Annotated in this window: 194 protein-coding genes, 6 tRNA genes, 1 other RNA gene and 1 pseudogene (2 of these 202 cut by a window edge); 97 read left to right on the top strand and 105 right to left on the bottom strand. The window is 68.4% G+C overall.

Going from position 1 to position 230,686, the window contains the following annotated elements:
* Both ACFXK0_RS04955 and ACFXK0_RS04950 read right to left on the bottom strand, forming a co-directional pair.
* A protein-coding gene (locus ACFXK0_RS04955; protein WP_379408449.1) for a circularly permuted type 2 ATP-grasp protein crosses the window boundary here: on the bottom strand, nt 1–2,309 show its 5' portion. Its footprint begins 349 nt before the window's first position; only the first 2,309 of its 2,658 coding nucleotides appear in the window; it begins with the start codon at nt 2,307–2,309; its stop codon lies off the left edge, out of view.
* Between the two features lie 178 nt (nt 2,310–2,487).
* Nucleotides 2,488–6,237: a transglutaminase family protein gene (locus tag ACFXK0_RS04950; RefSeq protein WP_379408447.1), complete on the bottom strand. Its 3,750-nt coding sequence runs from the start codon at nt 6,235–6,237 to the stop codon at nt 2,488–2,490.
* Nucleotides 6,238–6,383: 146 nt separating this feature from the next.
* On the opposite strand from ACFXK0_RS04950, the gene ACFXK0_RS04945 reads away from it, so the two are divergent.
* Nucleotides 6,384–7,025, top strand: a complete 642-nt coding sequence (locus tag ACFXK0_RS04945; RefSeq protein ID WP_379408446.1) for a hypothetical protein — start codon at nt 6,384–6,386, stop codon at nt 7,023–7,025.
* 1 nt (nt 7,026) lies between these two features.
* Here ACFXK0_RS04945 and recR read toward each other — a convergent pair whose 3' ends face one another.
* Both recR and ACFXK0_RS04935 read right to left on the bottom strand, forming a co-directional pair.
* Nucleotides 7,027–7,635: a recombination mediator RecR gene (gene recR / locus ACFXK0_RS04940; RefSeq protein ID WP_379408445.1), complete on the bottom strand. Its 609-nt coding sequence runs from the start codon at nt 7,633–7,635 to the stop codon at nt 7,027–7,029.
* On the bottom strand, nt 7,635–7,952 hold the full coding sequence (locus ACFXK0_RS04935; protein ID WP_379408490.1) for a YbaB/EbfC family nucleoid-associated protein: 318 nt from the start codon (nt 7,950–7,952) through the stop codon (nt 7,635–7,637). The genes recR and ACFXK0_RS04935 overlap by 1 nt, the downstream gene beginning before the upstream one ends.
* Nucleotides 7,953–8,201: 249 nt before the next feature.
* On the opposite strand from ACFXK0_RS04935, the gene ACFXK0_RS04930 reads away from it, so the two are divergent.
* Genes ACFXK0_RS04930 through ACFXK0_RS04920 form a run of 3 tightly spaced genes read left to right on the top strand, consistent with a single transcriptional unit; the run spans nt 8,202 to nt 9,988 of the window.
* On the top strand, nt 8,202–8,765 hold the full coding sequence (locus tag ACFXK0_RS04930; RefSeq protein ID WP_379408443.1) for a hypothetical protein: 564 nt from the start codon (nt 8,202–8,204) through the stop codon (nt 8,763–8,765).
* Between the two features lie 45 nt (nt 8,766–8,810).
* Entirely contained in the window at nt 8,811–9,641 is an 831-nt protein-coding gene (locus tag ACFXK0_RS04925) for a MerR family transcriptional regulator (RefSeq protein WP_379408442.1), read from the top strand.
* The gene (locus ACFXK0_RS04920; RefSeq protein WP_379408440.1) at nt 9,638–9,988 is read left to right on the top strand and encodes a VOC family protein; all 351 of its coding nucleotides are present in this window, start codon (nt 9,638–9,640) and stop codon (nt 9,986–9,988) included. The genes ACFXK0_RS04925 and ACFXK0_RS04920 overlap by 4 nt, the downstream gene beginning before the upstream one ends.
* 3 nt (nt 9,989–9,991) lie before the next feature.
* Here ACFXK0_RS04920 and ACFXK0_RS04915 read toward each other — a convergent pair whose 3' ends face one another.
* On the bottom strand, nt 9,992–10,426 hold the full coding sequence (locus tag ACFXK0_RS04915; protein WP_379408439.1) for an SRPBCC family protein: 435 nt from the start codon (nt 10,424–10,426) through the stop codon (nt 9,992–9,994).
* A gap of 151 nt (nt 10,427–10,577) precedes the next feature.
* On the opposite strand from ACFXK0_RS04915, the gene ACFXK0_RS04910 reads away from it, so the two are divergent.
* Nucleotides 10,578–12,014, top strand: coding sequence for an FAD-binding oxidoreductase (locus tag ACFXK0_RS04910; protein WP_379408438.1), 1,437 nt, complete (start codon nt 10,578–10,580; stop codon nt 12,012–12,014).
* Nucleotides 12,011–13,336, top strand: coding sequence for a class I SAM-dependent methyltransferase (locus tag ACFXK0_RS04905; protein WP_379408436.1), 1,326 nt, complete (start codon nt 12,011–12,013; stop codon nt 13,334–13,336). Before ACFXK0_RS04910 ends, ACFXK0_RS04905 begins: the two co-directional genes overlap by 4 nt.
* 18 nt (nt 13,337–13,354) lie before the next feature.
* On the opposite strand, the gene ACFXK0_RS04900 is transcribed toward ACFXK0_RS04905, so the two are convergent.
* The 5 genes from ACFXK0_RS04900 to ACFXK0_RS04880 all read right to left on the bottom strand — a co-directional run bounded on the left by ACFXK0_RS04900 (nt 13,355) and on the right by ACFXK0_RS04880 (nt 24,421).
* A complete protein-coding gene (locus ACFXK0_RS04900; protein ID WP_379408435.1) occupies nt 13,355–16,894 on the bottom strand; it encodes a protein kinase in 3,540 nt (1,179 codons plus the stop codon).
* A 498-nt stretch (nt 16,895–17,392) separates the two neighbouring features.
* On the bottom strand, nt 17,393–17,935 hold the full coding sequence (locus tag ACFXK0_RS04895) for a hypothetical protein (RefSeq protein WP_379408433.1): 543 nt from the start codon (nt 17,933–17,935) through the stop codon (nt 17,393–17,395).
* Between the two features lie 81 nt (nt 17,936–18,016).
* Nucleotides 18,017–20,173: a 3-hydroxyacyl-CoA dehydrogenase NAD-binding domain-containing protein gene (locus tag ACFXK0_RS04890; RefSeq protein ID WP_379408431.1), complete on the bottom strand. Its 2,157-nt coding sequence runs from the start codon at nt 20,171–20,173 to the stop codon at nt 18,017–18,019.
* A gap of 39 nt (nt 20,174–20,212) precedes the next feature.
* The gene (locus tag ACFXK0_RS04885) at nt 20,213–21,427 is read right to left on the bottom strand and encodes an acetyl-CoA C-acetyltransferase (protein ID WP_379408430.1); all 1,215 of its coding nucleotides are present in this window, start codon (nt 21,425–21,427) and stop codon (nt 20,213–20,215) included.
* A gap of 189 nt (nt 21,428–21,616) precedes the next feature.
* Nucleotides 21,617–24,421 (bottom strand): DNA polymerase III subunit gamma and tau, encoded by a 2,805-nt coding sequence (locus tag ACFXK0_RS04880; RefSeq protein WP_379408428.1) that lies wholly within the window; start codon nt 24,419–24,421, stop codon nt 21,617–21,619.
* A gap of 499 nt (nt 24,422–24,920) precedes the next feature.
* Here ACFXK0_RS04880 and ACFXK0_RS04875 point away from each other — a divergent pair, with 499 nt between their 5' ends.
* Complete coding sequence (locus ACFXK0_RS04875; protein ID WP_379408427.1) at nt 24,921–25,745, top strand: hypothetical protein; 825 nt, start codon at nt 24,921–24,923, stop codon at nt 25,743–25,745.
* A gap of 77 nt (nt 25,746–25,822) precedes the next feature.
* Complete coding sequence (locus tag ACFXK0_RS04870; RefSeq protein WP_379408426.1) at nt 25,823–27,112, top strand: ammonium transporter; 1,290 nt, start codon at nt 25,823–25,825, stop codon at nt 27,110–27,112.
* Nucleotides 27,113–27,120: 8 nt separating this feature from the next.
* On the opposite strand, the gene ACFXK0_RS04865 is transcribed toward ACFXK0_RS04870, so the two are convergent.
* Complete coding sequence (locus ACFXK0_RS04865; RefSeq protein ID WP_379408424.1) at nt 27,121–28,032, bottom strand: neutral zinc metallopeptidase; 912 nt, start codon at nt 28,030–28,032, stop codon at nt 27,121–27,123.
* Nucleotides 28,033–28,312: 280 nt separating this feature from the next.
* On the opposite strand from ACFXK0_RS04865, the gene ACFXK0_RS04860 reads away from it, so the two are divergent.
* Nucleotides 28,313–29,944 (top strand): DUF2207 family protein, encoded by a 1,632-nt coding sequence (locus ACFXK0_RS04860; RefSeq protein WP_379408423.1) that lies wholly within the window; start codon nt 28,313–28,315, stop codon nt 29,942–29,944.
* 101 nt (nt 29,945–30,045) lie between these two features.
* Here the strand turns inward: ACFXK0_RS04860 and ACFXK0_RS04855 are convergent, their stop codons facing one another.
* The 5 genes from ACFXK0_RS04855 to ACFXK0_RS04835 form a co-directional block, all read right to left on the bottom strand.
* Complete coding sequence (locus ACFXK0_RS04855) at nt 30,046–31,332, bottom strand: ROK family protein (protein ID WP_379408422.1); 1,287 nt, start codon at nt 31,330–31,332, stop codon at nt 30,046–30,048.
* Between the two features lie 365 nt (nt 31,333–31,697).
* Entirely contained in the window at nt 31,698–34,076 is a 2,379-nt protein-coding gene (locus ACFXK0_RS04850; protein ID WP_379408421.1) for a protein kinase, read from the bottom strand.
* A 20-nt stretch (nt 34,077–34,096) separates the two neighbouring features.
* The gene (locus tag ACFXK0_RS04845; RefSeq protein ID WP_379408488.1) at nt 34,097–36,358 is read right to left on the bottom strand and encodes a protein kinase; all 2,262 of its coding nucleotides are present in this window, start codon (nt 36,356–36,358) and stop codon (nt 34,097–34,099) included.
* A 284-nt stretch (nt 36,359–36,642) separates the two neighbouring features.
* Complete coding sequence (locus ACFXK0_RS04840) at nt 36,643–37,347, bottom strand: hypothetical protein (protein WP_379408419.1); 705 nt, start codon at nt 37,345–37,347, stop codon at nt 36,643–36,645.
* Nucleotides 37,348–37,446: 99 nt separating this feature from the next.
* Nucleotides 37,447–38,031 (bottom strand): HhH-GPD-type base excision DNA repair protein, encoded by a 585-nt coding sequence (locus ACFXK0_RS04835; protein ID WP_379408418.1) that lies wholly within the window; start codon nt 38,029–38,031, stop codon nt 37,447–37,449.
* 43 nt (nt 38,032–38,074) lie between these two features.
* Here ACFXK0_RS04835 and ACFXK0_RS04830 point away from each other — a divergent pair, with 43 nt between their 5' ends.
* Nucleotides 38,075–38,890: a methyltransferase domain-containing protein gene (locus ACFXK0_RS04830; RefSeq protein ID WP_379408487.1), complete on the top strand. Its 816-nt coding sequence runs from the start codon at nt 38,075–38,077 to the stop codon at nt 38,888–38,890.
* 279 nt (nt 38,891–39,169) lie between these two features.
* Here the strand turns inward: ACFXK0_RS04830 and ACFXK0_RS04825 are convergent, their stop codons facing one another.
* Both ACFXK0_RS04825 and ffs read right to left on the bottom strand, forming a co-directional pair.
* On the bottom strand, nt 39,170–40,459 hold the full coding sequence (locus ACFXK0_RS04825) for an aminotransferase class I/II-fold pyridoxal phosphate-dependent enzyme (RefSeq protein WP_379408416.1): 1,290 nt from the start codon (nt 40,457–40,459) through the stop codon (nt 39,170–39,172).
* A 155-nt stretch (nt 40,460–40,614) separates the two neighbouring features.
* An RNA gene (ffs, locus tag ACFXK0_RS04820) (signal recognition particle sRNA small type) lies at nt 40,615–40,709 on the bottom strand.
* Nucleotides 40,710–40,845: 136 nt separating this feature from the next.
* On the opposite strand from ffs, the gene ACFXK0_RS04815 reads away from it, so the two are divergent.
* From ACFXK0_RS04815 to ACFXK0_RS04805, 3 genes are all read left to right on the top strand, one after another.
* Nucleotides 40,846–41,811 carry a hypothetical protein gene (locus ACFXK0_RS04815; protein ID WP_379408415.1) on the top strand — a complete coding sequence of 322 codons (966 nt, stop codon included), beginning with the start codon at nt 40,846–40,848 and terminating at the stop codon, nt 41,809–41,811.
* A gap of 67 nt (nt 41,812–41,878) precedes the next feature.
* Nucleotides 41,879–41,966 (top strand) — tRNA-Ser (locus ACFXK0_RS04810).
* Nucleotides 41,967–42,231: 265 nt separating this feature from the next.
* Nucleotides 42,232–42,651: a DUF5994 family protein gene (locus ACFXK0_RS04805; protein WP_379408414.1), complete on the top strand. Its 420-nt coding sequence runs from the start codon at nt 42,232–42,234 to the stop codon at nt 42,649–42,651.
* Here the strand turns inward: ACFXK0_RS04805 and ACFXK0_RS04800 are convergent.
* The gene (locus tag ACFXK0_RS04800) at nt 42,648–44,096 is read right to left on the bottom strand and encodes a threonine/serine exporter ThrE family protein (protein ID WP_379408413.1); all 1,449 of its coding nucleotides are present in this window, start codon (nt 44,094–44,096) and stop codon (nt 42,648–42,650) included. The genes ACFXK0_RS04805 and ACFXK0_RS04800 overlap by 4 nt on opposite strands.
* Before the next feature lie 345 nt (nt 44,097–44,441).
* Here ACFXK0_RS04800 and ACFXK0_RS04795 point away from each other — a divergent pair, with 345 nt between their 5' ends.
* On the top strand, nt 44,442–45,086 hold the full coding sequence (locus tag ACFXK0_RS04795) for a helix-turn-helix domain-containing protein (protein WP_379408411.1): 645 nt from the start codon (nt 44,442–44,444) through the stop codon (nt 45,084–45,086).
* Nucleotides 45,087–45,350: 264 nt separating this feature from the next.
* A complete protein-coding gene (locus tag ACFXK0_RS04790) occupies nt 45,351–45,800 on the top strand; it encodes a helix-turn-helix domain-containing protein (RefSeq protein WP_379408410.1) in 450 nt (149 codons plus the stop codon).
* On the opposite strand, the gene ACFXK0_RS04785 is transcribed toward ACFXK0_RS04790, so the two are convergent.
* On the bottom strand, nt 45,746–47,173 hold the full coding sequence (locus ACFXK0_RS04785) for a wax ester/triacylglycerol synthase domain-containing protein (RefSeq protein ID WP_379408408.1): 1,428 nt from the start codon (nt 47,171–47,173) through the stop codon (nt 45,746–45,748). The two genes, ACFXK0_RS04790 and ACFXK0_RS04785, sit on opposite strands and share 55 nt — an antisense overlap.
* An 86-nt stretch (nt 47,174–47,259) precedes the next feature.
* Nucleotides 47,260–47,469 (bottom strand): DUF397 domain-containing protein, encoded by a 210-nt coding sequence (locus ACFXK0_RS04780; protein ID WP_379408407.1) that lies wholly within the window; start codon nt 47,467–47,469, stop codon nt 47,260–47,262.
* Between the two features lie 420 nt (nt 47,470–47,889).
* Here ACFXK0_RS04780 and ACFXK0_RS04775 point away from each other — a divergent pair, with 420 nt between their 5' ends.
* Genes ACFXK0_RS04775 through ACFXK0_RS04765 form a run of 3 tightly spaced genes read left to right on the top strand, consistent with a single transcriptional unit; the run spans nt 47,890 to nt 50,050 of the window.
* The gene (locus ACFXK0_RS04775; RefSeq protein WP_379408405.1) at nt 47,890–48,375 is read left to right on the top strand and encodes a DUF309 domain-containing protein; all 486 of its coding nucleotides are present in this window, start codon (nt 47,890–47,892) and stop codon (nt 48,373–48,375) included.
* A gap of 9 nt (nt 48,376–48,384) precedes the next feature.
* Entirely contained in the window at nt 48,385–49,293 is a 909-nt protein-coding gene (gluQRS, locus tag ACFXK0_RS04770; RefSeq protein ID WP_379408404.1) for a tRNA glutamyl-Q(34) synthetase GluQRS, read from the top strand.
* A gap of 43 nt (nt 49,294–49,336) precedes the next feature.
* A complete protein-coding gene (locus tag ACFXK0_RS04765) occupies nt 49,337–50,050 on the top strand; it encodes an RDD family protein (protein ID WP_379408402.1) in 714 nt (237 codons plus the stop codon).
* Nucleotides 50,051–50,120: 70 nt separating this feature from the next.
* On the opposite strand, the gene ACFXK0_RS04760 is transcribed toward ACFXK0_RS04765, so the two are convergent.
* Nucleotides 50,121–50,732 carry a DUF4190 domain-containing protein gene (locus tag ACFXK0_RS04760; RefSeq protein ID WP_379408401.1) on the bottom strand — a complete coding sequence of 204 codons (612 nt, stop codon included), beginning with the start codon at nt 50,730–50,732 and terminating at the stop codon, nt 50,121–50,123.
* Nucleotides 50,733–50,785: 53 nt separating this feature from the next.
* Between ACFXK0_RS04760 and ACFXK0_RS04755 the strand changes: the two genes are divergently transcribed.
* Complete coding sequence (locus tag ACFXK0_RS04755) at nt 50,786–51,568, top strand: queuosine precursor transporter (RefSeq protein ID WP_379408399.1); 783 nt, start codon at nt 50,786–50,788, stop codon at nt 51,566–51,568.
* Nucleotides 51,569–51,605: 37 nt separating this feature from the next.
* On the opposite strand, the gene tgt is transcribed toward ACFXK0_RS04755, so the two are convergent.
* The 3 genes from tgt to ACFXK0_RS04740 are packed head-to-tail and all read right to left on the bottom strand — an operon-like array spanning nt 51,606 to nt 55,439.
* A complete protein-coding gene (tgt, locus tag ACFXK0_RS04750) occupies nt 51,606–52,859 on the bottom strand; it encodes a tRNA guanosine(34) transglycosylase Tgt (protein WP_379408398.1) in 1,254 nt (417 codons plus the stop codon).
* A 37-nt stretch (nt 52,860–52,896) separates the two neighbouring features.
* Complete coding sequence (locus ACFXK0_RS04745; protein WP_379408396.1) at nt 52,897–54,522, bottom strand: ABC transporter permease; 1,626 nt, start codon at nt 54,520–54,522, stop codon at nt 52,897–52,899.
* Nucleotides 54,522–55,439: an ATP-binding cassette domain-containing protein gene (locus ACFXK0_RS04740; RefSeq protein ID WP_379408395.1), complete on the bottom strand. Its 918-nt coding sequence runs from the start codon at nt 55,437–55,439 to the stop codon at nt 54,522–54,524. Before ACFXK0_RS04740 ends, ACFXK0_RS04745 begins: the two co-directional genes overlap by 1 nt.
* 69 nt (nt 55,440–55,508) lie before the next feature.
* On the opposite strand from ACFXK0_RS04740, the gene ACFXK0_RS04735 reads away from it, so the two are divergent.
* Nucleotides 55,509–56,084: a TetR/AcrR family transcriptional regulator gene (locus ACFXK0_RS04735; RefSeq protein WP_379408393.1), complete on the top strand. Its 576-nt coding sequence runs from the start codon at nt 55,509–55,511 to the stop codon at nt 56,082–56,084.
* Here the strand turns inward: ACFXK0_RS04735 and ACFXK0_RS04730 are convergent, their stop codons facing one another.
* From ACFXK0_RS04730 to ACFXK0_RS04715, 4 genes are all read right to left on the bottom strand, one after another.
* Nucleotides 56,085–57,989, bottom strand: coding sequence for an ABC transporter ATP-binding protein (locus ACFXK0_RS04730; protein ID WP_379408392.1), 1,905 nt, complete (start codon nt 57,987–57,989; stop codon nt 56,085–56,087).
* Nucleotides 57,986–59,719 carry an ABC transporter ATP-binding protein gene (locus ACFXK0_RS04725; RefSeq protein WP_379408390.1) on the bottom strand — a complete coding sequence of 578 codons (1,734 nt, stop codon included), beginning with the start codon at nt 59,717–59,719 and terminating at the stop codon, nt 57,986–57,988. The genes ACFXK0_RS04730 and ACFXK0_RS04725 overlap by 4 nt, the downstream gene beginning before the upstream one ends.
* Nucleotides 59,720–59,791: 72 nt before the next feature.
* Nucleotides 59,792–60,268: an RrF2 family transcriptional regulator gene (locus ACFXK0_RS04720; protein ID WP_379408389.1), complete on the bottom strand. Its 477-nt coding sequence runs from the start codon at nt 60,266–60,268 to the stop codon at nt 59,792–59,794.
* 83 nt (nt 60,269–60,351) lie between these two features.
* Nucleotides 60,352–60,948, bottom strand: coding sequence for a TetR/AcrR family transcriptional regulator (locus ACFXK0_RS04715; protein WP_379408388.1), 597 nt, complete (start codon nt 60,946–60,948; stop codon nt 60,352–60,354).
* A 132-nt stretch (nt 60,949–61,080) separates the two neighbouring features.
* Here ACFXK0_RS04715 and ACFXK0_RS04710 point away from each other — a divergent pair, with 132 nt between their 5' ends.
* Both ACFXK0_RS04710 and ACFXK0_RS04705 read left to right on the top strand, forming a co-directional pair.
* Nucleotides 61,081–63,375 carry an MMPL family transporter gene (locus ACFXK0_RS04710; RefSeq protein ID WP_379408387.1) on the top strand — a complete coding sequence of 765 codons (2,295 nt, stop codon included), beginning with the start codon at nt 61,081–61,083 and terminating at the stop codon, nt 63,373–63,375.
* A 155-nt stretch (nt 63,376–63,530) separates the two neighbouring features.
* The gene (locus ACFXK0_RS04705) at nt 63,531–65,819 is read left to right on the top strand and encodes an MMPL family transporter (protein ID WP_379408385.1); all 2,289 of its coding nucleotides are present in this window, start codon (nt 63,531–63,533) and stop codon (nt 65,817–65,819) included.
* Nucleotides 65,820–65,832: 13 nt separating this feature from the next.
* Here the strand turns inward: ACFXK0_RS04705 and ACFXK0_RS04700 are convergent, their stop codons facing one another.
* From ACFXK0_RS04700 to ACFXK0_RS04685, 4 genes are all read right to left on the bottom strand, one after another.
* Nucleotides 65,833–66,081, bottom strand: a complete 249-nt coding sequence (locus ACFXK0_RS04700; protein ID WP_379408384.1) for a hypothetical protein — start codon at nt 66,079–66,081, stop codon at nt 65,833–65,835.
* A gap of 105 nt (nt 66,082–66,186) precedes the next feature.
* Nucleotides 66,187–66,277, bottom strand: a tRNA-Ser gene (locus tag ACFXK0_RS04695).
* Nucleotides 66,278–66,323: 46 nt separating this feature from the next.
* A complete protein-coding gene (locus tag ACFXK0_RS04690; RefSeq protein WP_379408486.1) occupies nt 66,324–66,758 on the bottom strand; it encodes a nucleoside deaminase in 435 nt (144 codons plus the stop codon).
* A 26-nt stretch (nt 66,759–66,784) separates the two neighbouring features.
* Entirely contained in the window at nt 66,785–67,324 is a 540-nt protein-coding gene (locus tag ACFXK0_RS04685) for a tRNA adenosine deaminase-associated protein (protein ID WP_379408382.1), read from the bottom strand.
* 58 nt (nt 67,325–67,382) lie between these two features.
* On the opposite strand from ACFXK0_RS04685, the gene ACFXK0_RS04680 reads away from it, so the two are divergent.
* Nucleotides 67,383–68,330, top strand: coding sequence for a prephenate dehydrogenase (locus ACFXK0_RS04680; RefSeq protein WP_379408381.1), 948 nt, complete (start codon nt 67,383–67,385; stop codon nt 68,328–68,330).
* Between the two features lie 195 nt (nt 68,331–68,525).
* Here the strand turns inward: ACFXK0_RS04680 and ACFXK0_RS04675 are convergent, their stop codons facing one another.
* The 3 genes from ACFXK0_RS04675 to ACFXK0_RS04665 are packed head-to-tail and all read right to left on the bottom strand — an operon-like array spanning nt 68,526 to nt 72,791.
* Nucleotides 68,526–69,143, bottom strand: a complete 618-nt coding sequence (locus ACFXK0_RS04675) for a putative glycolipid-binding domain-containing protein (protein ID WP_379408380.1) — start codon at nt 69,141–69,143, stop codon at nt 68,526–68,528.
* A 49-nt stretch (nt 69,144–69,192) separates the two neighbouring features.
* Nucleotides 69,193–71,043, bottom strand: coding sequence for an ABC transporter ATP-binding protein (locus ACFXK0_RS04670; RefSeq protein WP_379408379.1), 1,851 nt, complete (start codon nt 71,041–71,043; stop codon nt 69,193–69,195).
* A complete protein-coding gene (locus ACFXK0_RS04665) occupies nt 71,040–72,791 on the bottom strand; it encodes an ABC transporter ATP-binding protein (RefSeq protein ID WP_379408378.1) in 1,752 nt (583 codons plus the stop codon). Before ACFXK0_RS04665 ends, ACFXK0_RS04670 begins: the two co-directional genes overlap by 4 nt.
* A gap of 358 nt (nt 72,792–73,149) precedes the next feature.
* Between ACFXK0_RS04665 and ACFXK0_RS04660 the strand changes: the two genes are divergently transcribed.
* Both ACFXK0_RS04660 and ACFXK0_RS04655 read left to right on the top strand, forming a co-directional pair.
* Complete coding sequence (locus tag ACFXK0_RS04660) at nt 73,150–74,283, top strand: DNA cytosine methyltransferase (RefSeq protein WP_379408485.1); 1,134 nt, start codon at nt 73,150–73,152, stop codon at nt 74,281–74,283.
* Nucleotides 74,280–74,744, top strand: a complete 465-nt coding sequence (locus ACFXK0_RS04655; RefSeq protein WP_379408376.1) for a very short patch repair endonuclease — start codon at nt 74,280–74,282, stop codon at nt 74,742–74,744. Before ACFXK0_RS04660 ends, ACFXK0_RS04655 begins: the two co-directional genes overlap by 4 nt.
* A gap of 19 nt (nt 74,745–74,763) precedes the next feature.
* Here the strand turns inward: ACFXK0_RS04655 and ACFXK0_RS04650 are convergent, their stop codons facing one another.
* A complete protein-coding gene (locus ACFXK0_RS04650; protein WP_379408375.1) occupies nt 74,764–74,892 on the bottom strand; it encodes a hypothetical protein in 129 nt (42 codons plus the stop codon).
* A gap of 140 nt (nt 74,893–75,032) precedes the next feature.
* Here ACFXK0_RS04650 and ACFXK0_RS04645 point away from each other — a divergent pair, with 140 nt between their 5' ends.
* On the top strand, nt 75,033–75,716 hold the full coding sequence (locus ACFXK0_RS04645) for a DUF998 domain-containing protein (RefSeq protein ID WP_379408374.1): 684 nt from the start codon (nt 75,033–75,035) through the stop codon (nt 75,714–75,716).
* Here ACFXK0_RS04645 and ACFXK0_RS04640 read toward each other — a convergent pair.
* Complete coding sequence (locus tag ACFXK0_RS04640) at nt 75,703–77,280, bottom strand: esterase-like activity of phytase family protein (RefSeq protein WP_379408373.1); 1,578 nt, start codon at nt 77,278–77,280, stop codon at nt 75,703–75,705. The two genes, ACFXK0_RS04645 and ACFXK0_RS04640, sit on opposite strands and share 14 nt — an antisense overlap.
* Nucleotides 77,281–77,365: 85 nt before the next feature.
* Between ACFXK0_RS04640 and ACFXK0_RS04635 the strand changes: the two genes are divergently transcribed.
* The gene (locus tag ACFXK0_RS04635) at nt 77,366–77,761 is read left to right on the top strand and encodes a Rid family hydrolase (RefSeq protein ID WP_379408372.1); all 396 of its coding nucleotides are present in this window, start codon (nt 77,366–77,368) and stop codon (nt 77,759–77,761) included.
* Between the two features lie 144 nt (nt 77,762–77,905).
* Nucleotides 77,906–78,631 carry a maleylpyruvate isomerase family mycothiol-dependent enzyme gene (locus tag ACFXK0_RS04630; RefSeq protein WP_379408371.1) on the top strand — a complete coding sequence of 242 codons (726 nt, stop codon included), beginning with the start codon at nt 77,906–77,908 and terminating at the stop codon, nt 78,629–78,631.
* A 34-nt stretch (nt 78,632–78,665) separates the two neighbouring features.
* On the opposite strand, the gene ACFXK0_RS04625 is transcribed toward ACFXK0_RS04630, so the two are convergent.
* The 4 genes from ACFXK0_RS04625 to ACFXK0_RS04610 form a co-directional block, all read right to left on the bottom strand.
* The gene (locus ACFXK0_RS04625) at nt 78,666–79,199 is read right to left on the bottom strand and encodes a transglutaminase family protein (RefSeq protein WP_379408370.1); all 534 of its coding nucleotides are present in this window, start codon (nt 79,197–79,199) and stop codon (nt 78,666–78,668) included.
* A 169-nt stretch (nt 79,200–79,368) separates the two neighbouring features.
* Nucleotides 79,369–79,441 (bottom strand) — tRNA-Arg (locus ACFXK0_RS04620).
* 33 nt (nt 79,442–79,474) lie between these two features.
* A tRNA-Ser gene (locus ACFXK0_RS04615) sits at nt 79,475–79,564 on the bottom strand.
* Nucleotides 79,565–79,657: 93 nt separating this feature from the next.
* Nucleotides 79,658–80,395 (bottom strand): dienelactone hydrolase family protein, encoded by a 738-nt coding sequence (locus ACFXK0_RS04610; protein WP_379408369.1) that lies wholly within the window; start codon nt 80,393–80,395, stop codon nt 79,658–79,660.
* An 89-nt stretch (nt 80,396–80,484) separates the two neighbouring features.
* Here ACFXK0_RS04610 and hisC point away from each other — a divergent pair, with 89 nt between their 5' ends.
* Together hisC and ACFXK0_RS04600 are read left to right on the top strand one after the other, a co-directional pair.
* Nucleotides 80,485–81,561 (top strand): histidinol-phosphate transaminase, encoded by a 1,077-nt coding sequence (gene hisC, locus ACFXK0_RS04605; protein ID WP_379408368.1) that lies wholly within the window; start codon nt 80,485–80,487, stop codon nt 81,559–81,561.
* Nucleotides 81,562–81,783: 222 nt separating this feature from the next.
* Entirely contained in the window at nt 81,784–82,929 is a 1,146-nt protein-coding gene (locus ACFXK0_RS04600) for a nitric oxide synthase oxygenase (RefSeq protein WP_379408366.1), read from the top strand.
* A gap of 57 nt (nt 82,930–82,986) precedes the next feature.
* Here the strand turns inward: ACFXK0_RS04600 and ACFXK0_RS04595 are convergent, their stop codons facing one another.
* Nucleotides 82,987–83,841: an NAD(P)H-binding protein gene (locus ACFXK0_RS04595; RefSeq protein WP_379408365.1), complete on the bottom strand. Its 855-nt coding sequence runs from the start codon at nt 83,839–83,841 to the stop codon at nt 82,987–82,989.
* A 62-nt stretch (nt 83,842–83,903) separates the two neighbouring features.
* Between ACFXK0_RS04595 and ACFXK0_RS04590 the strand changes: the two genes are divergently transcribed.
* A complete protein-coding gene (locus tag ACFXK0_RS04590; RefSeq protein ID WP_379408364.1) occupies nt 83,904–84,332 on the top strand; it encodes a winged helix-turn-helix transcriptional regulator in 429 nt (142 codons plus the stop codon).
* Between the two features lies 1 nt (nt 84,333).
* Here the strand turns inward: ACFXK0_RS04590 and ACFXK0_RS04585 are convergent.
* Nucleotides 84,334–84,421: transfer RNA gene (locus tag ACFXK0_RS04585), tRNA-Ser, on the bottom strand.
* 63 nt (nt 84,422–84,484) lie between these two features.
* On the opposite strand from ACFXK0_RS04585, the gene ACFXK0_RS04580 reads away from it, so the two are divergent.
* Nucleotides 84,485–85,468 carry an NAD(P)H-quinone oxidoreductase gene (locus ACFXK0_RS04580; RefSeq protein WP_379408363.1) on the top strand — a complete coding sequence of 328 codons (984 nt, stop codon included), beginning with the start codon at nt 84,485–84,487 and terminating at the stop codon, nt 85,466–85,468.
* A 1-nt stretch (nt 85,469) separates the two neighbouring features.
* On the opposite strand, the gene ACFXK0_RS04575 is transcribed toward ACFXK0_RS04580, so the two are convergent.
* Nucleotides 85,470–86,672, bottom strand: coding sequence for a cysteine desulfurase-like protein (locus ACFXK0_RS04575; protein WP_379408362.1), 1,203 nt, complete (start codon nt 86,670–86,672; stop codon nt 85,470–85,472).
* An 86-nt stretch (nt 86,673–86,758) separates the two neighbouring features.
* On the opposite strand from ACFXK0_RS04575, the gene ACFXK0_RS04570 reads away from it, so the two are divergent.
* From ACFXK0_RS04570 to rsgA, 6 genes are all read left to right on the top strand, one after another.
* The gene (locus ACFXK0_RS04570; RefSeq protein WP_379408361.1) at nt 86,759–87,340 is read left to right on the top strand and encodes a bacterial proteasome activator family protein; all 582 of its coding nucleotides are present in this window, start codon (nt 86,759–86,761) and stop codon (nt 87,338–87,340) included.
* Between the two features lie 276 nt (nt 87,341–87,616).
* Complete coding sequence (locus ACFXK0_RS04565) at nt 87,617–88,441, top strand: ABC transporter permease (protein WP_379408484.1); 825 nt, start codon at nt 87,617–87,619, stop codon at nt 88,439–88,441.
* Between the two features lie 13 nt (nt 88,442–88,454).
* A complete protein-coding gene (locus ACFXK0_RS04560; RefSeq protein ID WP_379408360.1) occupies nt 88,455–89,297 on the top strand; it encodes an ABC transporter ATP-binding protein in 843 nt (280 codons plus the stop codon).
* Nucleotides 89,298–89,367: 70 nt separating this feature from the next.
* A complete protein-coding gene (locus ACFXK0_RS04555) occupies nt 89,368–90,444 on the top strand; it encodes a glycosyltransferase (RefSeq protein ID WP_379408359.1) in 1,077 nt (358 codons plus the stop codon).
* Between the two features lie 64 nt (nt 90,445–90,508).
* Nucleotides 90,509–91,045, top strand: coding sequence for a hypothetical protein (locus ACFXK0_RS04550; protein WP_379408357.1), 537 nt, complete (start codon nt 90,509–90,511; stop codon nt 91,043–91,045).
* A 208-nt stretch (nt 91,046–91,253) separates the two neighbouring features.
* Complete coding sequence (gene rsgA, locus ACFXK0_RS04545; RefSeq protein ID WP_379408356.1) at nt 91,254–92,285, top strand: ribosome small subunit-dependent GTPase A; 1,032 nt, start codon at nt 91,254–91,256, stop codon at nt 92,283–92,285.
* Nucleotides 92,286–92,309: 24 nt separating this feature from the next.
* Here the strand turns inward: rsgA and ACFXK0_RS04540 are convergent, their stop codons facing one another.
* From ACFXK0_RS04540 to ACFXK0_RS04530, 3 genes are all read right to left on the bottom strand, one after another.
* Entirely contained in the window at nt 92,310–93,212 is a 903-nt protein-coding gene (locus tag ACFXK0_RS04540; RefSeq protein ID WP_379408354.1) for a GNAT family N-acetyltransferase, read from the bottom strand.
* A gap of 4 nt (nt 93,213–93,216) precedes the next feature.
* On the bottom strand, nt 93,217–95,115 hold the full coding sequence (locus ACFXK0_RS04535) for a glycosyltransferase (RefSeq protein ID WP_379408353.1): 1,899 nt from the start codon (nt 95,113–95,115) through the stop codon (nt 93,217–93,219).
* A 112-nt stretch (nt 95,116–95,227) separates the two neighbouring features.
* Nucleotides 95,228–95,752 (bottom strand): GtrA family protein, encoded by a 525-nt coding sequence (locus tag ACFXK0_RS04530; RefSeq protein WP_379408352.1) that lies wholly within the window; start codon nt 95,750–95,752, stop codon nt 95,228–95,230.
* A gap of 142 nt (nt 95,753–95,894) precedes the next feature.
* Between ACFXK0_RS04530 and ACFXK0_RS04525 the strand changes: the two genes are divergently transcribed.
* Both ACFXK0_RS04525 and ACFXK0_RS04520 read left to right on the top strand, forming a co-directional pair.
* Nucleotides 95,895–96,863: a glycosyltransferase gene (locus ACFXK0_RS04525; protein ID WP_379408351.1), complete on the top strand. Its 969-nt coding sequence runs from the start codon at nt 95,895–95,897 to the stop codon at nt 96,861–96,863.
* Nucleotides 96,860–98,395, top strand: coding sequence for a DUF2142 domain-containing protein (locus ACFXK0_RS04520; protein ID WP_379408350.1), 1,536 nt, complete (start codon nt 96,860–96,862; stop codon nt 98,393–98,395). The genes ACFXK0_RS04525 and ACFXK0_RS04520 overlap by 4 nt, the downstream gene beginning before the upstream one ends.
* Nucleotides 98,396–98,405: 10 nt before the next feature.
* Here ACFXK0_RS04520 and rfbB read toward each other — a convergent pair whose 3' ends face one another.
* A complete protein-coding gene (rfbB, locus tag ACFXK0_RS04515) occupies nt 98,406–99,407 on the bottom strand; it encodes a dTDP-glucose 4,6-dehydratase (protein ID WP_379408348.1) in 1,002 nt (333 codons plus the stop codon).
* Nucleotides 99,408–99,731: 324 nt separating this feature from the next.
* On the opposite strand from rfbB, the gene ACFXK0_RS04510 reads away from it, so the two are divergent.
* Nucleotides 99,732–100,433 (top strand): hypothetical protein, encoded by a 702-nt coding sequence (locus ACFXK0_RS04510; RefSeq protein ID WP_379408347.1) that lies wholly within the window; start codon nt 99,732–99,734, stop codon nt 100,431–100,433.
* 240 nt (nt 100,434–100,673) lie between these two features.
* On the opposite strand, the gene ACFXK0_RS04505 is transcribed toward ACFXK0_RS04510, so the two are convergent.
* A complete protein-coding gene (locus ACFXK0_RS04505; RefSeq protein ID WP_379408346.1) occupies nt 100,674–101,729 on the bottom strand; it encodes an alpha/beta hydrolase in 1,056 nt (351 codons plus the stop codon).
* Between the two features lie 597 nt (nt 101,730–102,326).
* Between ACFXK0_RS04505 and rfbA the strand changes: the two genes are divergently transcribed.
* The gene (rfbA, locus tag ACFXK0_RS04500; protein ID WP_379408345.1) at nt 102,327–103,199 is read left to right on the top strand and encodes a glucose-1-phosphate thymidylyltransferase RfbA; all 873 of its coding nucleotides are present in this window, start codon (nt 102,327–102,329) and stop codon (nt 103,197–103,199) included.
* A 3-nt stretch (nt 103,200–103,202) separates the two neighbouring features.
* Nucleotides 103,203–103,751 carry a dTDP-4-dehydrorhamnose 3,5-epimerase family protein gene (locus tag ACFXK0_RS04495; protein WP_379408343.1) on the top strand — a complete coding sequence of 183 codons (549 nt, stop codon included), beginning with the start codon at nt 103,203–103,205 and terminating at the stop codon, nt 103,749–103,751.
* Nucleotides 103,752–103,995: 244 nt separating this feature from the next.
* Here the strand turns inward: ACFXK0_RS04495 and ACFXK0_RS04490 are convergent, their stop codons facing one another.
* Complete coding sequence (locus ACFXK0_RS04490; RefSeq protein WP_379408342.1) at nt 103,996–105,477, bottom strand: MFS transporter; 1,482 nt, start codon at nt 105,475–105,477, stop codon at nt 103,996–103,998.
* A gap of 85 nt (nt 105,478–105,562) precedes the next feature.
* On the opposite strand from ACFXK0_RS04490, the gene ACFXK0_RS04485 reads away from it, so the two are divergent.
* Nucleotides 105,563–105,982, top strand: coding sequence for a MarR family winged helix-turn-helix transcriptional regulator (locus ACFXK0_RS04485; RefSeq protein ID WP_379408341.1), 420 nt, complete (start codon nt 105,563–105,565; stop codon nt 105,980–105,982).
* Here ACFXK0_RS04485 and ACFXK0_RS04480 read toward each other — a convergent pair.
* Nucleotides 105,966–106,811, bottom strand: a complete 846-nt coding sequence (locus ACFXK0_RS04480; protein WP_379408339.1) for a helix-turn-helix domain-containing protein — start codon at nt 106,809–106,811, stop codon at nt 105,966–105,968. The genes ACFXK0_RS04485 and ACFXK0_RS04480 overlap by 17 nt on opposite strands.
* 131 nt (nt 106,812–106,942) lie before the next feature.
* A complete protein-coding gene (locus ACFXK0_RS04475; protein ID WP_379408338.1) occupies nt 106,943–107,518 on the bottom strand; it encodes a DUF4282 domain-containing protein in 576 nt (191 codons plus the stop codon).
* 192 nt (nt 107,519–107,710) lie between these two features.
* On the opposite strand from ACFXK0_RS04475, the gene ACFXK0_RS04470 reads away from it, so the two are divergent.
* On the top strand, nt 107,711–108,190 hold the full coding sequence (locus tag ACFXK0_RS04470) for a hypothetical protein (protein ID WP_379408337.1): 480 nt from the start codon (nt 107,711–107,713) through the stop codon (nt 108,188–108,190).
* Nucleotides 108,191–108,347: 157 nt separating this feature from the next.
* Here the strand turns inward: ACFXK0_RS04470 and ACFXK0_RS04465 are convergent, their stop codons facing one another.
* Nucleotides 108,348–108,755 (bottom strand): hypothetical protein, encoded by a 408-nt coding sequence (locus ACFXK0_RS04465; RefSeq protein WP_379408335.1) that lies wholly within the window; start codon nt 108,753–108,755, stop codon nt 108,348–108,350.
* Between the two features lie 178 nt (nt 108,756–108,933).
* On the opposite strand from ACFXK0_RS04465, the gene ACFXK0_RS04460 reads away from it, so the two are divergent.
* Entirely contained in the window at nt 108,934–111,105 is a 2,172-nt protein-coding gene (locus ACFXK0_RS04460; RefSeq protein WP_379408334.1) for a molybdopterin-dependent oxidoreductase, read from the top strand.
* Nucleotides 111,106–111,273: 168 nt separating this feature from the next.
* Nucleotides 111,274–111,906 carry a pyridoxamine 5'-phosphate oxidase family protein gene (locus tag ACFXK0_RS04455; RefSeq protein WP_379408332.1) on the top strand — a complete coding sequence of 211 codons (633 nt, stop codon included), beginning with the start codon at nt 111,274–111,276 and terminating at the stop codon, nt 111,904–111,906.
* A 3-nt stretch (nt 111,907–111,909) separates the two neighbouring features.
* Here the strand turns inward: ACFXK0_RS04455 and ACFXK0_RS04450 are convergent, their stop codons facing one another.
* A complete protein-coding gene (locus tag ACFXK0_RS04450) occupies nt 111,910–112,407 on the bottom strand; it encodes a GtrA family protein (RefSeq protein ID WP_379408331.1) in 498 nt (165 codons plus the stop codon).
* Between the two features lie 15 nt (nt 112,408–112,422).
* Here ACFXK0_RS04450 and ACFXK0_RS04445 point away from each other — a divergent pair, with 15 nt between their 5' ends.
* The 9 genes from ACFXK0_RS04445 to ACFXK0_RS04405 all read left to right on the top strand — a co-directional run bounded on the left by ACFXK0_RS04445 (nt 112,423) and on the right by ACFXK0_RS04405 (nt 123,159).
* The gene (locus tag ACFXK0_RS04445) at nt 112,423–113,850 is read left to right on the top strand and encodes an FAD-binding protein (protein ID WP_379408330.1); all 1,428 of its coding nucleotides are present in this window, start codon (nt 112,423–112,425) and stop codon (nt 113,848–113,850) included.
* A complete protein-coding gene (locus ACFXK0_RS04440) occupies nt 113,847–114,626 on the top strand; it encodes a decaprenylphospho-beta-D-erythro-pentofuranosid-2-ulose 2-reductase (protein WP_379408329.1) in 780 nt (259 codons plus the stop codon). The genes ACFXK0_RS04445 and ACFXK0_RS04440 overlap by 4 nt, the downstream gene beginning before the upstream one ends.
* Before the next feature lie 129 nt (nt 114,627–114,755).
* Nucleotides 114,756–114,980 (top strand): type II toxin-antitoxin system VapB family antitoxin, encoded by a 225-nt coding sequence (locus ACFXK0_RS04435; protein WP_379408327.1) that lies wholly within the window; start codon nt 114,756–114,758, stop codon nt 114,978–114,980.
* Complete coding sequence (locus tag ACFXK0_RS04430; protein WP_379408326.1) at nt 114,977–115,405, top strand: PIN domain-containing protein; 429 nt, start codon at nt 114,977–114,979, stop codon at nt 115,403–115,405. The genes ACFXK0_RS04435 and ACFXK0_RS04430 overlap by 4 nt, the downstream gene beginning before the upstream one ends.
* A gap of 210 nt (nt 115,406–115,615) precedes the next feature.
* Nucleotides 115,616–117,922 carry an arabinofuranosyltransferase gene (locus ACFXK0_RS04425; protein WP_379408325.1) on the top strand — a complete coding sequence of 769 codons (2,307 nt, stop codon included), beginning with the start codon at nt 115,616–115,618 and terminating at the stop codon, nt 117,920–117,922.
* Nucleotides 117,923–118,110: 188 nt separating this feature from the next.
* Complete coding sequence (locus tag ACFXK0_RS04420) at nt 118,111–118,647, top strand: hypothetical protein (protein ID WP_379408324.1); 537 nt, start codon at nt 118,111–118,113, stop codon at nt 118,645–118,647.
* A 223-nt stretch (nt 118,648–118,870) separates the two neighbouring features.
* Nucleotides 118,871–119,383, top strand: coding sequence for a hypothetical protein (locus ACFXK0_RS04415; protein WP_379408322.1), 513 nt, complete (start codon nt 118,871–118,873; stop codon nt 119,381–119,383).
* A 48-nt stretch (nt 119,384–119,431) separates the two neighbouring features.
* Nucleotides 119,432–122,845, top strand: coding sequence for an arabinosyltransferase domain-containing protein (locus tag ACFXK0_RS04410; protein WP_379408321.1), 3,414 nt, complete (start codon nt 119,432–119,434; stop codon nt 122,843–122,845).
* A 152-nt stretch (nt 122,846–122,997) separates the two neighbouring features.
* Nucleotides 122,998–123,159, top strand: coding sequence for a hypothetical protein (locus tag ACFXK0_RS04405; protein WP_379408319.1), 162 nt, complete (start codon nt 122,998–123,000; stop codon nt 123,157–123,159).
* 76 nt (nt 123,160–123,235) lie between these two features.
* On the opposite strand, the gene ACFXK0_RS04400 is transcribed toward ACFXK0_RS04405, so the two are convergent.
* The gene (locus ACFXK0_RS04400) at nt 123,236–126,568 is read right to left on the bottom strand and encodes an arabinosyltransferase domain-containing protein (protein WP_379408317.1); all 3,333 of its coding nucleotides are present in this window, start codon (nt 126,566–126,568) and stop codon (nt 123,236–123,238) included.
* 475 nt (nt 126,569–127,043) lie between these two features.
* Here ACFXK0_RS04400 and ACFXK0_RS04395 point away from each other — a divergent pair, with 475 nt between their 5' ends.
* A complete protein-coding gene (locus ACFXK0_RS04395) occupies nt 127,044–127,541 on the top strand; it encodes a peptidylprolyl isomerase (protein WP_379408316.1) in 498 nt (165 codons plus the stop codon).
* Nucleotides 127,542–127,655: 114 nt separating this feature from the next.
* Nucleotides 127,656–128,222 carry a Uma2 family endonuclease gene (locus tag ACFXK0_RS04390; protein WP_379408315.1) on the top strand — a complete coding sequence of 189 codons (567 nt, stop codon included), beginning with the start codon at nt 127,656–127,658 and terminating at the stop codon, nt 128,220–128,222.
* A 47-nt stretch (nt 128,223–128,269) separates the two neighbouring features.
* Here ACFXK0_RS04390 and ACFXK0_RS04385 read toward each other — a convergent pair whose 3' ends face one another.
* The 23 genes from ACFXK0_RS04385 to ACFXK0_RS04275 form a co-directional block, all read right to left on the bottom strand.
* The gene (locus ACFXK0_RS04385) at nt 128,270–128,851 is read right to left on the bottom strand and encodes a Uma2 family endonuclease (protein ID WP_379408314.1); all 582 of its coding nucleotides are present in this window, start codon (nt 128,849–128,851) and stop codon (nt 128,270–128,272) included.
* A gap of 382 nt (nt 128,852–129,233) precedes the next feature.
* A complete protein-coding gene (locus ACFXK0_RS04380) occupies nt 129,234–130,778 on the bottom strand; it encodes an acyl-CoA carboxylase subunit beta (RefSeq protein WP_379408313.1) in 1,545 nt (514 codons plus the stop codon).
* On the bottom strand, nt 130,775–136,060 hold the full coding sequence (pks13, locus tag ACFXK0_RS04375; RefSeq protein WP_379408312.1) for a polyketide synthase Pks13: 5,286 nt from the start codon (nt 136,058–136,060) through the stop codon (nt 130,775–130,777). The genes ACFXK0_RS04380 and pks13 overlap by 4 nt, the downstream gene beginning before the upstream one ends.
* A 96-nt stretch (nt 136,061–136,156) precedes the next feature.
* Nucleotides 136,157–138,073: a long-chain-fatty-acid--AMP ligase FadD32 gene (gene fadD32 / locus ACFXK0_RS04370; protein WP_379408311.1), complete on the bottom strand. Its 1,917-nt coding sequence runs from the start codon at nt 138,071–138,073 to the stop codon at nt 136,157–136,159.
* A gap of 213 nt (nt 138,074–138,286) precedes the next feature.
* Nucleotides 138,287–139,306: an LLM class F420-dependent oxidoreductase gene (locus tag ACFXK0_RS04365; protein WP_379408309.1), complete on the bottom strand. Its 1,020-nt coding sequence runs from the start codon at nt 139,304–139,306 to the stop codon at nt 138,287–138,289.
* A 153-nt stretch (nt 139,307–139,459) separates the two neighbouring features.
* On the bottom strand, nt 139,460–140,455 hold the full coding sequence (locus ACFXK0_RS04360) for a cutinase family protein (RefSeq protein ID WP_379408482.1): 996 nt from the start codon (nt 140,453–140,455) through the stop codon (nt 139,460–139,462).
* Nucleotides 140,449–140,964 (bottom strand): DUF732 domain-containing protein, encoded by a 516-nt coding sequence (locus ACFXK0_RS04355; protein ID WP_379408308.1) that lies wholly within the window; start codon nt 140,962–140,964, stop codon nt 140,449–140,451. Before ACFXK0_RS04355 ends, ACFXK0_RS04360 begins: the two co-directional genes overlap by 7 nt.
* Before the next feature lie 113 nt (nt 140,965–141,077).
* Entirely contained in the window at nt 141,078–142,904 is a 1,827-nt protein-coding gene (locus ACFXK0_RS04350; RefSeq protein ID WP_379408307.1) for an alpha/beta hydrolase-fold protein, read from the bottom strand.
* Between the two features lie 155 nt (nt 142,905–143,059).
* Nucleotides 143,060–144,091: an alpha/beta hydrolase gene (locus ACFXK0_RS04345; RefSeq protein ID WP_379408481.1), complete on the bottom strand. Its 1,032-nt coding sequence runs from the start codon at nt 144,089–144,091 to the stop codon at nt 143,060–143,062.
* Nucleotides 144,092–144,325: 234 nt separating this feature from the next.
* On the bottom strand, nt 144,326–145,387 hold the full coding sequence (locus ACFXK0_RS04340) for an alpha/beta hydrolase (RefSeq protein ID WP_379408306.1): 1,062 nt from the start codon (nt 145,385–145,387) through the stop codon (nt 144,326–144,328).
* A gap of 302 nt (nt 145,388–145,689) precedes the next feature.
* Nucleotides 145,690–146,760 (bottom strand): alpha/beta hydrolase, encoded by a 1,071-nt coding sequence (locus ACFXK0_RS04335; RefSeq protein ID WP_379408305.1) that lies wholly within the window; start codon nt 146,758–146,760, stop codon nt 145,690–145,692.
* Nucleotides 146,761–146,960: 200 nt separating this feature from the next.
* Nucleotides 146,961–148,889, bottom strand: coding sequence for a flagellar motor control protein ZomB (gene zomB / locus ACFXK0_RS04330; RefSeq protein WP_379408303.1), 1,929 nt, complete (start codon nt 148,887–148,889; stop codon nt 146,961–146,963).
* Entirely contained in the window at nt 148,867–149,799 is a 933-nt protein-coding gene (locus ACFXK0_RS04325) for a decaprenyl-phosphate phosphoribosyltransferase (RefSeq protein ID WP_379408302.1), read from the bottom strand. The genes zomB and ACFXK0_RS04325 overlap by 23 nt, the downstream gene beginning before the upstream one ends.
* Nucleotides 149,800–149,825: 26 nt before the next feature.
* On the bottom strand, nt 149,826–150,338 hold the full coding sequence (locus ACFXK0_RS04320) for a phosphatase PAP2 family protein (protein ID WP_379408480.1): 513 nt from the start codon (nt 150,336–150,338) through the stop codon (nt 149,826–149,828).
* 89 nt (nt 150,339–150,427) lie between these two features.
* Nucleotides 150,428–152,392: a glycosyltransferase gene (locus tag ACFXK0_RS04315; protein ID WP_379408478.1), complete on the bottom strand. Its 1,965-nt coding sequence runs from the start codon at nt 152,390–152,392 to the stop codon at nt 150,428–150,430.
* Nucleotides 152,393–152,697: 305 nt separating this feature from the next.
* Nucleotides 152,698–153,927 carry a UDP-galactopyranose mutase gene (glf, locus tag ACFXK0_RS04310; protein WP_379408300.1) on the bottom strand — a complete coding sequence of 410 codons (1,230 nt, stop codon included), beginning with the start codon at nt 153,925–153,927 and terminating at the stop codon, nt 152,698–152,700.
* A gap of 84 nt (nt 153,928–154,011) precedes the next feature.
* Nucleotides 154,012–154,413, bottom strand: a complete 402-nt coding sequence (locus ACFXK0_RS04305; RefSeq protein ID WP_379408299.1) for a hypothetical protein — start codon at nt 154,411–154,413, stop codon at nt 154,012–154,014.
* Between the two features lie 400 nt (nt 154,414–154,813).
* A complete protein-coding gene (locus ACFXK0_RS04300; protein ID WP_379408298.1) occupies nt 154,814–155,281 on the bottom strand; it encodes a hypothetical protein in 468 nt (155 codons plus the stop codon).
* A gap of 202 nt (nt 155,282–155,483) precedes the next feature.
* Nucleotides 155,484–156,029 (bottom strand): hypothetical protein, encoded by a 546-nt coding sequence (locus ACFXK0_RS04295; RefSeq protein ID WP_379408297.1) that lies wholly within the window; start codon nt 156,027–156,029, stop codon nt 155,484–155,486.
* 24 nt (nt 156,030–156,053) lie between these two features.
* Nucleotides 156,054–156,467 carry a hypothetical protein gene (locus ACFXK0_RS04290; RefSeq protein ID WP_379408296.1) on the bottom strand — a complete coding sequence of 138 codons (414 nt, stop codon included), beginning with the start codon at nt 156,465–156,467 and terminating at the stop codon, nt 156,054–156,056.
* Nucleotides 156,468–156,495: 28 nt separating this feature from the next.
* The gene (locus ACFXK0_RS04285) at nt 156,496–156,996 is read right to left on the bottom strand and encodes a hypothetical protein (RefSeq protein WP_379408295.1); all 501 of its coding nucleotides are present in this window, start codon (nt 156,994–156,996) and stop codon (nt 156,496–156,498) included.
* Nucleotides 156,997–157,731: 735 nt separating this feature from the next.
* The gene (locus ACFXK0_RS04280) at nt 157,732–158,490 is read right to left on the bottom strand and encodes a TipAS antibiotic-recognition domain-containing protein (RefSeq protein WP_379408293.1); all 759 of its coding nucleotides are present in this window, start codon (nt 158,488–158,490) and stop codon (nt 157,732–157,734) included.
* A gap of 70 nt (nt 158,491–158,560) precedes the next feature.
* Nucleotides 158,561–159,529, bottom strand: a complete 969-nt coding sequence (locus ACFXK0_RS04275; protein WP_379408292.1) for an EamA family transporter — start codon at nt 159,527–159,529, stop codon at nt 158,561–158,563.
* Between the two features lie 98 nt (nt 159,530–159,627).
* On the opposite strand from ACFXK0_RS04275, the gene ACFXK0_RS04270 reads away from it, so the two are divergent.
* Entirely contained in the window at nt 159,628–160,131 is a 504-nt protein-coding gene (locus tag ACFXK0_RS04270) for a MarR family winged helix-turn-helix transcriptional regulator (RefSeq protein WP_379408291.1), read from the top strand.
* Nucleotides 160,132–160,461: 330 nt separating this feature from the next.
* Here the strand turns inward: ACFXK0_RS04270 and ACFXK0_RS04265 are convergent, their stop codons facing one another.
* Nucleotides 160,462–162,045 carry a SpoIID/LytB domain-containing protein gene (locus ACFXK0_RS04265; protein WP_379408290.1) on the bottom strand — a complete coding sequence of 528 codons (1,584 nt, stop codon included), beginning with the start codon at nt 162,043–162,045 and terminating at the stop codon, nt 160,462–160,464.
* A gap of 238 nt (nt 162,046–162,283) precedes the next feature.
* Between ACFXK0_RS04265 and ACFXK0_RS04260 the strand changes: the two genes are divergently transcribed.
* Nucleotides 162,284–165,052, top strand: a complete 2,769-nt coding sequence (locus ACFXK0_RS04260) for an N-acetylmuramoyl-L-alanine amidase (RefSeq protein ID WP_379408289.1) — start codon at nt 162,284–162,286, stop codon at nt 165,050–165,052.
* Nucleotides 165,053–165,294: 242 nt separating this feature from the next.
* Here the strand turns inward: ACFXK0_RS04260 and ACFXK0_RS04255 are convergent, their stop codons facing one another.
* A complete protein-coding gene (locus ACFXK0_RS04255) occupies nt 165,295–166,131 on the bottom strand; it encodes an HAD family hydrolase (RefSeq protein WP_379408287.1) in 837 nt (278 codons plus the stop codon).
* Between the two features lie 78 nt (nt 166,132–166,209).
* On the opposite strand from ACFXK0_RS04255, the gene ACFXK0_RS04250 reads away from it, so the two are divergent.
* The 14 genes and pseudogenes from ACFXK0_RS04250 (at nt 166,210) to ACFXK0_RS04185 (ending at nt 184,606) form a co-directional block, all read left to right on the top strand.
* Complete coding sequence (locus tag ACFXK0_RS04250; RefSeq protein ID WP_379408285.1) at nt 166,210–167,187, top strand: ABC transporter permease; 978 nt, start codon at nt 166,210–166,212, stop codon at nt 167,185–167,187.
* On the top strand, nt 167,184–168,152 hold the full coding sequence (locus ACFXK0_RS04245; RefSeq protein WP_379408284.1) for an ABC transporter permease: 969 nt from the start codon (nt 167,184–167,186) through the stop codon (nt 168,150–168,152). Before ACFXK0_RS04250 ends, ACFXK0_RS04245 begins: the two co-directional genes overlap by 4 nt.
* Nucleotides 168,149–169,993, top strand: a complete 1,845-nt coding sequence (locus tag ACFXK0_RS04240) for a dipeptide ABC transporter ATP-binding protein (RefSeq protein WP_379408282.1) — start codon at nt 168,149–168,151, stop codon at nt 169,991–169,993. Before ACFXK0_RS04245 ends, ACFXK0_RS04240 begins: the two co-directional genes overlap by 4 nt.
* 23 nt (nt 169,994–170,016) lie before the next feature.
* The gene (locus ACFXK0_RS04235; protein ID WP_379408281.1) at nt 170,017–171,711 is read left to right on the top strand and encodes an ABC transporter family substrate-binding protein; all 1,695 of its coding nucleotides are present in this window, start codon (nt 170,017–170,019) and stop codon (nt 171,709–171,711) included.
* A gap of 17 nt (nt 171,712–171,728) precedes the next feature.
* A complete protein-coding gene (locus tag ACFXK0_RS04230; RefSeq protein ID WP_379408477.1) occupies nt 171,729–173,384 on the top strand; it encodes an ABC transporter family substrate-binding protein in 1,656 nt (551 codons plus the stop codon).
* A gap of 34 nt (nt 173,385–173,418) precedes the next feature.
* Nucleotides 173,419–175,089 (top strand): ABC transporter family substrate-binding protein, encoded by a 1,671-nt coding sequence (locus ACFXK0_RS04225; RefSeq protein WP_379408280.1) that lies wholly within the window; start codon nt 173,419–173,421, stop codon nt 175,087–175,089.
* Entirely contained in the window at nt 175,086–175,721 is a 636-nt protein-coding gene (locus ACFXK0_RS04220; protein ID WP_379408279.1) for a hypothetical protein, read from the top strand. The genes ACFXK0_RS04225 and ACFXK0_RS04220 overlap by 4 nt, the downstream gene beginning before the upstream one ends.
* A gap of 146 nt (nt 175,722–175,867) precedes the next feature.
* A pseudogene (locus ACFXK0_RS04215) lies at nt 175,868–176,233 on the top strand (FadR/GntR family transcriptional regulator); the annotation flags it as partial.
* A 1,048-nt stretch (nt 176,234–177,281) separates the two neighbouring features.
* Nucleotides 177,282–177,857, top strand: a complete 576-nt coding sequence (locus ACFXK0_RS04210) for a sterol desaturase family protein (protein ID WP_379408475.1) — start codon at nt 177,282–177,284, stop codon at nt 177,855–177,857.
* Between the two features lie 163 nt (nt 177,858–178,020).
* Nucleotides 178,021–179,430, top strand: coding sequence for an MFS transporter (locus ACFXK0_RS04205; RefSeq protein WP_379408277.1), 1,410 nt, complete (start codon nt 178,021–178,023; stop codon nt 179,428–179,430).
* A gap of 19 nt (nt 179,431–179,449) precedes the next feature.
* Nucleotides 179,450–179,689, top strand: a complete 240-nt coding sequence (locus tag ACFXK0_RS04200) for a heavy-metal-associated domain-containing protein (protein ID WP_379408276.1) — start codon at nt 179,450–179,452, stop codon at nt 179,687–179,689.
* Between the two features lie 20 nt (nt 179,690–179,709).
* Complete coding sequence (locus tag ACFXK0_RS04195) at nt 179,710–180,648, top strand: hypothetical protein (protein WP_379408274.1); 939 nt, start codon at nt 179,710–179,712, stop codon at nt 180,646–180,648.
* Nucleotides 180,649–180,843: 195 nt separating this feature from the next.
* Nucleotides 180,844–183,087, top strand: coding sequence for a heavy metal translocating P-type ATPase (locus ACFXK0_RS04190; RefSeq protein WP_379408273.1), 2,244 nt, complete (start codon nt 180,844–180,846; stop codon nt 183,085–183,087).
* A 76-nt stretch (nt 183,088–183,163) separates the two neighbouring features.
* Nucleotides 183,164–184,606, top strand: coding sequence for an ATP-binding protein (locus ACFXK0_RS04185; protein ID WP_379408272.1), 1,443 nt, complete (start codon nt 183,164–183,166; stop codon nt 184,604–184,606).
* A gap of 6 nt (nt 184,607–184,612) precedes the next feature.
* Here the strand turns inward: ACFXK0_RS04185 and ACFXK0_RS04180 are convergent, their stop codons facing one another.
* Nucleotides 184,613–185,257, bottom strand: a complete 645-nt coding sequence (locus ACFXK0_RS04180) for a DUF6636 domain-containing protein (RefSeq protein ID WP_379408270.1) — start codon at nt 185,255–185,257, stop codon at nt 184,613–184,615.
* Nucleotides 185,258–185,349: 92 nt separating this feature from the next.
* Here ACFXK0_RS04180 and ACFXK0_RS04175 point away from each other — a divergent pair, with 92 nt between their 5' ends.
* Both ACFXK0_RS04175 and ACFXK0_RS04170 read left to right on the top strand, forming a co-directional pair.
* On the top strand, nt 185,350–186,009 hold the full coding sequence (locus ACFXK0_RS04175; RefSeq protein WP_379408269.1) for a histone deacetylase: 660 nt from the start codon (nt 185,350–185,352) through the stop codon (nt 186,007–186,009).
* 72 nt (nt 186,010–186,081) lie between these two features.
* Nucleotides 186,082–187,506, top strand: a complete 1,425-nt coding sequence (locus tag ACFXK0_RS04170) for a lipase maturation factor family protein (RefSeq protein WP_379408268.1) — start codon at nt 186,082–186,084, stop codon at nt 187,504–187,506.
* 35 nt (nt 187,507–187,541) lie between these two features.
* Here the strand turns inward: ACFXK0_RS04170 and ACFXK0_RS04165 are convergent.
* Nucleotides 187,542–187,617 (bottom strand) — tRNA-Gly (locus ACFXK0_RS04165).
* Here ACFXK0_RS04165 and ACFXK0_RS04160 point away from each other — a divergent pair.
* Nucleotides 187,588–188,271, top strand: a complete 684-nt coding sequence (locus tag ACFXK0_RS04160; RefSeq protein ID WP_379408267.1) for a hypothetical protein — start codon at nt 187,588–187,590, stop codon at nt 188,269–188,271. The genes ACFXK0_RS04165 and ACFXK0_RS04160 overlap by 30 nt on opposite strands.
* Before the next feature lie 92 nt (nt 188,272–188,363).
* On the opposite strand, the gene ACFXK0_RS04155 is transcribed toward ACFXK0_RS04160, so the two are convergent.
* A complete protein-coding gene (locus tag ACFXK0_RS04155; RefSeq protein WP_379408266.1) occupies nt 188,364–189,128 on the bottom strand; it encodes a lysophospholipid acyltransferase family protein in 765 nt (254 codons plus the stop codon).
* A gap of 191 nt (nt 189,129–189,319) precedes the next feature.
* Here ACFXK0_RS04155 and ACFXK0_RS04150 point away from each other — a divergent pair, with 191 nt between their 5' ends.
* The 4 genes from ACFXK0_RS04150 to ACFXK0_RS04135 all read left to right on the top strand — a co-directional run bounded on the left by ACFXK0_RS04150 (nt 189,320) and on the right by ACFXK0_RS04135 (nt 192,858).
* A complete protein-coding gene (locus ACFXK0_RS04150; RefSeq protein WP_379408265.1) occupies nt 189,320–190,198 on the top strand; it encodes a hypothetical protein in 879 nt (292 codons plus the stop codon).
* A gap of 115 nt (nt 190,199–190,313) precedes the next feature.
* On the top strand, nt 190,314–191,849 hold the full coding sequence (locus ACFXK0_RS04145) for a Rieske 2Fe-2S domain-containing protein (RefSeq protein ID WP_379408263.1): 1,536 nt from the start codon (nt 190,314–190,316) through the stop codon (nt 191,847–191,849).
* Between the two features lie 180 nt (nt 191,850–192,029).
* Nucleotides 192,030–192,401, top strand: coding sequence for a hypothetical protein (locus ACFXK0_RS04140; RefSeq protein ID WP_379408261.1), 372 nt, complete (start codon nt 192,030–192,032; stop codon nt 192,399–192,401).
* 118 nt (nt 192,402–192,519) lie between these two features.
* Entirely contained in the window at nt 192,520–192,858 is a 339-nt protein-coding gene (locus tag ACFXK0_RS04135; RefSeq protein ID WP_379408260.1) for an ArsR/SmtB family transcription factor, read from the top strand.
* A gap of 8 nt (nt 192,859–192,866) precedes the next feature.
* On the opposite strand, the gene ACFXK0_RS04130 is transcribed toward ACFXK0_RS04135, so the two are convergent.
* From ACFXK0_RS04130 to serS, 9 genes are all read right to left on the bottom strand, one after another.
* A complete protein-coding gene (locus ACFXK0_RS04130) occupies nt 192,867–193,910 on the bottom strand; it encodes a Gfo/Idh/MocA family oxidoreductase (protein ID WP_379408259.1) in 1,044 nt (347 codons plus the stop codon).
* A 30-nt stretch (nt 193,911–193,940) separates the two neighbouring features.
* Entirely contained in the window at nt 193,941–195,854 is a 1,914-nt protein-coding gene (locus ACFXK0_RS04125) for a protein kinase (RefSeq protein WP_379408258.1), read from the bottom strand.
* Nucleotides 195,851–197,707, bottom strand: coding sequence for a serine/threonine-protein kinase (locus tag ACFXK0_RS04120; RefSeq protein WP_379408257.1), 1,857 nt, complete (start codon nt 197,705–197,707; stop codon nt 195,851–195,853). The genes ACFXK0_RS04125 and ACFXK0_RS04120 overlap by 4 nt, the downstream gene beginning before the upstream one ends.
* 17 nt (nt 197,708–197,724) lie before the next feature.
* Nucleotides 197,725–198,888, bottom strand: coding sequence for a hypothetical protein (locus ACFXK0_RS04115; RefSeq protein WP_379408256.1), 1,164 nt, complete (start codon nt 198,886–198,888; stop codon nt 197,725–197,727).
* Nucleotides 198,889–198,967: 79 nt separating this feature from the next.
* Nucleotides 198,968–200,830, bottom strand: a complete 1,863-nt coding sequence (locus ACFXK0_RS04110; protein WP_379408254.1) for a protein kinase — start codon at nt 200,828–200,830, stop codon at nt 198,968–198,970.
* 108 nt (nt 200,831–200,938) lie between these two features.
* Nucleotides 200,939–201,859: a DMT family transporter gene (locus ACFXK0_RS04105; RefSeq protein ID WP_379408253.1), complete on the bottom strand. Its 921-nt coding sequence runs from the start codon at nt 201,857–201,859 to the stop codon at nt 200,939–200,941.
* A gap of 172 nt (nt 201,860–202,031) precedes the next feature.
* On the bottom strand, nt 202,032–203,258 hold the full coding sequence (locus ACFXK0_RS04100) for an MFS transporter (protein ID WP_379408252.1): 1,227 nt from the start codon (nt 203,256–203,258) through the stop codon (nt 202,032–202,034).
* 154 nt (nt 203,259–203,412) lie between these two features.
* Nucleotides 203,413–205,245, bottom strand: coding sequence for a putative bifunctional diguanylate cyclase/phosphodiesterase (locus ACFXK0_RS04095; RefSeq protein WP_379408250.1), 1,833 nt, complete (start codon nt 205,243–205,245; stop codon nt 203,413–203,415).
* Nucleotides 205,246–205,323: 78 nt separating this feature from the next.
* A complete protein-coding gene (serS, locus tag ACFXK0_RS04090; protein ID WP_379408249.1) occupies nt 205,324–206,580 on the bottom strand; it encodes a serine--tRNA ligase in 1,257 nt (418 codons plus the stop codon).
* A gap of 56 nt (nt 206,581–206,636) precedes the next feature.
* Here serS and ACFXK0_RS04085 point away from each other — a divergent pair, with 56 nt between their 5' ends.
* The 6 genes from ACFXK0_RS04085 to ACFXK0_RS04060 all read left to right on the top strand — a co-directional run bounded on the left by ACFXK0_RS04085 (nt 206,637) and on the right by ACFXK0_RS04060 (nt 212,251).
* Nucleotides 206,637–208,334, top strand: coding sequence for an aldehyde dehydrogenase family protein (locus tag ACFXK0_RS04085; protein WP_379408247.1), 1,698 nt, complete (start codon nt 206,637–206,639; stop codon nt 208,332–208,334).
* An 83-nt stretch (nt 208,335–208,417) separates the two neighbouring features.
* Nucleotides 208,418–209,476, top strand: a complete 1,059-nt coding sequence (locus ACFXK0_RS04080; RefSeq protein WP_379408246.1) for a septum formation family protein — start codon at nt 208,418–208,420, stop codon at nt 209,474–209,476.
* A 14-nt stretch (nt 209,477–209,490) separates the two neighbouring features.
* Nucleotides 209,491–209,829, top strand: a complete 339-nt coding sequence (locus ACFXK0_RS04075) for a metallopeptidase family protein (RefSeq protein WP_379408474.1) — start codon at nt 209,491–209,493, stop codon at nt 209,827–209,829.
* A 109-nt stretch (nt 209,830–209,938) separates the two neighbouring features.
* Nucleotides 209,939–210,250, top strand: a complete 312-nt coding sequence (locus ACFXK0_RS04070; RefSeq protein ID WP_379408245.1) for a PE family protein — start codon at nt 209,939–209,941, stop codon at nt 210,248–210,250.
* Nucleotides 210,251–210,296: 46 nt separating this feature from the next.
* A complete protein-coding gene (locus ACFXK0_RS04065; protein WP_379408244.1) occupies nt 210,297–211,424 on the top strand; it encodes a PPE family protein in 1,128 nt (375 codons plus the stop codon).
* A complete protein-coding gene (locus ACFXK0_RS04060) occupies nt 211,421–212,251 on the top strand; it encodes an ESX secretion-associated protein EspG (protein WP_379408243.1) in 831 nt (276 codons plus the stop codon). Before ACFXK0_RS04065 ends, ACFXK0_RS04060 begins: the two co-directional genes overlap by 4 nt.
* Nucleotides 212,252–212,254: 3 nt before the next feature.
* Here the strand turns inward: ACFXK0_RS04060 and ACFXK0_RS04055 are convergent, their stop codons facing one another.
* The 3 genes from ACFXK0_RS04055 to ACFXK0_RS04045 form a co-directional block, all read right to left on the bottom strand.
* Complete coding sequence (locus tag ACFXK0_RS04055) at nt 212,255–212,923, bottom strand: histidine phosphatase family protein (RefSeq protein ID WP_379408241.1); 669 nt, start codon at nt 212,921–212,923, stop codon at nt 212,255–212,257.
* Nucleotides 212,920–213,834, bottom strand: coding sequence for a prephenate dehydratase (gene pheA / locus ACFXK0_RS04050; protein WP_379408240.1), 915 nt, complete (start codon nt 213,832–213,834; stop codon nt 212,920–212,922). The genes ACFXK0_RS04055 and pheA overlap by 4 nt, the downstream gene beginning before the upstream one ends.
* 409 nt (nt 213,835–214,243) lie before the next feature.
* Nucleotides 214,244–214,666 carry a hypothetical protein gene (locus ACFXK0_RS04045; protein WP_379408239.1) on the bottom strand — a complete coding sequence of 141 codons (423 nt, stop codon included), beginning with the start codon at nt 214,664–214,666 and terminating at the stop codon, nt 214,244–214,246.
* A 111-nt stretch (nt 214,667–214,777) separates the two neighbouring features.
* Between ACFXK0_RS04045 and ACFXK0_RS04040 the strand changes: the two genes are divergently transcribed.
* The 5 genes from ACFXK0_RS04040 (at nt 214,778) to ACFXK0_RS04020 (ending at nt 219,072) form a co-directional block, all read left to right on the top strand.
* Nucleotides 214,778–215,539, top strand: coding sequence for a DUF2470 domain-containing protein (locus tag ACFXK0_RS04040; RefSeq protein ID WP_379408238.1), 762 nt, complete (start codon nt 214,778–214,780; stop codon nt 215,537–215,539).
* Between the two features lie 73 nt (nt 215,540–215,612).
* Nucleotides 215,613–216,395, top strand: a complete 783-nt coding sequence (locus ACFXK0_RS04035; protein WP_379408237.1) for a CPBP family intramembrane glutamic endopeptidase — start codon at nt 215,613–215,615, stop codon at nt 216,393–216,395.
* 131 nt (nt 216,396–216,526) lie between these two features.
* The gene (locus tag ACFXK0_RS04030; protein ID WP_379408473.1) at nt 216,527–217,885 is read left to right on the top strand and encodes an LCP family protein; all 1,359 of its coding nucleotides are present in this window, start codon (nt 216,527–216,529) and stop codon (nt 217,883–217,885) included.
* A gap of 9 nt (nt 217,886–217,894) precedes the next feature.
* Nucleotides 217,895–218,425, top strand: a complete 531-nt coding sequence (locus ACFXK0_RS04025) for a ferritin (protein WP_379408236.1) — start codon at nt 217,895–217,897, stop codon at nt 218,423–218,425.
* 98 nt (nt 218,426–218,523) lie between these two features.
* Entirely contained in the window at nt 218,524–219,072 is a 549-nt protein-coding gene (locus ACFXK0_RS04020) for a ferritin (RefSeq protein ID WP_379408235.1), read from the top strand.
* A gap of 237 nt (nt 219,073–219,309) precedes the next feature.
* Here ACFXK0_RS04020 and ACFXK0_RS04015 read toward each other — a convergent pair whose 3' ends face one another.
* Genes ACFXK0_RS04015 through ACFXK0_RS04000 form a run of 4 tightly spaced genes read right to left on the bottom strand, consistent with a single transcriptional unit; the run spans nt 219,310 to nt 222,413 of the window.
* Nucleotides 219,310–220,230 (bottom strand): DUF5926 family protein, encoded by a 921-nt coding sequence (locus ACFXK0_RS04015; protein ID WP_379408234.1) that lies wholly within the window; start codon nt 220,228–220,230, stop codon nt 219,310–219,312.
* A 20-nt stretch (nt 220,231–220,250) separates the two neighbouring features.
* Nucleotides 220,251–221,018, bottom strand: coding sequence for a glycerophosphodiester phosphodiesterase (locus ACFXK0_RS04010; protein WP_379408233.1), 768 nt, complete (start codon nt 221,016–221,018; stop codon nt 220,251–220,253).
* Entirely contained in the window at nt 221,015–222,034 is a 1,020-nt protein-coding gene (locus ACFXK0_RS04005) for a DUF4328 domain-containing protein (RefSeq protein WP_379408232.1), read from the bottom strand. Before ACFXK0_RS04005 ends, ACFXK0_RS04010 begins: the two co-directional genes overlap by 4 nt.
* Nucleotides 222,035–222,053: 19 nt before the next feature.
* Nucleotides 222,054–222,413 (bottom strand): rhodanese-like domain-containing protein, encoded by a 360-nt coding sequence (locus tag ACFXK0_RS04000; RefSeq protein ID WP_379408231.1) that lies wholly within the window; start codon nt 222,411–222,413, stop codon nt 222,054–222,056.
* 368 nt (nt 222,414–222,781) lie between these two features.
* Here ACFXK0_RS04000 and ACFXK0_RS03995 point away from each other — a divergent pair, with 368 nt between their 5' ends.
* The 4 genes from ACFXK0_RS03995 to ACFXK0_RS03980 all read left to right on the top strand — a co-directional run bounded on the left by ACFXK0_RS03995 (nt 222,782) and on the right by ACFXK0_RS03980 (nt 225,915).
* The gene (locus tag ACFXK0_RS03995) at nt 222,782–223,393 is read left to right on the top strand and encodes a hypothetical protein (protein WP_379408230.1); all 612 of its coding nucleotides are present in this window, start codon (nt 222,782–222,784) and stop codon (nt 223,391–223,393) included.
* A 142-nt stretch (nt 223,394–223,535) separates the two neighbouring features.
* Nucleotides 223,536–224,159, top strand: coding sequence for a superoxide dismutase (locus tag ACFXK0_RS03990; RefSeq protein WP_379408228.1), 624 nt, complete (start codon nt 223,536–223,538; stop codon nt 224,157–224,159).
* Nucleotides 224,160–224,314: 155 nt separating this feature from the next.
* Complete coding sequence (locus tag ACFXK0_RS03985; RefSeq protein ID WP_379408227.1) at nt 224,315–224,842, top strand: peptidase; 528 nt, start codon at nt 224,315–224,317, stop codon at nt 224,840–224,842.
* Nucleotides 224,843–225,201: 359 nt separating this feature from the next.
* A complete protein-coding gene (locus ACFXK0_RS03980; protein ID WP_379408225.1) occupies nt 225,202–225,915 on the top strand; it encodes a TMEM165/GDT1 family protein in 714 nt (237 codons plus the stop codon).
* Here ACFXK0_RS03980 and ACFXK0_RS03975 read toward each other — a convergent pair.
* Together ACFXK0_RS03975 and ACFXK0_RS03970 are read right to left on the bottom strand one after the other, a co-directional pair.
* The gene (locus ACFXK0_RS03975) at nt 225,891–226,535 is read right to left on the bottom strand and encodes a TetR/AcrR family transcriptional regulator (protein ID WP_379408224.1); all 645 of its coding nucleotides are present in this window, start codon (nt 226,533–226,535) and stop codon (nt 225,891–225,893) included. The two genes, ACFXK0_RS03980 and ACFXK0_RS03975, sit on opposite strands and share 25 nt — an antisense overlap.
* A complete protein-coding gene (locus ACFXK0_RS03970; RefSeq protein ID WP_379408223.1) occupies nt 226,532–227,407 on the bottom strand; it encodes an SDR family NAD(P)-dependent oxidoreductase in 876 nt (291 codons plus the stop codon). Before ACFXK0_RS03970 ends, ACFXK0_RS03975 begins: the two co-directional genes overlap by 4 nt.
* 301 nt (nt 227,408–227,708) lie before the next feature.
* Between ACFXK0_RS03970 and ACFXK0_RS03965 the strand changes: the two genes are divergently transcribed.
* On the top strand, nt 227,709–228,476 hold the full coding sequence (locus ACFXK0_RS03965; protein ID WP_379408222.1) for an SDR family NAD(P)-dependent oxidoreductase: 768 nt from the start codon (nt 227,709–227,711) through the stop codon (nt 228,474–228,476).
* A gap of 59 nt (nt 228,477–228,535) precedes the next feature.
* Here ACFXK0_RS03965 and ACFXK0_RS03960 read toward each other — a convergent pair whose 3' ends face one another.
* The 3 genes from ACFXK0_RS03960 to htpG all read right to left on the bottom strand — a co-directional run.
* The gene (locus ACFXK0_RS03960; protein ID WP_379408221.1) at nt 228,536–229,354 is read right to left on the bottom strand and encodes a class I SAM-dependent methyltransferase; all 819 of its coding nucleotides are present in this window, start codon (nt 229,352–229,354) and stop codon (nt 228,536–228,538) included.
* 83 nt (nt 229,355–229,437) lie between these two features.
* Nucleotides 229,438–229,887, bottom strand: coding sequence for a GNAT family N-acetyltransferase (locus ACFXK0_RS03955; protein ID WP_379408220.1), 450 nt, complete (start codon nt 229,885–229,887; stop codon nt 229,438–229,440).
* 252 nt (nt 229,888–230,139) lie between these two features.
* A protein-coding gene (htpG, locus tag ACFXK0_RS03950; protein ID WP_379408219.1) for a molecular chaperone HtpG crosses the window boundary here: on the bottom strand, nt 230,140–230,686 show its final stretch. Its footprint extends 1,412 nt past the window's final position; 547 of the gene's 1,959 nt are visible here — the last part of the coding sequence; its start codon lies beyond the right edge, outside the window — the gene reads right to left on this strand; its stop codon occupies nt 230,140–230,142.

The raw sequence follows: 230,686 nt of genomic DNA, 5'->3' as shown, positions 1-230,686 counted from the left end.
CCACGGTGGCGGCGGCGGTAACTCACCGCCGACTCGGTCGCGACCAGCACCGCCTCGGCCACCACCTGCTCGGTCTCCGGCGCGTTCGCCCGCGCCAGCGCGGCATTGAGCAGCGCCGCGATGCCGAGACCACGCTCGATCCGTTTGCCGATATCCATTACATACCAACCGGTGTCGCGCACCAGCGATTCCGCACCGATCCCCGACAGCGACAGCAGCGCGGCCAAGGTCAGCGAGTGCACGGCCGACAGCGCGTTCTCCTGTTCGGCACTGGCACAGCGGAATTCGGCCAGCGCGCGATCGACCGCGCCGATGATCATCCAGGTATCGCCCGAGAGCTGGTCACGCACCGCGCGCGCCGCCGCACCGTAGTGGTCGACCGCATGCGACAGCGAACCCGCCAGATTCCGGTCACCGGTGAGCGCGGCCAGGTAGTCGAAGCCGTCGGCCGACGCACCCGCGACCGATTGCCGCACCTCGGCGGCGAGCGCTTCGGGTTCTGCTGCGCGCCGGGCGAACTGCGGTTTCGCGTCGGCATCCGGGCCTTGCGTCGAATCACGCGCGTTGGCCGAAACGGTTGACTCGTCCGGCGAGACGACCACAGCGAGCGCGCCCGCCGACTCACTTTCGTTGGGCAGCACCGAGTCCGGGGCGATGGTGCCGGTGGCGACCGACAAGGCGCGCATCAGGAGGGGGAGGGCTTCGGCGCCGTCGATCCAAGGGCGGTAGCGGTAGTCCTGGTAGACGTCGTGGGTGGCGGCGAGCAGGCGGACGACCGATTCGGCGCGTTCGCTGTAACGGCCCATCCAGAACAGGTCGTTGAGCACGCGCGGCGAACTGATCGCCTCGACGACCGGCACGGCGCGACGCAGGCGTTCCTCGCGTGGCGCTTCGGCGGCGACCGCGGCCGCGACGGCCGGCGCGGTCCTGACCCACACATCCTTGGCCGCCACCTTGATCACGCTGCGAGTCGGTTCCAGGCGCATCCGCTGCTGGCCCAGCCCGCCCGCCATCGCGGTGTAACCACCCCGTCTGGCCAGCGAGAACAACCGCATGCCGACCGGGACCGGGGCCAGCCCGGTCGCCCCCTCGACCGCGGGCGCCACGGAGAACTCGGCCGGTTCCTGACCAACCCACTTCCACCGCTCGGTCTCGATCCGTGCGGCGTACTCGGCGCGTTCGGCGGCCGAGAGACTGGGACCGAAGACCGTCGAGCCGTCGACGGCCGAACGCAACACCAGCGCACCGATATTGCGCACCAGATGCGCGCGCTCGGTGTCGTCGCCGCCCCAATAGGCGGGCGTGCCGTCGAGCTGCAACTCCTCGCCGAGAACCGAACGGGCGATCCGCGGCAGGAACGCGCTCAGCGCAGGCGATTCCAGCAGCCCACTGCCGAGCGTATTGACCACGGTGACCGCCCCGCGCCGCAACACCTCGACCAGCCCGACCACCCCGAGACGCGAATCCGCGCGCAGATCCAGCGGATCGGAGAACTCGGCGTCCACCCGCCGCAGCACCACGTCGACCCGTTCCAGACTGCCCAGCGAACGCATCCACAGCGCGCCGTCACGCACCACCAGGTCGGCGCTCTCCACCAGCGGGAAACCCAGCGTCTGCGCGAGATAGGCCTGGTCGAACGCGGTTTCGGAGTGCGAGCCCGGGCTCAGCACCACCACCACCGGCTCCTCGCCGTCGGCCAGCTCGGGCGCGGCCTCCTCGAGCATCAACCGCATAGCGCGCGCGAACGGGGTCAGCGGGCGTGGACCGGCGTGCTCGAACGCCTCGGGAATCGCCTCGGCCACCACCCGCCGGTCGGCCAGCGCGTACCCCGCGCCCGAAGGCGCCTGCGCCCAATCGGCCAGCACCCGGAACTGCCCGTCACCCCACCGGCTGATATCGCAGGCATGCAAGAACAGCTGATGGGTACCAGGGATCGTGATGCCGTGCGCGGCCCGCACATACCCGGTACTGCCGAACACGATCTCCGGCGGCAACAACCCCGAACTCAGCAGCCGGCGCGGCCCGTACACATCGGTGAGCACCTCGTCGAGCACCCGGGAACGCTGCACCAACCCGCTCTCCAGCCGGGTCCAGTCATCGGCCGAAACCAGCAGCGGAATGGGATCGAGCCGCCACGGACGCGCGATCGCGGTGTCGTCGCCGAGCCCCACCTCGGTATAGGTGACGCCGTCGTCCTCGATCTGCCTGCGCACCCGATTCTCGATACGCCCGATCCCACCGACACCCTGATCGACGAAATCAGCCGACAACTCCGACCACATCGAGCGCACCCGCCCCCGGCTGTCCACCAGCTCGTCGTAATACCCCTGCGTCGGCCGACCACACTCATCGAACCGCGACTCGGCCCTACTCGCGTCCCGATACCTGGAAAACTGCTCAGCGACATGCGCTGCCTGCCGGTCCCCGTCTCTCAACGCCTCGTCGCGCTGTCTCACGAGCCGACCTCCTGTGTCTGCGCGGCGGGCATTACCGGGCGTTGGCCCAGGCCCAAACGGTGCGTGCGCGGCGTAGGTCCAGGATGCCCGGTGCGCCGACATCGGTCGACTGCGCCGCGATCTTCGCACGGAGTTCGGCCGGGTCCCGGGGATTGACGGTGTGTCCGGCCGCTTCGAAGCGGCGATTGCGGCGGGATTGGGCGGCTACGGCGTTGACGGGGGCGTCGTCGAAGGCGCGGCCGCCGGGGTGCACGACGTGATAGGTGCAGCCGCCGTGGGATCGGCCGGTGGCGAGGTCGACCAGGTCGAAGACCAGGGGCGCGTCGACGGTGAGGGAGGGGTGCAGCGAGTTGGGCGGCTGCCAGGCGCGGTAGCGGACGCCGGCCACCTGCACGTCGGTCTTGTCGGTGGACAGCAGCGGGACGGGCATGCCGTTGCAGGTCAGCACATAGCGGCCGCGATCGGCGCCGACCACCCGCACTTGCAGCCGCTCCACCGAGGAATCGACATAGCGTGCGGTGCCCTCTTCGGTGCTCTGCTCGCCGAGGGTCAGCCACGGTTCGATGGCGCCGCGCAGTTCCAGTTCCACCGCGCCGACCATGGCGGTGCCGATGCGCGGGAACCGGAACTCGGTGAACGGGTCGAGCCAGCTGGTGTCGAAGTCGATGCCTGCGGCCCGCAGATCGGCGGCGACCTCGGCGATATCGCTGGTCAGGAAATGCGGCAGCAGATACCGTCCGTGCAGGTTGGCGCCGTGGCGCAGCAGCGGCGCGCGGTACGGCCGGTCCCAGAACATCGCGACCAGCCCACGCACCAGCAACGATTGCACCATCGCCATCTGGAAGTGCGGCGGCATCTCGAAACCGCGCAACTCGAGCAGACCGAGCCGGCCGCGCGCGGAATCGGGGCTGTAGAGCTTGTCGATGCAGAATTCCGCGCGATGGGTGTTGCCGGTGAGATCGGTGAGCAGATGGCGTAGCGCTCGGTCGACATGCCAAGGCGTGGAGTGGATCTCCCTCGGTGCGATGCTGCCGGTCGGCACCGGATCCGAGACCGGTGCGGCGGTCCGCTCGGCGGTGAGCCGGGCGATTTCGGCGAAGGCGATCTCGAGTTCGTAGAGCGCGTCCTCGCGGCCCTCGTCGGCGCGCGGGGCCTGCGAGGTCGGGCCGACGAATCGGCCGGCGAACAGGTAGGACAGCGCCGGATGACGCTGCCAGTAGGTGAGCATCGAGACCAGCAGGTCCGGGCGGCGCAGCAGCGGCGAGCGCGCGGGGCTGCGGCCGCCCAGGGTGATGTGGTTGCCGCCGCCGGTGCCGCCGTGGGTGCCGTCGACATCGAAGGACTCGGTGCTCAGCCTGGCCTGTCCGGCCTGCTGGTAGAGGGTGCTCAGCACCTCGGACTGTTCGGCGAAGGACCCGGTAGGCATGATGTTCACCTCGATCACACCGGGGTCGGGTGTCACCGAGAAGGTGTGCAGCCGTGCGTCATTCGGCGGCGCGTAACCCTCCAGCACCACCGGTCGACCGAGGGCGGCGGCCGCGTCCCCGACCTTGGCGATGAGGTCGAGGAAGTCGTCGAGTTCGGCGATCGGCGGCAGGAACACATGCAACCGGCCCGCACGCACCTCGGCCACCAGCGCGGTGGTCGGGGTGAAGTCCGCGTCTTCCACCGCGGCAGCGGGCTCGTCGCGCGGCAGCCGCAGCGGACCCTGGAACAGCGGATCGGCCTCGGGCAGCAATGGCGCCTCGCGCCAGGAGATCGAGTCCAGCGGAAGCCGCAGTCCCGCAGGTGAATCTCCCTCGGCCAGCACGATCCGCCCCGGCCCACCCTCGCCGTCGCGCCCACGCCGCAACTGCCAGTCCGCACTCGCCCACCCCGCGCCGTCCTCGCGCCGATGCAACGGCAGCACGAACGCACTCGGCTCGCCGACCGACTCGTCGAGCCGCCCGAGCAGCGCCCGCCGCACCTCCGCCGAATCCACACCGGGATCGATATCGACCTCCGGCGGCTCCCCGGCCGGCGCCCTGACAGACTCGGCCAGCCGAGCCAACGGATCCTCGAACGCGGGCCGCACCTGCCCATCCGGCAACCCGAGCGCCCCCGCGACATGCGCGATCAACGTCCGCGCCGCCTCCACCCCAGCAACCGAAGTCCGCACCCCGACACGGGTGTTCAGCGGCGGCACCCCGACCGGACGCGCCGCCACCGCATTATGCGGTTGCGTAGCGGCGACCTGCGCCGACCCACCCACCACGGCAGACGACTCAGCGACGGTTCCGGCCCCGACCGATTCCGCGACCGTCACCGCGTCGACTTCGGCCGCGAGCACGCCGTCACCCGACACCGACGACCCGTCATCAGCCACGCTGGGCCCGGACGCAAGGAACCCCGGCGCGAAATCACCGCCACTCGAAGTCGTCGGCCTGTCGTCGGGTGCACCGTGCCCGGCCGCGGAGTCGGGGGCGGTCCCAGGCGCGGCGGACCCCGATGCCAGGCCTGCCTCGGTTGCGGTGATGGGGGTCCACGGGTCGGTGAGGAGGTGCTGGTGGGTCCAGATCGGTTGGCCGTCGGCGCGCCAGGCGATGGCGATCTCCCAGCGTGGCAACGGTTCTCCGGGGTACCACTTGCCCTGGCGGTATTGGACGATGCCGGCGGGGGCGTAGACGGCGCGCAGGCGGTCGGCGAGGTCGACGGCGCGTTCGCGTTTGTGTGGGCCGTCGGCGTCGGTGGTCCACTGGGCGCTCATCTGGTCGTCGATGGAGACGAAGGTGGGTTCGCCGCCCATTGTCAGGCCGACGTCGGCGGCGGCCAGGCGGGCGTCGACGGCGGCGCCGGCGGCGGTGATCCGCACCCACTGGGAGTCGGTGTAGGGCAGCGTGACCCGGGGGTCCTCGTGCACCCGGCGCACCACATTGCTGAATTCGAGGGATGCCTCGGTGATGCCGGTCGCGCCGGTGATGGGCGCGGCAGCACCGGGGTGCGGGGTGGCGGCGAGCGGGATGTGGCCCTCGCCGGCGAACAGGCCCGAGGTCGGGTCCATGCCGACCCAGCCGGCGCCGGGCAGGTACACCTCGGTCCAGGCGTGCAGATCGGTGAAGTCGGCGGCGGGTCCGGACGGGCCGTCGAGCGCGGGGGTGTCCGAGGTCAGCTGCACCAGATAGCCGGAGACGAACCGCGCCGCCAGCCCCAGTTCGCGCAGGATCGCCACCAGCAGCCACGCCGAGTCCCGGCAGGATCCGAGCTTGCCGCGCAGCGTGTGCTCGGGCGTCTGCACGCCCGGTTCCATCCGCACGGTGTAGTCGACGGTATTGCGCAGGGCGTAGTTGAGGTCGACCAGATAGTCGATGGACCTGATCCGCCCCCGCGGCCCGTGCACCCGCGCCCAGTCGCGTACCAGCTCACCGGGCCCACCCGCGCCGACCGGCCGCAGATACGGTTCCAGATCGGCGGCCAGTGCCGCTGGATAGGTGAACGGGAAATACTCCGCGTAGTCCTCGACGAAGAAGTCGAACGGATTGACCACCTCGAGATCGGCGATCAACCCCACGGTGATCGACAACTCCCGCGTCGGCTCCGGGAACACCAGGCGGGCAACGAAATTGCCGAACGCGTCCTGCTGCCAGTTCACGTAGTGCCCGGCCGGTGACACCTCCAGCGAATAGGCCTCGATCGGCGTGCGCGCATGCGGGGCGGGCCGCAACCGCACCTCGTGCGGATGCACCTCGACGAGACGGTCGAAGGAGTACGCGGTCCGGTGCTCGAGTGACACCTTGATGCCCATGCACCAAGTTGACCACACCGGCGCCCCGGCACGGCCCGGCGAAACCGGCGTTTCCCGACGGGCATCGGGACGAAACCCGCAGGCGACAAGCCCGCGACGAAGCCTGGCGAGCCGCACCGTACCGACTCCCCCGTAGGGTGGACTTTGTGAGCTACGACCACATCATCCTGCCGTCCGGCGTCGCCAGCTCCATCGACGAGGTGGACGCCTACCTGGCCGCCCAAGAGGGGAAACCGGAATCCGAGGCGATCGCCGAGATCGCCACCGAGCTCAACACGCGCAACAGTGAGCTCCCGGTCGACGACACCTTCCTCAGCGTCGATCCCGTCGGGGGTCCCAGCGGCGACACCCTCTACGTGCCATCCCCTTACGACGCGATCGGCTTCGTCCGCAATCTGCTCTTCGACCTCGCCACCCCGCGCGGCTACGCCGTCTACGATCCGCAGCTGGGCTGGCTGATCGACCCGGCCGGGCACCTGCCGATCGCCGTCACCCACGGCGGGGCAGGCGAATTCCCTTATCTCACCGAGGAATTGACCTACCGCTGGGTGGCCGGACTTGCCGACCCCAACCCGTATCTCATCGTCGAGCGCGGCGAGCAGCGCTACATCCAGACCTACCGCGACCCGAGCGGCCCCTACACCCTCGAATACCGCGACGGCGCGCCGGAACGCCACTTCGGCACCACCTTGGTGGACCCGGCGCAGGTCGCGAGCATCATCTGGGACTGGGCCAACGACAAACCCGACGCGGGCGCCGGCGTGGCCTGGACCCGCGTCGAGTTCTGAGTCAGAGCGCCCGGCGACCCGACAGCGCGCGCCCGAGGGTCAGCTCGTCGGCGAACTCCAAATCGCCGCCCATCGGCAGGCCGGAAGCCAGCCGGGTGACGGTGAGCCCGGGGAAATCGCGCAGCATGCGCACCAGGTAGGTGGCCGTCGCCTCGCCCTCGGTGTTCGGGTCGGTCGCGATGATCACCTCGCTGACGTCGACGCCGTCGTCCTGGTTGCCGATGCGGGTCAGCAGTTCCCTGATCCGCAGCTGATCGGGCCCGACGCCGCTGAGCGGATCGAGCGCGCCGCCGAGCACGTGGTAGCGCCCACGGAACTCGCGGGTGCGCTCGATCGCCTGTACGTCCTTGGGTTCCTCGACCACACAGATCATCGTGCGGTCGCGGCGCGGATCGGCACAGATCCGGCACAGTTCGCCGTCGGCGACGGTGCCGCACGAGACACAGAACTGCACGCCGTCACGCACCTTCTGCAGGGCGGCCTGCAACCGGTCGATTTCCGGCGGTTCCACCCCGAGCAGATGAAAAGCGATGCGCTGTGCGCTCTTCGGACCGACGCCGGGCAGTTTGCCCAGCTCGTCGATCAGATCCTGAACCGGCCCCTCATACATCAGAAGTCGGGCAGACCGGGCATCGAACCGCCGCCGAGGCCCTGCGAGAGCGGGCCGAGTCGCTCGGCGGCCAGCTTCTGCGCGTTGGCCATGGCGTCGTTGATCGCGCCGATCACCAGGTCCTGCAGCCCGTCGACATCGCTGGGATCGACCACCTTCGGGTCGATGGTCAGCGCGGTGACCTCACCGCTGACCTTGATGGTGGCCTGGACCAGACCGCCGCCGGCCTGCCCCTGCACCTCGGACTCGGCGAGCTCGGCCTGGGCCTGCATCACTGCCTGCTGCATCTGCTGGGCCTGGGCGAGCAATGCCTGCATATCGAACTGACCATCACCGGGTTGCACAGGATGTCCTCTCTATAAAGTCGTCGGCTTCAGCCTAGTACTCGCGGCTTCGCGGGGATGCTCCCACATGAGGGCTCCGGACCGCGCATACCGACCGGGTCGTTATCGGCGCCCGTTCAGATAACAGATTCGTTGCTGGACTATCGCATCCGATCCGGATTCCCTTGATCCCCCTACGATCTAACGGGGTCGGGCCAGATTCAGCTACCTCAGGGAGAACAGATGAAAGCCGCTCGTGCTCGACTGTCCACGGTGGCGGCCGTGTGCGCGTCCACCGCCTGCCTGCTGGTTCTCACCCCGGCCACCGCCTCGGCGGAGGTCACCGACTACGGCCACGACTGCGTCGTCGATACCGGCAATTCCGCGGTGACCCTGGATTCGCTGCGATTTCGCTGTAGCGTCACCCAGCAGGATCAGATCTATCGCGACGCACAGGCCGGCGCGGTACCCAACGGTGTCGTCAACGGCTGGGTGGCCCGCCCGCAGCAGTTCACCGGGATCGCCCCCGCGCTCTGGCAGGGCAAGGTGTTCCGCACCGGACCCGACGGCGGCACCGCGACCAACCGGGTGACCGGGGCCGGTATCGAGGCGTTCCCCGCCGACGTCTACCGCACGTCCTCGATCCTCGACGGCGAAACCACCTGGGCACTGAACTACGCACCGTCGCCGACCCCGCAGGTCTACGACGAGATCCGCGAGATCGCCCCCGGCGTCTGGTTCGGCTACTCGTGGTGGCGCGAGGGCGACTGGCCGCTGCTGGCCGCCTTCGTGTTGGCCTCCGCCTGAGCCGTTGTTGACCCTCCCCCCGCTGGAGGGTGTTGGCTGGTTCTCATGACAGCCACCGTGGCGATCGGCGAGTTCGCCCGCCTCACCCATCTCAGCGTCAAGACGCTGCGCTACTACCACGAGATCGAGCTGCTCGAGCCGGTGGCGGTCGACGCGGGTACCGGTTATCGCAGGTACTCCACCGGACAGGTCGAGCGCGCGCACCTGATCCGCAGGCTGCGCGATCTGGACATGCCGTTACCGCAGATCCGCGCGGTGCTGGCGGCCACCGACCCGGCCGAACGCGATGTCACGCTGCGCGCGCACCTGACCAGGATGGAAGCCGAGCTGCGGCGCACGCAGGACGTGATCGCCTCGCTGCGGGCGCTGCTCACCGAGCCGGCCCCGCCGATCCGGGTGGACTACCGGGTGGAACCGGCGTTCACCGCGCTCACCCGCACCGACATCGTCGAGCATCAGGCGATCGGGCCGTGGTGTGACGCGGCGTTCGAGCAGCTCTACACCAGCCTGATCGCCCTCGGTGTCACCCCGGGTGGCGTTGCGGGCGCGACCTATTCGACGGAGTTCTTCACCGACGACATCGGCACGGTCACCGCCTACGTGCCGATCCCGCCGGGCACCGATCTCGTGGTTCCCGCCGGCATGGAGGTGACCGGATTCCCGGCGCTGCGCTTCGCCATCGCGGTGCACACCGGCGCCTTCGAGGACTTCGACCGCACCTACGGCGCGCTCGGCAGTCACGTCGCCGAGCACGCCACAGTCCTTCCCGACCAACCGGTCCGCGAGCGCTATCTCGTCGGACCCGACCTCACCGATAACCCGGCCGACTACCGCACCGAAGTGTGCTGGCCGATCACCGAAGGAGAGAACCGATGACCCTCAGCCTGGGCAATGTCACGTTCGACTGCCACAACGCCGCCGCCCTCGCCGACTTCTACGCCCAGCTGCTCGACGTCCCGGTCGACCCGGAGGCCTCGGAGTTCTTCGCCACCGTCGGCAAATCCGCCGGGCTGTCGCCGGTGCTGATGTTCATCCAGGTCCCCGACAAGACCCCGGGCAAGAACGTCGTGCACCTGGACTACCACGCCACCGCCTGGCGCGACTACATCGAGCGCGCGGTCAGCCTGGGCGGCAAGCACATCGGCGATTTCGACGAATACGGCATGCAGTGGGCCACCCTTGCCGACCCGGAGGGAAACCTCTTCGATGTAGGTAAGGAGTAGGTCTCAGACCAGCTCGCGCGCGAGGTTGGCCAGCACCTCGGCCTGGATCTTCTTCAGGCCGAGCGGGGCGAAGATGCCCTCGAAGATTCCGGCGACGCCGCCTGCGCCCTGCCAGGTGGTGCGGACGGTGACGCGCGAGCCGGTGCCGTCCGGGGTGACGGTCCAGGTGTTGACCATGGTGGAGTTGGCGTCGCGCTCGGTCAGGATCGAATCCGACACGGTGACGGTGGCACGCACATTGCGCACCCGCTTCTCGGTGGCCTGCAAAGTCCACTCGACAACGGTCCCGGCGCCCCTGCCACCCTCGATCACCTTGTAATCGCGGTAGTGCGAGGAGAGGATGCGCGGGCGGACCGTCTCGTAGTCGCCGATCGCCTCGATGGTGCGCTGCGGATCCGCCGCGACCACGATCGAACTGCTGGCGCTGACCTGTCCCACTGTTGACTCCTTGTCGCCGGGTGCGAAATCTCGACCGGGTTACATCCTGCCTTGCGCCCTTCCGGATCGCCCGACCAGGTGACTTTTCCTCGCGGCGCGTGAGTATCCGGTGGCCGGGCGGGCGCGGGAGTACTAGCGTCGAGGAGTGGCAGTGAGTCTGTTGGGCAGAGCCGGCCACGAACCGGCCGCACGCGAGTCTGGATACCCTGCGCACCGAGAGGGTGTGGCGCGACTGCTGGCGAGCTATCACGCCATCCCTCCCGGTGCTGTCGTCCGCCTGGCGAAGAAGACGTCGAATCTGTTCCGGGCCAGAGCGGCAACTACCGCCCCGGGCCTCGACGTCTCGGGCCTCGGCTCGGTGATCGCGGTCGATCCGGCGGCCAGGACCGCCGATGTCGCCGGCATGACCACCTATGAGGACCTGGTCGCGGCGACGCTCCCCTACGGCCTGGCGCCACTGGTGGTTCCCCAGCTCAAGACCATCACCCTCGGCGGCGCGGTGACCGGCCTCGGCATCGAATCGACCTCCTTCCGCAACGGGCTCCCGCACGAATCCGTGCTGGAGATGGACGTGCTGACCGGGGCGGGCGAGATCGTCACCGCGACCCCCACCAACGAGCACGCCGACCTGTTCCGCGGCTTCCCCAATTCCTACGGCACCCTGGGTTACACGGTCCGGCTGAAGATCGAACTCGAGCCGGTGCGGCCGTTCGTCGCGCTGCGGCACGTGCGTTTCCACGACCTGCGCGAGCTGGAAGCCGAGCTGGCCCGCATCGTCGTCGACCGCAGCTACCAGGGCGAACAGGTCGACTACCTGGACGGCGTGGTGTTCAGCGCGACCGAGAGCTACCTGACGCTGGGCCGCCAGACCGACGAACCGGGCCCGGTCAGCAACTACACCGGCATGGACATCTTCTACCGCTCGCTGCAACACGCCGACGGCGTCAAGCGCGACCGGCTGACCATCCACGACTACCTGTGGCGCTGGGACACCGACTGGTTCTGGTGCTCACGCGCCTTCGGCACCCAGAACCCCAAGATCCGCCGCTTCTGGCCCAAGGCATACCGCCGCAGCAGCTTCTACTGGAAACTCGTCGCGCTCGACCGCAAGTACCACATCGGCGACCGGCGCGAGGCGCGCAAGGGCAACCCGCCGCAGGAACGAGTGGTGCAGGACATCGAGGTGCCGGTGCAGCGCACCGCCGACTTCGTCGAGTGGTTCCTGCGGGAAATACCCATCGAACCGATCTGGTTGTGCCCATTGCGGTTGCGTGAGAGCGCGGCCGAGGGCGCGGGCGAGCGCCCTTGGCCGCTGTATCCGCTCGAGCCGGACCGCACCTACGTCAATGTCGGGTTCTGGTCGGCGGTGCCGACGACGCCCGGTCAGCCGGAGGGAGCGGCCAACCGCGCCATCGAGAACAAGGTGTCCGAGCTCGACGGACACAAATCGCTGTACTCGGACTCCTACTACGGCGAGTCCGAGTTCGCCGCGCTCTACGGTGGTGACACCTACGAGCGCCTGAAGGACCGTTACGACCCGGACCAACGACTGCTGAATCTGTATTCGAAGGCGGTGCAACGTAAGTGACGACATTCAAAGACCGAACAGACCGTGCCGTCGGCCTGTCCGAGCTGGGAACCCGGCTCAGCATCGCCGAGGTGTTCGAAACCCTCGTCGACGGTGAGATCCCGATCAGGCTCACCGCCTACGACGGCAGCAGCACCGGCCCCGCCGATGCGGAGTTCACCCTCGACATCAAGACCCCGCGCGGGATCAACTACCTGGCCACCGCCCCCGGCGACCTGGGTATGGCGCGCGCCTACATCTCCGGTGACATGGTCGCCGAGGGCGTTCATCCCGGCGACCCGTACGCGATCCTCAAAGCCATGCAGGGCATGAAGTTCCACCGCCCGTCGGCGCTGTCGCTGGTCACCATCGCGCGCTCGCTGGGCTGGGAACGGCTCAAGCCGATCGCGCCGCCGCCGCAGGAGACGCTGCCGCGCTGGCGCCGGATCGCACTGGAGGGCCTGCGCCACTCCAAGACTCGCGACGCCGAGGCGATCCACCACCACTACGACGTCTCCAACGCGTTCTACGAGTACGTCCTCGGCCCTTCGATGACCTACACCTGCGCGGTCTACGGCGAGCCGGACTGGACCCTCGAGCAGGCACAGGAGAACAAGTACCGGCTGATCTTCGACAAGCTGCGCCTGCAGGAAGGCGACCGGCTGCTCGATATCGGCTGTGGCTGGGGCGGCATGGTCCGCTATGCCGCCCGGCGCGGGGTCAAGGTGATCGGTGCGACGCTGTCGGCCGAACAGGCCGCCTGGGCGCAGGCCAAGATCGCCGAGGAAGGCCTGTCCGACCTGGCCGAAGTGCGCCACAGCGACTACCGCGACATCCCCGAGGGCGATTTCGACGCCCTGTCCTCGATCGGCCTGACCGAGCACATCGGGGTGCACAACTACCCGTTCTACTTCGGGTTCATCAAAGACAAGCTGCGCGAGGGCGGCCTGTTCCTCAACCACTGCATCACCCGGCCGGACAACACCCGCACCACCAAGGCGGGCGATTTCATCGACCGCTACGTGTTCCCCGACGGCGAGCTGATCGGGTCGGGCCGGATCATCGCCGAGGCCCAGAACATCGGCCTCGAGGTGCTGCACGAGGAGAACCTGCGCGAGCACTACGCGCTGACCCTGCACGAATGGTGCAAGAACCTGGTCGAGAACTGGGACGCCTGCGTCGACGAGGTCGGCGAGGGCACCGCGAAGGTATGGGGCCTGTACATGGCGGGCTGCCGGCTCGGCTTCCAGCGCGATGTGGTGCAGTTACACCATGTGCTCGGCGTGAAACTGGGCGCCGACGGCACCTGGAATGTGCCGCTGCGCCCCTGGTGGCAGCCCTAACTCACCCGGCCGCCAAAACTAGAGCAATTCGTCGAGGAAGTGGCTGGGTAGGTCCTCGAGGATCGGGTGGTTTTTGCCGTCGTGGGACTGTGTGCGCAGCACGTGCAGCAGTCCCACGACGCCGGGGCCCGCGTCCAGCAGCGGCCGGGTCCAGCCCAGTTCGGCGCAGGTCCGCAGTACCGGCAGCACCAGCCCGGTGGCTTCACCGACCCAGCCCGCCGCGGCCAGGGTCTCGGCGAGCAGCAGCGTGGCGTCCAATTCCGCGCGCGGCCTGACCTGTTCGATCATCCGCGAGTACACCACCCTGGCGTGCCGGGCGGCGCGGTCGTCGGCGCGCAGGCGCTGTTCGGCCAGCAGTTCCCGGATCGCGGCGATCTCTCTGGCCTCGGCGATGAGTACCGCTGCCCCCGATTTGCGCCGGGATCCGTTGCCCGAGGCGGCGGCGGTGAACCGGTCGAGGTCATCGTTCGCGGGCAGGCCGAGCCGGGAGCGTTCGGCGCGTACGTGCGCGTCGAGGCGGGCCAGGTCGTTGGCGGCGGCCAGCCGGGCGCCCTCGTCGAGCCGGGCCACCGCGGTGTATTGGTCGCCGAGCGCGGCCTTCACCCTGGCCCCGATCACGAAGGTGGCGACGAGGAAGTCCACCGGGCCGACCCGGGTGACCAGTTCGTGGCTTTCGTCGAGCAGCCGGTCGGCCAGCGCCAGGTCACCGCGGCGATAGGCCACCTCGCCCAGCATCGCCGCCGCCACCCGTGCCGCGTCCGAGCGTGGCCCGCTGCGTTCGCGCGCTGTCTCGTAGGCCTGCTCGAAACAGGTGGTGGCGGTGGTGATGTCGAGTTGCTCGTAGGCGGCGGCGCCGCGGGCGCACAGGCCGAAGACCGGTCCGAGCGGGTCCTTGGACACGGCGTGGTACTCCGCGGCCCAGTCCTGCATCTGGATCGCGCCGGTGAAGTCGAATTCGCAGAGCCGGACGAAGGAGATGAGGTTGGCGGCGGTGGAGACCGTCCAGGCGGGTAGCTCCTCGGGGTTCGCCAGGCAGTCGGCGAGGCGATCGACCACGCCGTCGGTGTCGTCGTGGGCGACCCGGTCGGCGGCGTCGAGTACCGTCGCCGCGCACCGCTGCTGGACCAGTTCGGGTTCGGTGGTGCCGCGGGCGAGCAGATTCGACAGTCTGCCCAGCGCGGAGCGGGCGGTGCCGGTCTGCTGCAGGTTCATGTTCGCCCTGGCCACCGCCATCAACAGCTTCGACCGCGAAGTCACCTGCTGCACCGGCAGTTTCGAGACGCTGCCCAGCAGCGTCGCCAGCCGCGAGCCGTCGATCAGGTCCATGCCGCCGCTCTCCAGCAGGTCGGCGGCGAGCTTGAGATCGGTGGCTGCCAGCGCGTGATCGACCGACTTGCGTAGCAGCTGATGCTCGGCGAACCAGCGGGCCGCCTTGCGGTGCAACACCTTCGACCGGCCGGGATGCACGCGTTCGAGCCGGGCCCGCAGGTGTTCGGCGAACAGCGGCTGCATCCGGAACCACTCCGGGTCGTGCTCGATCCGGTGCAGGAACAGCTCGCGCTGCTCGGCCTGTTCCAGCAGGGCCGCGCCGTCGGGCACCTCGGCGAGTACCGAGGCCAGCGGGCCGCTGATCCGCTCGACCACCGAGATCGCCATCAGGAACTCCAGCAGCTCCGGATCCATGCTGTCGAGCACGTTCTCGGCCAGGTACTCGCGCATCCCGTGCCCGCCCTCGGCCAGCGAACCGAGCAGCTGCGCGGGGTCGCCCTTGCCACGCAGGGTCAGGCTCACCAGCTGGATGGCGGCGGGCCAGCCTTCGGTCGCGGCGTGGATCTGCTCGACCTGTTCGTCGGTGAGGGCGAAACCGTTGCGTTCCACCAGGATCTGGCGCGTCTCGGCCTCGGTGAGCCGCAGCTGCGCGGCGCCCAGTTCGACCAGTTCGTCGCGGACCCGCAGTCTGCTGATCGGCAGACCGCGCTGATCGCGGCTGGTCACCACGAAACGGACATGGTGACAGCCGTTGTCGAGCAGTGTCGCCATGGCCCGGCGCGCGCCCGCGTCGCGCACCCGGTGCCAGTCGTCCACGACCACGACGACGGAGCGGTCACTGGCGTGGATCTCGTCGATCAGGGTGGCGATCACGAAGGCGACGGCATCGGCGGCGCGCTCCTCGAGTACCTGCTCCAAGCCGGCCCCGACATCGGGGCGGACCCGGCGGATGGCCTGGATGAGGTGGCCGAGGAACCAGATCTCGTTGTCGTCGTCCTGGTCGATGCCCAGCCAGGCCACCGCGATATCGCGGGCGACCAGGTCGGCGCGCCATTGCGCGGCGACGGTGCTCTTGCCGAACCCGGCCGGGGCGTGGACCAGGGCGAGCCTGCGGTTGCCGCCGGCGCGCAGCACATCGAGCAGCCGCTGCCGTGGGAAGGGCTCGCGGGCCGGGGTCGGCGGGCGGAACTTGGTGGCGGCGGTCGGCGGCAGGGTGCCGGTGGTGCTCGAGCGCATCGGCACCGAGGCGCCGGCCGGTTGCAGGGTCAGTGGCCAGCTGCGGCGCGCGGTGACCGCCTTCAGTGATTCCGGCGCGTCCCCGGCCGGTTCCTCGGTGTCGAGCAGGGCCATCTCGTCGGGCATCTGGCCGTGCGCGCGCTGCACCTCGCGCAGCAGTTCACCGAACTCCTCGGCGGAGGCGGGGCGGTCGACCGGATCGGGGGACATGGCACGTTCGATCACGGCGGCGACGTCGTCGGGGATGTCCTGGGCGCGCAGGTCGGGGACGTCCTGGGTGGTGATTCGCAGGAACTGGGCGACCACCTTCTCCCCCGCCTGCCGCTCGAAGGCGGCGTGCCCGGTCAGCAGGGCGAAGAGGGTGGCGCCGAGGCCATAGATATCAGACTGAACGGTCGGTTCATGGCCTTTGAGTACCTCGGGCGCGGTGAACGCCGGTGAACCGGTGATCATGCTGCTCGAGGTCTGGAAACCACCGGGAATGCGGGCGATGCCGAAATCGGTGAGCTGCGGCTCGCCATAGGCGCTGATCAGTACGTTGGCCGGTTTCACGTCCCGGTGCAGGATGCCCGCGCGATGCGCCGACTCGATCGCCGCGGCCAGCTTCACCCCGGCGCGCAGGGTATCGGCCCAGGTCAGCGGGCCGCGATCATGGATGAGCCGTTCCAGCGAACCGCGCGCGCAGTACGGCATGACAATCAGCGGCAGGCCGGTCTCGGTGACGTCGACCTGCAGGATGTCGACGATATTCGGGTGCCCCGACAGCCGCCCCATCGCCTGTTCCTCACGCAAGAACCGCTCCCGGCTCTCCACATCGATCTCCGAGGACAGCACCTTCACCGCGACCACCCGGTCCAGCGCAGGCTGCAAGCACCGGTAAACCACGCCGAACCCGCCGCGCCCGATCTCCTTGGCCCCGGTCAGCCCCATCGCATCGAGCTCGGCGACAACCGCCGCGTCCAGCTCCTCCGGCACCTTCGCCCGCTGGGTACTGGTGCCCACCGGTGCCGACTCCGACGGCCCGCGCTGCATACGGGTCTGTTCCGGATCCATGTGACCACCCCTCGAATCGAATCGGCGTCACCGGCGCTTTGTCTCTACATATCCAAGCTAGCGCGATCCGGCTTCTATCGGGTGGAGATTCGATGCTGCGGCGGCCACGGTTGCCCGCCAACACCGTTCGACGCAACCACCGCCCTTCAGTCAGTGGCCTTCGGATGCCGGGTCCCGGCGTAGACAACCCACACGACCTTTGTCGCCGGATCAGGGCAGTACCAGATTCGGCCACCAGCCGTGACCTCGTATTGCCATTGCTCGAGATCCGCCCCCTCGACAACCCGGCGACTGTAGATGTTACGAAGCCGATGTTGCCGTGTTGGGTTCTCCGGGGCAGTCGGGCGCTCGGTGAGAACGATCCATGCCTCCCACGTGTTGGAACGAGCCGCTCTGCAGAGGTCCTCCCAGCCCTTCGCCGCTTCGGTCGTAGCGAAACGCGCTTCCCACCCTCCCGGTCGCGCGGGCGGCGCGACCCGATCACCCCTTTTCGGCATATCAGTCGTCCACCGGAGGACGAACCGGCCCGAGATCTCCGTCGACTGGGCCCAACAGCTGCTTTGCCAAGTCCGGATCAGCGAAGACCAGGGCGGTGCTGCGCCATTCGTACAGTGTTTGGGTGAGCAGTGACCATTCGCCGAGTTCCGCGGACGCCTGGAACGATCGGGCGAAATCTCGCACGAACTCGCCCTTCGCGTCATCTGGAAGATGGTCTACCCAGGGGAATTCGTCGAGCAACGCGCGTGCGGCGACGTCGTGCGGCAGGCGGGTGAGTACGTTTCGCAAAGCACGGGCAGCCGCGATCGCCCCTTCCGCTTGCCCTTGTGCGCGGTCTTCCCGGACCAGCAACAAGGCTGCACCGTCACGGCGGCGAACACGCACGTCGCCCTCATCGGCCAACCGGGCAACCTGCTTCGGATCCCGCTGTAGCTCGCTCCATTGCACTTCGGTGATCATGCCGCTTACCTCAGCCATCGACTCAGTTTTCTGAATTTTTTCAGGAATCACAGCAAGTGTGCCATGGAACGACGAATAGTTCACCCGATCGCACGACAGCCCCACCTCGCGGTGGCGAGACGGGGCTGTCGGGCTGATCAGCGCGGTGTGGGCGCTGTCAGGGACTTACTTGCGCAGCGAGGCCGGGACCTCGAAGCGGGGGCCGAACTTCGCGGCCAGCTCGTCGGCGCGGGCCACGAAGGCCTCCTGGCCGCCGGGGTAGCCCACGATGAACTGGTGCGAGCCACCCGACCAGGCCGGGAAGCCGATGCCGAAGATCGAGCCGATGTTCGCGTCGGCGGTGCTGGTGAGCACGCCTTCGTCGAAGCACTTCTGGGTCTCGATGGCCTCGGCGAACATCATCCGGTCCTCGAGGTCCTGGAAGGTGACACCCTCCGGGAGCTCACGGCTCGAGTTGTAGACCGAGCGCAGCTCGCTCCACAGGCCGGTGGCCTTGCCGTCGACGTAGTCGTAGAAGCCCGCGCCGCCCAGCTTGCCGGTGCGCTTGTGCTCGTCGACCATCGCGTTGACGACCTGGGAGGTCGCCACGTTGGCCGCGTTCAGCTCGCCACCAGCGGCCAGGACGGCGGCCTGGGTCTCCTTGTAGATCTTCTGCATGGTGGTGAAGTTCAGCTCGTCGCTGAGCTTCAGCGGCGCGGCCGGGTAGCCCGCCTGCAGACCGGCCTGCTCGATGGTGGCCGGGTCGATGCCCTCGGCGACCATGGAGATGGCCTCGTTGATGAAGGTGCCGATCACGCGCGAGGTGAAGAAGCCACGGCTGTCGTTGACCACGATCGGGGTCTTCTTGATGGCGAGGGTGTAGTCGTACACCCGGGCCAGCGCCTCGTCGGAGGTCTTCTCGCCCTTGATGATCTCCACCAGCGGCATCTTGTCCACGGGGGAGAAGAAGTGGATACCGATGAAGTCCTCGGAGCGCTTCACACCGTCGGCCAGCAGGGTGATCGGCAGGGTGGAGGTGTTCGAGCCGAGCAGCGCGTCGGCGTCGACGATGTCCTCGATCTCCTGGAAGACCTTGTTCTTCAGGTCGGGGTTCTCGAAGACGGCCTCGATCACGAAGTCGACGCCCTTGAAGTCGGCGGCGTCCGCGCTCGGGGTGATCCGGGCCAGCAGCGCGTCGGACTTCTCCTGGGTCGTCTTGCCGCGCGAGAGGGCCTTCTTCTCGATGGCCTCCGCGTAACCCTTGCCCTTGACGGCGTTGGCGAGCTCGACATCCTTGAGGACGACCTCGTAGCCGGCCTTGGCGGAGACGTAGGCGATGCCGGCGCCCATCATGCCGGCGCCGATGACACCGATCTTCTTGATCTCCCGCTTGGGCACATCCTCGAACGACGGGCGCGAACCGCCACCGTTGATGTGGTTCAGGTCGAAGAAGAACGCCTGGATCATGTTCTTGGCGACCGGGCCGGTCAGCAGGCTCGTGAAGTAACGGCCCTCGATCAGCAGCGCGTTGTCGATGTCGACCTGCGCGCCCTCGACCGCCGCGGCCATGATGGCGCGCGGGGCAGGCATGTTGGCGCCCTTGATCTGCTTGCGCAGGTTGGCCGGGAACGCGGGCAGGTTCGCCGCGAAGGCCGGAGTGGCCGGGGTGCCGCCGGGGATCTTGAAGCCCTTCTTGTCCCACGGCTGGGCGGCCTCGGGGTTGGCCGCGATCCACGCCTTGGCGGCGGGGACGAGCTCCTCGATGGTGCCGACGACCTCGTCGATCAGGCCGATCTCCTTGGCCTTGGTGACGCGGTGCCGCTGACCCTGCAGCAGCACCTGCATCAGCGCGCCCTGCAGGCCGAGCATCCGCACGGTGCGGGTCACGCCGCCGCCGCCGGGCAGCAGGCCGAGGGAGACCTCGGGCAGGCCGATAGCCGAACCCTTGACGTCGGCCGCGACGCGGTAGTGGGTGGCCAGCGCGATCTCCAGGCCACCGCCAAGGGCAGCGCCGTTGATGGCGGCCACGACCGGCTTGCCGAGCTGCTCGAGGCGGCGCAGCGGGGCCTTGACGTCGTCGACCATCTTCATGACCTCGGCCGCGTTGTCCGGGCCGACCTTCATCATGTTCTTCAGGTCGCCGCCGGCGAAGAAGGTCTTCTTGCCCGAGGTGAGGATGACACCGGTGATGTCGCCCTTCTCCGCCTCGAGACGATCGACGGTGGCGTTCATCGACGCGAGGTACGCGTCGTTCATGGTGTTGGCACCCTGGTTGGGGTCGTCGATGGTGAGGACGACCACGCCGTCGGCGTCCTTCTCCCAGCCGATGATGTTGTCAGTCATAGTTTTTCGTTCTCTCCTATGAGAAGTGTCGGCCGAGTGTCAGACGCGCTCGATGATGGTGGCGACGCCCATGCCGCCACCGATGCACAGGGTGATCAGGCCGTAGCGCGCGTTGCGGCGCTCCAGCTCGTCGAGCACCGTGCCGGTGATCATGGCGCCGGTGGCACCCAGCGGGTGGCCCATCGCGATCGCGCCGCCGTTGACGTTCAGCTTCTCGTCCGGGACGTTCAGGTCCTTCTGGAACTTCAGCACCACGGAGGCGAACGCCTCGTTGATCTCGACGAGGTCCATGTCCTCGATCGTCAGGCCGGCCTTGGCCAGTGCCTTCTTGGCGGCCGGGGTCGGACCGGTCAGCATGATGGTGGAGTCAGCACCGGAGGTGGCGGTCGCGACGACGCGAGCACGCGGGGTCAGACCCGAGTTCTTGCCCGCTTCCTCGGAGCCGATCAGCAGCAGGGCGGCGCCGTCGACGATGCCCGAGCTGTTACCACCGTGGTGGACGTGGTTGATCTTCTCGATGTAGGTGTACTTCTGCAGCGCGACGGCGTCGAAGCCACCCATCTCGCCGATGCCGGCGAAGGAGGGGTTCAGCTTGCCCAGGTCGGCGGCGGTGGTGCCGGGACGCATGTGCTCGTCGTTGTCGAGCACGACCAGGCCGTTCTGGTCGCGGACCGGCACGATCGACTTGGCGAAGTAACCACCGGTGGTGGCCTTGGCCGCCAGGTCCTGCGAACGCACGGCGTAGGCGTCGACGTCATCGCGGGAGAAGCCCTCGATGGTGGCGATCAGGTCGGCCGAGACACCCTGCGGCACGAAGTAGCCGTCGTAGTTGGTGGCCGGGTCCAGCGCCCAGGCGCCGCCGTCGGAGCCCATCGGCACGCGCGACATCGACTCGACGCCACCGGCGATGACGAGATCGTCGAAGCCGGAGCGAACCTTCTGCGCGGCCAGGTTCACGGCCTCGAGGCCGGAGGCACAGAAACGGTTGAGCTGGAAGCCGCCGACGGTGTCGGGCAGACCCGCGATGGTGACGGCGACGCGAGCGATGTCCATACCCTGGTCACCGACCGGGGTGACGACACCCAGGATCAGGTCCGAGATCTGGTCCTCGTCGAGGTTGGGGAAGCGGCCACGCAGCTCCTGGATCAGACCAACAGTCAGATCGATCGGCTTGACCGAGTGCAGCGAGCCGTTCTTCTTGCCGCGGCCGCGCGGAGTGCGGATGGCCTCGTAGATGTAGGCCTCTGTGGTCATATCGGAGTGTTTCCTTCCTTGGGGTGCGGTGGCCGCACGAACGCCACGACCAATCGTCTCGACGCCGTACAAATCCCGGCAAGCACCAGCGGGGCATAGAACCATGCTCATCCGGCGTTCCCGGCCACCCGTTCATACTACCGTGGTGTGCGAACTCCGGTTAACTTAACGTGGTCCGACTGGTGGCTGTCAACCATCCAGACTCTTCGCTCCGAGCTCGTTACGCAGCAACGCCAGGGCGACCTCGTCCGGGTCCTGCCGGTCACCGGGAGCCACCGGCACCGCGGCGGCGGCCAGCATTTCCTGCTCCTCCTCCGGCGTCGGCGGCGCCAGCACGGCCTCGCCCGGGCGGGTCGGATTGCCGGAATCGCCACCGGAGCGGCCCGAATCCGGCCGGTAACTCTCGTCGGGGCCCGGGTCGTCGGGGAGATCGGGGAAGTCGGGCGGGGGAATGTCGTCCTCGGAGACCGGCTTGGCCCGCCCCGCCCCGCCACCCTGGGCACTGTTGGCCTGGCTCGGCCGGGAGAACGTCGGCCGCGCGGCCTGCTTCGCCGCACCCTGGACACCACCGCGCGCGCCTCCACCGGCTGCCTTCGCCGCGGGCGCCGGTCGCGGCGCGGGCGCACCGGTCTCCCAGCGCACATCCAGCTCCCGGCCCAGCACCGCGCGCACCGCCGACCGCACCGCCTCGATATTGCGCGGATTCGACAAGCGCTGCGCCAACGGCGGGCTCTGATGCGCGAACACAATGACCCCACCCTCGGCCCGCGACACCGCGGCCCCCGACAGCAACGCCTGCAGGGTCGGCCCGAACTCCCGCACCTTGGCCTTGATCTCCGCCCAGGCCCCATCGACGAGCGCGACGAGATCCTCCGCCGGACCATCGGGCACCTGCCCGGCACCCGGCGCCTGCGACCCGTCGGCGACCTGCGATCCGGCGGTGGGCTGCGCCCCAGCGGCAGCCTGCACCCCAGCGGCAGCCTGCGACCCAGCAGCGACCTGCGCCCCAGCAGCAGCCTGCGATTCGGCAGCGGGCTGCGATCCGGCCGGCACTCGCGACTCCTGCCGCGACGAATCGGCTTGCCGCACCGGGCCTTCCGTATCGCGCGGGTGCTCGCTCACCTCGGCATTCGCACCCGCGATCCCCGGGCCCGACGATGCGGCCTCGGTATCCACGGCCTTCGCGCGCACCGAAGAGGACTCGCCGACAACGCTTCCCGACTCCACCGCCGCAGCGATCGGTTCGACCCGATGCGCCGCTAGGGGACCCGGACGGTCTGCCACGTCGGATTGCGCGGGTCTGTCAGCGACAGGCCACCGATCTCCCGAAGCATCGGCAGGCGGTCGGTTGTCAGGAGTGGCGTCCAACGGTTCACCCACAGAAGCAGCCGCGGCGGGCGACTGACCCTCCGGCGTGGTGGACGTGGGTCCTTCTGGCGCGGCAGACGTCGGGTCAACGGGAGTCGCAGCAGACGATCGGCCTATGGGAGCACCCGTCGGCGATCGGTCGCCGGGAGCAGACGATTGGCCGCTGGGAGCACCAGCAGACAATCGTTCGCCGGGAGGACCGGCAGACGATCGGTCGCCAGGGGTCGCAGCGGACGATTGGTCTGTGGGAGCGGGTGTCTCGCGAGACGGCGTAGGGGGCGATCCGTGGGGGGCCTGGGCGGGAGGACCGCCGGCGACCGCCTTCTTCTCCGCTTGCGCGGCGGCGAGTAGTTCCGCGCCGCGACGGCGGGGCTCGCCACCGGTGGGGCGCGTGGGTGGGGTGGCCGGACGGTCTTCGGGGGTTTCGCCTGCGGCGGGGCCGGGTCGGGCAGGGGCGGGGGTGACGGTGCCGCCGGCGAATCCGCGTTCCAGGCGTTCGAGGCGTTGCAGGGTGGACGACTCGGTGTCGGAGACCGAGGGCAGCAGCATGCGGGCGCAGATGACCTCGAGCAGCAGGCGGGGGGCGGTGGCGCCGCGCATCTCGCCGAGGCCTTCGTGCAGGAGTTCGGCGTAGCGGGTGAGGGTGGCGGGGCCGAGGCGTTCGGCCTGCTCACGCATGCGTTCCAGGACGTCGCCGGGGCCGGAGACCAGGCCGCGGTCGGCGGCGTCGGGGACCGCGCGCAGCAGGATCAGGTCGCGCAGGCGCTCGAGCAGGTCGACGGCGAAACGGCGCGGGTCGTGCCCGGCTTCCATCACGCTGTCGACGGTGCCGAACAGGGCGGCGCCGTCGTCGGCGGCCAGCGCGTCGATCGCGTCGTCGATCAGCGCCACATCGGTGACGCCGAGCAGCGCGACCGCGCGCGGGTAGGTGACACCGTCGGGGCCCGCACCGGCCAGCAGCTGGTCGAGCACACTCAGACTGTCGCGCGGCGAACCCCCACCGGCCCGGATGACCAGCGGATACACCGCCTCCTCGACCGGTACGTGCTCCTGCTCGCAGATCTTGCCGAGCAACCCGCGCATGGTGGCGGGAGGTAGCAGCCGGAACGGGTAGTGGTGGGTACGCGAGCGGATGGTGGGCAGCACCTTGTCCGGCTCGGTGGTGGCGAAAATGAAGATCAGGTGCGCGGGCGGCTCCTCGACGATCTTGAGCAGCGCGTTGAAGCCGGCCGTGGTGACCATGTGCGCCTCGTCGACGATGAACACGCGATAGCGCGATTCGGCGGGCGCGTAGAAGGCGCGATCACGCAGCTCACGGGTGTCGTCGACACCGCCGTGGCTGGCCGCGTCGAGCTCGATGACATCGAGATTGCCGCCACCACCCGGCCCGAGCGCGACACAGGACGCGCAGACCCCACACGGCGTGGAGGTCGGCCCCTCGACGCAGTTGAGCGACCGCGCCAGAATCCGCGCGGACGACGTCTTGCCACACCCTCGCGGTCCGGAGAACAGATACGCGTGACTGATCCGCCCGGTGTCCAGCGCTGTACTCAGCGGGTCGGTGACGTGCTCCTGACCCACTACCTCAGCGAACGTCGCCGGTCGATACTTCCGGTACAGAGCCACGGCCCAAAGGCTACCTGTGTCTATTGGCGGCTGGTGCCGCGTGGTTCTCGGCCCCTTGGGCCTCGCATCCGAGGGGCGATACTCCGGCTTCGCCGTTACGTCTCGCCCCTCGGATGCGAGGCGGCCGAGAACCAGCATATGTGATCCAATTCACATCGGTCGAGAAGGTTCGCGCACGGGCGATATATCCGGCGGCCGATACGCAATAGTTGAGCTATCCAGCCCACATACGCACTCGAAACCGGCAGCAGATGGCAACTTGGGTCAGATTTCCGCTGCTAAACGGACCTGACCCCCGATTACGGCCCACATAATGGATGTAACGAAACAGTGAATCGCCGTGACAGCGGCGCAAGTGGCTGGCTACCGTAGTTCTCGGCAACTTCGGTGGCCAAACCTTCATCAGGTTGGTGACCCCGGCCGGTCCCTCATCCCGACCGGGGCACAACCATCACGCACCGTATCGCTCCCCCACCGCCGACCGGAGGAACGTTTCACCGTGCTGTCGTGTGATGACATCGCAACCGCCTGGCTCGCACACACCGACTTCGCCGGCGATCACGCCGCGGTCGGCCTGCTGAGCCGGGCGATCAGCCCCCAGGACTTCGACATCAAACGCGATTCGCTACCCGTCGCCGCGGCGGCGGACCCGGCGACCGCGGCCGCCATCCTGCAACTGCTCGAACGCGGGCAGGTGCCGACGATGGCCGCCATCCGCACCCTCACCGCGCAGAACGAGATGCGCCGCGAGGCCGAGCGGATCGAACGGCTCGGCCGCCGCGCCCAGCGCAGCATCGACGAGTTCGGCCGGATTCTGGCGCGCCTGGCCGCGGCCCATTGGACCGAGCACGGCATCGGCCCCACCCGCCGTGACATCCTCGCCGACACCGAGATCACCGGCCTCATCACCGAGCGGGTCGGCGAGATCGCGCCGTCGGCGGTCAAGCATCTGTGGCTGATCGAGCGTGCGCAGCGGGCCGGCTGGATCGCGTCCAACGCCAGTCCTGGCTCGCTGTGCCCGGCCCGTCGCTGGCACACCACCAAATACGGCAACCGGGTCTCGCAGAAGCCGGTCAACCTGGTCGGCAAGCTGGTCGCGGGCTTCGTCGTCGAGCACACCGCCGTCAAAGGCAGGCCGCCGAGCTGGGCGGTGCTCGCCCGCGACGCGCGCGACGACCGTGGCCGCCGGGTCTTCTTCGATGTCGCCGACGCGCACGCGCAGCGGCGCTGGCTCACCACCGCCGAATGGCTGGCCGACGGCGATGACCTGCCGCTTCCCGGACGGCGTGGCGCACGGGCACTGGCGAAGGAAAACCGCGGCTAGAACCTGGCCGCTCCCCCTACCGACAGTGAGTATTCGGTAATTTCCTCGCAACGCATTCACGCGTGAAAGGAGTTACCGTGCCCGCAACGATCGATCCCGCGGCCACCGCCTGGCTACTCGCGGCCACCGCCATGGTGCTGTTGATGACGCCGGCGCTGGCTGTCTTCTACGGCGGGATGGTGCGCTCCACGGGCGTGCTGAACATGCTGATGATGAGCTTCATCGCGATTCCCCTGGTCACTGTGGTGTGGCTGGTCGCCGGCTACAGCCTGGCCTTCGGTGACGACGCGGGCGGCGGCCTGATCGGCGACCTGAGCCACGCCGGACTGGCCGGGATCAACCCGGATTCGGTGCGCGGCACCATTCCCGAGCTGCTGTTCGTCACCTTCCAGCTGACCTTCGCGATCCTCACCGCCGCGCTGGTCTCCGGCGCCATCGCCGACCGCGCCAAGTTCGCGGGCTGGATGGCCTTCGTCCCGCTGTGGACACTCGCGGTGTACGCGCCCATCGCGCACTGGGTCTGGGGTCCGGACGGCTGGCTGCTGAACTTCGGCGCGCTCGACTACGCGGGCGGGCTGGTGGTCGAGATCGCCTCCGGCGCTTCGGCGCTGGCGCTGGCCCTGGTACTCGGCCCGCGCATCGGGTTCAACATCGACGCGATGCGCCCGCACAATCTGCCGTTCGTGCTGCTCGGCGCCGGTCTGCTGTGGTTCGGCTGGTTCGGCTTCAACGCCGGTTCGGCGCTGGGCGCCACCGGCACCGCGGCGGCGGTCTTCCTCAACACCCTGATCGCGGGCAGTCTCGGCATGCTCGGCTGGCTGATCGTCGAGCAGGTCCGCGACGGCAGGCCGACCACCTTCGGCGCGGCCTCGGGCGCGGTCGCCGGGCTGGTCGCCATCACCCCGTCCTGCGGCGTGATCAACACCCTCGGCGCGGTGCTGGTCGGCCTGGCCGCCGGTGTGGTGTGTTCGTTCGCGGTCGGCTGGAAACACAAAGCGGGCTATGACGATTCGCTCGACGTGGTCGGCGTGCACTTCGTCGGCGGCATCGTCGGCACCGTGCTGATCGGCCTGCTCGCCACCCAGGTGATGACCGGTGGCGTGAACGGCCTGTTCTACGGTGGCGGTTTCGCCCAGCTGGGCAAGCAGCTCGTGGCGGTCCTGGTGGTGGCGGCCTACGCCTTCGCGGTGTCGTTCGTGCTGGGCAAGGGCGTCGACAAGGTCATCGGCTTCCGCGTGAGCAAGGAGGACGAGACCTCAGGCATCGACTTCGCCCTGCACGCCGAGACCGCGTACGCCGAAGGTGTACACGGCACGTCGCCCAGGCGGTTCGGTGAAGGGCATTTCGGGCAGGGCAAGGCGCACTGAGAAATTCGTCAGCTCACATCACCCGAGCTGGCCGTGAAGGTGTTGCAGCGGTTGGTGAGATTGTGGTCCAGACCCGCCTCGAACCATTCGCCGCCGTGCTGGGAACTGCCGTGGTCGCGCATATCGCCTGCACCGTCCCCGCGGCCGTAGGAGTCCTTGGTCGCCAGGGTGACCTGGCTCGCGGTCAGCGAGTCGGCATCCTTGGACGAACCGATGAACATGCCGTCGAAGCAGTTGGCCTGCAACTCGACCCGGCGCGAGAGCTCGAGGCCCTTGTCCGAGCGGGCGCCCACGTCGACACGTTCGGCATTGGCCTTGCGCAGGATGCCGGACTGGGCCTGGATGTGGTGGCCGTACTCGTGGGCGAACACCGACAGGTAGACCACCCAGTTGTCCTTGAACATGTCGGTCTGCAACTGGCTGATCGGCATGTAGATGGTCTTGTTGGCTGCGCAGTAGAAGGCGGCGAAGTTGCTCGTCGACCCGGTGCACGGGGTGGTGATGCCCGAGGTGGTCGCGGTGACACTGAGCGTCGGCGACTCGAAGGGCAACCCGTTCTCCGCCAGCAACGGCTTCCAGGCCGCCTCGAGGCAGCCCGCGGCCGATTCGAAGAACGCGCGCGCCTTGTCGACCTGGGTGCCCCACGGCGAGTAGTCGCACGAGGCGGGCACCAGGGTGCCGTCGGCGTCGGTGAGCAGCGGGTTGTCGGTGGTCTTGGCGGGCGCGGCGCCGGGGTCGGGGGTGTAGGTGGTGCTCGGTTTCGGGCCGATCGACATCGAGCCGATATCGATGCCGTTGCGCACCGCGTAGCGCACCAGCACGCTGACCACCGCGACGATGATCACCAGCAGCACCGTGACGAAGCGGCCGCTGCCCTTGCGCGGCGGTGGCGTCGGCCGGCCGGGCGGACCGTACGGCATCGGCGGTGGCCGATACCCCGGCGGCGGACCGCCGTACGCGGGCCGCTGACCGTAACCCGGTGGATAACCTTGCCGCTGTGGATATCCGGGCGGGCCGTAGCCCGGTGCGGGCCGGTATCCCGGCGGCGGGCCATAGCCAGGGGTCGGCGGAACCCGACGTCCACCCGGCCCAGCCGGGCCGTATCCGTACGGTGGTTGGGTCACGCCCCCGTACCCCCTCGTCTAGTTCGTCGCCGACAGCCGCTGACGCAGGATAGCAAGCTGTCTAGAGTAAGCAGCCATGCTGACTTTTCGGGGGGGCGCCGCAGGCGCGCTGCTGCTCGCTGCGGCGAGTTTGCTCGTGGCCGCGCCGGTAGCCCACACGGAGCCCGCGCCCAACGGTGTCACCATCACCGCCGACCTGACGCTCACCGAAGACGGTGTGCTGCGGGTCACCGAAACGGTCGGCGTACCCGCCGACGGCAATTTCACGATGTCGCTGCCGTTGCGCCTGAAGATCGGCGACGACGTCGAGCGCGTTTTCGAGGTCACCGATGTCACCGCGAGCGGCTCCGGTACCGCGACCACGGTCGATGATCAGTTCGTCGTCGAGGCGAAGCCGGGCGAATCCAAGTTCACCTACGCGGTACACAACACCGTCGCCGACGCACCGGGCACACAGGTGTTCCACTGGCTCGGCGTGCTCAACGCCGATATCGCCGTGCTCGATGTCTCGGTGATCAGCCCCAGCTATCAGATGGGCATCGTCGACTGCAAGCTCGGACCGGCCGGCAATGCCAAGCCGTGCGCCGACGTGCGCACCGAACCCGACGGTGTGCTGTATCTGAGCCAGACCGATCTGCGTAAGGGCGATGCGATCGACCTCACGCTGCAACTGCCGCCCGGCACCGTGCCCGCCAATGCCGATGTGCGCGACGGCAATGCCGCAGGTGCCTTCTCCTTCACCGCGCCGGTGTTCGCCGCGTTCGGTGTGTTGCTGGCGGCGCTGGCCGCGATGGCCGCCTACGTGCTGACCGCCCGCAAGCGCGCCGCCGCGGCCGTGGCGGGTAGCGAGAGTTTCGAGCCGGTCGCCCAGCAGGGCGGCCGGGTCGAATTCGTCTCCCCCGACGGCGTGCTGCCGGGCGAGGCCGGGCTGTTGCTCGACGAGCAGGTCGATCCGGTCGACATCGCCGCCACCGTGGTCGATCTCGCGGTCCGGCGCTACCTGTGGATCGCGCCGGTGAACGCGCGCGGCGAGGACGACTGGCGGATCAGCCGGGTCAACGCGCCCGACGACCAGCTGCGCGACTACGAACGCGCCGTCTACGACATGCTGCTGCCCGAGGGCACCGACACCGTGGCCGTGCGCGAACTGCGCGCACCGGGTCGCGTTGAGCTGGAACCGATCCGGGCCGCGACGCGCGCCGACGCCGTGCTCACCGGGGCGTTCGCCGATCCGAAGCAGCTGGCGCTGCCGCGCTGGATCGGCGCGGCACTGATCGCCGTCGGCGCGATCATCACGGTGGCGCTGGCGCTGACCTCGGGTCATGCCCTGGTCGGGGTGGCGATCGCGCTGGCGGGCGGCGCGGCGATGCTGCTGCCCAATTACCTGCCCACCCGCACCACCTTCGGCGACACCACCGTCGGCCGGATTCGCGCCATGCAGCGCGGGCTCGACGCTGTTGTCCGCGAACAGATCCCGCCGATCGACCAGGAGACGGTGTTCTCCCGCGCGCTGCCCTACACGGTGATCAGCGGCCGCGCCGACAACTGGATCCGCGCCTTCCGCGACATGGACCCCTCCGCCGATTCCCAGCCGGGGGTGTACTGGTTCGCCGGCTACGACCGCGACCGCGACCTGCACCGTTTCGCGTCCCAGTTCCCCTTCTTCATCACAGCCCTGGAGAGCGCGTTCAGTCCCGCCTCCCCGTGAATTCTGCGGGCCGTCCGGTAGCTCGACTGTTAGTTGTCGGTCTTGCGTCAGGTGCCCCGCGGCTGGGAGGCGGTTGGGGAGTTACCCATGTACTCACCTGATCAGTGGGTTACACGGCGGATGGCTGCCAGCGGGTCGGCGTAGAGGGCGCTCAGCGAAGTCACCACGGCGGCGAATTCCTGGACCTTGCCGCCGAATCCGCTGATCCGGATGTCGGTGGGTGGCAGCTGGGTGCTCTGGGTGAACGCGCGTGCCACGTGGCCGAGGGCGGGGCGGTAGCCGGTGAAGGCCTGGCCGCCGAGCACCACCCGGTCGGGGTTGAGCATGTCGCGCACCAGGGCGACGGTCTGGCCGAGCATGGCCGCCCGCTCGGCGAGCAGCTCCCTGGCCGGCTCGGAGCCGGACTCGGCGGCCCGGTACAGATCGGCGATGGTGGTGCCCGCGGTTCCGTTGTGCGCCGGGATGATTCCGCGTCCGACGGCCCGAGCCTGCAAGGCCCGGTCGCCGACGGTCACTTCCAGGCAGCCGCGCCGGCCGCAAGTGCACTGCACGTCCGAGCCGGTGGGCAGATGGGCGATGGAGCCGGGGCCGTTGCTCGGGGTGTGCACACGGCCGTCGAGGGTCACCGCGATGCCGGCGGTCTCACGGACATAGAAGTAGAGGCTGCTGCCGCGCTGGGTGGCGGGCAGTTCGGTATCGGGTTCGGGGCGGCGCGCGTCGAAGGTCGGCAGCAGCAGCTCGGAGCCGGCCATCGCCTCCACATGCGGTGCGACCGAGACCGGCAGCTCGAGTACGTCACCGAGGACCTGTCCGAGTGGGGCATTGCGCCAGTCCAGTTTGGGATGGTCGACCACGCCGGTCTGCGGATCGACCCGGCCGCCGATCGCCACACCCGCCCACAGCGGGGTGCGCTTGTGCCAGCGCTGCAGGAACGCCTTGGCGCTGCGGGCCACGGTGGTGACCGCGAACTCCTGGCCGGTCTGCGGGGTCGCGATGGCGAGGCCGCCGAGGATGCGGCCGCGCAGATCGGCGGCGACGATCTTGGTCGCGGCGGCGCCGATGTGGATGCCGATGGTCAGATAGGCCTCGTGGTCGATCTCGAACGGCACCCGGGGACGGCCGACCGCACCGGCGGCAGTGAGATCGGGACGCTCACGCAGCAGACCGGACGAAAGCAGCGAGGCCACTTGCCGATTCACGGTGGCGATGCTCAGACCCGTTGCCCGCGCGGCATTGTCACGCGAGACCGGACCGGAGACGGCAGTGCGCAGTACTGCGGCGGCTGGATTGTCGCTGCGGCGCAGCTCAGGGGCTACGACGGGGCGGGAAACGCGCGGACGACCGGCATTCGCCCTGGTGATGGGGCGGTCGACGATGGGAGCAGACATATGAAGTTCCTTGCTGAAATCCCGTTGTCCCAACGGGATTGCCTACACGTGTGGCGTGGCAGCACACGAGTCAGAAGACTCAGCTGCGGCAGCAGGAACGACACAGTTCGCGGGTCAACGGCAACCGCAAGCCCAAAGCGGCGGTCACGTAGGTGACTCGCGCTGCGATGAGATGGTTGCCGGACATAACAATCAAGTTAACACCGAATCCGGACCCGTCCAAGCCGAACCGGCGAATTGTGCTGAGCGGCACACGAAAACCACAGGTCAAACGGTTGCTATCGGTGCGCAATACCGATCGCGGCACGCCGAACGAGGGAACCGGTTGCGCATGAGTTGCCCAGCATCAACCCGCCAGCGTGAGATCAGCTGTAGAAGCTGATCCCCGTGTCGTCGGTGACGTACATGCGTGTCCCGATGAAGGTCGGCCGGTTCGGCAGCGGCGACTCCCAGGATTGTTCGCCACTATGCATATCGAAACCCTTTGTCACATACTCCATTTTGGAGGTCCCGAGGAAGGTGTACATAAGCTGATATCCGGTCAACTCGACCCAGTAGTACTCCGCCGACTCCCCCACGGCAAGGTTTACCGGAGGAGACTTCGCCTCACCAGTGAAGCTGTCGAAGACCCGGAACCAGGACGATGCGGGCTGGTCGAGATCGAAGGAGTCGTCGTCAGGGTTGCTGGGGTCCGATACCTCCATGACGATCAGATCCTCGAAGGTATTTATCCTGCGAGGATTGATTCCCGGATCTGAGATGCGCCAGAGCAGGTGGCCGGTCTCCGGATTGGCCGCAGCCAGTGTGTTGGCCGTGTGGGAGTATTTGCGCACAGGATCGATCCTGGTCAGCAGGGGTAGCGGGTGCGTGTTCGTGTATGACAGCTGGTAGCCGGCCGGTTCCCACCCCGAGATCGAGGCCGTCTTCTTACCGGTGCGGTCGTAGAACTCCGTGCCTGTCCAGTCCGCATTCAGGATCGCGATGCCGCCCTGGAAGACATCCCAGAACTGCTGGGTGCTTCCGACGTCATCGGGGCGGGTGTACGCGAGAATCTCATGACCATCCACCGTGCTGACGAACACGACCTGCGCGGAGTCATGGTTGCCGTCGACCAGGATTTGCTCCGACGCCATCACCAGGCTCTCTTCGGCAGTCTCGCGTTGCCAGGTCTGGTCACCTTCCGTCGTGTAGCCGACGGCATAGCCCTTCTCGGTCGGCGAATAGTCGGTGTACGCCACGAACCGATCACCGGCGATGACGATCCTTTCGAGGTCGCGGTTGGGGACTTTCACCGTGCGTAAGACTTGACCGTTGTCGGCGTTGTGGATGGTGACTGTGCTGTCGTGATCGCCCCCGGTGTACGGCGGTGCCACACAGGCGATCCGGTTGTCCTTGATCGCGCATTCGCCCACGCTGGTCTGCACGTCGACGAACGGCCAGCGCACTTCACCGGTAGCGACGTCTAGTGCACCGACATGGGTGGCGCCGGCCACCACCACGATGTCGTCGTTGCCGCCTACGGCCCTGACCGATCCACCGTTCACGGGCGTGGTCCACTCCGCCTTGGGCGGTGATCCGACATCTATGAATTCGTCGCGGAGACCGAGGCGTGACAAGGACGCGATCTCCCGAGGGTGAAGAGTGTCATCCCAGGTGTCGACGGTGCCTACGCCTCCGCCACCCAGAGCCCTGACGACGCTCCCACCCTTGAAGACGAACAGCGTGGCGGCCACGAGCACGGCGACGAGCACGACACTCGCGCCGATCCACGGCCGCTCGCGCGATGCACGCGGTGCGGCAGGCGGCGGTGGCGAGGGCGTGTGCGATTGCGGTGCCGGGTAAGGCTGTGGGGCATGGGAATAGGCCGGTGGTTGGTCGATCATCGTCGCCGTCGTCGACTCAGATGTGTCGCTGGCGTCGAGCGCGGCAGCGAGGTTTTCGGCGAACTCGGCGCAGGAAGCGAACCGGTCTTGCGGATCCTTCGCCATAGCGCGTGCGATGGCGGCATCGACTGCCGGGCTCAGCTCGGGCCGGTACTGTCGAACCGATGGCACCGGCAGTGCCAAATGCGCGGAGATGACGGCGATCGGGTTGCTGTTCTCGTACGCGTTGTGACCAGTAAGGAGTCGAAATATGGTGCACGCCAGCGAGTATTGATCAGTCTGCCCGTCCAACACGTGGCCGTGTAGCTGCTCGGGCGACGAGTAGTTGATCGTGCCCGGCGTCATTCCAGTACTGGTCAGACCGTTGGTTTCCTCGACCGCCAGACGCGCAATCCCGAAGTCCGCCAACATGATCCACCCCTGCGAGTTGATCATGATATTGGCGGGCTTGACGTCGCGGTGCAGCAGCCCACGGCTGTGGGCATAGTCCAGGGCGCCCGCCACGTTGACGGCGGCCTGGCGGACCTGGCCCAGTGGCAGCCCCGTGCGCGAGCGCGTCGCGAGTTCGGCGAAGTCGGGGCCGTCGATGAGTTCGAGCGTGATCCACAACTGACCGTCGGATTCGCCACGGTCGTGGACCTTGACGATATTGGGGTGAGACAGTCGCGCGGCCAGATCTGCCTCGCGCTCGAATCGTTGGCGGTAAGTCGGGTCGTTCGAGGTGCCTTCCGTCAGGACCTTGAGGGCGTCGCTGCGTGGCAGTCGGGGGTGGCGTGCCTGGTACACCTCGCCCATTCCGCCTGCGCCGAGTCTGCGTTCGATGACATAGCCGGCAAATACCGACCCGGGATCAAGCGGCACCGCCGCCTCCTTGCGTAAAATCAAACAATTCGGTTGGCGCCCTGATAGATACCGTCACCGATCGTGACGGGCTTGCCTTTGCCGCTGAATCGCCATCGTTGGGCACCTGTGGCAGCGTCGTACACCACGATCGCGTAGGCCATCGAATGGGGATCGGCCTCGGCGAACGCGATCGCGGAGTCGTCGGTGCCTAGTACTGCGTCGATACCATCCCTGATGGTCAGCGGCGAACCGAGGGCCTGGCCGGTGTAGATGTCGTACACGATCAGGGTTCGGTCCCCGACCACCAGAAAGCTGCCCACCGGCATTGTTCGTTCGCCACGGTACTGCTGGAACTCCCAAAGCTGGCGGCCAGTCATAGGATTGACGACACCGAAGTGGGCGTCTTCCGCCGACATTTTGTCACTGCGTCTGAGCACCGGCAATGCCGCGGGCTTATCGTCCGGGGTGACAGGGAACACGGACCAGCCGTGGCCGGTCGCGGTTGCGATGCCGGCCAGGCTGAAGAAGTCGACGGGCGCACCGCCATTCCGTGGTACTGACACGGCGAATCCGTCCGCGAAGACGTCGACCTCGCCAGGCGTGCTGAACAGTTGGGCGCCGGTGTCGAGACGCAGCACCTGCGCGGACCCGTGACCGCCGTGCTCGGCGTTGACAACGACGATGCCCTGTTCCGCGTACACCACTGCGGCACGGAAATCTCGGAGCGACCAGGCCACACTGCCGTCGGCCCGGTAGGCGGTGAGTTCTGGAGTGTCAGAGTAGTCCTGGACAAGGATGCTCTCACCACTTACATCCAAGCGCAGTGAATCATTCCCGAAGGGGATATCGGCGACCTGGACGCCAGTGGACCCGTCGAGGATGAGCAGCCGGTGGTTGTCGGCTCGACGGGTCACGCAGGCGACCGCGGACCTCGATTCGGTGATGCCGCATCGGGTGGAGCTGTCGACCGGAACCTCGACCGGAGCTGGCCACGACGAAGTCCCGGTGGTGGCGTCGACCATCAGAATCCAGAACCTGTCACCGTTCAACCAGTCGTTGGCAAGGAATGCGACATGTCTGCTGTCACCCCCGACCGCCGTCACACCGAGATAGTCCGGGGAAGATGAGCCCCAGACCTGCGGCGTGAGTGTCCAGTGAGGGCCGGCGGGCTTGTCGGCAAGTGACCGCAGCAGCGTCCCGGCGGGCCTTCGCGTTAGGTTCTCGGTCGACTCCGCTGCGATGGCTCGAGGTCCGAAGCCATGGTCCAGCAGACGCCAGAGCGCGAACCCGCCGCCGGTGACGAGAGCCAGGGCCGCCACCACACAGACCGCCATCACAGTAGTTCTCGTGCCGGTACGCTTCGGGACCGAAGACGAATGTGGAAGCTGTGGTGTGGGAACGAAATTGCGGTCCACTATGGCAGGCTCGTGCGCCTCGATCACGGTGGCTTCCGCCAGGGTAGTGCGCAGGGCCTCCGACAGTGCGGCGGCGAACTGGCCGCACGTCCCATAGCGGTCGGCCGGATTCTTCGCCATCCCACGCGCCAGAATGCGGTCGACTGCCTCGGACAGTTCGGGCCGGTCGAACCGGACCGAAGGCACCGGCGTCGACAGATGGTCGGATATCACCTGTGCCGGGGTGGTGCCGCGGAAGGGCGGGTGCCCGGTCAGCAATCCGAATATGGTGGCCGCCAACGAATATTGATCGGCCCGACTGTCCAAGCACTGGCCGAAGAGCTGCTCGGGTGAGGAGTAGCTGAGCGTGCCGACAGCCATTCCGGTCTCGGTCAAGCCGGCGTCTGACGCCAACCGTGCGATGCCGAAGTCGGTGAGCATGGCGCGCTGGTGGTGATCGATAAGGATATTTGCCGGTTTGACATCGCGGTGCAGCAGGCTGAATCCGCCGGCGTAATCCAAGGCCGCGGCCATCGCCAAGGCAACCGCTCGGACCTCCGCAGCAGGTAGTCCGCGGGGGCTCTGATGTAACCGGTTCTGCAGGCTTTGCCCGGCGATCAGCTCCATGGTCAGCCATGGCCGACCAGCGCTCACACCCCGATCGTGGATGGTGACGATGTTCGGATGTGACAGGCGAGCCATCAGGTCGGCTTCGCGGTCGAAGCGTTGGCGGAACGATTGATCGTTCAATGACGGCGCTGTCAGAACTTTGAGGGCGTCGGTACGCGGAAGTCGTGGATGTTGCGCGGCATACACCTCGCCCATGCCGCCGGCACCCAGCAGCTTGACGATGGTGTAGCCAGCAAAGACCTCCCCCGACCGCAGCACGCCACTATTGAAGCGCATCACGAACGGATCTTGTACGGTGCTGCGCTCATAGCTGACTACGATCGGAGTTGACACAAGTGAAGGCCAGGTTGTCGCTTTGATCGAGGCGCCAGAGAGCCGTGTTGGCGGTGAATCATCGACTTGACCTCTTGTAACGCAACTGGAGTCGTAAGCCAAACGGCCTGAGACCTGGTGGCCGCCCCCATTCCCGGCTGGCCGGCCACCAGGTCGCCAGTGTGCTGAATATCACATTTTAACCGTGGCTGATTGTCGGCCACTTCAACCTATTTCCGCAGGTCGGGTCATCTCCCCGGAAAGGGCGAGTTGATCGTGGTGAGGTACTGGATCGCCGCGCCGACCGCGACCGGCGCGGTCACCAGGATCTGACCGGCCAGCGTGCCGAGGGCGCCGACGGCCAGGATGCCGCCGAGGCAGCCGATGGCGGCCGCGGGGATGAACGGGCCGAACAGGCCGACGATGGTCGCCGAGGCGACGGTCGCACCGGCGATACCGCCCAGGACGCAACCGACGGCGCCGCCGCCGAGGCCACCGACCAGGGTGCCGACCGCGGCGCCGAGGGAGACGGTGGAGGTCAGCCGGCTCCAGGCCGCCTGCTCACGCTCGTATTCGCTCTTCCACGGCGCCTTGTCCTCGAACGGCAGGGCGACCGGCTTGTAGACGGCCTCGGCCGGGTCGAGCTGCGGGGTCAGCACGGCCTTGTTGCCGGAGATCTCGGCGGCGATCGGGAGTTCGAACTCGTCGAGACGGAACGACAGCGGGGTGGCCGCCACCGTGGTGCCGTCGGCCGCCTTCACCTTGAAGGCGCCCTCCTCGACGACCAGCGAACCGGAGTCGGTGGTGATGACCGAGGTCCCGTTCACCTCCTGAGCGCTGAAATTGATCGGTGCGGCGGCCTCGGCGCCAGGGGCCGCGACGGAGGTGCCCGCGGCGACACCGGTCGCCAGGGTCACGAGCGCCGCGACCACGGCGAGCTTCCTCATCTTCATAGAATTGCCAATCCCTCATCTGTGGTGGAGCTGTTCGAGAGCAAGCTTCGAGCAGATCCACTCGCCGGACGAGGGATAAAAACAGCCAGATCAGAACTACTATTTGCCGCTGGCCGCTTTCGCCGCCGCTTTCGCCTGCTTCTTGAATTCCCGGACTTCGGCGAGGGTTTCGGCATCGACGACGTCGGCGACCGACCGCCGCGAGCCCTCGTCGCCGTACGATCCCGCGGCTTTCCGCCAGCCGTCGGGACGCACATCACGTTGCTTGCCGAGCAGGGCGAGAAGGATCTTGGCCTTCTGCTCACCGAAGCCGGGCAGGTCACGCAACCTGCGCAGCACCTCTTTACCGTCGGGATCGCCGCTGGTCCAGATGCCGGCGGGGACGCCGTCGTAGTGCTCGATCAGATACTGCGCGAGCGCCTGGGCCCGGCGCGCCATCGAGCGGCCGTAGCGGTGGATGGCCGGTGGGGTCGCGGCGAGTTCTTCGAATTCCGCCGGATCGGCCTCGGCGATCCGGCGCAGCTCGAATCCGCCCATTCGCTCGGCGATTTTGTGCGGTCCGCGAAACGCGTGCTCCATCGGATACTGCTGATCGAGCAGCATTCCCAGCAGCAACGCGAAATCGTCGCTACCGAGGAGTTCGTCGGCTTCGGGATCCTGGGCCAGACACAGCGTTCGGGTCATACATTCATCGTGACACATTTCACCAGTAGCCTCTGAGTTCATGATGGCGGTACCCATGACCAACTTCGCCCCCCGTCCCGACCGTTTCGACCAGGCGGGCAAGGACCAACTGATCGACGCCCATGACCTGGAGGTCACCCAGCCCGGAATGCGCAGCCTGCGCGCCTGGAGCCACGACGCGCTCGCCCTACGCCCCGGTGAACGGGCACTCGATATCGGTTCGGGCACCGGTTCGGAGGTGTTCGCCTTCGCCGACGCGGTCGGCCCCACCGGCGTGGCGGTCGGCGTGGAACCCGATCCCCAGCTGCTGGCCTCGGCCGAGCGCAGGGCCACCGAGTACGCCTCGAACGCGAGCTTCGCCTCCGGTGACGCCTACGGCCTGCCCTTCGGCCACGACAGCTTCGACGCCGTGCTCTGCGAACGCGCCTTCCAGCACCTGACCGCACCGGCCAGGGCGGCCGCCGAGATCGCCCGGGTATTGCGTCCCGGTGGCCGCGCGGTGGTCGTCGACAGCGACTGGGCGACGGCGATCGTGCACCCCGGCGATCCCCGGGTGGTGCGCTCGGTGATCGACACGCTGATCTCCTCGACCACCAATCCGCATTCGGGCCGCAGGCTGTCCGGCCTGCTCAGCGGGGCCGGACTGGTCGTCGACGAGGTCGGTTCGCAGGCGCTGGTGCAAGACCCGACGGTCGGTGCGGGCGCGCTGGTCAGCCGCATCGCCGATCTGGCGGTCCTGCGCGGCACCATCACCGCCGCCGACCGCGATCAGCTCGTCGCAGACCTGCAAGCAGGCGCAGACCGCGGCGACATCCACATCTCAGTCACCCTGTTCGGCGTCCTAGCGCACAAGCGATAGCACTGAACCCGACCCTGGACGCCCCGACCCCGAGGAGGGGCAGGCCGCGAACTCGAGTGCGCCAGCGCTCCCACTATCGCCGCCGCCTACCGCACTCCCGGCCCCGCGCATCCCGACCTCGAGGAGGGATCGGCCGCGCAGCGGCCGGTTCGCGGCCGTCCCGTCGATCAGGTGCCGTTGCGTAGGCGACGAAGGAGCAAGCAACGGTGCCTGATCGACGGGACCGGCGGGGCCGCGAACCTCGAGCGCGCCAGCGCTCCAAAATTACAGCTCCAAAAATTACAGCTCGAGCAGCTTCTCGGTGGCCGCGAGCAGGACGCAGGTGGCCAGGCCTTCCATCGCCTTCTCCAGTTCCGGCAGCTGCGGGAAGCTGGGGGCGATGCGGATGTTCTTGTCCTCGGGGTCATTGCCGTAGGGGAAGGCCGAGCCGGCCGCAGTGAGCGCGATGCCCGCGTCCTTGGCCAGCGCGATCACCCGGGCGGCGGTGCCCTCGAGCACGTCGAGGCTGATGAAGTAGCCGCCCTTGGGCTCGGTCCACGAGGCCACCTTGGACGCGCCGAGACGGTCCTCGAGGATGCGGCGCACCAGCGCGAACTTGGGTTCGAGCAGCCTGCGGTGCTTCTGCATGTGCTCACGCACGCCCTCGGCGTCGGTGAAGAAGCGCAGGTGCCGCAGCTGGTTGAGCTTGTCCGGGCCGATGCTCTTCTTCGACGCGTGCGAGAGGTACCAGTCGATATTGGCCTTGGACGCACCGAAGAAGCTCACCCCGGAACCGGCGAAGGTGATCTTGGAGGTGGAGGCGAAGACCAGCGGCCGGTTCGGGTTGCCCGCGGCGGCGGCCAGGCCGAGCACGTCGAGCACCGGGGCCGCGGTGTCGGTGAGCGGGTGCACCGCGTAGGCGTTGTCCCAGAACAGGCGGAAGTCGGGCGCGGCGGCGGGCATCGAAACCAGCTCGCGGACAACCTCTTCGGAGAAGACCACGCCGGTCGGGTTGGAGTAGTTGGGCACCGCCCACAGACCCTTGATCTGCGGGTCGCCTGCCACCAGCTGCGCGATGGCGTGGGTGTCGGGTCCGTCGTGGTTCATCGGGACCGCGATCATCTCGATGCCGAGGGCCTCGGTGATGGCGAAGTGCCGGTCGTAGCCGGGCGCCGGGCACAGCCATTTGATCGGCTCGTCGGAGGCCCAGCGGCGCGGCGAGTCCGGCGTGCCGTAGAGCATGGCGAACACGATGTTGTCGTGCATGATCTCGAGGCTGGCGTTGTTGCCTGCCAGCAGCTGCTCGACCGGGATGCCGAGCAGTTCGCCGAAGATCGCGCGCAGTTCGGGCAGGCCGTTGAGGCCGCCGTAGTTGCGGCAGTCGGTACCCGATCCGTCGCGGAAGTCGCCGTCGCCCGGCAGGGCGAGCAGCGACGACGATAGGTCGAGTTGCTCGGGCGATGGCTTACCTCGGGTGAGATCCAGCGTGAGCTTCTCGGTCTTGAGCGTCGCGTAGTTCGCGTTCTGCGACTCGTGCTCGGACACGAGTTCCGCGTGGCTCATCAAACCGATCTGCGATTGCCGGGGCATCCTGGGTAGCCTTTCGAAGCAACAAGGTAGGGGTTCGTGCTGCGCGTGCAGCATCCGCAACGTTACCCGGCGGATGTTGCGAATCGGTGGGGTATCCGGGGCGGTTATCCGGCTCGCACGCTGCGAAGGTGCGTAGGCACGGGTCCCCTGGAAAATAAAGGGGACCCCGCGCACCCGGCAGAGCCCGTTGACCCTTGCTGCCTTCCGGCCCTGGGGGAGTTCACAGGATGCTCGCCGCGCGGGATCCGTCGGCCAGTGTAGCGGTAGTCGCGCCGACAAGCGATCGGGGGGACGGATAGCCGACGCGTCCCGTTTGCGGACTGGTTACGATCGGCGCGACATCGGCAATGGGGGAGCTCCCCGACCAACTCAGGAGGGGTTCGCGAGTGACCGGCCAGAATCCACCGCCGCCGAGCGGGGACAAACCACCGTCCGACCCGACCGTGCAGTGGTGGGAGCAGCCACGCTCGGACGCACCGAATCCCGCACAGGCCGACCCGACGCTGCTGCGCGGCGACCTCGGCGGATACACCCCGCCCCCGCAGCAGCTGCCGTATCAGTCCGGCACCGGTGACCACGGCGCCTACACCCCGCCGCCGGCCAACCCGTACGGCGGCGGTGTCCCCCAGCCGCCGCAGCAGCAGTTCGGCGCCTACCCGGCGGCCCAGCCGCAGCAGCAGTGGGGTGCGCCGCCGCGGCCGCCGTCCTCGGGCAACAAGGCGGTGTGGTGGATCGTGGGCGGGGCCATCACGCTGGTCGGCGTCCTGGTGCTCGGCGTGATCATCTTCGCCGCGAACAAGGCCGAGGACGCCCTCGGACCCGATTCCGAGGAGTGGGCGGGCAACTACGAGTTCATCGAGGGCAAGAACGCCTGCGACCTGGTCGACCTGAGCGTGCTGGACCAGTGGTCGAGCACCCGTCAGACCACCACCCACACCGAGCACGCGCCGTATGAGTACATCGGCGGCGGCTCCTACAACTGCTCGGCGCAGAACAAGAACGCGGGCCGCGACGCCAACGGCGCCGACCTCACCTTGCAGGTGGAGTTCAAGACCGGCAGCGAGAACGAATCCGACTACTCGCGCTGGAAGAACTCCGACACCAGGACCACCGGCAAGGGCTACGAGAACGGCGCGGTCAGCGGGCTCGGCTCGGAGGCGTACTACGCGATCGAGCAGCAGACCTACAGCTCGATCCCGAACGACTACAGCTATGTGGTCGCCGCGCACGACAGCAATATCTCGGTGAAGGTCGAGATCGAGGTGGAGACCATGCGCAGCATGGACGAGCAGGCGATGCGGACCGCGGCGGAATCGCAGGTCCGCGCGGTGCTGGCGGCATTGAAGAAGTAGCAGGTCGGAGCAGCGATGCGGGGGCCGGTTTGGCATCGGCCCCCTGCCACCCGCTATGCTGCTCCACGGAGGATTCGCCTAGTGGCCTATGGCGCTCGCCTGGAACGCGGGTTGGGTTAACGCCCTCAGGGGTTCAAATCCCCTATCCTCCGCCACAGCAGGGCCCTGATCGGTTCGCCGGTCGGGGCCCTGTTCGTTTAAATCGGTGGATCTGTCGGTGGGCGTCCGTAGAGTGAGCCCCGGCAGTGCGGGAAACCCCCACCGGATCCCTTCGCCGGTGTCGCCGCCCTCGAGCGAGTGTGCGTGCCGACACAGTGAAGTGGGTACCCACTTCTCGTGCGGCGTTCACCACGGACGACGCGCGCCGGTCGATGATCTCTCACGGCATCGGCCGCCCAGAACTCAGAAAGAACCTTTGCAGTGAATACAGCACCTGAAACGAGCATCGGCCGCGACGCGGCCGGGCCGATCCGGTTGATGCTGCGTGACGACCAGACCACCACCGGCCCGATCGACGGAGCCTGGTGGCCCCGCACCGACGCGCCGATGACCGAACTACACCAGCTGGTGCACGCGGTCGGCCCGCGCATCGGCAAGCTCGCCCGCCTCGGATTCGATTGGAACACCGGCGAATCCGGTACCGAGACCGAACCCGGCTCACGCATCATGCACCTGGTCGGCAGCAACGGCGCCGCCCTGGCGCTGCTCGTGGTCCCCGCGGCCACCGAGGCTCCCGCTGCCCGCAGCCAGATGCGTTGGGCCGCGGGCAAACCGCGCATCCAGGACCCGGCGCCCGCCGACCTCGCCGCCGACGGACCGCGCCCGCTGGCCCAGCTCTAGCGGTCGCTGGTGTAGGTCGGGTCGAAATCGCGGGGCGCGCCGCGGCGGCTGAGCAGCCGGTCGAACCACTCCCCCAGCACGACGCCGGAGGCCAGCGCGCAGCCGACGCCGAACGCGCCGAGGAGCTGGCTGAAACCGAGCAGGGTCTCGTCCTCGAGCAGGGCGTAGAGCCCGCGATACACCTTCAGGCCCGGCAGCAGCGGGGTGATACCGGCGACCGCGACGACCAGCGGCGGAGTCAGCGCGCGCCGGGCCATCAGACCGCCGGCCAGGCCGATCAGCACCGCGGCGACGCCGGAGGAGATGACCGGGCCGAGGCCGATGTCCTGGGCGAGCAGAAAGGTCAGGATGCCGGCCGCGCCGCTCAATCCGGCGGCCAGCAGTGCCCGGCGCTCGGCGTAACAGGCCAGCGCGAAGGCGATCGCCGCCACCGCGCCCGCGGCCAAAGTGACCACCAGATACCCGGTGTCGCGGCCCGCGTCGGCCCCGATCTCGGGCACCGGAACCCCCAGCAGCACCGAAACCCGCAGCGCCAGGCCGATACCCGCGACGATGCCGCCGGTCATTATCACCAGTTCGAGTATTCGCGCCGCGGCGGTGATCGGCGCACCGGTGATCGCGTCCTGCACCGAACCGACCAGCTGTAAGCCACTGAGCAGCACTGTGATTCCCGCGGCGACGATCAGCGCGGCCTCGGCACGCCAATGGTCACTGACCGCGGCCAGTGCGATCGCGGGGACAGTCGCGAGCACCCCACCGACCACGTGCTGGAAGAAGATCGGCAGACCGAGCTGATGCAGCGCCCGGTTCACCACATCGATCAGCGCGGTCGTGGCGAAGCTGATCACCGCCAGCAGCAGCCCGCCGCCGAGCAGTACCGCGATCGCGGCCGCCAGCAGCGACCAGCCCGCCGTCGAGACCCAGCGCGGATAGGGGTGGCGCAGCGAGACGATCTCGTCGAGCGCCTCGTGCGCCTGATCGACCGGCACCACCTGGGAGCGGATCCGGCGGGTCAGCCGGTCGACCGCGGCCAGCCGCGTGAAATCGAGCGAACGGTATTTGACCACCCGCATATCGCTGGCCGGGGGCAGGCTGGGGCCGCGGTCGGCCCAGATGCGGATCGCGTCGAAGGTGACGTCGATATCGCATTTGTCCAGCCCGTAGGTCGAGGCGATGAACCGGACCTGCGCCGAGGTGTCACCGACACCGGTACCCGCGGCCAGCACCACCTCGCCCACCCGCACCGCCAGGTCGAGCACCTGCGACACCTCGGCGTCGTCGGTGAGGTCGATCGGTTGCAGCGGGGTCGGCGCGGCGACGATATTGTCGGCCGTGGCCCGCTGCGAGGGCAGGACGAAGGGGCGGCGAAACGCCCATCGACGGCGCAGGCCCCGGGGTTCGAGGATCTCCTCGCCTGCGTCGTCGGCCGCTGGGTCCGCACTCATACCGTCGACGGTAGTGGCGCGAAGGCCGAGTTCATCGTCTCGAAACGACATCGTCAACGTGTCGGTGCCGGTGACCGGGCGCGCTCAGATGTCCTCGATCAATCCGGTGCTGTAGGCCATGGCGGCGAGGTGCTGTAGACAGCGTGGTCCGCATCCATCGTGCTGAGTCAGCACGAAACGGGCCTGTTGCAGCGAAGAAATGGAAGAATCGGCCACGCAGTCGGCATGCGCGGCACGCCAGCGGTCCTCACGGGCGCGGGTCGCGGCGCGTGATGTCGGCGGGTCTGGTGCGGATGGGTCGTGCAGGGTGTGACGGTAGGGGCCGGCGATGGAGGCGATGACTGTATGAACACCGGGACGGGGAAGGTGATCCAGGAGCGGCGGCGATTGCTCGGGCTGTCGCAGCCCGCGCTGGCCACCGCGATCGGGGTGAGCTCGCGGCAGATCACCAGGTACGAATCGGAGGAACAGTCGCCGACGCTGCCGGTCGCGATCCGGCTGGCCGACGCGCTGCAGATCTCGCTCGCCGAGCTGGCCGGGATCGTGGACAACCGCGTCGACCTGGCCGGCCGCTGGTGGGCGGCGTGGCAGAAAGCGGCGAAGGACAGCGCGCATGTCGAGATCGCGCCGGTGACGATCCGGCACGAGGGCGACCACCTGCTGCTCGACACCGACGCCGAAACCCCGGCGGCCGAGGACGATCCGGTCACGCAGGTGCGCGGCGAGATGCGGGTCTGGGACGGCGAGGCGCTCACCGGCTGGATGCGCGGGATGGACATCGCCTTCGGCATCGGTGTCGTCTACTTCGCGCTGCACCCGCAGGGCGCTCATGCCGTCGGCTCGTGGACGACGAAGGCCGACGGCGACGGTCTGGTCCGTGGCTGGAGCGCCCTGGCCAGGGAGAAATCCGATGCGGAGAAGCTTCTCTTGGAGCTGCTGCGCACCGACGGCACCGTCGAATCGTGGCCGGGTACCGCGCGTTCGGCCTGAATCCGCATCGCGATGTCGTAGACGCTGGGCCAGCCGGTCTCGACCGGCGGCAACAGTAGTAGGTAGCGCGTGAGGGCCCCGAACACGAACAGGCCAACGGCAATCCACAGGTAGATCTCCATCTGTCCCCTCCGAACTAGTCAGTGCTTGCACGGGTGGCGCGGTATGGTGATGACGAAGCCGCAACAAAAGTATGGTCGCCGTCAAGACCTTTTGGACAGCAAAAAGCGTCTACAAACGTCTACAGTTCTCTACGATGGGTCCATGTCCAGTCGGGGCGAGCAGGGGAACGGCAGCATCGGCGTCGGATCGCGGTTGCGGCGACTACGCGTGGAGTCCGGTCTGTCACTGACCGCGCTGGCCACCCGCGTCCCCTACAGCAGGGCCGCGCTCGGCCACTACGAAACCGGTACGCGCCCAGCGCCTGCCGCGGTCGTCGCCTGGTACGAGCGGATCCACGCGCAAGCCGCGCACACCCCCGCCCGCGATGAGCCGCTCATCGAGATCGGCCACCCGCACCCGGACGAGTCCGGCTACTGCTGCCCGTTCCGGGTGGACGGCCTGATCGAAGGCGAGGCCGCGGGCACCGATCCCGCTACCGCGCTGCACTCGGCATTGCAGACCATCGGCATCGAACTGGCCAGGGCGGGCAGGCGCCGTCAGCGCAGCGCGGCGACGACCGTGGTCAGGGATGCGGTCAGCAGGTCGAGGTAGCGGTCCGGATCCGGCACCGCGTTCGCGTCGGAATGGACGGAGAGCGTGATGGTTTCGCCGATCCCGTGCACGCCGTGGGTCAGGTGCATGACCGTGCCCAGGGCCGGGAAACCCCCGGTGAACAGGACCGGCGCGCCGGCGAAAGCGAGATCGGCGGCGCCGCGATTCACGCTGGAGACCACGGTGTTGCCGTCGAGCGCGGGCGGCACGTTGTCCAGGTCGGCGCGAGCGACATCCTGAGCGGCGAACATTGCGGGCACTGTCTCGCCTACCCGATCCTGCACCGCCAGTAGTGGATTCATCGCGCGTTCGCGGCGGACGGCGAGTTCGGCGGCGATCAGTGTCGCGCGGGTGGACAGGTCTGGTTCGTCGATGTGCAGGTCGATCGACAAGCCTCGATAGTTGTTGCGCGCTGAGCCGTCGGCGGGGATCGCCATCGGCAGCGCGGTGCCCAGCCGGGCGCGATGCTCGCCGCGTTCGGCGAGGTAGTCCGACAATGCGGACGAAATCACCGTCAGTGCAACAACTGTGACGGTGTGACCCGGGATGCGCAGGCTGCCCGCGTCAACCACGTGCAGGTGGACGCGATGGGCGGCGCGGTCGATCGGGGTGGATGGATTGATCAGCGCGGGCGCGAAGCCGGTTGCGGCCGCAGGCACTTCGCCCGCGGCCGTCCGGTCCGCCAGTTCCCGCTGCGCCAGGTGGGCGGCGCGGCCTCGCCACGCCGTCGTCACCAACTGCTGGGGAAAGCGCAGCGCCCCACGCACTCTCGCGGGCAGAGTTCCGGTGGACCATCCCCAGATCTGTCCACAGGAATCCACAGCCTGTGCAAGGGTTTTCGCAGGTCGGACCCGGGTGTTCCGCAAGTTGTCCACAGACTCCCCGGAATGGCTGTGGACAACTTCGGCCGGGCCGAACAGCGCGCGAGCGATACCGGCGGCACGGGTGCCGTCGGCCAGCGCGTGCGAGAGCTGCAACACCACGACCAGCACCGGCCCCGCCGTGCCGGGCACCGCGCGGACCCCACGGAAAACGTGGACGCGCCACGGATGTTCGGTCGCGACGACACCGGTACCCAGAAGTTCGCCGATCCGGGCGAGCACGCCGCGCCAGTCCGAACCGTCGGGTCGCTGGGCCACGAATTGCTGGGACGCGAATTCGCTGGATATCCAAAACGGATAGTCGAGGTTGCCCGGTATCTCCTGTAACCGGATCCGCAGATCCGGAATGCGCGCGGAACGCGCGGCCACGAAGTCACGGAGTTCTTCGGTGGCCGCCTCGGTTTCGGCGAAGGCATAGAGCAGGAACACATCGTTGACACTGCGCCGCGACAGCCAGAACATCGTCGCGTCGCGCGGGGCCATCCTGATCATCCGCCTCACGATAGGCCACCGCTGAGAAGGCCCCGAGTCCTACCGACCCGGGGCCCGTACTGCCGACTCGTCGCGCACTGCGCGGATCAGCCGCGGGCGAACTCTCCCGCGGTGACATCGGCTAGAAAAGCGCGCCAGTCCCCCGGTCCGAAGGCCAGCACCGGGCCGCGGCCACGGTCCTTGGTGTCGCGGACCGCGACCTCGCCGCCGGCGAGAAAGGCCACCTCGACGCAGTTCCCATCGGGCCCGCTGTAGGTGCTCTTCCGCCACACAGCGCCCGTCACATCAACTTCCACGGCACATGCTCCTTTGCTTCATCGAGAACCGGATTACTCCTGGAATCGCTGCAACATTCCGATTTACGGCGTGACCGACGAGTTACTTCGTGGCAGTGGAGAGCACTGCCACACGGTGCGCGCAACCGATCGGCACGAACCAGCGCATCAAGGCGTTTCCGCCTCCGGGGGCTGCCCCCGCGGAAGAAACACTAGCAGGTCTTCCGCAAGTTTGCGGATGAGAATTTGCTTTCTCAGAACTGTTCGCGAAGCTTGCGAAGCTTCACGTTTGCGGGAGTATTGCCAGGCCCGCATACCCATTCCGCAGGGGGTTGACACATCCAGTTTTACTTCCATGTGATTAGTCCGTGATACGTCAAATTACGATCCGCCTCAGCCACCTCACAGGCATCACCAGCGCCGCGTGTGGATCATGGAGGGATGATCTCCCGTGACCGCGACGCCGCAGGTCGTGCCCGCAACGACCGACCCCGCGACCGACTCGGACGGCCGCTGCCACCCGGCAGTGCCGGAGTCGCCCGAATACCCGACGATCTCGAGTTGGCCCCCCAGCAAACTCTCACCTTCGCTCAGCAACTGCTGGACGACGGTTTGGCATTCAACGCCCACGAGGTATTGGAAGCCGCCTGGAAGAACGGGCCGGTAGCCGAGCGGATGCTCTGGCAGGGCCTGGCCCAGTATGCCGTTGGGATCACCCACATTCAGCGGGGCAACGCCAAGGGCGCGGGCACGCTGCTGCGCCGCGCGAGCGAGCGGCTCGAGGCCTACCCGGCGAATGCCCAGCAGCACGAAGTGGACCGTGACGGCCTCATCGCGCACGCGCGGACACTGCTCGACGCCCTCGACGCAGGCAGGCCGATCACCGAGGACCGGCTGCGCCCGCGCCTGTGCCGCGAGCCGACCTAGACTGGTTCGATGCCCGCAGGCCGCTACGCTCCGAGCCCCTCCGGTGAACTGCACCTGGGCAATCTGCGCACCGCGATCCTGGCCTGGCTGTTCGCGCGCACCACGGGCCGCGAATTCGTATTGCGCATCGATGATCTGGACCGCGTCCGCCCCGGTGCGGCCGAGGGGCAGATCGCCGACCTCGCCGCGATCGGCATCGATTGGGACGGGCCGATCGTGCGTCAGTCCGAGCGCCTGCCCGGCTACGCGGCCGCGGTGACCGAGCTCACGTCAGCAAGGCTCACCTATGAATGTTTCTGCACCAGACGCGAAATCCAGCAGGCGGCGACCGCGCCACACGGCCCGATGGGCGCCTACCCCGGCACCTGCCGCGACCTCACCGAGGACCAGCGCGCGCAACGCCGCGCCGAAGGACGGGCCGCCGCAATCAGATTGCGCGCCGAGGTCGCCGAATTCGAGATCACCGATCTGCTGCACGGCCGATATCGCGGCGCCGTGGACGATCTGGTGCTGCGCCGCGGTGACGGCATCCCCGCCTACAACCTGACCGTGGTCGTCGATGATGCCGCGCAAGACGTCGACCAGGTGGTTCGCGGCGACGACCTGCTCGCCTCCACCCCGCGCCAGGCCTACCTCGCCACCCTGCTCGGACTGCCGATACCCAGCTACGCGCACGTGCCGCTGGTACTCAACCCGGAAGGGAAACGACTGGCCAAACGGGACGGGGCCGTGAGTCTTTCGGATCAGCGCGCCCTCGGCCACCCGCCCGAAGATGTGGTCGCCGCGATCGCCGCCTCACTCGGTTACACGGCCCGCTCGACGAGCGAGCTACGGGAAGTATTCGACGCCACCCGCATCCCGGAAAAACCATGGATACTCGAGCCCAGCGGGTTGTTCCGACCTGACCGATGTCCGTAACGTACGCATCGACCGATCTACAGATCACGACGAGGACGAATTTATGACCAGCGGTGGTTACGACCCCAAACAGTATCCGCAGGGCGGTCAGCCCGGCGGCTACGGCCAGGACCCCTACGGCCAGCAGCAGCCGGGTTACGGGCAGCAGCAGCCGGGCTACGGCCAGCAGCCCGGGTACGGACAGCAGCAGCCCCCGGCATACGGCCAGCAGCCCGCCTACGGCCAGGGCGACCCGTATGGCCAGCAGCAGCCTGCCTACGGTCAGAACCCCTACGGCCAGCAGCAGCCGGGCTACGGGCAGGACCCGTACGGCCAGCAGCAGGGATTCGGTGGGGTCCTCCCCGCTGATCTCGGCACCCGCTTCGGCGCCCGCTTCATCGACGGTCTGATCGTCGGTATTCCGCTGGGCATCGTCAACTTCTTCCTGCCCACCGGCATCACCTCGGCGATCATCGTCTCGGCGCTGATGGCGATCGCGATGGTCGGCTACAACGTCGCGATGGAAGTGACCCAGGGCGCCACGGTCGGCAAGAAGCTGCTCGGCCTGCGGGTGGTGGCCCCCGGCGGCGCGCCGAACCTGACCCCGGAACAGTCGATCAAGCGCAACGCGTTCCTGATTCCGCAGATCATCTACTGCGTCGGTTCGCTGGTGACCCTCGGCCTGTGGATCTACATCGCTATCACCATCAACCAGGACCCGAACAAGCAGGGCTGGCACGACAAGTTCGCCGGCGGCACTCAGGTCGTCAAGGGCTGATCGCAGCCCGGAAAACACCAGGGGCGCTCGGCGGATTCGATCCGCGAGCGCCCCTTGTTCTGTCGTCAGGTCAGTACGTCGTCGACGAGTCGAATCCGCCGGCGATCCCGATGACCACGAAGAACAGGATGTACAGCACCCAGCCGACGATCGCCAGGACACCGATCCAGATACCGGCCTGCGCCATCCCGCGGCCCTCGCCGCCGCGCTCCTTGATCTGGTTCATCGCCATCACGCCGAGGATGATCCCGACCACCGAACCGAGGCCGCAACTACAGAATCCGATCAGCGAGGAAACCAGCGCGCCGATCGCCAGGCCGTTGGTGCCCTGCGGCTGCGGATACCCGCCGTAGGGCTGGTAGCCACCCGCACCGGGGTAGCCGCCCGCGGCCGGATAACCACCGTAACCGGGCGGCGGTCCTGCAGGCTGCTGGTAGTTCGGGTACTGCGGCTGCGACGGCGGCGGCACGGGCTGCTGGTAGTCGGGCTGCTTCGACAGCGAAGGCGGCGGGGCGGGCTGCTGCGGGTACTGCGGGGCCGACGGGTAGCTCGACGGCTGGGCAGGCTGCGACGGCTGGGCTGTCGGGTACTGCGGCACCGAACCCGGCGCGCCGGACTCCGGCGACACGCCGGAGCCGCCGTACTGCTTCCACCACTCGTCGGAATCGCCGGGATTCGTCATTGCTACAGCGTATTCCACAACCTGCGACCCCGGCATATCGCGACCTTGGTTGGATGGACCCCGTGACTGATGCAAACTCGCTCGACAAACCCGCCGGATCTGGACACCCCGCGCCGGAACACGCGGCATTCGCCCAGGCCGCGCGGGGGTTCTATCCGGTAATCGTCGCCTTCTTCACCGCGACACTGATCATCTCCAACATCTGCGCCTCCAAGGGCGTCGAACTGTTCGCCGACCTCTCGGTGACGCTGGGCCCGGTGCAGCTGCTGCCGCTGGTCACCGACGGCGCCTTCTTCCTCTTCCCGCTCGCCTACATCCTCGGTGACGTGCTCAGCGAGGTGTACGGCTTCCGCGCCACCCGCCACGCCATCTACACCGGCTTCGCCGCCCTGCTGCTCACCGTCGCCTGCTTCTGGGTGACCATCCAGCTGCCCGCCGCCGGGTTCTACGAGAACCAGCAGGCGCTGCGCACGGTGCTCGGCACCACACCGCAGCTGGTGCTCGCGGGGTTGGCGGGGTACTTCGTCGGTCAGCTGCTGAACTCGGCGACGCTGGTGCTGATCAAGGAACGCACCAAGGAGAAGCATCTGTGGGCGCGGCTGATCGGTTCCACGGTGGTCGGTGAGTTCGCGGACACGCTCATCTTCTGCGCCATCGCTGCTACGGCCATCGGCATCGATACCTGGCAGTCGTTCATCAACTATGTGATCGTTGGCTTCGTGTGGAAGACGCTGGTCGAGGTGCTGGTGATGCCCATTACCTACCGCGTCATCGCGTTCCTGAAGAAGACGGAACCCGACTATGGGCCGGCTCCGGCCGACGCGCTGCACGACTGATCCGCGGCAGCGGCGGAGCGCCGGGGAGCCTCCGCCGCTACTGTCCCGGCGCTTTGATGCGGCCCTGCCAGCGGCCCAGGAATTCGGTCTTGAACTCGTCGAAGTAGCCGCCTTCGATGCTCGCGCGGATGCGGTCTACCAGGCGGACGGTGAAGCGCTCGTTGTGGATGGTGCACAGGGTGGCCGAGAGCATTTCCTTCGCTTTGAACAGGTGGTGCAGGTAGGCGCGGGTGTAGTGGGTGCAGGTGTAGCAGTCGCAGTTCTCGTCGATGGGGGTGAAGTCGCGGCGGAAGCGGCTGGTGTTGATGTTGAAACGGCCCTCGTCGACGTAGATGGCCGCGTTGCGTGCTACTCGGGACGGGTTCACGCAGTCGAAGGTGTCGGCGCCGTTCTCGATCGCGGTGAACATGTCCTCTGGTTCGCTGATGCCGAGCATGTGCCGTGGCTTGGCCTCGGGCAGCTCGTCGGAGCACCAGCCGACGATGGTGCCTAGGTTGTGTTTTTCCAGCGCGCCGCCGATGCCGTAGCCGTCGAATTCCGTTCCGCCCGTACCGCGGATCGCTTCCAGCTCGCGACAGGCCTTGCGCCGCAGGTCTTCGTATTGCGCGCCCTGGATCACTGCGAACAGCGCCTGGTACGGCCGATGCGCGCGGGCGAGGGTGAGCCGCTCGTGTTCGTCGATGCAGCGCTGGGCCCACTCGTGTGTGCGCTGTAGCGATTTCTCCTGGTAGCCACGGGTATTCATGAGCGTGGTCAGCTCGTCGAAGGCGAACATGATGTCGGCGCCGAGCTCGTGCTGGATGCCCATCGACACCTCGGGGGTGAAGCGATGCTTGGATCCGTCCAGGTGGGAGCGGAAGGTGACGCCGTCGTCGTCGACGGTGGCCAGGCGTTCCTTGCCTGCGGCGATCACCTGATCGGAGCGGATGTCGACGGCCTCCATCGCCAGCACCTTCTTGAACCCCACCCCGAGCGACATCACCTGGAACCCGCCGCTGTCGGTGAAGGTGGGGCCCGGCCAGTTCATGAAGGTGCCGAGCCCGCCCGCCGCGTCGACGATGTCGGACCCGGGCTGCAGGTACAGGTGATAGGCGTTGGCCAGCAGGGCCTGCGCGCCGAGGTCCTTCATCGTCTCCGGCAGCACCGCCTTCACCGAGGCCTTGGTACCCACCGGAATGAAAGCGGGCGTGGCGATCTCACCGTGCGGGGTGCTGATCACCCCGGTGCGCCCGTGCCGCCCACCGTCGAGACGGGCACCGACCTTGAACGCGAACTCGCTGGAATCAGCCACGCACTCATCGTGCCAAGCGCCACCGATCCCCTCGAACTCAGCCCCGATGGGCCACCGACCGGACCCTGCGGATCAGTCCGGCGCCCTGCCGGGCGGGGATGTCGCGACGGGCCAGGCCCCGGAATCCGGCGAGCGCCAGACCGGCGGCGAGGCAGGCGGCGATGGCCAGACCCCACCAGCTGACCGGCTCGGCGGGGGTGCGGCCGACCCATTCCAGCGGCGAGACCTGCCGGACCCAGCCGGGCAGTCGCAGGGTGTCGGCGAGGGTGGCGATCACCGTCACCACGATGAACGCCGTCCAGCTGAGCCCGAGCGCGGCCGGACGCAGGCCGTAGAGCGCGAGCGCCGCGCACAACAGCACACCGACGGCGGGCAGGTAGGCGGCAGTGGCGAGCGGATAACGCCAGGTCGCGGCCGGATCCCCGACCGCGAAGGCATCGCTGAGCCCGAGGGCGAACCCGCTGACCAGCGCGATCACAACGGTCCCGGCGAACAGCACCGTCAGCTGCGCGGTCAGCCAGCGCGTCCGCGAGATCGAGCCGGCCAGCAACGGTTCGAGCCGATCAGCGGACTCCTCCTCGGCCATCCGGCCCACCCCCTGCACCGCGAAACCGGCGCAGATCAGCGCCAGCAGCACCACGGCATAGGCCAGATAAGCCTTCTCGTTCGCCTCGACGGTGCCGAATACCTCGCGCAGCGTCGCATTGTCGCGCAGCAGGTCGCCGACGGTGCCCGCGACCGCGCCGAACGCCACACCCACCAGCGCACCGATCACCGTGAAGACGACCACCGAACCACGATGACGCCGCATCGCGAACCCGACCGGACGCAACAGCACGGCAGTCGCGGCCGCCGACCCCCGGCGCGCGGCGAACAGCCCGGCACCCAGGTCGCGATGCTGCGCCAGCCGAGCAGCGGCCGCGCCGGCGAGCGCCGCGGTACCGACCGTGAGCAGCCCCGGCCACCAGCGCGCGTCCACGGCGAACGGCCGGGTCTGCTCGGCCCAGCCGATCGGCGACAGCCACACCAGCGCACTGTCGCCGACATCGCCGATCCCGCGCAGCAGGAACACCACGACCAGCAGCGCGAGGCAGCTCGCCGTCACCGTCCGCGCGGCCGCGACGACCTGCGCGGCCACCGCCGCCACTGCGGCGAACCAGGCCCCGAGGCCGACCACGGCGAGTGGGTACAGCACAACGCCTGGCCATCCCAGTCCCAGCAGCAGCAAGGTGGCTGTCATCGACAGCGCGATGAGCACGAGCGCGGCGGCGGTCAGGGTGAACGCGGCGGCGAGGGCGGCGGTGCGACCGATCGTGCCCGCGCGCAACAGCTCCATCCGCCCGGACTGTTCCTCGGCGCGCGTCATCCGCACCATCAGGTGAATCCCCATGAGCGGGAAGGCGATCGCGCTCACGAAGCCGAACTCGTAGACGATCACCCCGCCGATATTTCCCAGCCCGTACGGCTTTCCGTTGATGACGTACAGCGTGTCGGCCGACTCGGTGGCTGCGGCGTAGGTCGCGATCTCGGCGGGTGTGCCGTACAGGCTGTGCAGTGACCAGGCGGTGGCGGCGAAGGCCACCGCCAGTCCGAGCGTCCACGCGATCAGCTGACGCCTGCTGCCGTGCCAGCTGATCGACACCATGGCCAGATATCCGCGCATCACCGCACCTCCACCGTGTCGTAGTTGCGCAGGAACAGGTCGTCGAGGCTGGGTGGGTTGGCGGTGATCGAGCGCAGGCCGGCGGCGTGCAGCGCGCCGATCGCCGCGGCGACGTGGTCGGCGTCGACGGCGAAGGACACGGTGTAGTTCCCGGCGTTGCGCTCGACGCGCACGGCGCTGACCCCGGCCGCGGTATCGAGCCCGGCGGGGCCGGTGGTGGTGACCGCGTGCACGTGCGTCCTGGCGTGGCTGCGGAGTTCGTGCAAGGTACCGGTGGACACCGTGGTCCCGGCGCGGATGATGCTGACCCGGTCGGCCAGCGCCTCGACCTCGGCGAGGATATGGCTCGACAGCAGCACCGTGGCACCCTCGCGCTGGTATTCGCGCAGGACCTCCTGGAACACCTGTTCCATCAGGGGATCCAGCCCGGAGGTCGGCTCGTCGAGGATCAGCAGGTCCCGCCGGGCGGCGAAGGCGGCGACCAGCGCGACTTTCTGCCGGTTGCCCTTCGAATAGTCCTGGCTCTTCTTGGCCGGGTCGAGATCGAACCGCTCGATCATCGCGTCGCGGCGGGCCGGGTCGACCGGGCCGTGCGCCGCGGCGAGGACATCGAGGCATTCCCCGCCGGACAGTCCCGGCCACAGCGAGACGTCACCGGGTACGTAGGCGATGCGCTGGTGCAGCGCCACCGCGTCGTGCCAGGGATCACGGCCGAACAGCCGGGCCGTGCCGCCACTGGCCCGGATGAGCCCGAGCAGTATCCGGATGGTGGTCGACTTGCCCGCGCCGTTCGGGCCGAGGAATCCGTGCACCTCACCCTGTTCCACCCGCAGGTCCAGCCCGTCCAGGGCGGTGAAGTCACCGAACCGCTTGCGCAGCCCCGACGTTTCGATTACCGGATTCGCCACGGCGACCATCTCCTCGACTGTGAACCAGTGGTACACACCGATGATACATACCATCGTTCCAGCCGCTAGAATCAAACCGTGCCGCTACCCCGATTCACTCGCTTGCCCGCCGAGGAGCAGCGCCGGATCCTCGATATCGCACAGCTCAAGTTCGCCGAGGACGGCGTCGATCACGCCTCCTACAACCAGATCATCGCCGCCGCCGGCATCTCGAAGACCTCGGCCTACAACTACTTCGACGGCCGGGAGGACCTGCTCTACACCGTCCTCGACGATGTGGCCGCCCGGCTGGCCGCGGTCCTTGGCACCTGGCATTACGCCGACAACGCGGCCGAATTCTGGTGGGCCGTCCACACCGTGGAGGCGCGCCTGATCGACCACATCGCGACCCACCCCGCCGACCTCGCGCTCATCGACCCCGCCTTCATGCTGCGTGAGCAGAGCGTGTTCCTGGCGTGGATCGCCGAACTGGTCGACAACGGCACCGCCATCGGCGTGGTCACCGTCGACTGCGACCGCGAACTGCTGGTCACCGCCACCGCGGCGGTCATCCGGGCCGGCGACGTGTGGGGCGCCGCGCAGTTGCGCGCCGGGCGCACCCCCGATCGCGAACAGGCCTGGACCCTGGTCCGCAATCTGTGGGGCGCCGGATAGTTACTGCGCGGCGGCGAACTGGGCGTTGTAGAGGTCGTAGTAGGCGCCGCGATCGGCGAGCAGGCGGTCGTGGGTGCCGTGCTCGACAATGCGGCCCTTGTCCATCACCACGATCAGGTCCGCGTCGCGGATGGTCGACAACCGGTGCGCGATGACGAAACTGGTGCGGTCCCGGCGCAGCGCCGCGGTGGCGTGCTGGACCAGCGACTCGGTGCGGGTGTCGACCGAGCTGGTCGCCTCGTCCAGGACCAGGATCGACGGCTTGGCCAGGAACGCGCGCGCGATGGTGATCAGCTGCTTCTCACCGGCGCTCACCCCGCCGCCCTCCTCGTCGATGACGGTGTCGTAGCCGTCGGGCAGGGCGTGCACGAACCGGTCGACGTAGGCCGCCCTGGCCGCGGCGAGGATGTCCTGCTCGCTCGCGCTCGGGTCGCCATAGGCGATGTTCTCCCGGATGGTCCCCTTGAACAGCCAGGTGTCCTGCAGCACCATGCCGATCCGTGAACGCAGATGGTCGCGGCTGATGGTGGTGATGTCGACATCGTCGATCGCGATGGTGCCCGCGTCGAGTTCGTAGAAGCGCATCAGCAGGTTGACCAGCGTGGTCTTGCCCGCGCCGGTCGGCCCGACAATGGCGACCACATGGCCGGGGTCGGCGACCAGCGAGAGCCGTTCGATGATCGGCTTGTCCGGCTCGTAGCCGAACGACACCGCCTCGAACTCCACCCGCCCGCGATCGACCGGCCTGCTGTTCTCCACCAGCGGGTCGGGGCTCTGTTCCTCGGCGTCGAGGATTTCGAAGATCCGCTCGGCCGAGGCGACACCGGACTGCAGCAGGTTCGCCATCGCGCCGATCTGGGTCAGCGGCTGACTGAACTGACGCGAGTACTGGATGAAGGCCTGCACCTCGCCCAGCGACAGGTTGCCGGTGGCCACCCGCAGGCCGCCGACCAGCGCGATGAACACGAAGTTCACGTTCCCGAGGAACATGATCGCCGGCATGATCAGGCCGGAGATGAACTGCGCTTTGAAGCTGGCGTCGTAGAGCTTGTGGTTGCGCTTGTCGAACTCCTCGCCGACCTCGCGGCTGCGCCCGAACGCGGTGATGATCTCGTGGCCGGTGTAGGCCTCCTCGACCGCGGCGTTCACCTCGCCGGTGTATTTCCACTGGTCGACGAAGTGCGGCTTGGAGCGCTTGGCGATCTGCGCGGTGACCACGATCGCGGCGGGCACCGTGAGCAGGGCGATGAACGCCAGCAGCGGCGAGATCCAGAACATCATGATCAAGATGCCGACCACGGTGAACAGCGAGGTCAGCAGCTGGCTCATGGTCTGCTGCAGGCTCTGCGAGACATTGTCGACATCGTTGGTGACGCGGCTGAGCACGTCACCGCGCGGCGCGGTGTCGAAGTAGCGCAGCGGCAGCCGGTGCAGTTTGTTCTCCACGTCGTCGCGCAACCGCTTGACCGTGCGGTTGATGACGATATTGAGCAGATACCCCTGCAACCAGCCGAACACCGCGGCGGCCAGGTAGAGCGCGAGCACCACCATCAGCACCCGGCCGACGGCGTCGAAATCGATGCCGGTGCCCGGGATGACGTTCATCGCCGAGAGCATGTCGGCGCGGGTGTTCTCACCCTGTTCGCGCAGCAGCTCGACGGTTTGTTCCTTGGTCAGGCCCGGTTCCAGCTGCTTGCCGACGAAGCCGTCGAAGACCAGGTTGGTCGCCTTGCCGAGCAGGTAGGGCCCGAGGGTGTTGAGCACGACCGAGGTGATCACCAGGGCGATGATCGTGCCGACGTACACCCGTTCCGGCACGAGCCTGCGCAGCAGCCGCTTCAGCGACGGACCGAACGATTTGGCCTTCGTACCCGGCGCACCGGGTCCGGGAGCGCCCGGCCTCATCGAGCCTCCTCCACACTCAGCTGGGACTCGACGATCTCCCGGTATTCCGGACATCGCTGCATCAATTGGTCATGGGTGCCGAGGCCGGCCATCGCGCCGTCCTCGAGGACGACGATCTGGTCGGCGTCGCGAATGGTCTGGATCCGCTGGGCGACGATGATCACCGAGGCCTCGGCGGTCTCCGGCTTCAGCGCGGCGCGCAGCCGGGCGTCGGTGGCGACGTCGAGCGCGGAGAACGAGTCGTCGAACAGGTAGATGCGCGGCTTGCGCACCAGCGCGCGGGCGATGCACAGCCGCTGACGCTGTCCGCCGGACACGGTGGTGCCGCCCTGGGCGACCGGGGTGTCGAGGCCCTGCGGCATCTCGCGCACGAAATCGGCCGCCTGGGCGACCTCGAGCGCGTGCCAGAGTTCGTCGTCGGTGGCGTCGGGCTTGCCGTAGCGCAGGTTGGTGGCGATGGTGCCGGAGAACAGATAGGCCTTCTGCGGCACCAGGCCGATCTCGGCGCGCAGTGCCTCCAGTTCGACGTGGCGGACATCGGTGCCGCCGACGTAGACCGCGCCGTCGGTGACGTCGATCAGCCGCGGGATCAGGTTGAGCAGCGTGGTCTTGCCCGAGCCGGTCGACCCGACGATCGCGGTGGTGGTTCCCGGTGCGACGGCGAAGCGGATGGCGCGCAGCACCGGCTTCTCCGCGCCGGGGAAGGCGAACTCGGCGAACCGCAGGTCGACGGTGGCCGGATCGCCGGCGAAGGGTTGCGGCAGGCGCGGCGGCTCCACCGAGGACTCGGTGGTGAGCACCGCGCCGATCCGGTCGGCCGAGACCGCGGCGCGCGGCGCCATCATCGCCAGGAACGAGGCCATCATGACAGCCATCAGGATCTGCATGATGTAGGACAGCATCGCGGTCAGCGAACCGATCTGCATGGTGCCGTTGTCGACGTGATGACCGCCGAACCAGATCACCGCGACCGCGGTCAGATTGCTGATCAACATGACGGTCGGGAACATCAGCGCCATCAGCTTGCCCACCCGCAACGCGGTGTCGGTGAGCGCGCGGTTGGCCATCCCGAAACGCCAGATCTCCTGGCGCTCGCGCACGAACGCGCGCACCACCCGGATGCCGGTGATCTGCTCGCGCAGCACCCGGTTCACCCCGTCGATCCGCTCCTGCATCTGCCGGAATCCCGGCACCATGCGGGCGACGATGGTCCCCATCGCCAGCGCCAGCGCGGGCACCGCGATCAGCAGCAGCCAGGACAGGCCGAGGTCCTCGCGCAAGGCCATGACGATGCCGCCGACGCACATGATCGGGGCCATCACCAGGATCGTCACCGACATCACGATCAGCAGCTGGACCTGCTGGATGTCGTTGGTCGAACGGGTGATCAGCGAGGGTGCGCCGAACATGCCGACCTCGCGCGCGGAGAAGGTCTCCACCCGGTGCAGTACCCCGCCGCGCATGTCGCGGCCCGCGCCCATCGCCGCCTGCGCGCCGAAGTACACCGACGCCGAGGACGCCACGATCTGCACGCAGCTCACCGCCAGCATCCACAGGCCGGTGTTCCAGATGAAGCCGATGTCGCCCTTGGTGACGCCGTCGTCGATCAGGTCCGCGTTGAGACTGGGCAGGTAGAGCATCGCGATAACCGAGATCAGCTGGAGTACCAGAACCCCGGCCAGCTGGGCGCGGTACGGAGCCAAGTAGGTCCGTAGCAGGGAGATCAACATGATGGTCGCAGGCTACCGCGTGCCGGTGACACCCGTCGCAGACTTTTACCAGCGCTATGGACAACCGTGGGTTCAGGCGCCTGCGGTCGTGTGCGGCTCGCGTCGCGCCCACGCGCCGGGGTCGGCGAGCAGCTCGTCGAGGAAGCCCGGCAACCGGTCACCGGCGATGTCGGCGATCGACACGTTCTCCAGGACGGCGCGGATATTGACCCGCAACGCGATCCACACCCGCTGGAGCGGTTCGGCCGCGCCCGGGTAGCGCACGTCCTCGGGACGCTGTCCCCGCACCGAGGCGAGCGGCGACTCGACCGCGCGGATCACATCGGCCACCGAGATCTCCGGGGCGGGCCTGCCGAGGCGGTAGCCGCCGTCGGGCCCGCGCCTGCTCAGCACGAGGCCGGCGCGGCGCAGCTCGGCCAGGACGGTTTCGAGCACCTTGGGCGGGATCTGCGCGGCGGCCGCGATGGCTTCGGCTTTCACGACCCCGTCGGCCGCGGCGAGCTCGAGTAGCGTTCGCACCGCGTAGTCGACCCGGGCGGTGATATGCACGGTGACAAACCTACGCGGTGCCCCCGGCGTGAGCGGTCAGCGGCCGGAGGCGGCAGCGCAGCGTAACCACGCAGGCCGCCCGATCACGCCGAATTGACACAGCCGGTCAGGACACAGGTGGCCGCGTCGAGCAGGGTCTTCTCGACGGTGGCGTCGCTGGCGCCGGGGGCCAGTTCGGTCGATACCAGCGCGACGCCGAGCACCTCGATGGCGGCGGCGGCGCGCAGTTCCGCTTCCTTGCTGGGGTTCGGTCCGGCCAGCCAGTGCCGCAGCTCACGGGTGAGGTCCATCAGGTCCGGATAGCGGTCGGCGATGGCGTTGAAGATGGCCGCGGTGTCGCGCAGGCACAGCGCGCTCGCGTCGCGGTGGCGGATCATGCCGCGCAGATAGGTGCGCAGGACCGCGCGGATACCCTCGCTGTCGTAGGGGACGGCATCGATGTCGGTGACGATGTCGCGCATGTGATCGATGATCGGATCGATGATGGCGAGGAGCAGATCCAGCTTGGACGGGTAGTGGTAGTAGAGCGACGCCTTTGTGATTCCCACCATATCGGCGACCTCGCGAAGGCTCGCCTGCTCGAAGCCCTTGGCCGCGAAAAGCTGGACCGCGGCATCGCGAATCGCCTGCTTGGTGCCTCCACCTGCGGAAACTCCGGCGACGCCGTCTCGGGCAGTCATGCGCCAATCCTCCCATCAATTGCTGTGGCAAGGTAGCTTCCTCGTATATCGAGGTTGCCCCTCCATTTACCGGATCGGTAGTCTACCTACCGCACGGTAGACAGATAAATCGACGATGTGGAGGCGGGGCGCGTGTCCGTATACCTGTACAGATGGGGAAAGTTCGCTTTCCGCCGCAAATGGATCGTGTTGCCGGTCTGGTTACTGCTGTTCCTGCTGCTCGGCGGCCTGGGCACCGCGCTCAGCAAGCCGATGAGCAATGACTTCAGCATGCCGGAACTGCCCTCCGCCCGGGCCACCGACATCCTCGACAAGCACTTCCCCGGCATGTCCGAGCAGTTCATGCTCGACGCCGTCTCCGGTACCTATGTCATCGGCGCGCCAGAGGGCACCAAGCTCACCGACCCGGCCAACCGCGCGGCCATCGACGCCCTCATCGCCAAGCTGAGCGAACTCGACATCGTCGACCACGCCAAGCCGCTGACGAGCCCGGTCGCGATGACCGAGAAGATGGGCTGCCTGGCCGACCCCGATCCGACGCGGTGCTCAGGTGCCCCGCTCAACGTGCTGAGCACCACCGCGCCGGACACGGTCGCCTTCCTCACCGTGCCCTTCGCCATCGACACCGTCACCGATGTCACCGAGGCCAACCGCGAGGCCGCCTACGAAGTCGGTGCCGAAGCCCGCAACGCCGGGCTGACCGTCGAGATCAGCGGCTCGGTCGCGATGACCCAGGAACAGCCCAGCGGCAAGTCCGAGATGATCGGTATGGCCGTGGCGCTGGTCGTGATGGTGGTCGCCTTCGGCGCCCTCGTCGCCGCCGTCGTCCCGATCGTCACCGCCATCGTCGGCCTCGGCGCGGCGACCTCGCTGATCATGCTCGGCACCTCGATCATGCAGGTGCCCGGCTTCACCACCTTCCTCGCCTCGATGATCGGCATCGCGCTCTCGATCGACTACGCGCTGTTCATCGTCTCGCGCTACAAGCACGAACTCGCTGTGCGCGACTCGGCCGAAGAGGCCGCGGGCACCGCGCTGGGCACCGCCGGCTCGGCCGTGGTGTTCGCCGGTCTGACCGTCATCATCGCGCTCGGCGCGCTCGGCATCGTCGGCGTGCAGTTCCTGACCTTCATGGGTCTGGGTGGCGCCATCGCCGCCGGCTTCGCCGTCCTCACCGCCATCACCCTGATGCCCGCGCTGATGGGCGCCTTCGGCAAGTACCTGTTCAAGCCGAAGCTGCCGCTGGTCGCCCAGCACGATCCCGAAGACGATGACTCGGTCACCGTCGGCCAGCGTTTCGGCCGTCTGATCGGCAAGGCCCCGTGGGTCGCGCTGATCCTGTCGGTGCTCGCGCTCGGCGCGCTCGCCGCGCCCGCGGCCAACCTGAACCTCGGCTTGCCGGGTGAGGACAGCCTGCCGACCACCTCGACCGTGCGCAAGGCCTACGACCTGCGCACAGAAGGCTTCGGCGAGGGCAGCAACGGCGTGCTCATGGTCGTCGCCGACCTGGCTGAGGTGCCCGAGGCACAGCGCGAGCAAGCGGTCACCGCCCTGCGCGAAAAGCTCGAATCGTACGAGCAGATGGACTACGTGACCGCGCCGCAGTGGAGCGAGTCCAAGCAGGGCGTGATGCTCAACGGCGTGCCGAAGCAAGGCCCGAACAACCAGGACACCAAAGACCTGGTGGCCGAGGCCCGCGACGCCGAAGCCGAACTGCAGGCCGAGTACGGCATGACCTACGGCATCACCGGCACCACCGCCATCTACGCCGATGTCGACCACGTGCTGCTCAGCAAGATCCTGCCGTACCTGGCGATCGTGGCAGGCGCCGCGTTCATCCTGCTGATCCTGGTGTTCCGCTCGATCCTGGTCCCGCTCACCGCCGCCCTGGGCTTCCTGCTCTCCATGGCGGCCACCTTCGGCGCGACCGTGCTGATCTTCCAGGAAGGCGCGTTCGGCCTGATCGAGGACCCGCAACCGCTGGTCAGCTTCATGCCGATCATGTTGATCGGCTTGGTGTTCGGCCTCGCGATGGACTACCAGGTGTTCCTGGTGACCCGCATGCGCGAGGAGTTCGTGCACGGCAAGTCGCCCAAGGACGCCATGATCTCCGGCTACCACCACGGCGCCCGCGTGGTGACCTCGGCCGCGATCATCATGATCTCGGTGTTCGGTTCCTTCATCATGGAGACCGATGTCACCGCCAAGTCGTTCGGCTTCGCGCTCGCCGCCGGTGTCGCGATCGACGCGTTCGTCGTGCGCATGGTGATCGTGCCGGCATTGCTGGTGATCATGGGCAAGTGGTCCTGGTGGATCCCGAAGTGGCTCGACCGCATCCTGCCCGACATCGACGTCGAGGGCGCCAAGCTCGAGCAGCTGCGCGCGCAGAACGCCGAGACGGTGAAGCAGCCGGTACCGGTCAGCTGATCCCCCGCTGAACCCGCGACCCCGCACTCCGGCCAGGAGTGCGGGGTCGCGTCGTTTCCGCACCCGGTGCTTGATATCGCGGTACCAGCGCAGCAGACTCAGGGTCAGCTCGACCCGGCTGTATCTCCAGATCCGCTCATCGCGAGGAGAAAACCGTGTCCGTCTATCTGTACCGGTGGGGCAAGCTGGCCTTTCGCCGCAAATGGATCGTGCTACCCGTCTGGTTGATCGGTTTCCTGGTGCTCGGCGGCCTCGGCGCCCAGTTGCAGAAACCGATGACCGACGACTTCAGCATGCCCAACCTGCCCTCGGAGCGGGCCACCGAGATCCTCGACAAACACTTCCCCGGCATGTCCGAGGCCTTCGCCTTCGACGCGGTGACCGGCACCTATGTCATCGGCGCCCCCGCCGGCCAGAAACTCACCGACCCGGCCAACCGCGCCCAGGTCGCCGACCTGATCGGCAAACTGGACCAGCTGGGCATCGTCGATCACAGCGAGCCGATCGTCGATCCGATCACCGCCACCGAGGAAATGGGTTGCCTCACCGCCGAACCCGACCCGTCGACCTGTAGCGCGGCCCCGCTGAACGTGCTGAACGAGACCGAGCCGTTGACGGTCGCCTATTTCAGCGTCCCGTTCACCATCACCGAATTCGCCGACATCACCGCCGAGGACCGCGACGCGGCCTACGCGGTCGGCGACGCGGCGCGCGCGGCCGGGCTGACCGTCGAGATCAGCGGCACCATCGCGATGGAACAGGAAATGCCATCGGGCAAGTCGGAGATGATCGGTATGGCCGTGGCCCTGGTGGTGATGGTGGTGGCCTTCGGCGCCATCGTCGCGGCGTTCGTGCCGATCATCACCGCCATCGTCGGCCTCGGCGCGGCGACCTCGCTGATCTTCCTGTCCACCTCGGTCCTCTCGGTGCCCAGCTTCACCACCTTCCTGGCCTCGATGATCGGCATCGCGCTCTCCATCGACTACGCGCTGTTCATCGTCTCGCGCTACAAACACGAACTGTCGGTGCAGGATTCCGCCGAGGAAGCGGCCGGTACCGCGCTCGGGACGGCCGGTTCCGCGGTGGTGTTCGCCGGGCTCACCGTCATCATCGCGCTGGTCGGGCTGAGCATCGTCGGGGTCAGGTTCCTGACCTTCATGGGTCTGGGTGGCGCCATCGCCGCCGCCTTCGCCGTGCTCACCGCCATCACCCTGATGCCTGCGCTGCTCGGCGCCTTCGGCAGGTTCCTGTTCAAGCCGAAGCTGCCGCTGATCGCCCAGCACGACCCCGAGGACGACAGCATCGTCACCAACGGCACCCGCGTCGCCCGGGTGATCGCGAAGTTCCCCGCGGTGACCATGGTGCTGGCCATCGTCGTGCTCGGCTTGCTGGCCGCGCCCGCGCTGAACCTGAACCTCGGCCTGCCCGGCGAGGACAGCCTGGCCAAGACGACCACCGTCCGCAAGGCCTACGACCTGCGCACCGAAGGCTTCGGCGAGGGCAGCAACGGCGTGCTGCAAGTCGCGGTCGACCTCAGCGACACCCCCGTCGACCAGCGCGAAGCCGCGCTGACAGCGCTGCGCAGGCAGCTCGCGTCCTATCCGGACATGGAGCTGGTCACCGAGGCCCAGCTGAGCCAGGACGGCGCGGGCGCGCTGATCAACGGCATCCCCCGCTCCGGGCCCAACGACCAGTCGACCAAGGACCTGGTGCAGTCCGCCCGCGACGCCGAGTCGGAACTGAACGAGCGATACGGGATGTCCTACGGCATCACCGGCACCACCGCCATCTACGCCGATATCGACCACGTGCTGCTCAGCAAGATCGTCCCGTACATGGCGATCGTGGCAGGCGCCGCGTTCATCCTGCTGATCCTGGTGTTCCGCTCGATCCTGGTCCCGCTCACCGCGGCCCTGGGCTTCCTGCTCTCCATGGCGGCCACCTTCGGCGCGACCGTGCTGATCTTCCAGGAGGGCAAGTTCGGCCTGATCAGCGATCCCCATCCGCTGGTCAGCTTCCTGCCGATCATGTTGATCGGCTTGGTGTTCGGCCTCGCGATGGACTACCAGGTGTTCCTGGTGACCCGCATGCGCGAGGAGTACGTGCACGGCGAGAGTCCCACCGACGCGGTGATCAAGGGCTACCACCACGGCGCCCGCGTGGTGACCTCCGCGGCGATCATCATGATCTCGGTGTTCGGCTCGTTCCTGCTGGAAACCGACGTCACCGCCAAGTCCATGGGCTTCGCCCTGGCCGCGGGCGTGGCCCTGGACGCGTTCGTCGTCCGGATGATCCTCATCCCCGCACTGCTTGTGCTGCTGGGCAAATGGGCCTGGTGGATGCCGGCCTGGCTGGACAAGATCGTCCCCGACATCGACGTCGAAGGCGCCCGCCTACGCGAACTACAACAGCGAGAGAAAGTAGCCGTCCCCGTAGGTTCCTGACGGCTTCGACATCTCACTTGCTCGGCTGGGGGACCTCGCACTCGCTGACCTTCGGGTTCAACCCGATGTAGTTGGCGGGCCCAGCCGCGGCCGTCACCGCGATGGTCGCCCAGTCCGAGCACTCCCGTGGCAGATGCGAGAAGTAATGCCGCTGCCCCGCGGCGAGCAACCCCACCGCCACCCATCCCAGCACCACCAGCACCATGAGCTTCCCCCCGAGCCCCATCCCGGACTTCGCGGGTGGCGGCTGTCGCCCGCGCATAATCATCGTTCCTTCCCGGGTTTCGGTACTACCAGTCTATTACGCACCACGACGACGGCGAACAGCAAAAGAGCCCCCCACCTGTATCAGGTGAGGGGCTCTTGCTGGCGGTGGCGGAGGGATTTGAACCCTCGGACGGGGGTTACCCGTCACACGCTTTCGAGGCGTGCTCCTTAGGCCGCTCGGACACGCCACCGCCGACTACGATACCGGAGGGGGTGCCTGATCGTTAAATCGCCTGGTCAGCGTTGGGTTCGGAAGAAATCGTCCAGGAGGGCGGCGCACTCGGATTCGAGGATGCCGCCGCGGACCTGGGGGCGGTGGTTGAGGCGACGGTCGCGTACGACGTCCCAGAGCGAGCCGACCGCGCCGGTCTTGGGTTCCCAGGCGCCGAAGATCACCCTGCCGACGCGGGCCAGTACCAGCGCGCCCGCGCACATGGTGCAGGGCTCGAGGGTGACGGCCAGGGTCGCGCCCTCCAGTCGCCAGCCGTCACCGTGTACGGCGGCCGCGGCGCGCAGGGCCAGCACCTCGGCGTGCGCGGTGGGGTCGCCGGTGGCCTCCCTGGCATTGCTGGCCCTGGCCAGTTCCCGGCCCTGGGCGTCGAAGACGACGGCGCCGACCGGCACATCGCGCGGATCGGCGGCTGCGGCGGCCGCGATCGCGGCGCGCATCATGTCCTGATCGGACACCGTCGCGGTGTTCACCTGGGCAATTTGTCCAGGACCGCCGCGAATTCATTGGCGAAACCGAGTCGCTGGGCGATCATGCCGAGCTGCTCGTCGGGATAGAGGTCGGTTTCGGCGAGGATCACACTCAGCACCGCTTCGGGCAGATCCAGATCGGCCAGCAGGCCGAGGTCGCCCTCCTCCCACGGTTCGACGTCGTCGAGGTCGTCGGGGTCGATGTCGGGAATCTCGACATTGAGCGCGTCGAGGACATCGGCGGCGATGTCGTAGTCGATCGCGGCGGTCGCGTCGGAGAGCAGCAGCCGGGTGCCGCTCGGTGCCGGACGCAGCACGACGAAGAACTCGTCGTCCACGTCCAATAGCCCGAACACCGCGCCTGAGCTGCGCAATGCCTTCAATTCGGTCTCGGCGACCGACAAATCGTGCAGGGCGTCGTTGCTGAGCGGACTGCACCGCCACGTGCCGTCTTCGCGGACCACCGCCACTGCGAACCCTTCGACGTCGAAGTCGTCGTCCGACGTCGCCCTGTTCGTGCCCGAGCGCTGTGCTGCCATGGACCAAACGGTAGTCTGTCCCGCCCCCAATGATGAACTCGTGTGCCAATCTGTTCCGATGACCATCGACCAGCGCGCCGCTGTCTGCGTCCTCGGAACCGGCTTGATCGGCGGCTCACTGCTGCGCGCCGCCGTCGCGGCCGGGTACGAGGCGTTCGGTTACAACCGCTCCGACGCGGGTGCCGAGTCGGCGCGTCGGGACGGTTTCGATGTCACCGGTGAGCTGTCGGCGGTGTTGCGCCGGGCCGCCGCGACTGACGCGCTGGTGGTGCTCGCGGTGCCGATGCCCGCGATCGAGCCCATCCTCACCGAGATCGCCGCGCACGCGCCGCAGTGCCCGCTGACCGATGTGGTGAGCATCAAGGGCCCGGTCGCCGACGCGGTCCGCAAACAAGGCATCGAAGCGAACTACGTGGGCGGGCACCCGATGGCGGGCACCGCCGAATCCGGCTGGGCGGCAACCGATCCAGAACTGTTCCGGGATGCGGTGTGGGCGGTCGGGGTGGATGAGGGCACGCGGGTCGAGCCGTGGACGCGGGTGGTGCGGTTGGCGCTGGACTGTGGCTCGGTGGTGGTCCCGGTGGTCGCCGAGGAACACGATCGGGCGGTCGCGCGGATCTCGCATCTGCCGCACGTGCTGGCCGAGGCGCTGGCGGCGGCGGGCGCCGACGGCGGCGCGCTGGCCCTCGGACTGGCCGCAGGCTCGTTCCGCGACGGCACCCGGGTCGCGGGCACCGCACCCGATCTGGTGCGCGCCATCTGCGAACCGAACGGCGCCGCGCTGGGGCTGGTCATCGACGAGACGATCGCCGCGCTGCGGACGGCACGGGAGTCGTTGCGCACCGACGGCACGCTCGGCGAGCTTGTCGAGACGGGTTACCGCGGGCGCACCGCGTACGAGGAACGCCAGCGGTGGGAGATCACCGGGGTGACGCCCGGCGTCGGCGATTGGCTCGGTGAGTTGCGGCGCGCGGGTCAGCGGGGTGGGGTGCTGCGCTCGCTCTAGCGACCAGGACCGGTCCTTCGCGCTGCGGGCGGGTCAGCGGGTGTAGGTGCTGCGCTCGCTACAGCGGCGGGTCCGCGGGAGACGAGATCCGCTCGGGCGAACGCGCCTGCTCGCGGTCAGCTGCTCGCGTGCTGCGCTTGCTGTCGCGGCACAGGCACGGCGGTTCACGGCGAGAGCCCGCGCTGGACCAGGGGTTCAGACGCGTTCGGCAAGGCCCGGGTAGTCGAGCACGAATCCTTCCGGGTCGACCGTGAGGGTGGCACTGGAGACCGGGGACAGCACATTGATCCCGTCGGCGGCGCTCGAGTAGGTGAGCTCGGCCTCCTGCACCAGCAGGTCGGGCAGCCGCACGTAGACGACCGGGACCTGCACGTCGCCCACGGCGTTCTGCAGGCCGAAGCGGCGGATCGGCAGGGTGTTGAAGAAGGGGCTCAGCACCACGTCGACATCGAGCGCCCCGCCGAAGGTCGAGCGCACGTGGCTGCCGCCCGCGTCGACCAGCCAGTAGTTCTCCTCGTCCCGGGAGATGGAGGCGTGCCGTTCGCCCGCCGCGGTGGTAGTACGCAGGGACAGCCTGCGAGTGGCGCCCGCTTCGTCGGTGACCAGGTCGTAGGAGGCGCTGAAGGCCGGGTGTTCGTCGCCCGCGCTGCCGATCATCCGGCCCGCCGCCCTGATCCGGTTACCGTTCACCGTCACCCGGACCGATTCCATCCGGGTGTTGTCGTGGGCACGCCAGGTGAGTACCGCAGGCCACCGGGACGCCGGTCTGTTCTCGGTGGGGCCTGCGGCCTGGCCCGGGGCTGGGGTCGTCACCTCTCTACGGTAAGCGACACCAGCCCCGCTGCTGTACAACACGGGCGCATCACACCAGCGAATCCCGCCATGCGGCGTGCAGGCCGGCGAAGCGGCCCTGCCCGGCGATCAGTTCCGCCGGTGCGCCGTCCTCCACGATCCGGCCGCTGTCGAGCACCAGCACACGATCGGCGATCGCCACGGTGGAGAGCCGGTGCGCGATGATCACCGCGGTCCGGCCACGCAGCAACGTCTCCAGTGCGCGCTGCACCAGCCGCTCACCGGGGATGTCGAGGCTCGAGGTGGCCTCGTCGAGCACGATCACCGCCGGATCGGCCAGGAACACCCGCGCGAAGGCGACCAGCTGCCGCTGACCCGCCGAGAGCCTGCCGCCCCGGGTGCGCACGTCGGTGTCGTACCCGTCGGGCAGCGAGGCGACGAACCGGTCAAGGCCCACCGCCTCGGCGGCCGCGCGCACCTCGGCGTCATCGGCCTCCGGCCTGCCGAGCCGGATGTTGTCGGCGATGGTGCCGGAGAACAGGTAGGCCTCCTGGGTGATCATCACGACGTGCCTGCGCAGCTCGGCGTCGGTGAGCCTGCGCAGGTCGACGCCGTCGAGGGTGACGGCGCCGCCGCTCGGGTCGTAGAACCGGGTGAGCAGCTTGGCCAGCGTCGACTTGCCGGCACCGGTCGCACCGACCAGCGCCACCACCTGGCCCGCCGGGATGTCCAGCTCGAACTCCGGCAGCACCGTGGTGTCGTTGTAGCCGAACCAGACGTGGTCCATCCGCACCGCGCCGCTCGCCCGCTCCAGGGTGACCGGGTCGTCGGGCTCGGCGACCGAGGGCTGCTCTTCGAGCACACCCGAGATCTTCTCCAGCGCCGCCGCGGCGGACTGGTAGGAGTTGAACACCTGGGCGAGCTCGTCGAGCGGGCCGTAGAACTGGTCGAGGTAGAGCAGGTATGCCGCCAGCACGCCCAGCGCGAGGTTGCCCTCCATCACCTGCCAGGCACCGACCAGCAGCACGATGACCGTGGTCAGCTTGCCGATGAAGTTCGACAATCCGACGTAGTCGCCCATGCCGCGGATCGCGGTGGTGGTCGCCTGCTGGTACTCGATGTCCTCGGTGGCGAGCACCTCCTGGTTGCGATGCTCGCGCCGGAACGCCTGCACCGCCCGCATACCGCTCATCGCCTCGACGAACTGCACGACGACACGGGCGATCGCACCACGCGTGCGCCGGTAGCCGGCCCGCTGACGCCGCTGCGCCCACCGGGTGACCAGCACCAGCGGCACGAAACCGAGCAGCACGATCGAGGCCAGCATCGGATCCAGCCAGATCAGCAGCGCCGCGATGGTGACCACCGACAGGATCGCGCCGAACGCCTGGTTCAGCGCGCCCTCGAGCAGTTCCTGCAGGGTTTCGATATCGCTGGTGAGCCGGGTGACGACCTTGCCGGAGGTGTAGCTCTCGTGGAACGCCACGCTCAACCGCTGGGTGTGCCGGAACGCGCGCACCCGCAGATCGAACAGCACCCGCTGACTCAGCGACCCCGACGCCCGCAGGAAGCAGTACGTGGTGACGCCCGAGACGACGGTGACCGCGACAAACCCGGCCACTGTCGCGAGCATCGGCGTCCAGTTCCCCTGCCTGCCCTGGCTGATGCCGTGGTCGAGGCCGTAGGCGATGAACAGCGGCAGCGAGACCTTGGCGGCGTTGTCGAGCAGGATCAGCACGAAGGTGAGCAGCGCCTGCTTGCGGTAGGGCCGCACCAGATCCAGCAGCAGGCGCCGGGAACGACCGGCCAGCACCAGGTTTCCGGTGCCGGTGACCGCGTCGTCTTCCTTGGCGATGCCACGCCAGTCGGCTTCCTGGTCCGAAGTCGCCTGCGGTGCGGGTGTTTCCGCGGTGGTCGTCATGGTTCACCTCCCATCAGTTCGCGGTAGCGGCCGCTGGTGCGCAGCAGCTTCTCGTGCGTGCCCTCGGCGACGATGCGGCCGTCGGCCAGCAGGGCGACGCGGTCGGCCAGTGCCGCGGTGGACGGCCGGTGCGCGACCAGCAGCGTGGTCGCGCCCGAGAGCACGCTGCGCAGCCGGTCCTGTACGCGCTCTTCGGTTTCCACGTCCAGCGCGGAGAGCGGATCGTCGAGCACCATGATCCGGCCGTGCTCGGCCTCGGCATCACCGACCAGCACCGCCCTGGCCAGCGCGAGCCGCTGCCGCTGACCGCCGGACAGGCTCATGCCCTGCTCACCGATCCTGGTGTCGAGACCCCACGGCAGCGCCTCGACGAAGTCGGTGGCCTGGGCGATATCGAGCGCCTGGCGGATATCGGCGTCGGTGGCGCGCGGGTCGCCCAGTGCCACGTTCTCGCGCACGCTGGCCGAGAACAGCACCGGTTCCTCGAAGGCCACCGTCACCACCCGGCGCAGCTCGGCCAGCCGCAGGGTGGCGATGTCGATGCCGTCGATGGTGATCCGGCCCGCACTCACGTCGTAGAGCCGGGGGATCAGTTCCAGCAGCGCGGTCTTGCCGCTGCCGGTCGCGCCGACCAGCGCCACCGTCTCACCGGGCCGCACCCGCAGCGAAATATCCTCCAGCACAGTGGTATCCGTGCCATCGCCCGAGCGCGGGTAGGCGAAGCGGACTTGGTCGATGACCAGTTCGCCGCGCACCTGCGCGGGCAACCCGGCCGGCCGTGGCGGATCGGTGATGTCGAGCGGTGTGTCGATGATCTCCCAGAACCGGTCGGCGGCGGTGCGCGCCTCGAACAGTTCCGAGAGCAGGAAGCCGGTCCAGATGATCGGCCACTGCAGGAAGGTCGCGAGGGTGATGCTCGCGACCAGCGTGCCCATCGTCATCGATCCGTGCACCACCGAGTACCCGCCCAGGCCGAGTGACAGCGCGATCGAGACGGTCGGGAAGGTCACCATGGCCGCCCACAGGGTCGCGTCCAGGCGCACCTTCTCCAGTTCGGTGCGCTGCAGTTCGCGCGAGAGCGCCGTGAACCGCGCGCCGAAGAACCGGCCGCGACCCAGCGCCTTGAGCACCCGCACACCCTGCGCGGACTCCTGGGCGATGGTCGCCAGATCGCCGGACTGATCCTGTGAGCGACGCGAGGCCACCTCGAACCGGCGGACGAATCGCGCACAGAACACCGTCAGCGGCAGCGACATCACCGTGAAGATCAGTCCCACTTGCCAATTCATCACGAACAACGCCACCAGCCCGGTCGGCAGCAGCACCAGATGCACGATCAGGAACGGGCCGGCGAACGCGACGAAGCGCCGGATCACGCCCATGTCGTCGATCGCGCGCGAGAGCAGCTGGCCCGACTGCCAGCCGTCGTGCCGACCGATCGACAGCGCCTGCAACTGCGCGAACAGCTTGGCGCGCATGGCGATCTCGAACAGCGTCGACGGTTTGGACACCAGCCAGCGCCTGCCCCACATACCGAACGATTCGAGCGCGCCGAGCACGAAGACCAGCGCGACCGGCGCGAGCAAGGCCACGAAGTCGCGCCGCGCGATCGGCCCGTCGATGATCTTCGCGATCAGCAGCGGGATGATGATGGCCGTGCTGGTGGCCACGATGGCAAGGACATTGGCGGCGATCAGCGGCACCCGGTAGGGCCGCAGGTACGGCAGGAACCGCCGCAGCGACCGCATACCCCCGCGCGGTTGCTGTGTGGGCGGCTCCGATCTGTCGGCCTCCGATTCGGCTGCCGCCAGGTCCAATGTGACAGACAAGGTTCCCCCTTGATGTCCGGTGGATGGATGATTTCCCGGAACGGACTCCCCGTGATGTTCGCACCGGGGTCCGACAAGTTCGCTCCATCAAGGGTCGCACCGCGCCCCTGGCCACTGCCACCGATTTTCCGCCGCGCGGTCCCCACACCGCGGAGGGCCCGCGTTCGCGGCAGAACCGGCTGTTCGGTGGGCCGATACAATTCGCCGCAGGCACGGGAGCGGGTCGCTGCGCAGCGCGGGTGGCGCTGACGAGAACACAGGAGGGTCGTTGACTCGGATGGTCGGGTTGTTCGCCGGGATCGGCGGGCTCGAACTCGGCCTCGCCCGCAACGGCTGGGCGACCGAGTTGCTCTGTGAGATCGATCCCGGCGCCCAGGGCGTGCTCGCCGCCCGCTTCCCTGATACCCCGCTGCACGGCGACATCACCCGATTACGCGCGCTCCCCGCAGGCACCGAACTCGTCGCAGCCGGCTTCCCCTGCCAGGACCTCTCGCAGGCCGGGCGCACCGCGGGCATCACCGGACGGCGCTCCGGCCTGGTCGACGAGGTCTTCCGGCTGGTGCGCCGCAAACGCGGACCGCGCTGGCTGCTGATCGAGAACGTCCCGTTCATGCTGCAACTCGGGCGCGGCGCGGCCATGCGCCACATCACCGGCGCGCTGGAGGAACTCGGCTACACCTGGGCCTACCGGGTCGTCGACGGACGCGCGTTCGGCCTGCCGCAGCGCAGGCAGCGGGTATTGATGCTGGCCTCGCGCACCGAGGACCCACGCCAGGTGCTCTTCGGCGACGACGCCGGACCGCGCGACTACGGCGACCCCGACCGCGACCCGTGCGGCTTCTACTGGACCGAAGGTGTGCGCGGCCTCGGCTGGGCGGTGAACGCGGTGCCCACGCTCAAGGGTGGATCAGGTCTCGGCATCGCCAGCCCGCCGGCGGTGCGGCTGCCCGCGGGCGAGATCGTCACCCCTGGCATCGTCGACGGTGAGCGCTTGCAGGGCTTCGACGCCGACTGGACCGCGCCCGCCCTCGACGTGCCCGGCGTCCGGCACGGTCACCGCTGGAAGCTGGTCGGCAACGCGGTGAGCGTGCGGATGGCGAACTGGGTCGGCGAACGACTGGCCGACCCGCGCACCCCGCTGACCAGCGGCGAACCGTTGCGGCCCGGTCAACCGTGGCCGTCGGCGGCGTGGGGCCACGCCGGCGTTGTGCACCGCGTGCCGCTGTCGACCTGGCCGGTGCACGAGCCCTACGAGGACCTGAAGAACTTCCTCACCGAGCCGCGACTGCTGTCCCCACGCGCCACCGCGGGGTTCCTGCGCCGCACGTCGATGGGCAATCTGCGGTTCCCGCCCGGCTTCCTCGACGACGTCCGCGACCATCTCGACCGGATGGGCGGCTGGGCGGCATGAGCGCGCGCCGGGCAGCCTCGTCGAAGCCTGGACCAGCCGGTACGCCGCTGGCTACCGACGCGGCGACCAGCGCGCGGATGTCCCGGCAACGACGCGCGAATACCGAGCCCGAGCTGGCCCTGCGCCGCGAACTACATCGGGCGGGCCTGCGCTATTTCGTCGACCGCCCACCCATCAAAGGCCAGCGGCGCCGTGCCGATGTGGTGTTTCCCCGGCTGCGGATCGCGGTGTACGTCGACGGCTGCTTCTGGCATCGGTGTCCCGAGCACGCGACCGATCCGAAGAACAATGCCCAGTGGTGGGCCGACAAACTGGCCGGCAATGTCGCCCGCGACCGGGCCACCGATGCCGCGCTGACCGCGGCGGGCTGGCAGGTCGTGCGGGTATGGGAACACGAAGATCCGCACGCCGCCGCCGAACAGATCGGCGCCCTCGTCCGCCGGTCTCAGCACCCGTCCTGAGCGGCACCGGCCAAACGAGTCAGCGGCGGCGCGGAGTACGGTCGGCGCGAACCCGCACCAGTGACTTCGGCGCATTGGCCGCGGCGTAGCCGGAGACAGCCATCGCCAGGATCGTGGCGAAACTCGCCAGCGCGATCACGTAGATCATCGAAGACCTCCCGATTGGTTACATCGACCACCCTGCCCGGTGAACCTGACAGCAACCTGTGCGCGAAGTGATGAAACCACGTCACCGCCCTCCGCCGCGCCTGATCGGGCCGGTTCGACGCGAACAGCACAATGGTCGACGTGAGCGAACCCACACGGTTCAGCCGTGGCTACCCGGTGCTGATCGCCGCCGCGATCGCCGTCGCCGGCCTGTGCTATTCCTCCTGGGTCCTCGAGTTCGTCCTGCCGATCTCCAGCGATCCGGTCAACACCTTCCTCAGCGAACTCGACGCCGAGGGCAAGCCGTACCGGGAGGTGTTCGCGACCGCGGACAAACTGGCCGGGCTGCTGCTGATCCCCGCCGCGCTCGGCGGACTGCTCGTCTTCCGGCGCCGCGCGCTCACCACCACCGGCTGGCTGGCCCTGCTGTGCTTCGGCGCCGCGACGATCGCCGACGCGATGCTGCCGCTGCGCGACTGCGACCCCGCGGTCAGCGCGTGCGGCGACAGCGGGCTGTTCCCGCAGTTGCGTCAACCGCACGCGCTCACCAGCACCCTGGCGGTCACCTCGATCGCGGTGGCGGCGTTCGCGTTCAGCGCCGCCGCCTACCGCTACCACCGCTGGCGGATCCTGCGCGAGTTCGGAGTCCTCGTCCTCGTGGTCGGTTCGGCGGCGACCATCTGGATGCTGGTCGCCGACAACCTCTCCGGCTCCTACGCGCTCGGGATCGCCCAGCGCGTCCAGGTGGGCGCGATGTCGCTGTGGTTGCTCGCGCTGGCCGCCGCCGTGCTCGTCGAGGGGCGCGAGTGGGCTACTCGACCGTGATCCGCACCGTGTGGGTGCCGACCTTGGCAGGCAGCTTGGTGGTGTCGACCACCAGCACCTCGCCGGTGTCCTGGGTCCCGTCGGGCAGCGTCTTGGGCTTCAGCCCGAACGGCGGTTGTTCGCCGGTGCTGTCGGCCAGCCCGAAGTCGCTGTCGTTGGCGATGTAGATCGTCTTGCCGCCGTCCAGTGTGGCCAGGCCCTCGATCTTGTCGTGGCCGAAGAAGCGGCCCTGCTCGTCGAGGGAGACCAGTAAGGCCGACAGATCCAGGTTGCTCGACTTCGCGACCGGGGCGATGCCCGCCTTCCGTAGTGCGGCAACGGCATCGGTGGTCGGGACGACGCCGATCAGCGTCTCGATCGGCTTGCCGTCGATCAGCAGCCCGCCGTTGGCGGCGTCGTACTTCGCGCCGGGCAGCGTCGACTGCGGGCCGACATCGGTGGCGCCGGCGATGTCGATGGTCCAGATCTTCTTGTCCGCCTCCGGCGCGAGGTTGCCGTCACGTTCGTCGACGAGGAAGGTCGTCGCGCTCAGCGCGGTGATCTCCGAGACCGCGACCTTGTTCTGCTTCGGGTCCTGCAACGGATACAGGAATTCCTTCTGCGCCTTGGTTTTCACATCGACGGTGACGATGCGCGACAGCGGCACCTCCTTGGCCGACCCCTCCAAGCCGGGCGTCTTGATCGCGCTCTGCACGATGCCGACCAGGGTGTTCCCGTCGGGGGTGACGGTCAGGCCCTCCATGCCCTGGTTGGGGCTGCGCAGCGAGATCTCCTGCGGCAGACCGGCACCCGGGACGAGCCGCTCGATCTCCTTGCCCTTCGCGTCGAAATGCACCAGGAACGGGCCGTATTCGTCGGACACCCAGAAGGTGCCGTCCGCCAGTGCGACCAGCCCCTCCGGGTCGAGCCCGTGGTCGGTGGCGGGCAGCACGGCGCCCTGCAGATCCCTGATGGTCTCGCCGGTGTCGGCGGCGGTGTCGACCTGGCCGTTGAACGGCACGCCGGCCGCACTGTGCAGGTCGATGGTCGACTGTAGTTCGGCGCGGTTGCCGACCAGCTTGAACCGGCCGATCTTCGGCACGAAACTCGGTGTCGGCGAGAGCTTCTCGTTCTTGGCTGGACCGTCGACATTGGGGCCGCGGTCGGTGAGCCCGTAGAACTCGTCGGCGCTGCCGGGCACCGGCGTCCACGCCGAGCCGAAGCCGCTGCCCTGTACCGTGGCGCCGCCGAACTCGCCGAGTACCGGAATATCGGTGGTGTGCAGGCGGACCGCGTCGGTGGTGGTGACCGTGAATTGGTCCTGGCCGGCGTAGCCCGCGCTCGGGGTGTAGACGTAGGCGCCGTCGGTGCGCCTGGTCACCGAGCCGTGCTCGGGTTCGACGCTCACCGCGAGCACCGCGCTGGAACCCGCAGCGGCGACCAAGTCGTCGAGAGTCAGCACCAGCGGCTGGTCCTTGCTCGCGGTGAAGCCGGCGTCGGGCGTCGAGCAGCCGGCGACGAGCGCGGCGGCAGCGCACAGCGCGGCGGTGAGGGGGAAGAGGCGAAGACCTGGTCGTGCGTTCACCTGCCCTGCATAACGTGGTGAATCGTCCGGCAGACGACCAGCGCGTGAATTGTCATCCATCAGCCGGTGCATCATCCTGACAGCCATGGCCACAAGTCGGGTGAACATCTCTTCTGCCTCCGATTTCGAAGATGTCGTGGGGTATTCGCGGGCGGTGCGCGTCGGCGCTCATGTCGTTGTCAGCGGCACTACGGCCGCGGTCCCCGGTGGTGGGGCGGTCGGCGGTGACGACATCGGCGCCCAGACCCGGGAGGTCCTGGCCCGCATCGCCGCCGCGCTGGAGCAGGCCGGGGCGAGCCTGCGGGATGTGGTGCGTACCCGCATGTTCGTCACCGATATCGCCCGCTGGCCCGAGGTCGCCGCCGCCCACGCCGCGGTGTTCGGTGCGATCCGGCCTGCCGCCGCCATGTACGAGGTGTCTGCCCTGATCGCCCCCGAACTGCTCGTCGAGATCGAGGCTGATGCGATCGTCGCTGACTGAATCGTCACACGCGACGGCGTGTGGCGATCCGTCCGAAGCCCGAAATATCCCCAGTTATCCACAGGCTCGGAGTTATCCACAGGGCAGCTGGAACGCCGACGAGAACGCCGCTGCCCGGCCGGGCACCGCACTACCCTCGACTCTGTGACCAGCGAAACGGCAACGCCCACCGACCTGCTCGATCAGGTCGCCGCCTCCACCGCGCGATTCGACGCCACGATCGGCACCCTCACCGAGTCCGCGCTGACCGAACCCTCCGGGTTACCCGGCTGGACCCGCGGCCACGTCCTGGCGCACATGTCCCGCAATGCCGACAGCCTGCTGAACCTGCTGCTGTGGGCCCGCACCGGCATCGAGATCCCCCAGTACGCGAGCATCGCGGTGCGCGATGCCGACATCGAGGCGGGCGCGCCGCGGCCCCTCGCCGTCCAGCACGCCGACTTCACCGCCTCGGCCCACCGCTGGCAAGCCGTCGCGTCCACGATGCCCGCCGCCGATTGGCTCGCCGAGGTCCGCAACCGTCAGGGCGGCACCCTCCCCGCCGACCAGATCCCCTGGATGCGCCTGCGCGAGACCGAGATCCATCACGTCGACCTCGCCGTCGGCTACACCCCCGCCGACTGGCCCGCCCCCTTCGTCGCCCGCCTGCTCCCCGAAGCCGTCGCCGACCTCACCCGCGGACTCCACCCCGAATCCACCCCCACCTTCGACATCCAGGCCGCCGATACCGACTTCATCGCCACCATCGGCCCCGGCCGCCCCCTGCACACCGTCCTAGGCCCCTCCTCGGCCCTGCTCGCCTGGCTCCTCGGCCGCTCCCCCGGCACCGGCCTCACCGGCCCGCTGCCCCCACTCCCCGCCTGGAAGTGAGCCCATGGCGTCGCGGGGCACGGCCCCCGCGACCTCAGCGCGGGTAGTCGGACTGCGCCAAGCCGGTCGGGAGGCCGACGTCGTAGATCGACAGCACGTCCGCCGTGCCAGTGAGCGCGTTCACCACCGACGGCGCCGGGGAGGCGAACAGCTCCGGGTAATCGATCTCGCCGAGCGCGGGATCGATCGACCACGCCAGCTGTTCGCCGGTCAGCGAGAACTCCGCCGCGATCCCCTCCTTGTTCCCCCGCGGATCCTGACGATGCCAACTCCCGTTCAGATACACAGCGACCAAGCCGTGCAGGACATGACCGTCACCGTGCGAGAGCCGCTGGTAGCAGAGCCCAGCGGGAATCCCCTCGACCCGGAGCAAGGCGGCGAGGAGATGAGACTTCGCGTAGCAGAGACCCACTCGCTCACCCAGCACCTCGCCGGCGGTCAAGGTCACCCGCGGATCCTGCGCGTCGTAGGAATGCCGGACCTCGTCACGCACCCAGTGAAAGGCTGCCCGCGCGAACCCGATGTCATCAGGCGCACCGCGACGCAGCTCCGCCGCGAGCGCGATCACCGCCGGATCATCGATTTGCACCACGGCATCACCATCGAGGTACGCCGCCGGAGCCTGGGCCGATGGCACGAAGGAAGTCACTGTCACATCGGAGAATCTACGACCGATCCCCCGCCTTGGGAAACGAAAATCCGCCTCCTACCGGGTAGCGGTAGAAGGCGGATTGTTGTGCGCCCGAAGGGATTCGAACCCCTAACCTCTTGATCCGTAGTCAAGTGCTCTATCCGTTGAGCTACGGGCGCATGGTCTTCAGTTGTGGCCCGGCGAACCGGGTGTGGCGGAGGCGAGAGGATTTGAACCTCCGGTCCCCGTGAAGGGACAACTCATTAGCAGTGAGTCCCATTCGGCCGCTCTGGCACGCCTCCTGGAGCCTTCTCTTTCGAGGGCACCGGTTCTTCTCGAACCGCCGGGAATGAAGATTACACGAGCACGTTAAGTAGTCCAAAACGCCTGGTCAATCAGCGTAAATTGCTGTCGAACCAGTCGTAGATACGGGTCTGGGAGTCGATGCGGATGGCGGTGGCAGCCTCGTCCTCGGGGTCGGGGCGGTCGGCGCGGTGACTCAGGCCGGGGTAGGTGACGGTGAGACTGGCCACATTCGCCTGGGCGGTGGCGTCGCGCAGCCGGTCGACGGCCTCGGGTGGGGTGGCGGGATCGTCGGTGCCGAAGAGGCCGAGCCAAGGTGCTTGCAGGCTGGCGGCGACCTCGACCAGGGCGACGTCCTGGCTCGGCAGCGGGTCGGTGATGCCGGCGGCGGCCACGCTGACCGCGGCGCCGATGGGGCGATTGGTGGCGACGAGGAAGGCGGCGGTGCCCGCGGTGTCGAAGCCGAGGACGCCGATGGTGTCGGGGAAGACGCCGCGGGTGGTGAGCCAGTCGAAGCCCGCGTCGAAGTCGTCGAAGAGTTCGTCGCCGAACACCTCGTGCACGGCGTCGTCGGCGATGCGGTCGAACAGGTGCGGGGCGACGACGATCCAGCCCTCGAAGGCCAGCGAACGCATCAGGTCGAGCAATTGCGGCGGGAACTCGCGTGATTCGTGCAGGACGACGATGCCGCCGCGGGCCACCCGTTCGGGCTCGACGACCGTGATCGGCACCGCGGTGCGCGTCGCGGAACCCACCGTGTCCACAGCGCCCGCCTCGCCGGTGACTTCTACCGGTCGTAGGGGGGCGACATCGTCGTAAGTGCCCGGCATAAACCCAGCGTAGGCGGCGAAACTGCGGTTGGGTAGGTCTTGACGGCCGCGCCGCGCGTCGGCGCGGGCGACCATCGTAGGGTGGAGGTGTGTCTGCGCATATCCGGCCCGATCTCGCCACCATCCCGGCCTATGTTCCCGGCCGTAACCACCCCGATGCGGTGAAGCTCGCGTCGAACGAGACGACCTTCGGGCCGTTGCCGAGTGCGGCCAAGGCGATCGCGGAGGCCGCCGAGCAGGCCAACCGCTACCCCGACAACCAGGTCGGCGAGCTGCGCGCGGCGCTGGCCGATTTCCTCGGCGTGACCGTGGCGAATGTGGCCGTCGGCTGTGGCAGCGTGGCGCTGTGCCAGGAGCTGGTGCAGATCACCTGTGACGCGCCGGCCGACGAGGTGGTCTTCGCCTGGCGCTCGTTCGAGGCGTACCCGATCGTCACCCAGGTGGGCAATGCCACCGCGGTGCCGGTGCCGCTGACGGCCGGTCACCTGCACGACCTGGACGCGATGGCCGACGCGGTCACCGAGCGCACCAAGCTGATCTTCGTCTGCAACCCGAACAACCCCACCGGCACCGCGCACGGACGCGCCGAGCTGGAACGGTTCCTGGACCGGGTGCCCGCGCATGTGCTGGTCGTGCTCGACGAGGCCTACTACGAGTACCTGCGGCTGACGCCGGAGACCCGGCCCGACGGGATCGAGATCGCGCGGTCCCGGCCGAACGTGGTGGTGCTGCGGACCTTCTCCAAGGCCTACGGGCTGGCCGGCCTGCGGGTGGGCTACGCGGTCGGTGACCCCGAAGTGATCACCGCGCTGCTCAAGGTGCATATCCCGTTCAGCGTGAACAAGCTCGCGCAGGCGGCCGCGATCGCCTCGCTGGAGGCGCGCGGGGAGCTGCTCGATCGCACGGACGTGCTGGTGACGCAGCGGCGGGCGGTGGCCGAGGCGCTACGCGCCGCCGGCTACGAGGTGCCGCCGAGCGAGGCCAACTTCGTCTGGCTTCCGCTGGGTGAGCGCGCTGTGGCCTTCGCCGAGGCGAGTGCCGAGGCCGGGGTGCTGGTGCGGCCGTTCGCCGGTGACGGTGTGCGGGTGACGATCGGTGATCCGCGCGAGAACGAACAATTCCTCGCCTTCGCGACCGCACCGGAAACCGCGGCGAAATTCCGTTAGTCCGGCGCACGGTCAGCATCCCTTGACAGCCAGTCACGGTGTGATTGCGGCGAATTCGAGCACACTGCCAGCACACCGGCCATAGGCTGACGCGCAGCGAATTCGGGAACCGGTGATGATCGTGCGCCGGTACGCGTGACCGGTCGAGTGGAGTGTTCTCGGCAGGGACTGCCCGGGTCCGCCAGCACGGCCCCGCACCCGCTGCCTGACCGGAGATGTCCCGTGAATCAACGCTCGCACCCTGTCATCTGCGAAACAATCACCGACACAGGCTCTTTCGCCGCACCGGACACCGATCTGGAACGCAGGCTGCGCGACTGCGACGAGTTCTTCCGCAACCCCGAACTGGGGCATCTGCCGATGCAGCGGCGGCTCGGCGCACTGGCCGAAATGCGGGAAACCGGCACCTACCGGCAGACCGCCGAAGAAATCCTGATCGGCGCGAAATTGGCCTGGCGCAATCACGCTCGTTGCGTCGGCCGCAAACATTGGCGCACGCTGAAACTGCTGGACGCGCGCCGGGTGACTTCGGCCAGGGAACTCGCCGGGGTGTGCTGGGAACATCTGCGCCTGGCGACCAATGGCGGTGCGATCCAATCGCTGGTCACCGTCGGCCCGCAGCGCCTGCCCGGCGAGGGCGAATTCCGCATTGTGAGTGCGCAATTGATCCGGTACGCCGGGTACCGCAACGGCGACGGGACCGTCACCGGCGACCCGGCCAATATCGCCGCCACCGAGCAGGCCACCGCGCTCGGGTGGCGCGGCAGGCGCACTCCGTTCGACATACTGCCCGTGCTGATCAGCACACCGACCGAGGATCTCCAGTTCTTCGAGGTGCCGCGCGAGCTGGTGCGCGAGGTCGACCTCGTCCACCCCGACCACCCCTGGTTCGCCTCGCTCGGCCTGAAATGGCATGCGCTGCCCGCCGTCTCGAACATGGACCTGGAGATCGGCGGCATCACCTACCCGTTCGCCCCGTTCAACGGCTGGTATGTGGGCACCGAGATCGGCGCGCGCAACCTCAGCGATACCGACCGCTACAACATGCTCCCGCTGATCGCCGACCTGATGGGCCTGGACACCTCCTCGGTGCGCACCCTGTGGCGCGACAAGGCCCTGATCGAACTGAACCACGCCGTCCTGCACAGTTTCCGCGCGGCTGGCGTGCACCTGGTCGACCATCACACCGTCGCGAAACAGTTCTGCGACCACGTCGAACGCGAGGCCGCCGCCGGCCGCCGCTGCCCCACCGACTGGAGCTGGGTCAACCCGCCGATCTCGTCGGGCCTGACCCCCACGTTTCACCGCTACTACGACACCCCCGACCTGGACGTCCGTCCCAACTTCGTCACACGCGCCGACAGCTGAACACCCCCACCTGATTGCGGCCGTTCCGCCAGATCCCGGTTCGGGTCCGGGACGAGGTCAGCTGAAGTCGGCCACGTGATCGACGGCCCACTGGTGGTAGCTACGGGCCGGGCCACCGGTGACTTCCTGGATCGTCGTGGTCGTCGTGCAGGGGGTGTCGACGTAGCCGGCCAGGCCGGTGAGCACGACGCGGGCGGTTTCCGGTGGGAGCCAGGTCATCTCGGCGATCGCCTGTTCCAGGTCGATCTCCACCCAGGTCAGTGTGCGGCCGAGTGCGGCGCCGATGGCCGCGACCTGTTCGGTGCGAGGCAGGGCCGCCGAGCTGGTGAGTTCGTAGCGGGCGCCCGCGTGTCCGTCGGTGGTGAGGGCGCGGACCGCGACCGCGGCGATATCGGCCTCGTGCAGCAGTGCCACTGTGGCCGCGCCGTACGCGCCGCGCACGAGGTCACCGGCGCGGATCTGCGGCGCCCATTCGATGGTGTTGGTGGCGAAGCCGTGGGGGCGCAGGAACGTCCATTCGAGACCGGATTCGAGAATCGGGCGTTCGATGGCGGCGTGCACGGCGCCGATCGGATTGGTCTGCACGGCGACGGCGTCGTCGACGGCGGCCGAGGACAGCAGCACGATCCGCCGCGCCTGTTCGGCGATCTGGGCGATCACCGCGTCCGCGATCTCTTCGGACAGCATCGGCCAGGTCAGGAAGACCGTGTCGACGCCGTCCAGCGCGTAGTGCAGGGTGTCCGGCGCGGTCAGGTCGCCGGGGACGACCTCGACGCCGGTGGGCAGCGCCGCGGTGCGCGGATCGCGGGCCAGCGCTCGCACCGTCACCGGGTGGGCGATGAGTTGGGCGGCGACCTGGCCGCCGACGTGACCGGTCGCCCCGATCACCAGGATCCTGCTGTTCTCGACCATGGGCCGACCGTAGGCACCGGGCTTACTTTTGGAAAGGGCATACCTGGAAGTAAGCTCAGGAGATGGCGGTAGGTGTCCCGGACAAGGCGCGGGCCGAGGTCGGGCGACGTGACGTATTCGACAAGGACTGCCCGGCGCGGACCATTCTCGACAAGGTGACCAGCCGGTGGGGCGTGCTGATCCTGGCGGCGCTGCGCGACGGGCCGATGCGATTCCATGTGCTGCGCGACCGGATCGGCGGAATCAGCGAGAAGATGCTCTCGCAGAATCTGCGCACGTTCACCGAGTACGGATTGCTGGAGCGCACGGTGGAACCCACCATCCCACCGCGGGTTTCCTATGAACTGACGCCGCGCGGACACGAGATCGCGGACCGGCTACAGGGTTTGCTGGAGTGGGTGCAGGCCAACGCGGAGGAGGTCGTGCGATTCCAGCAGGGCACGCGCCCGCTCGATCACGATGACGGGCCGCGGCTGCCGACGACGAAGTGATTGGCGGAGACGGAGGGATTTGAACCCCCGATGGTGTTACCCATGCTCGCTTTCAAGGCGAGTGCATTCGGCCGCTCTGCCACGTCTCCTTCGCCAAGGATCGTAGCTCACCGGTAGTGGCGCCGGCGGACTCCGGGCGCGAGGATCAATCCATGCGCGCTATCGAGTTGAACGGTTTCGGTGGGCCCGAGGTGATGGAGTGGACCGTGACGGTCGACCCGGAACCGGGACTGGGCGAGGTTCTCGTCGAGGTGGTCGCGGCGGGGGTGAACCGGGCCGATGTGTTGCAGCGGCGCGGGTTCTATCACCCGCCCGGCGATGCCAGTTCGGTGCTCGGACTGGAGTGTTCGGGCACGATCGTGCAGCTCGGGGCCGGGGTGGAGGGCTGGCAGGTGGGCGATCGGGTGTGCGCGCTGCTGTCCGGCGGCGGGTACGCCGAGCTGGTGGCGGTGCCGGCCACCCAGCTGCTGCCGATTCCCGACGGGCTCGACGCGGTCGCCGCGGCCGGCCTGCCCGAGGTGGCGGCGACGGTGTGGTCGAACCTGGTGCTGACGGCCGGGTTGCGCGCCGGGCAGCTGGTGCTGATCCACGGTGGCGGCAGCGGGATCGGGACGCACGCCATCCAGGTGGCGCGACAGCTGGGCGCGCGGGTCGCGGTGACGGCAGGCTCGGACGAGAAGCTGACCAAATGCGCCGAACTCGGCGCCGAGCTGCTGATCAACTACCGGACCCAGGACTTCGTCGCCGAGCTCGCGGGCGCAGGTGGTGCCGACGTGATCCTGGACAATATGGGAGCGGCCTACCTGGAACGCAATGTGGAAGCCCTGGCCCCGCACGGCAAGCTGGTGGTGATCGGCATGCAGGGCGGAGTCACCGGGACACTGGAACTCGGCACGCTGCTGCGCAAATGGGGCACCGTCCAGGCGACGAACCTGCGCGGCAGGCCCCGCGTCGGCCCGGGCAGCAAGGCCGAGGTCGTCGCGGCGGTGCGCGCCGAACTGTGGCCGCTGATCGCCGCGGGCGAGATCGTGCCGGTGATCAGCGAGGAACTGCCGATCACCGAGGCGGCCCGCGCGCACGAACTGCTCGACGACGCCTCGACCTTCGGCAAGGTGGTGCTGCGGGTCCGCGAGTGAACTACTCGAGCGCGCTCAGCGCCCGCCCGAGCTGATCGATCTCGTAGCGGGTGGTGTAGGGCGCGAGACCGATGGTGACCGCGCCGCCCTCGTCGTTGACACCCAGCGCGTCCAGCAGCCTGCTGCCGCCGTGCACCCCGCTGACCGTCCCGATCCTGCCGTCGGCCAGCTTGGCCGCCACCTTCTCCGCCTGCATCCCGGCCATCGTGAAGCTGACGGTGGGGATGCGGGTGGACGCCCGGCCGATGACGGTGAGATTGTCGACCTTCTCCAGCACCTGCATGAGGTGGTCGAAGAGCTGATCGTGGTAGTCCTGCAGCGAGGTGATCGACACCTCGAGGCGCTCGCGGCGGGTACCGGTGGCGCGGTCGTCGAGCCCGGCCAGGAAGTCGATCGACTGGGTGAGCCCGGCCAGCAGCGCGTACTGATGCCCGCCCACCTCGAGGCGTTCAGCGCCCTTGGCATAGGGGTTGAGCGACATCGACGGAATGCGGTCGAGGAAGGCCGGATCGCGGAAGACCAGCGCGCCGACCTGCGGGCCACCCCACGACGGCGCGCTCAGCGCGACCACATCGGCATTGAGTTCGTCGATGTCGATCAGCGCGTACGGCGCGGCGCCGAACGCGTCGGCGACCAGCAGCCCACCCACGTCGTGCACCCGGTCGGCGGCCACCCGCACGGCGGGCGCCGAGCCGACGATCGGGGACGCCGCGGTGAGCGCGACCAGCCGCGCGGTCGGGCCGATCAGCTCCTCGAACTGCCACGACGGCATCTCGCAGGTCTCGATCTCCACCTCGGCCCAGCGCACATGCGCGCCGTAGCGGTTGGCGATGCGCAGCCAGGGCGCGACATTGGCCTCGTCGTCCAGGCGGGACAGCACGATGCCGGTGCCGAGGCCGAGGCGCGAGCTCAATGATTCCGCCAGCCAGGCCAGCAGCACCGCCCGATCGGGTCCGAGTACGACGCCGGCGGGATCTCCACCGACCAGATCGGCGACCGCCTCGCGGGCGGCGTCGAGAATCGCGCCACTGCGGGTCGCCGCACCGTGGCGGCCGATGTGGGAGAACGAGGAAGTACGGAAACCCGTTGAGACGGCACGAGATACCGAATCGGGAACCAGCATCCCCGCCTGCGGGTCCAGATGGATCCAGCCGTCGCCCAGGGACGGTATCAGGCCCCGAACCCTCGCGACGTCATAAGTCATGGTGGCCACTTTAAGGGCAGCGGGCGTCGCGATGTAACCGCGTGGGGGTTTTAGCGCGAACCCGACACACGCGCAATGATGGGGACATGACGCACTCGGAGGATGTCCCCGAATCCATCGTCGTGATCGGCCCCGACGGGCGTCCGGTCACGGTGCCTGCCGACTCCGACGGTGCGGCCGCCTTCACCGGGCAGGTCGTCCCCGACGACGAGAAGCCGGACGACGACTCCGCCGAGGAGTCGCTGGCCGACATGGTCGAGCAACCGGCCAAGGTGATGCGCATCGGCACCATGATCAAGCAGCTGCTCGAGGAGGTGCGCGCGGCTCCGCTCGACGACGCCAGCCGCTCGCGGCTCAAGGAGATCCACAAGTCCTCGGTCCGCGAACTCGAACAGGGCCTGGCCCCGGAGCTGCGTGAGGAGCTGGAACGGCTGACGCTGCCCTTCACCGACGAGTCCGTTCCCTCCGACGCGGAGCTGCGGATCGCCCAGGCCCAGCTGGTCGGCTGGCTGGAGGGCCTGTTCCACGGCATCCAGACCGCGCTGTTCGCCCAGCAGATGGCCGCGCGCGCCCAGCTCGAGCAGATGCGCCAGGGCGCGCTGCCGCCCGGCATGCACGCCGGGGACCCGAAGGCGACGGGGCATGTGGGGGGCGGGCAGTATTTGTGAGGTGTTCGGGCGGCGTAATCGTGCAATCCGGCGCCGCTCAGTCGGTATATCGACTGCGGGTGCACGAATTGCACGATTACGCCAGTTGGCCGCCTGTACACCCGGCACCGGCCGAGGTCCAACCCTGTAAGGTCGGGGACCGTGCCCGCTGCTGCCGCTCGTTCCGAAGAGAGCCCTGTGCAATCTGACGACAACCCCTCGGTGACCGAATCCGAACTCGCCGAGATCGCCGAAGCCGAGCACACGACCGACGCTCCCCTGCTGGTCACGACCCCGATGGTGTCGGACTCGCAGACCTTCAAGCGGGCGTTCAAGGACATGCGCGACGGCTTCGGTCAGCGCGAGCTGTGGCTGTCGCTGGGCTGGCAGGACATCAAGCAGCGCTACCGCCGCTCGGTGCTCGGCCCGTTCTGGATCACCATCGCGACCGGTCTGCAGGCACTGGCGATGGGTCTGCTGTATTCGACGCTGCTCAACCAGCCGATCAGCGAGTACCTGCCGTATGTGACGGTCGGCCTGATCGTCTGGAACGTCATCAATGCGGCGATCCTCGAGGGCTCCGATGTGTTCATCGCCAACGAGGGCCTGATCAAACAGCTGCCGTCGGCGCTGAGCGTGCACGTATATCGCCTGGTCTGGCGGCAATTCCTGTTCTTCATCCACAATGCCGCGATCTACGCGGTGCTGCTGGTGGCGTTCTCGATCTGGCGGAACCTGGACTGGTCGGTGGTGCTGGTCGTCCCGGCCATCCTGCTGCTGTTCCTCAACGCCATGTGGGTCTCGATCGTGTTCGGCATCTTCTCCACCCGCTACCGCGACATCGCCCCGATCCTCGGCTCGATGACGCTGATGCTGTTCGTGCTGACCCCGGTCATGTGGTCGACCAAGGCGCTGGAGAGCTCGGTCGGCATGAGCGACCGCGCCAAGCTGATCGAGATCGTGCCGACCTTCCACTACCTGGAGATCGTGCGCGCGCCGCTGCTGGGCGAGCCGTCGGAATGGCATCACTGGGCGATCGTCGGCGCGATCACCGTGGTCGGCTGGGTCGTGGCGATCCTGGCGCTCAAGCAGTACCGTGCCCGCGTCCCGTACTGGGTTTAGGAGCTATCAGGCGATGAGCCGTGTGAGTATCGAAACCCAGCAGGCGTGGGTCGAGTTCCCCATCTTCGACGCGAAGTCGCGGTCGCTGAAGAAGGCGTTCCTCGGCAAGGCAGGTGGCGCGATCGGGCGCAACAGCTCCGATGTGGTCGTGGTCGAGGCGCTGCGTGACATCACCATGTCGTTGAAGGAAGGCGACCGGGTCGGCCTGGTCGGGCACAACGGCGCGGGTAAGTCGACCTTGCTGCGGCTGCTGTCGGGCATCTACGAGCCCTCGCGTGGCAGTGCCCGCATCCGCGGCCGGGTGGCCCCGGTGTTCGACCTCGGCGTCGGCATGGACCCGGAGATCTCCGGCTACGAGAACATCATCATCCGCGGCCTGTTCCTCGGGCAGACCCGCAAGCAGATGCTGTCCAAGATCGACGAGATCGCCGACTTCACCGAGCTCGGCGAGTACCTGTCGATGCCGCTGCGCACCTACTCCACCGGCATGCGGGTGCGTCTGGCGATGGGTGTGGTCACCTCGATCGACCCCGAGATCCTGCTGCTCGACGAGGGCATCGGCGCGGTCGACGCGGAGTTCATGAAGAAGGCGCGCACGCGGCTGCAGTCGCTGGTGGCGCGCTCGGGCATCCTGGTCTTCGCCAGCCACTCCAATGAGTTCCTCGCCCAGCTCTGCGACACCGCCATGTGGGTCGATCACGGACAGATCCGCTTGCACGGCGGGATCGAAGAAGTTGTGCGAGCGTACGAAGGTCCCGACGCGGGTAACCATGTGGCACAGGTGCTGCGTGAACTGGAGACCGAGGGCGCCGACGGCGCGGCGGGCGAGAAGGAACTGGAGCAGAACAAGGCATGAGCGGTCAACGGCCGGAGGCGGCAGCGCAGCGTAACCACGTAGGCCGTCCGAGCATGCCTGGAGTCACAGCATGAGCAGCGGTCAACGGCCGGAGGCGGCAGCGGGTGCGGACCAGTCGAGTGTTCCCGGCGGGTTCAGCATGACCGACCGGCTGGAGGCGTCGACGGTGGCTCCCGTCGAGCCCGCCGCGGTGCTGCCCGACGATGCCGACCTGCCCGCGGGCGCGGAACCGGCCGACCTGAGCACCGAGACCGGCCCGACCGCGCGGATCATCGCCGTCGTGGTCACGCACAAGCGCCGTGAGCTGCTCGCCGAATCGCTGAAAGTGCTGGCCTCGCAGTCGCGTCCGATCGATCATCTGATCGTCGTCGACAACGCCAACGAGGACGCGGTGGCCGAACTGGTCGCCCAGCAGCCGATCGAGGCGACCTATCTGGGTTCACGCCACAATCTCGGCGGCGCGGGCGGTTTCGCGCTCGGCATGCTGCACGCGCTCACCCAGGGCGCGGACTGGGTGTGGCTGGCCGATGACGACGGCCGCCCCGACGGTCCCGACGTGCTCGCCACGCTGATCGATTGCGCGCGCAGGCACGATCTGGTCGAGGTGTCGCCGGTGGTCTGCGATATCGACGAACCCGACCGGCTCGCGTTCCCGCTGCGCCGCGGCGTGGTGTGGCGGCGGCTGCGCTCGGAGCTGGGCGACGAGGACTTCCTGCCCGGCATCGCCTCGCTGTTCAACGGCGCGCTGATCTCGGCCAAGGCCGTCGACCTGATCGGGGTGCCCGATCTGCGGTTGTTCGTGCGCGGTGACGAGGTCGAGGTGCATCGCCGGCTGGTGCGGTCGGGGCTGCCGTTCGGCACCTGTCTGCAGACGGCCTACCTGCACCCCAACGGCGCCGAGGAGTTCAAGCCGATTCTCGGCGGCCGGATGCACACCCAGTACCCGGACGACCCGGTCAAGCGCTACTTCACCTACCGCAATCGCGGCTACCTGATGTCGCAGCCCGGTATGCGCAAGCTGCTGCCGCAGGAATGGATCCGGTTCTCCTGGTTCTTCCTGGTCACCCGCCGCGACCCGGCCGGCCTCAAGGAATGGTTCCGGCTGCGCTCGCTCGGCCGCAACGAGCACTTCGGCAAGCCGCAGTAGCCCCCCGAAACTCGGGGGTTGTACACGCTAGGTATGACGGGCCGTTCGTCCTACGATTCACACTGTGACTTCCACTAAGGGTTTTGCGTCCGCTGCCGCGACCGTGCTCGCCGGTGCCGCACTGTGCCTGGCGGCGCCGGGCACCGCGCACGCCGATGACCCCTGCCAGCTCGGCTGGTCCAATGTGGGCCCGCGCAGCTGCGTGATGAACGAGCTGCGCACCGCACCGGTGCTGACCGTGGGCAATGGCATCTGCGCCGGAATCCTCAACGTCTCGGGGACCGCGTTCGACGGGCCGCTCACGTCCCCGAGCGTGGCACCCGGTGCCACCCACAGCATCGCGCTGATCGTCTCGCAGGGTTTCTCCCCGCTCGGCAACTGGGCACCCACCGTGCTGGCGTGCGATGTGAACATGGTCGTCGACTGGCGGAACCTGGACAACGGCGCCACCGGCTCGGTGACCCGCTTCATCCCCGCCAACAACACCAGCACCTACCCGGTCCAGGACTTGGTCGTGCACACCGGACCCGGCCGGGTCCAGGTCACTTTCCGTACCGACAAGCCCAACCTGCCCCAGACCACCGAGGTCTTCGTCCCGTAGTCCCGCGCTCCGGAAAATCGGTTGCCGGGGTGCGTCGCCGTGGGGCAGAGTGAGGGAACCAGCGAGCGAGATGAGGAGGTGGATGTCCGTGGTGAGGATTGCCGTGCCCGGGTGCGCTGTGCGTACGCACGCCACCGCTGTGGACTCCCCCTCGAACTCTTCTCGCTGAGCCCGCCGTCGGGCTCGGCCCCGGCGAAGGATTTCCCTCATGGTCGACCACGACCTGCTCATCCCCTACGGCTGGACCGAAGCCGTAGCTTCCGAATATCTCCCCCTGCTCGGCGCTCTCGTGCCCGCGCGGATCGTGCGGATGGATCGCAGTGAATGCGATGTGGTGACACCCACCGGCCCGGCCAGGGCCGCCTGTTCCCGCGATATCACCGGCCTGTGCACCGGCGACTGGGTCGGCCTCGACGCCGAACGCACGGTGCGGCGACTGCTGCCACGGCGTTCGGCGATCGTGCGGTCCTCGGTCTCGGGGCGGTCGGTGGCGCAGGTGCTGGCCAGCAATGTCGACACCGTGCTGATCTGTACCGCCGCCGACGGTGACGTCGACCTGGGCCGGCTCGAGCGCATGCTCGCCCTGGCCTGGGAGAGCCATGCCCAGCCGGTCATCGTGCTCACCAAAGCTGATGCGGCGGAGCATATTCCGCTCGACGCGGTACGGGCCGTCGCGCCTGGGGTGACCGTGCTGGCGGTGAGTGCCGCCGCGGAGGTCGGCCTGGATGTACTCGCCGCGGTGCTCAACGGAACCGTCGCCCTGATCGGGCCGTCCGGCGCGGGCAAGTCCACCCTCGCCAACGCGCTGCTTGGCGCGGAAGTGTTCGCCACCAACGCCGTTCGCGCGGTGGACGGCAAGGGCAGGCACACCACCGTGCACCGGGAACTGCGCCCACTGCCCGGCGGTGGCACGCTCATCGACACTCCCGGCCTGCGCGGTGTCGGCCTGTACGACGCCGCCGAAGGCATCGGCAAAACATTCAGCGATATCGAATCCCTCGCCGAGAACTGCCGTTTCGCCGACTGCGGGCACGAGACCGAGCCCGGCTGCGCGATCCGCGCCGCCCTGGCCGACGGCACGCTCAGCGAACGCAGGCTGACCAGCTATCGCAAGCTGGCCAGGGAGAACGAGTGGATGGCCACCCGCACCGACAAGCGCCTCGCCGCCGAACGGGAGCGGGTCTGGCGCGATATCGCCAAGCAGCAACGCCGGAACTACCGCGAACGCGGCCGTCGCTGAGCGAGCAGCTCACCTTCGATCCGGTCAGTCCGGTTCGAAGGTGAGATGTTCGCGTTGCGCCACGGTGTGCGCGGCGAGGTCGATCAGGTAGTCGATGGTGCCCGAGTCGGAGCCGAAGTGGTTGCTGTCGTAGTAGGCGTAGTTCACCATCAGGTGGCCGCCGTCCACGGGCACCGCCCGGGCGGGCCGGTTTTCCGCGCGTGACCAGCTGTGGTCGATCAGCAGTTTCCCGTTCGTGCGCAGCGCACGACCGGCCAGCGCCAGGGTCCAGCGGTTCTGCGAGCCGTGGCCGAGGTACTCCTCGACGTAGATCGTCCGGAACCGCGCCGTGACGACCCGGCCGTCGGGCAGCAGCAGGAACGGCACCTCGCCTTCGGCGTAGAGGTGGCCGGGTTCGGGATCGTCGTGGAGTTCGGTGTGCCACCGGTCGTCGAGTCGTGGTGTGGGCCAGCCGTTCTCGGCCGCGTCGGCGCGCAGCGAAATCCAGTGCCCAGCGCGGCGCCGCTCATAGTCGAAGTTGATGACATGGGAGCCGATGTAGCGCTCCTCGGTCGTGCACACCTCGTCCGGTTCGCTCACCGCGACCCCGGCCGTGCGCGCGATCTCGTGCAGTTCGGCCAGCAGGACAGCACCCGCGCCGGTTCCCAGGGCCGAGGAGGTCACCAGGAACTCCGAGATCCGCAGGCTGCCCGCCCACCACTTGCTCGGTGCGAACAGGTCGTAGGTCGCGAAGCCGATCGGGGTGTCATCGTCGACGAGCAGCAGCGGCGGCGGGTTGGCTTTCCCGTAGTCGAACCGGGACAGCCGGCGCGTGCGGCGCAGCAGGTCGGCCGGGCGGTGCACGCCTAAATGCGCGTGTAGCTCGGCCAGCAGTCCGGTGGCCGCCTCCGCGTCGGTGGCGGAGGCGGGCCGGACGGAGCGGGTCATCCGATCAGCTCGGGTCGATCCCGTACAGGCGCGCCCAGTTCTCGCGGCTGGTGAGTTCCGGGACGGCGGCGCGGTACTCGGCTTGCAGAGCCGGGAGTTCCTTGCGGAGTTTGCGCAGCGTGCGGTAGGCGCGCAGGAGCAGGGCGCGGGCGCGGGCCTTGTCACGGCGGCGGACCCGGACACCGGACTGGGAGGCGTCGGTGACGACCACATGGTCGAACAGGCCGACATGCCACCAGTGCGCGTCCTCGCGGGTGACGCCGATCAGGCCGGGCTGGGTACGCCCGGTCCACTGGGTGATCGCGCGCTTGATCAGCACCAGGGTGACCCGGCTCGGCTCGCCACTGGCCCGGCGGATCTGGATGTCGGCGGAGTTCACCGGCGGAGTGGCCGCGGGGTGCTTGATGGTCTCCGGGTAGTCGTTGCGGGTGCCGCGGGCGGCGGCGAGGGCGTCGATGCCGCCGTCACGCAGCACCTTCGGGCCCTTCATGAAGTCCTCGATGCCCTGCAACGTGGTGTGCACCAGGCCGTACTGCATGCCGACCAGGTGCTCGGCGATGTAGCGGAAGAACTCCCTGGTGATGGCCTTGCCGTCGAGATCGGTGTGCAGGGCGCCGACGATGAGCGAGTTACGGGTGGAGAAGTAGCGCGCCCAGTCGTCGTAGTCCTTCCAGTAGAAGTCGGCGTGCCAGACCGCGGCGTTGGGCAGGGTGACGGTGACGAAACCGTGCTCGCGCGCCCGGATGCCGTACTCCACGTCGTCCCACTGGAAGAAGATCGGGACCGGCAGGCCGATCTTCTTCACGACCTCGGCCGGGATCAGGCAGGTCCACCAGGCGTTGTAGCCGGCGTCGACGCGGCGCTCCTGGTTCTTCTTGAGCATGGAGGTGTTGCGCAGCGCCTTGGGCACCTTCTGGCCGTGCTTGAGCTCGTGCAGGTGCACCTCCTCCGCGCCGACATTGAGGTAGTCGGGGTTGAGCAGGAACAGCATCTGCGCGCCGACCAGGGTCGGTTCGACGGTCAGGTTGGCGAAGGCCTGCAGCCGCAGGACGGTCTCGGGCTCGCAGAGGATGTCGTCGTCCATCAGGATGACGTCGGCGTGCTCGTTGGCCGCGGAGACCTCGTAGAGGCCGCGGGTGAAGCCGCCCGCGCCGCCCAGGTTGGGCTGGCGCAGGTAGCGCAGTTTGTCGCCGAAGTCGGGGAGCACCTGCTGGAACAGCGGGCGGTTCTCCACCAGGTCGGTGCCCTGGTCCACCACGTACACCGCGTCGATGGCGGCCAGCACGGTCGGGTCCGAGGCCAGCGCGGCCACGGTGTGCGCGCAGTCCTCGGCGCGGTTGAAGGTGCAGATCGCGATGGCGACCGGCCGGACCGTCTCCGGGGCGGGGGCGGTCCAGGCGAGTTCGGTGATGGCCAGCTCGCCGCCGATCGCGTCGAACTCCAGCCACAGCGCGCCGCCGTCGACGAACTGATCCAGCGGCGCCGCCAGGCTGACCTGACCGCTCGCGGTGGCGACCGCGGTGGCGATGATGCGGCGGTGACCGGCGATGTCGGAGGCGACCAGGCGGATGTTCGCCTTGCCAGCGACCTCGAGCACGGCACTGGCCTTGACCTCGGTGACCGTGGTCCAGCGCTGCCAGTAGCTGGCGGCGAAGCGGCCGAAGTAGGTGTTGGTGTGGGCGGTCGCGCCCTTGGGCAGCCGCAGCGAATGCCGCTCGCGCACCGCGGCACCCCCCTTGACGACCGCGTAGAGCTCGTCGCTGATCTTGGCCGAGGGGCCGGTGAAGATGCCGCGGGCCAGTACCAGCCGGTCGGGCGCCACGTGCTCACCCCGTAGGGAGGCGGGCGCGGCCTCGCGTCGATCGTTCGATTCGGTCACGGCTCCCGTAGCCGACTTTTCCATGAAGTCCTCGAAATTCTCGGTATCGACTGCGCCGACGCAAGCAGTCACGTAAAGAAATGGGCGGCGCGGCGGGCGGGGGTGAGGATATCAATCACCCGGCACCCGCGCGTCGTCAGTGAGGGGTAGCCGCACCCCGCGCGTGTTGCTCCTCGGTAGCCGCGGAGCCGGTGAAGACGAATTTGTCGTAGGCCCAATAGCGGAATACGACCGCGACGATCTGGCCGATGAGGGTGCCGGAGATATTGTCCGACAGCGGGCTCGACAGATCGAGGACATAGCGGGAAAAGCCGAGGCAGCCGAGTTGCAGGCCGATCGCGACGACGTTGAACAAAAAGTACAGAAGGTATTCGCGACCAGGGTTGTCGGTCTTCTTGTGCGAGAAGGTCCACCACTTGTTCCCGAAGTAGGTGACCACCGTGGCGACCACGATCGCGATGATCTTGGCCGGTAGCGGAGAGTGATACAGGACACCTTCGGAGAAGGAGAATCCGCCGCCCCAGAACACCAGCAGGTTGTAGGTCCCCGCGTCGACGAGAAACCCGATCGCCCCCACCACGAGGAACGCGGCCCCCTGCCGCAACCCCGTCACCACCCTCGACAACAACGAGGCAGCGGACGGCTCAACAGGCTGTGACACGCCCCGACGTTAACCGACCACCACATCCCGACCTCGGGGAGGGATCCGCCGCGCAGCGGCGGGTCGCGCGCCAGCGCTCCAAAAACACATCCGGTACCCTCCCGATGACCCATTGCTGCCTACACACCGAGGATTGACCCGGGTGGACTCCACCGAGCTTCGCATTGCCGCCGTGGTCCCCTGCCACAACGAAGAGGCCGCGGTCGCCAAGGTCGTCGCCGACCTCAAGGCCGCCGTGCCGGGGATCGTCGTCTACGTCTACGACAACCTGAGCACCGACCGCACCGCCGAGTGCGCCCGCGAGGCCGGGGCGATCGTGCGCTACGAGAACACCAAGGGCAAGGGCAATGTGGTCCGCCGCGCCTTCGCCGACATCGAAGCCGACGTCTATCTGATGATCGACGGCGACGATACCTACGAGGCGTCGGCGGCCCCGCTGATGATCAAGACGCTGCTCGACGGCCCCTACGACCACGTGCTCGGTGTGCGCAAGCAGGACGCCGCCGATGCCAGCGCCTACCGCTCCGGTCACGAGACCGGCAACAAGGTGCTCAACGGCGTGGTCGGCAAGGTGTTCGGCGAGAACGTCGAGGACATGCTCAGCGGTTTCCGGGTGTTCTCGCGCCGGTTCGTCAAGAGTTTCCCCGCGGTCTCGCGCGAGTTCGAGATCGAGACCGAGCTGACCGTCCACTCGCTGCACCTGCGGGTGCCGCAGACCGCGGTGCAGGTGGGTTTCCGTGACCGCCCGGCCGGCAGCGAGTCCAAGCTGCGCACCTACCGCGACGGCACCAAGATCCTGGCCCTGATCCTCGGGCTGGCCAGGCACGAGCGCCCCGTCGCGTTCTACGGCCTGTTCGGCACGATCACCTGGCTGGTCTCGATCATCCTGACCGTGCCGATCGTGATCGACTTCTACAACACCCACGAGGTGGCCCGGTTCCCGACGCTGTTCCTCGGGTTCACCCTGGTGCTGCTGGGCAGCCTGGCCTGGACCGCGGGCCTGATCCTCGACGGCATCCGCCGCTCCCGGCACGAAGCCGCGCGCCTGATCTACCTGCGCTATTCGGCCGCCGGCGTGCGCGAGGACATCGCGGCCGGAGACCGGCGGTGACCACCTCCACCGAGCCGGACACCACCGTCGAGCTCAGCACAGACGACACCGCCGCACCGAGTGTGAAGGCCCGCGCGCTCGCGCCGCTGCAGGCGCTGACCCGCCGTTTCGGCGCCGCGACGGTCGCCTTCGCGGTGGTCGCCACCGTCTTCGGCGCGATCTTCGCCGTGCTGACCCCGCCGTTCTGGGGCCACGACGAGCTGACCCAGTTCGGCCGCGCCTATCAGGTCGCGCACGGCGGGGTGTTCCCGCAGCGCATCGCCGACGACCGCGGCGTCGCCTACGGCGGCCCGATCCCGGTCAGCGTGGACGCGCTGATGGATTTCGCCTTCCGCGACTACAACAACAACCCCGACGAGCCCGACGCGATGGTGGCCGACCCGGCCGGCTACGAGCGCCTGCGCGACGCGGAGATCTCCGCGGCCACCAAGCAGATGTGGTTCACCAACACCGCCGCCTACTCGCCGGTGGCCTACGTGCCTGCCGCGATCGGTATCCGGCTCGGCGAGGCGCTGGGGCTCACCGTCGGCGGGATGTACCTGCTGACCCGCCTGGCCGGGCTCGCCGCCTACCTCGCGGTGGTCGGGTTCGGGCTCTACGCGCTGCGCGAGCGGCGCAGCCAGTGGCTGGTGTTCACCGTCGCCGTGCTGCCGATCGCGCTGTTCCAGGCGGGCACGGTCACCGCGGACACGCTCACCAACGCGCTGGCCATCATGGTCTCGGCGCTGCTGCTCAAGGCACTGTTCGTCGGTGACCGGTTGCGGCCGATGGAGGTCGGCGCGCTGCTCGCGGCGACCATCGCGCTGCCGCTGAGCAAGCCGACCTATGTCCTACTGGCGATGCTTGTCGTCGTGGTGCCCGCCGAGCGGCTCGGTTTCACCGGCAAGCGCAAGTTCATCCCGTGGATCTTCGCCGCGACCGGTGCTGCCCTGTTCCTGGCCTGGACCAAGATCGCCGCGCCGACCGGTGACGGCATGAGCCTGATGCGCCCGCCGCACCAGTGGGGCCAGGTCCGTCCCGGTGATCAGCTGACCGGAATTCTCAGCGACCCCGTGCAATTCGTGCACACCTTCGGCGAGAGCATCGCGTTGCGTGATCACCGCTGGTTCAACCAATTCTTCGGTGAACTCGGTTTCGCGTATGTGGATGTGCCCGCGGTGTCGATGCTGGCGTGCCTGATCGCGTTCGCGGTGAGTTTCGGTATCGCCGAGCGGATGAGTACGGCGACAGCCACTTTCCGGCGCACCCTGATCGTCGCGCTGACGATTCTGGCCAGTGTCGCGATGATCTATGTGACGCTGTACATGTCGTTCACGCCGGTCGATTTCTACATCATCGACGGTGTGCAGGGCCGGTATTTCGTGCCGCTGGCAATCCTCGGTCTCGCCGTGGTGGCGCGGTGGGTGCCGTTGCGGCTCACCGATTCCGGCGGAAAAACACCGACCAGGGGCACCGCGATCACCATCACCAGCGCGTCGGTATTCGCTCTGATCGGCGCTGTCGCCACGTATTACACCGTCGTGTGGGGATGATTGCCGGCGGCTACAGCGTCTTTTCCCCGGCGGCCGCGTAGGCGCGTTCGGTATCGGCCTTCTTCGGCCGCCACCAGTCCTCGTTGGCGCGGTACCAGGCGATGGTGTCGGTCAGGCCGGCGCGGAAGTCCGCGTAGCGCGGTGACCAGCCCAGTTCGCTGCGCAGCAGGCTCGCGTCGATGGCGTAGCGCTGGTCGTGGCCGGGGCGATCGGTCACGTGATCGAAGTCGTCGGGCGCGCGGCCGAAGGCCTCGAGGATGAGCTGCACGACGCTGAGATTGTCGAGTTCGCCCTCGGCGCCGATGAGATAGGTCTGCCCGATCCGGCCGCGGTCGAGAATGTCCCAGACCGCGCGATTGTGATCGTCGACGTGAATCCAATCGCGCACCTGATGACCGGCGCCGTACAGGCGGGGGCGCACACCGTCGATCAGATTGGTGATCTGGCGTGGGATGAATTTCTCGACGTGCTGATACGGGCCGTAGTTGTTGGAGCAGTTCGACAGCGTCGCGCGCACACCGAAGGAACGGGTCCAGGCGCGCACCAGCAGATCGCTGCCTGCCTTGGTCGCCGAATACGGGCTCGACGGGTTGTAGGCGGTGGTTTCGGTGAACGCCGGGTCATCGGCGGTGAGATCGCCGTAGACCTCGTCGGTGGAGACGTGGTGGTAGCGCACGTCGTGGCGGCGCACCGCCTGCAGCAGCGAGTAGGTGCCGACGATATTGGTCTGCACGAACGGCCACGGCTCGGCGAGGGAGTTGTCGTTGTGCGATTCGGCCGCGAAATGCACCACCGCGTCGACACCGCTGACGAGATTGTCGACCAGGTCGAGATCGGCGATGTCGCCGTGCACGAATTCGATGCGGTCGGCCACGGCGTCCAGCGAGGCGCGATTACCCGCGTAGGTGAGGGCGTCGAGGACCGTCACCCCGACATCCGGGCGCGTGGCCACGGTCTGCTGGACGAAATTCGCACCGATGAACCCGGCCCCGCCGGTTACGAGCACTCGCACCGAACCAACGATACGTGCTCGCCGCGCGGCACCGAAGCCAGGGCGAACTGCGGAAAGTGTTGCCGCGCGGACGGACTCCAGGGTTTTACACCGTGATGTCAGTCACAGTGGAGCGCTCTAGGTTAAGAGTTCGCGTCGGCATTCCTGAGAAAGCGGCCGGTCAACACTCAGGTTTCCGAGCTCGCACGAGCGCCGGAGTATCCGCGGTGAACGGAATTTGAATGAACGGTCACAGCCGGTTCACCGATCGTTAGCTGGAGCGGATTTTGATCATCGCGTCCCCTCCGAAAACGTTCCACACATCGAGGTTCAACGAAAATGCTGATGAGGAAGTTCGCCGCCACCTCGGCGCTGCTGATCGCTGCCATGGGCGTCGCCGCAGGCACCGCGCACGCCGAGCCGGTGGCCGTCGCTCCGCTGCCCGTCAACGTCTCCTACGAGATCGACGAGGCGAACGGCGCGCTGAAACTGACCACCGATTCCGGTTCGATCGTCGCCGAGAACGGCCGCCTGCAGATCAAGGCCAGCGACGGCACCGTGATGGCCGGTGGTCCGCTGACGCTGCAGGTCATGGACTACGAGATCCCCGTCGCCGCGCAGATCTCCGACCGCACCGCGATCCTGACCCCGCAGCTCGACGAGCAGCACGCCGTCTACAAGCCGGTCGCGCTGCCCTTCGAGGACCAGGCCGAATTCAAGAACGAGTACGAGCGCGAGAAGGCCGCCTTCTCCCGCATGAAGGACAACATCGGCCTGGCCGCCACCCTGGCCGGCCTGACCACCACGGTCCTCGGCGGCGTCGTCGGCTGTGTCCTGGGTGGCGCGCTCGGCCTGGCCGCCACCGCGCCCATCGCCGCGATGCTGGGCGGTGGCCCGATCATCGGCTGCATCGTCGGCGCGGCCGCGCTGGCCAGCTTCGTCGGCGTCGTCGGCACCATTCTGATCGTCGCGCCGGTCGCGGTGGCCGAGGTCATCAACTACTTCTCGATCGTCAACTCGCCGTTCGTCCCCCCGGCCAAGAAGTAGGTTCGCGCGCGGACTCTTCGGTCCGCGGGTTTCACCCGGTCGCCGCCACCTCTCGAGCGAGAGGTGGCGGCGACCGGGCCGTTTGTCCAGGCCGGTAGCCGGCTCGTCGGGCCGGCCGCTACCGGAACCAGCCGAGGCAAGCAGTCGGCTCGTCGGGGCGGTCGAGACCGGGACCAGCCGAGGCAAGCAGCGGCCCGTCGGGCCGGTCGTGACCGGACCAGCTGAGCGGATCCGGCAGCCCTAGGCTGTACGAGCCCGCTGGGCTGGTTCGACCGCGGTGCGCACGAACTTCGACACCCGCCCGAGCACCGAGCGGCTCTCGGGCATGCTCGGCAGGATGCTCATGAAGGCGTGCACCTGACCGCGCCACAGTTCCAGCGAGTTGGGCACGCCTGCGGCGGTGAGCCGGTGGGCCATCAGCTCGCAGTCGTAGCGCAGCAGTTCGTCCTCGGCGGCGATGAGCAGTACCGGCGGCAGCCCGGCGAGGTCGGCGTTGACCGGCGAGAGCCGCGGGTCGAGCGGGCCGTGGTATTCCGCGCCCATCCGCACCACCGCTTCCAGACCCTTCAGCGGGATGTAGGCGTCCCGGTCGACATTCACATAGCCCTGCTTGGCCTGGTAATCCAGGTCGAGCAGCGGGCTCAGCCCGACCAGCGCCGCGGGCAGCGGCAGCCCGATATCGCGTGCGCGGAGGGCGGTCGCGAAGGTCAAGAAGCCGCCCGCGGAGTCACCGGCGAATACGATTCGGCCGGGGTCGGCGCCGTGCCGCAACAGCCAGCGGTAGGCCAGCACGCAGTCGTCGATGGCCTGGTCGATCGAGCGACCCGGCAGCTGCCGGTACTCGACATTGAGCACAGGCAGTCCGGTCCGGCGGGCCAGACCAGCGGCGATCGCACGATGGGTCTCCAGCCCGCAGACCGCGAACCCGCCGCCGTGCATGTACAGCAGCGCCCCGTGACGCAGCGCCCGCGAAGCACCCGCCGGACGGATCATCTCCATCTTGAAGCCGTCCAGCTGGATCTGCTCGCGCTCGATGCCATGCGGTTCCGGCCGCAACCGGGACAGCAGATCCACCGCGACGGCGCCGATCGGCACGGTCGCCCGGTTGATCGGGACAGTGCGCAGCAGCGGTCCGATGACGCCGAGGCACGCGCCCATCAGCACCCGCGAGGACGTGCTGGTCCGGCCGGAGTTCACGATGATGCCCTGGTCGGGCCGCTTGTCGCCGGATTTCACCGGGGCAGCGGGTGCGAGCGCACCCATCACACCGGGCCCACCGATCCTGGTCGCCTTCATCGCGCACCTACCTCACAGCTGGCGCGTCGACCCCCACCCCGGATGACCCGGCACGGATGTCCACGCTGACATCTAACATAGTGATGTTTCACACATCGACGCTCACATAATCAGAAGAACGCCGTCTCTGCACCAGTTATCGCCCGACACGCCCATCCCCGAAACGCCCGTAGCCAGATCGTGCCCTCCCCGGCGCCGACGAGTGACCCCCACGATCGACCGGCGTATTCGTGCAATCCACCGCCCACCAGTCAGTATTCCGACTGAAAGCAGCCGAATTGCACGATTACGCCGCCACCACGGCTCAACCGCGCCGCCCGCCCGCACCGGCCTTGCGCGCGCGGGTTCCACCCACACCGAGCCCGACCTGGCCGAATATCAGCGGCACTCGCCTGGCGCGCGCAGGTTCCACGATCACGCCACCACCACGGGTTCTCGGCCGCCTCGCTCCCGAGGGGCGAGACGTAACGGCGAAGCCGGAGTATCGCCCCTCGGGAGTGAGGCCCAAGGGGCCGAGAACCCCGCGGCGCCAGCCGCAAATAACCCTGCCCAAGGGGTCGAGAACCCCGCGGCGCCAGCCGCAAATAGACTCGAGCCATGCGCGGAATCATCTTGGCGGGCGGCACCGGTTCGCGGCTGCACCCCATCACGCGCGGGGTGAGCAAGCAGCTCGTCCCGGTTTATGACAAGCCCATGGTCTACTACCCGTTGTCCACGCTGATGCTGGCCGGCATCGACGACATTCTGGTGATCACCACACCGGAGGACGCCGACGCATTCGCCCGGCTGCTCGGTGACGGCAGCCAGTTCGGCGTCTCGATCAGCTACGTGGTGCAACCCGAACCCGACGGCTTGGCCCGCGCCTTCGTCCTCGGCGCCGATCACATCGGCACCGAACCCGCTGCGCTGGTCCTCGGTGACAACATCTTCCACGGCCCCGGCCTCGGCGCCAGCCTGGAGCGTTTCCACGACATCGACGGCGGCGCGGTCTTCGCCTACTGGGTCAGTGATCCGACCGCCTACGGCGTGGTGGAGTTCGATCAGGGTCGCGCGGTCTCGATCGAGGAGAAGCCGAAGACCCCGCGCTCGAACTACGCGATCCCCGGCCTCTATTTCTATGACAACGACGTGGTCGAGATCGCCCGCGAGCTGCGGCCGTCGGCGCGCGGCGAGTACGAGATCACCGATATCAACCGCGCCTACCTGGAGCAGGGCAAGCTCAGCGTCGACGTGCTCGCCCGCGGCACCGCCTGGCTCGACACCGGCACCTTCGACTCGCTACTCGACGCCGCCAACTACGTGCGCACCATCGAGGAACGGCAGGGCCTCAAGATCGGCGTGCCCGAGGAGGTGGCGTGGCGGCGCGGCCTGATCGATGACGAGCAGCTGTGCGCGCTCGCCGAACCGATGGTCCGCTCGGGTTACGGCCGCTACTTGCTCGACCTGATCGACCGCGGAAAAGACTGGTAACGCATGGATATTCGTGAACTGGCCATCCCCGGCGCCTGGGTGGTGACCCCGCGCCTGCTCGGTGACGAGCGTGGCATGTTCTGCGAGTCGTTCAAGGCCTCGGAGTTCGAGAAGGCCACCGGCCGCCCGCTGGAACTGCACCAGGTGAACACCTCGATCTCGGCGGCAGGCGTGCTGCGCGGCATCCACTACACCGAGGACCCGCCCGGCCAGGCCAAGTACGTGACCTGCGTGCGCGGAGCATTCCTGGACGTCGTGGTGGACCTGCGGGCCGGCTCGCCGACCTACGGCCGCTGGGATTCGGTCCTGCTGGACGACGTCGACCGCCGCTCGGTCTTCCTCTCCGAGGGCCTTGGCCACGCCATCCTCTCGCTGGAGGACAACTCGACGGTCACCTACCTGTGCTCACTCGAGTACACCCCCGAATTCGACCGCGACATGGACGCTTTCGACCCCCGCCTAGCCATCGACTGGCCGACCGAGGGCCGCGACGGCCGCCCCCTCACCTACATCCGCTCCGCCAAAGACGAAGCGGCACCAGGTTTCTCCTGACCCTGCCAGACTTCTCCTGACACGCCGAAGACGGTCCACGAAGCCACGCCTCCACGAGCCGCCACCGACCACCACAAGTTTTCGACCGCCTCACACCCGAGCCGCGACGCCGAGCCGCACCCGACTCCCCTGAAACGCCGAAGGCGGCCCATGAAGCCCACGCTTCACGAACCGCCACCGGACAACGGGTTTTCGGCCGCCTCGCTCCCAAGCGGCCGAAAACCCCTGCGGCGCCAGCCGCCAATTACACAGCTTCCAGGACCTTCTCCTGGGCTTCTGTCGGTGCTTCGACGACCCGTGAACGGGTGCGCCGGGGGAGGAAGACCGTCAGGGCGACCAGTGCGCCGACGATGGTGACGCCCGCGGCGAATTGCAGGCCGGGCCGGTAGGTGTCGAGCATCTGCTGCGGGGTCGCTCCGGCGGCGTGCGTGCCGGAGGTGACGATGGCGGTGGTCACCGCGAGCACGATGGCCGCGCCGACCTGCATGGAGGTTTGCAGCACACCGGCGGCCAGGCCTTGTTCGTCGTCGTCGATTCCGCTGGTGGCCTGCACATTGATGGCGGGGAAGCCGACCCAGCCGATGCCGATCAGCAGGATGGCGGGCAGCAGCACGGTCAGGTAGTCCGGTGCGGTGTCGACCCGCAGGAACAGCAGGTAGCCGATGGCCATCACCGACATGGTGACCGCGATGACCGGTCCGGTGCCGAAGCGGTCGATGAGTTTCTCGGAGAAGAAGGCCGAGCCGACCACCAGGATGCCCACCGGCAGCAGTGCCATGGCCAGCTTCAGCGCCGACCAGCCGAGCGTGTCCTGCATGTACAGGGTGACGATGAACTGCCAGCTGAAGTAGGAGCCGGCGACGGCGATGATGGCCAGGCTGGCCCGCACCAGTGACACCTTGCGCAGGATGCCCAGGCGAACCAGCGGGTGCTTCACTCGCTGTTCGGTGATCACGAACGCGGCGAACAGGGCGATCACGGCGAGGAACGAGCCGACCGTGCGGAGCGAGGTCCAGCCGACTTCCGGCGCGGTGACCACGGTGTAGACCAGCAGCAGCATGCCCGCGGTGGACAGCAGCGCGCCGAACAGATCGTGTCCGCCTTCTTCAGCTTTGCCGTCCTTGGGCACCAGTGCGAAGGCGGCGACCAGGGCGGCGAGGGCGATGGGGACCGGCAGCAGGAAGGTCCAGCGCCAGCCGACGCCGGTCATCAGGCCGCCGAACAGCAGGCCCATGGAGTAACCACCGGCACCGAACACGGTGTAGATGGACAGTGCCTTGTTGCGTGCTTTTCCTTCGGCGAAGGTGGTGGTGATGATCGACAGGCCGGTCGGGGCGGTGAAGGCGGCGGCCAGGCCCTTGATGAATCGGGTGACGATCAGCAGGGCCGGGTCGCTGACCAGGCCGCCGACCAGGGAGGCGACCGCGAAGACGGCGAGCGCGATGAGGAAGACCTTGCGGCGCCCGAGCAGGTCGGCGGTGCGGCCGCCGAGCAGCAGCAGGCCGCCGTAGCCGAGGACGTAGCCGCTGACGAGCCATTGCAGGGTGGAGGTGGACAGATCGAGTTCGGCGCCGATGGACGGCAGCGCGACACCGATCATCGAAACGTCGAGACCGTCGAGGAACAAGACGATGCACAGGGTGATCAGCATGCCCCAGAGCCGGGCAGACCATCTGGTCGGATCGGTCGCCTGATCTGCGGCCGAAAGCGTTGCTGGCGAAGTCATGCGGAGGACATTACATGCGTGTGCATCAAATGCCAACGCATTTAATGCAGTTGCATGAAGAACCGAGGACCACTAAGATGGCCCCATGTCGAACCCGGCCACCACGACAGCTCGGCGCAACGAAGCGCCCACCGAGCTGGTCGGCCAGTGGCGCGAACTACTCACCCGGCATGCCGCGGTGAGTTGCGCGCTGGAGAAGGCGCTCCACGACCACGGCATCGGTCTCAGCGAATTCGAGACCCTGGACCGCCTGGTCGACGCGAAATGTCAGAAGTACCGCATGACAGATCTGGCCGGTGACATCCACCTGAGCCAGAGCGCGCTCTCCCGCGCGGTGGCCCGGCTGGAACGCGACGGCCTGGTCGAGCGCACCATGTGCGCCGAGGACCGCCGCGCCATCTTCGTCCGCCTGACCGAGAAGGGCAGGGCGGTCTACGACCAGGCCCTGCCCACGCACCGCGCGGTGCTCGCCGATTCCTGGGACCGGACTACGGCGTGCCCGTAGCTGCCGCGGCGATATCGGTGAACGCGACGCGATAGCGGTCGAATTCGGCCGCCTTGTCCAGGTAGGCCGAGCCGGCGAAGGTCTCCACGAAGACCACCGACGGTTCCGGCCGGTCCAGCGAACCGTCGACGCCGAATTCCAGGATCACGAACCGGCCCGATTCCAGGCCGGCGTGGTAGCCGGCGTCGCCGGGCAGCACCTGGACGCGCACATTGTCGCGCTCGGCCAGCTCGCGCAGCCACGCGCGCTGCGCGCCGGTCACCCGTTCGGCGCCGATGCGGGCCGCCAGCGCCGCTTCGGTGAGCACGACGTGCAACCGCAGCGGCGAATCGGCCCTGGTGAACAGGGCCTGCCTGGCCCGCAGCACCTCGAGCCTGCGCTCCAGGTCGGCCTCGGTCAGGCCGGGCACGGACTGCTCGAGCAGCGCCCTGGTGTAATCCTCGGTCTGCACCAGCGCCGGGACCAGGCCGTTGTCGTAGATCGACAGGCCCGTCGCGGCCTCCTCCAGACCGATGTAGACCTCGAATCCCTCCGGAATCACATCGCCGTAGGAGGTCCACCAGCCCCTGGCCTTGGTCTCGCGCGCCAGCGCCGCCAGCGGCTCGATCAGCTCGGCCGGTGCGCCGTAGACCTTGCACATCGCCTCGACATCGAGGCTGCGCAACGAGGTCTGCCCGGTTTCGATCCGCCAGATCTTGGCTTCCGACCACTCGAGTTTCGAGGCAGCCGTCCTGGTCGTCATCCGCGCCTGATTGCGCAGGTCACGCAAGTGCCTGCCCAGCTGCCGCCGCGGCATGGTCGAACCGGTAACACCCTGCGGTGAAGCCATACTTTCCCCCCTGTATCCAAATCCGGCCTCCCCCATACCTTTCGGAGGCCGCCCTACGAACCTGACATGTCATCGGATCCGCGTACGAATTGTTTCACAATGAATCGGCCATCGTGCAATGCCCTGGCCCCCTATTTTTTCTTCCTGAACCGCCAGAACTGCACGGCACGAACGTCTTCGGAGAGCTGGTTGACCGGTTCGGCGACATCCGAGAGCGCCTGGAACAGACCGTCGGCCAGCTCGCTGATGTGCTCGACCCGTCCGGCCAGCCGCGCGGCATTGTCGGCGAACTCCAGCATCAACCGCACCGAGGCCGCGATGGTCAGACCAAGCGGCACCGCGACCAAGGCCGCGAGAATGCCGAGCAGCACCGAGGCCCGCCACATCAGCACCGTCAGCGCGACCGGCAGACCGATACCGAACGACACCACCCCGAGGATGTAGGCCAGCGGCAGCAGGGTCCTGGTCGCCGGACGGCGGAACTGCACGTCGAGCAGCGAGCGCGCCACCTCGGCCGCCCACTGCTTGGCCGAGCCGGTGCTGCGGAACGGCTCGGCCAAGGACTCCTCGTCATCGGAATCGATCCGCGGGGGCTTGGGCGCCGAACGCAACACGGCGGTCTCTTTCCAAGAGAGCCACCGCGATTCGGCCTCGAACTCCTCGGCGTCCTCCTCGGTCGACGGGGTGGGGCCCGGAACGTCGGTCATGTACCGAATCCTGCCCCGTTTAACCCCCCACGCCAACCCTGCGCGAGCACAACCTGCGATAGCGAAGGTGATCGAACTGAGACCTACCGAACAGTCTCGAATATTTTTCGGCTACGGCGTAACACGACGGCCACCCCGTACCGATACGCCCATGAACGCAGAACAGAGCTCTTCCGGGGAATGGAGAACACAGTGCGCACGACGTTTCCGACCACAACCACGGCCGCCGAGAAAGGTGCCGCCGCGCAGGAGTACACCGCGCGGGGTTGGACGGTTGCCGAAACGGCCAATGGCCTGTGCCTGATCACCGACGACGAGGTCTCGGCCATCGAGATCACCGGTGAGATGGCCGGCGAGGTCCGTCGCTTCCTGCGTGCCAACAACCTCTCCGGCCCCGTGATCGAGATCCCGGGCCAGCAGCGTCGCGAGATCCACCTGGTCACCGGCGTCCGCAAGGCCGCCATGGCGATCGAGGCCATGCGCGAGGCCGGCGTCATCGTGCACACCGACGGTGCCAGCATCCCGCTGCCGCCCACCCAGCTCGCCGCCGGTTCGGCCGCCTGGGGCGTCGCCCCCACCGAGGCCCGCTGGGTCCCGCCGGTGGTCGCGCTCGGTGCCGCCGTGCGCGCCGCCACTTCCCGCAAGCGCACCGCGCTGACGGTGGCCTGCTAGGCACAGCTTCTCCGTAACCCGCGAGAGCGACGCGATCCCCGGCGTCGCACTCGCGGGTTTTCGGCGTTTCCGGCCGCCGATACCGCCGCCGGACAGCAGACGGGCCGGGCAGGCGGTCGACATCCGCCTGCCCGGCCCGTACCGGTCCCGCGATGAACTACTTCAGGCCGAGCGCCGAGCTGCCCGCGTCGAGCAGGTCCTGGATCGGGTTGCCCGCCGCGCCGACGGTGACCGTGGTGTCGAGCAGTTCGACGGCCGGGGTGTTGACGCTGCAGGTGTCGCCCTCACCGACGTAGAGGTGCACCCGCACCCGGTGGCTGCCCGCCTCGACGTTCGCCAGCACCGCGGACGGCTTGTCGACGGTGAGGATGGACTGCTGCAGCATCTCGTCCAGCATGATCGTGCCCGACCAGCACGCGTCATCGGTGTTGTTGATCGACACGGTGATGTTGTCGGCGCCGGCCACAGCCTCCGCGGTCCGCGCGGCCGAGGCGGTGCCCGCCAGCAGCGTGAAGGCGACGGTGGCGAGAGCGGTGGCCCCGGTGACAAATTTGACAGTACGCATTGTTCCCTCTCGATAGCCCCTGCACGGGTGATCCTAGAACGATCGTTCTTCCTGTCATGCCCCCAATAATGTTGGCTTAGAACAGCTTTCGAGCACGGTAGAAATGGGCGCACTGAGCGCCCGCGACGGCTTTCGGCGTTTCCCGACGGGGCAGCGCGGTGCGGCGTAAGGATGGGGCATGGCTCCACGAACGCTGCTGCGCACCTGTCCGCTGTGTGAGGCCGTCTGTGGTCTCACTCTAACTCTCGGCGAGGACGACCGGGTGCTCTCGGCCCGTGGCGACCGCGAGGACCCGTTCAGCAAGGGTTTCGTGTGCCCGAAGGGCGCCAGCTTCGGCCAGCTCGACAACGACCCCGACCTGGTCACCACCCCGCTGATCCGCGACGGCGCCGGATTCCGGGAGGCGGGCTGGGACGAGGCCTTCGACCTGATCGCGGCCCGTTTCGCCGAGCTCGCCGCCGCGCACGGCAGCGGCGCGAGCGGCATCTACCTGGGCAATCCCAACGCGCACACGGTCGCGGGCGCGCTGTATCTGCCCGCGCTGATCCGCGCGCTGAGCACCAGGCACATCTATTCGGCCAGCACCGCCGACCAGATGCCCAAGCAGGTGGCCGCCGGGCTGATGTTCGGCGACCCGCTCACCGTGCCGGTGCCCGATCTCGACCGCACCGATTTCCTGTTGATGCTCGGCGCCAACCCGCTCGAATCCAACGGCTCGCTGTGCACAGCGCCCGACTTCCCCGGCAGGCTCAAGGCGCTGCGCGCCCGCGGCGGCAAACTCGTCGTCGTCGACCCGCGCGCCACCAGAACCGCCGCGCTCGCCGACCAGCACCTGTTCATCCGCCCCGGCGCCGACGCCTACCTGCTGTTCGCGGTGCTGCACACGCTCTTCGCCGAGGACCTGGTCACCGTCACCGTCGAGGTCGATGGGCTCGACGAGCTCCGCGCGGCGGCCCAGGAGTTCACCCCCGAATCGGTGGTCGCGCGCACCGGCGTGCCCGCCGACATCATTCGCGCGCTCGCCCGCGAGCTCGCCGCGGCGCCGACGGCGGCCGTGTACGCCAGGATCGGCACCTGCACCGCCGAGTTCGGCACCGTCACCCAGTGGCTGGTCGACGCGATCAACGCCGTCACCGGCAATCTCGACTCCCCCGGCGGCGCCATGTTCGCCACCGCGGCGGCCGGCGGGATCGCGCGCAGCAGGCCGTTCCGGCCGGGACGCTGGACCAGCAGAGTGCGCGAGCTGCCCGAGGTGATGGGCGAACTGCCCGTCGCCACCCTCGCCGACGAGATCGAAACCCCAGGTCCGGGGCAGATCAGGGCGCTGGTGACGGTCGCGGGCAATCCCGTGCTGTCGGCGCCGAGCGGCGCGCGGCTGGACAAGGGACTGGCCGGGCTCGACTTCATGGTGAGCGTGGATCGCTATGTCAACGAGACGACGCGGCACGCGCACGTCATCCTGCCGCCGCCGCGTTCGGTGCAGTCACCGCACTACGACTTCGCACTGCTGCAGTTCGCGGTGCGTAATTACGCGCGGTATTCGCAGCCGCTGGTACCGCTGGACGGCAGGCCGTCGGAATCGGCCGTGCTGGCCAGGCTCGCCGCCGCCGTCAGCGGGCAGCCGCACGCTGGCACCGGCGCCGAGAGCCCGCTCGCCGTCGTCGACGAACTGGTCATCGCGGGCATGCTGCACAAGGCGGGCATGAGCGACCGGCGCGACGAGCTGACCGGCGCCGACACCACAGAACAGCGCATCGACCTGATGCTCAAGCTCGGCCCCTACGGTGCCTGGAACGGCGGCGAGCTGAGCCTGCGCACCCTGCTCGACAACCCACACGGCATCGACCTCGGGCCATTGCGGCCACGGCTGCCCGGCGTGCTGCGCACCGCGTCCAAGCGGGTCGAGCTGGCTCCGCCGCAGCTGCTCGCCGACGTCGACCGGCTGAGCGCCGGGCTCGGTGCCACCGCACCGGAGATGGTGCTGATCGGGCGCAGACAACTGCGCTCCAACAACAGCTGGATGCACAACATCGCAGGCCTCGTCGGCGGGTCCAATCGCTGCACGCTGCAGGTCCATCCCGACGACGCGAGCAGGCTCGGTCTCGGCGAGCGGGCCGAGATCACCTCGGCGGCAGGGGCGTTGACGGTGCAGGTGGAACTGACGCAGGCGATCATGCCCGGCGTGGTGAGCCTGCCGCACGGCTGGGGCCACGCGGACAGCGTCACCCAGTCGGTCGCCTCGGCGAACGCCGGGGTGAATGCCAATGTGCTGACCGATGATTCGGTGGTCGACGCGATCTCGGGTACCGCGGTGTTCAACGGGGTACCGGTGACGGTCGGACCAGCCTGATCAGTCCTGACCTGGAAACCCTTGCGCAAACCCGGCTTTCGTCTCATTCGCAATAATGGACAAGCCCCATACCCGCCGGTACTCCCCTACACTGGGCGAGATTGCAGTCACAGCGGGGGTTTGATAGCGAAACCCACATAACCCGGTTCGGCTAGCAGAGGGGGCCCGATGCCCGGAAGAAACGTCGGCAGCGACGGTGAACACGAGATCCAGGACACGTTGGGCACGGCCGATCGGGCCGAGCGCTTCTACGACGAGCAGGTGATCGACTATCTGAACACCTCGATGATCGATTTCGTCAAGCGGATGGACATGGCCTTCATCTCCACCGCCGACGCGCACGGCGAATGCGATGCCAGCTTTCGCTCCGGAACGCCGGGTTTTCTGCACGTGATCGACGAACGCACGATTGCGTACCCCGAATATCGAGGTAACGGAGTAATGGCCAGCCTCGGCAATATCCTCGAGAACCCGCATGTGGGCATCTTGATGGTCGACTTCATCCGCGACCTGATCGGGCTGCACGTCAACGGTAAGGCTCGCATGGTCGCCGACAGCGAGCTACGCGAAACCGTCGATGGGCTGCCTGCCGCCGAGCGAGGCAAGGCGTCGCAGGTGTGGGTGGTCGTCGACGTCGAAGAGGCCTACATCCACTGCCGCAAGCACATACCGCAGATGGTCAGGGTCGATCGGGATCAGCGCGTGTGGGGTACAGACAGCACGCGCGCCAAGGGCGGGGACTACTTCGGCGTCAAGGCGGACAAGCAGGCGGTCGAGCCAGCAGCGGCCAAGGCCGGCTAGCTCCTACTTGATCTTGAAGATCACCGCGCGCTGTACAACGAAGTTGATGACGGTCGCCGTGCCCTGCGCGATGACGAAGGCCAACGGCTGACGCCACCACTGATCATCGAGCGCGTAGTACAGCAGCGCGTAGATGCCGACCTGCACGGCGAAGGTCACCGCGTACAGCGCGACAACGGCGATGAAACGCGCCCTGCTCGGCTCGGCATTGAACGTCCAGCGCCGGTTGATCAGGTACGCGGTGGTGGTTCCGGCGATGAAGCTGATCACCTTCGCCAGGATCTCCGGCACACCGAGCACGTTCGACAGCAGCGTGAGCAGGCCGAAGTCGACCACAGCGGAGAACCCGCCGGTGAGGGTGAACCGCAGGATCTGCGTCTTCAGGTCTACGTTCGTTCCACCGGGCTCGTCGACCAGCGGAATTTCGGCGGGAAGCGGCAGATGCGGTTGGGCTTGCACGTGAGGAAGAGTACGAGACCGGTCACGTGTCCCGCCATGCATGTAGCCTCTTAGCCGATGTCCGAGAACATTCCGACCGCCACCGGCGAGGCGTTTGCGCTGCCAACGCGCACCCGCAAGCTCACCGGATGGGGTCGCACCGCACCCACCTCCGCCGAAGTGCTCTCGACCCGCGATCCCGAGCTGATCGTCAAGGCCGTGAGCATGGTCGCCGAGGACAACGACTCCAAGCCGGCGCACCTGCGACGCGGCGTGATCGCCCGTGGCCTCGGCCGCTCCTACGGCGACCACGCGCAGAACGCGGGCGGGCTCGTCATCGACATGCCGGCGCTGAACCGCATCCACCGCATCGACCGCGACACACGCATGGTCGACGTGGACGGCGGGGTGAGCCTGGACCAGCTGATGAAGGCCGCGCTGCCGTTCGGCCTGTGGGTTCCGGTGCTACCCGGCACCCGCCAGGTGACCATCGGCGGCGCCATCGCCTCCGATATCCACGGCAAGAACCACCACAGCGAGGGCAGCTTCGGCAACCACGTCCGCTCGATCGACCTGCTCACCGCCGACGGCGCGGTGCGCACGATCTCCCCGGCTGACGACGCCGAACTGTTCTGGGCGACGGTCGGCGGCAACGGCCTGACCGGCATCATCCTGCGCGCCACCATCGAGATGGCGCCGACGGAGACGGCCTACTTCCTCAACGACGGTGTGAAGACCGCCACGCTGGACGAGACCATCGCCGTGCACAGCGACGGCAGCGAGGCCGACTACACCTACTCGAGCGCGTGGTTCGACGTGATGAACCCGCTGCCGAAGCTGGGTCGCGCCTGCCTGACCCGCGGCCGCCTGGCCAAGGTCGACGAGCTGCCCAAGAAGCTGCGCAAGAACCCGCTGAAGTTCGACGCGCCGCAGCTGCTGACCGTGCCGAACATCTTCCCGAGCTGGACGGCCAACCGTCTCTCGCTCGGCGCGGTGGGCGAGGCCTACTACGCCATGGGCGGCACCTACACCGGCAAGATCCAGAACCTGACGCAGTTCTATCACCCGCTCGACATGATCGCGGAGTGGAACCGGGCCTACGGTCCCGCCGGGTTCCTGCAGTACCAGTTCGTCGTGCCGACCGAGGCCGTCGAAGAGTTCAAGCGGATCATCATCGACATCCAGGCGTCCGGCCACATCTCGGCGCTGAACGTGTTCAAGCTGTTCGGCGAGGGCAACCCGGCGCCACTGAGCTTCCCGATGCCCGGCTGGAACATCTGCGTCGACTTCCCGATCCGCCCCGGCCTCAACGAGCTTGTCACCGATCTGGACCGGCGGGTGATGGAGTTCGGCGGCCGCCTGTACACCGCGAAGGACTCGCGGACCAGCGCGGAAGCGTTCCACAAGATGTACCCGCGGATCGACGAGTGGATCAAGATCCGCCGCAGCGTCGACCCGACCGGCGTTTTCATGTCCGATATGGCCAGGAGGCTGGAGCTCCAGTGATCAACGCAGTTGGCAACCCGCAGACCATCCTGCTCTTCGGTGGCACCTCCGAGATCGGCCTGGCGATCTGCGCCGAGTACCTGCGCAAGAGCCCGGCCCGGATCATCCTGGCGAACCTGCCCGGCGATCCGCTGCTCGAGCAGGCCGTCACCGACCTGAAGGCCGCAGGCGCGACCCAGGTCGACGTGCTCGATTTCGACGCGCTCGACACCGAATCGCATCCGAAGGTCGTCGAGGCCGCGTTCGCCGATGGTGACGTGGATGTCGCCATCGTCGCCTTCGGTGTGCTCGGCGACGCCGAGGAACTGTGGCAGAACCAGCGCAAGGCGGTCATGACCGTCGGCATCAACTACACCGCCGGTGTGTCGGTGGGTGTGCTGGTGGGCGAGAAGTTCAAGGCGCAGGGCCACGGCCGGTTCATCGTGATGTCCTCGGTGGCCGGTGAGCGGGTGCGCCGCTCCAACTTCGTCTACGGCTCGACCAAGGCCGGTCTGGACGGTTTCTACCTGGGCCTCGGCGAGGCGCTGCGCCCGCACGGTCCGCGCGTCACCGTGGTGCGGCCGATGCAGGTGCGCACCAGCGCGACCATCGCGCACTGGCAGGCCACCGGCAGCAAGGAAGCCCCGCTGACCGTCGACAAGGAAGACGTCGCCAAGTGGGCGGTCGCCGCCTCGGAGAAGGGCACCGATATCGTCTGGGCGCCCGGTGAGGCCCGGTTCGTGATGTCGGCGCTGCGCCACGTCCCCCGCCCGATCTTCCGCAAGCTCCCCATCTAGTCGGGCACCCGCTCCGAATCACTGCCGCACCGTTGTTAACGGTGCGGCAGTTTCGTTTAGCAGAGAAGGCGGGGCGGTATGTACAATTCAGGCGATGGCGAAGGCCAGATCATGTACAGGAGTACTGACATGTCGCTAACGCATATCGACATCGACGATGAGTCGCTGGAGAAGGCCAAACGTCTTGGCGGTCATCGCACGAAGACTGCCGCGGTCGCCGCCGCCCTTGACGAATACAACGAGCGACGCGACCGGGTCGCAGCGTACGACCGAGCCATCGAGCTCGCGAAAGGCTGGGACATCGAGGGTATGGAAGCCGCCCACCGTGCCGCCAAAGAGGCCTACCGACGGTGACCGGATATCTGATCGACTCGTCGGCGATGTGGCGCATGCTGCGCGGCGGTCCTGTCAGCGACAAATGGCGCGGCGTCATCGCAGATGGCGCGCTGCGATCGTGCTATCCACAGCGAACGGAGTTCTTACGGTCAGCTCGAAATCTCGAAGAGTACGACGAATTCACGACACTGTTCGATCAGACGATGCGCGATGCGGCGGTCCCGAAATCGGCTGGTTCGTGGATCCGCACTATTCAACGCCGAGCAGCACAGGGCGGCTGCGCGAACTCGCTGTCGGCCGTTGACCTGATGATCTGTGCCACCGCCGTGAATCACAACCTGACCATCGTCCACGACGACAAGGATTTCGTCACCGCGACCAGGTTCGCGACCGAGCTGCGCGAAGTCGATGTCCACGACGGGCCGCTGGAACTCGGCATCTGAGTGCCCGTTGTCGATGCCGGCGATTCGAGACGTCGGCAGAACCCGCGTATCCGCCGGATCCCTTGCCGAGCCGTGGATACCTCGACTTCGCCGGGAGACTCCGCACCGTCAGCTGGCAGCGGCGGGCAGGCGGTGTGACCGGCGGTCCATGCCGGCCCACTAGGCTGACGCCGACCGTGGAGCACAGTGGAGCCGGAGGATTGCGCGCCGATGACTACCAACGATGAGGTGCGGACGGGGCGCAGGATCGGGGCGGGGGTCGGTGAGGGCGTTGTGGCCGCGCTGGTGGCGCTCGTTGTCGCCGTAGTCGGGCTGTACGCGTTTTCGGCGGTGCAGTGGCCTGCGTTCAACTCCTCCAACGTGACTCGCGCGCTGACCACCGTCGGGCAGTTCGTCGCGGTGGCGCTGCTGGTGGTTTCGGTGCTGCTGATCCGGCTGCGCAAGTGGCCGGTGGTGGCGAAACTGACGTCCTGGGTGGGTATTTCGGGCTTCGTCACCGTCACCCTCGGGATGCCGCTGGCCGCGACCAAGCTGTATCTGTTCGGGATCTCGGTGGACCAGGAGTTCCGCACCGAGTACCTCACCCGGCTCACCGACAGCCCCGCGCTGCGCGATATGACCTACCCCGATATCCCGCCGTTCTATCCGGCCGGCTGGTTCTGGATCGGCGGCCGCGTGGGCAATGTGCTCGGTATGGACGGCTGGGAAGTGTTCAAGCCGTACGCGATCGGCTTCCTCGCGGTCGCCGCGGTCGTCGCCCTGGTGCTGTGGACCCAGCTGGTGCGCGCCGATCTCGCGGTCGGCGCGGCGGCGGCCGTCACCGCGATGACTTTGGCCTACGCCTCACCCGAGGCATACAGCGCGGTCCTGGTGGTGTTCATCCCGCCGGTGCTGATCCTGGCCTGGGGCGCGCTGCACCGGTCGACCGGTGGCTGGGGCGCGGTGCTGGGCACCGGCCTGTTCCTCGGCGTCGCGGCCTGCTTCTACACGCTGTACCTGGGGATCGCGGCCTTCAGCGTGGTGGTGATGGCGGTGGTCGCCGCCGCACTGGCCGTCGCAGCCCGCCGCCGGGAGGATCGTCGCTCGCTCGGCGCACGGCGGGTCGGGGCGAACTCCGCCGCGATGAGCGAGCCGTCCACCACCGTGGACTCAGCGGTCGGCGCGGACGTGCCCGCGGCCGACACGGACACTACGGCGGCGAACGCCCCGACCGCCAACACGGACACTACGGCGGCGAACGCCCCGACCGCCAACACGAACACTGCTGCAACGAACGCCCCGACCGCCAACACGAACACTGCTGCAACGAACGCCCCGGCGGCTGGCACAGACAAGGCGGCAGTGAACGCCCCGGCTGCCGACACAGACACGGCGGCAGCGAATGCCGACGCCGTTCGCACGGGTGCAGCGGTGACGGCGGATACGCGGGACGCAGGGGGCGCGGCGAAGCCGGCGGTGTGGCGGGTGGCGGTCGGGCCGTTCGTGCGGCTGGCTGCCATGGGTGTGATTGCGATGGTGCTTGCGCTGGTGGTGTGGGCGCCGTTCCTGTTGGAGATGCTGGGTGGGGCGAAGTTGCCCTCCGGCAGCGCTTTTCACTATCTGCCGCAGTCGGGGGCCGAGCTGGCGTTCCCGATGCTGGAGTTCTCGTTGCGGGGTGCGCTGTGCCTGTTGGGCACGGTGTGGCTGGTGGTGCGGGCCGGGTCGTCACGGCGGGCGCAGGCGCTGGGGATCGGGGTCGTCTCGATCTATCTGTGGACCTTGCTGTCGATGGCGGCCACGGCGGCGGGCACCACCCTGCTGTCGTTCCGGTTGGAGCCGGTGCTGCTAGCGGTGCTGGCCGCGGCGGGCGTCTTCGGGTTCGTCGAGGGCGGGCGGGCCGTTTACCAGGCACTGAACGAGCCTGCCGCGCTGCGCACGACCGCCGGGGTGGTCGCGGTGCTCGGCGCACTGGCCTTCGCCCAGCACATCCCCACCGTGCTGACCCACGAGATCGACACCGCCTACACCGACACGGTGCCCACCGATGTGCCCGATGCCGACGGCACCTACGGCGAGCGCGCCGACAAACGCAAGCCGTCGGCCGTCGCGTACTACCACGCCGTCGACGAGGCCCTGCGCGCCCAAACCGGCCGTCCCCGTGACGAATCCGTCGTCCTGACCGCCGACACCACCTTCCTCGCCTACTACCCCTACTTCGGTTTCCAGGCCCTCACCTCGCACTACGCGAACCCGCTCGCCGACTTCAAGGCCCGCGCCGCCACCATCGCCGACTGGAGCGAACTCCCCACCTCCGCCGCCCTGGTCGACGCCCTCGCGAACTCCTCGTGGCGCGCCCCCGACGCCTTCCTGTTCCGCCGCGACGGCGACACCTACACCCTGCGCCTCGCCGAAGACGTCTACCCCAACGACCCCAATGTGAAGCGCTACACCGTCGCCTTCCCCAAGACCCTCTTCACCGACCCCGCCTTCACCATCACCGACATCGGCCCGTTCACCCTGATCACCGTCCGCCACTGACAACCAGAGCGCACACCGGGCCCACCGGTTCGCGCATCGATCACCGCGACCCACTGACCACGCGGCGCGATCGCACTACACTGACGGGTGCGGCACGGTCGTCGCCGGCACGGTCGGCGGATGGCGTTGGAATCAGTTCCTGCACGTCACGGGTCCCTTTTTCGCGGCCCGCTACCGGAGGAGGACGTATGTCCGATCCGATGCACACCCGAGTGTGTCTCACCGGCTTGCACTGCACCTGCCCCAGCATCAGCGTCTTCCTGGTGCCCGAGCCGCTGGTGCGCGGCGGGCAGATGCTGCACCTGCTCGAGCAGGCGCCGGTCAGCGGGCAGACACCGAAACCCGACCGCGCGCTGATCGACCTGATTCAAGCCGCGCGGACCCCGCTCGACACCAGGGGCCTGGCCCATGTCGAGAGCGTGACCTTCGCCGGTCCCCGGCACGACCCATCAGTCAGCCGCACGGTGCTGCACGACCACCTCATCGACGACGACAATCCGTGGGGCCTTGACGTGGACGATCCGGCGGAGCTGACCCGGCTGGCCATGCTGCCCGAGCGACATATCGGCGCGCGGCGTATCGACGACTTCCAGGCACATTCGGTGCGCCAGGCGATGGCGGCGGTCTACCGGTTCTTCGACGTAGACCAGCGGATTCCGCTGGTCTATCACGGCTTCGCCGACCCGCGCGACGGCTGGTTCGCGCTGCGCGCGGCGGCGGCATAAGGTTGCCCACCACGCATCAGGAATGACAGTGTGTCAAATGACACCATGAAGACACCCGATAGCCACTGGTGTGCGAGGACTCGATAGACGACAATATGCTCGGTCAGCGTCGACGCCCGCGCGAGTCCCTTCGCGGGCCGGGTACGCTGCGCAATGTTGACAAGTTCGGCCGACCGAAATCAGTTTTGGGAGTGCTGATCGGTACGGATGCAGAGGTATAGCTATGACGCTGAGCAGACCCGAGCGGCGCGATCTCCTGCTGACGCGGCCCAATAGTCAGGACCGCGACCCAGCCCCCCGGGAACAATTGAACTCCCTCGGCGCCATCGAACACGCCGTGGTCGACGCCACCATCGCGATCCTGGCCCCCGGCCAGAAGTTCGCACTCCTGTGGTCGCTGCAGGTCGGCTCGAACATCGTGGCCGGGGTGCAGGTCAAGACGCGCGACGGCACCCAGACCAACCTGCTGGTCCCCGACGAGGTACTCGGTTATCTCACCGACCACAAGCGCATGTCCTACAACCCCGAGGTCGGCGCGTGGCTGAGCACGGAGATCTTCATCGCCGGGCCCACCCGTTACCGGGCCACCTACTCGACTGTCAGCATCTCGGAGTGGATGCCGGAGGTCTCGGTCGAGGACCTGCGCGCGGAGCTCGCGGACTTCCCCCGGCCCGACGCCACCGTCCCCGGCTGGATCCGTTCCCGGCTCGATTGGACCGACCGCAAGACCGGGTAGGTCGCGGCGCCGCACCGCACACAGCTTCGGTGGCTACCATCAACCCCCGTGCGACCGGACCGATCTGAACGAGCGTTCACCCGATACCGCCTGATCGCCCTCGTCTGTGGGCTGCTCGGGTTCGTGCTTGCCCTGCTGACGCCGCTGCTGCCGGTGCGCCAGGACCGCGCGAGCCTGGACTGGCCGCAGCCGGGCGCGACCAGCGTCGAGGCGCCGCTCGTGTCGTATGTGCCGCAGCGGCTCGACGCGCAGCTGCCGTGCTCGATGCTGCGGGATCTGCCGGTCGCCGACGAGCAGGCGACCACCCTGCTCACCACCGTCCCGACCGAATCCGGCCAGGGCGCCAGGGGCCTGAGCGTCACCGTGCGCGATGGGGTGCTGGCGGTGCAGGCGCGCGATGTGCCGATGCTCTCAGCGCCGATCGCCGAGATCGCCGGATGCGAGCAGATCGGCATCGTCTCCACCATCGAGGCGACGACGGTCGAGTTCGCCGGTGTCACACGCGCGGACGGAACGCCGTTCCGCAACACCGTCACGGTGGACAAGCGCCCGCAGATCGTCGGCGTCTACACCGATCTCGACGCGGCCGCCCTGACCGGCGCCCGGTTGCACGCCGACATCGACTCCCGGTTCACCTCGACACCGTCGACGCTCAAGCTGGTCGCGATGATCCTCGCCGCGGTCACCACCGTGGCCGCGCTGATCGCCCTGCACCTGCTCGACACCGCCGACGGCCGCCGCGCCCGCCGCTTCCTGCCCCGGCACTGGCTGAAGCCGACCTGGACGGATGCCGTCGTGGTCGGCACGCTGCTGCTGTGGCACGTGATCGGCGCGAACACCTCCGACGACGGCTACATCCTCAATATGGCGCGCGCCTCCGGCCCGTCGGGCTACATGGCCAACTACTACCGCTGGTTCGGTGTGCCGGAAGCCCCGTTCGGCTGGTCGTACGAGGTGCTGGCCTGGATGACGAAGGTCTCCGACGCCAGCCTGTGGATGCGCCTGCCCGCCCTGCTCGCCGGGCTGGTCTGCTGGGCGGTGATCAGCCGCGAGGTGCTGCCGCGCCTGGGCGCGCGGGTCCGCCGCGACAAGGTGGCGCTGTGGACCGCCGGGCTGGTGTTCCTGGCCTTCTGGCTCCCCTACGACAACGGCCTGCGCCCCGAACCGCTGATCGCGGCGGGCGCGCTGCTCACCTGGTGCGCGATCGAGCGCGCCATCGCCACCGCCCGCCTGCTCCCCGCCGCCCTCGCCATCCTCATCGCGGCCTTCTCCCTGGCGGCGGGCCCGACCGGCCTGATCTGCATCGCCGCACTCATCGCAGGCACCCGCCCGGTCATGCAGCTGATCATCAAGCGCGCCCAGGGTGCGCTGCCACGCAGGCTTTCCGCCGACGGCGCGGTGACTCCCGGTACCGGCGCGCCCGCACCGAAGTCGAGCGGTGCCACGAACGCGCCGTCCGCTGACCGTACGGACGAGGCAGGCACGGGTAACCCCGCACAGGTCGGTGCGAGCGAGCGCAGCGGTCGACTGTCGCTGGGCGCCAAGATCTTCCGCTACGCCGCCCTGCTGGCTCCTGGCCTGGCCGCAGGCACGCTGGTGCTGATCGTCGTGTTCGCCGATCAGACCCTCGCCACCGTCATGGAAGCCACCCGGGTGCGGACCCTGGTCGGTCCGAATGTCGCCTGGTTCGACGAGCGCACCCGCTGGGACTCGCTGTTCATGCTCTCCCCCGACGGTTCGCTGGCCCGGCGCTTCGGCGTGCTGGTGATGCTGCTGTGCCTGCTGGTGTGCATCCTGCAGGTGCTGCGCAAGGGCCGTATCCCCGGCACCTCGCGCGGGCCGTCGGTGCGCATTCTCGGCATCGTCTTCGGCGCGCTGCTGCTGATGATGTGGACGCCGACCAAGTGGACCCACCACTTCGGCGTGTACGCGGGACTGGCCGGTTCGCTGGCGGCGCTGGCCGCGGTCGCGGTGGGCACCAACGGTATTCGCGCACCGCGTAATCGAGCGTTGTTCGCGGCGGCGGTGCTGTTCCTGCTCGCGCTCACCTTCACCGGCTCCAACGGCTGGTGGTACGTGTCCAGCTACGGGGTGCCGTTCTGGGACAAGGCGCCGCTGGTCGCCGGCAAGGGCGTGTCGACCTTGTTCCTCGGGCTCAGCGTGCTCGCGCTGCTGGTCGCGCTGTATTTCCATCTGCGCGCCCCCTACCGGAAACCGTCCGGCACAGCGCGTTTCGACAAGTTCGCGACCATGCCGCTGACCATCGCGGCGGCGCTGCTCGTGCTGTTCGAGGTGGCCTCGATGGCCAAGGGCGCCGTCACCCAGTACCCGGCCTACTCGATCGCCAAGTCGAATCTGGACGCGCTGCAAGGCAATACGTGCGCCCTCGCCGACGACGTGCTGGTCGAGACGAACACCGCCGACTCCCTGCTCACCCCCTACACCGGCGCCCCCGCCGACGGGCTGAGCGCCGAATCCACCGGATTCACCCCCAACGGTGTCGCCGACGACCTCACCGCCGACGCCGACGAGACCGTGGTCGGCGGGGCGAACTCGGTCGACCAGGATTCCGCCAACAAGACCACCAACACCACCGGCGCCGGCACCGGCGGCGGCACCAGCGCCGAGGCGGGCCTCAATGGCAGCACCGTCGCGCTGCCCTTCGGCCTCGACCCGGCCCGCACCCCCGTGCTCGGCTCCTACCAGGAGGGCGTGCAGCAGCAGGCGAAGCTCACCTCGCAGTGGTACCGGGTCGATCTGACCGACGCCGTCCGTGACGACCCCGCCTACCAGGCCCTGGTGATCACCGCGGCGGGCCGGATCCGCTCGGTCGACACCGACGGCGTGGTGAACTACGGCCAGGACCTGCGGCTCGAGTACGGCATCAGGGCCGAGGACGGCACCGTGACCGGCACCGGCACGATCGCGCCGCTGGATATCGGCCCGTCGCCGTCCTGGCGCAACCTGCGCGTCCCGATCGACCAGCTGCCCGCCGGGGTGAACGCGGTACGCCTGGTGGCGGCCGACAACGACATCACCCAGAAGCAGTGGCTGGCCGTCACCCCGCCACGGCTGCCGAAGCTGGCCACGCTGGACTCCGTCGTCGGTCACACCGCGCCGGTCCTGCTGGACTGGCACGTCGGCCTGGCCTTCCCCTGCCAGCGCCCGTTCGACCACCATGACGGTGTCGCCGAGGCGCCGCAGTGGCGGATTCTGCCGGATCGGGTAGGTTCGGACGCATCCAACGCCTGGCAGGACGATATCGGCGGCGGACCGCTCGGCTGGACAGGATTGCTGTTGAAGTCCGAGACCGTCCCCACCTATCTCGACCGCGATCTGGGCCGCGACTGGGGCTCGCTGGAGCGGTTCACCCCGTTCCGTCCGGCCCCGCCCGCCGAGATCTCGGTGCGAGTGGTGGACCAGTCGGGCTGGGCGAAGGAGCCCGCGATCCGGGCAAAGTAGACATAGCGGCAGCGCAAGGGCAGCGGCCGGGCATTGCGCTCTCTGGATAACGAAATGCTCAGTGTCCGTTAGGGTTTCGCTCAGGTGAAACAGCTGTAAATGACAGCGTAAAGCGGCTGTGCCTGCAGGTTTGAGCACGTACCCTGGTGGGTATGACAGGAGCCTTCGATGACATGGATCTGCGAGATCTCGTCGAGCTGCTCAGCGACGACGAGAAGCACGAACTACGACCCGCCGTCATGCGGGTACTGGAGAGACTGCCTTCCCAAGAGGTATTACGCCGCGACCTCAACCGTCGCATGCTGAACGTCTGAACTCCTGCTACCCCTTGACGGCAGAAGGCGCGGACCACCGAGGTGGGCCGCGCCTTCCTTGTTTCTCCGGCGTGGGTCAGAACACCCGCAGCGGGCCGGGGCTCCAGAGTCCGGTCCGGGTCTGGGTCCCGGTCGTGAGCTGGGCCGGCTCGGCCTTCAGGTACTGGTTGTAGCGTTCCAGCGAACCCCAGTCCCTGGCCCAGTCGTCCTTCAGATAGGTCGGGATGGTGACCCGGCTCGCCAGCATCTGCGAGAAGCCCAGCGGGCCGCCGAACTCCTGGGCCTGCCAGGTGTCGGTCGAGGAGATCGCCAGCGGCCGGTCCGGCAGGATGCGGTAGTTCGGCACCTCGGCCACGCCGTTCTCGTGCGCGAACGGGCGCTGGCAGGGGAACTGCAGGCCGACGGCCCAGTCCAGCAGCACCGGCTGATCGCGGCCGATGAAGGTGTCGAGGGTCTGCAGCTTGGGCACCCGTGGCGGCGTGAACGCCAGCCACTGGTCACCGATCAGGATCGGGTCGTTGGCCAGGATGCGCACCGCGTTCGCCTCACCCGGCAGATCCGACAGCGGAACGCGCAGGTTGCGCCACGACGGGAACGGGCCGATATCGCGGGGCAGGTAGGCGCCCAGCGTGGTGACGCTGCCGTCGGGATTGCGGGTGCCGTACTCGACCAGCAGCGACTGGCCGTACTTGTCGGCGCCGGAATCGTCCTTGGAGGCGATGCGGCCCGCCGCGGAGATCACGATCAGCGGCGACTCCTCCGAACGCGCGGGCAACCCGTACCAGGCCGACTCCAGGTGCGCGGGCTGCTGCACGCCCTCCTGGTAGGAGCCCAGGACCGGGGTCTGCGCCGGATCGAGGCCGAAGGGCAACGCCGCGGTCGAGCCGTTGACGCCCAGCGCGCCCTTACCACCGCCGGTGCCCGCGCTCTCACCCTCGGCGAAGGCCGCGCCGACCGACTGGTTGCTGGTGTTGCCGGTACCCGGCTTCACCTCGACCGCATCGGCGGACAGGTCACCTGGCACGCCGTTCGGGGTGAAGCCCACCGAGTCGATGCCTGCCAGCGGATCGTTCGGGTCGGTGAACGGCCGGGCCGGGTCGATGATCGGTTCGAGCCTGCCACCATTGGGGTCCGGTTCGACGAGCACGTCGTTGGCCAGGCCGCAGGTGTTGCCGGCGAGGGCGTCGATATTGGAGCGGGCCAGCGAGTACGCCGGGTACTGCTGGGTCGCGCCCTTGATCAGCGAGAGCACCTCGAAGGCCACCATCAGCCCGACCACCACCGTCAGCGGGATGGCAGCGAACTTGCGAATCCGCCTGCCGCGCTCGGTCTTGGCCGATGGCACCGGCTTCACGTAGTCCTCGCGCAGCGCGTACCAGCCGACCAGGGCCAAGGCCAGACCGAACAGGATCAGCATCACCGTGTTGGAGTTGATGCCGCGCAGCTGCACGGTCTTGTCGAACCACGGCACGCCGTAGCTGGAGACATACCAGTAGCCATTGATACCCGAGAACGACAGCGCCAGCACGAACAGCAGGCCGGCCAGGAAGATCGCCCGGTTCTTGCGCGAACGCAGCGCACTCTGTGACACCGCGACCGCCGTCACCGCCGCCAGCGATCCCGCGATGCCCGCGTACGCGCCGAAGTGATGGGTCCACTTCGTCGGGTTGAACATCATGAAGAAGATCGTGCCGAACACGATGCCCATCAGCCGCCACGTCGGACCCGACGCGATACCGGGCACCTGGCGGCGGCGCAACAGCACCAGCAGCGTGGTGAACAGGCACAGCAGCATCATCAGGAAGGCGAAGCGCCGGGCCAGCGAGCCGTCGACGGTCTCGACGAACAGGTAGTAGTAGCGCAGGTAGTCCTCGTACCAGGCCAGGTTCGGGCCGGTCGCCTGGCGCACCCGGTTGGCTTCCTGGATACCGGCGAAGGTCTGGTCGCCGTAGACGACCACCAGCACCAGCAGGCCGGCCGAGGCGATCGGCGCGAGCAACGCCATCGTGCCGAACTGGCGGTGCCTGCGCACGATGATGCGCACCAGCGGGCGGATACCGGCCAGCAGCGCGGCCACACACATCAGGCCGGTCGGGGCCGCGGCCAGGGTGAACGCCGCGATCAGCACCGCGATCCCGGCGGGCAGCAGCCGGCCGGTGGCGATGGCGCGCTCGATGGAGACCCAGGTCAGCAACGCGCCGAGCGCCACGATCGGCTCCGAGCGCAGGCCGTTGTCGAAGGGCAGCCAGAAGGCCAGGAACACCAGACCGCCGGTCCACAGCGCGACCTGACTGCGCTTGACGGCGTTGCCGAGGCGCGGGACCACCTCGCGGCTGATCACCATCCAGCACAGGATGCCGCACACCAGTGCGGGCAGGCGCACCCACGGGCTGGCCGTGGAGAACTCGGCGAACACCTGGATGACGTAGTAGTACCAGCCGAACGGCGCCTCGGGCACGCCGTACCAGCGGAAGTAGTTGGCCATGTAGCCCGCGTCGGGCGCGACCCGGACCATCGACAGGATGTAGCCGTCGTCGGAGGTGTTGGCGCCGACGAAATGCCAGACCAGCAGCGTGCCGATGACCGCGCCGTCGGCCCAGGTGGGCTTCAGCCAATTGCGCGGCAGGAACCGGCGGTGCCCGCGCCCGTCACTGCCGTCGAGCTGGGCCAGCGCGCCGAGGGCCAGCAGCGTGCACAGCACCGCCGCGATGATCGCGACCAGCTTCACCAGCGAGGGGCTCGACGAGAAGCGCGAGTCGATGGTGGAGGTCAGCGACAGGCCCTGCGGGACCTCGCCGGTGAGATCGGAGAACACCCCGACCACCTGCGGGCGCAGATCGCCGGCGAGCTGGCCCTGTACCGGCACCTGCACCGTCTCGACCGCACCAGGCTGACCGGCGATCGGCCGCTCGATCTCCTTGCTCAGGCCATCGAACTTCGCGGTGGTGCGCTCGCGGTCGGAGCTGATCACGATCGCCGAGCACTGGTCCATCGCGGCGCGCTCGGCCGAGGCGACCACCGCGTTGCGGTCGACCACGTCGACAGTGGTGTCGGAGACGCGAACGAACAGTGCCTCGAGCGCCGCGCGATCACCCTGCGGCGGCGCGGTCGCGAGCAGCATGCCGCCCTGTTCGGGCAGGGTCGCCACCGCGGCGCAGGGAATGGAGGCCTGCAGGTCGATCGGCACCTGCGACATCAGTGGCGCCTGGATATTGCCCAGCTTGCCGTTCTGCGGCCAGGTCAGTTCCGCGGTGGTCTGAGTGACCGGCAGGAACGGCGTCGCGATCGCGAACACGGCGCCGAGGAGTCCGGCGATCAGCGCGATCCATCGCGCGGTCCGGAAGTCCTTGGTGGCAGCCGCGGGTTCTGCGGGCGGCTTGGTGAGAACAGCTGTTGCGGCGTCTGGCACGGTTCGACATGGTATCCGCACGCCGGTGGTTGTGAGGGGTCGCACGCCAGACCGTCGCGGGCACCGCATGATCAGCCCCGCCGGCGGCGGACTCGCCCGGTGCGGAAAGCTATTCACCGAAGGTGCGCCGGAAATGCGGGTTGATATCAAACGTGGTAACCGTAACAAGCGGTAACGGTACGGAATCAGCCGCTCACCGCGACAATTCGCAATCCTCTGGGAAATATAGTTCTCGCTGATCAGCGGTAGTGCGAATTATGCTACCGCGCCGCATATTTCACCCATCTCGGGCGAGTTCACAGAGCGCTCCGAATAGCTGCGGCGGGCCGCTCGAATATCCGGTAATTCACGGCAGCCATTTCCCGCAATCACGCCGTCCAGCGAGCGGCCGAAGGCCGGTCGGCCGCCGCGTGCGCGCCGAGCGGATATGGACCCCGCGCTCCCCCGAACCCCTCCGCTCCCTAGACTCGACCACATGACCAAGGTGAATCTCGAAACCAACTACGGACCGATCGTGCTCGAGTTGGACGACCAGGCCGCGCCGAACACGGTCGCCAACTTCGTCAAGTACGTGAACGCGGGCCATTACAACGGGACCGTGTTCCACCGCGTCATCCCCAACTTCATGATTCAGGGCGGCGGCTTCGAGCCGGGCCTGAAGCAGAAGCCGACCCAGGCGCCGATCCAGAACGAGGCGACCAACGGCCTCAAGAACGACAAGTACACCGTCGCGATGGCCCGCACCAACGACCCGCACTCGGCCACCGCCCAGTTCTTCATCAACGTCTCCGACAACGCCTTCCTCAACCACTCGGCCCCCCAGGGCCAGGGCTGGGGCTACGCGGTGTTCGGCAAGGTCGCCGACGGCACCGAGGTCGTCGACAAGATCGCCGCCGTCTCCACCGGCAGCGCGGGCCCGCACCAGGACGTCCCCGTCGACGACGTCATCATCGAATCCGCCACCATCGCGTAGCTTTTCGATAGTGCACCGGGCCGTCACCGCGACAATCGGTGGCGGCCCGACCGCGTTCGATTAGACTTTACGAATTGAGTAGAGTCACCTCGACGGTGTTCGGAGGAGCGCGTGATGACTGCCGAGACAGCGCCCCCGGCCTGGATGCACGAGCAGATCACCGCGGCGGAATACGATTCCTGGTCCGAGGAGCAGTGTGCGGGTATCGAGATCGTCGACGGGATGGTCGTTGTGAGCCCCAGCGCCTCCAAACGCCACAATCGCCTGGCCCGGATCCTGGCCAACGCTCTCGATGATGCAGCTGGTCCGGAATGGAACGCCGACACCGATTTCGACGTGCGGCTCCAGGATGTCCCGTTGACCAACCGCCGTCCCGATGTCGTCGTCTATCGGGCGGATACCCTCGATCTCACCCCGACGCGCCCGGAGCACGTTCTGCTCGTCGTCGAGGTCGTCTCCCCCGGTTCGGAGACCACCGACCGCGTCGTGAAGGTGGACCAGTACGCGAAGGCAGGCATCGCCTTCTACTGGCGCGTCGAGCAGGCCGCGACCGGCGTGCCGTTGGTCTACACCTACATCCTCGACCCGGCGACCAGGTCCTATCGGACCGGCGACATGTTCACCGGCGTCATCAAGACCACCGCACCGTTCCAGACCGAGATCGACCTCGGCACCCTCTGACCACATCGACCAGCGTCACCGGCCATACCTCTCCACATCAGTGCGGATCAGGACGCCCAGGACTTGAGCGGTTCGGTATCCAGGGTGATCCCGACCGGGTCCGGGATGGGGACCTCGGCGCCGAACGGCTGGATCAGAATGCGCTCGTATTCACCGTCGACCGGGTTGCTGCGCACCACGACGCAGCCTTTCTCGCGGTCGATGAGCAGATATACCGGGATGCCGGTCCTGGCATAGGCGCGCGGCTTCTCGCTGCGGTCGCGGCGGTCGGTGTCCTGGTCGTGGGAAGTCACCTCGACGACCATCAGGACCGGCTCGGGGTCGGCCCACTCCGGCTGGCCGGCGAAGATACCGGTCGGCGCGAGGGTGCCGTCGGGTCGCGCCCGGCCGGTGCGGTAGGAGTCGATCTTCAACCCACGTTCCGGGAACAACCACAGTTCGGGCCGCAGTCCGAGCAGGATGCGCATGAGCCACTCGAGCACACAATCGTGATCGCCGTCCGGCACCGCCTTCGCCCCCAGCTTCCCCTCGACGAACTCCAGCCGAACCCCCTCCGAGACACGCCCAGCCACCCGAGCGAGTTCCTCGAACTCCTCGGGAGTCATCAGCGGTGCGCGCGCTGCGGTCATGACCCAACGATACCCAGCGGCACCGACAACCGGGCAGTTCCCGGCACTACGCCGACGAGAACTCGACCCGGTTCATGCGAGGAAATCTGCGATATCTGCGGGGGTGATATTCCGGTGCGGGCGCGCATCGGCGGTACCCACCAATGGAAAGCTCACGCGGCGCCGCGGCGACGGCGATGCCCCGACCTCACGCGCCAGTGCTTCGGCTATGAGCTCCTCGAGGCTGATCCCGCGTGCGGCAGCGGCCAGGTCGGCGGCCTGCATCAAGCTGGGCGATAGTTCAACCGTTGTGCGCACAAGGTCATTATCGCTCCAGTGCGCAGGCCGGTCGAGGACGACGGCCCGCCCGGACTGTTCCGGGGCGGGCCTGGCCGGGGGTTGCCTACAGGGGCAGGACGTGGTGTTTGCGGGGGTTGCGGACGATCTTCTTGTCTTCCAGCAGTTTCAGGGCGCGGCGGATTTCGAGGCGGGTGGTGGACGGCTCGATGACCGCGTCGATGAAGCCGCGTTCGGCGGCGATCCACGGGGTGGCGATATTGGTGTTGTAGAAGTCGATCAGGTTCTGGCGGACCGCGGCGCGCTGATCTTCGGGGGCGGCGGCGATCTGGGCGGCGCCGATCAGGCTGACCGCGCCCTCGGCGCCCATGACGGCGATGCGGGCGGTGGGCCAGGCGAGGTTGACGTCGGCACCGAGCTGCTTGGAGCCCATGACGGCGTAGCCGCCGCCGTAGGACTTGCGCACCACCAGGGTGATCTTGGGGACCGACGCCTCGACATAGGAGAACAGGAATCGGCCGCCACGCTTGATCACGCCGACCTTCTCCTGTTCAACACCGGGCAGGAAGCCGGGGGTGTCGACGACGAAGATCAGCGGGATCTCGAACGCGTCGCACAGCCGAACGAAGTGCGATGCCTTGTCCGAGGCGCGGGCGTCGAGGGCGCCGGCGGCGGCCATCGGCTGGTTGGCGACGACGCCGACGCTGCGACCGTCGACCCGGGCGAAACCGGTGATGATGTTCGGCGCGGTGCCCTCGCTGATCTCCTTGAATTCGCCGTCGTCGAAGATGCGCAACAGGATGTCGTGCATGTCGTAACCGGCGTTGTCGGAGTCGGGCATGATCGAATCGAGTTCGCGATCGGAATCGGTGATCTCCGGTTCCAGGCCGGGATTCACGATAGGTGGCAGTTCCTGGCAGCTCGACGGCATGAAGCTCAGGTACTCGCGTACCCACTGGAAAGCCGCGGCCTCGTCCTTGGCGACATGGTGGATATTGCCGTTCTCGGCCTGGGCACGAGCGCCGCCCAGCTCCTCGAGGCTGACATCCTCGCCGGTGACCTGCTTGATGATCTTGGGACCGGTGACGAACATCTTGGTGTCCTCGGTCGCCACGACGACGTCGGTGCAGATGGGCTGATACACCGCGCCACCAGCGCAGTTACCGAACAGCACCGAGACCAGCGGGACCATGCCCGAGAGCGGCTCGACATTGGTGGCCAGCCACGCGGTCCAGGCGAGCGAGCTGATCGCGTCCTGCACGCGCGCGCCACCGGAGTCGTTGATACCGACCAGCGGGATGCCGACCTTGGACGCGTACTGCATGAGCCCACACAGTTTGCGGCCGAACGCCTCACCGACCGAACCGCCGTACACGGTCTGATCATGCGAGAACACTGCGACCGGACGGCCATCGACCAGCCCGTGCCCGGCCACGACACCATCGCTGTAGAGCGCCGTCGGGTCGCCCGCGGTGCGCACGAGCGCACCGATCTCGACGAACGTGCCCGGGTCCATCAGCATGTTGATCCGGTCGCGGGCGCTGGGAATACCCTTGCGCGCGCGCTTGTCGATCCCCTGCTGGCCCGCAGGTTCTTTCGCGAGCTCCAGCCGCTCGTGTAGATCAGCCAGCTTTTCGGCGGTGGTGCTCACTTCTCTCCCTTTGCGGAAATCGCGGCCAGCTTGGCGGCGAGGTCGGCCCCGATCTGGCCGATCCGCGGTTCGTCGACGATCTGGAGGTGGTCGCCCGGGATGTGGACCACCTCGAGGTTCGAAATGTACTCGTCCCAGCCTCCGTTGGGGCGGCGATCCGCGTAGCGCGGCTCGAGCTCGATCGCACCGTCGTGGTAGCGATCGGCCAGGTAGAGCACGACGTCGCCGTCGTAGCGGCTGGGATCCTTCTGCTCCAGCGCGCGGTTCTCGATCCAGGAATGGCGCTGGTGCTCGAGCACACCGCCGGGGATCTTGGCGCCGGAGAGCTTGATCAGGTCGCTGATCATCGCGAACTGCTCGGCATCGCTGACTGCCGCCAGTTCCTCGATCTGCTGCCGGTCCAGCTCGGAGGGCACGTTGTAGGTCTTCTTGGCGAAGGCCTGGTACCGCTCGAGGCGCGCGATGCGGCCCTCGAGGGTGTTGTCCTCAGGCTCGACGGTCATGGCCAGGTCGATCAGGCCGACGTGGCGCACGTCGGCGCCTTCCTCGCGCAGCATCTGACCCACCTGCAGGGCCAGCACCGCGCCCAGCGACCAGCCGAACAGCACGTACGGGCCCTCGCCCTGGATCTTGCGCAGCTCGGGCAGGTACTGGCGGGCCCGTTCCTCGATGGATCCTTCGACCCGCTCGAAGCCGTACATCGGGGTGTCGGCGGGCAGCCGCTTCAGCAGCGGCTCGTAGACGAGAGTGTTGCCACCGGCGGGATGGAACACGAACACCGGTGTGGCGGTGGAACCTTCGGCTCGCGCCCGCAGCGGACGGATGAAGCCGTCCACATCGGCGCCGCTGTCCTGCAGATTGCGCACGACCTCGGAGAGCTGCTCGATGGTCTCGCAGTCGAGCACGTCGTCGACGGTCACCTCGGCCTTGACCCGCTCGGTGAGCCGGGCCGCCATCTTCTCGGCGACCTCCTCCTCCAGGATCGGCAGGGTGTTGAAGATGCCGCCCGGTGAGGCGCCCGTGACGACCGCCCAGGTGGCGTAGGCCAGGCGCTCGGCAGCGTCACGTGGCGGAACATTGTCCTCGTCGCCGGCCGGGGCGGAGTAGTCCACATCGGGCAGCGCCTGCTCGGTCGAGCCGTTCGGCTGACCGGCGGCCGTCGACGGCTCGGCAACCGCTTGCGCGATATCGTCGGCAGCTGCCGACGACGACTCGGCACCGGACGACTGGCTGGCGGCCGAAGTCTCGACACCGGCAACGGACTGGTCAGCCACCGTATCGGCATCGGTGGACGGCAGTTCCGCACCGGCAGCCTTGGCGGCGGCCAGCGGATCATCACCAGCCGCGATCGCCGCACGCGCGGCCTCGACGAAGTTGGCGTCGACGCCCAGCTCGACATCCTCGCCCGCCGCGCGGGCAGCCGCCTGTTTCTCCGCCATCGCCGCGACCTCGTCGCGATGCTCGATCGCGTAGCGCAGCACCTTCGACACCTCGTTGAGGCTGGCATCGCGCACGGCCGAGACCTGCAACTGCGGGATATCGAACTCGTATTCCACGCGGTTCTTGATGCGCATGGCCATGAGCGAGTCCAGGCCGAGTTCCATCAGCGGGATCTCCATCGGGAGGTCCTCGACGGCGTAGCCCATGGATTCGGCGACGATGACGCACAGCCGCTGCTCGATGGTCTCGCCGCTGTCGGGGCGCCAGCGGTCGCTGGTGGCCACGGCGATCTCGGCGGCGGTCGGCTCGGGCTCGGTGGCGGCCGGGGCAGCGAGGGTCGCGACCGGTTCGGGCAGTGCGGCGCCGGAGGTGACGACCGCGTCGAACAGCAGGGTGAAGCCGGCGGGTGTCTTGGCGTGTACCTGCACCGAGGCGCCACCGAGGTGCGGGGTGAGCGTGGTGGTGAGGGTGCCGGTGCCCGGCAGCGTGGCGTGCGGGTGCGTGACCGTGACGGCCACGTCCGAGAGCACCTGCGCGGCAGCGGCCTGCACGAGCGCGGTCAGGTCGGTGACCGAACCCGCCTGCACCTCCCAGGCGTGGCGGCCGTCGGGCATGGCGACGTGCGCGCCGGGCACGCGGGTGTTGCCGCTGCCCGAGGACATGGCGACCTTGGGCCAGTACGGCTTGCGCACGAACACCGTGCGCGGCACATCGGCGTAATCGCCCTGCGGCAGCAGCGAACTCAGGTTCACCGCGTGGCCGTGCACATAGAGCTGGGCGAGCGCGCCGATCACACCGGCGGACTCGTCCTCCTTGCGCTTGAGGGTCGGGATGAGCTGCGCGTCGTGCACACCGGCGGCGAAGGTGGTGCCGAGCACCTGCATGAGCGCGACGGAGTTGGGCGCCAGCTCCAGGAAGGTGGTGTGCCCGGAATCGACGGCGGCCTTGATCGCGTGGGTGAAGTACACCGACCCGCGCATGTTCTTGACCCAGTAGGGCTCGTCGTGGACCGGCTCGGAACCGGCCTTGAAGAACAGGCCCTCGTGCACGGTCGAGTAGAGGCCGGCCGTCAGCTTGGTCGGCTCGATGCCGGCCAGTTCGGCGGCCAGCTCGCCCAGCAGCGGGTCCATCTGCGAGGTGTGGCCCGCGCCGCGGGTCTGCAGGATGCGAGCGAACTTGCCCGCGGCCTCCACCTCGGCGACGATCTGCTCGACCTGCTCGCGCGGACCACCGATGACGGTATTGGTCGGCGCGGCGTACACCCCGACCTCCACATCGGGGAAGCGCGGCAGCAGCTGGGCCACATCGTGGGCGCTGAGCTCGACCAGCGCCATATTGCGCACGTCGTCGTCGCTGAGCATCTGCTCGCCCTCGCCCATCAGCCGCGATCGGGCGCAGATCACGCGCACCGCGTCCTCGAGGCTCAGACCACCGGCGATGTAGGCGCCGGCGACCTCACCCATCGAATGACCGACCACGGCGGCGGGTTCGGCGCCGTGTGCGCGCAGCACAGCGGCCAGGCCCAGCTGGGTGGTGAAGATGCCGACCTGGCAGGTGCCGACGTCGTAGTCCTGCTCGTCGTCGAGGAACATCTCGCGAATCGAGTAGCCGGCTTCGTCCTGCACCAGCTCGTCGACCTGATCGACCGTTTTACGGAAGATCGAGTTCTCGTTGTAGAGCTGCTTGGACATCTTGCGGTGCTGCGCGCCGAAGCCACACATCACCCAGATCGGCGCGGCGGCGGCCGGGGAATCGGCGGTGAACACGCCCGCGCCGGGCTTGCCCTCGGCGATGGCGCGCAGACCGGCGACGGCCTCGTCGTGCGTCTTGGCCAGCACCACACCGCGCGAACGCTGATGGCTGCGCTTGGCCAGCGCGCGGGCGACATCGGTCAGCGGCACATCCTTGCCCGCTCCCTCGAGCCAGTCGGCCAGCTCGGCGGCGGCGCGCTTACGGCGCGACGGCAGGTAGGCGGACACGGCCAGGATCACCGGCAGCGGTTCGGCGCGCTCGCCGTCCCACTCCAGCACGGGCGGCGCCGGTTCGACGGCGGCCTCGGTGATGGCGACGGCCTCGGCGACCACATCGGTGGTCTCGGAGCCCTCGACCTCCTCGGCGGCGACCTGCGCGGGAGTCACGTCCTCGACCTCGGGCACGGCCGGGGCAGGCACGTATTCCTGCAGGACGATGTGCGCGTTGGTGCCACCGAAACCGAAACCGGAGATGCCGACGGTCGCGACGCCGCTGTAGCGCGGGTACTCGGTCGGGGAGTCGACGATCTTGAGGTTGGCCTGCTCGAACGGGATGTACGGGCTGGGGCCGGCGTAGTTGATGTTCGGCGGAATCACATTGTGCTGGAACGACATCAGCACCTTCGCGAGGCTGGCCGCGCCCGCACCCGACTCGAGGTGACCGAAGTTGGTCTTGGCCGAGCCGAGCAGCACCGGCTTGTCGGCGTCGCGGCCACGGCCGACGACGCGACCGAGCGCATCGGCCTCGATGGGATCGCCGATGGGGGTGCCGGTGCCGTGCGCCTCGATGTAGTCGACGGTCGAGGGGACGATGCCCGCGTCACGGTAGGCGGCGCGCAGGACGTCGGCCTGGGCGTCGGGGTTCGGCGCGAAGAGTCCGTTGGACCGGCCGTCGGAGTTCACCGCGGAACCCTTGATGACACCGAGGATGTTGTCGCCGTCGCGTTCGGCGTCGGCCAGCCGCTTGAGCACGACCAGCCCGGCGCCCTCGGAACGGACCATGCCGTCGGCATCGCTGGAGAAAGCCTTGATGTGGCCGTCCTTGGCGACCGCGCCGTTCTGGTCGAAACCGAGCGTGATCACCGGGGCCAGGATCATGTTCACGCCACCGGCCAGCGCCACCTCGGCCTCGCCGCTACGCAGGGCGCGGACCGCCTGGTGCACGGCGACGATGGTCGAGGAGCAGGCCGTGTCGACGGTGACCGACGGACCACGGAAGTCGTAGAAGTACGAGACACGGTTGGCGATCACACCTGTGGACGCGCCGAGCAGGGCATAGCCCTCGGCCGAGACCGGCAGGCTCGGATCGCGATCACCCAGGCCGAGCGCGGCCAGCAGCGAGAAGTCGTGCGTGGACGCGCCGACGAACATGCCGACATTGCCGCCCTTGAGCTCACTGGCCGGGATCCGCGCATGCTCGAGCGCCTCCCAGGTGAGCTCCATCATCAGCCGCTGCTGCGGGTCGACCCGCTCGACCTCGACCGGCGACATCGCGAAGAACTCCGCGTCGAAGCCCTTGATCACGTCCTGGTCCAGATAGCCACCGAGGGTGTTACCCGCCTCGACGACCTGGGCGACATTCGGATCGCCGAGGAACTCGGCCCAGCGCCCCTCCGGCAGCTCCCGGATCGCGTCACCGCGACCGATGATGAACTCCCAGGTCGACTCGGGCGTAGTGCCCGCACCCGGCAGCCGCGTCGACAGACCGACGACCGCGATGTCGTGCGCCTCGCTCGGGGTGAACCCGGCGGTGTAGTCCTCGTCGTTCTCGGCGGCGACCTCCGGCTCACCGTTGACGATGATCTCGGCCAGCGACGCGATGGTCGGATGCTGGTAGATCACCGTCGGGGCGAGCGAGACACCGGCGTAGTCCTCGATGTCGCCACCGAGGGCGAGGGCATCGCGCGAGGCCAGCCCGAACTCCTCCATCGGCCGGTCGACGGTGATCGCGTCGACCGACTGCCCGGTCGCGTCCGCGACCCATTTCCGCAGCCAGTCGCGCACCTCGGCGACCGAGTGATCACCCCCTCGGGGGTTCTCCGCGGGAACGTCGGGGTTCTGGGGGGTGGGCGTGCCCTCGTTGTCAGCCATCAATCCTCAAGCTACCTGTCTGCGTACAGGGCGCGCCGTGGAATGACGCCCGGCATGGTTGCCACGCCGAGCGTCATCACCGAACCGTCTCGCCGATTACTCTTCTGGTGCATCGGGGAAAGCCTGCTGGGTGTAACCACCGCGCAGCGTTCCCTCGAGGTAGGCGGCCTTGCAGGCCCGCCGGGCGATCTTGCCGCTGGAGGTACGCGGGATGGATCCCGCGGGCACCAGCAGGATGTCACGGGCGGTGACACCGTGGCGCTGCGAGACCGCGGCACGCACGGCGTCGGCGATCGGGGCCGGGTCGGCCTTGCCCGCGCCGGGACCGCGCTCGGCGACAATGACGAGCTGTTCGGAGGCGTCGTCGGCGTCGAACTTCAGGCCGGAGTGGCTGTCGGCGCCGAAGACCTCGGCGGGCAGCTGGTTGGCAGGCACCGCGAAGGCGGCGACGAAACCGGGCCGCAGCGCGGTGGAGGCCTCCTGCGCGGAGAACTCCAGGTCCTGCGGGTAGTGGTTGCGTCCGTCGACGATCACCAGGTCCTTGACGCGGCCGGTGATGTAGAGCTCGCCGTCGTAGAACACGCCGTAGTCACCGGTGCGCAGCCAGTCGGCGTCGGCGTCGGTGCCCTCGGCGTGACTGCCTTCGGCGATACGCGAGGTGACCTTGTTGCGGAAGGCCTTGGTCGACTCGTCCGGGCGACCCCAGTAGCCGATGCCCATGTTGTTGCCGTGCAGCCAGATCTCACCGACGTACCCGTCGGCGAGCTCACGGCCGCCCTCGGGCGACTCGACGGTCTCCGGGTCGACGATGGTCGCCCACTGCGACAGCGCCACATAACCGCAGGCGACCTGCGCGATGGCGTTCTCGTCGGACTGCTCGACGCGCACCATCCGACCCGCGTTCAGCTCGTGCCGGTCGACGTAGATGACCTTGGCCTCGTCCTCGGACTTGGTCGCCGAGACGAACAGCGTCGCCTCCGCCATGCCGTAGCAGGGCTTGATCGCGGTCTTGGGCAGGCCGTAGGGGGCGAAGGCGTCGTTGAACTTCTTCATCGACGACACCGTCACCGGCTCGGAGCCGTTGATCAGGCCGATCACGTTCGACAGATCCAGCGACTCGCCCGCCTTGGGCAGACCGCGCGCGGCGGCGTGCTCGAAGGCGAAGTTCGGGGCGGCGGCGAAGGTGCCAGCGCCGTCGGAGACCGCGGCGAGCTCGTTGATCCAGCGCGAGGGGCGGCGCACGAACGCGCTCGGCGACATGATGGTGATGTAGCGGCCGCCGACCGCGGGCAGGATGACCGTCAGCAGGCCCATGTCGTGGAACAGCGGCAGCCAGGTGACACCGCGCGAGTTCCAGTCCAGGCCGATCGCCTTGACCATCTGCAGCAGGTTGGTGCCGACCGCGCGGTGAGTGATCTCCACACCGGCGGGCACCCGGGTCGAGCCCGAGGTGTACTGCAGGTAGGCGATGTCGTCGATCGCGGTGTCGGGGCGGATCCAGGAGTCACCGAGGGTGTCCGGGATCGCGTCGACGGCGATGATGCGCGGGCGCTGCGCGGCGGGCAGCGAGCGGAAGAACTGACGCACACCGGCGGCCGATGAGGTCGCGGTGAGGATCGCCGAGGGCTCACAGTCGCCGAGCACGGCGTGCAGCCGGTCGGTGTGGCCCGGCTCGTCCGGATCGAACAGCGGCACCGCGATGGTGCCCGCGTAGATCGCGGCGAAGAAGGAGATCACGTAGTCCAGACCCTGCGGGGCCAGGATCGCGACCCGGTCGCCCGGGTTGGTCACCTGCTGCAGGCGAGCGGCCACCGCGCGCAGCCGGGTTCCGAACTCCTGCCAGGTCAGCTCGTGCACCTCGCCGTCGCGTTCCCGCGAGTAGTCGATGTAGCGGTACGCGAGCGTGTTCGCATCGTTACGGGTGTGCTTCTCGACGTGATCGACCAGGGTCCGACCCTCGGGAATGATGATGTTCCCGGTCTCGTCCAGGTAGTCGTCGAAAGTCTCTTCCATTCCTTCTTCTCCTCCGAGGACCGGACACCGGTGAATATTCCAACGCGCTGGGGGCGTTGACACCTGTGCGGCCTCGACTCGCTATCGCCACCGGCACCGAGGAGCACGGATGAGCGTGCGTCCTGACAACCTGCGGATTTTCGAGCGGTCTGCGCGGTGACCGCTATCGGCTAGATGTTCTCAAACCAGAGTCATGTTACAGAGAACCCCCGCTCAGTCCTCCCGCAGCAGCGGAATGACAGGGGCGAAAGCATCCATCTGGGTGGGGAAGATGCCTACATACGACATCGAAGTGAGTTGGCGCACACGCTTGATCTGCTCGGCGATTTCCTCGAACGTGCCGATCGCGACGTAGGGCGAGTTCAGCATCTGGTCGACGGTGAGTTCCACGTCGACCTCCAGATTCGGGTGCAGACCTCGGTCGATCGCGCGCAACGCCATCTCCGCGGTCTTCTCCCGGTCGTCGGTGATGACGATGGCGGTGATGGCCCAGTTCAGCTCGATATCGGCGAACCGGTCACCGGCAGCCTCCTTGACGATTTCGATCTTCTCGATCGTCTTCTCGAGCGTGATCCCCGACAGCAGGCCCTTGCCGTTCTTGGTGGTCTGCGGGACCACCGAGACGATATCGGCGTGCTTGGCCGCCAGCGCCAGCATCTTCGGGCCGCCGCCACCGGTACACAGCGGCGGACGCGGGCCCTGGCGCGGCCGGGGGGTGCCCTTGACGCCGCGCACCTGGTAGTGCTTGCCCTCGAAGGTGCATTCCTGGCCGCGCAGCAGCGTGTCCAGGATGGTCAGCGTCTCGTCGAGTTTCTCCAGCCGGACACCGGGACGCTCGAACGGGATACCGGCGTCGTCGAACTCTTCCTTGATCCAGCCCGCGCCGACGCCGACCTCGAGGCGGCCCTTGGACAGCACGTCGATGGTGGCCAGGTCCTTGGCCAGCACGACGGGGTGCCGGAAACCGTTCGCCAGCACCGAGGTGCCGAGGCGGATCTTGTCGGTGGCCTGGGTCAGCGCGCCCAGCGCGGCGATCGGACCGATCTGGTCGCCCAGGTGATCGGGCACGACGAAGGTGTCGTAGCCCATCTCCTCGGCTTCCTGCGCGGTCTGCACGAACTTGCGCGCGCCGCCCTCCTGCTTGTTGCCCTCGCCCGCCGCGGCGAAGCGGAACGGACGCAGCGGCGTACCCAGCGCGGTCAATTCACCGACGGGTGCGGCAGCTTCGGTCATGAACTCTTCGCTCCTGGCTGTGCGATGTACTCGGGCGCAATCACCAGCGCACTTTACAGCGTGTGGGCGAAAGGGAGTGCGGTTGTCACAGCGAGGCATGATCCATGGCAATCCGGCACCCGCTGTGACTGTGACAACTCCGCCTCGAGAGACTCAGGAATGTGGCGGATGGGGCGCGGCCTCGATCAGACCGGCGGCCCAATTCACCGTCCACTGGGTGGCCGTCGTCCCGTCGCCGTCCACAGTGTTGGTGGCGTAGAGCGCGTGGACGGGGTTGCCCGCCGACCGGATCAGCGCCGCCAGGCTGCCCAGCGCGTTGGCCGGGTTGAGTGCCTCGCGCGGCGCGTCGCAGATCATGTCGCCCGGGGCGCAGATCGAGTTCACCTTCGGCGCCAGCTCACCGAAACCGCCAGGACGCGGGCCGGTCATGCTGATGCCGGGCACATTGATGCCACGCAGCGCCACCTCGGCGCCCTGGCCGGCCGGCGGCGGGTCACCGATCTCGACCGGCTGGCCGGGGCCGGTGTCGCCGGTGCGGCGGCCGTCGGCGATGACGGTCACGCCGAGCACCTTGTCGGCCGGGATCGGGCCGTTGCCCGCGCCGATCTGGGCGGCCACGTCACCGGCGATCACGGCGCCCTGGGAGAAGCCGGCGATGACGAAGGTCGTCAGCGGGCATTCCTGATGCCGCCTGGACAGCACGTCGGTCGCGCGCGCGGTGCCCTCGGTGCGGCTCACGTTGTAGGAGGCCTGGCCGTCGGGCGGGAACGCGATCGGGTTCGAGAACTGGGCCACGTACGGCACCGTGTAGACCTCGAGCCGGTCGTCGGGGAACTGCGCGCGCAGCGGGCCCGACACGCTGAGCATCAGCGAGATCGGGTTCGCGGTGGGGTTGTACGGGTCGTCGTTGCTGGCCGATTCCCAGGTACCGGGGATCGACAGGAACATGACGTCCGGGCAGTCCGCCGACTGCGAGGTCGGCGGCGGCTCCTCCGGCGGCGTCGGCGGCGGCTTCTCCAGCCGTCCTGCCAGCAGATACCACAGCAGCAGGATGACGATGATCGCCAGCACCAGCAGTGCCAGCACGGTGAAGCAACCCGCAGGCCATGACCTGCGGGTCCGTCGCGTCGGCCGGGGATTCACTAGCAGTAGGTCGAGGTCGCGGCCGCGATATAGACCTGGGAAGCCTTGTCGACGTCCATCCCGGACTGCTCGAAGTTGGCGTCGGAACCGGCGATCGCCGCGACGAACGGGGCGATATCGGCATCGGAGGCACCGGTGGCGCGGCTCGAGCAGATGTAGTTGGCCGCGGTCAGCGCGATGTCCGGGCTGGCCGGGGTGATGCCGTTCTTGCTCAGCTCGTCGAGGAAGGCCTGGTCCTTGGCCGTCACCGTGGCCGAGGGGGCGGTGGCCTCGGGCGCGGTCTGCGGCTGCTCGGGTGCCTCGCTGGTCTCCGGGGCGGCCGAGGAACTCGGCGCGTGCTCGCCGTGCTCGTCGGCCGAGGGCGCCGGCGCCAGGGTGGCGGCGGCGGGGGCGGTGGTGCTGGAGAGGGTGGGCGTCTGCGACGCGGTCGAGTCGTTGCCGCCACAGGCGGACAGCAGCGCGACGGCGGCCAGTGCCGCGACCGATCCGGCTACCTTGCCAGGGATCCGATGCATGAAGATGTCTTTCCTCGATCGTTCGTCAGGGAAGCGGTCGCAGACCAGGCTAGCCGGACCACCGGCCGGTCCGGGCGGCAGGCGAGGAAGCTCAGAGAGTTCTCAGCCCGGGCTCACACCCCGTGAACTTCGGATTTGCCGTCTCGCACGACGATGAACCCGGTTTGAAAGTTCTGCTGGATTCCGCCCGGAACGACGAACTCGTCGCTGACCGGGAACCCCAGCCTGCCGTTCTCGAAGCCCTGCTTGCCCCACTCCTCCATCAGCGCGCCGTTGCGCACCGACCAGGCACCCGAGAGCGGACTCCAGTAGATGTTGCCGCCCTCGAACCGGCTGTAGCGGCCGAGATCCTTCAGCGGCGCCTCCTCGGCCACCGGGAACCCGAGCGGGCTGGTCTCGAAGCCGAGCTGGGCGTACTTGTCCAGCACGGCGCCCCGCACCTGGTGCGCGCCGGTGGCCGCGCTGTAGAACATCGTCCCGTGCTCGAAGGCCTGCACCGCGCCGTCGCGGCTGGGGGTGGCCGCCTCGGCGGCGACCGGATATCCGGCAGGTCCGCGTTCGAAGCCCTGCTTGCCCCACTCCTCCAGGAACGCCCCGCGCATCACCTGGGCACCGGTCGCCGGCGTCCAGTAGATCGAACCGTGCTCGAAGGTCTGCATGCGCCCGCGCCCGTCCGGCAGACCCACTTCGTCGCCGGTCGGCAGGCCGAGCGGGGAGGCGGCCCCGCCGACGCCGGCGTAGGTGCCGCCGATGCGCCCGGCCACCGCGTGCGTCCCGGTCGCCGGGGAATGGAAGACGCGCCCGTTGTGGAAGTCCTGCACCACGCCCGCCGCGACCGGGTACTCGGCGGTCAGGCAGCCGCCCAGCCAGTTCGCGGCCTGGGCGAGGCCGCCGATCGCGCCGGCCAGTGCGCAGGTGGCGCCGCCGGGGTCGGTGCCCAGCGCCGCGGCCGCCTGGGTCCAGGACTGGCGCATCTCGAAGTCCCAGTACGGCCAGGTGTGCGTGCCGGAGGGGCGGTAGTTCGCCTGCACCGGGATGGCCAGCTTCTCCAGCTTGGCGACGAAGTTCTCGGTCGAGAGCCGGGCCAGGATCTCCAGCCCGGTACCGGCCCAGTTCTCGCTCAGCAGCGGCATCTCGCTGAGCTGATCGTGGGTGCCGGCCAGACCGCTGCCGCTGGAGACGTACATGCTGACGCCTTCGAGCTTGTCGGCCAGCAGATACGGGTCGTGGGCATCCCATTCCGGGCTGCCGGGCGGGCCCCACATCGCGGCGGCGTCGAAACCGCCCGCGTCCTTGTTGGCGAAGGTGATCGCCTGCGGCATACCGAGTGTCGTGGTGGTCAGCAGACCCGAGTAGGAAGCCACGTAGCGCATCAGGCCCGGATTACGGCCGGCCAGATTCATCGCGGCCGTACCGCCCATCGAAAGTCCTTGCACGCCACGCACATCGGTGGTGCGCCAGTCGCGTTCGAGGATCGGCGGGAGTTCCTCGGTGAGGAAGGTCTCCCACTTGTAGGTGTGGCCGTTGTCGGGGGCGAGCCAATCCGAATACCAGCTCGCCTGGCCGCCTACGGGCAGCACCACATTCACGTTCTTGTCGGCGTAGAAGCCTTCGGCGTCGGCGTCTTTGGTCCAGCCGTTCTCGTCGTCCTGGGCCCGCAGACCGTCGAGCATCAGCAGCATCGGGAATTTCGCGTCGGGCCGGGAATGCCAGTCCCGCGCCAGCAGCATCTGCACCTGGATCGGAGTCTGCATCGCGGCCGAGTACACCCACAGCGCCACCCGCCGATCCGTCAGCCACTCCACCCGCTGCACCGCCGACACACCGGGCTGGGCGGGCGATTGAGCCGGCACGGTGACGGCCGGCGCCAGCAGCGCCGCGGTCATGGCCGCGATACCGAGGATCCGCCGTATCGGCGCTCGGACACGATGTTTCGACATGCGCGACCCTCCTCATCCCCACCCACGGGACAGCCTTATTCGGTTGTACCGCAGCGCGGACCGATAACCCGGGAAGACACGCGAAGCCAGGGTGACACGAAAAGACCGGCTCACCCTGGGGGTGAGCCGGTCTTCTCAGCGTTGCTGAGCGGAAACTAGGCGCCGAGGGCGCTCAGGATGTGCGGACGCGCCTTCCACAGCTCGTCCTCCCAGTACTTCCACGAGTGGGTGCCGTTGGCCGGGAAGTCGAAGACGGCGCTGATGCCCAGGGTCTTGAGACGCTGCTGGAAGGCCAGCGTGCTCACGAACGAGATGGCCTCGATGCCCATCGCGTTGGCGGTGTTGTAGATGCCGCCCAGGCCGGCCGGACGGTCGTGCTGACCGGGCAGGCCGTTGGCCGAGGAGATGAACATCGGCAGGCCACGCAGCTCGGGCGCGAAGACCATCGGGTCCATCCGCAGCCACGCCGGGCTCCACGGAGCGGCCATGGAGTCGACATTGAAGCGGCCCGCGTCGAGCATCATCACGCGGATGGCCTCACGCATGCCGGGGGCACCCCAGTTCAGCGGGCCCGAGAGCGAGGACGCGTGCTTGAACTGGTCGCGGTGCAGGGCGGCCAGGCGCAGGGCGGCGGGACCGCTCATCGACAGGCCGAGCACCGCGTTGTTGGTGCGGGAGACGCCGTAGCCCTCGAGGAAGGCCGGCAGCTCCTCGGTCAGGAAGGTCTCCCACTTGTAGGTGTACTTCTGGCCGTTGGTGTTGGAGGCCGAAGTCCAGTCGGCGTACCAGCTGGACTTGCCGCCGACCGGCATCACCAGGGTGACGTTGTCGTTGGCGAACTGCTGCAGCGCGTTGGTCTCGAACGACCAGGCGTTCTTGTCGTCGCGGGCGCGCAGCCCGTCGAGCAGGTAGAGCGCGGCGTTGCCGCCGTTGCGCGCCCACTGCACCTGGACCTTCACCGGGCCCATGCTCGACGGCACCATGAGTTCTTCGTACCCACCGGCCGGCGCGCGCAACGCGGGCGCCGAGATCGCCGGGGCGGCGAACGCGGTCGGGGCCGCCCCTGCGGCGATCGGCAGCACCAGGGCTGCTGCGCCGACAGCTAGAATTCGATTACGCCAACCACGAGGTGCTACTGCCCGGGACACGCCCAGATCACCCTTCGGCGCGGCCTTGCCGAAACGCATGTGAATTCCGCTCTCTTTCTGCTGTTGTTGCATGCCAGACAGGGTCATCGAACATCAGCCGGATCCCGACAAGCCGGCCGATCGAACACTGAAACAACGATCTGGTCACACTTACGCTCGCTGGAGGATATTCCAGTCACCAATTACTTGCAAGACCAACGGGTTCGGGACCGGGACGCACCGGAAAATAAACGCCCGGCGCACGAATGCGCCGGGCGTTCGCACACTGTTCAGCTAGCCGATATTCGCCGACAAGTCCGGGATCATGCGCAGGGCCTCGTCGTTCCAGTTGTTCCAGGCGTGGATGCCGAACGGCGGGAAGGAGTAGACGACGTTACGGGCACCCAGGGTCGTCATGCGGACCTGGAAGGCGCGAGTATTGGCCAGCGCCAAGGCTTCCAGTGCCATGCCGTTGACGGTGCCCATGTGCGGGCCGTCGGTGTTGGACGGCAGGCCGGAGGCCGCGGCGATCCACAGCCTGGTGTTGTTGGCGACCAGGTTGGGGGCGAAGACGAACGGGTCCATCCGCAGCCACTGCGGGCCCCACGGCGGCGCCATCGAGTCGACGTTGTAGCCGCCCGCGTCGAGCATGGCGATGCGGATGGCCTCGCGCATGCCGGGGGCGGAGATGTTCAGGTAGCCGGAGAAGGCGCCGGCGAAGCTGAACTGGTCGGGGTGGTAGGCGGCCAGCGTCAGCGCGGCCGAGCCACCCATCGACAGGCCGAAGACGCCGTTGCGGAAGCGGTTGAAGCCGAGACGGTCGGCCAGGGCGTTGCGCAGGTCGCTGGTGAGGAAGGTTTCCCACTGGTAGCGGTAGCTCTTGCCGGGGCCGCCGGACAGGGCGTTGGCCGCGCCGGAGCCCGAGTTCGGCGCGCCGTTGCCGGGAATGCCGAAGAATGTACTCGGCGAGTTCCAGTCGGCGTAGAAGCTGGACATACCGCCGACCGGCATCACGACATTGATATTGGCCGCGGCGAGCGCGTTCGGGATATCGGTTTCGATCTCCCACCCGTTGAGATTCTCCGGCGCGCGCATGCCGTCGAGCACGTAGACGACGCGGTTGGTGTTGCCGTCGTGCGCGCGCAGGACGCGGGACTTGATCGGGCCCATCCCGGAATCGACCCAGAAGTCGAAGGCCGCGCCGTTGAAGCCGGCCGAGGCGGGCGCCATGCCGCCGCCGACAGCGGTCACGACCGGGACCAGCAGTGCCATCGATACGCCCGCGGCGAAGCGCCGCACCCACGATCCCCGGGAGGCAGTCCGCACGGTCTGCTGCTTGCGGCGCAGTGTTCGCATTCGACTAGACCTTTCTCGCCGGACCGCGATCGCAAACCAGCAGCTACGCGGTCGGATCCCTCATCGGGCGTCGAAAGCAGATCAATCCAGGGCAAAACGGACGATTCAACCTCGACGCATGCTCACTGTGTATCAATCGTTGGACGAATTCCTACATGTTGCTGGAAAGTGACCCCGAACACAACTCGCGGTGACCTGCCGCCCATGATTCGTCACCACCTTTCGCTCGGATCGTGACGCAAACGAAGGAAACCCACCCGGCGCGAGTTGCACCGGGTGGGTTTCCTGTCGAGCGGGGTTGACTATCCGATGTTGGCGGACAGGTCCGGGATCATGCGGTTGACCTCGGTCTCCCAGTTGCGCCAGTTGTGCACGCCGGTGATCGGGAAGTCGAAGTTGGCGTTGCCGCCGCCGAGGGTGGCCATGCGGACCTGGAAGGCCCGGCTGTTGACCATGGCGAGCAGCTCCAGCGGCACACCCTGGACGATCTCCATCGGGTTGGACACGTCACCGGGGCCGGGGATACCGCTGGCCGCCGACACCCACACGCGGGTGTTGTTGGCCACCAGGCGCGGCGCGAAGACGAACGGGTCCATCCGCAGCCACTGCGGGCCCCACGGCGGCGCCATCGCGTCGATATTGAAGCCACCGGCGGAGATCATCGCCGCGCGCATGGCCTCACGCATACCGGGCGCGGAGATGTTCAGGTAGCCGGAGAACGAGCCGGCGAAGCTGAACTGGTCGGGGTGGTAGGCGGCCAGCGTCAGCGCGGCCGAGCCACCCATCGACAGACCGAAGACACCGTTGTTGTTGGGGTTGAAGCCCAGCCGGCTCGACAGCGCGTTGCGCAGGTTGCCGGTCAGGTAGCTTTCCCACTTGTAGGTGTTCTTCTTGCCCGCGACCTGGGCGGGCGCGATCGACGAACCCGTCATCGCGGAACCGGTGGCCGCCGAACCGGTCGAGCTGCCGCCCGAGCCGGCGTCGAGACCGAAGAAGTCGCTCGGCGCGTTCCAGTCGGCGTAGAAGCTGGACTGGCCGCCGACCGGCATGACGACATTGATGTTGGCCGCGGTCAGCGCGCGGGCCACATTGGTGTCGATCTCCCAGCCGTTGAGGTCGTCGCGGGCGCGCATACCGTCGAGCGCGTACACGACGCGACCGGTGTTGCCGTCGGCGGCACGGAAGATGCGGTTCTTGATCGGCCCCATCTCGGAGTCGACCCAGAAGTCGAAACCGCTCGGGTCGAAGGCCGCCGTCGCGGTGCCGGTGGCACCGGCCACCGACGCCCCCAGCGGCAGTACCACAGCCAGCGATACCAGCACCGACTTCTTGAGCCAGCCGGCTCCCCTGGCTCTCAGACGTCCGCCACGCATTCTGTTTTGGGCCTTTCCTCGTGCGGTTCGCGCGGAACCGCGGTTGCAAATGCCGCCGACTGTCATCCGGCACACCAGTGCGCCGACGGTGGAGTTCTCGTTGACCATATCGCTACATCGATAGCCGGGCGTTACCGAAAAGTGATTTAGCGGCGAACACCACTCGGTAATGCCTGGCCAGCGACCCCGCAGAGACTACGTCAGCGCGGTGGTTGCGGGTGTGGATCGACCAGACCGCACCGCTGGATCTCATACCTCGGCACCCGGTCGATCCGGTATTTCGCGAAGCTCAGCGCGTGTCGCAGGTTGTGCTTGAACCGGTCGAACGTCATCGGATCGCGGGTCGCGACCATCAGCGCCTGGGTCTGCGGGCACGACATCGCCGTGCGCGCCTGGCTGACCCACTTCTCGTCCATGTACCAGGGCATCCACGGATGGATGTCGACCATGCCCGAGTCGACCACCACCCAGTCCGGGTACAGGCTCTTGTCGTGGCCGATGCGGCCGTCGGCGAGCCGGTCCGAATGCGCGGCCAGCGGGTAGGCCAGGCCCATCGGGTCGATCACGCGCACGTCCAGCGGGACATTCATGCTGGTCATACCCAGATTCAGGAAGTAGACCGTGTGCCCGGCGCCGCCCTCGGGGATCGGCTGCGGCGGCGGGTCGAGGTACCAGAACGTGAACGAGGGCGAGTTGAGCAGCAGGCCGCCGTTGGGGTTGGCGGCGATATCTTCGACCATGGCCCGCATGCGCGGGTAGTCCAGGTAGTCCTCGGCCAGGATCGGGTGGTCCTTGCCGGTGTTGAGCACGTAGTAGACGCGCTCGTCGACAATGCCGGAGGAACTGATCTTGGTGCCGGTCTTGATGGCGGTGGTGTTCGCCGCGAACAGCGACCAGCCGACCGCGCCGAGCAAACCGACCAGCAGCACGACGAACGACCAGTCGCTCGCCACACCCTTGCGCGGCAGCCGCAACGGGATCACGGCCACCGGCAGCAGCAGCAGGAACAGCTGGGTGAGCAGCATCCGGCCGTGCATGAAGTCGCCGCCGACGCGGATCGCGTACACCGTCAGCAGCAGGCCGCTGCCGAGCATCAGCACCACGACCGCGCTCGGCGACCGCAGCCAGGTCCGTACACCGGCCACCGACCGACGCGGCAGCGCGAACCCGCGGGAGACGCCCGCGACCACCCCGGCGATCAGCAGCACCAGCAGCGGAATCCACAGGTAGTAGGGCCCGACCAGGTCCCACAGGTAGGTCATGCCCTGGCCCCATTTGGCCCCGCCCGCGTCCTTGGCGACCGCGGTGTTCGGGTAGGGCAGGCCGTAATAGCCCATCCGCCAGATCTGGTAGGCCACCGGCACGATCCCGGCGACGAACACGATCAGCGCGCGCAACGCGATCGGGCCGTACCGGAACTGGGGCATCGGCGCGAGGAAGATCATGCCGAGCGCGAGCACGCCGATCAGCGCGGCCTCGGGCCGCACCAGCGGCGCGAGCCCGGCCAGGAAGACCAGCCCGAGCAGGCTCGGTACCCGCACGACAGCGGCCTGGCTCCAGCGGATCATCAGCCACCACAGCAGCCCGACCCAGCAGATGACCAGCCCGCTCTCCAGTCCGGAGGTGGCGTAGTCGCGCGCGGGCGGCAGCGCGATGTAGACGAGCACGCCCGCGGGCAGCAGCAGCTGCGTGCTGCTGCCACCCCACAGCCGGGCGGTGCCGAGCATGGCGAACACGATCGCCAGCAGCGAGACCGTCAGCGCGACACCGAGCACCACGTACTCCAGGCGCGCCTGGGTCAGCCAGCTGAAGAACCAGACCAGGTAGGTCCACGCGGTGCTGGTGTTGGTCTCGACCCGCTCGTCCATGTTGAAGACCGGGCCGTTGCCCGCGAGCAGGTTGCGCACGGTGCGCAGGACGATCAGGCCGTCATCGGCGATCCAGCGCCGGTTCCACGCGCCGACCGCGAAGATCACCGTGGCGAGCGCGATCCCACCGACGAAGGTGGCGCGGGACAGGACGGCGAAACGCGCGGCAGGACGCGCTGACTCGTCGTCGCGTAGCCGTTCGTATTCGGTTGATTCCTGCTCCGCTACCACGATCTCGTCAGGTGAGATAGACAGCGACACCTACCGCTCCGATCCAGGCAATAGCGAGGAACTGCAGGATGCGGTCCCCCAGCGCGATCTCTTCGGGTTCACCGGCCTCGCCACCGTCGACGTCGACCGCGTAACGCAGGATTGCGATGGTAAACGGGATCATCGAGATCGAGTACCACTGGGTGTCTCGAAGCTCGTCCTGCTGGAACGCCCAGAGGCCGTAGAAGATGACGACGGCGGTGGCCGCGAGTGTCCAGATGAAGCGCAGGTAGGTCGGCGTGTAGTACTGCAGCGACTTGCGGATCTTCGCGCCGGTCTCCAGCGCGATCTGCAGTTCGGCGTAGCGCTTGCCCGCCGCCATGAACAGCGAACCGAACGCCATGATCAGCAGGAACCACTGCGACAGCGCGATATCGGCCGCCGCGCCACCGGCGACGGCGCGCAGCAGGAAGCCCGATGACACGATGCAGATGTCGAGCACGGCCTGATGCTTGAGGCCGAGGCAGTAGGCGAGCTGGATGCCGATGTAGATCGCCATCACCACGGCCAGATGCCAGGACGCCAGGAACGAACCGGCGATCGAACCGATCAGCAGAACCGCGGCCAACCCGTAAGCCAGGTTGACAGGAACGACACCTGCCGCGATCGGGCGGAAGCGCTTGGTCGGGTGCGCCCGGTCGGCCTCGACATCGAGCGAATCGTTGACCAGGTAGATACCCGAGGCCGCCATACAGAACACCACGAACGCGATCGCGACGTGCACGAGCACGCTGCCGTCGCTGATCGCCTCGGGCCCGACGGCCAGCGGCGCGGCGAGCACGAGCACGTTCTTCACCCACTGGCGTGGGCGGATGGCCTTGATGACACCGCCGACCAGGGTCTTCGGCGGGCCCTTCACGACAGCCTCGTCCAGGACGGCGGCGGACGGTTCTTCGCTCATCTCAGCCAAGGTTCTTTCGGTTGCGGTCAAGGTCGGAGTCTCTTTTCGGCGGCTAGCACGGCGGCTGCCGACGCGGCCCCCAATGCGGAACCGGCGATCACGTCGGAAGGGTAATGCACACCGAGCACGACCCGGGACAGCAGCATCGGCGGCACGAGCACCGCAGGCAAGGGTAGCCCGGTCAGCCTGCCGAGCAACACCGCCGCCGCCGTTGTCGAGGTCGCGTGCGAGGACGGGAAGCTCAATTTGCTCGGCGTCGACACGTTGACCTGCACCGCGGGACTGTCCGGACGCGGGCGCCGGACGATCCGTTTGATCACGATCGACGCGGCATGCGCGCCGACCGCGCCGACCGCGACACCGGCCCACTGCCTGCGGCGCGGCTTGTCGACCAGCCAGCCCGCCGCGGCGATGCCGACCCAGCCCAGCGCGTGCTCACCGAAGTGCGACATGCCGCGCGCGGCCGAGACGACGGCCGGGCTGGTGCCGATGGTGTTCTGCACGGTGTTGATGATGCCGACCTCGAGCGGCACCTCGATGTACTCGTCGTCGCCGCACGCGCAGGCGCACTCGCCGCCGCAGCCTTCCTCGATCAGCTCGAGCTCGGGCGTTTCGGGGTTGATCGCGTTCACTTCTTGGTTCCGTTCAGGCCGAAGGTCTTCTCCCACGCCGCCGTGCTGGTCAGCTCGGCGTGCGCGGCCCGGTAGCGCTGCTGCATCTCCGGGAAGCGGGCGGTGAGCTCCTTGCGCAGGCGCATGGCTTCCTTGAGCAGCTCGGCGGCCTTGCGCGGGTCGCGCTTGCGGTAGACGACGCCGCGGCCGTCGGCGGTCGTCACGGTGACGCCGTCGACCTGGGACAGCAGGAACCAGCGCGCGTCCAGCGTCGGCACGTTCAGCTGCGGTGTCTCGTGGGCGGCCGGGTCGGCCTTGCGGAAGTTGTGCACCACGCCCTTGGCCAGGCGCGCGACCTTGGCGATGGGGTTGCCCGGCTCGCCGGTCGCGCCGACGCCGTGCCGGTTGGCCAGCGGCAGCTCCGTCGAGGACGGCAGCACGACGGCGTCCGGGTATTCCTTGCGCATGGCGTGGATCTTGCCCAGCGCGCTCGGCAGCAGGTCGAACAGACCTTCCGGGCCGGCCAGGAAGTCGCGGATCGCCTCGTTCTGGATGGCGACCGTCGAGTACTCCAGGCACAGCAGGTGCTTGAGGGTGGCCTTGACCGTGTTCACGATCATCGGCTTGCCGTCGCCGGGCAGGTGCAGGGAGGCCACGACCAGGCGGTTGCGCAGGTGGAAGTAGGCCTGCCAGTCGATGGCGTCGTCCTTGTCCGACCAGGCCATGTGCCACACGGCCGCACCCGGCAGGGTGATGGTCGGGTAGCCGGCCTCGCGGGCGCGCAGGCCGTATTCGACGTCGTCCCACTTGAGGAACAGCGGCAGCGGCTGACCGATCTGCTCGGCGACCTGACGCGGGATCACACACGTCCACCAGCCGTTGAAGTCGACGTCGATGCGCCGGTGCAGCAGCTTGGAGTTGTCGCGGTCCTTGAGCGGGTACTTCGAGAAATCGTGGTCGTACTCGACGTTCGGCGCCGAGGACCACATGAAGATCCCGCGGTCGACGACCTCGCCCATGCTGTGCAGGTGCGAACGCTCCTGCAGGTTCAGCATCTGCCCGCCGACCAGCAGCGGCGACTTGGCGAAGCGGGAGAACGCGAGCGCGCGCAGGATCGAGTCGGGCTCGATCTCGATGTCGTCGTCCATGTAGACGATGAACTCGGCGTCGGTCTTGAGCGCCTCGTACATGACGCGGCTGTAGCCGCCGGAACCGCCGAGGTTGGGCTGGTCGTGGATGGCGAGCCGGTCGCCGAGGGTCGCGGCGGCCTCGGTGAAGCCGGGCTCGTCGACGACCTTGCGGTTGCCCTGATCGGCGACGATCACGCCGGCGATATTGTCGAGCACCAGCGGGTCCGAACCCAGCGCGGCCAGGGTTTTCACCAGGTCGGTCGGCCGGTTGAAGGTGGGCATGCCGACGGCGATGCTGCCGGTGCCCGGCGCTTCCTGCGGGGCGTAGTAGCCACCGCCGAGCAGTGTCACGGCGGTGTCGGTGGTGATGTCGAACCAGATCCAGCCGCCGTCCTCGAACGGGCCGAGATCGGTCTCGAACTCCACGAACACCGAATCGGCGGTGCGATCGGATCGGGCGGAATCGCTGTCCAGGGCCTGCGCTCGTCCTTCGAGCTCGACCGCGAACTCCTTGCCCTGCACATGGATTCGCGAACCGTCTGCCTTGGACCGGTAGACGTCCACGCGCCCGTGCCCGGTCAGCTCCAGCCGCAGCACCACCGACTTCAGCACGCTCCAGCGCCGCCAGTAGCTGGCGGGCAGCGCGTTGAAGTACGTGCAGAACGACACTTCCGACTCGGCGCCGATGGACAGCGCGGTCCGGCTGGTGGCGTGCGCGCGGCGGGCGTTGGTGGTGGATTCCTCCAGGTAGAGGGTCCGCACGTCGAGCGGTTCGCCGGGACGCGGCAGGATGACCCGCTGCAGTAGCGAGGTCGCTCGCGTCTGGGTGGGCGCCTCGGACTGTCCGCTCACTCCGCGTCCCTTCCGCGGTGCGCTCGCCGGAGCAGGCTTCGCCGCGCTCGCCTTGCGCCGGGTGCGGGTACCCGCTGCGGCGGCCTGGTCGTCACCCGACTGCTTCCTGGGTGCGCTCGCACCCGGCGTGGCGGCGGCCTGGTTCTGCGCGCTCGGACCGGTCGCCTTGCGCGGTGCGCGGGTGGACGGCGTGCTCGCGGGCGCGGAGTCGGCCTCGGCCTGCCCGTTCGTGACGGTCTGCCCGTTCACGGCCGGTTCCTGCTCGTTCGCGCCGGTGACAGCCGCCGCCTTGTTGTCCTGCCCGTTCACGCCTGGTCCACCAGGGTCGTGCCCGACTCCAGGTGCGGCCGCAGCACGTTCTCGAACATGCTCAGCGCCGAACCGATCGCCATGTGCATGTCCAGGTACTGGTAGGTGCCCAGGCGGCCGCCGAAGAGGACCTTCTTCTCGGCGGTCTCCTTCTTGGCGAGCTCGCGGTAGGCCAGCAGCTTGGCGCGGTCCTCGGGGGTGTTGATCGGGTAGTACGGCTCGTCGCCGGTCTGCGCGAAACGGGAGAACTCGCGCATGATGACCGTCTTGTCGGTCGGGTAATCGCGCTCGGGGTGGAAGTGGCGCGGCTCGATGATGCGGGTGTACGGGGCGTCGGCGTCGTTGTAGTTCATCACCGAGGTGCCCTGGAAATCGCCGATCTCGAGGACCTCGGTCTCGAAATCGATGGTGCGCCAGCCGAGTTCGCCCTCGGCGTAGTCGAAGTAGTGGTCCAGCGGGCCGGTGTAGACGATCGGCGCGTCCGGGCTGGCCGCGACGATCTCGTCACGCACGTCGAACCAGTCGGTGTTCAGCCGCACCTCGATGAGGTCGGAGGCGGCCATGTTCTCCAGCCACTTCGTGTACCCCTCCTTGGGCAGGCCCTCGTAGGTGTCGTTGAAGTAGCGGTTGTCGAAGGTGTAGCGCACCGGCAGGCGGGTGATATTGCCTGCGGGCAGTTCCTTGGGGTCGGTCTGCCACTGCTTGGCGGTGTAGTCGCGCACGAACGCCTCGTAGAGCGGGCGGCCGATCAGCGAGATCGCCTTCTCCTCGAGGTTCTGCGCGTCGGCGGTCGCCACCTCGGCGGCCTGCTCGGCGATCAGCGCCTTGGCCTCTTCCGGGGTGAAGTAGCGGCCGAAGAACTGCGAGATCAGGCCGAGCCCCATCGGAAACTGGTAGGACTGCCCCTTGTGCAGCGCGAACACCCGGTGCTGGTAACCGGTGAACTCGGTGAACTGGGTGACGTAGTCCCAGACCTTCTTGTTCGAGGTGTGGAACAGATGCGCGCCGTACTTGTGGATCTCGATACCGGTTTCCGGCTCGGGCTCGGAGTAGGCGTTGCCACCCAGGTGGTAGCGGCGGTCGAGCACCAGCACCCGCTTGCCCAGCAGGTTCGCGGCACGCTCGGCGACGGTCAGGCCGAAGAAGCCGGAGCCGACCACGATCAGGTCGAACTGGGTGGAGGAATCTGCGCTGGCGGAATTACCGGAGGACGATGCGGCGGTCACGGGTGCCCAGCGTATCGGAAGACCGCAGATTGTCCCGGCGGAGTCACCGACCACGCCCTGAGCTGGGGGAATCCTTGGGGTTACTCAGTAGTACCGATGGGGTGGGTAGGCGGTCGGTCGTGCGGAGCGGATCCAGCGGCCGGTGGAGGGGGCTGCTGCGAGGGTCAGGATCACCGCGGGCACCACGGCGGGGAGTGTCGAGGCCGCCAGCATCTCACCGGTTATATGACCGTCGGTCCACGCGAGCGCGAACAGCAGCGAGGCGAGCATGAGGGCCAGAACGATGGACGACAGCACGATCAGCAGCACTCGACCCGCGGCCTTCTGCCGGAACAACAGCACCGCACCGGTGAACCACAACAAGCAGATCACGACACCCAGCGCGCGCATCCCCACGAACACAGCCTGGTTACCAGAACTCTCGAAGCCGTCGAAGGTCATGAGCAGCAGCGGAAAGGACATTACCGAGCCGATCAACGACAACACGGCGGCAGTGAACCCCGTGGCGCTGCTCGGCCGCCTGGCACCGAATCCGGCCGCGGGATACCTGGGACGAGCTGCGTTGTACGCCCCGTACCCACCGGGCGCGGTGTAGGGAGCTGGACCGTAGGCAGGCGGCCCGTACCCCTGCTGCGGACCGTACGGATACCCCATGAAGCTCCCCCTCTTCGAATTCCCAGCACTGACCTGCAGAACTATACGGCCGCATCGTCGGTCGTTCACCACCGAGCGACCACGCCAAGCACCGCTGGCACAACCGACCGCACGCAGGGAGAATGCACCACGCCGACCCGAACCCACTGCTTGCGGGCGAGCTCGGGGCCACTCGGCCACGGCCAGGATTCGGCCGCTCCGATTCGAAAGATGCCGCGTCGGCCCGCGTAGATCAGTAATACGGCTGCGGGCCGTACGTGGCCTGGCGGGGTTCGCGGATCCAGCGGCCGGTGGAGGGGGCGGCTGCCAGGCACAGGATCAGCAGGGCGATGCCGCCGCCGATGAGGGTGGAGGCGACGATCGGGCCGGAGACCGGGCCGTTGGAGGCGATCACAGTCCCGATGACGGAGCCGATCAGCCCCAGCGAGGACAGGATGATGATGATCACCCGGCCCGCTGCCTTGCGGCGGAAGGTGAGGATCGAGCCGAGGAAGCCGAGCACGACGAAACCACCGTTGATGACGACCATCGGCGCCGCGGCGCTCGCGGCGAATTCGGCCTCGCCCGCAGCGTCGACGGCGGAAAGTGCGATGAGGCTGGTTACCAGTGAGAGTGCGGAGAGCATGGTCAGAATCAGGACGAGCACGGCCGCCGTGATGGCAGTGCCACCACTCGCGCGCTGCTGACCGTAACCGGGCATCCCGTATCCGTAGGGCGCCGCGCCGTAAACTGGTGCGGCGTAACCATATTGGGGCGCCGGCGTTGGGTAGGGTTGCGCACCGTAGCCTGGCTGCGCGTACCCAGGTCCTGCCTGTCCCGCGTACGGGTCATAGCCCTGCTGCGGGCCGTACGGATACCCCATGATGTCCCCCTCCTCGAATTCCTGTACCGACCTGCCGAAACTATACGGTCGGCTCGACCGCGTGGTGCGGGCGAGCGAGTGTGTAGGCCGCCGTCCACGGCAGGATCGCGGGTACCAGCACCAGCGCACCGAACGCGACCGCCGACGCGGCAGCAGCCCAGCTGTGGTTCACGATCGCCGTCACCGCGCCGGGCACCCCGCCGAAGCCGAGCACGAGCGAGGACAGCAGCGGCTCGGGGGCGAACCAGTGGATGCCGTACTCGGCGTCGTAGTTCACCAGCGTGGCCAGCAGCGCGAGCACGCCCAGCCCGAGTTGTGCGCCGGCGGCGACGATCACCAGCCAGCGGCCGGTCTCGTCGCGGCGAGCCAGCAGGTAGGCGCCGTAGCCGAAGACGAATGCTGCCGTCAGCGCGCCGAGCAGGGCGAACAGGGTCAGCGAATCGTCGAGCAGATCGGCATCGCGCAGGAACGCGCGCACGAGCACCGCGGCTCCGATCAGATTCGCCGCGGCGGCCAGCCCGGCCAGGAACACGGCGATGATCGCCGACACCTCACCGGTTTTCGGGTTCGTCTCCTGCACGAGCATGGTCCGACCGTATCCCGTGGCGCGCTATCGAGTGATAGTCCATCGGCGCGTCGGCTCGATCACACTGAGCACCAGGATCACCACATTGAGCCCGAGCCACCAGTCGAGCACCCCGAGCCGCCACCCGTGCCCGGCCCCGTTGAGCACCACGACCAGCAGCGTCGCCGCGCTCATCGCCCCTGCAACGCTGAGCAGAATCCGCCGTCCGATCAGCCGCCGCCGCAACAGCAGCACCGCCCCGAGCAGATACACCACCCCCAGCCCGCCGACGATCCCCGCCGCCGTGTAGTCCAGCTCGATCGCGCGCCCGACCGCCAGCAGCACCGCCGTCGCCACCGCGACCACCAGCCCCGCCACCCCGACGAGCACTCCCAGCCACCCGGCCACCAGCGCGGTCACCGCCCGCCGCGGCCGCCCGGCCTGCTGCTGTTCCACCATCGTCCCCCGTACTCGTTCGCCGCCGCCGTCAGTTATACGGCCCAACGCCCGATCGAGCACGATTCGTACTGATCCCCTCGACCCGCCCGGCATCGATCCAGCGGTGCGTCCCAGGCAGCAACGCCGCGACCAGCGCACACAGCGCAACCAGCGCGAGCAACGCCGACATCACCGCGATCGTCCCATTATCACTGACTGCCAAGACACCGATCCAGATGAAGAAGGCGAGCCCACTGCCGATGATCACCATCGTCAGCCCGGCTGCCCGCCGGCACAGGAGCAGTACCCCGCCGATGCAGAGCAACACCACGAGAACCGCACCGATCGCGAATTCGAGTCGATCCCCGAGCTCAGCGATATCCGCCTTGATCTCCGCGTCGGCTTTGCGCTCCGCGTCGAGAAAGGTCAGCGACCGGTAGAACGAGCCCCGGTACAGCTGGGAAATACCCCCGATCAAAACGAGGATCCCGACCGACCCCCCGGCCAGCGCGCCGATTCCCGCCAGCAGCGCCGAAATCGGAATCCCCACCCCCGGCCCGACATACGGCGCCCCCGCCGGTCCCAACCCCGGCCACCCCACCGGCACTGGCTGCGACGCCCCCACGAATCCCGACTGCGGCGGCCCCACCGGCCCTGACTGCGGCGACCCCACGGATCCCGACTGCGGCAGCCCCACCGGCCCTGACTGCGGCGACCCCACGGATCCCGACTGCGGCAGCCCCACCGGCCCTGACTGCGACGCCCCCGCCGGTCCCGACTGCGGCAGCCCCACCGGCCCTGACTGCGACGACCCCGCCGGTCCCGACTGCGGCAGCCCCACCGGCCCTGACTGCGACGACCCCACGGATCCCGACTGCGACGGCCCCACTGCCCCTGGCTGCGGCGCACCCGCTGATCCTGGCTGCGGCTGCCCCGCCGATCCCGACTGCGGCTGCCCCGCCGATCCCGACTGCGGCTGCCCGGCCAGTCCTTCCTGCGGCGCCCCCACGGATCCTGCCTGCGCCGCCGTCACGGGTCCCGCCTGCGGCGGCCCGGCCGGTCCCGACTGCGGCGGCCCGGCCGGCCCTGGCTGCGGTGCCCCCGCTGATTCTGGCTGCGGCGGCCTGATAGCTGCACTGTTCAGGTCGGGGCCGGGAACGACCGGAGCGGGCACCGGGTTTCCCGGCTCCTGGCCTGGATGGTTCGGCAGATGGCCTGAGTGACTGTTCATTGCTCCCCCTCGTCGAGCGGTTCCCGACGAGAGAGCCTATTCGCCGGTGACGGCTCAGGACGACTTCGCGGCGACGTAGGCCCGGAACGCCTCCAGGATGTACTCGGCGGTGCCGTCGCCGTGGACGTCGTAGTTCTTCCGGAAGCGCGGGTCGGCGACATACATTTCGCCGAGGCCGAGCAGGTACTCGTCCGTCATCGGCTTGCCCGGCGCGCCACTGCTGATCCAGTCGCGGTGCCGGACGACGATCGCCTGAACGACCTCGCCGGCGACGGGAAGCCCAGCGGCGCGGGCCTTTCCGTAGTCGGCGGCGATATCCAGGTGCTCCTGGAAGAACGCCTGCTTGTCGGCCTCGGTCAGCGAGCGCCAGAAGCGGTCGCCGCTGTCGTAGGCGTCCTTGCCCCAGCGCTCGACCACCTCGTCCTTGTACTGGGTGTGGTCGAAACCGTCGAAAACCTCTGCGGCCATGAGTGGCTCACCTCTTTCGGTCTTGTGCAATGTGGACGACACCGATTCGATCTGCCGCGCGATCCGATCCTGTTGCTGCCGAAGCAGTTCCAGGTGGGTGCGCAGCGCGTCGGTGGTGTTCTGTTCACCGGCGAGAACCTCGGCGATCACCGGAAGGCCGAGACCGAGTTCGCGCAGCAGCAGGATGCGCTGCAGGCGGATCAGCGAGTTCTGGTCGTAGTAGCGGTAGCCGTTGGCGCCGATCCGGCTCGGTTCCAGCAGCCCGAGCTGGCCGTAGTGGCGCAGCGTGCGGCTGGTGGTGCCCGCGGCTTTCGAGAGGTCCTGGATGGACCATTCACCCGCCATGACCTGCCTCTTTCTCGTCGATGTCTCCAGTCTGCAAGTTGACGCTACGTCAAAGTCAACCCTTCAGCACCTAGCAGGAGCTGGAGACTCGCTCCTTCCCGATGCGTTGCGCATCCGCTGGCGACGAGTCCGTAACTGCTGCTTTCGATGTCGCGGGCTCGGCCACCGGATCAGCAGGTGTGAGCTGACCGAGGGCGGTGCCCGCCAAAGCGACTCCCAGACCGAGGATCTGCAAGACGGTCAGTGCCTGACCCAGGGCGATCCAGCCGATCACCGCCGCCGACACCGGGCTCAGCAGGGCGAGGAAAGCCACCGAAGTCGCTGGGACGCGCGAGATTCCGCGGAACCACAGCCAGTACGCCACCGCCGTGCCGATGATGCCGAGGTAGAGGTAGCCGCTGATGGCATCGGCGTCGAGGGCGGGCGGAGCCCCTTCGACGAGCAGAGCCAGCGGAGCGATAACCAGTCCGCCGGCGGTGAGTTGCCAGCCGGTCAGTGCCAGCGGGCCGACGCCGTCGGGGCGTCCCCACTTCTTGGTGAGTACGGTGCCTGCCGCCATCGACGCGGCGCCGGCCAGCCCCGCGAACACACCGACCAGATCCAGTTCGACATTGCCGCGCAACACCACCAGCGCGACACCGAACACGCCGATCACCCCGGCGATCACCTTGCGCCGCGTCGGCATCTCGGCCAGCAGCACCGCAGCGAAGCCGAGCGCGAACATCGGCGCCACCGCGCTGAGCACCCCGGCGACACCGCCCGGCAGCCGGTAGGCCGCCAGGAACAGCAGCGGGAAGAACGCCCCGATGTTCAGCGCCCCGAGCACCGCGGCCCGGCCGATCCAGACACCGCGCGGCAGCACCCTGGTCAGCGCGAGCAGCACCAGACCGGCGGGCAGGGCGCGCATCAGCGCGGTGAACAGCGGGCGGTCGGGAGGCAGGAGTTCGGTGGTGACGGCGTAGGTGGAACCCCAGACGATCGGGGTGAGGGCGGTGAGCGCGAGGGTGCCCGCGTAGGTACTGCGAGGTGCGGTCGTCATATTCGCTCCTGATTGATAATCTCAACGTTGAAATATCTACTCGCGGAGATGGCTCAGCGTCAAGTAGATGAACGTTAAGATTTTCAACCGAGAGGGAAATGATGCGGGACGCCGTCGATCTGATCACCGCGCACTGGACTGCCGAACGACCCGATGTCGACGTGACGCCGATGGCTGTCGTCGGACGGATCACCCGCCTCTCGCGCCTGCTCGAACAGGACCTGAAGCGCTTCTTCGCCGGTCACGGCCTGGAATTCTGGGAGTTCGACGTGCTCGCCACCCTGCGCCGCTCCGGCGGCGACAAGGGCCTCACCGCGGGTGCGCTCAACCGCGCCGCAATGGTCACCTCGGGCGCGATCACCAACCGCATCGACCGCCTCGCGGCCAAGAACCTGGTCCGCCGCGCCCCCTGCGCCGAAGACCGCCGCTCGGTCTACGTCCAGCTCACCGACGAGGGCCGCGCCCTGGTCGACCACCTGCTCCCACTGCACATGGACAACGAGCAACGCCTTCTCTCCACCCTCACCACCGACGACCGCGACCAGCTCGCCACCCTGCTACGCACCCTGTCCATCGGCCTGAACGACACATCCCTGGACTGACTGGCGTAATCGTGCAATCGGCGCCCCGCCAGTCAGAATTCTGACTGAGCGCGTCCGAATTGCACGATGACGCCGGTGCCGCACCACCGGGCACCGTGCCTGGCGATGCGTCCCGCGCCTCAGCCGTGATGTCCGAAACTCGACTCGCCTACGCGACTGGTATGCCCTCAGGCGAGCTGACCTCCGGAACACCTACAGTTCCGGCGCCGGGTGCAGCGTCACCCGGGGACTCCGCCACCAGGCGCAACATCGCCGGGGACTCGGCCGCCGGGATTTCGATGACCGTGATTCGCTCCGCACCCCAGCCGCGGCGTCCGAAGCTCGACTCGCCTACGCGACTGGTACGCCCTCAGGCGAGCTGACATCCGGAACACCAGCAGGTCCACCACCTGGCGCACCGTCACCAGGTACGCCGCCACCGGGTGCGGGGTCGCTGGGCGCAGTTCCGTCCGGGTTCACATCGCTGGGGGCCGTGTCGGTGAACGTTTGACCTTCGGGTGCGACACCGTTCGCGACCGGCGGGGACCCGCCGTCGGGAGGGGTTCCCTCCGGTATCGAACCCGGCGAATCGCCGTTGGGGGTGGTGCCTTCCGGCATGGTGAGGCGGGGGCGCTGGCCGGAGCCGGAGGTGGGGAGTTGGTCGCCTGCGTCGGGGACCAGGGCGAGGAGGGTGGAGAAGTCGACGACCTGGGCGCCGAGGGTGGGCGTGGCGACGATGACGCCGTTGGTGTACATCCGGTAGGTGCCCGCTCGTTGCGGGAGCAGCATTTCCGGGCCGATGGGGGCGCCGACCGCACTGTCGGGGCCGCCGATGCGGCGGTAGGCGGTGTCGATGAGGCTCTCGCCGGCCAGCGCTTCGATGGTCGGGTCGGGCAGCGTCGGCGTCGGCGTCGCAGGATCGGCGGGGTAGGCGGGGGCCGGTGGGGCCGGCGCGGTCTGGACGAGTTCGTCGGGGGCGGGGCCGACCTCGAAGGTCTGGATGTCGGCGGGGCGGCCGCCGTCGGGGGCGGCGGAGTACTCCGAGCGCAGGATCAGCCCGTCGCGCAGCAGGACGGTGCCGGTGGTCGCGGCGACGGCCTCGGTGGTGCGCGCGTCCTCGAGCACGGTGCCGGGGTAGACCTGGCAGTCGGTGGTGTCGCAGGTCTGCGCGTAGGTGTAGCGGTCCTCGGCGAGTGCGTAGGAGCGGGCGGCGATGGCCTGGGCGCGCAGGGCCTCGAACGCGCCCTGATCAGCCCAGTTGGCCTGCATCTCGGCGGGCAGGAGGCCGGCGAGATAGTCGTCGAGGTCGACCTGGTTGACGGTGCGGTAGGCGCCGTCCTCCAGCGCGACGCCGAGCGCGCCGCGATAGGCGGTGCCGCCGCACAGGGTGAGGTGCTCGTCGGCGGGCCTGCCCGCGCCCGCGGACACGGGGTAGACGAACGGGTCGTCGGTGGCCGCCTGCCAGAGCACCTCGCCGTCGCAGCCCGAGGTCACCACCACGTTCGCGCCGCCGTCGGGCAGTGGGGTGAGGTGGGCGGCCTCGCCGGGGCCGATGGTCCGGCCCGCGACCTGCGCGCCCGCGGCGGCGAAGGTGTCGAGGGTGGCGTCGTCCTGGGCTTGTAATCGGACGCCGATGGTGGTCGGCCCGATCTGCCCGAGTTCGGCGCCGGGGTAGTAGTGCCCGAGGATCTCCTCGGCCGTCCAGCCCTCCTGCGCGTTCTCGAACGCCCCGACCTGACTCATACCGCGCCCGTGACCAGCGCCGACGGTGGGCGTAACCTCCCCCGGCAGGATCTGCCACAGCCCCATCGCTCCGGTCAGCGCCAGTGCGGTACCACCGACCATCAGCGGAAGTGGCACGGTCCGCAGGACCGGCACGCTCCGACGCCGGGTCCCGCGACGGGTGGTGCGGTTGATCTTGGCGTTCGCTCTCATACTGCGCTCCCACGGTTTCACGGTTCGACCGGCGGAGCTCGCGTCGGCATGTCGTCGTCACCGAGCGGGATCCGAGGGCTACATTCGAGCAATCACATAATCCTCAAGTTGAGGTTTAGATGTGTGACGTATGTTAACTAGTGTGGTGTGTGAGGCGATAGGAAGCAAGCATCACATGCCAGCGGAACATCAGGCGCCAGCCGCCACATGCAAGGTTCGACCTTGATTGGAGTCGCACGTGCGATACCGAAAGCCGAAACGTTCCTATGTGCTCCCGGTAGTCACCACGCTCGCGGTCGCCGCACCGATCGGCGCGTTCGCACTGAGCGATTCGACCGACTACCGCAGCGCGAACGATTCCCAGCTCACGGCCGTTCCGGCCCAGCTGGCCGAGGTCGCGCTGACCTCCGCGCAGGACATCACCGTCCCGCTGCGCGAGCTGACCGGCCTCGATCTGCCCGACCTGCACCTGTCGGATCTGCAGATGCTGCCGCTGCCCAGTTCGATCCCGGTACCGCCGGGATTGCCGGTCCCCCCGGGCGTGGCGCTGCCGACCGAGATCCCGCTGCCGCCACTCCCGACGAAGGCCCAGCCGACCACAACCCCGCAGGCCCCGGCCCCCGGCGCGGCCCCCAACGCCGCACCGAACAACCGCCCGCCTGCCCCCAGCACAGCGGTCCCGACCGCCCCCGCCGCACCAGCACCGGCGGCGCCGACTCCAGCCGCACCGGCTCCGGCAGCGCAAGCACCGGCCGCACCAGCTCCGGCAGCGCAAGCACCAGCCGCACCAGCTCCGGCAGCGCAAGCACCAGCCGCACCAGCTCCGGCAGCGCAAGCACCAGCCGCACCGGCTCCGGCAGCGCAGGCACCGGCCGCGCAAGCACAAGCACCAGCCGCGCAGGCACCGACAGCACCGGCACCACAGGACGCATCGGCACCGGCAGCGCAGGCTCCGGTAGCACCAGTCCCAGCCGCACCTGCACCCGCCGCGCCGGCACCGGCGCCGACCGCGCCGGCTGCGCAGGCACCAGCACCACAGGACGCATCGGGTCCGGCAGCGCAGGCGCCCGGGGCGCCGGGTGGGACTCCGGCCGACTCACCGGCTGCGCCGCCGAATCCGCAGGTCCAGCAGGCGCCGGCGGGCGCGCCCGCGACCCCTAGCGCACCTGCCGCGCAAGCACCCGCACCGGCGGCGGCCCCGGTCGCCCAGAGCCGGCCGGCCGGTACGAAGTTCATCGCCGACCCGGCCAACCTGGAGCCCGGCACCACCCCGGATACCCCTGCCCTGTCCCCCGGTGCGGTCGGCCCGGAGCTGATCGACGAGGTCGGCGCGCAGGTCAAGGAGATCACCCAGGACACCCCGTTCAGCATGGTCGCCGTCACTGCCCGTGATCTGGCGAATACCACCACCAAGCTGCGCGCCAGGCAGCCGGACGGCAGCTGGGGTCCCTGGTACAACGCTGATCCGGTCGACACCAGGGCCAACGATCAGGCCCCGGCCGACGCGCCGACCGGCACCGAGCCGATCTATGTCGGCGAGACCACCGCGGTGCAGATGCTGGTGACCCGCAAGCCCACCGCGGGCCCCGATCACGACCCGGCGCATCTCACCGAGGCCGCGCTCAAGGCCGTGCTGATCAACCCGGGCCGGGCCGCGATCGACGCCGCGCTCAACGAGGTGGCGGCCGCGCTGCCCAATGGCGGGCCGAAGGTGATCACCCGCGCGCAGTGGGGCGCCGACGAGTCGATCCGCTGCCAGGAGCCCACCTACGACGACGGCCTCGGTGGCCTCACCGTGCACCACACCGCGGGCCGCAACGACTACAGCCGGGCCGAGTCGGCCGGTATCGTCCGCGCGATCTACGCCTATCACGCCGAAACGCTCGGCTGGTGCGACATCGGCTACAACGCCCTGGTCGACAAGTACGGCCAGATCTTCGAGGGCCGCTACGGCGGGCTCGACCGTGACGTGCAGGGTGCGCACGCGGGCGGTTTCAACGAGAACACCGCCGGTGTGGCGCTGATGGGCAACTACGAGATCGAGTCGCCGAGCGAAGCGTCGATCACCGCGATCGGCCGGTTCATCGGCTGGCGGGCCAAGCTGGACGGGCTCGATCCCAAGGGCTACACCACGATGTACTCCGAGGGCACCGAGTTCACCCCCTACTACCTGGGCGAGGAGGTCGAGTTGCCGGTGGTGTTCGCGCACCGCGATGTCGGCAACACCGACTGCCCCGGCGACGCGGCCTACGACCTGATGGACCGTATCCGCTCGATCGCCGCGGGCAACAACACCTACAGTTCGCCTGCCACGCCGTATCGTCCGCCGAGCCAGGAGGCCAGTGCCCCGGAGAGCGACCAGCAGGCCGCCGCCCCGCAGGGCAATATGGCCGAGCTGGGCGCGCTGGTCGACAAACTGCTCGGCCTGTCCTCGACCAACCCGATCGCCCAGCACTGGGTAGCGAGGGGCGGTGTCGACGGTCCGCTCGGCGCGCCGGAGTCGGATCTGCTGCCGGGCTCGCAGGGCCGTCAGTACGCGAAGTTCGCCAACGGTTTCGTCTATTCCGGCGAGAACGGCCAGGTCTTCGAAGTGGTGGGCGCGATCCTGGACCGCTATCTCAGCCTGGGCGCCGATTCGGGCGTGCTCGGCCTGCCGACCGGCAGTTCCTACCTGGTCCCGGATGGTCTGCGCACCGATTTCCAGAACGGTTCGCTGGTGCTCAACGAGCTGACCGGCATCGTCACCACCTTCTGGAAGACCTACGACGAGACCTACAAGGCGGAGATGAACGGCGCGAACCAACCCCCCGCCTCGGTCGTCCCGCCGACCACCCCCGGCGACCCGCAAGCCACCACCCCGCCACCCGCCGACCCGGCAACACCCCCGGCGCCCACCGATCCAGCGGCACCCCTGGCACCCGCCGACCCAGCGGCCACCCCGGCACCCGCCAACCCGGCAGCACCCCCGGCACCCACTGACCCACCGGCGCCCCCGGCACCCAACTGACCCAGCGGCACCCCTGATCCCGCCCGACCCCTAACCCGCCGCGATCAATCCGACACCAGAACAACCCCGGTATCCCCGGAACCCGCCCCAACCGGCTGACACCCGGTCAAGGCGAAGAACGGCCGGTGCCCCTCCCAACGAGGGCACCGGCCGTTACGCGTGACGACCAAGATCATCAGGCCACCACGGATTTCGCTTCTCGGCCGATGTCTCCACAGAGGCCTGGTGATCAATCGACCAGTTCAGGACCACCAACGTTCGAGGACCATGGCGACGCCGTGGTCGATATTGCTGCCCGTCACCTCGTCGGCGGCGGCGCGGGCTTCCGGGTGCGCGTTGCCCATGGCGACACCGTGCCCGGCCATCGAGAGCATCGGCACGTCGTTGGGCATGTCACCGAAGGCGATGATCGCGTGTTCGCCCACCCCGAATCGCCGCGCCACCTCGGCCAGCCCGGACGCCTTGGTCACCCCGGGCACCGCCAGTTCGATCAGCCCGTGCTCGGTGGAGTAGGTGATCTCGGCGCGGTCGCCGACCAGCGGGGCCAGCACGGCGCGCATCTCGGAACTGCGGGCCGAACTGAGCCGGACCAGCATCTTGATCGCGGGCGAGTCGATGACCTCGGCGTGCGAGACCACCGTGTCGTCGGGGTTGAGCCAGGCGTGTTCGTAGGTCGGCGAGCTGACGAACTGCTGGGTGACGGCGTCGTGCGCACTGGCGCCGACCCGCTCGGTGGCCAGCCCGCACCCGGGTAGCGCGTGTTCGGCGAGCTCGGCCAGCCAGCCCAGGGTCTCGACGTCGAGGGTGTGGCTCGACAGCACCCGGTCGGTGGCGCTGTCGTAGATGACCGCCCCGTTGCCGCAGACCGCGAGCGGGGCGTACCCGAGTTCGCTGACCACCGGTTCGATCCAGCGCGGCGGCCTGCCGGTGGCCAGCACGAAGGTGGTGCCGTCGGAGACGAGCGCGCCGACGGCGGCCTTGGTGCGCGGCGAGACCTTGTCGGCGTCATCGATCAGGGTGCCGTCGACGTCGGTGGCTACCAGCTTCGGTTTCGGGTGCAGAGGAGTCATCGGTTCCATCCTGCCGCACGTCGGCACGCGAGGACGACACAGATGTCCCTATGATCAGGGCCTGAATACCCGATCCAGAGGGGACTGATGACCGGCTTTCTGTTGCGGCGCGCGCTGAACTACGTCGTGCTCCTGTTGCTGGCTTCGTTCCTGACGTTCAGCCTCGCTTCACTGACTTTCAACCCGCTCGACAGCCTCGAGCAGCGCAATCCGCGCCCTCCGCAGTCGGTGATCGACGCGAAAGCCGAGCAGCTGCATCTCGACGAGCCGATCCCGCAGCGCTATCTCACCTGGCTGGGCGGCGTCGTGCAAGGGGATTTCGGGACGACGCTGGCGGGTCAGCCGGTGAGCGAGGAGCTGGGCAGGCGGGTCGCGGTGAGTCTGCGGCTGCTGATCCTTGGTTCGGTGATCGGTACCGTGCTCGGCGTGCTGATCGGCGCGGCGGGGGCGATCCGGCAGTACAAGTTCAGTGATTATTTCTCGACGGTGCTCTCGCTGCTGATCATCTCGACACCGGTGTTCCTGCTCGCGACATTGCTGAAATACGGTGCGCTGCAATTCAACACCTCGACCGGCACCCAGTTCTTCCTCTACACCGGCGAGACCTCGGCCACCCAGATCACCGGCCTGTGGAACCAATTGGTCGACCGCGCACAGCATCTCGTGCTGCCGACGCTGGCGCTGGCGCTCTACGGCATGGCCGGTTACAGCCGCTACCAGCGCAACGCCATGCTCGACGTGCTGCAAAGCGATTTCATCCGCACCGCCCGCGCCAAGGGCTTGACCCGCAATCGCGCGCTGTACAAGCACGGCCTGCGCACCGCGCTCATCCCGATGGCCACCCTGTTCGCCTACAGCCTCGGTGGCCTGATCACCGGCGCCACCTTCGTGGAGAAGATCTTCGGCTGGCACGGTGTCGGCGAGTGGCTGGTGGACTCGATCAATGCCCAGGACCTGTACGTGGTGGTGACGGTGACCGCGTTCGCCGGCCTGGTGGTGCTGGTCTCGGGCCTGCTCTCCGATGTCGTCCTTGCCCTGCTCGACCCGAGGGTGCGTGTGTCATGACAGAGACCGAACTCATCGCCGTCGGCGCTCCGGAGAACGCCGCGGCCGGGCGCCGCAAGCTGGTCTGGCGCCGTTTCCTGCGCAACAAGCCCGCCGTGGTCGGCGCGGTGATCCTGCTGCTGCTGGTGATCGTCAGTTTCGCGGTGCCGCCGCTGCTGCCGTGGGATTACCAGCAGATGGACTACACCGCGCTGCTGAAACCGCCGAGCCCCGAGCATCCCTTCGGCACCACCCAGATCGGCCAGGACGTGCTCGCCCAGACCCTGCGCGGGCTGCAGAAATCGCTGATCATCGGCTTCTCGGTGGCGATCTTCGCCAGCATCATCGCCGCCACGGCCGGCGCGGTGGCGGGGCTGCTCGGCGGCTGGACCGACCGGACCATCATGTGGTTCGTCGACCTGCTGCTGGTGGTGCCCAGCTTCATCATCATCGCGCTGTTCGCCCCGCGCACCAAGGGTTCCGGCTCGATCCTGATCCTGATCGTGCTGCTGAGCGTGTTCGGCTGGATGATCGCCGCGCGGATCGTGCGCGGCTTGACATTGAGCCTGCGTGATCGCGAATTCGTCCGCGCCGCACGGTATATGGGCGCGCCGACCCGCACGGTCATTCTCAGCCACATCGTCCCGAACATCGCCTCGATCCTGATCATCGACACCACCCTCGCGGTCGGCGCGGCGATCGGCGCCGAAACCGGGTTGAGTTTCCTCGGTTTCGGTGTGCAGCCGCCGGATGTGTCGCTGGGTTCGCTGATCGCGGCGGGCACCAAGTCCGCGCTCACCTACCCGTGGCTGTTCCTGTTCGCCGGCGGGCTGCTGATCACGATCGTGTTGTGCGCCAACCTCGTCGGTGACGGCCTGCGCGACGCGTTCGACCCCGGGGCGCGGGGTGCGCGCAAATCGCGCAAGGAGAAGGCCGAGCGCAAGGATCAGGCCCGGGTCGAGCTGAAGAAAGCCGAGAAGCGATGAGTACGTCGACCGCGCCCTTGCTCGAAGTCACCGACCTGCGGGTCTCGTTCCCGGGCGAAGAGGGCCGGGTAGACGCGGTGCGCGGGGTGAACTACACCGTCGCCGACGGTGAGGTCCTCGCGATCGTCGGCGAGTCCGGTTCGGGCAAGTCGGTGTCCTCGCTGGCGGTGATCGGGCTGCTGCCCGAGCAGGCCAGGATCCAGGGCTCGGTCCGGCTGCGCGGGCGCGAGCTGCTCGGCCTGGGCGACAAGCAGATGTCGAAGCTGCGCGGCTCCTCGATCAGCATGGTCTTCCAGGACCCGCTCTCGGCGCTGACCCCGGTCTACCGGGTGGGCGACCAGGTGGCCGAGGCACTGCTCGCGCACGGCACGATGACCCGCAAAGAGGCCGGTGAGCGGGCGATCGAACTGCTCGACCTGGTCGGTATCCCCGACCCCCGGCTGCGCGCGCGGGCCTTCCCGCACGAGTTCTCCGGCGGCATGCGCCAGCGCGTGGTGATCGCCATGGCCATCGCCAACGATCCAGCGCTGATCATCTGCGACGAGCCGACCACCGCGCTCGATGTCACCGTGCAGGCCCAGATCCTTGACCTGCTGCGCAAGGCCCGCGACATCACCGGCGCCGGCGTCATCATGATCACCCACGACATGGGTATCGCGGCGACCGTCGCCGACCGGGTCGCGGTGATGTACGCGGGCAAGGTCGTCGAAACCGCCCCGGTCGCCGAGCTTTTCCGCGCGCCGCGGATGCCGTACACCGTGGGTCTGCTCGGCTCCATCCCGCGCATGGACGGCCCGCCACGCACCCCGCTGATCCCCATCCTCGGCGCCCCACCCGCCATGCACGCGCTGCCGCCGGGCTGCTCGTTCGCGCCGCGCTGCCCGGTCTCGATCGAGGACTGCACCGCCGCCGAACCGCCGCTGGAGAAGGTCGGCCCCGGCCATTCGGTGGCCTGCATCCGCACCGCCGAGGTCGGCACGCCGGAACTGTTCGAGGCCTACCGCAAGGAGATCCCGGAGCCCGCGAAAACGGATCGCACCGACGCCGAGGTCGTCCTGCGCGTCACCGACCTGGTCAAGACCTTCCCGCTCACCTCGGGTGTGCTGCTGCGCCGTCGCACCGGCGAGGTCCGTGCCGTCGACGGCATCAGTTTCGAGGTCAGCGCGGGCCGCACACTGGCCCTGGTCGGCGAGTCCGGTTCCGGCAAGTCGACCACGTTGTCGCAGATCATGGACCTGGCCCGCCCGCAGTCGGGCAGCATCGAGGTGCTCGGCAACGATGTCGCGACGCTGACCAAGGCGCGGGTGCGGGAGATCCGCCGCAAGATGCAGATCGTGTTCCAGGACCCCAGTTCCTCGCTGGACCCGCGGCTGCCGATCTTCGATGTGCTGGCCGAGCCGCTGCGCATCGACGGGCGCTCACGCGAGGAGGTCAACCGGCGGGTGCCCGAGCTGTTGCGCCAGGTCGGGCTGCGGCCCGAGCACGCCGACCGCTACCCCGCGGATTTCTCCGGCGGCCAGAAGCAGCGCATCAGTATCGCCCGCGCGCTGGCACTGGACCCGCAGCTGCTCGTGCTGGACGAGCCGGTGTCCTCGCTGGACGTCTCGATCCAGGCCGGCGTGCTGAATCTGCTGCGTGAGCTGCAGGCCGAGCGTGGCCTGTCGTATCTGTTCGTCTCCCACGACCTGTCGGTGGTGCGCAATCTCGCCCACGACATCGCGGTGATGTTGCGCGGCAAAATCGTCGAATCCGGTCCGGCCGAGCAGATCTTCGCGAATCCTCGGCACGAGTACACCCGCTCGCTGATCGCGGCCGTACCGGAACCCGTGGTCAGCGCCTGAGCCCGCAACGCCGAGGAGGCGCCATGAGAACCCGTCGCAGGTACCGAGGACGCGGTGCCCGGCTGCGCTGTGCCGCCGTGGTGGCGGCGGTGGGGCTGGTGGTGGCCGGCTGTGGGAGCACCAGCGAGTCGGCCGAGGGGCTCACCGCCGAGATCGGCAGCACCAGTGATATCAATCCGCGCGAGGTCGGGGAACTGCGCCAGGGCGGGAATCTGCGCCTGGCCGTCAGCTCCTACCCGGCCAACTGGAACACGCTGTCCAATGACGGCAACGAGGCCGAGATCGCCGACATCCTGCGCCCGATGATGCCCCGCTCGTTCGATATCGACGCGGCAGGCAAGCTCACCGTGAACACCGACTACTTCACCGATGTCGAGCTCACCGGCACCGACCCGATGCGGGTGACCTACACGATCAACCCGAAAGCGGTGTGGTCGGACGGTTCGCCGATCACCTGGGAGGACATCGCCGCCCAGGCCAACGCCATGAGCGGGCGCGACAAGCGCTACCTGATCGCCATCACCAACGGCTTCGAGTTCGTCGACACCGTGGAGCGCGGCGTCGACGACCGGCAGGCGATCCTCACCTTCAACACCCCGTTCGCCGACTGGCGCGGCCAGTTCGCCGGCAACAGTTCGCTGTACCCGAAGTCGGTCACCTCGACGCCGGAGGCGTTCAACACCAGCCTCGTCGACGCCATCGACCTGACCGCGGGCCCGTTCACGGTGATCGACACCGACCGCGCCCAGGGCCGGATCACGTTGGGCCACAACCCGAAATGGTGGGGCGCGAAACCCGTCCTCGACACCATCACCTTCAGCGTGCTCGACCGCAGCGCCTGGGTGCAGGCGTTGCAGAACAACGAGCTCGACCTGGCGCTGCTGTCCACGATCGACGATGTGCAGTCCGTGCGCGGCACCGACGGCCTCGAGGTGCGCCGCGCCCCCGGCAATCGCTGGCGCCACCTCACCTTCAACGGTTCGCCCGGGTCGATCCTCGCCGATCCGGGGGTGCGGGTGGCGATCTCGAAGGCGATCGACCGCAAGGGCATCGTCACCGCCATGCAGAACGGGCTGGTGGAGAACCCGCAGCCGCTCAACAATCACGTCTTCCTGCAGGGCCAGGACGGCTACCGGGACAACAGCCTCGGCTTCGACCCGGCGGCCGCCGAACGCGAACTCGACGCACTCGGCTGGGTGCGCAACGGTGACGTGCGTGAGAAGGACGGCCGTCAGCTGGTCATCCGCGACGTCTTCTACAACGACCCGACCTGGGTGCAGATCGCGCAGATCATCCAGCAGAACCTCGCCGCTGTCGGCGTCGGCCTCACCATCGACACCAAACCCGCCCAGGGCTTCTTCACCGATGTGATCCAGCCCGGCGATTTCGACGCCACCCAGTTCAGTTTCATCGGCGACCCGTTCCCGCTGTCGAGCCTGCGGCAGATCTACTACTACGACCCCAACGACCTCCAAGGCAACTACGGCCGCATCGGCTCCCCCGAACTCAACGCCCTCATCGAACGCACCCTCACCGAACTCGACCCGGCGAAGTCCATCGAACTGGCCAATCAGGTGGACCGCGCGGTATTCGAGGAAGGCCATTCGCTGCCGCTGTTCCAGTCCGACGGCAGCTATGGCGTCCGCGCCACTCTCGCCAATATGGGTTCGCCCGGATTGGCGTCGTACGACTATACGAAGATCGGATTCACGAAATGACCACTGCCACCTACGGAATGCGTTTTCGCCGCGCCGCGATACCCCTTCTCGCGCTGACGCTGGCCCTGGGTGGCTGTGGCACCGACCCGGCGATCGAAACCGCGCCCAGTGATATCGGGGCGACCAGCGATATCAATCCCCGACCGCGCGACGAGGTCGCCGAGGGCGGCAATCTGCGCCTCGCCATCCCGAATTTCCCGCCGACGTTCAACGGCGCGCACATCGACGCCGACGGCTACGTCAGCGAGGTGATCAGCTGGACGTTGCCGGGCACGCTCACCTCCGACGCGGCGGGCAACCTCGAGGTGGACCACAACTACTTCACCTCCATCGAGCTCACCGGCACCGACCCGCAGCGGATCGTGTACACGATCAACCCGAAGGCGGTGTGGTCGGACGGCTCGCCGATCACCTGGGCGGATCTGCGTTCTCAGGTGAACGCGCTGAGTGGACGCGATACGGCGTACCAGGTGGCCGCGACCCAGGCCTACAGCAGTGTCGGCACGGTGGAGCGCGGCGTCGACGACCGGCAGGCGATCGTCACCTTCGCCGAGCACTACGCGGAGTGGAAGGGCCTGTTCAATCCGTTGTTCCCGCAGCAGGTGACCGCGACCCCGCAGGCCTTCGACGATTTCTATCGCAACGATATGCCGCTGTCGGCGGGCCCGTTCATGGTCACCGAGGTCAACCGCGACCAGCAGCGCGTCATCCTGAGCCGCAACCCGAAATGGTGGGGTGACACCCCCAAGCTCGACACCGTCACCTACTCCATCCTCGATGCGGCCGCCCAGCTCAGCGCGCTCCAGAACAACGAACTCGACGCCGTCGAACCGCTGAGCACGGTCGACGACATCAAGATCGCCACCAACACCCCCGGTGTGCAGGTCCGCCGCGCGCCGGCCAACAGTTTCACCCACATCACCTTCAACGGCGCGCCCGGCTCGATCATGTCGGACCCGAAGCTGCGTATCGCGATCTCCAAGGGCATCGACCGTCAGGCGATCGCCACCGCCGTACAGAACGGCCTGGTCACCGATCCCGAACCGCTGAACAATCACCTCTTCCTCGTCGGCCAGACCGGCTACGCGGACAACGCGCAATCGGTGTCGTTCGACCCGGCGGCCGCGGGCCGGATGCTCGATGAACTCGGCTGGAAACTCAACGGCGAGTTCCGCGAGAAGGATGGCCGGATACTCGAGATCCGGGACGCGATCCCGCAGAACGACACCCAGGTCCGGATCGCCACGATCGCGCAGCAGAATCTGGCCGATATCGGAGTGAAGCTGCTCATCGAGACGCACGCCAACAATTTCTTCACCGGCGTGATCGATCCCGGCAATTTCGATATCGCGCAGTTCGCGTGGTTCAAGAGCATTTTCCCGCTCGGCGCGCTGCGGCAGATCTACGCCTACGATCCGGCGAACAGGCTGAGCAATTTCGGCCGCATCGGTTCCCCCGAACTCAATGCCCTCATCGACGAGACTCTCGCCGAACTCGATCCGGCGAAGGCGATCGAACTGGCCAACAAGGCCGACCGGATGATCTTCGAGTCGGGCTTCTCGCTGCCGATCGTGCAGTCCGCCGGCGCGGTCGCAGCCCGCGAGAATCTGGCGAACTATGGCGCGTTCGGGCTGAGTTCGGCCGATTTCACCAAGATAGGCTTCGTCAAGTAGTAGCTCCGCCACGTGCGGAGAGGAAGGACCAACCATGCGAATTCGCTCGCTCGGCACCAGGTTCGCCATTCCGTGCGTGGCGGTCGGCTTGATCCTGTCGGGATGCTCGTCCGGCAGCGATGTCACCCCCGGCACCGCGTCGATCGGCAGCACCAACGACATCAATGCCCACGATGTCGCCGACCTGCGCGACGGCGGCAATCTGCGCCTGGTGTTGAGCTCCTTCCCGGAGTCATTCAACTTTCTGCAGATCGATGGCGGCACCGAGAGCACCGCCGATGTGATCGAGCCGATGCTGCCCTCACCGTTCACCAGCAACGCCGCCGGTGAGCTGGCGATCAATCACGACTACTTCACCGATATCGAGCTCACCGGCACCGACCCGCAGCAGGTGACCTACACGATCAACCCGCAGGCCGTATGGACCGACGGGACGCCGATCACGTGGGAGGATCTGCGCTCGCAGGCGGCCGCGCTGAGCGGGCGTGACCCGGGCTTCCTGGTCTCGTCCACCAGCGGTTTCGAGCGGGTGGAGAAGGTCGAGCGCGGGGTCGACGACCGCCAGGCCGTGGTCACCTTCGCCAAGCCCTACGCCGAATGGCAGGGGCAGTTCAGCCCGCTCTATCCCAAGGCCACCACCGAGTCGGTCGCGGCGTTCAACGATCGTGACCGGGACGGGCTCGCGGTAAGCGCCGGACCGTTCCAGCTCAGCGATATCGACCGGTCGCAGAACCGGATCACATTGAGCCGCAATCCGTCCTGGTGGGGTGCGACGCCGAAGCTGGACACCATCACCTTCAGCGTGCTCGACAGTTCGGCCTGGCTGCCCGCCATCCAGAACAACGAGCTCGACATCGCCTACATGTCGGGTATCGAGAACGTCACCGCCGCCAAGCAGGCACCCGGCGTCGTACTGCGGCGCACACCGGAACCGAGCTGGTCGCACATCACCTTCAACGGCGCGCCCGGCTCGCTGCTGGAGGACCCGCAGCTGCGCATCGCCATCTCCAAGGCGATCGACCGGCAGAGCATCGTCAATGCCTCGCAGAATGGTGTGGTCGACGATCCCAAACCGCTCAACAACCACATCTACATGCAGGGGCAGAAGGGCTACCAGGACAATTCCGCGCCCATCTCCTTCGATCCGGCCGCCGCGGCGCAGATGCTCGACGACCTCGGCTGGAAGCTCAACGGCGATGTCCGCGAGAAGGACGGGCGCAGGCTCGAACTGCGCGATGTGATGTACCAGCAGGACGGCTGGGTGCAGACCGCCCAGATCGTGCAGCAGAACCTGGCCGCGGTCGGGGTCAAGCTCATCATCCAGACCGTGCCCGGCAGTGGGCTTTTCAAGGACGTGATCGATCCGGGCAACTTCGAGCTGGCCCAGTTCAGCTGGGGCGGTAGTGTTCTCCCGCTCGGCGCGCTGCCGCAGATCTACGCCTACGACCCGGACAACCTGCAGGGTAACAAGGCCCGCATCGGCTCGCCGGAACTGAACGCGCTGATCGAGCGCACCATGTCCGAACTCGATCCGGTGAAGGCGATGGAGCTGGCCAACCAGGCCGATCAGATGATCTTCGCCGAGGGCTATTCGATTCCATTGCAGCAGGCTTCGGGTACCTACGCGGTGCGCGAGAACCTCGCCAACTACGGCGCCTTCGGGCTCGCCTCCGCCGACTACACCAAGGTCGGCTTCCTGAAGTGAGTGCGGCGCGCGCGCTCGGCTATCCGCTGCTCGTCACCGGCGGCGCCCTGGCGGTGATCGCCGCCTGGGTGCCGTTCGCCGATCTCGATCAGCTGAGCGCGCTCGTCGTGGTCGGTGTCGCGATCCTGGCGTTCACGGCGTATCAGCTCGGTCTGGCGGTGGGGGTGCTGCCGACCGGGCTGGTCGCCACCGGGACGGTCGGCGGTAGCCGGGTGCGCCAGCAGCATCGGCTGGTCAGCCGGTCGTGGCTGGAGATCACGAGTGGGGACCGGATGGTCTGGCAGCCGGTCTTCTTCACTCCCGCCCTGAGCGCCCTCACCCCCACCGACCTCGCACTGACCGGCCATTCGATCCACGCCGGCACGGATCGTTTCTATCCCTCCGGCCGGGTCCGCACCACCGAGCCCGCGGGCAAACTCGTCGACAACCCGTCGCGCCCCACCACCCCCGCCGCCTTCGGCCTCCCCCGCCGCCTGCTCCTCGACGCCCAATCCGCCGTAGGCGCCCCCGTCATGGGCCTGCTGTGGGTCTACGTCATGCACGGCGGCACCGGCGCCTTCGTCGCCAGCACCACCGTCGCCGCCACCACTTTCACCTGGCTCTCCGCCATCCGCGGCTCCGACCCCACCTAATCTTCCTGGTCAATTGATCACCAGGCCATGACGGATTTCGCTTCTCGACGTTCGTCTACGCCAAGGCCTGGTGATCAATTGTCCAACTCGCAGGCAACTGGTCTGACCACTTGACCTCTTGACCTGTTGGGGTGGATTATCGGGGTATGGCGTGGACTCCTGTGGTGAAGCGGTCGGTTTCCGGTGATGTGTTCGAGCAGATCGCCGGCGAAGTGCTGGGCGGGGAGCTGGCCGCCGGGAGCACTTTGCCGAGTGAGCGGCAGCTGGCCGAGGCGCTCGGGGTTTCCCGGCCCGCGGTGCGGGAGGCATTGCAGCGGCTGGCGGCGGCCGGTCTGGTGTCGGTCCGCCAAGGCGAAGCGACCACCGTCCTCGACTACCGCCGCAGCGCAGGCCTGGAAGTCCTCCCCCGCCTCCTCCTGCGCGGCGACACCATCGACCCCACCGTCGCCCGCAGCATCCTCGAGGCCCGCCTCCACAACGGCCCCAAGATCGCCGAACTCGCCGCATCCCGAGTCCGCCGAGCCACCTCGGCTACCACTGGCTCGGCTGCCGCTGGCCCGACCGCCGCTGGCCCGGCTGCCGCTGGCCCGGCTGCCGCTGGCCCGGCTGCCGCTGGCCCGGCTGCCGCTGGCCCGGCTGCCGCTGGCCCGACCGCCGCTGGCCCGACCGCCGCTGGCCCGACCGCCGCTGGCCCGACCGCCGCTGGCCCGACCGCCGCTGGCCCGGCTGCCGCTGGCCCGGCTGCCGCCGGTCCGACCGCCGCTGGCCCGACCGCCGCCGGTCCGACCGCCGCTGGCTCGGCTGCCGCTGGTCCGGCTGACCTTGGTCCGGCTGCCACTGGGTCAGGCGTATCCACGATGGGGGTGGATGGTGAGTTGGCACTTTTGTGTGCGTCGGTGGATGTGCTTGTCGCGGAGGTGGATCCGGTTGTTCAGCAGCGGATCGCACTCGAATTCTGGGATCACGTGCTGGATCTCGCCGATTCGATCGCTTTCCGGCTGATGTATTCCATGTTGCGCGCGGCCCATGAGCCCGCGCTCGCCGCATTGGCGCCGATCATGTCCGCCGAGGTGGGCAATGGTGACGCCTATCGAGACCTGGCCGCCGCGATCAGCGCGGGCGAGCCGGAACGGGCCGCCGAGTCCGCCCGAGCCCTGCTCGGCCCGGCGACCACCGCCCTCATCCATGCCCTCGACGGGGCATGACCCACCCCGAGGAACCACCATGACGAGTACCCGTCCGACAACGCCGTCGCACGAAACCCCCACGACCGGATCCCGGCCCGACCACGACGTAGCGCCCTCGCACCTGAACCGCGCCCCCACGACTGAATCCCGCGCCGACCACGACATAGCCGCATCACACCCGAGCCCTAGCCCCACGACCGAACCCCGGGCCGACTACGGCATTGCGGCGTCATACCCGAACGCCGAGCCCGTGACGCCGGCCTCCGAAGGGATCGGCGAAGACCGTCCGGTGCCTGGGCAAGCGCGCAGGCTTCGCCGCAGCCTGACGCTGGCCGCCGCCGCCCGTGAATTCCTCCGGCATCCCTCGCCCTGGATGATCGCCGTGAGCTTCGTGGCCGTCCTGACCGCCCGCCTCGTCCTGGGCGACTGGCAACTCACCGACGCCCTGATCCCCGTCCTGATGATCGCCGCGTTTCCCCTGGTGGAATGGATCATTCACGTCACCGTCCTGCATTGGCGCCCAAGGCATCTCGGCCCGCTCACCCTCGACAGCGAACTGGCCCGCAAACACCGCGCCCATCACACCGACCCCCGCGACGTCCCCCTCATCTTCATCCCACCCAAATCCCTCACCCTCACCATCGCCGCCCTCACAGCGATCGCCTTCCTCGCCTTCCCCCGCCCCGAACTGGGCCTCACCTTCCTGCTCACCATCACCACTCTCGGCATCCTCTACGAGTGGACCCACTACCTGATCCACACCGACTACAAGCCGAAACACGCCCCCTACCGCGCGATCTGGCGCAACCACCGCCACCACCACTACAAGAACGAGCACTACTGGTTCACCGTCACCACCGCCAATACCGCCGACCGCCTCCTCCACACCGCCCCCGACCCAACCACCGTCCCCACCTCCCCGACCGCCCGCCACCTCCACTCAGGCTGAGGGCCGAATCACCACAACGCGCCCGGTCCGCACCTAGCGGGCCGGGCGTTTCGTGTACTCCGACCACGGAATTCCAGATCAACCCTTGACGGATTATTACCCTAGGGGGGTATGGTATCGAACCGAGACGGAGAGAGCTCGGTTGGCCGAAAGGACGAAAGTCGTGACTACGCAAGCGAAATCCACCCGTAAGTGGTGGGCGTTGGGGGCGATCGCCGCCGCGCAGTTCATGGTCATCATGGATACCTCGATCATCGGGATCGCGTTGCCGCGGATGCAGGTCGATCTCGGGTTCTCGCCCGAGTCGCTGACCTGGGTGTTCAATGCCTATGTCATCGCGTTCGGTGGGCTGCTGCTGCTCGGCGGGCGGCTGTCGGATCTGCTGGGCGCGCGGCGGGTGTTCGGGGCAGGCTGGGTGGTGCTGGCGGTCGGCTCGCTGATCGCGGGGGCGGCGGGGAGCGCGGGGGTCGAACTGGCGGGTCGGGCGATCCAGGGGGCGGGGGCCGCGTTGATCGCGCCGTCGGCGTTGACATTGCTGATGATGTTGTTCGGCGGGTCGCCGGGCGAACTCACCAAAGCACTGGCCGTGTACGGCGCGGCGGCACCGGCCGGTGGCACCGCGGGGGTGTTCCTCGGTGGTGTGATCACCGAATACCTCAGCTGGCCATGGGTTTTCTACATCAACATCCCGATCGCGGTGCTCGCGCTGATCGCGGTGCCGCTGGTCATGCCCGCCGCCCCGGCGCGGAAGGGATCTATTGATATCGCCGGATCCATCACTGTGACAGCAGGTTTGGCGGCCGCGGTGTACGCGATCGTGCAGGCGCCCGAGACCGGGTGGGCCTCGGGGCAGACGTGGGGCGTGCTGGCACTGTCCGCCGCGCTGCTCGCCGGGTTCGTCGTCATCCAGTCCCGGCGTGCCGAGCCGCTGATGCGGCTGAGCATCTTGCGGGCGCCGAATCTGGCCGCCGCCAACTTCGCCCAGTTCGCACTGGCCGCCGCGTGGGTGCCGATGTGGTTCTTCCTCAACCTGTATCTGCAGCAGGTGCTTGGCTACAGCGCGTTCCCCTCGGGCGCCGCGCTGCTGCCGATGACCACGCTGATCATGCTCGGGATGGTGGTGCTGGCGCCCAAGGCCATGCAGCGATTCGGCGCGAAGCCGATGATCGTCACCGGATTGGCGGTGCTCGGCCTCGGTCTCGGGGTGATGTCACTGGTCCGCCCGACCGGCAACTTCTGGGTCGACGTGCTGCCCGCCTCACTGGTGGCCGCGGGCGGTATGTCACTGGCCTTCATCCCCTCGCTCGGCACCGCCATCTCGGCGGCGCGCCCCGAGGAGGGCGGGCTGGCCTCGGGCATCGTCAACGTCAGCTACCAGGTGGGTTCGGCGCTGGGCCTAGCCGCGATGACCGCGGTGGCCGCGGCGTTCGGCGCGGGTGAACTGGGCGATGCCAGGGCACTGACCGACGGCTACTCGGCCGCCTTCCTCGGCGCGGGCCTGCTCGCGCTGGCCGGCGCTGCTATCACCGCGGCGGTCATGCGCACCCCGGCGACGGCCGACGCGCCTGTTTGACAACCTACCCTAGGGGGGTATGGTAATTATTGAGATCGACGACGAGGAGAACACCACCATGCGCACCACTGTCACCGTCACCGGCATGACCTGCGGTTGCTGCACCAACAAGGTGCGCGACAAGGTCGGCGCCCTGCCCGGCGTCACCGGCGTCGAGGTCGACCTGGCCGCGGGCTCGGTGACCATCGAAGGCACCGAACCCGACCGCACCGCCCTCGCCGACGCCGTCACCGCGGCCGGTTTCCAGCTCGCCGACTGAACCCGAAACGGAGCATCCCGATGAACGCAACAGGCAAGTTCGCCGGATTCGCCCTCGGCCTCGCGGCGGTCTTCGGGATCGCTCTGGCCGCCGGCGCCCTGATCGGTCCGGAACCCACCGAACCGGCCGGGCACGACGACCACGCGGCCCCGCAGGCCGGCGCGAGCGAGATCCCCGGTGGTCTGCTGGTCACCGATCAGGGCTACACGCTGGCCCTGGACCAGCCGAACACCACGACCGCGGCGCAGACGCCGATCACCTTCCGCATCCTCGACGCCACCGGCGCCCCGGTCACCGAGTACCAGACCAGCCACGACAAGGACCTGCACCTGATCGTGGTCCGGCGGGACATGGCCGGTTTCCAGCACGTGCATCCGGTGCTCGACCAGGCCGGGACCTGGCGGGTGCCGCTGAACCTGAGCCTGGCCGGTGACTACCGGGTCTTCGCCGACTTCACCCCGGCGGGCGGGTCGAATCTGACCCTCGGCGCCGATCTGCGGGTCGCGGGCGACTACGACGTGCGGGCCCTGCCCGCCCCGGCCGCCACCGCGCAGGTCGGGGAGTACACGGTCGCGCTGAACGGCACCGTCACCCCGGGCGCGGCCTCGAAGGTCACACTCTCGGTCAGCCGCGACGGCGCGCCGGTCACCGACCTGCAGCCCTACCTCGGGGCCTACGGTCACCTGGTCGCACTGCGGGCCGCCGACCTCGCCTACCTGCACGTTCATCCCGAAGGCACGCCCGGCGACGGGGTCACCCCCGCCGGACCCGGCATCGACTTCGTGGTGACCGCGCCGAGCGCGGGCGACTACCGCCTGTTCCTCGACTTCCAGCATCAGGGCGTGGTGCGCACGGCCGAGTTCACGGTGCGGGTCGCCCAGCCGGACTCGACGGGCGCGAGCAACCCCGCGCCGACAAGCGCACCGGCCGACCACGGCACACCCGGACACGGGCACTGACCTGAGCACCCGTCGACCACCGGGCTGAACGTTCACTGCCCGCAGATCGGTCGAAAATCGGAACCAGCTGAGCCTTCAGCGAATGCTCAGCGCATGCTTCGGCGGACTCCGCAACAGGCCCGTCGAAACGGACCCACGTAGCCCGCCGGCAATCCCTCAGCAAGAATTGATACCAGGAACGAAACGGAGCACCCCATGACCACCGTGACTCAACCACCCGGCACCGGCCAGGTAGAACTGGTGATCGGTGGCATGACCTGCGCTTCCTGCGCGAACCGGATCGAGAAGAAGCTCAACAAGCTCGACGGGGTCACCGCCACGGTCAACTACGCGACCGAGAAGGCGCGCGTCGACTTCACCGGTGACGTCTCCCCCGACGAATTGATCGCCACCGTCGAGCAGGCCGGCTACACCGCGGCACTGCCCGCGCCGAAGCAGGCCGAGCCCGCCGAGGACACGGCCGCCGAACCGGACCCGACGGCCTCGCTGCGCACCCGGCTGCTGGTCTCGCTGGTACTCACCGTGCCGGTGATCGCGATGGCGATGATCCCGGCGTTGCAGTTCACCAACTGGCAGTGGCTCTCGCTGACGCTGGCCGCGCCGGTGGTGGTGTGGGGCGCGCTGCCCTTCCACAAGGCGGCGTGGACCAACCTCAAGCACGCCACCGCCACCATGGACACACTGGTGTCGATCGGCGTACTCGCCGCCTTCGGCTGGTCGCTGTTCGCGCTGTTCTGGGGTACCGCGGGCGAGGCGGGGATGACGCATCCGTTCGAATTCACCATCGCGCGGATGGACGGCACCGGCAGCATCTACCTGGAGGCCGCGGCGGGCGTCACCACGTTCATCCTGGCCGGGCGCTTCTTCGAGGCGCGGTCCAAGCGGCGGGCCGGAGCGGCGCTGCGGGCACTGCTCGAACTGGGCGCCAAGGATGTGGCGGTGGTGCGCGATGGCGTCGAGACGCGAATTCCGGTGGAGCAGTTGGCCGTCGGCGACGTGTTCGTGGTGCGGCCGGGCGAGAAGATCGCCACCGACGGTGTGGTGACCGAGGGTTCCTCGGCCGTCGACGCCTCGATGCTCACCGGAGAATCGGTGCCGGTGGAGGTCGGCGTGGACGATGTCGTCACCGGCGCGACCGTCAATGTCGGCGGACGACTCCTGGTGCGCGCCACCAGGATCGGCGCCGACACCCAGCTCGCCCAGATGGCGCAGCTGGTCGAGGACGCGCAGACCGGCAAGGCGCAGGCGCAGCGGCTGGCCGACAAGATCTCCGGGATCTTCGTGCCGATCGTCATCGCGCTGGCCGTGGCCACCCTCGGCTTCTGGCTCGGCACCGGCGGTTCCGTCGCGGCCGCCTTCACCGCGGGCGTCGCGGTACTGATCATCGCCTGCCCCTGCGCTCTCGGCCTGGCCACCCCGACCGCCCTCATGGTCGGCACCGGCCGTGGCGCGCAGCTGGGCATCCTGATCAAGGGCCCCGAGGTGCTGGAGTCCACGCGCAAGGTCGACACCATCGTGCTGGACAAGACCGGCACCGTCACCACCGGCAAGATGACGCTGCTCGACGTGATCCCCGCGGCGGGCGAGGTCGGCAGCAGGGTGCTGGAACTGGCCGGCGCGCTGGAGGATTCCTCGGAGCACCCGATCGCGCAGGCCATCGCCAAGGGCGCGCGGGACGAGCTCGGCACGCTGCCGCAGGTGGAGGGTTTCGCCAATGTGGAGGGTCTCGGCGTGCAGGGTGTGGTCGACGGGCACGCGGTGATCGTCGGCCGGGCGCGGCTGCTGGCCGACTGGTCGCAGGCGCTCGACGACACGCTGGAAACCGCCATGGTGGAAGCGGAGTCGGCGGGCAAGACCGCGGTCGCGGTCGGCTGGGACGGCAAGGCACGCGGTGTACTGGTGGTCGCCGATGCGGTGAAACCCACCTCGGCGCAGGCTATCTCGCAGTTCCGTGCACTGGGTCTGACCCCGATCCTGCTGACCGGTGACAATGCCCGCGCGGCCCGCGCCATCGGTGACGAGGTCGGTATCGACGAGGTGATCGCCGAGGTGCTGCCGCAGGACAAGGTCGACACGGTCAAGCGCTTGCAGGCCGAGGGCAAGGTCGTCGCCATGGTCGGTGACGGCGTCAACGACGCGGCCGCCCTGGCCCAGGCCGACCTCGGCCTGTCGATGGGCACCGGCACCGATGTCGCCATCGAGGCCAGCGACCTGACCCTGGTCCGCGGCGACCTGCGCGCCGCCGCCGACGCCATCCGCCTGTCGCGGCGCACCCTGGCCACCATCAAGGGCAACCTGTTCTGGGCCTTCGCCTACAACGTGGCCGCCATCCCGCTGGCCATGGCCGGCCTGCTCAACCCGATGCTGGCCGGCGCCGCCATGGCGTTCAGCTCGGTCTTCGTGGTGAGCAACAGCCTGCGCCTGCGCCGCTTCCAGTGACAGCACAATAGTTGTAGGGGCGATCTATGTAGACTGAATCTACATAGATCGCTCCTACGTATGGAGGAGGTCGTCGATGGCTTCCGGGTTCGTCGGCCGCAGCATCGAGCTCGGACTGTTGCGGACCCGACTCGATCGGATCATCGAATCGGGCCGGGGAACAGCCGTCGCGCTGCGTGGGCGTAGGCAAATCGGAAAGTCGCGTCTGGTCCAGGAGTTCTGCGACCGGGCGCAGGTGCGGTACTTCTATTTCACCGCCACCAAGGGCATGTCGGTGCACGATTCGCTGGCGGCATACCTGGCGGAGCTGCGCCGGTCAGGGATCGCCCGCGAACCGGACACCCTCCCGGAGAGCATCGGCAGCTGGCCCGACGCGTTCCGGGTACTGGCGAACGCGATCGGTGACGAGCCGACGGTCGTCGTCATGGACGAGGTTCCGTGGCTGGCCGAACAGGACGACATCTTCGACGGGGCACTCCAGACGGGCTGGGACCGGCTGCTCCAGCAGCAGCCCGTCCTCCTGCTGCTGCTCGGCAGTGATATCCACATGATGGAACGCCTCACCGCCTACGACCAGCCCTTCTACGGGCGCGCCGACAATCTCGTGCTCGGTGCGCTCAATCCGGCCGAGGTCGCCCGGGCACTCGACCTCGAGGCAGCAGCGGGTATCGACGCGCACTTGATCACCGGTGGCCTCCCGGGCATTCTGCGCAGTTGGCCGCAGGGGATGGCGCCGCTGGACTTCGTGCGGCGCGAGTGCGACGACCCGGCCGCGCCGCTGTTCAGCGTGCCGGAGTCGACCTTGCTCGCCGAGTTTCCCGCGCCCGACCAGTCCCGCCGCGTTCTCGAAGCCGTCGGCAGTGGTGAAAGAACATTCGCCACGATCGCCGCGGCGGCCGGAAGCCGAAGCGGCGCTGTGCCTTCCGGGACGTTGTCGCCACTGTTGCAGCGGTTGACCGGCGAGAAACACATCCTCGCCAACGACATCCCGCTGTCCACCAAATCGGGAAAACCCGCGCTGTACCGTGTGACGGACAGCAATCTCCGGCTGTATCTCGCCGCGCTGCGGTCGGTGCAGGAGCTGACCCGGCGCGGACGGCCGGATGCCGCCTACGACCTGTTCGCTCGCCGATGGACGACCTGGCGTGGCAAAGCTGTCGAGCCGCTGGTCCGCGACGCGCTCGAGCTGGCAGCGCTCACGGGCTCGTTGCCGTTCGACGATGTCGCCGTGGTGGGAAGCTGGTGGAATCGGGCATTCGATCCCGAGATCGACCTGATCGGGGCCGACCGATCCCCCGTCGCGCACCGGATCGCGTTCGCCGGTTCGATCAAATGGCTCGGGAGTCCGTTCGACCGTCATGACCTCGCCTCGCTGACCAAGGGCGCGCATATGGTCCCGGGCTTCGTCGCGCCGGACACCGCGTTGGTCGTCGTATCGCTGGGTGGGGTTCACGCCGCCTGCGCGGACCTGATCGACGTGATCTGGGACGCGCGGGACGTGCTGGCGGCGTGGAGTTGAGGCGGGTCAGTACAGGGTTTGCTGGTCGGCGGAGATGGTGAAGCCGTGGCCTGCGGCGTCGCAGCGGATGCCCTGTTCGGTGGAGGTGCAGGCGACGCCTCGGACGACGAGGGTGTCGCCGTAGTGCAGGGTGGCGCCGCCGCCCTTGTTGGTGCCGTCGACCGGGGCGCCGATGAAGATGCCCTGGCTGGTGCAGAGGAATTCGGTGGTGTTGCCGTCGACGTGGACGGCGACCTTGCGGTTGGGTGCGTCGTCGCAGTTGGGGAGCTGGGGCGGGATGACGTTGGCGTGGGAGAGCTGGCAGCCGAAGCCGAAGGGGGCGTCGGCGAGGATGCCGCACATGATGTTGCCGGTGGGCGACTGGAAGTAGTAGTTGTCGCGCTGCTGGTAGGCGCGGGCGTCGACGGTGGCGTCGTCGCGGGTGGGCATCCCGGTCGGTACCGGGCTGGTGTCCGGCACGACCGTCGGGTCTGCGGTGACCGGGCTGGTGTCCGGCACGACGGTCGGGTCCGCGGTGACCGGGCTCGTCACGATCTTCGGCGCGGTGGGCGACGTCGACTCAGTGACGGCCGGTGCGGGTTCGGTGGTGTCGCACGCGGCGACTCCCCCGGCGAGCGCCACCAGCGCGGCCACGACGATTACTGCTCTCATGATCTGTCCCCTCTGTTCCGCCCGACCCTCGCAGGGAGAATCGGTGATGCGCGCGATATCGTTTCCCTCGCTCAGCGAACCGAGGTGAACCTGTGACCACAGCGCAGCACGTCTGGTACGCCGCCTACGGCTCCAATATGCTCGCCGCACGGTTCGACTATTACCGGCTCGGCGGCACCCCGCCCGGCACCACGCGCACCTATCCGGGATTCCGTGATCCGGCGCCACCGGCGGCCGTCACCGCGCTCACGCTGCCGGGCAGCCTGTATTTCGCCTGGCAGAGCCCGGTGTGGACCGGCGGTGTCGCGTTCTATGCCGCGCGGCCGGCCACGGACTGGCCGACCGGGGTCGCCGCCCGGGGGTACCTGCTCACCGTCGACCAGTTCGCCGATCTGCGGGCCCAGGAGATGTACCGCGCCCCCGGCGACGGCTTCGATCCGGCGCAGGTACCGGCCGGCGGCCTGCTGACACTCGGACCGGGCCGCTACGAAACCGTCCTGCACGCGGGCGACGTCGACGGCATACCCGTCCTGACCTTCACCGCCCCGTGGTCACCGGAAACCGTTGCGCTGCACAAACCTTCGGCCCGCTATCTCGCGATGATCGCCAACGGCCTGCGCGCGGCGCACGGCTGGGACACCGAACGTGTCATCGAGTACCTGCGGCCACTGCCCGGCATCGCGACCCACTGGACCGAGCCCGGACTGCGCGCCGCGGTAGCCGGCGGAACCGGCCTCGACCTGCCCCGCTGACGATCGACGTTTCGCCGACGGGCCGCCGGGTAGACAATCGAACCAGGGGCACAACCGTCCAGGAGCGGGTGCATGGAATGGTTCACGGCACCGGACTACTGGCAGGGCAGGCTGATCTTCCAGCGTGGCCTGGCGGTGATCTACGCGCTCGCCTTCCTCGCCGCCGCGTTGCAGTTCCGCGCGCTGCTCGGCGAGCACGGGATGCTGCCGATACCGCGCTACCTGCGACGGACGCCGTTTCACCGGTCACCGAGTCTTTTCCACCTGCACTACTCGGACCGCTTCTATGCCGTCGTCGCCTGGTCGGGGGCCGGGCTCGCGGTCGCGATCGCGGCGGGCGCCGCGGATCTGGTGCCGCTGTGGGCCTCGATGCTGCTGTGGCTCGCGCTGTGGGTGCTGTATCTGTCGATCATCAATGTGGGGCAGACCTGGTATGCCTTCGGCTGGGAATCGCTGCTGCTCGAGGCCGGTTTTCTGGCGATCTTCCTGGGTAACGACACCGTCGCGCCGCCGCTGCTCGTGCTGTTCGCGGCGCGCTGGCTGCTGTTCCGGGTGGAGTTCGGTGCCGGGCTGATCAAGCTGCGCGGCGATCGGTGCTGGCGCAAGCTGACCTGCCTGTACTACCACCACGAGACCCAGCCGATGCCCGGTCCGCTGAGCTGGTTCTTCCATCATCTGCCCCGGCCGCTGCACCGAGTGGAGGCGGCGGCCAATCATGTCGCCCAGCTGGTGGTGCCGTTCGGGCTGTTCGCGCCGCAGCCGGTGGCGAGTGTGGCCGCGTGCCTGCTCATCGTCACCCAGCTGTGGCTGGTGATCTCCGGCAATTTCTCCTGGCTGAACTGGGTGACGCTGCTGCTGGCCACGACCGTGGTCGTCGGCTATCCGGTGCTGCCCGACGCGCCACCGGTCGCCGATCCGCCGGTGTGGTTCGTCGGGGCGGTGTTCGCCTATATCGCGATGGTGGTGGTGCTGAGCTATCGGCCGGTGGCCAATCTGGCCTCGCCGAAGCAGGCCATGAACGCCTCGTTCGACCCGTTGCACCTGGTCAACACCTATGGCGCGTTCGGTGACATCACCCGGGTCCGCCAGGAGATCGTGTTCGAGGGCACCACCGCCACCCACCTCACCGCCGACACGGTGTGGCGCGAATACGAGTTCAAGGGCAAGCCGGGCGACCCGCGCTACCGGCCACGCCAGTGGGCGCCGTATCACCTGCGACTGGACTGGCTGCTGTGGTTCGCCGCGCTCTCGCCCTCGTATGCCCGCGGCTGGGCGATGCCGCTGGCCGCGCGACTGCTCACCAACGACCCCGACACGCTGCGCCTGCTGCGCTACTGCCCGTTTCCCGAGGAACCGCCGCGCTATCTGCGGGCCCGGCTCTACGAATACCGGTTCAGCTCCCCCGCCGAGCTGTTCGGCGAGCGGATCTGGTGGCGGCGCACGCTGATCGGCGAGTTCCTGCCGCCGCTGACGTCGGAGTGGATCGGCCGACGATAGGAAAAGCCCGGCCGACTTGTCGACCGGGCTTCTCGTGGAGCGGATGACGAGATTCGAACTCGCGACCCTCACCTTGGCAAGGTGATGCGCTACCAGCTGCGCTACATCCGCATGCATTTCCGGGCCCGTACCGGGATCGCCGGGGGCTTCATCGTGCGAGAAGAAACATTAGCGTGTGCCACCCGAAAACACGAAATCCGTGCGCACAGCCCGGCTGCGGGCACGGTGAGGTCCGGCTGCGCGCGCCGTCGTCTCGAGCATTCGACAAGGAATCCGAAAGCGCTGCGGCGCAATGTTTTCCCAGCCCGGCAAGCCTTGCCGGCCTCCGAGGAAGGCACGCGAATGAAGACTCTGGGGATGGTCGCGGCGGGCATCACTGTGACCACGGTAACCATGCTCGGCACCGGTTCGGCCGGCGCCGATTTCACCGACCCGGTGGAATTCAGCGACACCATCGAGAACGTCGAGGAGCCCGGTTTCACCGACTACGCGATCGACGTCGACCATCCACGCTCGTGCCTGGTGGTCCAGAACCACCGCGGCGGCGACGTTCGCCTGCGCCTGAACTATCCCGCCAGCAGCGGCCAGTGGACGTTCCGCCGCAACCAGACCGGCGTCCTGTACCACCGGGACAAGGTGGTGCGCTCGCCCTCCGGCCGCTGGAGCGTGCGCGCCAACCCGCCCGTCGACGCGAAATGGATCTACGACGCCAACATGAACACCGGCAAGGGCTGCAACGGGTCCTGGTTGCTGACCCTGAACTGATCCCGTACTACCTGGACATGCGATCACTAGGCCCTGGGGGATTTTCGCTCTCGGCGTTTGTCTACCTCATGGCCTAGTGATCAATTGTCCAGTCAGGATTCCCGGTTGTCCTGGGCCTTTTCGGCCTTGCGGGCCAGGCGTTCGGCGGCTTCGGCGTCGTCGAGGGCGGTGGCTTCCTCGAGCGAGGGGGCGCTGCCACCCAGGCGCTTGGGGACCCAGTAGGCGCCGGGTTCGTGGTGGTAGTCCTGCTGGAGGCCGGCCAGGAGGTGCTGCATGGTGGTGCGGAGTTCGGTGGTGAGGTCGGCGGCGGGCTCGTAGGGCTGGATGGGCTCGCCGACGGCGATGGAGATGGGGGTGTTGGTGCGGCCGAGGCGCTTGGGGAAGCCCTTGGTCCACACCCGCTGGGCGCCCCAGATGACGATCGGGATGATCGGGACCTCGGCCTCGAGTGCCATCCGGGCCGCGCCGGACTTGAATTCCTTGATCTCGAAGCTGCGGCTGATGGTGGCCTCGGGGTACACGCCGACCAGTTCGCCGTCGCGCAGGTATTTCACCGCCGACTTGTAGGAGTCGGCGCCCGCGGTGCGGTCGACCGGGATGTGCTTGAGGGCGCGCATGATCGGGCCGGAGACGCTGTTGTCGAACACCTCCTGTTTGGCCATGAACCTGATGTAGCGACCAGGGGTGCGCGCGGGCAGTCCGGCGTAGGTGAAGTCCATGTAGCCGGTGTGGTTGATCGCCACCACGGCACCGCCGGTGGCGGGAATGTTCTCCGCCCCCTGCACGGTGAACTTCAGACCTTCGAGGAAGAAGACGGTTCGGGCCAGGCCGATGATCGACCGGTAGACGGGTTCCACAAGTCAGTTAGCGTAGTCGCCGATCGCCGCTCGCGGCAGGTCGCCGGTACCGGACGCCGCCACCGTACAATCGCGGCATCGCGCCGGTGCGCGAATTCGCTTCGCGCACACCGGTCTACCCCCGGCGAGCTCGCTCGCCCCGACAGTCAGCGCCCGCGGGTGCCACGACCTGGGAATGAGGAAACCTCGCAGTGGAACGCGCTCAGCCACTTGCTCCGGCCCGCCCGCACCGCACTTCCGCGCTGGTCGCGGGCCTGACCGTCACCGCGGCACTGCTCGCAGGATGTGATTCGGTCTCGGGCATCCCCGAAGATCCGGCACCGGCGGACACCTCGACGACGTCCACCACCACCACCCCGGCCCCAGCATCGATCGCCCCGACCACCACCACCCAGCCGCTGCCCGCCGACGCGCCGCAGGTCGGCGCGGTCCCAGGCGAGCCGGACGCCGTCACGGCGGTGCGCCGCTGGGCTGCCGACCTGGAGACCGGGACCGTCGCCGACCTCCAGGCGAAATGCTGGACGATCCCGCCGCGCACCGTCGCCGAGATGTACGCCGACCCGCAGACCGTGCTGGCCGCCCTCACCGGCCCCGGCACCGCGACCGCCGACACCATCACCTGGCGCACCGGCGCCACCACCGTCACCGTGGAACGCGAGGCGGTGGACTCCGGATACGCCTGCGGGCGGGTGTTCGCGGCGGGCGTCGAGCCCGGTTACGACGACGCCGATGCCCGCCACACCGTGCGCCGCTACCTCGCGCGCGCCGTTGGCAAACCGCTCGATCCGGCCGACATCGAAGCATCTCATCCGCTGACCTGCAAGGCCGATCCCGCGACCTGGGACCCCGAAGGCACCGGCAACCCCACAGCACCCCCCTTGACAGGCGACTCGGGCAAAGTAGGCAATGTCACCTCCTACACCGCCGAGGAGCTACGATCCGAGCAGGTTCGTGGCGACTACCTGGCGGTTCACGTTCCCGTGACCACCGCGACGGGGGGCACGAGAAATCGGACATTCACCCTCGTTCCGACAGCCGAGGGCTACTGCATCGGTGACGTAACGATTTAGCCACTACCCTGGTTGGCTGGTCCGCCGGAACAGTCAGGGCCCGAAGGAGGCAGCTTGCGTAACCACGTAGGGCCCCTGATCCGGCGAATCAGATACTGGTAGGAGGAAATGGCTCGTGCAGATCACCAGCGTCGGACACGCAGGCTTCCATATCCGAACCACGGCCGGGACGATCCTGTGCGATCCATGGGTCAATCCCGCGTATTTCGCCTCGTGGTTCCCGTTCCCGGACAACTCGCAGCTCGACTGGGAGTCGCTCGGCGATGTCGACTACCTCTACGTCTCGCATCTGCACCGCGATCACTTCGACGCCGCGCACCTGAGCAAGTACGTCAGCAAGGACGCCACCATCCTGCTGCCGGACTACCCGGTGCCGGATCTGCGCCGCGAGCTCGAGGCGCTGGGCTTCACGAAGTTCTTCGAGACCCAGGACTCGGTCAAGCACACGATCACCGGGCCGAAGGGCTCGCTCGACATCATGATCGTGGCGCTGCGCGCGCCCGCGGACGGCCCGATCGGCGACTCGGGCATCCTCGTCTCCGACGGTGAGACCACCTGCTTCAACATGAACGACGCGCGCCCGGTCGACATGGATGTCATCCACGACGCGTTCGGCCACATCGATATCCACCTGCTGCAGTACTCCGGTGCCATCTGGTATCCGGCGGTCTACGACATTCCCGCGCGCACCAAGGCCAATTTCGGCAAGCAGAAGCGCCAGCGCGGCATGGACCGGGCCCGCTCCTACATCGAGCAGGTCGGCGCGACCTGGGTGGTGCCCTCAGCCGGTCCGCCGGTGTTCCTGGACGAGGAACTGCGCTACCTCAACGACGACCGCGGCGACGAGGGCAACATCTTCCCTGATCAGATGGTGTTCCTGGAGCAGATGCAGATCCACGGCAACGCCGGCGGGATCCTGATGATCCCCGGTTCGGTGGCCGATGTGCGCGGTGCCGAGCTCGACCTGGCGCACCCGTTCGACCCGGACCGCATCTATGGCGACAAGGCCGCCTACATCGCCGAGATGGCGCAGCGTTTCGCGCCGGTGCTGGCCGCGGAGAAGGCGTCGTGGGAGACCGGTGACGGCTCGCTGCTGGAGCCGCTGCGCGAGCTGTTCGAGCCGATCATGAAGCAGAGCGCGCTGATCAGCGACGGCATCGGCTACCCCGTCGGCCTGGTGATCGGCGCGGAGACCGTGGTGCTGGACTTCCCGCACCGCACGGTGCGTGAGCCGCTCGAGGGCGAGGGCCGCTACCGCTACGGTTTCCGGATCGCGCCCGAGCTGGTGCGTACCGTGCTGCGCGACAACGAGCCGGACTGGGTGAACACCATCTTCCTGTCCACCCGGTTCCAGGCGTGGCGCATCGGCGGCTACAACGAGTTCCTCTACACCTTCTTCAAGTGCCTCACCGACGAGCGCATCGCCTACGCCGACGGCTGGTTCGCCGAGGCGCACGACGACTCGGCCGTCACCGAACTCGACGGCTGGGAAGTCCAGCGCCGCTGCCCCCACCTCAAGGCCGACCTGTCGAAATTCGGTGTGGTGGAAGGCAACAACCTCACCTGCAACCTGCACGGCTGGCAGTGGGACCTGGAATCGGGTCGCTGCAAGACCTCCAAGGGCCACGAGCTGCGCTCCCGCAAGCTCTGAGATTCACAACCGAACGGGCGGTACGGGTTTCGTACCGCCCGTTTTTCGTTGCCGCTGCTTGCATAATTTGCAAATTGCCCATCTGCGGAGAATTCCGGGGCGATTCGGTGGATGGCGCGCGCGGACCTCGCCTAGCCTCACGGTCGAAGATCAACAGGATCTGATCGGAGAGGAAAACCCATGGCGGACATGGACATTGCCCTGAAGGAAATGATGCTGCTGGACGGCGCGCTGGGGGCCTGCGTCGTCGACTACACCAGCGGCATGACGCTCGGCACGATCGGCGGGTCGAAGAATCTGGATCTGCAGGTCGCCGCCGCGGGCAACACCGAGGTGCTGCGTGCCAAGATGCGCACGATGGAGCAGCTCGGGCTCGACCAGGAGGTCGAAGACGTGCTGATCACCCTCGGCGGGCAGTACCACCTGATCCGGCCCGCGCAGGCCCGCCGGGCCAAGGGCCTGTTCCTCTACCTCGCCCTGGACCGCAATCGCGGCAATCTCGCGCTCGCCCGGCGCCGCCTCGCCGATATCGACGCCGAGCTCGAGATCTAGACAGTCGTATCATCGGCGTCGCGCACGGGGATTCCACTAAGCTCGGTCGCACTCGAGGCGATCGCGCCACCGGTTTCGACGCGAGACGCGCAGTCGCGGAAGGGAAGTACCAGTCGGGATGCCGGGGACACAGCGGCCGCTCTATCAGATGAAGGCCGACTTCTTCAAAACCCTCGGGCACCCCGTGCGGATCCGGGTACTCGAGTTGCTGAGTCAACGCGAACACGCGGTCTCGGAGATCCTGCCCGAGGTGGGCGTGGAGGCGGCGAATCTCTCCCAGCAACTGGCGGTGTTGCGCCGGGCAGGCTTGGTCACCGCCCGCCGGGAAGGGCTGGCGGTGACCTACGCACTCACTTCGCCGCAGGTCGCCGAACTTCTCGCGGTGGCCCGGGTGATCCTCACCGGCGTCGTCGCGGTGCAGGTCGAGGCACTCGCGCCGGCGAGCACCATCGGCTGAGCGGGCCGTCAGGGTTCTGGCGGGCTCGCGACGTGCCGGGCGTATTCGAGAATGCGCAGGGTTTCGACGGCGTCACGGGGGTCGACGGGCACGGGTGCACCGTCGAGCAGGGCGGCGGCCATGCCCGCGTAGAAGGCGGGGTAGTCGCCCGGGAGAGTGGGGATGGTGCGCAGGTCGTCGCCCGCGCCGAAGGTGCCCCACTGATCGGGATCTACTGTGCCCCACGGTTTTCCGTCGTCGGGGCGGCGGCCGGCGCGCAGGGCGGTCTCCTGGGGGTCCAGGCCGGCGACGGTGTAGCCGTTGGTGGCGCCGAGCACACGCAGGCGGGGGCCCAGCTGCGGGGCGACCGCGCTCATCCACAGGTGTGAGCGGGTGCCGTCGGCGTGGGTGAGGGCGATGAAGGCGTCGTCGTCGGCCGCGACGCCGGAGCGGCGGGTGTCGAGTTCGGCGTAGACCTCGACGACCGGGCCGAACAGGGTCAGCGCCTGGTCGACCAGGTGCGACCCGAGATCGAAAAGGATGCCCGCGCCCTCCTCGGCGGTGCCCGTTTCGCGCCAGGTGCCCTTGATCGCCGGGCGCCAGCGCTCGAAACGCGACTCGAACCGGCGCACCTCGCCGAACTCCCCGGCCGCCAGCAGGCTCTGCACGGTGAGAAAGTCGTTGTCCCACCGGCGATTCTGGAACACACTCAGCGGCAGGTCGGCCCGCTCGGCGGCCTCGACCACCTCCTGCGCGTCCTCGGCGCGCACCGCGAACGGCTTGTCGACCACCACCGGCAGCCCGGCTGCCAGCGCTTGCAGCGCCAGCGGCGCATGCGACCGGTTGGGCGTGGCGATCACCACCAGATCAACGTCCTCGTCCTCGGCGAACAACTCCTGCGCGCTCCCCCACACCCGCACACCGGGATGTTCGGCGCGCGCTTGCGCGGCACGCTCGGCCGAGGAGGTCACCACCGCGGCCACCCGCAAGCGCGGATCGGCGGCGATCAGCGGCGCGTGGAACACCGATCCGGCCAGTCCGTACCCGACTACCGCTACCCCGAGCTGGTCCATCGGTCGAGTATCCACCATCGTGCGGCGGGCTCAGCGTCGCGGCAGCTTGTCCACTGCCGCGCGCAGGATCGTGGTGGCGATCCCGCAGGATTCCTCGTGGCCGCCCTCGGCGCCGTGCACCGTGACCTCGATGGTCTCCTGCCCGGCGTCGGGGACGAGGTAGGCGCGGGTGCAGATGGTCTTCGAGTTGCCCTTGTCCTGGTACACCGGAATGCCGTCGACCGTGACGGGTGTCAGGCCGTCCCCGGTGGTGAGCGCGCTGGTGCGCAGGAGCTTCACCGTCAGCCGCATCTGCGCGTCCCACTGGCAGAGGTGCGCGTCGGCGATGGTGGGTTCGGCGGGCAGTTCGCCGATCTGCTGGGTGACGGTGTCGCGGTCGAGCAGGGCGCACGGGTCGAGCGCGGCCAGTGCCGAGTCGCGGTCGGTGTCGCGCGGCGCGGACGCCAGTGACCGGGCGATATTCGCCGCGATGTAGTCCAGACCAGCGCACTCGGTCACGGTGCTGCGCTCGGTGAACCCGATGACGACGCCCGCCTCGTGCTCGTCGCCGGGGGCGGCGATGGCGCGCGCACACATCGCCTCGCTGCCGTCGATGATCGCGACTCCGTCGACGACGGTTTCGTTGGGTGTCAGGAACTCGTTCTCCTGCCCGGGGTCGAGCGAGAAATAGTAGCCGCCCGAGGACGCGACGCACCCCCAGCTCGCGTTCTCCGACAGCTTCCAGGTATCTCTGGGCAGCGCCTCCGGCTCGACCGGGACCGCGTCGCCGAGGGCCGATTCGAGCCAGGCGCACGCATCGATCTGGCGGGCCTGTGCCATGGTCAGCCCGGTGATCGGCGCGGGCTCGCGGGTGGCGACGTAGGTGATGCCGGTCAGCGCGAGCAGCACCGCGACCACCCCGGCCGCCGCACCCGCCTTGACCTTCGGGCTCGTCGCGCGCCAGCGGCGGCGACCGGATTCCAGTGCTCGCCTGGCGAATTCGAGGGTCGCGGTTCCGGCCGCGGCAAGTCGTTCGGACACTGGGCGCGCCGGCGCGGGTTCGATGGTGACGGGCGGCAACGCGGCCAGCAGTGCCGTGATCTCGTGCTGCTGACGGCCGATGTCGTCGAGTACCGGCTCGGGCCAGGGCGGTGGCTCCGTCGACGGAGCACCGAGATACTGCAGGATCTGCCCGGGTGTCGGGCGCGCCGCCGGATCCTTGCGCAAGCAGGCGGCGAGCATTTCGACCAGCGGCTCGGGCACCTGACTCAGGTCGGGTTCGCGCTGGGCGATGTTGAACAGGGTGTACGGCACCGACGGCGCGGCGAACGGGGTGACGCCCGAAGCGGCGAAGGCCAGCACCGAACCGAGCGCGAAAACGTCAGCGGCAGCCGTCACTTGGAGTCCGAGCGCCTGCTCCGGCGCGAGGTACTCCGGGGTGCCCGCCGTCGACGCGGTACCTGTCGCGGGGGCACCGTCGACCGGGGTGATACCGATGTCGCCGAGATATCCGCGATCGGTGGACAACAGCACCGAGTCGGCGCGCAGCCGCCGATGCACCAGTCCGGCGGCATGTACGGCCCGCAGGGCCGAAGCCAGCGAACCGGCCAGGGCGCGCACCGCGGGCACCGGCAGCGGTCCGTGTTCGGTGACGGCGCGGTCGAGCCGGATGCCGGGCACGAACACCGAAGCCACCCACGGGCTTTCCGCATCGGCGTCGACATCGATCACGGTCGTGTTGCTGGCCCCGGACACCCGCATCGCGGCAACCGCGGTGTGCCGCAGCCGGACCCGGAACTCCGGTTCGCTGAGCAGGTCCGGGTCCACCTGCTGGACCACGACCAGGGAATTGCCGGGGTCGGCGGCCAGCAGCGCCTGGAAACCGGGAGCGGATTCGAGGCTGCCGAGGACGCGGTAGCGACCGATGGCCTCGGGTACGCCGGGACCGGGTGGCTGGATCGTCATGAGGTCGGCAACTTCGCGAGAGCGGGTGCGAACAGGGTGACCGCGGTATCGCAGGCGTTCCCCGAGATGTCGAGATCCGAATAGTAGGTGGCGTGCACCTGTTCGGCACGGTTGTCGCGTGACGGGCGGGTCATCACGATGAGCTCGCAGTAGCCCGCACCCTTGTTGTCGGTATAGACCGTGCGGCCCGCGATCGTGGTCGTGGGGCGCAGTTTGCCGCCGGACACGTCGTCGGGCCGGGGGCGGTCGTCGATATCGATGGCGAAGTACCCGTCGTGTCCGGTCGCGCCGCAGCCGTGCGGTGTCCGTTCCCGGATCGGGTCGCCGATCCGCGGCCGGACCAGCGCGACATCGATCAGCGAACAAGCGTCGAGCAGCAGCACCGAGTCCGCCGGGAGATCACGCAGGGGCGGGTTGACCGCCAGCCGCCGGACCACCGCGGCCAGCGCACGCTCCGCCGCCGGGCAGGCATCGCCGTCATTCGCGGAGGCGCTCATGGTCAAGGTCATCGGCAGCCCGCTCTGGGTCACCACCGCACGGTCACAGTTGCGAGCCTCCCGGTCGCGGCCGTAGACCGGCATCCAGTTGATCGCGGTACCCAGCGGGCGCGGACCGGACCGGATCTCGGAGACCGGCAGACGGGTGCTGAGCGTGAAGTAGATCTTGCGATCGTTGTGATCGCGATAGTAGATCGAGCAGCCACCCACCCCACTCGGCACGAGTTCGCCTACCGCCGTACCGATTTCGCCGATCACCGGCGGGGTCATCAACGCGCAGACATCGAGACTGCGCGTCTCGTCGTCGGTGAGGGCCAGTGGCGGGTCGTCCATCGCCACGGCGGTGCCGTCGACGCCGAGACCGCAGACCGCGATCACGGCGAGCACCAGGACCGACACCGCCGCGGCGACCGGGACCAACCGTGGCCAGACAGGCTTGCGCCGCTCGACCCGCGCGGGTTCGTCGGGCGGCGTCCCGGCGGCCCAGGCGACCGCTTCGGCATGGCATTCGCTGATCCGCCTGCGGATGCGGACCGGCCACACCGGCTCGGCCTCGATCCGGCTCGCCGCGTCGAGCAGCTGCTCGGGTGTCGGGCGCGCGGCGGGGTCCTTGGCCAGGCAGGCCCCGACGATCGCCCGCAGTGGCGCGGGGACTTCCGCGATATTCGGCGTGGAATAGAGGACGTTGTAGAGCACCTGCGGTGTCGACGCCGCGTCGAACGGGCTGGCTCCGGTGGCCGCCATCGCCAGGATCGCCCCGACGGCGAACACGTCGGAGGCGGCGGTGAGTGGGCGGCATTGCGCCTGCTCGGGCGACATGTAGGCGGGTGAGCCGAGGACGGTGCCGGTCGCGGTGAGGGCGAGGTCGTCCTCGAGCGCGCGGGCGATACCGAAATCGATCACCCGGGGTCCGTCATTGGTGAGCAGCACATTGCTCGGCTTGAGATCGCGGTGCACCAGACCGGTGCGATGGATCTCCAGCAACGCCATCGCCAACCCGGTCGCCAGCAGCTTGAGCCCGCTCACCGTCAAACGGCCGAACTCGGTGACCATGTCCTGTAGCGCCGGGCCGGCGATGTACTCCGAGGCCAGCCACGGCGTCTCGGCCTCCGCGTCGTGGTCGACGACGCCTGCGGTGTACGCGCCGGTGACCTGCTTGGTGGCGAGCACCTCACGACGGAACCTGGCCCGGAACTCGGGATTACCGGTGAACTGGCGATGAATCTGCTTGACCGCCACCAAGCGCCCGTCGGGACCCTGGCCGAGCAGCACCTGCCCCATGCCACCACGGCCGATCAGGGCCAGCAGCCGATAACGACCCAGCTGCACCGGATCCTGCGCGGACAGCGGTCGCATCGCCCCGCCTCTCGTACTCACCACTGCCCACCGAGCAGTGCGTACTGCGCGACCGCCTGCTGACGCGCATCGGATTCCTGATTGCTGTACAGCTGGACGACGAACTCGTTGTGCTGCACTACGCAGGAGAACCGCCGGGCGCCGGTGTTGGTCGGATCCGGCCGGGCCGCCCGATAGCAGGAGACGCCCACTACGCCGGGAAGAGGCGAGAGCGGAATGTTGTCGCGGGCCAGCAGCATCTGGTTCAAGGTCTCGGCGTACATTCGCCCCGCCTGGGCGTCGGCGGCTCGGTGCAGGAACTTGTTGTGCGCCACCGCGACCGCGTCGATCCCGGCCGCCTCGAGTTCACGCAGGCGCACCGAGGGCTTGTCGAGCAGCAGCGCGTAGGCCCGTGGACCGTAGATCGCGAATTCCCATCGGTCCGGCCAGTATTCGCCGGTTTTCACCACACGGGTCAGCAGCTGATCGTTGTCGAGTTTCAGGTTGTCGATCTCGGCGGCGGGCGTCGGTACGAAGCCGTCGAGCCGGGCCAGCTGGGCGCGGTAGGTGCGGGTGAGCAGGTCGGTCAGGACTTCGGGCCGCGCATCGATCACCTTCACGAACACCCGGATCACCAGGTTCTGCCACACCAGCCAGCTACCGGCGGTCGGTATGCCAGGACGCCAATGACTCAGCGCCGCAGGGAAATCGGGGAGAACCAGTGGCGCGTTCAGCGTGTTCTCGGCGAAGTCGGCGGCCGCCATCGCGCGGGCGGCGGCGTCGGCCTGTTCCGGATTCGGCAGCGACAGGACGGTGATCGAGACGAGTTTTTCCTTCTGCTCGTCGTCGGAGTGGCCGTTGCCCCCGATCGCGCCGAAACCGGCCAGCACGTCGAATGGTTGCAGAGCCGTCCGCTGCACACCGGAGAGCAGATCATCGACACCCGACACGCCGACCACGACGCCACCACCATTGCCCGCGGTCAGCTCGGGGTCGATGTTCTCGGCGAAGGCCAGCCGCTCACCGATGCGCACCGACTCGACCAGCGAGCCACGCACGCGACTCGGTCCAGCGTCGAAATCACCCGGAATCGGGGTCAGGGAATAGTCACCGTGATCGGGCGTGATCGGCTCGTCGCCACAGCCCGCGGCGAGCACCACCAGCGATGACAACACCGCGAGACAGCGCAACGGGTAACGCACGAACTTTCCCTCCCACCGGCGCGGCGCCGGCCCCTGCAGGACTCTGCGGTGAACCTATCAGCTGCGCATTCGCTTGTCGCTACCGCGCGGGCAACCGGCGCACCGCTTGCCGGACGAGTGGATCGGCGATCGCGCACAGCTGTTGGGAGGTCGACATCTTGCCGGTGACGAGCACCTCCATGGTTTCGTTGAGCGTGTCGGAGATCGTGCGGAACCGGTACGTGCGGCGGCACTGGCCGGCCTCCATCAGGGAAGCCCTGGTTTCCTGGACGAAAACACCCTCGCCGATGTCGATCGTCGATTCCTCCACCGAGGTCGGCCGCTTCTGTGGCTGCGACAGCGTTATCCGCACGATGGTCTCGCCCGCCCATTCGCACTGATGCGCCGACTTCGCGACGGCGGTGCCGAGCTCCGAATTGTCCAGTAGGGAACAGGGATCCACCGAGGACAGCGAGGAAAGCGCGGCTGGGTCCTGTGCCAGGCGACCGATCGCGGCGGTGAGCCGGTCGACGGTGAATTCGGCCAGGGCGCAGTCCTCGCGGGTGAAGGTGTCGACCGTGATGCCCCACGGCTGTTCCGGGGTACCGCCTTCGACGGCGAAGGCGCAGTCCGCGCCGCGCCGGGCGACGGCATAGCCGTTGACGACCTGCGACTCGTCGAATCCGTCGACGGCTGCGCCGATTTCGACGGCCAGGCGGGCGCCGCCGTAGCTGCCGTCACAGCCCCAGCTCGAGGTGGTCTGCCAGCGCCAGTCACCGACCGTCGTCGCGGTATCGACGGGCAGGGTGTCGCCCAGTGATTCGCGCAGCCAGGCGCACGCGTCGACACCGCGCACTTGGTCCAGGCCGGGCAGGGTCGCGGTCGCGATCGCGGGCGGTGCGGGGTCGTCGCCGCCACGCAACACCACGGCGGTGAGTCCGGTGGCGAGCAGCACCGCGACCACGGCGGCGAGGCCGATCCGGAGTGCGGTGCGCTTTTTCGCGACGGGGGCCGCCGGCGGACCCGGCCGGAGAATCGGCAGTTCCGCCGGAATGATCTGGGTGGCTTCGGGATCGGAGTTGAGTGCCGCCAGATTCCTGGTCTGCTGGGCGATTTCGGCATGGACCTGCGTCGGCCACGGCCGCGGCTGCACCGGGAGCACGCCGAGGTAGTCGAGGATCTGGGCCGGAGTCGGCCTGGCCTGCGGGTCTTTTCGCAGGCAACCGGCGATCAGCTCGCGCAGCGGTGGGGGTACCTCGTCGAGTTGCGGTTCGCTGTGCACGATATTGAACAGGGTGTAGGGCGCCGAGGAGGCGGCGAACGGGCTCTTTCCCGTGGCGGCCATGCACAGCAGCGAGCCGAGGGAGAAGACATCGCTGGCCGGGGTGACCGGGGCGCTGTTGGCCTGCTCCGGCGACATGTACGCGGGCGAGCCGACCACCGCGCCGACCTCGGTGAGCGGGACGTGACCGACACCGGCCGCCTGGGCGATACCGAAGTCGATCACGCGCGGGCCGTCGGCGGCGAGAATCACATTGGCGGGCTTGAGATCCCGATGGATCAGACCGGCACTGTGAATCGAGTGCAGTGCCGAAGCCATGCCGGAGGCGAGCGTGCGCAGGGCGGGCACCGGCAGTGGGCCCAGCTCGCGCACCGCGCGGTCGAGCGGCACGCCCGCGATGAATACCGAAGCCAGCCAGGGTGATTCGACGGTGGTGTCGAAATCCACGACGGCGGCGGTGAACGCGCCCGACACCCGCGCCGAGATCGCGACCTCGCGTTCGAACCGCGCACGGAACTCCCGGTCGTCGAGCAGATGCGCGTGGATCTGCTTGATCGCGAGGAAACGTCCGTCCGGGCCGGTCGCCAGCACCACCCGGCCCATCCCACCCGCACCGAGCACACCGCGAATCCGGTAGCGGCCGATCACCGGTGATTCCTCAGGCGACAGCGGCTCGATCATCGCGGTAACTCCCCCACACTTCCGGTGTTTCGCCAGCAACCTAACACTTCACCGGCGGCGGGCCGGGTCAGGGTGCGGGCGGCGATGTTTCGCGTGAAACAAGACAAATCACCGTCCGGTCCGGCTCGCGACGAACACCGCGATCAGCACGATGAGGCAGCTCAGGGCCGTCGCCGGGGCGAGTTTCCCCTCCGCGGCATCCAGCGCCACCGCCGCGACCAGCTGGCCCGCCACCGAGGTCAGGCCGAGCAGTAGTACCCCGATCAGCCCGACCGCGACCGCCGCGAGGGCGATGAACGCGACGCCGATCAGCCCACCGAGATACAGCCACGGCTCGGTCGGGAACCGGTCGGGCAGGCCGGCGGCGGCGAGAGTGACGGCCAGCAACGCGACCAGGCCGACGGCGAAGTTGATCAAGGTCGCGGCGAAGGGACCACCGACCGCGCCGACCCGGCCGTTGACCGCCTGCTGCCAGGCCAAGCCGATGCCGGCGAGGGCGGGCAGCACCACCAGCAGAGCCGGGACATCGGGAATCCCGGTGGCCGCGGGCGCCGGAATCGACTTGCCACCCGCCGAAAGCAGCACCCCGCCGATGGCGAGCCCGGCGGCGACGACGCGTCCCGGCGTGATCGCGGTGCGGCCGTTGGGTGCCAAGCCGAGCCGGTCGACGAGCAGACTGCTCAGCAGTTGTCCGGCGACCACGGCCACCGTGAACGCCGTGACGCCGATGCTGGCGATGGTGAGGCCCTGACTCGCGACGAAGAACGCCCCACACAACCCACCCAGCAACTGCCATGGCCGCAACCCACCCAGCGCCACCGCCCGCCGGACCTCGCCGAGGCCACGACGCAGCGCCGGACTACACCCGAACGCGATCACCAGCGCCACCAGCCCGGTCCCGAAACTGATTGCCGCCGCAGCAACCCCGTCCCCCAGCCGCGCCCCGAGCGCACCATTGATCCGCCCCTGCACAGCAACCCCCGCCCCGATCGCGAACCCGAACAGCACCCCCACCCCACGCCCGCCCACCCGACACCGTCCTTCCGCACCGACCGATTCCACCCGCCTCCCCGAGCATGCCAGCGCGTTGCCTTCCCTCGTTGTCGCGCCGAACCGGCATTTTCGTGCAATTCGCGCCGCTTCGATCAGTTTTCTGACTGCGGCGACACGAATTGCACGAAAATGCCGGATGGTTCGGGGGTCAGCCGGTTCGGCGGGGTGGGAGCCAGGTGGGGGTGAGGGCGGCGCTGATGAGGATGACCAGGCCGAGCAGGGCGATGGTGGTGGACATGGCAAGCCACTGGGTGGCGAGGGCGACGAAGGCGAAGACGCCGAGGGCGACGATCTCGGACAGGAGACCGGAGACCGAGGTGACGGTGGCGCGGGCTGGGCCTGCGATGGCGTCCTGGAGGCGGGCGCCGGCGATGACCTCGGCGTTGAAGTCGATACCGTAGGCGATCCCGATGGCGACGAAGCCGAGCCAGAGCATGGCCGTACCGCCGAGACCGACCGCCAGCGCCCCCGCGACGAACAGCAGACCGGCGACGAACAACGCGGCCGCGAGCACCCGCGAGGACACGGATTCGGTACGCCCGGCCAGCAGCGAACCCACCAGCGAACCGACCACTGTCACGCCGATCAGCAAGGCCGACATGCTGGTCGACGCCCCACCGGAGACGGCGAGCAGACCGAAGTACTCGTCGAAGGCGGTGACACCGTAGAGCAGAGCACCGAGCAGCACACCCCGACGGACGCGGCGCACGCGAAATGCCTCATCGAGACCGGTCCGCAGCATCGTCAGATACCGGGCTGGTGGGGGTGTGGGCATGGCGTGCGGGCCGAGACGGTCGGGGGTGGGTGGCGAGTCGTCGAGGTCGTCGACGGCGGCGGCCGAGATGGCGACCGGGGGCCGTGGAAGGAGTAGTGCGGTGCCGGTGTGCAGCAGTGCGATGCCGACACTGACCCAGCCGACCAGCGCATATCCGCCCAGCGCGTACAACGGCGCGGCCGCCAGGATCGCAACCAGCACCGTGGACTCCTGCGCGCCACGCGACCAGCCCATGATCGAGGCGTAGGCCCCCGGCGCGTCACGAGCAACCAGGTCGTCGTAAATCAGCGCCTCGAAAGTGCCCGATTCCAGCGCCCCGGCGATCCCCCACACCACGAACCCCAGGGCGAAGCCGGCGAAGGAGGGCGCGATCATCCACAGCGCGAAGCACGTGCCCTGAAGCAGGCAGCTCGCGATGAGCAGGGCACGACGCGAGACGGTGTCGGCCCAGGCCCCGGACGGCACCTCCAACACGAACGCCGTCACCGACCACATGGCCAGCAGCAGGGAGATCTGGGCGGTACTCAGCCCATGATCAGCGAAGAGCACACCATAGAGGGCATAGATCGGCAGCAGGTCGCGAGTGCCCCGGAAAAGCACCGCGCGCACTGTGAGGCCGCGGACATCGACCGGGTCAGCGGCCAAGCGCGTGACCACCGCGGCGCATCGGCGGACGAGCCGGGATCAACAGTCGTAGACCAGCATGCTCATGCGGACCATGGTTCGCCGGGCGCCCGCGGCCCGTCAAGCGCTTTTACCCGAGTGGGATCCAGCCGCTGGCCGACAGCGAATCGTCGTCGGAGGTGCCCGCATGGGGGTTGCCGTCGTTGAGGTCGTTGATCAGTTCCGAGACCGGGTGGGAGTCGCTGTAGTGGTAGCCCTGGGCCAGGGCGAAGCCGAGTTCGGTGAGGACCGCGGCCTGGTATTCGGTTTCCACGCCCTCGGCGATGACCTGGAGGTCCAGTGACTTGCTGAGTGCGGCGATGACGCCGAGCAGGGGCGGGGCGGGTGAGTCGGAGCGGATTGCGGCGACGAAGGACTGGTCGACCTTGAGGATGTCGCTGGGGATGGTGGCCAGGCGGCTCAGCGAGGAGTAGCCGGTGCCGAAGTCGTCGATGGCGATGCGGACGCCCCGGTCGCGCAGGGTGTGCAGGTTGGCGATCGCGGTCTGGGATTCGGCGGCCAGTTCGCTTTCGGTGACCTCGAGAACGAGCTGGTCGGCGGGCCAGCCGGTATCGGACAGGATGGTCGCGACCCGCTCGGCGTAGTCGGTCTCGGCCAGTTCCAGGCCCGAGACATTGACGTTGAGGGTCAGGTCAAGCGAGGCGAAGCTTTCTTGCAGGCGGGCGGCGTCGGCGCAGGCGCGGCGCAGGACCAGTTCGTCCAGGTCGGAGATGAGGTCGTATTCCTCGGCGACGCGGATCAGGCCCTCGGTGGTGACCTCGGGCTGGGCGTTGGACGACCAGCGCAGCAGCGCCTCGACCCCGACCGCCTGGCCGCCGTCCTCGGTGAGGCTGACGATCGGCTGGTAGTGCACGTCGAGCGCGCCGCGGTCGATCGCCTCGCGCAGTTCGACCGCCAGCGGTAACTGCCGCGAGGATTCCAGCACCGTCCGGTTGCGGCCTGCCTGCTTGGCCCGGTACAGGCCGACGTCGGCGCGGCTGATCAGCAGCGATCCCGATTCGCCCGGCTGCCAGGAGGTGACACCGGCCGAGCAGCCCATGGTCACCGCGGCACGCAGCTGTTCGGTGAGCAGGATCGCGGCCTGTTCGGTAGTGCCGGGCAGCAGCAGGGCGAACACGTCGCCGCCGAAGCGAGCCAGCACCTGATCGGGGGCGAGCAGGTCGAGCCAGGTGTCGGCGACCCGCTGCAGTACCGCGTCGCCGGCCCGGTGGCCGAGGTGGTCGTTGATCTTCTGGAAGCGGTCCAGGTCGACCAGCACCAGCGACAGGCCGTGCCCGCCGCGCCCGGCCGCGTCGATCGCCGGATTGAGCTGCTTCTCGAAACCACGCCGGTTCAGCAAACCGGTGAGCACGTCGATATCGGCGTCGGAGGCCATCCTGGTGAGAATGCCGACGACCACGCCCGCGCCGAAGGTGACACCGGCCGGGATCAGGCCCGACCACCAGGGCAGACCGCGATCGGGCAGCACCCACAGGCACAGCGCCATCGCGAAACCGATGTGCGCGGCGGCGAACGGCCAGGCGAAGAACAGCGCGGCGTCGCAGGCGACGAAGACGTAGAACGAGGCCAGCGTGATGCCACCGACCAGGTTGGGGAAGGAGTGCACCGCGATGGTGACCAGCACGGTCGCGGTGGCGAGGTAGGCGTGGTGCAGGGCGTGCGGCATGCGCGGGCCCCACACCAGCAACGTCAGCCCGAGGACCAGCGCGACCGCGGCGGCGGTGCCGACCAGGACGCGGCCGCTGGGGTCGTTGCCCGGTGCGATCGCGGTGATCGACAGGCCGAGGACACCGCCGAGGACGTAGAACGCCCCCGTTGTCCTGGCCATGACCTTTGCCGTCGCCAACGCCGATGCCGCCCGCACCCGGGTTCGGGTATCGCCGCGCGCCCCGATTCCTCGCACGAGCACCAGCCTAGATGTTGTCGGGTCAGGTCGTTTGCCACATGCTACAAATGCCCACCCGGCAAACAGTGAAGGGGTCTACGGTCGGAGTACTTCGGTGCCGACGAACGGCACCAGCGCCGCCGGAACCCGCACCGAACCGTCGGCCTGCTGATGGTTCTCCAGGATCGCCACGATCCAGCGGGTGGTCGCCAGCGTGCCGTTCAGGGTCGCCGCGATCTGCGGTTTCCCGTTCTCGTCGCGGTAGCGCACCGAAAGCCTGCGGGCCTGGAAGGTGGTGCAGTTCGAGGTGGACGACAGCTCGCGGTAGGTCTGCTGGGTCGGCACCCAGGCCTCGCAGTCGAACTTGCGCGCCGCCGAGCTGCCCAGGTCGCCCGCGGCGGTATCGATCACCCGGTAGGGCACGTCGATGGCGGCCAGCATCTCGCGTTCCCACGCCAGCAACCGCTGATGCTCGGCATCGGCCTGGTCGGGGGTGGTGTAGACGAACATCTCCACCTTGTCGAACTGGTGCACGCGGATGATGCCGCGGGTGTCCTTGCCGTAGCTGCCGGCTTCGCGGCGGAAACACGACGACCAGCCCGCGTACCGCTTGGGGCCCGCGCTCAGGTCGAGGATCTCCTCGGCGTGGTAGCCGGCCAGCGGCACCTCCGAGGTGCCGACGAGGTAGAGATCGTCGTCCTCGAGGTGGTAGACCTCGGCCGAATGCTGGCCGAGGAAACCGGTGCCCGCCATGATCTCCGGGCGCACCAGGACCGGCGGGATCATCATGGTGAACCCGTTGGCGACCGCCTTCTGCGCGGCCAGCTGCAACAGACCCAGTTGCAGCAGCGCGCCGTAGCCGGTCAGGAAGTAGAACCGCGAGCCCGACACCTTGGCGCCGCGCTCCATATCAATCAGGCCCAGCGACTCGCCGAGCTCGAGGTGATCCTTCGGCTCGAAGTCGAACTCCGGCGCGGTGCCGACGGTCTCGAGCACGATGTAGTCGTCCTCGCCGCCGGCCGGGGCACCCTCCTGCACCACGTTCGACAGCGCGCGGTGCGCGGCGTCGAGATCGGCGTCGGCCGCGTGCTGGGCGGCCTCGGCCTCCTTGACCTTGGCCGACATGTCGGTGGCGGCGGCCAGCAGGGCCGGGCGCTCCTCCTTGCTCGCCTTGCCGATCACCTTGCCCATCGCCTTGTGCTCGGCGCGCAGGGAGTCGGCCGTCGCCACGGCGGCCCGGCGCGCGGCGTCGGCTTCCAGCAGCGCGTCGACGAGGGCGGGGTCCTCCCCGCGGGCGCGCTGCGAGTCGCGGACGGCTTCCGGGTTCTCGCGCACGAATCGGAGGTCGATCATGAGAAAACAGCCTAGTAGCGGCTGCCGAGCAGCGCGAACAGGGGCATAGTTGGGGTGTGAGTACTTCTTTCGACACCGCAGTCATCGATACCGCACTCGCCGACCTCACACAGGGGGAAAAGACCTGGGCCGCGACCAGCTTGCGCCGCCGCCGCGAACTGCTCGACGAGTTGCACGAGCTCACCGCCCGCGAAGCGCAGGCGTGGGTGAACGCCGCGCGCACCGTCAAGAAGCTCGACGCCGACAGTCCGCTGCTCGGTGAGGAGTGGATGTCGGGCCCGATGACGATGCTCGCCGGGGCCAAGGCGCTGAGCGAGTCGATCGCCGCGCTCGAGCAGGGCCGCAGCCCGCTCGACGGTGTCGACCTCGAGCCCGCGCCCGGCGGCCGCCTCTCGGTCCCCGCGCTGCCGCACGGCATCTACGACAAACTGCTGCTCAGCGGCTTCTCCGCCGATGTCTGGCTGCGCCCCGGCGTCGACGCGGCGACCGCGCGGCGCAAGGCCGGGCTGGCCCAGCTCGAGCCGGCCGCGACCAACGGGGTCGGGGCGGTGCTCGGCGCGGGCAACATCATGTCCATCGCGCCGCTGGACGCGCTCTACGAGCTCTACGCCAACAACCGGGTCGTCGCGCTCAAACTGAACCCGATCACCGACCCGCTGCTGCCGGTGTTCCAGACGATCTTCGCGCCCTACATCGCGCTCGGCCTGATCCGCATCCTCACCGGCGGCGCCGCCGAGGGCGGGTACCTGGTGAATCATCCGCAGGTCGCGCACGTGCACATGACCGGCGGCGCGCCGACCCACGACGCGATCGTGTGGGGCGCGGGCGAGGAGGGCGCGCAGCGCAAGGCGGCCGGGACACCCGCGCTGGACAAGCCGATCACCAGTGAGCTCGGCGGTGTCGCGCCCGTCATCGTGGTGCCCGGCGAGTGGTCGCCGGCCGATCTGAAGTTCCAGGCCGAGCACGTGGCGACGATGCGCCTGCACAACGGCGGCTACAACTGCGTGGCCGCCCAGACCGTCGTGCTGGCCGCCGACTGGCCGCTCAAGCAGCAGTTCCTCACCGAACTGCGCGCCGCCATCGACGCCGCGCCCGTCCGCACCGCCTACTACCCCGGCAGCGACAACCGCGTCGCGAGCGCGCTGGAGACCTACCCCGGCGCCGCCCGCCCGAACGGCCGCGTCCTGGCCGAGAACCTCCCCGCCGGCGACACCCCGCTGCTGCGCACCGAGTACTTCTCCCCCGTGCTCGGCGTCGTCGAACTCCCCGGCACCGGCACCGAATTCCTCGGCAACGCGGTGGATTTCGCCAACGACGAACTGATGGGCACCCTCGGCGCCAACCTCATCGCCGACCCGGCCACCATCAAATCCCTCGGCGCCGCCCTGGACACCGCGATCGAGAACCTGCGCTACGGCACCGTCGCCCTCAACGCCTGGACCGCCCTGGCCTTCCTGACCCCGCGCGCCACCTGGGGCGCCTACCCCGGCCACACCATCGACGACATCCAGAGCGGCATCGGCGTCGTCCACAACGCCTTCCTGCTCGACGATGTGGAGCGCACGGTGGTGCGCGGCCCGTTCCGCCCGGCCCCGCGCTCGCTGCTCGGCGGCGAACTCAGCACCACCCCCAAGCCGCCGTGGTTCATCAACAACAAGACCGGCACCGGTACCGGGCAGAAGCTCACCGCCTTCTACGGCGACGGCAAGCTCCGCCACCTGCCCGGCATCTTCGCCTCAGCTCTGCGCGGGTAGTTCCCCCGGCCGGAGGCGCGTTCGCGCGCGTCTCCGGCACAGGTCGTGGCACAGCCGCGGGCGCGCTGCCATGATGGACCCCGATGTCGAAGAAGCAGAGTCACCCAGCACCGAAACCCGCCGGCTCCCGTTCGCTGCACCTGTCAGCGAACAAGCTGCGCTGGGGTCTGCTGATCGGCGCCCTCGGCGCGGTGATCGCCGCGCTGGTCACCATGACCGTCACCGGTTTCGACAGCGACAAGGTCGAAGCCCACCAGCCGGGCGCCGCGCCGGTGGTCCGCGACAAGGAGTTCAGCAGCGCCAACGCCGGCGACTGCCTGAGCTGGACCGAGGCCGACCGCAGCGACCTGGTGAAGGTGAACTGCGCCGACGAGCACCTGTTCGAGGTCGCCGGGGTGATCGATCTGAGCGCCTACCCGGGCCGTGAGTTCGGCGAGGGCACCCGGCATCCGGATTCGCTGCGGATGACCGAGCTCAGGGACGAGCACTGCGTCGCGGCGGTGCAGCGCTACCTGGGCGGGCGTTTCGACGCGCGCGGCAAGTACACGGTGAACGTGATGTCGCCGAGTCCGGCGGGCTGGCAGCAGGGCGACCGGACGCTGCGCTGCGGCGTGCAGGTGGCCGCGACGACCACCAGCCCGCCCTCGACCGGCAGCATCACCGAGGGCGACCAGTCCAAGATCCACGAGGTGGGCACCTGCCTGGGCATCAGCCAGAACCTGCCGACCGACCCGGTCGACTGCGCGCAGCCGCACGCGGTGGAGATCGTCGGCACGGTCGATCTGGCCGCGAACTTCACCGGCGGGCCGCCCTCGGAGGCCGAGCAGGACAAGTACGTGGAGACCGAATGCAACCGGCTCTCGACGGAGTACCTGGGCAGCCCGGACGCCATCCGCAACAAGACGCTGACGATGTTCTTCGATGTTCTCGAACCGACCAGTTGGCTCGCGGGCAGTCACAAATTGAACTGCTGGCTCGGAAAGGGTGTCGACCGTGAGGGTTTCGCGCCGATCGTCGGATCGGCGCGCGGGGAGATCCTGATCGACGGTCAGGCCCCGGTGCCGCCGCCCAACACCGGCCGTTCCACCCCGGCGCCGCTGCCCGGCGCCGCACCGCTGCCGCCGCAGCCGCAGCCCCGGTGACCCAGCCGGCGCGGATGACCGCGGAACGGTTCGAAGAGCTGGTCAGCGACGCGCTCGACCTGATCCCGCCCGAGCTGACCGAGGCCATCGACAACGTGGTGGTGCTGGTGGAAGACCGCAACGACGAGGAGCCGTCGCTGCTCGGGCTCTACCACGGGATCGCGCTCACTGAGCGGGACAGCTACTACGCGGGTTCGCTGCCGGATACCGTAACCATCTATCGAGAGGCTATTCTCGATACCTGCGCCACCGACGACGAGGTGATCGAGGAAGTCGCGATCACCGTGATCCATGAAATTGCACACTATTTCGGGATTGACGACGACCGGTTGCATGAGTTGGGATGGGGTTAGTGAAAGTGGGTGGGGAATCGATGGAACCGAACGGCCCGCTCTCGCGTCCAATCACTCGTAGGGGGAATTCTCGTGGTTCCCGTTAGTCGCCACCAGAAGGAGTCGGGTCATGGTCGGACACATCCTCGTCGCACCTGAAATCGTCCTCGCCGCTGCCACCGAGCTCGATCTGCTCGCCGAGCGGCTCGCTGTCGCCGCCGGCTTGGCCGGGCCTACCACCCATGTGCTCCCGTCCGGAGCCGAAGAGGTGTCACTGCTGGCCGCCTCGCACTTCAACCGTGCGGCGGGCACTCACGACGGCGCTATCGCGCAGGGCATTCTCGAGCTGCACCACGCGGCCGCGACCTTGCGCTCGCAGCTGACCACCCACATCGGCGAAGACGTGGTCCGCGCGGCCGGCATCGACGCCGTCCAGGTGTAGCCGCACTCGATCCGTCGACGATCAACACTCAGGGGAGAAAACAACCATGACCGCAGGTATCACCGGCGTCTTCTGGCTGCCGCGGATGGCCGAAGTCAACTCGACCACCCTCAACGCGGGCGCGCACGCCGTCCCGATCACCGCCGCGGCCACCTCGTGGGGCACGCTGGCCGCGGCCTGGGGTGACGCCACCCTCACGATCACCCGCGTGATCGCCGAGGTCGGGGTCGGGTTGCAAGGCGTCAACGGCCTGGCCGTGCTCGGCCGTCTCGCGCCGTTCCTCGCCTGGACCGGGCAGCAGACCGCGATGGCGGGGATCATGAGCGCCAAGGCCACCGCCAACGCCACCGCCTACACCGTGGCCTCGCTGGCGATGCCGAGCCTGCCCGAGATCGCGGCCACCAACGCGGCGGTCGCCGCCTCGACCAACCCGGTCGGCGTCACCACCGGCGCCTTCGAGGTGGCCGAGGTCGCGCGCCACGCCATGGACATCCGCGCCGCGCTGGTGATGGAGACCTACGAGGCCGCCACCACCGCCACGGTCACCACGCCGGGCGAGTTCTCCATGCCGCCGCAGATCGCCAGCGGCGCCGGGACGACCACCCAGGGCGATTTCGGTGGCGACCCGATCTCGGCGGCGCTCGGCGCGGCCCAGGCCCTGGTCTCCAATCCGGGTGTGGCCAGCGCGGTCACCCAGGCGGCCAATGTCGCGGGCAGCGTCGTGTCCGGCGGTGTCGGCACCGCGGGCAATATCGGCGCCTCGGTGATCTCGGCGGCCACCGGCGGCACCGTGCCCGCGTCGGCGGCGCCGGTCATGTCGGCTCCGGTCGCGACGGGTGCCGCGGGCGGTCTGACGACCGTGTCGGCCGGGCTCGGCGGCGGTGGCGCCACCTTCGCGCCGGGTCAGCTGAAGCTGCCCGAAGGCTGGGGCGCTCCGGCGGCCAGCACGCCCGCGGCCGCTCCGGTCTCGGAATCGGTCGTCAACCGCGTCGAGGCCGCCCCCGCCCGCAACAACACCGGGCACGGCGCCAACCCGCTGCTCGGCCGTGGCGCCAAGGGCGAAGAGGACGACGAGCACGACGCCATCGACTACGGCCGCTCCGACGAGTTCACCGACGGCCGCCATGTCGCCGAGGGCGTGATCGGCGCCGACCTCGCCGGATCGGCCAAGTGACGGTCCTGGGCGGGGGCAGCGGGGGATCGCTGCTCGAGGCCGTCGTGCTCTCGCTCGATGAGATGCAGTTCCTCCTGGAGCAGCTGCAGTTCGACGAGATGCCTGTCGTCCTCGATGCGCTGGGGCGCTACGACAACGTGGCCGCGCACGACGCGGCCATGAAGGTCGCGCAAGCCGTGCTCACCGAACGCGAACTGCTGTTCGGTGACACGGTCGCACCCGAACTCGCCGAGCGCCTTCGGGTGCTCAACCGGCCGCAGTGGATCATCGCGCTGCGGTGGGTGGTCGCCGGCCAGGTGAATCGATTCTGTCTGGCGCAGGGCGACGACCGCGCGGTCGTCGCCCTGCGCGGGCCGGATTCCTATGTCGTCGATGATGCCGGTCTCGATCTGCCCGGCGCGGTTGCGCACGCGCTCGGGCAGACCGAGGCACTCGAGCTGTACGGGCTCAACGCCCCCACCGAGGAACTCGCGCCGATCTTCGCCGACACCGGTGATGTCGCGGCCACCACCGAGCGGCTGACCAAGGTCGGCAACCCGGCCACCGACGCCCAGACGCTGGCTTCGGCGCTGGTGGAGATCCACTCCTACGCCGAAATCGTCGGCGTGGCCTACGGTGACGGCACCCGCGATATCCAGGACAACCACATCGCCGTGTTCAACACGCGCGCAGGCCGTTTCATCATCACCGCCAGCGTGGCTGACGACGGCGTGAAGTGGTCGTCGATCGCCACCGGCTCCGCGGCGCGGCTGCGCACCGCGGTCGCCGATCTGATCGAATCGCTGCCCGTGCGAGCCGAATTCAAGGTCGCGTCGGCGGAGAACTGAACATCAGCCCATCGGGTCGTCGGCGGACGGCTCGGCCTGCACGGTGAACGGCGGGGTGAACCTGCCCCAGCGCAGGCATTCCCAGCCGCCGTCGTCGGTGGGCAGAAGCTCGATGGTCTCGGTGTTGTCGAGGTGGTTGTTCGTCGTGAACGGCGGCGCCACCCCGGCCAACGCCTTGCCGACCAGGCGCATGGCGGCGCCGTGGTTCACCACCAGCACATCGCCCTCGTCCGCGCCGCTCAGGAATTCCTCGCGCAGCCCGGCCAGCACCGGCAGGATCCGGGCGAGCACGTCACGGCCCGATTCACCACCGGGGGCTCGGGCATCGAGCTCGCCGAGATGCCAGCCGCGATAGATCCGCTGGAACATCGCGTGCGCCTCGGGATCGGAGCGGCCGTGCAATTCGCCGACCTGCACCTCGAAGAGCCCGTCGAGCACCTGCGCGATGGTTCCGGTCGCCGCTTCGATGTGGCCGGCGGTCTGCCTGGCGCGCAACGCGTCCGAGGACACCAGCACCTGCGGCGGGTGCAGCAGACCAGCACCGAACGCCTTCGCCTGTGCCACCCCGCGCTCGGTCAGCGGCAGGCCGGGCACCTGGGTGTCGAGAATGCGGGCGACATTGCCCTCCGTCTCGCCGTGGCGCACCAGCACCAGCTTCGAGCGTGTGGTCATAGGTCGGCGACCCCCTTTCGCAACTGCGTCAACCATTCTGCGGCAGGTTCGTCCGACGGGGGCGGTGATCCGAGGGCCGCGGTAGCCGGCCAGGAGCCGAGGAACCGGATCTTCGCGGTGCGATGCAATGCCTTGAGCGTCTCGGCGACCGCCGGGTCGTCGAGGTGTCCGACGCAGTCGAGGTAGAACCGATAGGTGCCCATGCCGGTGCGGGTGGGCCGGGATTCGATACGGGTGAGATCCACGCCGCGGGTGGCGAATTCGGCGAACGCGCGCATGAGTGAGCCGGGCTCGTTGGGCAGTTCGAGCACGATCGAGGTGCGGTCGGCGCCGGTCGCCTGCGGTGCGACGCCGGGGGCCGTGACCAGCACGAACCGGGTGATCGCCTGATCGTGGTCGGCCACGCCCGTGGCCAGCGCGACCAAGCCGAGCCGCTCGCCCGCCAGCGCCGTCGACACCGCCGCGTCGGCCGTACCCGCGGCCACATCCTCGGCGGCGGCCGCGTTGGAGGCCGAGATATAGGACTGCGCGTGCGGCAGGTGCCGCGCCACCCACTCACGCACCTGCGCCGCCGCCACCGGGTAGGCGGCCAGCGTGCGGACCTGCTCCAGCGCGCATCCCGGCCGCGCCAGAATCGTGAAACTCACTTCCAGCTCGGTCTCGGCGATGATCTGCAGACGCGGGCCGATAGCCAGCGAGTCCAGGGTGGCCGGGATCGACCCCTCCACCGAACTCTCGATCGGCACCACGGCACCGTCGACCGCACCGGTCCGGATCAGATCCAGCGCCGCCCCCTGACTCGGCGCGGCGACCCGCTCGACCGGCCCGTCGAAGGCCCCCGAGTCCTCGAACTTCACCAGAGCCATCTCCGTGAACGTCCCGGACGGCCCAAAATAAGAAATACGCGGCACTGTGTAATTTTAGCGGCTGGCGCCGCGGGTTTTCGGCCTGGTAAGCCTCGCATCCGAGGGGCGATACTCCGGCTGCGCCGTTACGTCTCGCCCCTCGGATGCGAGGCGGCCGAAAACCGTGGGGGTTGGGTTCCGGCGTGGCGTTGGTTGCCTCAGGTGCGAGTGTCCAGTCGCGGGAATTGGTTACTGATGACGGGGTCGACTGATAGATAGCTGGCTGGGTGCTGTGTCGCCGGCGGGTAGGTGTCCAGCGCTCCGCTCCTCGGATGCGCGGCGGCCGAAGGGGCCGTGGGGCGAGCTCCGGCGTGGCGTTGGTTACCTGGAGTGCGGAAGTTCAGTCGCGGGAGTTGGTCGCCGACCTGGGGGCTCAGCGGCTCGATAGCGGTCAGGATGCTGAGCGGTCGGCGGGTCAGGTCTCCAGCACTCGCAGCGCGGCGGCGACGTCTGCTTCGGCGGGGGTTTCGATGCCGAGCAGGACCGTGCGGGTGGCTTCGATGGCGGGTGGTTTCAGGGACTTGAGGAAGGTCAGGTCCGGAGTGGTGAGGGCGGTGGGGATGTCTTCGCCGCAGAGGGCGGCGACGGTACCCGCGACGATGGCGACGGCGCGGGGGCCGCTGGTGGTGCGGGCGACGAAACCGTGGTCGGCGTGGGCGATTCCGGCCAGGAAGGCGGCCAGGTCGGCGTCGGGGATGTCGATGTCGACCGGGTCGGGGGTACTGCCCGCGGGGCGCAGCAGGCCGGCCACGAGGCTGCGGCGGGCGGGGGTCGAGAGGGTGACCAGGACGGGTTCGGCGGGGGTCGCGTGGTCGTCGACGTGGTCGTCGTGCATCATCCGACCACCGTAGATGGGATTTCGTCAGGGTTCATCAGTGGAGTCCTCTTGCGCGGAGCGGTTTCGTAACTTAGCTTAGGTTTACCTAATCATCAGTTCGCGGAGGAATTCATGTCGAGCCCCACCACGATCGTCGCGCCGACCACCGCGGAGCGCGTGCGCAGCGCCTGTGCGCACGCGGAGACCGCGGTGCTCGCCCTGCCTGGTATCGATCCGGTCCCGACCACCGTGCACCACCTGCGCCGCTGCGGCGACGCGGTGATCGCCGTGCCGGCCGATTCGCTGGCCGCGGCACTGGCCGCGACCGCCAACGAGACCTCCGCCGTCCTCGAACTCACCGACCACGCGCCGCTGCCGCTGCGCGAACCCGTGCGGGCCCTGGTCTGGCTGCGCGGCTGGGTACGCCAGGTGCCTGCCCAGGCCCAGCGCGCGCTCGCGGTCGAAATCGCCAAGGAATTCCCGCATCCGGGCCTGCTCGACGTCGGCCACACCACGACACTGCTGCGGCTGGTGGTGAACTCGGCGGTGCTCGCCGACACCTCCGGCGCCGAATCCGTCGACCACGCCGACCTGCGCGCCGCCACCGCCGACCCCTTCTGCCAGCTGGAAAGCGCCTGGCTGCAGCACATGGCCGAGGACCACGCCGATATCGTCGCCCAGCTGTCGCGGCACCTGCCGACCCGCCTGCGCGGCGGCCTGGTGCACCCGCTCGCCATCGACCGCTACGGCCTGACCCTGCGCGTCGAGGGCCCCGACGCCGACCACGACGTGCGGCTGCCCTTCGCCACCCCCGCCGACGATGTCGAATCGCTGAGCAAGGCCGTGCGCATCCTGGCCGGCTGCCCGTTCCTGAACGGCCTGCGCCGCATCTGATCTGACGCTGCCTAGACTTCGCTGCAGCCGACCGGCCCGAGGCCGGCCCGACGACAGCGAAGGAGCAGGCGCGGTGAGCACCGCAGCGGAGAACCAAGGACCGCCGACCCGCGAGCTCAGCCGCCGCGAGATCCAGGTCGAGATCGTCGTAGTCCTGCTGGTGACCTTCGGGTTGAGCGGGATCAGCGCGGCACTGTCGCTACTGGACTCCGCGCTCGCACCGGGCGGTGTCGGCGGACGCACGGTCGCGCTCAACGCCTCCCGCTCCGACAATTCCCTGCTCGACCTGCTGTTCCAGCTCGTCGGCGTGACCCGGCTGCTGGCCTGGGCCGCGCTGGGGCTGTATCTGCTGTGGCGCAGCGGGCTGGTGCCGCGCGCGATCGGTCTGGCCAGGATCGGGCGCACCGATGTACTGACCGGGGTCGGGCTGGCCGCGCTCATCGGCTTGCCAGGGCTCGCGCTGTATCTGATCGCGCATGCGCTGGGGGTGAGCGTCACCATCGTGCCGAGTTCGCTGTCGGAGCACTGGTGGCGGCTGCCGGTACTGGTGGCATCGGCGTGCGCGAACTCGGTCGCCGAGGAAGTACTGGTGGTGGCCTACCTGCTCACCCGGCTGCGCAAACTCGGCTGGTCGGACAATTCCGCGCTGGCCGCCTCGGCCCTGCTGCGCGGCAGCTATCACCTGTACCAGGGCCTCGGCGGCGGCCTGGGCAATATCGTGATGGGGATCATCTTCGGCCGCTACTGGCAACGAACCAACCGGCTGTGGCCACTGATCCTGGCCCACGCGCTCATCGACGCGGTCGCCTACCTCGGCTACAACGTGCTGCGTGGACGCGTGTCCTGGCTGCCATGAACGGCGTGTCGCGGCGAGTCGGCAACATCACGGTGTTTCGCGCTAACGTCAGGGCCCGCGCGGGGTATCCAGTAGAGACCGAGCGCGGACAACCCGCCCGTGCTCCCGACGATCAGTAGAGTTTCACGGTGATGAACGGCGACGATCCACGCAGGCGCCGGGTGCCGCCGCCCCAGGGCCGCCCCGGTCGGCCGCCGCTGCCGCCGCCCGGACGTGGCGTCGACCCACGTCAGCGCAGGCCGCTGCCCGACGAGGGCCAGACCGTGCGGCACACCCCGCCACCGGACCGCAGGCCGCCTGCCTCGCACGTGGAACCGACCCAGGTCATGCGCCGTGACGGCCGGGGCGAGCAGCCGCTGGCCTATTCACAGATGCCGCGCGAGCACGTCAAGCCAAGGCAGAAGCACGCGCAGCCCCCGCCGCGCCGCGAACCGGTCCGGCACGCGCCGACCCAGCGCCCGGTCCCGCACCACGATTCGCTGCCGCCCCGGCGAACCCCGCCGCCGGTCGACGCGGGCAGGCAGGCGCAGCCGCCGCGACGACGGCGCGGGCGTCATCCGTTCCGGTGGTTCCTGGTGCTGGTGGTGCTGGTCGTGGCCGGGTTGATCGCCGGTTGCGTGCACCTGGACAACTCGCTGACCCGCATCGCCGCGCTCACCTCCTACAGCGACCGCGTCGGCGACACCCCCGGCACCAACTGGCTGCTGGTCGGTTCCGACAGCCGCGGCGATCTGACGCCCGAGCAGGAGCAGGAGCTCGCGACCGGCGGCGATATCGACGGCACCGAGCGCACCGACACGATCATGCTGGTGCACATCCCGTCTTCCGGGCCGACGACGATGGTGAGCCTGCCGCGCGACTCCTATGTCAATGTGCCCGGCTACGGCAAGGACAAGCTCAACGCCTCGTTCGCGCTCGGCGGCCCCGAACTGCTGGTGCAGACCGTGGAGCAAGCCACCGGCGTGCGGATCGACCACTACGCGCAGATCGGCTTCGGCGGATTCGCCAGTGTGGTGGACGCGCTCGGCGGTATCGATGTGTGTCTGGACGAACCGATCGTCGACCCGCTGGCCGGCCTCGATCTGCCCGCCGGCTGCCAGCGGCTGTCCGGCCCCGATGCGCTCGGTTTCGTGCGCACCCGCGCCACCCCGCGCGCCGATGTGGACCGGATGAACCATCAGCGGATCTTCATGTCGGCGCTGTTGAAGAAGGCGACCAGCATGGGCACCCTGGTCAATCCGTTCTCGCTGTGGCCGATGGCCACCGGTGTCGCCGGTTCGCTGAAAGTCGATGACGGCGACCACATCTGGAGCCTGGCGGCGCTCGGCTGGGCGATGCGTGGCGACACGGTGACCACCAGTGTCCCGATCGGCGGCTTCGACGACACCGACGTGGGCAATGTGCTGCTCTGGGACAAGGCCAAGGCCTCGGACTTCTTCGAGGCGCTGGCCGAGGATCGGCAGATTCCGGCGGACCTGCTGACGCGGTAACGTCGAAGTATGGCCGAGGACCGTACCTTCATCCATCTGCTGCGTGACCAGGTCCGGCACGGGTTGACCACCGCGCAGCAGTATCTGGCCGCCGCGGTGTACTTCGACGCGCAACGCCTACCCGAACTGGCCGCGCAGACCTATGCCAGGTCCGCGGACAACCGCGGCCATGCCCTGCGCATCGTGCGGTATCTGCTCGACCGGGAAATCGGCGTGGCGATCGGCGGGCTCGACGAGGTGCGCCCCGACTTCGATTCTCCGCGGGCGGCCATCGCCTTCCTGCTCGATCGCGAGCGCGCGGTCACTTCGCAGATCAGCGCGCTGGCCGCGGCCGCGCGTGAAGCCGATGATTACCTCGGCGAACAATTCATGCAATGGTTCCTGAAAGAGCAGGTCGCCGATGTCGCCGAGATGGACACTTTGCTGACGGTGCTGGATCGGCAGGGAAATCTGTTCGATGTCGAGGAATTCATCCGTCGCGAACTGACCGGTTCGACAACCGTCGACACCACCGCTCCGCGCATGGCCGGCGCCGGTTAGGGAATGCTCAATTAGGAAATACTTGGTTAGGGAATACTGTCCTCAATAAGGCTGCACTTGGATGACAACCCCTTGTGACCAGGGCTAATGTGACGAACATGTCGATTCATCCGGAACCCCCGCGCAGTAAATTCCATGGCCTTCTCCAAGATCAGATCCGGCATGAGTTCAACGCCGAGCACCAGTACATCGCGATCGCTGTGTGGTTCGACAACAACGACCTGCCGCAGCTGGCGAAGCGGTTCTACGCCCAGTCCGTCGAAGAGCGAAATCACGCGATGATGATCGTGCAGTATTTCGTCGACCGGGATATCGCGGTCGATATCGCGGGCATCGACGCGGCCAAGTCGAGCTTCGAGAACGCGCGCGAGCCGATCGAGCTGGCACTTGCCCAGGAGAAGACGGTCACCGACCAGATCGTGCGCCTGGCGAGCACCGCCCGCGAAGAGGGCGACTACCTGGGCGAACAGTTCATGCAGTGGTTCCTCAAGGAACAGGTCGAAGAGGTCGCGCACATGACCACGCTGCTCAATATCGCCGATCGCGCCGGGTCGAACCTGTTCGACCTGGAGGCGTTCATGTGGCGCGAGCTCAGCACGCCGAAGGAAGCCTCGGGCGCGCCCTCGGTCGCCGGCGGCAGCGTCTAGCGGCGAAACGGCCGGATTCGGCTCGCGCGGGCGAGCCGAATCCGTCGTGCGTTCACCAGCCGGAGCCGGAGCCGGCCGAACCCGTGTTGGCAAGAATGGTGCCGATCAAGATCTGCGCGAGACCGGCTACCGATCCGAGAAACTCCATGACTCCTCGACTTTCCTCATCCGCCGCTTGGCGGGCGTAGGCGTGAACCTAGCCGACCCAGCGAGTGAAAGTCGGTTATTTCATTTAGTTCAGCGCAGGGTGACCTGACGCGACCGCAGACCATCACGCGAACGACGCTCCGCGCTGGTCATCGGGGCATCCGAGGCCAGCGCCTCGGCCAGCCGCACACCGAATTCCCGGGCAGGCGCTGCCCACTCGGTGGGGTGACGTTCGGGATCGAGATCGAACACCGGCACCAGCAGGCCGTGCGTGCGGAACGAGCCGGCGAAACGCGAACCCTCACCCATGTGCAGGCCACCGGTGGCGTGCACCCTGGCCAGCGCCAGCATCAGGGCGTCCTCGTCCTCCGGACGCACCCAGCGCACATGCGCCTTCTCGCCCGCGTCGACCCACCAGGCCGCACCGATACCGTCCGCGCCCAGATCCAGCCGCGCCGAAGGCATGATCGCCTGCTTGGCCTGCTCGATGGTCGCCGCCACCTGCGGGTCGGGGGTCACGCCCTCAGGCACCCACCAGTCGAAATCCTGGTGCACGGTGAGCTCGAGATCAGCGCCCGGGTCGACGACATCGGCCAGGCGCGGACCGCCCTCGACCGACTCCGCCGCGGTCAGCGACTCGCCGGGCTCGGCGGACTGGGTCCACAGGATCGCCGCGGCGATATCGGCCGACGGGTCGGCGCCCTGATGCTGCACCTGCGTGCCGACGAAGCCGACCGGCTCGTCCGCGGCGCGCACCAGCGCGGCCACCGCGCCGGGCAGCACCGTCGCCAGGGTGACCTCGCGCTGGGCGGCCACGCCGGGCGCCAGCTTCAAGGTCGCGGTCGCCGACGGCACGAACTCCCGCAGCGCCACCAGATCACATTCGGCAGCAAGCCCCGCGAACGGCCGCGTCACGGCCGCAGATGCCTGCTCCTGCGCCGCACGCCGCTCGGCGAGACGCTGAGCCCGATTACTGTCGGGCTTCGGACTGTTCCGCTTGCTTTTACCCACGCACGGAGTTTAGGGGAAGGTCACACTCCGGCGAGCAGGGCCTTCGTCCGGCCGGGGTGGTTGGTGGCCACCCAGCTCACGCCCAGGTCGGCGCACAATTTCACGTCGTCGGGTTCGTCGACGGTCCAGCAGTAGGTGGCGCGACCGGCCGCGGCCGCCTTGTCCACCAGTTCCGGGTGCTCACGCAGCGTTTTCACCGAGGGGCCGACCGCGGTCGCGCCGACGGTCGTCGCGGCGCCGCCACCGAGGAAACGCGAGGACTCGCCGAGCAGCACAGTCGGTAGCAGCGGCGCGGCGCGACGGATGCGCCAGACCGCGGTCGCGGCGAACGACATGACCACGGCGCGCGAATGATCGGCCGAGGCGGGTGTGGCGATGCCGAAGCGCTGTAGTTCGGCGAGCACCTTGTTCTCCACCAGCGCGCCGTAGCGCACGGGGTGCTTGGTCTCGATGAACAGCTTGGTCGGCCTGCTGCGCCAGTCCAGCACCAGCTCGATCAGGTCGGCCAGGGCCAGCACGCCCTGCGGGGCCTCGCCGGTGCCGAAGTTCATGTCCTGCAGTTCGGCCAGGGTCAGCTCGCTGACCAGGCCGGTGGCGTCGGAAGTGCGGTCGACGGTGCGGTCGTGCACGCAGACCAGGTGCCCGTCGCGGGTCAGCCGGACATCGCATTCCACGCCGTCGGCACCCTCCTGCAAGGCCAGTTCGTAGGCATCGAGGGTGTGCTCGGGGCGTGCGGCCGACGCACCGCGATGCGCGACCACGAACGGCGCGCGATTGGGCTGGTTCACTGGGCGACAACCTCCTTCACCGCATTCTCGCCGGTCTCGGCGGAAGCCGCGCGTTCGGGGACCCCCGGCTGCACCGGGGCGATGACGACACGGGCGGGATCGGCGGCCATCACCCAGCGCTGCGTCGACCGCGCGGCGCCGCGCAGATCCCGGCCTTCCAGCAGCCGGACCGTCCACAGGGTCAGCACCGCGAACGCGGCCGCGCACAGGTCGCTGAACCCGGTGAAGGAGACGCTGTCGGCCTCGGCCTGCAGCGTGCTCGCGTCCCGCCACAATGTGGCCACGACCAGCACCAACCCGCTGGCCACCCAGGCCGCCCACCAGATCCGCACGGCCTTGAGCGAGCGCGGATCGGGATCGCGCCCGAGCAGTTCGGTGAGGAAGACCCCGGGCCAGAGCAGGTTGAGCCCCGGCACCAGGCAGCCGGCGATCAGCGTCCAGCGCCTGCGCGGATCGCGCCTGCCGTCGGCGGCGAACGCGTCGCGCCTGGCCTCGATCAGCCAGGCCACCAGCGACAGCGCGGTGAGCAGCGCGACGATCGGGGCCAGCGTGCCGAACAGCCACACGGTCGCGTCGGAGAACCAGAGCAGCCACTCCGGGATGAGCCGGGTGCGGTTGCGCAGCAGCACCAGGTAGCGGCCGTATTCGGCGAGTCCGGCGAGCAGGAAGGCCACGGCCGAGAGCAGCAGCAGCCGGTCGCGCCGGGCGGCCATGCCACGCAGCGGGCGCGGCGCCGCGGCGGCGGGCTGCGGCGGCGGGTCGAGCAGACCCCAGCGCGGGATCTCGGTGTAGTGCGGGGTGGGGCTCGGTGCGGCGGACTTGCCGGCGGCCGCGGCCCGGCGGGTGCGGTGGTCGGGGCGGCGGGCGACCCAGCGGTAGTTGCGCTGCGCGGCGGGGGCGTCGACCTTGCCCGGCGACAGCAGCACGCCACGGCAGCGCGGGCACCAGTGCATCGGCGCGCCCTGCACGGCCCACCGCGCGCCACAGCGTGCACATGGTTGCACCACCGAACTCACCCGCGCACCCCGTTCCGGACTAGTAGATCTTGGCTTCGTGGTCGCCGTCGGCGACCACCGGACGGCCGGTCTGCTGCCAGGCCACCATGCCCCCCGCGACGTTCACTGCCTCGTACCCGATGTGGGCCAGGTACTTGACGACTTCGATCGAGCGACCGCCCTGCCTGCACACGACGTACAGTTCGGCATCGATATCGATCTCGTCGAGCCGGGCGGGCACATCGACCATCGGGATGTGGATCGCGCCGGGCGCGTGCCCGAGTTCCCATTCGTCGGGTTCGCGCACATCGAGCAGCTGGGCGCCGGGGACCGGTTCGGCGTTGTCGAACGCGGCGGGTACCGCACCCACCGGCACCGTCGGGACATCGGAGCTCGTCACGCCTCGATCCTGCCATGCCCGGCGCGACGCCGGGCGCGGCTGTGCGTGGTCGGTGGCCGGTCTTCGGTTATCCACAGAATCCACAACTTGATCCACAGGTACCAGCTATCGGTCAGCACACATTCGTGAGGCTCGGGCTATCGAGGCGTCGTCGGGCCCGGGGAAGACTAGCGGGAACGATCGATCCGGGACTCCCCTCCATGTCATCCCGGAGCGATCGTTCGCCGCTGACGTCGGGATTCTCGAGGGCTCCCGGTCCCGACATCTACTTGGACGCGAGCCGGCCCGATTCGGTTCCATAAAAACGACATCCCTAGAGAAAATCCTAAATCCTGGGATCTGGGCGGGCGGATCGGTAGCCTGAGCGCATGAACGTGAGCAGGGGGCTACTCGACAGTTTCGACATCAACGGCCTGAATACCGCTTTGTCCGAATCCACCTGTCTCGGGGTAGAAGTGGACGCCGCGGCCGGACGGCTGCAACTCGCCTTGGAGGTGCTGACGCTACCCGCGGACGGACCCGCGCCGACCGATACCAAAGTCCTGCTCACCTTCACCGGGGTCACCCGGGTTGCCGCGTCGCTGCGCATCCAGCGCTGGGACGATATCGACGCCCGCGTCCTCCCCCTGACCCTCGACCAGCTCGACGACGCCATCGCGAGCTTCGGCGGCGGCGGCCTGCACGGCTGGGAGTTCATCGACCTCGACGACAGCGGCTGGACGCTGTGGAGCGAGCTGCTCAGCTTCGACACCGTGCTCGACCAGCGCATCGCGGCGCACGTCATCGAGTTCTCCCAGGAGGAGGGCATCGACCCGCGCGAGCTCGACGTGCGCGTGTGGTTCGACAAGATCACCGTCACCGACCTGAGCGGCCGGGAGATCCCCATGGCCGAGTTCGTCGCGGGCGGCCGCCGCTGGTGGGCCGCACACGATTCCGGTGATGTCAGGGCGTCCAAAGCAGACGTAGCGCCCCCACTGTAGGGCGCACACCCGATTTTCGACCTCGGTGAGCCGAAGGGAATGTGGGCCCGGCGGTTCGAGGTTGCAGGAAACGGGTGTACGAATGATGGTTGGTGTGCTCGATCGGATGGGCGCACACAGCCCGACACAGGAAAGGGACAACGTGGCCGAGTACACGCTGCCGGATCTGGATTACGACTACAGCGCACTGGAGCCCCACATCTCGGGGCAGATCAACGAGATCCACCACTCCAAGCACCACGCCGCCTACGTCGCGGGCGCGAACGCCGCACTGGAGAAGCTGGAAGCCGCCCGTGAGGCCGGCGACCACGCCGCCATCTTCCTCAACGAGAAGAACCTGGCCTTCCACCTCGGTGGCCACACCAACCACTCCATCTGGTGGAAGAACCTCTCCCCCAACGGTGGCGACAAGCCGGAAGGCGAGCTGGCCGCCGCGATCGACGACCAGTTCGGTTCGTTCGACAAGTTCCGCGCGCAGTTCACCGCCGCCGCCAACGGCCTGCAGGGCTCCGGCTGGGCCGTCCTGGGTTACGACACCCTGGGCCAGAACCTGCTGACCTTCCAGCTGTACGACCAGCAGGCCAATGTGCCGATCGGCATCATCCCGCTGCTGCAGGTCGACATGTGGGAGCACGCCTTCTACCTGCAGTACAAGAACGTCAAGGCCGACTACGTGACCGCGTTCTGGAACGTCGTCAACTGGGCCGACGTGCAGGACCGCTTCGCCCGCGCCGTGTCGCAGGGCAAGGGCCTGATTTTCGGGTAGCAGCCGACTGCGCGAAAGACCTCCCAGCACTCGCTGGGGGGTCTTTTGCGTTGTTTGCCCAGTTCCTGGCACTCGGTGGTACTTGTGTGCCAGACGGGTTTGGGGTTATCCCTGATCTATACGGGCATAGCGCCCCCGGAGATCGGGAGGCCATCATGACGACGCAGGGTCCGATCGGGATCACGCCGTTTCAGGCGCGCGGTCAGCTACAGGGATTCGTCGTGTCGGGTCGGTGGCCCGATACCACCAAGGAGTGGGCGCAGGTGCTGGTCCTGGCCGTGCGGGTGGCCTCGATGCCCGGCCTGCTGGTGACCTCGACCGTGTTCGGGGTGCGCGAGGAATTGCCCGACGATCCCCAGCCCGGCACGGTCGGGTTGGTGCTGGCCGAGGGGCCGGTGCTCGGTGAGGAGGCGATCGAGCCGGGACGCTTCGCCGCTCATGTGCCGCCCGCCCTGCTGATGCTGCATCCGCCGTCGGAGACCCGCCCGTCGCTGCCCGAGTGCGCGGGCGCGGCGTCGGGTTGCGTGCTGTTGCCCGGGGTGCCGCATCTGGGCCTGGAGCATCGGGCGGCGTGGGCCGAGGCCGAGCTCGACGGGACGGTCACCTCGCTGGTGAGCCGGGTCGGGATGGATCTGATCAGCGATCCCGATACCGCGGTGCTGGCAATGTTGCTGGCGGCCTGAACCTTTCGATGAACCGGTCCGGCGAACCACTGGCAACGGCTGTCCGGACCATCGAATTCAGGGAACCCTAACTATTGCCGCAGCTCACCCAAACTTATTGTCCCCATTGCGATTTCGGTTACAGGGTATTGGCATATCGGCAGCAATCGAGCTATGGTGGTGCCAGCGAAGGGGAGTAGCCCGCAATCGCGCAGTCGACATACTGATCGCCCGCCGAACCCGGCGCGGTCCGGCTGCACGAACCGGTGATCACCGGTGGGCGAGACCTTCGGCCACGAACCGATCCGTAGACCGGTGTGGCTGAAGGCGCACCCGTCTCCTCAGCCACAGGCCGGAGTGTTGTCCTGGGAGCTGAATTCATGATCACCACGATCCTGCTGAGCTTCGGCGTGCTGTTCCTCGCCGAACTCGGCGACAAATCGCAGCTGATGGCCTTGACCTTCGCGCTGCGTTACCGCTGGTGGGTGGTGCTGGCGGGGATCAGCGTCGCCAGCGTCGCGGTGAATCTCATCGCCGCCGGCGTCGGCCATTTCCTCGGCGCCGCGCTGCCCGCCGACGCCATCGCCGTGGTCACCGCGCTCACCCTGCTGGTGGTCGGCCTGTGGACACTGCGCGACGCGCTCGGCACCGGTGACGACACCGACGAGACGCCCGCGCCGCCCAGCACTCGCAATGCCTTCCTGGTGGTCATCTCCGCCTTCATGCTCGCCGAACTCGGCGACCGCACCATGTTCGCCGCTGCCGCGCTGGCCGCCGACAACAACTGGCTGGCGGTCTGGATCGGCTCGGTGGCCGGCATGGTGGCCGCGGGCGGCCTGGCCATTCTGGTCGGCAAACTCGCGGGCAAGCACCTGCCCGAGCGCGCCATCGCCTTCGCCTCCGGCCTGCTGTTCCTGTTCTTCGCGGGCAAGACGGTGCTCGATGCGTTCGTGCCCACGCTGGGCGGTTGGGCCGGCATCGGGCTCGCGGCTCTCGCGCCCGCCCTGGTCGGGGCCGGTATCGGCGTGTGGCGGGCGACCCGCACCGCCGTGCCCGAACCGGCCGGGGATCAGCCGGCGAAGGCGTTGCCGTAGAGGGTGCCGGAGCGGCGGGCCATCGCGATGAGCTGGTCTTTGAGATCGCGCAGGCTCGTCAGATCGTCGCCGGCGATCTTGCCGGTGACCAGCGCGCCGATCGCCGCGGCCAGGGTCGCGCAGGCGAAATGCTGGTCGTCGGTCTCGGCGCCGAGCATGGTGGCCACCACCGCGACGAAGCGGCTCTGCAATGCCATGCGCGCCTCGATCGCCGACGGGCCGACCGCGTACACCTCGACCAGGAACAGCCGGGCGGCGGCCGGGTCGTCGATCATGTGCTCGAAGTAGGCAGTGAGGATGCGATCCATCCTGGTCAGCGGGTCGGTGTCGGCCGTGTCGGCGATCACCGCCTGCAACTTGGCGGCCAGCTGGCCGGAGACCCGGTCGAACGCGGCGGCGAAGCAGTCCTCCTTGGAACGGAACAGTTCGTAGAACGTCTCACGCGAGACGCCCGCCCGCTTGAGCACCGCCGCGACCGGCGTGCCCACATACCCGCCCTCGGTCATCGCCTCCCCCATGGCGATGAGAATGCGCTCGCGCTGGGAGGCCACCACTTCCGCCCTGGTCAGGTGGTGACGGCCCCGCGGCAGTTGGCGCAGCGTCGGTGCCGGATCGCTCATCGTCGTTCCATTCTGCGTGGTCGGGCAGGCTGGGTGGTGGTGAAGGGGGCGTCCTCGGTCCGGGCGATCTCGAGTGCGCGCGCCACCCGGTTGCCGAGTACCCGCTGCAACACCAGTTGCGCCAAGGGTCGCACCGGCAGCACCAACGTCACCCACCAGGGTGAGACCACGACCTTGCGGCGCCGCGCGATCGCGCGTTCGAGCGCGTCGACGGCGGGCCCGATCGGCGAGGTGCCGGTCAGGCTGATCTCGCGCAGCACGGTGTGCGCGGCCGCGGTCCCGAAACCACGCCGGGTCATATCGGTGTCGATCTCGGCGAAATAGCTGATGCCGACCTTCGCCCCGCTCGCGCGCAGCTCGCCGCGCAGGGTGTTGCCCAGTGCCTCGATCGCCGCCGCCGACGCGCTGTAGGCACCGGCCAGCGGCAGCTGCACGGCGGTCGAGATCGACGACATCATCAGCACATACCCGCCCGGCCGGGCGATATGCCTGCCCGCCGCCTGCACCGCGTAGACCGCGCCGAGCACATTGACCGCCAGCGTCTCCTCCAGCACCGACGGGTCACCGCCGATCATCACCATCTGCTTGGCGATCCCCGCGTTGGTGACCAGCACATCGAGCCCGCCGAGTTCGCCGACCAGCGCCTCGACCACCCGCTCGACCTGGGCTCGATCGGCCACATCGCAGTAGCGCCACGGCGCGTCCCCGCACTCGGCGGCCACCTCGGCCAGTAACTCCGGCTCCAGCCCGAGCAGCGCGACGTGTGCCCCGCGCGCGGCCAGCCGGGCGGCCAGCGCGGCCCCGATCCCCCGCGCCGCGCCGGTGATCAGCACCTTCCGTCCGGCCACCGACGGACCGGAGAACCAACTCATGACGGCACGTTACCACCGGAAAACATCCCTGTTCACCGGTAATCCCGCAGCGCCTACCAGGGAGTCGGAGGGCGTCATAGGCAGCGGGCCCGGAAACCGCTAGGGTGCCATTGTTGGCAACTTGCTAATTGGCAGGCTGCTAGTAGCCCACTGGGCCGAGCACCACCCGTTCTCGGCCCGCCCCCTGCCTCTGGACTGACCGAAGGGTGCGACGAAGGAGTACCCGTAGGGAGGGAAGAGGTAGGGGTTAAGGGCCGAGAACCGCGGCACCAGCCGCCATCCAACACAGAGAGGACATCCCGTGGAGATTTCGGGTTCCGCCGCCATCGTCACCGGAGGCGCGTCCGGCCTCGGTGCCGCCACCGCCAAGCGTCTCGCCGACGCGGGCGCCACCGTCTTCGGCCTGGACGTCCCCGCGTCCATCGAGCGCGCCGGTGACAACGTTCCCGCCGGTGTCACCCTGATCGCCGCCGACGTGACCAGCAACGACGAGGTCGCCGCCGCGATCGCCACGATCACCGAGGGCCCCGCCCCGCTGCGCATCGTGGTCAACTGCGCCGGTGTCGGCTGGGCGGGCCGCATCCTGTCCAAGAACGGCCCGCACGACCTGGAGCTGTTCCGCACCGTCATCACCGTGAACCTGCTCGGCACGTTCAATGTGATGCGCCTGGCCGCCGATGCCATCGCCAAGACCGAGCCGGTCGACGAGTACGGCCAGCGCGGCGTGGTCGTCAACACCGCCTCCGTCGCGGCGTTCGAGGGCCAGATCGGCCAGATCGCCTACTCGGCCTCCAAGGGTGGCGTGCACGGCATGACCGTCCCGGCCGCGCGCGACCTGGCCCAGTTCGGCATCCGCGTGAACACCATCGCCCCCGGCATCATCGACACCCCGATGCTGGCCGGCGTCACCGAGGAGTACCGCAAGGGCCTCGAGGCCGGCGTCCCGTTCCCGTCGCGGCTGGGCCGCCCCGACGAGTACGCCCAGCTGGTGGAGTACATCGCGACCCACGACTACCTCAACGGCGAGACCATCCGCATGGACGGCGCCCTGCGCATGGCCCCGCGCTAGATTTCCCCCTCCGGTCGAAGGCGCCCTGTTCCCCGCGTGGACAGGGCGTCTTCGCCGTTTCAGGCCTCGGGGACCGTGCCGACGCCGAACAGGGCGGTGGTCGACAGTGGGGTGTTGGCTCGGTAGGTGACGGTGAGGCGTTCGATGGCCGCCTCGGTGCGCCGTTGCCATTCCTCTTCGCCCACTTCGTGTCTGAGCACGGTCAGCGGGGCGCTGCTGCGGGTCATGGTGTCCCACAAGGTCTTCGCATCCGGGAAGCGGATCTCGGCGGTGTGCGGGTGGATGGTGACGTTCTCGAAGCCGGCCGCCCGCATCTCCGCGGTGAAGACCGCTGGGTTCTCCAGGCTGCGCGCATCCGGTTGCGGCAGTGCGGCATTCGGGTCACCTGCTGCCAGCGCGCCGAACAGGGCGCGCATGAGCGAGGAGTCGGCCGCGGGCGCCCAGGCGGCGACCACCGCCGTGGCGCCCGGCCGCAGCACCCGCCGTAGCTCGGCGAAACCGCGCGGCCGATCGGCGAAGAACATGAGCCCGAACAGCGAGAACCCCGCGTCGAACTCCCCGTCAGCGTAGGGCAGCTCCTGTCCGTCCCCCACCTGCGCGCTGATCGTCGTCCGGCCGGCGAGTTCGGCTGCGGCGGTGAGCTGTTCGATCATCGGCGCCGACAGATCGATCGCCCGCACCCGCGCCCCCCGCTCAGCGGCGGCCAGACTCAACAACCCGGTCCCCGCCGCGACATCGACAACCTCGGACTCCGCACCGATATCGACATACTCGAGCGCCTGCGCGGCAAACGGCCCCAACACCACCGCCCCGGCCTCCGCATACCCCTGCGCCACCAGATCCCACGGTCGCCCCGCGACCGACGTCTCCTCCGCCATCCGCGCCGTTCCTCTCACCAACCAAACCTAAATCGTTGCCCACCTTACGTTTCCGCACCCAGAAGTGGCAGCCCAGCTCTTGCTCAGAGCGGGCGGGTGAAGGTGATGAGGGAGCGGCCGGGGCCGTTGTAGTCGGGGATCGGGCCTTCGACGGTGAAGCCGAGGCTGCGGTGGAAGTCGATGGAGGTGAAGTTGGCTGGGGAGGTGATGGCGGTGACGGTTTTTCGGCCGTCGGCGCGGGAGAGGGTGAAGAAGTTGTCGTAGAGGGTGCGGCCGAGGCCGTATTTGCGGGCGTCGGGGCGGACGGCGACGAAGTGGATGTAGGCGGTGTCGGGGTCGGCGGGGGAACCGAAACCGACCAGGAAACCGGAGATTCCGTCGGCGTCGGTGGCGACCAGGCTGGTGCGGTGGAAGTGGTCGAGGAACATCCGCGGCAGGTTCTGCACGACACTGCGACCCCACCAGTTGTCGACCACTGCGATCAGCTCGTCGTAGTCATCGGGACGCGCCCGCCGGATCTCATGCCCCGTCATCTATCCATGGTGCCGGGTATATCCCCGGTCAGCACGCCAATTCCCGGTGAACAGAATCCCTGCCCCAGCGCGACAACTGATCTGGCGAGGACATGGGTAACTCACCGGGCACGCCCAGCCCGCTATCCACAACCTCACCGCTGGCCCGGTCGGCCGCCCAGCCGCCTCCCCACGTCCTTACCGCAGGCCCGGTCGGCTAGCCCCAGCCACCTCCCCGCGACCGGCAAGAGTCGCGGAGAGGCGGTACCGCCGCTAGACGGTGCGGGTCAGGCGTTCGGTCAGGAGCTGGGCGAAGCGGGCCGGGTCCTTCAGTTCGCCGCCCTCGGCGAGAACCGCGGTGCCGTAGAGCAGTTCGGCCGTTTCGGCGAGCTCGGGCACCTTGCCCTCATCGGCATCGGACTTACGCGCGTCATAGGCGTCGCGCAGGCCGGTGACCAGCGGGTGGGTGGGGTTGAGCTCGAGGATGCGCTTGGATTCCGGCAGCGCCTGACCCGAGGCGCGGTACATGCGCTCGAGCATCGGGGTGAAGTCGAAGACGTCACCGACCAGGCAGGCGGGCGAGGTGGTGAGCCGGTTGGTGAGGCGCACCTCCTTGGCGACCTCGTCGAGGGTCTTGCCGAGCCAGGTGAGCAGTTCGGCGAAGTCCTTGTCCTGCTGCTCGCGCAGGGCCTCGGTCTCCTTCTTCTCCTCCTCGGTCTCCAGGTCGACCTCGCCCTTGGCGATGGACTGGAACTTCTTGCCGTCGAACTCCGGCACCGAACCGACCCACATCTCGTCGACCGGATCGGTGAGCACCAGC

This window comes from Nocardia sp. NPDC059177 (assembly GCF_042755165.1).
In the GTDB taxonomy this organism is placed as follows: domain Bacteria; phylum Actinomycetota; class Actinomycetes; order Mycobacteriales; family Mycobacteriaceae; genus Nocardia.
This window is presented reverse-complemented; position numbering and strand designations above follow the sequence as displayed.

Coding starts and splice junctions, on each gene's coding strand:
- ACFXK0_RS04120 (WP_379408257.1), bottom strand. CDS start 197,707: ATGCGACCGCTGTCCGCGCAGGATCCGGTGCAGCTGGGTCGTTATCGG.
- ACFXK0_RS04275 (WP_379408292.1), bottom strand. CDS start 159,529: ATGACGACCGCACCTCGCAGTACCTACGCGGGCACCCTCGCGCTCACC.
- ACFXK0_RS04845 (WP_379408488.1), bottom strand. CDS start 36,358: ATGCGCTTCAATAGTGGCGTGCTGCGGTCGGGGGAGGTCTTTGCTGGC.
- ACFXK0_RS04485 (WP_379408341.1), top strand. CDS start 105,563: ATGTCGAACCCGGCCACCACGACAGCTCGGCGCAACGAAGCGCCCACC.
- ACFXK0_RS04930 (WP_379408443.1), top strand. CDS start 8,202: ATGAAAGCCGCTCGTGCTCGACTGTCCACGGTGGCGGCCGTGTGCGCG.
- ACFXK0_RS04280 (WP_379408293.1), bottom strand. CDS start 158,490: ATGGCGGGTGAATGGTCCATCCAGGACCTCTCGAAAGCCGCGGGCACC.
- ACFXK0_RS04590 (WP_379408364.1), top strand. CDS start 83,904: ATGGCGGTAGGTGTCCCGGACAAGGCGCGGGCCGAGGTCGGGCGACGT.
- ACFXK0_RS04025 (WP_379408236.1), top strand. CDS start 217,895: ATGGCCGAGGACCGTACCTTCATCCATCTGCTGCGTGACCAGGTCCGG.
- ACFXK0_RS04480 (WP_379408339.1), bottom strand. CDS start 106,811: ATGGCTTCACCGCAGGGTGTTACCGGTTCGACCATGCCGCGGCGGCAG.
- ACFXK0_RS04020 (WP_379408235.1), top strand. CDS start 218,524: ATGTCGATTCATCCGGAACCCCCGCGCAGTAAATTCCATGGCCTTCTC.
- ACFXK0_RS04065 (WP_379408244.1), top strand. CDS start 210,297: ATGACCGCAGGTATCACCGGCGTCTTCTGGCTGCCGCGGATGGCCGAA.
- ACFXK0_RS04635 (WP_379408372.1), top strand. CDS start 77,366: ATGGCCACAAGTCGGGTGAACATCTCTTCTGCCTCCGATTTCGAAGAT.
- fadD32 (WP_379408311.1), bottom strand. CDS start 138,073: ATGGAAGAGACTTTCGACGACTACCTGGACGAGACCGGGAACATCATC.
- ACFXK0_RS04425 (WP_379408325.1), top strand. CDS start 115,616: ATGACTACCAACGATGAGGTGCGGACGGGGCGCAGGATCGGGGCGGGG.
- ACFXK0_RS04855 (WP_379408422.1), bottom strand. CDS start 31,332: ATGTCTGCTCCCATCGTCGACCGCCCCATCACCAGGGCGAATGCCGGT.
- ACFXK0_RS04690 (WP_379408486.1), bottom strand. CDS start 66,758: ATGATGCGCGCCGCGATCGCGGCCGCCGCAGCCGCCGATCCGCGCGAT.
- ACFXK0_RS04405 (WP_379408319.1), top strand. CDS start 122,998: ATGACAGGAGCCTTCGATGACATGGATCTGCGAGATCTCGTCGAGCTG.
- ACFXK0_RS04540 (WP_379408354.1), bottom strand. CDS start 93,212: ATGACCCGCTCCGTCCGGCCCGCCTCCGCCACCGACGCGGAGGCGGCC.
- ACFXK0_RS04885 (WP_379408430.1), bottom strand. CDS start 21,427: ATGACCACAGAGGCCTACATCTACGAGGCCATCCGCACTCCGCGCGGC.
- ACFXK0_RS04835 (WP_379408418.1), bottom strand. CDS start 38,031: ATGACCCGAACGCTGTGTCTGGCCCAGGATCCCGAAGCCGACGAACTC.
- ACFXK0_RS04130 (WP_379408259.1), bottom strand. CDS start 193,910: ATGGACCAGCTCGGGGTAGCGGTAGTCGGGTACGGACTGGCCGGATCG.
- ACFXK0_RS04795 (WP_379408411.1), top strand. CDS start 44,442: ATGAACACCGGGACGGGGAAGGTGATCCAGGAGCGGCGGCGATTGCTC.
- ACFXK0_RS04665 (WP_379408378.1), bottom strand. CDS start 72,791: ATGCGGTCGCTGCGGCGGTTCCTGCCGTACCTGCGGCCCTACCGGGTG.
- ACFXK0_RS04465 (WP_379408335.1), bottom strand. CDS start 108,755: ATGCGTACTGTCAAATTTGTCACCGGGGCCACCGCTCTCGCCACCGTC.
- ACFXK0_RS04740 (WP_379408395.1), bottom strand. CDS start 55,439: ATGGTCGCCGTGGCGAATCCGGTAATCGAAACGTCGGGGCTGCGCAAG.
- ACFXK0_RS04335 (WP_379408305.1), bottom strand. CDS start 146,760: ATGCGTGGCGGACGTCTGAGAGCCAGGGGAGCCGGCTGGCTCAAGAAG.
- ACFXK0_RS04450 (WP_379408331.1), bottom strand. CDS start 112,407: ATGCATGGCGGGACACGTGACCGGTCTCGTACTCTTCCTCACGTGCAA.
- ACFXK0_RS04475 (WP_379408338.1), bottom strand. CDS start 107,518: ATGACCGACGTTCCGGGCCCCACCCCGTCGACCGAGGAGGACGCCGAG.
- ACFXK0_RS03960 (WP_379408221.1), bottom strand. CDS start 229,354: ATGGCGGAGGAGACGTCGGTCGCGGGGCGACCGTGGGATCTGGTGGCG.
- ACFXK0_RS04725 (WP_379408390.1), bottom strand. CDS start 59,719: ATGTTGATCTCCCTGCTACGGACCTACTTGGCTCCGTACCGCGCCCAG.
- gluQRS (WP_379408404.1), top strand. CDS start 48,385: ATGCCCGCAGGCCGCTACGCTCCGAGCCCCTCCGGTGAACTGCACCTG.
- ACFXK0_RS04255 (WP_379408287.1), bottom strand. CDS start 166,131: ATGGAACCGATGACTCCTCTGCACCCGAAACCGAAGCTGGTAGCCACC.
- ACFXK0_RS04230 (WP_379408477.1), top strand. CDS start 171,729: ATGCGTTTTCGCCGCGCCGCGATACCCCTTCTCGCGCTGACGCTGGCC.
- ACFXK0_RS04650 (WP_379408375.1), bottom strand. CDS start 74,892: ATGATCTACGTGATCGCGCTGGCGAGTTTCGCCACGATCCTGGCGATG.
- serS (WP_379408249.1), bottom strand. CDS start 206,580: ATGATCGACCTCCGATTCGTGCGCGAGAACCCGGAAGCCGTCCGCGAC.
- ACFXK0_RS04610 (WP_379408369.1), bottom strand. CDS start 80,395: ATGCCGGGCACTTACGACGATGTCGCCCCCCTACGACCGGTAGAAGTC.
- ACFXK0_RS04240 (WP_379408282.1), top strand. CDS start 168,149: ATGAGTACGTCGACCGCGCCCTTGCTCGAAGTCACCGACCTGCGGGTC.
- ACFXK0_RS04890 (WP_379408431.1), bottom strand. CDS start 20,173: ATGACTGACAACATCATCGGCTGGGAGAAGGACGCCGACGGCGTGGTC.
- ACFXK0_RS04190 (WP_379408273.1), top strand. CDS start 180,844: ATGACCACCGTGACTCAACCACCCGGCACCGGCCAGGTAGAACTGGTG.
- ACFXK0_RS04790 (WP_379408410.1), top strand. CDS start 45,351: ATGTCCAGTCGGGGCGAGCAGGGGAACGGCAGCATCGGCGTCGGATCG.
- ACFXK0_RS04140 (WP_379408261.1), top strand. CDS start 192,030: ATGGCGGACATGGACATTGCCCTGAAGGAAATGATGCTGCTGGACGGC.
- ACFXK0_RS04245 (WP_379408284.1), top strand. CDS start 167,184: ATGACAGAGACCGAACTCATCGCCGTCGGCGCTCCGGAGAACGCCGCG.
- ACFXK0_RS04755 (WP_379408399.1), top strand. CDS start 50,786: ATGGACCCCGTGACTGATGCAAACTCGCTCGACAAACCCGCCGGATCT.
- ACFXK0_RS04270 (WP_379408291.1), top strand. CDS start 159,628: ATGATGCGGGACGCCGTCGATCTGATCACCGCGCACTGGACTGCCGAA.
- ACFXK0_RS04080 (WP_379408246.1), top strand. CDS start 208,418: ATGTCGAAGAAGCAGAGTCACCCAGCACCGAAACCCGCCGGCTCCCGT.
- ACFXK0_RS04385 (WP_379408314.1), bottom strand. CDS start 128,851: ATGACCGCAGCGCGCGCACCGCTGATGACTCCCGAGGAGTTCGAGGAA.
- ACFXK0_RS03955 (WP_379408220.1), bottom strand. CDS start 229,887: ATGACGGGGCATGAGATCCGGCGGGCGCGTCCCGATGACTACGACGAG.
- ACFXK0_RS04195 (WP_379408274.1), top strand. CDS start 179,710: ATGAACGCAACAGGCAAGTTCGCCGGATTCGCCCTCGGCCTCGCGGCG.
- ACFXK0_RS04395 (WP_379408316.1), top strand. CDS start 127,044: ATGACCAAGGTGAATCTCGAAACCAACTACGGACCGATCGTGCTCGAG.
- ACFXK0_RS04110 (WP_379408254.1), bottom strand. CDS start 200,830: ATGATCGAGCCGCTGTCGCCTGAGGAATCACCGGTGATCGGCCGCTAC.
- ACFXK0_RS04595 (WP_379408365.1), bottom strand. CDS start 83,841: ATGGTCGAGAACAGCAGGATCCTGGTGATCGGGGCGACCGGTCACGTC.
- ACFXK0_RS04935 (WP_379408490.1), bottom strand. CDS start 7,952: ATGCAGGCATTGCTCGCCCAGGCCCAGCAGATGCAGCAGGCAGTGATG.
- ACFXK0_RS04865 (WP_379408424.1), bottom strand. CDS start 28,032: ATGCCGTACGGTCCGCCCGGCCGGCCGACGCCACCGCCGCGCAAGGGC.
- ACFXK0_RS04730 (WP_379408392.1), bottom strand. CDS start 57,989: ATGAGGCCGGGCGCTCCCGGACCCGGTGCGCCGGGTACGAAGGCCAAA.
- ACFXK0_RS04560 (WP_379408360.1), top strand. CDS start 88,455: ATGAGCCGTGTGAGTATCGAAACCCAGCAGGCGTGGGTCGAGTTCCCC.
- ACFXK0_RS04510 (WP_379408347.1), top strand. CDS start 99,732: ATGAGGAAGTTCGCCGCCACCTCGGCGCTGCTGATCGCTGCCATGGGC.
- ACFXK0_RS04355 (WP_379408308.1), bottom strand. CDS start 140,964: ATGCATCGGATCCCTGGCAAGGTAGCCGGATCGGTCGCGGCACTGGCC.
- ACFXK0_RS04170 (WP_379408268.1), top strand. CDS start 186,082: ATGGAATGGTTCACGGCACCGGACTACTGGCAGGGCAGGCTGATCTTC.
- ACFXK0_RS04345 (WP_379408481.1), bottom strand. CDS start 144,091: ATGCGTTTCGGCAAGGCCGCGCCGAAGGGTGATCTGGGCGTGTCCCGG.
- ACFXK0_RS04325 (WP_379408302.1), bottom strand. CDS start 149,799: ATGAGCGAAGAACCGTCCGCCGCCGTCCTGGACGAGGCTGTCGTGAAG.
- ACFXK0_RS04670 (WP_379408379.1), bottom strand. CDS start 71,043: ATGACGACCACCGCGGAAACACCCGCACCGCAGGCGACTTCGGACCAG.
- ACFXK0_RS04920 (WP_379408440.1), top strand. CDS start 9,638: ATGACCCTCAGCCTGGGCAATGTCACGTTCGACTGCCACAACGCCGCC.
- ACFXK0_RS04785 (WP_379408408.1), bottom strand. CDS start 47,173: ATGATCAGGATGGCCCCGCGCGACGCGACGATGTTCTGGCTGTCGCGG.
- ACFXK0_RS03975 (WP_379408224.1), bottom strand. CDS start 226,535: ATGAGCGATCCGGCACCGACGCTGCGCCAACTGCCGCGGGGCCGTCAC.
- ACFXK0_RS04900 (WP_379408435.1), bottom strand. CDS start 16,894: ATGGATCCGGAACAGACCCGTATGCAGCGCGGGCCGTCGGAGTCGGCA.
- ACFXK0_RS04570 (WP_379408361.1), top strand. CDS start 86,759: ATGACGCACTCGGAGGATGTCCCCGAATCCATCGTCGTGATCGGCCCC.
- ACFXK0_RS04455 (WP_379408332.1), top strand. CDS start 111,274: ATGCCCGGAAGAAACGTCGGCAGCGACGGTGAACACGAGATCCAGGAC.
- ACFXK0_RS04225 (WP_379408280.1), top strand. CDS start 173,419: ATGCGAATTCGCTCGCTCGGCACCAGGTTCGCCATTCCGTGCGTGGCG.
- ACFXK0_RS04760 (WP_379408401.1), bottom strand. CDS start 50,732: ATGACGAATCCCGGCGATTCCGACGAGTGGTGGAAGCAGTACGGCGGC.
- ACFXK0_RS04295 (WP_379408297.1), bottom strand. CDS start 156,029: ATGCTCGTGCAGGAGACGAACCCGAAAACCGGTGAGGTGTCGGCGATC.
- ACFXK0_RS04180 (WP_379408270.1), bottom strand. CDS start 185,257: ATGAGAGCAGTAATCGTCGTGGCCGCGCTGGTGGCGCTCGCCGGGGGA.
- ACFXK0_RS04535 (WP_379408353.1), bottom strand. CDS start 95,115: ATGGAAAAGTCGGCTACGGGAGCCGTGACCGAATCGAACGATCGACGC.
- ACFXK0_RS04715 (WP_379408388.1), bottom strand. CDS start 60,948: ATGACTGCCCGAGACGGCGTCGCCGGAGTTTCCGCAGGTGGAGGCACC.
- ACFXK0_RS04505 (WP_379408346.1), bottom strand. CDS start 101,729: ATGAAGGCGACCAGGATCGGTGGGCCCGGTGTGATGGGTGCGCTCGCA.
- ACFXK0_RS04655 (WP_379408376.1), top strand. CDS start 74,280: ATGAGCGCGCGCCGGGCAGCCTCGTCGAAGCCTGGACCAGCCGGTACG.
- ACFXK0_RS03970 (WP_379408223.1), bottom strand. CDS start 227,407: ATGAGTTGGTTCTCCGGTCCGTCGGTGGCCGGACGGAAGGTGCTGATC.
- ACFXK0_RS03985 (WP_379408227.1), top strand. CDS start 224,315: ATGACGACGCAGGGTCCGATCGGGATCACGCCGTTTCAGGCGCGCGGT.
- ACFXK0_RS04200 (WP_379408276.1), top strand. CDS start 179,450: ATGGTAATTATTGAGATCGACGACGAGGAGAACACCACCATGCGCACC.
- ACFXK0_RS04800 (WP_379408413.1), bottom strand. CDS start 44,096: ATGAGTGCGGACCCAGCGGCCGACGACGCAGGCGAGGAGATCCTCGAA.
- ACFXK0_RS04765 (WP_379408402.1), top strand. CDS start 49,337: ATGACCAGCGGTGGTTACGACCCCAAACAGTATCCGCAGGGCGGTCAG.
- ACFXK0_RS04390 (WP_379408315.1), top strand. CDS start 127,656: ATGACTGCCGAGACAGCGCCCCCGGCCTGGATGCACGAGCAGATCACC.
- ACFXK0_RS04700 (WP_379408384.1), bottom strand. CDS start 66,081: ATGCGCGGGCGACAGCCGCCACCCGCGAAGTCCGGGATGGGGCTCGGG.
- rsgA (WP_379408356.1), top strand. CDS start 91,254: ATGGTCGACCACGACCTGCTCATCCCCTACGGCTGGACCGAAGCCGTA.
- ACFXK0_RS04420 (WP_379408324.1), top strand. CDS start 118,111: ATGTCCGATCCGATGCACACCCGAGTGTGTCTCACCGGCTTGCACTGC.
- ACFXK0_RS04125 (WP_379408258.1), bottom strand. CDS start 195,854: ATGACGATCCAGCCACCCGGTCCCGGCGTACCCGAGGCCATCGGTCGC.
- ACFXK0_RS04340 (WP_379408306.1), bottom strand. CDS start 145,387: ATGCGAACACTGCGCCGCAAGCAGCAGACCGTGCGGACTGCCTCCCGG.
- ACFXK0_RS04490 (WP_379408342.1), bottom strand. CDS start 105,477: ATGACTTCGCCAGCAACGCTTTCGGCCGCAGATCAGGCGACCGATCCG.
- ACFXK0_RS04445 (WP_379408330.1), top strand. CDS start 112,423: ATGTCCGAGAACATTCCGACCGCCACCGGCGAGGCGTTTGCGCTGCCA.
- ACFXK0_RS04040 (WP_379408238.1), top strand. CDS start 214,778: ATGTCGAGCCCCACCACGATCGTCGCGCCGACCACCGCGGAGCGCGTG.
- ACFXK0_RS04265 (WP_379408290.1), bottom strand. CDS start 162,045: ATGAGAGCGAACGCCAAGATCAACCGCACCACCCGTCGCGGGACCCGG.
- ACFXK0_RS04135 (WP_379408260.1), top strand. CDS start 192,520: ATGCCGGGGACACAGCGGCCGCTCTATCAGATGAAGGCCGACTTCTTC.
- ACFXK0_RS04925 (WP_379408442.1), top strand. CDS start 8,811: ATGACAGCCACCGTGGCGATCGGCGAGTTCGCCCGCCTCACCCATCTC.
- ACFXK0_RS04660 (WP_379408485.1), top strand. CDS start 73,150: ATGGTCGGGTTGTTCGCCGGGATCGGCGGGCTCGAACTCGGCCTCGCC.
- ACFXK0_RS04235 (WP_379408281.1), top strand. CDS start 170,017: ATGAGAACCCGTCGCAGGTACCGAGGACGCGGTGCCCGGCTGCGCTGT.
- ACFXK0_RS04030 (WP_379408473.1), top strand. CDS start 216,527: ATGAACGGCGACGATCCACGCAGGCGCCGGGTGCCGCCGCCCCAGGGC.
- ACFXK0_RS04460 (WP_379408334.1), top strand. CDS start 108,934: ATGGCTCCACGAACGCTGCTGCGCACCTGTCCGCTGTGTGAGGCCGTC.
- ACFXK0_RS04350 (WP_379408307.1), bottom strand. CDS start 142,904: ATGTCGAAACATCGTGTCCGAGCGCCGATACGGCGGATCCTCGGTATC.
- ACFXK0_RS04685 (WP_379408382.1), bottom strand. CDS start 67,324: ATGGCAGCACAGCGCTCGGGCACGAACAGGGCGACGTCGGACGACGAC.
- ACFXK0_RS04575 (WP_379408362.1), bottom strand. CDS start 86,672: ATGACTTATGACGTCGCGAGGGTTCGGGGCCTGATACCGTCCCTGGGC.
- ACFXK0_RS04045 (WP_379408239.1), bottom strand. CDS start 214,666: ATGATGCACGACGACCACGTCGACGACCACGCGACCCCCGCCGAACCC.
- pks13 (WP_379408312.1), bottom strand. CDS start 136,060: ATGGCTGACAACGAGGGCACGCCCACCCCCCAGAACCCCGACGTTCCC.
- ACFXK0_RS04415 (WP_379408322.1), top strand. CDS start 118,871: ATGACGCTGAGCAGACCCGAGCGGCGCGATCTCCTGCTGACGCGGCCC.
- ACFXK0_RS04860 (WP_379408423.1), top strand. CDS start 28,313: ATGCTGACTTTTCGGGGGGGCGCCGCAGGCGCGCTGCTGCTCGCTGCG.
- ACFXK0_RS04745 (WP_379408396.1), bottom strand. CDS start 54,522: ATGCGCGGATATCTGGCCATGGTGTCGATCAGCTGGCACGGCAGCAGG.
- rfbA (WP_379408345.1), top strand. CDS start 102,327: ATGCGCGGAATCATCTTGGCGGGCGGCACCGGTTCGCGGCTGCACCCC.
- ACFXK0_RS04250 (WP_379408285.1), top strand. CDS start 166,210: ATGACCGGCTTTCTGTTGCGGCGCGCGCTGAACTACGTCGTGCTCCTG.
- ACFXK0_RS04555 (WP_379408359.1), top strand. CDS start 89,368: ATGAGCAGCGGTCAACGGCCGGAGGCGGCAGCGGGTGCGGACCAGTCG.
- ACFXK0_RS04830 (WP_379408487.1), top strand. CDS start 38,075: ATGGCGGTACCCATGACCAACTTCGCCCCCCGTCCCGACCGTTTCGAC.
- recR (WP_379408445.1), bottom strand. CDS start 7,635: ATGTATGAGGGGCCGGTTCAGGATCTGATCGACGAGCTGGGCAAACTG.
- ACFXK0_RS03980 (WP_379408225.1), top strand. CDS start 225,202: ATGATCACCACGATCCTGCTGAGCTTCGGCGTGCTGTTCCTCGCCGAA.
- ACFXK0_RS04775 (WP_379408405.1), top strand. CDS start 47,890: ATGATCTCCCGTGACCGCGACGCCGCAGGTCGTGCCCGCAACGACCGA.
- ACFXK0_RS04290 (WP_379408296.1), bottom strand. CDS start 156,467: ATGGTGGAACAGCAGCAGGCCGGGCGGCCGCGGCGGGCGGTGACCGCG.
- ACFXK0_RS04435 (WP_379408327.1), top strand. CDS start 114,756: ATGTCGCTAACGCATATCGACATCGACGATGAGTCGCTGGAGAAGGCC.
- ACFXK0_RS04075 (WP_379408474.1), top strand. CDS start 209,491: ATGACCGCGGAACGGTTCGAAGAGCTGGTCAGCGACGCGCTCGACCTG.
- ACFXK0_RS04365 (WP_379408309.1), bottom strand. CDS start 139,306: ATGACCGAAGCTGCCGCACCCGTCGGTGAATTGACCGCGCTGGGTACG.
- ACFXK0_RS04210 (WP_379408475.1), top strand. CDS start 177,282: ATGATCGCCGTGAGCTTCGTGGCCGTCCTGACCGCCCGCCTCGTCCTG.
- ACFXK0_RS03995 (WP_379408230.1), top strand. CDS start 222,782: ATGAACGTGAGCAGGGGGCTACTCGACAGTTTCGACATCAACGGCCTG.
- ACFXK0_RS04580 (WP_379408363.1), top strand. CDS start 84,485: ATGCGCGCTATCGAGTTGAACGGTTTCGGTGGGCCCGAGGTGATGGAG.
- ACFXK0_RS04950 (WP_379408447.1), bottom strand. CDS start 6,237: ATGGGCATCAAGGTGTCACTCGAGCACCGGACCGCGTACTCCTTCGAC.
- ACFXK0_RS04840 (WP_379408419.1), bottom strand. CDS start 37,347: ATGAAGATGAGGAAGCTCGCCGTGGTCGCGGCGCTCGTGACCCTGGCG.
- ACFXK0_RS04185 (WP_379408272.1), top strand. CDS start 183,164: ATGGCTTCCGGGTTCGTCGGCCGCAGCATCGAGCTCGGACTGTTGCGG.
- ACFXK0_RS04300 (WP_379408298.1), bottom strand. CDS start 155,281: ATGCCCGGTTACGGTCAGCAGCGCGCGAGTGGTGGCACTGCCATCACG.
- ACFXK0_RS04825 (WP_379408416.1), bottom strand. CDS start 40,459: ATGCCCCGGCAATCGCAGATCGGTTTGATGAGCCACGCGGAACTCGTG.
- ACFXK0_RS04055 (WP_379408241.1), bottom strand. CDS start 212,923: ATGACCACACGCTCGAAGCTGGTGCTGGTGCGCCACGGCGAGACGGAG.
- ACFXK0_RS04565 (WP_379408484.1), top strand. CDS start 87,617: ATGGTGTCGGACTCGCAGACCTTCAAGCGGGCGTTCAAGGACATGCGC.
- ACFXK0_RS04680 (WP_379408381.1), top strand. CDS start 67,383: ATGACCATCGACCAGCGCGCCGCTGTCTGCGTCCTCGGAACCGGCTTG.
- ACFXK0_RS04070 (WP_379408245.1), top strand. CDS start 209,939: ATGGTCGGACACATCCTCGTCGCACCTGAAATCGTCCTCGCCGCTGCC.
- ACFXK0_RS04495 (WP_379408343.1), top strand. CDS start 103,203: ATGGATATTCGTGAACTGGCCATCCCCGGCGCCTGGGTGGTGACCCCG.